This is a genomic window from Azorhizobium sp. AG788 (genome assembly GCF_004364705.1).
GTDB classification, from domain to species: domain Bacteria; phylum Pseudomonadota; class Alphaproteobacteria; order Rhizobiales; family Xanthobacteraceae; genus Azorhizobium; species Azorhizobium caulinodans.
The window spans coordinates 391942-620430 of sequence record NZ_SOBM01000001.1; the positions used below are offsets into that span (position 1 = coordinate 391942).

General features: G+C 66.5%; 204 protein-coding genes, 3 tRNA genes and 4 pseudogenes (1 of these 211 only partly in view). 99 read left to right on the forward strand and 112 right to left on the reverse strand.

The genetic code is table 11. The annotated features are described in order from the left end of the window. Positions 1–47: 47 nt before the first annotated feature. From DFO45_RS01805 to DFO45_RS01835, 7 genes are all read right to left on the reverse strand, one after another. Positions 48–902, reverse strand: coding sequence for an SDR family oxidoreductase (locus DFO45_RS01805; protein WP_133863525.1), 855 nt, complete (start codon positions 900–902; stop codon positions 48–50). A gap of 5 nt (positions 903–907) precedes the next feature. Further along, positions 908–2065 (reverse strand): acyl-CoA dehydrogenase family protein, encoded by a 1158-nt coding sequence (locus tag DFO45_RS01810; RefSeq protein ID WP_133863526.1) that lies wholly within the window; start codon positions 2063–2065, stop codon positions 908–910. A 24-nt stretch (positions 2066–2089) separates the two neighbouring features. Then, positions 2090–3289 (reverse strand): acyl-CoA dehydrogenase family protein, encoded by a 1200-nt coding sequence (locus DFO45_RS01815; protein WP_133863837.1) that lies wholly within the window; start codon positions 3287–3289, stop codon positions 2090–2092. Between the two features lie 209 nt (positions 3290–3498). Beyond that, entirely contained in the window at positions 3499–4278 is a 780-nt protein-coding gene (locus DFO45_RS01820; protein ID WP_133863527.1) for an IclR family transcriptional regulator, read from the reverse strand. 159 nt (positions 4279–4437) lie between these two features. Next, positions 4438–5664: a CoA transferase gene (locus DFO45_RS01825; protein ID WP_133863838.1), complete on the reverse strand. Its 1227-nt coding sequence runs from the start codon at positions 5662–5664 to the stop codon at positions 4438–4440. After that, positions 5664–6143, reverse strand: a complete 480-nt coding sequence (locus DFO45_RS01830; RefSeq protein WP_133863528.1) for a MaoC family dehydratase N-terminal domain-containing protein — start codon at positions 6141–6143, stop codon at positions 5664–5666. The genes DFO45_RS01825 and DFO45_RS01830 overlap by 1 nt, the downstream gene beginning before the upstream one ends. A 32-nt stretch (positions 6144–6175) precedes the next feature. Further along, entirely contained in the window at positions 6176–7306 is a 1131-nt protein-coding gene (locus DFO45_RS01835; protein ID WP_245517924.1) for an acyl-CoA dehydrogenase family protein, read from the reverse strand. A gap of 384 nt (positions 7307–7690) precedes the next feature. Between DFO45_RS01835 and DFO45_RS01840 the strand changes: the two genes are divergently transcribed. From DFO45_RS01840 to DFO45_RS01865, 6 genes are all read left to right on the forward strand, one after another. Further along, entirely contained in the window at positions 7691–8461 is a 771-nt protein-coding gene (locus tag DFO45_RS01840; RefSeq protein ID WP_133863530.1) for an enoyl-CoA hydratase-related protein, read from the forward strand. 118 nt (positions 8462–8579) lie between these two features. After that, on the forward strand, positions 8580–9782 hold the full coding sequence (locus DFO45_RS01845) for an acetyl-CoA C-acetyltransferase (RefSeq protein ID WP_133863531.1): 1203 nt from the start codon (positions 8580–8582) through the stop codon (positions 9780–9782). 18 nt (positions 9783–9800) lie between these two features. Then, positions 9801–11081 carry an acetyl-CoA hydrolase/transferase C-terminal domain-containing protein gene (locus DFO45_RS01850; protein WP_133863532.1) on the forward strand — a complete coding sequence of 427 codons (1281 nt, stop codon included), beginning with the start codon at positions 9801–9803 and terminating at the stop codon, positions 11079–11081. A 235-nt stretch (positions 11082–11316) separates the two neighbouring features. Continuing rightward, positions 11317–12540, forward strand: coding sequence for an ABC transporter substrate-binding protein (locus DFO45_RS01855; RefSeq protein WP_133863533.1), 1224 nt, complete (start codon positions 11317–11319; stop codon positions 12538–12540). 85 nt (positions 12541–12625) lie between these two features. Continuing rightward, on the forward strand, positions 12626–13396 hold the full coding sequence (locus DFO45_RS01860) for an SDR family oxidoreductase (RefSeq protein ID WP_133863534.1): 771 nt from the start codon (positions 12626–12628) through the stop codon (positions 13394–13396). Positions 13397–13542: 146 nt separating this feature from the next. Beyond that, on the forward strand, positions 13543–14010 hold the full coding sequence (locus DFO45_RS01865) for a biotin/lipoyl-containing protein (protein WP_133863535.1): 468 nt from the start codon (positions 13543–13545) through the stop codon (positions 14008–14010). Positions 14011–14177: 167 nt separating this feature from the next. Here DFO45_RS01865 and DFO45_RS01870 read toward each other — a convergent pair whose 3' ends face one another. Continuing rightward, positions 14178–14846 carry a TetR/AcrR family transcriptional regulator gene (locus DFO45_RS01870; protein ID WP_133863536.1) on the reverse strand — a complete coding sequence of 223 codons (669 nt, stop codon included), beginning with the start codon at positions 14844–14846 and terminating at the stop codon, positions 14178–14180. A 195-nt stretch (positions 14847–15041) separates the two neighbouring features. After that, positions 15042–16376: an IS1182 family transposase gene (locus tag DFO45_RS01875; RefSeq protein ID WP_133863537.1), complete on the reverse strand. Its 1335-nt coding sequence runs from the start codon at positions 16374–16376 to the stop codon at positions 15042–15044. A gap of 117 nt (positions 16377–16493) precedes the next feature. Here DFO45_RS01875 and DFO45_RS01880 point away from each other — a divergent pair. Next, a pseudogene (locus tag DFO45_RS01880) lies at positions 16494–16759 on the forward strand (IS481 family transposase); the annotation flags it as partial. Here DFO45_RS01880 and DFO45_RS01885 read toward each other — a convergent pair. Beyond that, entirely contained in the window at positions 16685–16960 is a 276-nt protein-coding gene (locus tag DFO45_RS01885) for a hypothetical protein (RefSeq protein ID WP_245517947.1), read from the reverse strand. The pseudogene DFO45_RS01880 and the gene DFO45_RS01885 sit on opposite strands and share 75 nt — an antisense overlap. Positions 16961–17040: 80 nt before the next feature. Between DFO45_RS01885 and traG the strand changes: the two are divergent. The 8 genes and pseudogenes from traG to DFO45_RS01925 form a co-directional block, all read left to right on the forward strand. Further along, positions 17041–18498, forward strand: a pseudogene (gene traG / locus DFO45_RS01890) (IncP-type conjugal transfer protein TraG); the annotation flags it as partial. 5 nt (positions 18499–18503) lie between these two features. After that, complete coding sequence (locus DFO45_RS01895) at positions 18504–18950, forward strand: CopG family transcriptional regulator (protein ID WP_133863538.1); 447 nt, start codon at positions 18504–18506, stop codon at positions 18948–18950. 217 nt (positions 18951–19167) lie between these two features. Then, the gene (locus DFO45_RS01900) at positions 19168–19893 is read left to right on the forward strand and encodes a response regulator (protein WP_280960270.1); all 726 of its coding nucleotides are present in this window, start codon (positions 19168–19170) and stop codon (positions 19891–19893) included. Beyond that, positions 19890–21203, forward strand: coding sequence for an ATP-binding protein (locus DFO45_RS01905; protein WP_133863540.1), 1314 nt, complete (start codon positions 19890–19892; stop codon positions 21201–21203). The genes DFO45_RS01900 and DFO45_RS01905 overlap by 4 nt, the downstream gene beginning before the upstream one ends. Positions 21204–21291: 88 nt before the next feature. After that, complete coding sequence (locus DFO45_RS01910) at positions 21292–22947, forward strand: HlyD family efflux transporter periplasmic adaptor subunit (protein ID WP_133863541.1); 1656 nt, start codon at positions 21292–21294, stop codon at positions 22945–22947. Positions 22948–22955: 8 nt separating this feature from the next. Further along, positions 22956–26087 (forward strand): efflux RND transporter permease subunit, encoded by a 3132-nt coding sequence (locus tag DFO45_RS01915; protein WP_133863542.1) that lies wholly within the window; start codon positions 22956–22958, stop codon positions 26085–26087. Positions 26088–26099: 12 nt separating this feature from the next. After that, positions 26100–26474: a hypothetical protein gene (locus tag DFO45_RS01920; protein WP_133863543.1), complete on the forward strand. Its 375-nt coding sequence runs from the start codon at positions 26100–26102 to the stop codon at positions 26472–26474. A gap of 53 nt (positions 26475–26527) precedes the next feature. Next, complete coding sequence (locus DFO45_RS01925) at positions 26528–28081, forward strand: multicopper oxidase domain-containing protein (protein WP_133863544.1); 1554 nt, start codon at positions 26528–26530, stop codon at positions 28079–28081. 519 nt (positions 28082–28600) lie between these two features. On the opposite strand, the gene DFO45_RS01930 is transcribed toward DFO45_RS01925, so the two are convergent. Both DFO45_RS01930 and DFO45_RS01935 read right to left on the reverse strand, forming a co-directional pair. Continuing rightward, a complete protein-coding gene (locus DFO45_RS01930) occupies positions 28601–28798 on the reverse strand; it encodes an HNH endonuclease (RefSeq protein WP_208299725.1) in 198 nt (65 codons plus the stop codon). Positions 28799–28887: 89 nt separating this feature from the next. Next, positions 28888–30222, reverse strand: coding sequence for a DUF5677 domain-containing protein (locus DFO45_RS01935; RefSeq protein WP_133863545.1), 1335 nt, complete (start codon positions 30220–30222; stop codon positions 28888–28890). A 233-nt stretch (positions 30223–30455) separates the two neighbouring features. On the opposite strand from DFO45_RS01935, the gene DFO45_RS01940 reads away from it, so the two are divergent. Further along, complete coding sequence (locus tag DFO45_RS01940) at positions 30456–32807, forward strand: DUF4238 domain-containing protein (RefSeq protein WP_208299726.1); 2352 nt, start codon at positions 30456–30458, stop codon at positions 32805–32807. 82 nt (positions 32808–32889) lie between these two features. Then, complete coding sequence (locus DFO45_RS01945) at positions 32890–37569, forward strand: hypothetical protein (RefSeq protein ID WP_133863547.1); 4680 nt, start codon at positions 32890–32892, stop codon at positions 37567–37569. A 456-nt stretch (positions 37570–38025) separates the two neighbouring features. On the opposite strand, the gene DFO45_RS01950 is transcribed toward DFO45_RS01945, so the two are convergent. Next, positions 38026–39147, reverse strand: a complete 1122-nt coding sequence (locus DFO45_RS01950; RefSeq protein WP_133863548.1) for a Fic family protein — start codon at positions 39145–39147, stop codon at positions 38026–38028. 206 nt (positions 39148–39353) lie between these two features. Between DFO45_RS01950 and DFO45_RS01955 the strand changes: the two genes are divergently transcribed. The 12 genes from DFO45_RS01955 to DFO45_RS02010 all read left to right on the forward strand — a co-directional run bounded on the left by DFO45_RS01955 (position 39354) and on the right by DFO45_RS02010 (position 49830). After that, complete coding sequence (locus tag DFO45_RS01955; protein ID WP_133863549.1) at positions 39354–40253, forward strand: HNH endonuclease; 900 nt, start codon at positions 39354–39356, stop codon at positions 40251–40253. A 173-nt stretch (positions 40254–40426) separates the two neighbouring features. After that, positions 40427–41398: a P-type conjugative transfer ATPase TrbB gene (trbB, locus tag DFO45_RS01960; protein ID WP_133863550.1), complete on the forward strand. Its 972-nt coding sequence runs from the start codon at positions 40427–40429 to the stop codon at positions 41396–41398. Continuing rightward, the gene (locus DFO45_RS01965) at positions 41395–41727 is read left to right on the forward strand and encodes a TrbC/VirB2 family protein (protein WP_133863551.1); all 333 of its coding nucleotides are present in this window, start codon (positions 41395–41397) and stop codon (positions 41725–41727) included. Before trbB ends, DFO45_RS01965 begins: the two co-directional genes overlap by 4 nt. Beyond that, positions 41727–41996, forward strand: coding sequence for a VirB3 family type IV secretion system protein (locus DFO45_RS01970; protein WP_133863552.1), 270 nt, complete (start codon positions 41727–41729; stop codon positions 41994–41996). Before DFO45_RS01965 ends, DFO45_RS01970 begins: the two co-directional genes overlap by 1 nt. Before the next feature lie 13 nt (positions 41997–42009). Beyond that, a complete protein-coding gene (trbE, locus tag DFO45_RS01975; protein WP_133863839.1) occupies positions 42010–44448 on the forward strand; it encodes a conjugal transfer protein TrbE in 2439 nt (812 codons plus the stop codon). After that, on the forward strand, positions 44445–45197 hold the full coding sequence (gene trbJ / locus DFO45_RS01980) for a P-type conjugative transfer protein TrbJ (RefSeq protein WP_133863553.1): 753 nt from the start codon (positions 44445–44447) through the stop codon (positions 45195–45197). Before trbE ends, trbJ begins: the two co-directional genes overlap by 4 nt. A gap of 11 nt (positions 45198–45208) precedes the next feature. Beyond that, positions 45209–45478, forward strand: a complete 270-nt coding sequence (gene trbK-alt / locus DFO45_RS01985) for a putative entry exclusion protein TrbK-alt (protein WP_133863554.1) — start codon at positions 45209–45211, stop codon at positions 45476–45478. Between the two features lie 3 nt (positions 45479–45481). Next, a complete protein-coding gene (gene trbL / locus DFO45_RS01990) occupies positions 45482–46711 on the forward strand; it encodes a P-type conjugative transfer protein TrbL (protein ID WP_133863555.1) in 1230 nt (409 codons plus the stop codon). Beyond that, the gene (gene trbF, locus DFO45_RS01995; protein WP_133863556.1) at positions 46708–47397 is read left to right on the forward strand and encodes a conjugal transfer protein TrbF; all 690 of its coding nucleotides are present in this window, start codon (positions 46708–46710) and stop codon (positions 47395–47397) included. Before trbL ends, trbF begins: the two co-directional genes overlap by 4 nt. After that, positions 47394–48377, forward strand: coding sequence for a P-type conjugative transfer protein TrbG (gene trbG / locus DFO45_RS02000; protein ID WP_133863557.1), 984 nt, complete (start codon positions 47394–47396; stop codon positions 48375–48377). Before trbF ends, trbG begins: the two co-directional genes overlap by 4 nt. Then, complete coding sequence (locus DFO45_RS02005) at positions 48374–49555, forward strand: TrbI/VirB10 family protein (protein WP_133863558.1); 1182 nt, start codon at positions 48374–48376, stop codon at positions 49553–49555. The genes trbG and DFO45_RS02005 overlap by 4 nt, the downstream gene beginning before the upstream one ends. Positions 49556–49557: 2 nt before the next feature. Then, positions 49558–49830, forward strand: coding sequence for a DUF2274 domain-containing protein (locus tag DFO45_RS02010; protein ID WP_133863559.1), 273 nt, complete (start codon positions 49558–49560; stop codon positions 49828–49830). Here DFO45_RS02010 and DFO45_RS02015 read toward each other — a convergent pair. The 3 genes from DFO45_RS02015 to DFO45_RS02025 all read right to left on the reverse strand — a co-directional run bounded on the left by DFO45_RS02015 (position 49790) and on the right by DFO45_RS02025 (position 51811). After that, on the reverse strand, positions 49790–50707 hold the full coding sequence (locus tag DFO45_RS02015) for a LysR substrate-binding domain-containing protein (protein ID WP_133863560.1): 918 nt from the start codon (positions 50705–50707) through the stop codon (positions 49790–49792). The genes DFO45_RS02010 and DFO45_RS02015 overlap by 41 nt on opposite strands. Before the next feature lie 283 nt (positions 50708–50990). Next, positions 50991–51065 (reverse strand) — tRNA-Gly (locus DFO45_RS02020). Between the two features lie 221 nt (positions 51066–51286). Further along, positions 51287–51811: a cupin domain-containing protein gene (locus DFO45_RS02025; protein WP_133863561.1), complete on the reverse strand. Its 525-nt coding sequence runs from the start codon at positions 51809–51811 to the stop codon at positions 51287–51289. Between the two features lie 107 nt (positions 51812–51918). Here DFO45_RS02025 and ettA point away from each other — a divergent pair, with 107 nt between their 5' ends. After that, positions 51919–53574: an energy-dependent translational throttle protein EttA gene (ettA, locus tag DFO45_RS02030; RefSeq protein ID WP_043879620.1), complete on the forward strand. Its 1656-nt coding sequence runs from the start codon at positions 51919–51921 to the stop codon at positions 53572–53574. A 111-nt stretch (positions 53575–53685) separates the two neighbouring features. Beyond that, the gene (tam, locus tag DFO45_RS02035; protein WP_043880543.1) at positions 53686–54456 is read left to right on the forward strand and encodes a trans-aconitate 2-methyltransferase; all 771 of its coding nucleotides are present in this window, start codon (positions 53686–53688) and stop codon (positions 54454–54456) included. Positions 54457–54525: 69 nt separating this feature from the next. Here tam and DFO45_RS02040 read toward each other — a convergent pair whose 3' ends face one another. From DFO45_RS02040 to DFO45_RS02125, 18 genes are all read right to left on the reverse strand, one after another. Next, positions 54526–55215 (reverse strand): Crp/Fnr family transcriptional regulator, encoded by a 690-nt coding sequence (locus DFO45_RS02040; protein WP_166657027.1) that lies wholly within the window; start codon positions 55213–55215, stop codon positions 54526–54528. A gap of 96 nt (positions 55216–55311) precedes the next feature. After that, complete coding sequence (locus DFO45_RS02045) at positions 55312–57105, reverse strand: hypothetical protein (RefSeq protein WP_133863563.1); 1794 nt, start codon at positions 57103–57105, stop codon at positions 55312–55314. A 103-nt stretch (positions 57106–57208) separates the two neighbouring features. Next, on the reverse strand, positions 57209–57484 hold the full coding sequence (locus tag DFO45_RS02050; protein WP_043879618.1) for a RebB family R body protein: 276 nt from the start codon (positions 57482–57484) through the stop codon (positions 57209–57211). Between the two features lie 88 nt (positions 57485–57572). After that, the gene (locus tag DFO45_RS02055; RefSeq protein ID WP_052286013.1) at positions 57573–57869 is read right to left on the reverse strand and encodes a hypothetical protein; all 297 of its coding nucleotides are present in this window, start codon (positions 57867–57869) and stop codon (positions 57573–57575) included. A gap of 94 nt (positions 57870–57963) precedes the next feature. Beyond that, complete coding sequence (locus tag DFO45_RS02060; protein WP_133863564.1) at positions 57964–58356, reverse strand: hypothetical protein; 393 nt, start codon at positions 58354–58356, stop codon at positions 57964–57966. Between the two features lie 54 nt (positions 58357–58410). Beyond that, entirely contained in the window at positions 58411–58641 is a 231-nt protein-coding gene (locus DFO45_RS02065; protein WP_012172306.1) for a RebB family R body protein, read from the reverse strand. Between the two features lie 184 nt (positions 58642–58825). Further along, on the reverse strand, positions 58826–59101 hold the full coding sequence (locus tag DFO45_RS02070) for a RebB family R body protein (RefSeq protein ID WP_043879617.1): 276 nt from the start codon (positions 59099–59101) through the stop codon (positions 58826–58828). 182 nt (positions 59102–59283) lie between these two features. Then, entirely contained in the window at positions 59284–59505 is a 222-nt protein-coding gene (locus tag DFO45_RS02075) for a RebB family R body protein (protein WP_012172304.1), read from the reverse strand. Between the two features lie 307 nt (positions 59506–59812). Further along, positions 59813–62074, reverse strand: coding sequence for a molybdopterin-dependent oxidoreductase (locus DFO45_RS02080; protein WP_245517925.1), 2262 nt, complete (start codon positions 62072–62074; stop codon positions 59813–59815). Between the two features lie 6 nt (positions 62075–62080). Next, positions 62081–63580 (reverse strand): ABC transporter substrate-binding protein, encoded by a 1500-nt coding sequence (locus DFO45_RS02085; RefSeq protein ID WP_133863565.1) that lies wholly within the window; start codon positions 63578–63580, stop codon positions 62081–62083. A 20-nt stretch (positions 63581–63600) separates the two neighbouring features. Further along, the gene (locus DFO45_RS02090) at positions 63601–64521 is read right to left on the reverse strand and encodes an ATP-binding cassette domain-containing protein (protein WP_133863566.1); all 921 of its coding nucleotides are present in this window, start codon (positions 64519–64521) and stop codon (positions 63601–63603) included. After that, positions 64518–65540 (reverse strand): ABC transporter ATP-binding protein, encoded by a 1023-nt coding sequence (locus tag DFO45_RS02095; protein ID WP_133863567.1) that lies wholly within the window; start codon positions 65538–65540, stop codon positions 64518–64520. Before DFO45_RS02095 ends, DFO45_RS02090 begins: the two co-directional genes overlap by 4 nt. A 5-nt stretch (positions 65541–65545) precedes the next feature. Further along, positions 65546–66727 (reverse strand): Xaa-Pro peptidase family protein, encoded by a 1182-nt coding sequence (locus DFO45_RS02100; protein ID WP_133863568.1) that lies wholly within the window; start codon positions 66725–66727, stop codon positions 65546–65548. 3 nt (positions 66728–66730) lie between these two features. Then, positions 66731–67582 carry an ABC transporter permease gene (locus DFO45_RS02105; protein ID WP_133863569.1) on the reverse strand — a complete coding sequence of 284 codons (852 nt, stop codon included), beginning with the start codon at positions 67580–67582 and terminating at the stop codon, positions 66731–66733. A 3-nt stretch (positions 67583–67585) separates the two neighbouring features. Continuing rightward, on the reverse strand, positions 67586–68506 hold the full coding sequence (locus DFO45_RS02110) for an ABC transporter permease (RefSeq protein ID WP_133863570.1): 921 nt from the start codon (positions 68504–68506) through the stop codon (positions 67586–67588). Continuing rightward, complete coding sequence (locus DFO45_RS02115) at positions 68503–69360, reverse strand: alpha/beta hydrolase (RefSeq protein ID WP_133863571.1); 858 nt, start codon at positions 69358–69360, stop codon at positions 68503–68505. The genes DFO45_RS02110 and DFO45_RS02115 overlap by 4 nt, the downstream gene beginning before the upstream one ends. Beyond that, positions 69347–70825 (reverse strand): NAD(P)/FAD-dependent oxidoreductase, encoded by a 1479-nt coding sequence (locus DFO45_RS02120; RefSeq protein WP_133863572.1) that lies wholly within the window; start codon positions 70823–70825, stop codon positions 69347–69349. Before DFO45_RS02120 ends, DFO45_RS02115 begins: the two co-directional genes overlap by 14 nt. Further along, positions 70822–71838 (reverse strand): LysR family transcriptional regulator, encoded by a 1017-nt coding sequence (locus DFO45_RS02125; RefSeq protein ID WP_133863573.1) that lies wholly within the window; start codon positions 71836–71838, stop codon positions 70822–70824. Before DFO45_RS02125 ends, DFO45_RS02120 begins: the two co-directional genes overlap by 4 nt. A 183-nt stretch (positions 71839–72021) precedes the next feature. On the opposite strand from DFO45_RS02125, the gene DFO45_RS02130 reads away from it, so the two are divergent. Together DFO45_RS02130 and DFO45_RS02135 are read left to right on the forward strand one after the other, a co-directional pair. Then, on the forward strand, positions 72022–72510 hold the full coding sequence (locus DFO45_RS02130) for a CMD domain protein (RefSeq protein ID WP_133863574.1): 489 nt from the start codon (positions 72022–72024) through the stop codon (positions 72508–72510). Continuing rightward, entirely contained in the window at positions 72507–73082 is a 576-nt protein-coding gene (locus tag DFO45_RS02135) for a peroxidase-related enzyme (RefSeq protein ID WP_133863575.1), read from the forward strand. The genes DFO45_RS02130 and DFO45_RS02135 overlap by 4 nt, the downstream gene beginning before the upstream one ends. 36 nt (positions 73083–73118) lie before the next feature. On the opposite strand, the gene mazF is transcribed toward DFO45_RS02135, so the two are convergent. From mazF to DFO45_RS02150, 3 genes are all read right to left on the reverse strand, one after another. Continuing rightward, positions 73119–73493, reverse strand: a complete 375-nt coding sequence (mazF, locus tag DFO45_RS02140; RefSeq protein WP_133863576.1) for an endoribonuclease MazF — start codon at positions 73491–73493, stop codon at positions 73119–73121. Further along, complete coding sequence (locus DFO45_RS02145) at positions 73450–73692, reverse strand: AbrB/MazE/SpoVT family DNA-binding domain-containing protein (RefSeq protein WP_133863577.1); 243 nt, start codon at positions 73690–73692, stop codon at positions 73450–73452. Before DFO45_RS02145 ends, mazF begins: the two co-directional genes overlap by 44 nt. Positions 73693–73836: 144 nt before the next feature. Next, entirely contained in the window at positions 73837–75459 is a 1623-nt protein-coding gene (locus tag DFO45_RS02150) for an ABC-F family ATP-binding cassette domain-containing protein (protein ID WP_012172291.1), read from the reverse strand. Between the two features lie 233 nt (positions 75460–75692). Here DFO45_RS02150 and DFO45_RS02155 point away from each other — a divergent pair, with 233 nt between their 5' ends. Further along, the gene (locus tag DFO45_RS02155) at positions 75693–76544 is read left to right on the forward strand and encodes a hypothetical protein (protein WP_133863578.1); all 852 of its coding nucleotides are present in this window, start codon (positions 75693–75695) and stop codon (positions 76542–76544) included. A 10-nt stretch (positions 76545–76554) separates the two neighbouring features. Here the strand turns inward: DFO45_RS02155 and DFO45_RS02160 are convergent, their stop codons facing one another. Beyond that, on the reverse strand, positions 76555–77388 hold the full coding sequence (locus tag DFO45_RS02160) for a PAS domain-containing protein (protein ID WP_133863579.1): 834 nt from the start codon (positions 77386–77388) through the stop codon (positions 76555–76557). A gap of 213 nt (positions 77389–77601) precedes the next feature. Continuing rightward, positions 77602–78339: an arylesterase gene (locus DFO45_RS02165; protein ID WP_133863580.1), complete on the reverse strand. Its 738-nt coding sequence runs from the start codon at positions 78337–78339 to the stop codon at positions 77602–77604. On the opposite strand from DFO45_RS02165, the gene DFO45_RS02170 reads away from it, so the two are divergent. Genes DFO45_RS02170 through DFO45_RS02180 form a run of 3 tightly spaced genes read left to right on the forward strand, consistent with a single transcriptional unit; the run spans position 78338 to position 82462 of the window. After that, on the forward strand, positions 78338–79066 hold the full coding sequence (locus DFO45_RS02170) for an ABC transporter ATP-binding protein (RefSeq protein WP_133863581.1): 729 nt from the start codon (positions 78338–78340) through the stop codon (positions 79064–79066). The genes DFO45_RS02165 and DFO45_RS02170 overlap by 2 nt on opposite strands. Then, positions 79063–81603, forward strand: a complete 2541-nt coding sequence (locus DFO45_RS02175; RefSeq protein WP_133863582.1) for an FtsX-like permease family protein — start codon at positions 79063–79065, stop codon at positions 81601–81603. Before DFO45_RS02170 ends, DFO45_RS02175 begins: the two co-directional genes overlap by 4 nt. A gap of 13 nt (positions 81604–81616) precedes the next feature. Continuing rightward, positions 81617–82462 (forward strand): alpha/beta hydrolase, encoded by an 846-nt coding sequence (locus DFO45_RS02180; RefSeq protein ID WP_133863583.1) that lies wholly within the window; start codon positions 81617–81619, stop codon positions 82460–82462. An 8-nt stretch (positions 82463–82470) separates the two neighbouring features. On the opposite strand, the gene DFO45_RS02185 is transcribed toward DFO45_RS02180, so the two are convergent. The 7 genes from DFO45_RS02185 to DFO45_RS02215 form a co-directional block, all read right to left on the reverse strand. After that, entirely contained in the window at positions 82471–82587 is a 117-nt protein-coding gene (locus tag DFO45_RS02185) for a DUF2474 family protein (protein ID WP_244421743.1), read from the reverse strand. A 50-nt stretch (positions 82588–82637) separates the two neighbouring features. Further along, on the reverse strand, positions 82638–83645 hold the full coding sequence (gene cydB, locus DFO45_RS02190) for a cytochrome d ubiquinol oxidase subunit II (protein ID WP_133863841.1): 1008 nt from the start codon (positions 83643–83645) through the stop codon (positions 82638–82640). Positions 83646–83654: 9 nt separating this feature from the next. After that, positions 83655–85091, reverse strand: a complete 1437-nt coding sequence (locus DFO45_RS02195; RefSeq protein ID WP_133863584.1) for a cytochrome ubiquinol oxidase subunit I — start codon at positions 85089–85091, stop codon at positions 83655–83657. A gap of 427 nt (positions 85092–85518) precedes the next feature. Further along, positions 85519–86400: a CHAD domain-containing protein gene (locus tag DFO45_RS02200; RefSeq protein ID WP_166657029.1), complete on the reverse strand. Its 882-nt coding sequence runs from the start codon at positions 86398–86400 to the stop codon at positions 85519–85521. Between the two features lie 53 nt (positions 86401–86453). Next, entirely contained in the window at positions 86454–86993 is a 540-nt protein-coding gene (locus tag DFO45_RS02205) for a biotin transporter BioY (RefSeq protein ID WP_133863842.1), read from the reverse strand. A 14-nt stretch (positions 86994–87007) separates the two neighbouring features. Continuing rightward, complete coding sequence (locus DFO45_RS02210; protein WP_133863586.1) at positions 87008–87655, reverse strand: energy-coupling factor transporter transmembrane component T; 648 nt, start codon at positions 87653–87655, stop codon at positions 87008–87010. Continuing rightward, positions 87652–88401: an ABC transporter ATP-binding protein gene (locus DFO45_RS02215; protein WP_133863587.1), complete on the reverse strand. Its 750-nt coding sequence runs from the start codon at positions 88399–88401 to the stop codon at positions 87652–87654. The genes DFO45_RS02210 and DFO45_RS02215 overlap by 4 nt, the downstream gene beginning before the upstream one ends. A 288-nt stretch (positions 88402–88689) precedes the next feature. Here DFO45_RS02215 and DFO45_RS02220 point away from each other — a divergent pair, with 288 nt between their 5' ends. The 6 genes from DFO45_RS02220 (at position 88690) to denD (ending at position 96583) form a co-directional block, all read left to right on the forward strand. Further along, the gene (locus DFO45_RS02220; protein ID WP_166657030.1) at positions 88690–91053 is read left to right on the forward strand and encodes a TonB-dependent siderophore receptor; all 2364 of its coding nucleotides are present in this window, start codon (positions 88690–88692) and stop codon (positions 91051–91053) included. Positions 91054–91137: 84 nt separating this feature from the next. After that, positions 91138–91818, forward strand: coding sequence for a Fe2+-dependent dioxygenase (locus DFO45_RS02225; protein WP_133863589.1), 681 nt, complete (start codon positions 91138–91140; stop codon positions 91816–91818). A 136-nt stretch (positions 91819–91954) separates the two neighbouring features. Beyond that, positions 91955–93769, forward strand: a complete 1815-nt coding sequence (locus tag DFO45_RS02230) for an IlvD/Edd family dehydratase (protein ID WP_133863590.1) — start codon at positions 91955–91957, stop codon at positions 93767–93769. 9 nt (positions 93770–93778) lie between these two features. Next, positions 93779–94507, forward strand: coding sequence for a GNAT family protein (locus tag DFO45_RS02235; RefSeq protein WP_133863591.1), 729 nt, complete (start codon positions 93779–93781; stop codon positions 94505–94507). Next, positions 94504–95250, forward strand: coding sequence for an SDR family oxidoreductase (locus tag DFO45_RS02240; protein WP_012172273.1), 747 nt, complete (start codon positions 94504–94506; stop codon positions 95248–95250). The genes DFO45_RS02235 and DFO45_RS02240 overlap by 4 nt, the downstream gene beginning before the upstream one ends. 352 nt (positions 95251–95602) lie before the next feature. After that, positions 95603–96583, forward strand: coding sequence for a D-erythronate dehydrogenase (gene denD, locus DFO45_RS02245; RefSeq protein ID WP_133863592.1), 981 nt, complete (start codon positions 95603–95605; stop codon positions 96581–96583). A gap of 57 nt (positions 96584–96640) precedes the next feature. On the opposite strand, the gene DFO45_RS02250 is transcribed toward denD, so the two are convergent. After that, positions 96641–97153, reverse strand: a complete 513-nt coding sequence (locus DFO45_RS02250; protein ID WP_133863593.1) for a hypothetical protein — start codon at positions 97151–97153, stop codon at positions 96641–96643. Between the two features lie 311 nt (positions 97154–97464). Between DFO45_RS02250 and DFO45_RS25075 the strand changes: the two genes are divergently transcribed. Further along, positions 97465–98355, forward strand: coding sequence for a hypothetical protein (locus tag DFO45_RS25075; RefSeq protein WP_208299727.1), 891 nt, complete (start codon positions 97465–97467; stop codon positions 98353–98355). Between the two features lie 154 nt (positions 98356–98509). Here DFO45_RS25075 and DFO45_RS02265 read toward each other — a convergent pair whose 3' ends face one another. The 5 genes from DFO45_RS02265 to DFO45_RS02285 all read right to left on the reverse strand — a co-directional run bounded on the left by DFO45_RS02265 (position 98510) and on the right by DFO45_RS02285 (position 103017). Then, a complete protein-coding gene (locus tag DFO45_RS02265) occupies positions 98510–99295 on the reverse strand; it encodes a succinate dehydrogenase iron-sulfur subunit (RefSeq protein ID WP_012172269.1) in 786 nt (261 codons plus the stop codon). 80 nt (positions 99296–99375) lie between these two features. After that, positions 99376–101208 (reverse strand): succinate dehydrogenase flavoprotein subunit, encoded by a 1833-nt coding sequence (gene sdhA, locus DFO45_RS02270; protein ID WP_012172268.1) that lies wholly within the window; start codon positions 101206–101208, stop codon positions 99376–99378. Between the two features lies 1 nt (position 101209). Next, positions 101210–101596 carry a succinate dehydrogenase, hydrophobic membrane anchor protein gene (sdhD, locus tag DFO45_RS02275; RefSeq protein WP_012172267.1) on the reverse strand — a complete coding sequence of 129 codons (387 nt, stop codon included), beginning with the start codon at positions 101594–101596 and terminating at the stop codon, positions 101210–101212. A gap of 10 nt (positions 101597–101606) precedes the next feature. Further along, on the reverse strand, positions 101607–102008 hold the full coding sequence (gene sdhC, locus DFO45_RS02280) for a succinate dehydrogenase, cytochrome b556 subunit (protein ID WP_012172266.1): 402 nt from the start codon (positions 102006–102008) through the stop codon (positions 101607–101609). 298 nt (positions 102009–102306) lie between these two features. Further along, positions 102307–103017 carry an OmpW family outer membrane protein gene (locus tag DFO45_RS02285; protein WP_081434047.1) on the reverse strand — a complete coding sequence of 237 codons (711 nt, stop codon included), beginning with the start codon at positions 103015–103017 and terminating at the stop codon, positions 102307–102309. 276 nt (positions 103018–103293) lie between these two features. On the opposite strand from DFO45_RS02285, the gene DFO45_RS02290 reads away from it, so the two are divergent. After that, positions 103294–104322, forward strand: a complete 1029-nt coding sequence (locus DFO45_RS02290) for a PHB depolymerase family esterase (RefSeq protein WP_012172264.1) — start codon at positions 103294–103296, stop codon at positions 104320–104322. Positions 104323–104477: 155 nt separating this feature from the next. Here the strand turns inward: DFO45_RS02290 and oxlT are convergent, their stop codons facing one another. Both oxlT and DFO45_RS02300 read right to left on the reverse strand, forming a co-directional pair. Next, entirely contained in the window at positions 104478–105794 is a 1317-nt protein-coding gene (gene oxlT / locus DFO45_RS02295) for an oxalate/formate MFS antiporter (RefSeq protein ID WP_012172263.1), read from the reverse strand. A gap of 625 nt (positions 105795–106419) precedes the next feature. Next, on the reverse strand, positions 106420–107469 hold the full coding sequence (locus DFO45_RS02300; protein WP_133863594.1) for a MaoC family dehydratase: 1050 nt from the start codon (positions 107467–107469) through the stop codon (positions 106420–106422). A gap of 153 nt (positions 107470–107622) precedes the next feature. Between DFO45_RS02300 and DFO45_RS02305 the strand changes: the two genes are divergently transcribed. Then, positions 107623–108525 (forward strand): cation diffusion facilitator family transporter, encoded by a 903-nt coding sequence (locus DFO45_RS02305; RefSeq protein ID WP_158304141.1) that lies wholly within the window; start codon positions 107623–107625, stop codon positions 108523–108525. 17 nt (positions 108526–108542) lie between these two features. Here DFO45_RS02305 and DFO45_RS02310 read toward each other — a convergent pair whose 3' ends face one another. Beyond that, a complete protein-coding gene (locus DFO45_RS02310) occupies positions 108543–108746 on the reverse strand; it encodes a DUF1737 domain-containing protein (protein ID WP_012172260.1) in 204 nt (67 codons plus the stop codon). Between the two features lie 69 nt (positions 108747–108815). Next, positions 108816–109694: a CoA ester lyase gene (locus DFO45_RS02315; RefSeq protein ID WP_133863595.1), complete on the reverse strand. Its 879-nt coding sequence runs from the start codon at positions 109692–109694 to the stop codon at positions 108816–108818. A gap of 226 nt (positions 109695–109920) precedes the next feature. Between DFO45_RS02315 and DFO45_RS02320 the strand changes: the two genes are divergently transcribed. Then, positions 109921–110697: a DUF429 domain-containing protein gene (locus DFO45_RS02320; protein ID WP_245517926.1), complete on the forward strand. Its 777-nt coding sequence runs from the start codon at positions 109921–109923 to the stop codon at positions 110695–110697. Positions 110698–110703: 6 nt separating this feature from the next. Here the strand turns inward: DFO45_RS02320 and cysW are convergent, their stop codons facing one another. From cysW to DFO45_RS02335, 3 genes are all read right to left on the reverse strand, one after another. Beyond that, positions 110704–111570, reverse strand: coding sequence for a sulfate ABC transporter permease subunit CysW (gene cysW / locus DFO45_RS02325; RefSeq protein ID WP_133863596.1), 867 nt, complete (start codon positions 111568–111570; stop codon positions 110704–110706). Positions 111571–111574: 4 nt separating this feature from the next. Then, the gene (cysT, locus tag DFO45_RS02330) at positions 111575–112396 is read right to left on the reverse strand and encodes a sulfate ABC transporter permease subunit CysT (RefSeq protein WP_133863597.1); all 822 of its coding nucleotides are present in this window, start codon (positions 112394–112396) and stop codon (positions 111575–111577) included. A 327-nt stretch (positions 112397–112723) separates the two neighbouring features. Further along, on the reverse strand, positions 112724–113059 hold the full coding sequence (locus DFO45_RS02335; RefSeq protein WP_133863598.1) for a hypothetical protein: 336 nt from the start codon (positions 113057–113059) through the stop codon (positions 112724–112726). A 241-nt stretch (positions 113060–113300) separates the two neighbouring features. Between DFO45_RS02335 and DFO45_RS02340 the strand changes: the two genes are divergently transcribed. From DFO45_RS02340 to DFO45_RS02350, 3 genes are all read left to right on the forward strand, one after another. After that, complete coding sequence (locus tag DFO45_RS02340; RefSeq protein WP_012172254.1) at positions 113301–114335, forward strand: aspartate-semialdehyde dehydrogenase; 1035 nt, start codon at positions 113301–113303, stop codon at positions 114333–114335. 215 nt (positions 114336–114550) lie between these two features. Next, positions 114551–116131: a DUF1800 domain-containing protein gene (locus tag DFO45_RS02345; RefSeq protein ID WP_133863599.1), complete on the forward strand. Its 1581-nt coding sequence runs from the start codon at positions 114551–114553 to the stop codon at positions 116129–116131. Between the two features lie 32 nt (positions 116132–116163). Next, positions 116164–117357, forward strand: a complete 1194-nt coding sequence (locus DFO45_RS02350; RefSeq protein ID WP_133863844.1) for a DUF1501 domain-containing protein — start codon at positions 116164–116166, stop codon at positions 117355–117357. A 6-nt stretch (positions 117358–117363) separates the two neighbouring features. On the opposite strand, the gene DFO45_RS02355 is transcribed toward DFO45_RS02350, so the two are convergent. Next, positions 117364–118896, reverse strand: a complete 1533-nt coding sequence (locus DFO45_RS02355; RefSeq protein ID WP_043879610.1) for an acetyl-CoA hydrolase/transferase family protein — start codon at positions 118894–118896, stop codon at positions 117364–117366. A gap of 570 nt (positions 118897–119466) precedes the next feature. Here DFO45_RS02355 and DFO45_RS02360 point away from each other — a divergent pair. Together DFO45_RS02360 and DFO45_RS02365 are read left to right on the forward strand one after the other, a co-directional pair. Continuing rightward, the gene (locus DFO45_RS02360; RefSeq protein WP_012172250.1) at positions 119467–120168 is read left to right on the forward strand and encodes an outer membrane protein; all 702 of its coding nucleotides are present in this window, start codon (positions 119467–119469) and stop codon (positions 120166–120168) included. A gap of 674 nt (positions 120169–120842) precedes the next feature. Beyond that, complete coding sequence (locus DFO45_RS02365) at positions 120843–121547, forward strand: outer membrane protein (RefSeq protein ID WP_348633835.1); 705 nt, start codon at positions 120843–120845, stop codon at positions 121545–121547. Between the two features lie 168 nt (positions 121548–121715). Here the strand turns inward: DFO45_RS02365 and DFO45_RS02370 are convergent, their stop codons facing one another. Then, the gene (locus DFO45_RS02370; RefSeq protein ID WP_133863600.1) at positions 121716–122465 is read right to left on the reverse strand and encodes an anti-sigma factor; all 750 of its coding nucleotides are present in this window, start codon (positions 122463–122465) and stop codon (positions 121716–121718) included. Then, positions 122462–123022: a sigma-70 family RNA polymerase sigma factor gene (locus tag DFO45_RS02375; protein ID WP_245517927.1), complete on the reverse strand. Its 561-nt coding sequence runs from the start codon at positions 123020–123022 to the stop codon at positions 122462–122464. Before DFO45_RS02375 ends, DFO45_RS02370 begins: the two co-directional genes overlap by 4 nt. Positions 123023–123190: 168 nt before the next feature. Here DFO45_RS02375 and DFO45_RS02380 point away from each other — a divergent pair, with 168 nt between their 5' ends. Then, positions 123191–123970 carry a DUF4394 domain-containing protein gene (locus DFO45_RS02380; RefSeq protein ID WP_133863602.1) on the forward strand — a complete coding sequence of 260 codons (780 nt, stop codon included), beginning with the start codon at positions 123191–123193 and terminating at the stop codon, positions 123968–123970. 84 nt (positions 123971–124054) lie between these two features. On the opposite strand, the gene DFO45_RS02385 is transcribed toward DFO45_RS02380, so the two are convergent. Further along, positions 124055–125110 (reverse strand): GGDEF domain-containing protein, encoded by a 1056-nt coding sequence (locus DFO45_RS02385; protein WP_158304140.1) that lies wholly within the window; start codon positions 125108–125110, stop codon positions 124055–124057. 323 nt (positions 125111–125433) lie between these two features. Between DFO45_RS02385 and DFO45_RS02390 the strand changes: the two genes are divergently transcribed. After that, positions 125434–127209 carry a radical SAM protein gene (locus DFO45_RS02390; protein WP_245517928.1) on the forward strand — a complete coding sequence of 592 codons (1776 nt, stop codon included), beginning with the start codon at positions 125434–125436 and terminating at the stop codon, positions 127207–127209. A 32-nt stretch (positions 127210–127241) separates the two neighbouring features. Here DFO45_RS02390 and DFO45_RS02395 read toward each other — a convergent pair. After that, a tRNA-Arg gene (locus tag DFO45_RS02395) sits at positions 127242–127318 on the reverse strand. 797 nt (positions 127319–128115) lie between these two features. On the opposite strand from DFO45_RS02395, the gene DFO45_RS02400 reads away from it, so the two are divergent. The 6 genes from DFO45_RS02400 (at position 128116) to DFO45_RS02425 (ending at position 135012) form a co-directional block, all read left to right on the forward strand. Continuing rightward, positions 128116–129552 carry a M48 family metalloprotease gene (locus DFO45_RS02400; protein WP_043880529.1) on the forward strand — a complete coding sequence of 479 codons (1437 nt, stop codon included), beginning with the start codon at positions 128116–128118 and terminating at the stop codon, positions 129550–129552. A 384-nt stretch (positions 129553–129936) separates the two neighbouring features. After that, positions 129937–131628, forward strand: a complete 1692-nt coding sequence (gene rpsA / locus DFO45_RS02405) for a 30S ribosomal protein S1 (protein ID WP_012172242.1) — start codon at positions 129937–129939, stop codon at positions 131626–131628. Positions 131629–131893: 265 nt separating this feature from the next. Continuing rightward, entirely contained in the window at positions 131894–133180 is a 1287-nt protein-coding gene (locus tag DFO45_RS02410) for a methyl-accepting chemotaxis protein (protein ID WP_133863603.1), read from the forward strand. A 129-nt stretch (positions 133181–133309) separates the two neighbouring features. After that, positions 133310–134281: a signal peptide peptidase SppA gene (sppA, locus tag DFO45_RS02415; protein ID WP_133863604.1), complete on the forward strand. Its 972-nt coding sequence runs from the start codon at positions 133310–133312 to the stop codon at positions 134279–134281. Positions 134282–134389: 108 nt separating this feature from the next. Further along, a complete protein-coding gene (locus DFO45_RS02420; protein ID WP_012172239.1) occupies positions 134390–134674 on the forward strand; it encodes an integration host factor subunit beta in 285 nt (94 codons plus the stop codon). Positions 134675–134685: 11 nt separating this feature from the next. Then, a complete protein-coding gene (locus DFO45_RS02425; protein ID WP_133863605.1) occupies positions 134686–135012 on the forward strand; it encodes a lipopolysaccharide assembly protein LapA domain-containing protein in 327 nt (108 codons plus the stop codon). 77 nt (positions 135013–135089) lie between these two features. Here the strand turns inward: DFO45_RS02425 and DFO45_RS02430 are convergent, their stop codons facing one another. From DFO45_RS02430 to DFO45_RS02445, 4 genes are all read right to left on the reverse strand, one after another. After that, positions 135090–137189 (reverse strand): methyl-accepting chemotaxis protein, encoded by a 2100-nt coding sequence (locus DFO45_RS02430; RefSeq protein WP_133863606.1) that lies wholly within the window; start codon positions 137187–137189, stop codon positions 135090–135092. A gap of 190 nt (positions 137190–137379) precedes the next feature. Continuing rightward, the gene (locus DFO45_RS02435) at positions 137380–138612 is read right to left on the reverse strand and encodes an MFS transporter (RefSeq protein WP_280960271.1); all 1233 of its coding nucleotides are present in this window, start codon (positions 138610–138612) and stop codon (positions 137380–137382) included. Between the two features lie 111 nt (positions 138613–138723). Then, complete coding sequence (gene thpR, locus DFO45_RS02440) at positions 138724–139254, reverse strand: RNA 2',3'-cyclic phosphodiesterase (protein ID WP_133863607.1); 531 nt, start codon at positions 139252–139254, stop codon at positions 138724–138726. Between the two features lie 67 nt (positions 139255–139321). After that, positions 139322–140182, reverse strand: coding sequence for a GyrI-like domain-containing protein (locus tag DFO45_RS02445; RefSeq protein ID WP_133863608.1), 861 nt, complete (start codon positions 140180–140182; stop codon positions 139322–139324). A gap of 175 nt (positions 140183–140357) precedes the next feature. Between DFO45_RS02445 and dapF the strand changes: the two genes are divergently transcribed. The 5 genes from dapF to DFO45_RS02470 all read left to right on the forward strand — a co-directional run bounded on the left by dapF (position 140358) and on the right by DFO45_RS02470 (position 144437). Then, positions 140358–141209, forward strand: a complete 852-nt coding sequence (gene dapF, locus DFO45_RS02450) for a diaminopimelate epimerase (protein ID WP_133863609.1) — start codon at positions 140358–140360, stop codon at positions 141207–141209. Between the two features lie 2 nt (positions 141210–141211). Then, a complete protein-coding gene (gene mtaB, locus DFO45_RS02455) occupies positions 141212–142501 on the forward strand; it encodes a tRNA (N(6)-L-threonylcarbamoyladenosine(37)-C(2))-methylthiotransferase MtaB (protein ID WP_133863610.1) in 1290 nt (429 codons plus the stop codon). Further along, positions 142498–143439: a signal recognition particle-docking protein FtsY gene (ftsY, locus tag DFO45_RS02460; protein WP_208299728.1), complete on the forward strand. Its 942-nt coding sequence runs from the start codon at positions 142498–142500 to the stop codon at positions 143437–143439. Before mtaB ends, ftsY begins: the two co-directional genes overlap by 4 nt. A gap of 129 nt (positions 143440–143568) precedes the next feature. Beyond that, positions 143569–143644 (forward strand) — tRNA-Ala (locus tag DFO45_RS02465). A gap of 280 nt (positions 143645–143924) precedes the next feature. Next, positions 143925–144437: an ureidoglycolate lyase gene (locus DFO45_RS02470; RefSeq protein ID WP_133863611.1), complete on the forward strand. Its 513-nt coding sequence runs from the start codon at positions 143925–143927 to the stop codon at positions 144435–144437. Positions 144438–144457: 20 nt separating this feature from the next. On the opposite strand, the pseudogene DFO45_RS25170 reads toward DFO45_RS02470, so the two are convergent. Next, positions 144458–144674: pseudogene (locus DFO45_RS25170) on the reverse strand (LysR family transcriptional regulator); the annotation flags it as partial. Between DFO45_RS25170 and DFO45_RS02475 the strand changes: the two are divergent. Next, a pseudogene (locus tag DFO45_RS02475) lies at positions 144675–144803 on the forward strand (NmrA/HSCARG family protein); the annotation flags it as partial. Between the two features lie 596 nt (positions 144804–145399). Here DFO45_RS02475 and DFO45_RS02480 read toward each other — a convergent pair. The 9 genes from DFO45_RS02480 to DFO45_RS02520 all read right to left on the reverse strand — a co-directional run bounded on the left by DFO45_RS02480 (position 145400) and on the right by DFO45_RS02520 (position 156073). Continuing rightward, positions 145400–145900: a TIR domain-containing protein gene (locus DFO45_RS02480; RefSeq protein WP_133863612.1), complete on the reverse strand. Its 501-nt coding sequence runs from the start codon at positions 145898–145900 to the stop codon at positions 145400–145402. Position 145901: 1 nt separating this feature from the next. Then, positions 145902–146495, reverse strand: a complete 594-nt coding sequence (locus DFO45_RS02485; protein ID WP_133863613.1) for a 7-cyano-7-deazaguanine synthase — start codon at positions 146493–146495, stop codon at positions 145902–145904. Continuing rightward, entirely contained in the window at positions 146492–147208 is a 717-nt protein-coding gene (locus DFO45_RS02490) for a hypothetical protein (protein WP_133863614.1), read from the reverse strand. Before DFO45_RS02490 ends, DFO45_RS02485 begins: the two co-directional genes overlap by 4 nt. Beyond that, the gene (locus DFO45_RS02495) at positions 147205–148188 is read right to left on the reverse strand and encodes a hypothetical protein (RefSeq protein WP_133863615.1); all 984 of its coding nucleotides are present in this window, start codon (positions 148186–148188) and stop codon (positions 147205–147207) included. Before DFO45_RS02495 ends, DFO45_RS02490 begins: the two co-directional genes overlap by 4 nt. Further along, positions 148188–148682: a DUF4231 domain-containing protein gene (locus DFO45_RS02500; protein ID WP_133863616.1), complete on the reverse strand. Its 495-nt coding sequence runs from the start codon at positions 148680–148682 to the stop codon at positions 148188–148190. Before DFO45_RS02500 ends, DFO45_RS02495 begins: the two co-directional genes overlap by 1 nt. Positions 148683–148752: 70 nt before the next feature. Further along, positions 148753–151371: an AAA family ATPase gene (locus DFO45_RS02505; protein WP_133863617.1), complete on the reverse strand. Its 2619-nt coding sequence runs from the start codon at positions 151369–151371 to the stop codon at positions 148753–148755. Further along, on the reverse strand, positions 151368–153521 hold the full coding sequence (locus DFO45_RS02510; protein WP_133863618.1) for an N-6 DNA methylase: 2154 nt from the start codon (positions 153519–153521) through the stop codon (positions 151368–151370). Before DFO45_RS02510 ends, DFO45_RS02505 begins: the two co-directional genes overlap by 4 nt. After that, positions 153508–155880 (reverse strand): DEAD/DEAH box helicase family protein, encoded by a 2373-nt coding sequence (locus DFO45_RS02515; protein WP_133863619.1) that lies wholly within the window; start codon positions 155878–155880, stop codon positions 153508–153510. Before DFO45_RS02515 ends, DFO45_RS02510 begins: the two co-directional genes overlap by 14 nt. 40 nt (positions 155881–155920) lie before the next feature. Continuing rightward, complete coding sequence (locus DFO45_RS02520) at positions 155921–156073, reverse strand: helix-turn-helix domain-containing protein (protein ID WP_133863620.1); 153 nt, start codon at positions 156071–156073, stop codon at positions 155921–155923. Between the two features lie 293 nt (positions 156074–156366). On the opposite strand from DFO45_RS02520, the gene DFO45_RS02525 reads away from it, so the two are divergent. Both DFO45_RS02525 and DFO45_RS02530 read left to right on the forward strand, forming a co-directional pair. Continuing rightward, positions 156367–157155 (forward strand): type IV toxin-antitoxin system AbiEi family antitoxin, encoded by a 789-nt coding sequence (locus tag DFO45_RS02525; protein ID WP_133863621.1) that lies wholly within the window; start codon positions 156367–156369, stop codon positions 157153–157155. A gap of 5 nt (positions 157156–157160) precedes the next feature. Beyond that, a complete protein-coding gene (locus DFO45_RS02530) occupies positions 157161–158078 on the forward strand; it encodes a nucleotidyl transferase AbiEii/AbiGii toxin family protein (protein WP_208299729.1) in 918 nt (305 codons plus the stop codon). Between the two features lie 43 nt (positions 158079–158121). Here DFO45_RS02530 and DFO45_RS02535 read toward each other — a convergent pair whose 3' ends face one another. Together DFO45_RS02535 and DFO45_RS02540 are read right to left on the reverse strand one after the other, a co-directional pair. Then, complete coding sequence (locus DFO45_RS02535; protein WP_133863623.1) at positions 158122–158340, reverse strand: conjugal transfer protein TraD; 219 nt, start codon at positions 158338–158340, stop codon at positions 158122–158124. A 1-nt stretch (position 158341) separates the two neighbouring features. Then, a complete protein-coding gene (locus DFO45_RS02540; RefSeq protein ID WP_208299730.1) occupies positions 158342–158668 on the reverse strand; it encodes a conjugal transfer protein TraD in 327 nt (108 codons plus the stop codon). A 171-nt stretch (positions 158669–158839) separates the two neighbouring features. Between DFO45_RS02540 and traA the strand changes: the two genes are divergently transcribed. Both traA and DFO45_RS02550 read left to right on the forward strand, forming a co-directional pair. Beyond that, positions 158840–161797 (forward strand): Ti-type conjugative transfer relaxase TraA, encoded by a 2958-nt coding sequence (traA, locus tag DFO45_RS02545; RefSeq protein ID WP_133863625.1) that lies wholly within the window; start codon positions 158840–158842, stop codon positions 161795–161797. Between the two features lie 129 nt (positions 161798–161926). Continuing rightward, positions 161927–162127, forward strand: a complete 201-nt coding sequence (locus tag DFO45_RS02550; RefSeq protein WP_133863626.1) for an AlpA family phage regulatory protein — start codon at positions 161927–161929, stop codon at positions 162125–162127. Between the two features lie 23 nt (positions 162128–162150). Here the strand turns inward: DFO45_RS02550 and DFO45_RS02555 are convergent, their stop codons facing one another. Beyond that, a complete protein-coding gene (locus DFO45_RS02555; RefSeq protein WP_208299731.1) occupies positions 162151–163500 on the reverse strand; it encodes a site-specific integrase in 1350 nt (449 codons plus the stop codon). A gap of 221 nt (positions 163501–163721) precedes the next feature. Continuing rightward, a complete protein-coding gene (guaA, locus tag DFO45_RS02560; protein ID WP_133863627.1) occupies positions 163722–165269 on the reverse strand; it encodes a glutamine-hydrolyzing GMP synthase in 1548 nt (515 codons plus the stop codon). A gap of 170 nt (positions 165270–165439) precedes the next feature. Between guaA and DFO45_RS02565 the strand changes: the two genes are divergently transcribed. Next, complete coding sequence (locus DFO45_RS02565) at positions 165440–165988, forward strand: TerB family tellurite resistance protein (RefSeq protein ID WP_133863628.1); 549 nt, start codon at positions 165440–165442, stop codon at positions 165986–165988. 51 nt (positions 165989–166039) lie between these two features. Here DFO45_RS02565 and DFO45_RS02570 read toward each other — a convergent pair whose 3' ends face one another. From DFO45_RS02570 to DFO45_RS02595, 6 genes are all read right to left on the reverse strand, one after another. Then, positions 166040–166837: an SRPBCC domain-containing protein gene (locus DFO45_RS02570; protein WP_245517929.1), complete on the reverse strand. Its 798-nt coding sequence runs from the start codon at positions 166835–166837 to the stop codon at positions 166040–166042. A 64-nt stretch (positions 166838–166901) separates the two neighbouring features. Further along, a complete protein-coding gene (locus DFO45_RS02575) occupies positions 166902–168203 on the reverse strand; it encodes an RsmB/NOP family class I SAM-dependent RNA methyltransferase (RefSeq protein ID WP_133863629.1) in 1302 nt (433 codons plus the stop codon). Next, entirely contained in the window at positions 168200–168865 is a 666-nt protein-coding gene (locus DFO45_RS02580) for a 5'-methylthioadenosine/S-adenosylhomocysteine nucleosidase (protein ID WP_133863630.1), read from the reverse strand. The genes DFO45_RS02575 and DFO45_RS02580 overlap by 4 nt, the downstream gene beginning before the upstream one ends. A gap of 46 nt (positions 168866–168911) precedes the next feature. After that, positions 168912–169502, reverse strand: a complete 591-nt coding sequence (locus DFO45_RS02585; protein ID WP_133863631.1) for a DUF4865 family protein — start codon at positions 169500–169502, stop codon at positions 168912–168914. Next, entirely contained in the window at positions 169499–169924 is a 426-nt protein-coding gene (locus DFO45_RS02590; protein ID WP_133863632.1) for a cupin domain-containing protein, read from the reverse strand. Before DFO45_RS02590 ends, DFO45_RS02585 begins: the two co-directional genes overlap by 4 nt. Next, positions 169924–170322: a tautomerase family protein gene (locus tag DFO45_RS02595; RefSeq protein WP_133863633.1), complete on the reverse strand. Its 399-nt coding sequence runs from the start codon at positions 170320–170322 to the stop codon at positions 169924–169926. The genes DFO45_RS02590 and DFO45_RS02595 overlap by 1 nt, the downstream gene beginning before the upstream one ends. Before the next feature lie 106 nt (positions 170323–170428). Here DFO45_RS02595 and DFO45_RS02600 point away from each other — a divergent pair, with 106 nt between their 5' ends. After that, the gene (locus DFO45_RS02600; RefSeq protein WP_133863634.1) at positions 170429–171379 is read left to right on the forward strand and encodes a LysR substrate-binding domain-containing protein; all 951 of its coding nucleotides are present in this window, start codon (positions 170429–170431) and stop codon (positions 171377–171379) included. Here DFO45_RS02600 and DFO45_RS02605 read toward each other — a convergent pair. Further along, positions 171349–171768 (reverse strand): MAPEG family protein, encoded by a 420-nt coding sequence (locus DFO45_RS02605; protein WP_012172219.1) that lies wholly within the window; start codon positions 171766–171768, stop codon positions 171349–171351. The two genes, DFO45_RS02600 and DFO45_RS02605, sit on opposite strands and share 31 nt — an antisense overlap. Before the next feature lie 84 nt (positions 171769–171852). On the opposite strand from DFO45_RS02605, the gene DFO45_RS02610 reads away from it, so the two are divergent. Both DFO45_RS02610 and DFO45_RS02615 read left to right on the forward strand, forming a co-directional pair. Next, positions 171853–172461: a low affinity iron permease family protein gene (locus DFO45_RS02610; RefSeq protein ID WP_012172218.1), complete on the forward strand. Its 609-nt coding sequence runs from the start codon at positions 171853–171855 to the stop codon at positions 172459–172461. Between the two features lie 161 nt (positions 172462–172622). Further along, positions 172623–172943: a hypothetical protein gene (locus DFO45_RS02615; RefSeq protein ID WP_133863635.1), complete on the forward strand. Its 321-nt coding sequence runs from the start codon at positions 172623–172625 to the stop codon at positions 172941–172943. A gap of 68 nt (positions 172944–173011) precedes the next feature. Here the strand turns inward: DFO45_RS02615 and DFO45_RS02620 are convergent, their stop codons facing one another. The 6 genes from DFO45_RS02620 to DFO45_RS02645 all read right to left on the reverse strand — a co-directional run bounded on the left by DFO45_RS02620 (position 173012) and on the right by DFO45_RS02645 (position 180956). Beyond that, positions 173012–173806: a MetQ/NlpA family ABC transporter substrate-binding protein gene (locus tag DFO45_RS02620; protein ID WP_012172216.1), complete on the reverse strand. Its 795-nt coding sequence runs from the start codon at positions 173804–173806 to the stop codon at positions 173012–173014. A gap of 23 nt (positions 173807–173829) precedes the next feature. Further along, positions 173830–174495, reverse strand: coding sequence for a methionine ABC transporter permease (locus DFO45_RS02625; protein WP_133863849.1), 666 nt, complete (start codon positions 174493–174495; stop codon positions 173830–173832). Between the two features lies 1 nt (position 174496). Then, positions 174497–175567: a methionine ABC transporter ATP-binding protein gene (locus DFO45_RS02630; RefSeq protein ID WP_133863850.1), complete on the reverse strand. Its 1071-nt coding sequence runs from the start codon at positions 175565–175567 to the stop codon at positions 174497–174499. A gap of 366 nt (positions 175568–175933) precedes the next feature. Then, positions 175934–179071, reverse strand: a complete 3138-nt coding sequence (locus DFO45_RS02635; RefSeq protein WP_133863636.1) for an efflux RND transporter permease subunit — start codon at positions 179069–179071, stop codon at positions 175934–175936. Further along, positions 179071–180270 (reverse strand): efflux RND transporter periplasmic adaptor subunit, encoded by a 1200-nt coding sequence (locus DFO45_RS02640; protein ID WP_133863637.1) that lies wholly within the window; start codon positions 180268–180270, stop codon positions 179071–179073. The genes DFO45_RS02635 and DFO45_RS02640 overlap by 1 nt, the downstream gene beginning before the upstream one ends. Before the next feature lie 74 nt (positions 180271–180344). Beyond that, positions 180345–180956, reverse strand: coding sequence for a TetR/AcrR family transcriptional regulator (locus DFO45_RS02645; protein WP_133863638.1), 612 nt, complete (start codon positions 180954–180956; stop codon positions 180345–180347). A gap of 196 nt (positions 180957–181152) precedes the next feature. On the opposite strand from DFO45_RS02645, the gene DFO45_RS02650 reads away from it, so the two are divergent. From DFO45_RS02650 to DFO45_RS02660, 3 genes are all read left to right on the forward strand, one after another. Further along, complete coding sequence (locus DFO45_RS02650; RefSeq protein WP_166657031.1) at positions 181153–181605, forward strand: DUF3574 domain-containing protein; 453 nt, start codon at positions 181153–181155, stop codon at positions 181603–181605. Positions 181606–181775: 170 nt separating this feature from the next. Next, on the forward strand, positions 181776–182291 hold the full coding sequence (locus DFO45_RS02655) for a hypothetical protein (RefSeq protein ID WP_166657032.1): 516 nt from the start codon (positions 181776–181778) through the stop codon (positions 182289–182291). A gap of 122 nt (positions 182292–182413) precedes the next feature. Next, complete coding sequence (locus DFO45_RS02660; RefSeq protein ID WP_133863641.1) at positions 182414–183127, forward strand: sulfate transporter family protein; 714 nt, start codon at positions 182414–182416, stop codon at positions 183125–183127. 6 nt (positions 183128–183133) lie between these two features. Here DFO45_RS02660 and nth read toward each other — a convergent pair whose 3' ends face one another. Continuing rightward, positions 183134–183958, reverse strand: a complete 825-nt coding sequence (gene nth, locus DFO45_RS02665) for an endonuclease III (RefSeq protein ID WP_348633838.1) — start codon at positions 183956–183958, stop codon at positions 183134–183136. A 277-nt stretch (positions 183959–184235) separates the two neighbouring features. On the opposite strand from nth, the gene DFO45_RS02670 reads away from it, so the two are divergent. Beyond that, positions 184236–184757, forward strand: a complete 522-nt coding sequence (locus tag DFO45_RS02670; protein ID WP_012172206.1) for a DUF2244 domain-containing protein — start codon at positions 184236–184238, stop codon at positions 184755–184757. A gap of 146 nt (positions 184758–184903) precedes the next feature. After that, positions 184904–185779 carry a methylated-DNA--[protein]-cysteine S-methyltransferase gene (locus DFO45_RS02675; protein ID WP_043880517.1) on the forward strand — a complete coding sequence of 292 codons (876 nt, stop codon included), beginning with the start codon at positions 184904–184906 and terminating at the stop codon, positions 185777–185779. 219 nt (positions 185780–185998) lie between these two features. On the opposite strand, the gene DFO45_RS02680 is transcribed toward DFO45_RS02675, so the two are convergent. The 4 genes from DFO45_RS02680 to DFO45_RS02695 all read right to left on the reverse strand — a co-directional run bounded on the left by DFO45_RS02680 (position 185999) and on the right by DFO45_RS02695 (position 190684). Then, the gene (locus DFO45_RS02680; RefSeq protein ID WP_133863642.1) at positions 185999–187015 is read right to left on the reverse strand and encodes an esterase-like activity of phytase family protein; all 1017 of its coding nucleotides are present in this window, start codon (positions 187013–187015) and stop codon (positions 185999–186001) included. Beyond that, positions 187015–188907: a cobaltochelatase subunit CobT gene (gene cobT, locus DFO45_RS02685; protein ID WP_012172203.1), complete on the reverse strand. Its 1893-nt coding sequence runs from the start codon at positions 188905–188907 to the stop codon at positions 187015–187017. Before cobT ends, DFO45_RS02680 begins: the two co-directional genes overlap by 1 nt. A gap of 74 nt (positions 188908–188981) precedes the next feature. Continuing rightward, a complete protein-coding gene (gene cobS / locus DFO45_RS02690; protein ID WP_012172202.1) occupies positions 188982–189965 on the reverse strand; it encodes a cobaltochelatase subunit CobS in 984 nt (327 codons plus the stop codon). Positions 189966–190084: 119 nt separating this feature from the next. Next, positions 190085–190684 carry a J domain-containing protein gene (locus DFO45_RS02695; protein WP_133863643.1) on the reverse strand — a complete coding sequence of 200 codons (600 nt, stop codon included), beginning with the start codon at positions 190682–190684 and terminating at the stop codon, positions 190085–190087. A 242-nt stretch (positions 190685–190926) separates the two neighbouring features. Between DFO45_RS02695 and chrA the strand changes: the two genes are divergently transcribed. From chrA to DFO45_RS02730, 7 genes are all read left to right on the forward strand, one after another. Next, a complete protein-coding gene (gene chrA, locus DFO45_RS02700) occupies positions 190927–192315 on the forward strand; it encodes a chromate transporter (RefSeq protein ID WP_133863644.1) in 1389 nt (462 codons plus the stop codon). An 81-nt stretch (positions 192316–192396) separates the two neighbouring features. Continuing rightward, positions 192397–192678 carry a BolA family protein gene (locus tag DFO45_RS02705; RefSeq protein WP_133863645.1) on the forward strand — a complete coding sequence of 94 codons (282 nt, stop codon included), beginning with the start codon at positions 192397–192399 and terminating at the stop codon, positions 192676–192678. Then, the gene (gene queC, locus DFO45_RS02710) at positions 192675–193400 is read left to right on the forward strand and encodes a 7-cyano-7-deazaguanine synthase QueC (RefSeq protein ID WP_133863646.1); all 726 of its coding nucleotides are present in this window, start codon (positions 192675–192677) and stop codon (positions 193398–193400) included. Before DFO45_RS02705 ends, queC begins: the two co-directional genes overlap by 4 nt. Then, the gene (locus tag DFO45_RS02715) at positions 193397–193756 is read left to right on the forward strand and encodes a hypothetical protein (RefSeq protein WP_133863647.1); all 360 of its coding nucleotides are present in this window, start codon (positions 193397–193399) and stop codon (positions 193754–193756) included. Before queC ends, DFO45_RS02715 begins: the two co-directional genes overlap by 4 nt. 132 nt (positions 193757–193888) lie before the next feature. Further along, positions 193889–194146, forward strand: a complete 258-nt coding sequence (locus tag DFO45_RS02720; RefSeq protein ID WP_133863648.1) for a type II toxin-antitoxin system prevent-host-death family antitoxin — start codon at positions 193889–193891, stop codon at positions 194144–194146. Next, the gene (locus DFO45_RS02725; RefSeq protein ID WP_133863649.1) at positions 194143–194526 is read left to right on the forward strand and encodes a type II toxin-antitoxin system VapC family toxin; all 384 of its coding nucleotides are present in this window, start codon (positions 194143–194145) and stop codon (positions 194524–194526) included. Before DFO45_RS02720 ends, DFO45_RS02725 begins: the two co-directional genes overlap by 4 nt. Positions 194527–194599: 73 nt before the next feature. Then, positions 194600–195130 (forward strand): gamma carbonic anhydrase family protein, encoded by a 531-nt coding sequence (locus tag DFO45_RS02730; RefSeq protein ID WP_012172194.1) that lies wholly within the window; start codon positions 194600–194602, stop codon positions 195128–195130. A gap of 24 nt (positions 195131–195154) precedes the next feature. Here DFO45_RS02730 and DFO45_RS02735 read toward each other — a convergent pair whose 3' ends face one another. Beyond that, a complete protein-coding gene (locus tag DFO45_RS02735; protein ID WP_012172193.1) occupies positions 195155–195799 on the reverse strand; it encodes a transglutaminase-like cysteine peptidase in 645 nt (214 codons plus the stop codon). A 152-nt stretch (positions 195800–195951) separates the two neighbouring features. Here DFO45_RS02735 and DFO45_RS02740 point away from each other — a divergent pair, with 152 nt between their 5' ends. Together DFO45_RS02740 and DFO45_RS02745 are read left to right on the forward strand one after the other, a co-directional pair. Continuing rightward, the gene (locus DFO45_RS02740) at positions 195952–196755 is read left to right on the forward strand and encodes a rhomboid family intramembrane serine protease (RefSeq protein ID WP_338010014.1); all 804 of its coding nucleotides are present in this window, start codon (positions 195952–195954) and stop codon (positions 196753–196755) included. A gap of 138 nt (positions 196756–196893) precedes the next feature. Beyond that, a complete protein-coding gene (locus tag DFO45_RS02745; protein ID WP_012172191.1) occupies positions 196894–197325 on the forward strand; it encodes a CBS domain-containing protein in 432 nt (143 codons plus the stop codon). Between the two features lie 50 nt (positions 197326–197375). On the opposite strand, the gene DFO45_RS02750 is transcribed toward DFO45_RS02745, so the two are convergent. Further along, the gene (locus DFO45_RS02750) at positions 197376–198398 is read right to left on the reverse strand and encodes a patatin-like phospholipase family protein (protein ID WP_133863650.1); all 1023 of its coding nucleotides are present in this window, start codon (positions 198396–198398) and stop codon (positions 197376–197378) included. Positions 198399–198665: 267 nt separating this feature from the next. Here DFO45_RS02750 and DFO45_RS02755 point away from each other — a divergent pair, with 267 nt between their 5' ends. The 5 genes from DFO45_RS02755 (at position 198666) to DFO45_RS02775 (ending at position 204076) form a co-directional block, all read left to right on the forward strand. Next, positions 198666–200825, forward strand: a complete 2160-nt coding sequence (locus tag DFO45_RS02755; RefSeq protein ID WP_245517945.1) for an RNA degradosome polyphosphate kinase — start codon at positions 198666–198668, stop codon at positions 200823–200825. A gap of 22 nt (positions 200826–200847) precedes the next feature. Further along, the gene (ppx, locus tag DFO45_RS02760; RefSeq protein WP_133863652.1) at positions 200848–202335 is read left to right on the forward strand and encodes an exopolyphosphatase; all 1488 of its coding nucleotides are present in this window, start codon (positions 200848–200850) and stop codon (positions 202333–202335) included. A gap of 90 nt (positions 202336–202425) precedes the next feature. Further along, the gene (locus DFO45_RS02765; RefSeq protein WP_043879601.1) at positions 202426–202743 is read left to right on the forward strand and encodes a hypothetical protein; all 318 of its coding nucleotides are present in this window, start codon (positions 202426–202428) and stop codon (positions 202741–202743) included. A gap of 88 nt (positions 202744–202831) precedes the next feature. Next, a complete protein-coding gene (locus DFO45_RS02770) occupies positions 202832–203581 on the forward strand; it encodes a hypothetical protein (protein WP_133863653.1) in 750 nt (249 codons plus the stop codon). A 66-nt stretch (positions 203582–203647) separates the two neighbouring features. Then, on the forward strand, positions 203648–204076 hold the full coding sequence (locus DFO45_RS02775) for a Rieske 2Fe-2S domain-containing protein (protein ID WP_012172185.1): 429 nt from the start codon (positions 203648–203650) through the stop codon (positions 204074–204076). A 22-nt stretch (positions 204077–204098) separates the two neighbouring features. On the opposite strand, the gene DFO45_RS02780 is transcribed toward DFO45_RS02775, so the two are convergent. From DFO45_RS02780 to DFO45_RS02790, 3 genes are all read right to left on the reverse strand, one after another. Continuing rightward, complete coding sequence (locus tag DFO45_RS02780; protein WP_133863654.1) at positions 204099–204983, reverse strand: FkbM family methyltransferase; 885 nt, start codon at positions 204981–204983, stop codon at positions 204099–204101. Between the two features lie 65 nt (positions 204984–205048). Further along, the gene (gene rnd, locus DFO45_RS02785; RefSeq protein ID WP_133863655.1) at positions 205049–206197 is read right to left on the reverse strand and encodes a ribonuclease D; all 1149 of its coding nucleotides are present in this window, start codon (positions 206195–206197) and stop codon (positions 205049–205051) included. Positions 206198–206253: 56 nt separating this feature from the next. After that, positions 206254–208515, reverse strand: a complete 2262-nt coding sequence (locus tag DFO45_RS02790; protein WP_052286003.1) for an EAL domain-containing protein — start codon at positions 208513–208515, stop codon at positions 206254–206256. 238 nt (positions 208516–208753) lie between these two features. Here DFO45_RS02790 and aspS point away from each other — a divergent pair, with 238 nt between their 5' ends. Both aspS and DFO45_RS02800 read left to right on the forward strand, forming a co-directional pair. Beyond that, positions 208754–210526 (forward strand): aspartate--tRNA ligase, encoded by a 1773-nt coding sequence (aspS, locus tag DFO45_RS02795; RefSeq protein ID WP_133863656.1) that lies wholly within the window; start codon positions 208754–208756, stop codon positions 210524–210526. Positions 210527–210739: 213 nt separating this feature from the next. Further along, a complete protein-coding gene (locus DFO45_RS02800; protein ID WP_133863657.1) occupies positions 210740–212653 on the forward strand; it encodes an FUSC family protein in 1914 nt (637 codons plus the stop codon). 43 nt (positions 212654–212696) lie between these two features. Here the strand turns inward: DFO45_RS02800 and DFO45_RS02805 are convergent, their stop codons facing one another. Then, on the reverse strand, positions 212697–214733 hold the full coding sequence (locus DFO45_RS02805) for a hypothetical protein (protein WP_133863658.1): 2037 nt from the start codon (positions 214731–214733) through the stop codon (positions 212697–212699). Between the two features lie 162 nt (positions 214734–214895). Between DFO45_RS02805 and DFO45_RS02810 the strand changes: the two genes are divergently transcribed. Beyond that, a complete protein-coding gene (locus tag DFO45_RS02810) occupies positions 214896–217175 on the forward strand; it encodes an NADP-dependent malic enzyme (RefSeq protein WP_012172179.1) in 2280 nt (759 codons plus the stop codon). Positions 217176–217270: 95 nt separating this feature from the next. Here the strand turns inward: DFO45_RS02810 and DFO45_RS25175 are convergent, their stop codons facing one another. From DFO45_RS25175 to DFO45_RS02825, 3 genes are all read right to left on the reverse strand, one after another. Then, positions 217271–218821, reverse strand: a complete 1551-nt coding sequence (locus DFO45_RS25175; protein ID WP_245517930.1) for a cell wall hydrolase — start codon at positions 218819–218821, stop codon at positions 217271–217273. 227 nt (positions 218822–219048) lie between these two features. Further along, positions 219049–219984, reverse strand: a complete 936-nt coding sequence (locus tag DFO45_RS02820; RefSeq protein ID WP_133863659.1) for a GTP-binding protein — start codon at positions 219982–219984, stop codon at positions 219049–219051. Positions 219985–220192: 208 nt separating this feature from the next. Next, positions 220193–220504, reverse strand: coding sequence for a glycine zipper domain-containing protein (locus DFO45_RS02825; protein ID WP_133863660.1), 312 nt, complete (start codon positions 220502–220504; stop codon positions 220193–220195). A 326-nt stretch (positions 220505–220830) separates the two neighbouring features. On the opposite strand from DFO45_RS02825, the gene DFO45_RS02830 reads away from it, so the two are divergent. Continuing rightward, on the forward strand, positions 220831–221172 hold the full coding sequence (locus DFO45_RS02830; RefSeq protein ID WP_133863661.1) for a rhodanese-like domain-containing protein: 342 nt from the start codon (positions 220831–220833) through the stop codon (positions 221170–221172). A 17-nt stretch (positions 221173–221189) separates the two neighbouring features. Here the strand turns inward: DFO45_RS02830 and DFO45_RS02835 are convergent, their stop codons facing one another. The 3 genes from DFO45_RS02835 to DFO45_RS02845 are packed head-to-tail and all read right to left on the reverse strand — an operon-like array spanning position 221190 to position 224243. Beyond that, complete coding sequence (locus DFO45_RS02835; RefSeq protein WP_348633836.1) at positions 221190–222248, reverse strand: response regulator; 1059 nt, start codon at positions 222246–222248, stop codon at positions 221190–221192. 59 nt (positions 222249–222307) lie between these two features. Then, positions 222308–222745, reverse strand: coding sequence for a response regulator (locus DFO45_RS02840; RefSeq protein WP_012172173.1), 438 nt, complete (start codon positions 222743–222745; stop codon positions 222308–222310). Then, positions 222738–224243, reverse strand: a complete 1506-nt coding sequence (locus DFO45_RS02845; protein WP_133863662.1) for a CHASE3 domain-containing protein — start codon at positions 224241–224243, stop codon at positions 222738–222740. The genes DFO45_RS02840 and DFO45_RS02845 overlap by 8 nt, the downstream gene beginning before the upstream one ends. A gap of 254 nt (positions 224244–224497) precedes the next feature. Between DFO45_RS02845 and DFO45_RS02850 the strand changes: the two genes are divergently transcribed. Both DFO45_RS02850 and DFO45_RS02855 read left to right on the forward strand, forming a co-directional pair. Further along, positions 224498–225880 carry a glutamine synthetase family protein gene (locus DFO45_RS02850; protein WP_133863663.1) on the forward strand — a complete coding sequence of 461 codons (1383 nt, stop codon included), beginning with the start codon at positions 224498–224500 and terminating at the stop codon, positions 225878–225880. A gap of 229 nt (positions 225881–226109) precedes the next feature. Next, positions 226110–228489, forward strand: partial view of an autotransporter domain-containing protein gene (locus DFO45_RS02855; RefSeq protein ID WP_166657033.1) — the 5' portion only. 1043 nt of this gene lie beyond the right edge of the window; only the first 2380 of its 3423 coding nucleotides appear in the window; it begins with the start codon at positions 226110–226112; the stop codon falls past the right edge of the window.

The window sequence follows — 228489 nt, forward strand, 5'->3', positions numbered from 1 at the left end:
TGGGGCGTTCTCCTGCCGCGATGCGCGGGGGCAGGAGAGGGGAAGGTTCAGGACGAGGCGCGGCTCCCGGCCTTGAAATTCTCCCAGCGCTGGGGCGTCCATTCGAACAGCCCCATGACGCCGCTGCCGCCGCCGTTCTGGAGATCCCGTCCGCCGTCCATGGTGATGCAGTCGCCGTTGATGTACGCGGCCTGATCCGACAGGAGGTATGCGACGAGATTTGCCAGTTCCTCGTGGTCGCCCGTGCGGCGCAGCGGAACTTCCATTTCCTCGGCGGTCAGCTTGGAACCCTCGGGATAGAGCTGCCCCCATGCCGCTTTCGTCGGGAAAAGGCCCGGGGAGACCGAAACGGTGCGGATGCCATAATGCCCCCATTCGACGGCGAGGCTACGCATGGCTGCGAGCACGCCCGCCTTTGCCGCAGCGGATGGCACGGTGAAGGCGCGGCCCGAGTTGGCCGCGGCGGAGACGATGCTCAGGATCGTCCCCTTCCGTTGATCGGCGATCCACCGCTTTCCTGCCGCGACCGAGCAGTAGAGGGAGCCGTGCAGGACGATGTCGAGCACGGAGTCTATGGCACGCGGGGACAACGTCTCGGTGCGAGCGATGAAGTTGCCGGCGGCGTTGTTGATCAACGCATCGATCGGCCCCTCGTCCCAGATGCGGTTGAACATCTCGTCGATAGCGGCGCCATCGCGGACATCACACACCGCGGCCGCTACCTTGACGCCGCTGGCGGCCCGGAATTCCGCGGCGGTGGCTTCGAGAACCTCGGACCGGCGGCCGCATATCACCAGGTCGGCACCGAGTTGGGCGAGCTTGGCGCCGAAGCTCTTACCAAGGCCGGTGCCGCCGCCGGTGATCAGGATCTTCTTGCCCTTGAGCAGGTCGCTTACGAACATGGGAGCTATCCAATCGTGGTGGGAAGACGGCCTTCGAGGCCACCGCTACGGTCGAGAACATTCATGTGATGGAACGTGTCGCCGAACATGCGTTCGAGCATCGTCGTGCGCTTGAAGCGCTGGCCCACGGAGCATTCCTCCGTCACGCCGATGCCGCCATGCAGCTGAACCGCCTGCTGACCGACAAAGCGCAGGGATGTATTGATCTGGACCTTCGCCGCGGAGAGCGACCGCGTCCGGTCCAGATCGTCTGGTGACGACGCGCGCATCGCCGCGAGGAGAGCCATGCTTCTGGCCTGCTCCAGGGCCACGTACATCTCGGCTGAGCGGTGCTGGAGCGCCTGGAAGCGGCTGAGCGGACCGCCAAACTGACTGCGGGTCTTGATGTAGGACACCGTCTCCCAAAGCATGGCATCCATCAGGCCCACCGCTTCCCCGCAGACGGCGGCTGTGGCCTCTGCCTCCGCCGCGGAGATAGCGGCAAGCGCGGCATCGCCCTCCAGCAGCAGGTCATTGGCGGGAACGATGACGTCGTCCAGGTCGATGACGGTCCATTCCGACCCGTCGAATGTGGGAATGCAGCTCAGCCGCACGCCGGCTTTCCCTGTTTCGACGAGGTGCAGGGCGACCGCGTCGGAGGCTTCCAGGCGTGCGCTGACGATGACCATGTCCGGCTGCAGCCCGCCGGTAGCGATCAGCTTGCGCCCGGTCAGACTGACCTCCCTTCCGTGCCGCCGGGCGGTGGTCCGGGGAAGTGCAGTTCCATACCTGCTGTCCTCCTCATCGTGGGCGAAGCCGACGACAAGCTGCCCCTTGATGATGCCGCTGACCCGCTCTTGCAGATGTGGAGAGGCCTCGGACCTGTTCAGCACGGCTGCCGGCTGGATGGCGCAGGCGACATAGGGTTCGCGCGCAAGATGCTTGCCGCAGGTCTCCATGATGATCTGGGCGTCCACAGACGCGCCGCCCAGCCCGTCCAGATCCTGTGAGAACGGCAGGCCCAAGAGGCCCAGGTCCGCATAGGCGCGCCAGTTCGCGCGGCGACGGTTGTGAAGCTCCGACGGCGAGAGCGTTGCGCGCGGGGCGTGGGTGTAGAGCTGGCCCAGCATCCGATCGGCGCTGTCCCGCAGCAGGTCCTGCTCGGTGGAATATTCCATGTCCATGGATCGGTATCCGGCTTCAGCGGCCTAGAGGCCCAGGATCGTCTTGGCGATAATGTTTTTCTGAACCTCGCTGGCCCCGCCGTAGATCGAGGCAGCCCGAGAGCTCAGATAGACGGAGGCGGCCCCATCGGCATCGACGAATGGACTGTCGATGGCAGAGGCTCCGGCGGGGAAGTGGCCGCCCGCAGGCGCGGCGAGGGGGCCTGCGGCATCGAGGGCGAGCTGAGCGCTCGCCTGCTGGGTTTCCGCGCCCCGCAACTTCAGGATCGAGGACGCGGGATCGGGATGGCCATCGTTGCGCTTCCTCTGGCGATCGATGATGCGCATCGCCGTGATCTCCAGCGCCTTCAGCTCGATCTCGGCTTCGATGATCTTCTTGCGAAACGACGCATCCTGAAGGAGGGAGGGCTCATGCCCGGTCGATGTCCCTGCCAGTTCCACGGCCCGCGTCAGGCGGCTCTGGGACAGGCCCACGCGCGCGATTCCGGTTCGTTCATTGCCCAGCAGGAACTTTGCGTAGTCCCAGCCCTTGTTCTCCGCCCCGATGCGATTGGCGAGAGGCACCCGCACGTCGTCGAGGAACACCTCGTTGGTGTGATGATGCCCGTCGATGGTGATGATCGGGCGCACGGTGATGCCCGGCGTCTTCATGTCGATCAGGACGAAGGAAATCCCCTCCTGCTTCTTCGCGCTCGGATCGGTGCGGACGAGGCAGAACATCCAATCAGCCACGTGTGCGGTGGAGGTCCAGGTCTTCTGTCCGTTGATCACATACTCATCACCATCGCGCCGGGCGGTGGTGCGGAGTGAGGCAAGGTCCGATCCGGCGCCGGGTTCGGAGAACCCCTGGCAGAACCAGTAGTCCAGACTGCGGATCTTCGGGAGAAAGTGCGCCTTCTGTGCTTCGGAGCCAAAGGTGTAGATCACCGGCCCAACCATGTTGATGTTGAAGGACAGAGGCTCCGGCGTCGGAACACGGAGGAGTTCCTCCATGAAGATGTAGCGCTGCACCGCCGTCCAGCCGGGGCCACCATACTCCTTCGGCCAATGGGAGGCGGCCCACCCCCGGGCATCCAGAATGCGGTGCCAGGTTACGACGTCTGCCTTTTCGAAATAGGGAACCCGGCCGGCCTTCGCGCGAATATCGGCGGGCAGGTTCTCGCGGATGAAGCCACGCACCTCATCGCGGAACGCTAGCTCCTCTTGGGAAAATGTAAGATCCAATTTGGCGGCCTCCCGACGGAAACGGCTTCTGACGGCCATGGAAGTGGCTTCCGTTTTGTCGGGCAGACCTCGCTCTGCCAAGAGACAGAGGGCGTTGGGGCGGCAAGCAACACATGCATGCTCGTTGCGGCGCACGGGCGATATGGCAGCCGCCAGCCGCCGCCGTGCCGCGGTACGGCTCGGATCGGATGTGTGGCGTGGGAAGGCCGCTAGGCGACGGCCTCGGCCGGCCGATAGCCGAGCGCTTCGGAGGCCCGCGAAGATGCTCGGATGAGCTCCCGACGGAGCGCTGCTCGATTTTGCTCCAGGCGTCCGGAAGGGGCGGCCACCGTAATCGCCGCCGCTAACGTGTGATCCGCCCCCCAAATCGGAGCAGCCAGGCCGGCCGCACCTTCGACAGCTTGATCCGAGCTGTATGCGATGCCGGTCTTGGCAATGTCGGCCAGGATCAACCTCAGCTTGGCGCGGTCCGTGACGGTGTGGGGTGTGTAGGCGCGGAACTCCACCCGCTGCAGGTAGCTTTCGCGCCAGCTTTCTGGCTGAAAGGCCAGCAAAAGACGCCCGGCTGCGGAGCAGTAGAGCGGCCGTGTCACCCCGGTCGGTACCGTGTAGCGAACCGATTGTGGGCTCTCGATGACGTCGACATAGACCGTCAGGTCGGTCGCGTGGTCGATCGTCGCGACAATGACCGTTTCGCGCGTGGCGTCCGCGAGTTCATGGGCGTGTTGGCGAATGACCGCCGGCTGCTTGCGGGCGGCCAGGATGTCTGCCGCCAGATTGTAGATGCGCGAGCCGAGCGAATAGACGCCATTTCCGCAGACCAGATAGTCCTGGGCCACTAATGGGCGCAGCATATTTAGAAGGCTGCTCTTCGGGCAGTCCAGCGTCGCGCTAAGCTTGGCCAAGGTCATCCCATTAGGGGAGTCAGATATAGCTTTAAAAATGCCAAGCATCCGTAGCGTAGATTTGGGCGCGCTTGCGATGACCATGCTCTCAATCCGCCGCGATCTGGACTAGATGGCCAGCCCTCTAGCAGGAAGTGCTATCGGTTCATTTTTTAACGCACAACCTTTATGCCGGCAAGGCAAAGAATAAAAGCGTGGCGTGTATCACGACACGCCACGAGTTGGGGTCGGATCTCCCGTCGGCTAGATGACGCCCTTCGCGCGCAAGGTGCCCCGCGCGGTTTTATCGTAGCCGTAACGATCTAGAATCTCGTCCGTGTGTTGGCCCATGAGGGGCGGCGCACCATAGCGATCTATCGGCGTCTCCGAGAAGTGGAGCGGACTGCCCACCAGCGGCGTGCGGCCGTTGTAGGGATGATCAACCTCGATCTTCAGGCCGCGCTCGACGATGTGCGGATCGGAAAAGACCTGTTCGAAATTATAGATCGGGCCGGACGGTACACCAGCCTCCTCCAGGATCGGGAGCCAATGCGATACCGGCTTCTCCATGAGGATCGCCTCAAGCTCGGCAGAGAGCGCCACACGGTTGGCAATACGCTCCAGACCATTGCTGAAACGGGGATCTGTCGCCTTCTCAGGATGTCCGATCGCACGGCACATGCGATTATACTGCATGTCGTTGCCGCACGTGAGCATGATGGCACCGTCCTGGCAGCGGAACATTTGCGAGGGAACGCCTCCATTTCCCTGGGTCCCCCGTCTGAATGGGGGGACGCCTGACGTGAGGTAGATCTGGACGTAGTGGGACAGTGCCGCCACCATGGACTCGAACAGCGACAGATCCACGTGCTGACCGGTCCCGCCGTTGCTGTCGCGATCATGCAGCGCGGCGAGGATACCGATGACAGCGTTCAGCCCGGTGACGATATCGGCGATAGAGGGCCCCATTTTCATGGGACCGCCCCCGGGTTCCCCATCAGGAATTCCGGTGACGCTCATCAGGCCACTCATGCCCTGGAAGATCGCATCGTAGCCCGGTCGCTTGGCGTAGGGCCCGGTTTGCCCGAAGCCCGTGACCGAGCAATAAATGAGGCGGGGGTTGACCTCCCGCATCGAGGCGTAGTCGAGGCCGTATCTGGCGAGGTCTCCCACCTTGTAGTTTTCCAACAGCACGTCGCAATCCCGGGCGATGGTGCGGATGATCTCCTGCCCCTCGGGTTTCGAGATGTCGGCGGTGATGGAAAGCTTGCCGCGGTTGCAGCTGAGGTGGAAGAAATTCTCGCTGGTCGGTTTCCCATCCTCGTCGTGCAGATAGGGCGGGCCATAAAGGCGGGCATCGTCCCCCCTGCCGGCCCGCTCGACCTTGATCACCTCCGCCCCCAGGTCGGCGAGATATTGCGCTGCCCAGGGGCCGGCCAGGATGCGCGACAGGTCGAGCACCCTGACGTTGGAAAGTGGCAGGCGCCCCATCACGCGGCCTGCTCAGCACCGTTCGTGCGCGCCTTCACCATGCGAACCGGCGTGTAGACCATTACCACATCGCCGCGCTGGTTCTTGACCACGTTTCGGGTGCGGACGATGCCGCGGTTCGGGCGACTGGCCGAGCGACGGGCCTCAATGACCTCCACCTCGACATAAATGGTGTCGCCGGCAATCGTGGGGCCCTTGATATGCAGGTCCATCTCCAGGAAGGCGAAGCCGGTGTGCTGCATCGAGGACTGGGTCAGGAGACCTTCCATGAAGGTAAACACCAGCGCTCCCGGCGCGACCCGGCCCTTGATATCGGACTCGTGGGCCTGGAACTCGTGGTTGGTGAACAGCACCTCGGTCATGCCGGTGCAGGTCACGAAGTTGATGATGTCGGTCTCGGTGATGGTGCGCCCGATCGTCTTGAAGCTGCGACCGATCGTGAGGTCCTCGAAAAAGAGGCCAAGGCCCAGGGTTTGCATGTTTCCTCTCCTTTGGAAATGCGGGTGTGCGATCAGCCCAGGATGTTGCGGGCGATGATGTTGCGTTGGATCTGATTGGTGCCCTCGATGATCTGGAGCACCTTGGCGTCGCGGAAGTAACGGTTGATCGGGTATTCATTCGACACGCCGGCAGCACCGAACAGCTGAACCGCATCCGTCGCGACTTTCATCGCTGTATCGGTCGCATGGCATTTGGAGACGGCGGAGAGATGGGCTTGCGCCTGTCCCTTGAGCCCCAAGTCCACGCCCTTGGCGGCCTCGTAGACGAGGTTGCGGGCGGCGCGGGTCTGGATTTCCATGTCCGCGATCATCCAGCGCACGCCTTGGAAATCGGAGATGGCTTGGCCGAACGCCCGCCGGGACTTGATGAATTCCACCGTGTGGTCGATGGCCCCCTGCGCGAGACCGACGCCGCGCGCGCCGATGATGGGTCGGGAATCGTTCAGGGCCGCCATCGCCACCCGGAAGCCGGTCTGCTCATCCCCGAGGATCGAATCTGCGGGAAGATAGACGTTGTCGAAGAATAGGGCGTGGGAGGGAATGCCACGGGCGCCGATCTTCTCTTCCTTCTTGCCGACCTCGAACCCCGGCGTGCCCTTTTCGACGATGAAGAGGTTGATCTTGCCCCGCTGGTCGTCCTCGCCGGTGCGTGCGGCCACGAGGACGAAATCCGCCATGCCGGCGTTGGTGCACCAGATCTTGGAACCGTTGAGCCGCCACCCATCACCTTCACGGCGGGCGCGGGTGCGGATACCTGCGAGGTCCGAACCACTTTGGGGCTCGGTGAGCGAGAGTGCGGAGCGCAGGTCGCCTGAAGCCAGGCCCGGAAGATATTTCTGCTTCTGCTCGGGCGTGCCGCCGGCAAGTATCGCGCCGATGGGAACCCACTGCACCACGAGCAAGTAGGCTGTATTGTAGCAAATGCGCCCGAGTTCTTCGACCGCCACGCAGGCGGAAAGCATGCTTCCGCTTCCGCCGTACTCGGGTGGGAAGGGCAGGGTGAAGAGGCCGAGCTCCTTGATCAACTCGAACATATCGTGCGGGTATTCGGCCGTCAGATCGATCTCCTGGGCCCGACTGGCCACGCGTTCCCGCGCCACACGCCTCACCAGTTCCTGAACCAGCAACTGGTCCTCGTCCAACCAAGCGTCCACGGCAAGCCTCCCAACCACGCCGGCGTGCCGGCGATCCAGATTCTCGGTGCCGCCCGTTCCGATGGGGAGCGGCAGCAATCCGGAGGTGTCGAAATTGCTTAGCTAAGACCCGGTCGGTGAACCACGGCGCCCGGCTATTCAGCGCATATGTGGCGTTTTCGCCGGAGCCGATCAGAGACGGGAAAGCCATGCTAGGCGTAGCCATCGTCGCCCCCCGGACGAGAGCTAGACGCGTTGACGATTGCAGCCGCAAGGATGCTCGTCGAATGACCTGTTTGGCCAAGAGCGGCCTGGAGCGCGCCCCCGTTCGATCCCGGTCGTGATCCGCAGAGCGGGCTCGGACGGTGAAGCCATCAATCGGAAGATGCGTTAATGAGCGTCAGAATATCCTACGAGGACGCGGTTGCCGTAGTGACCCTTGACCGTGTCGAGGCGCTGAACGCCCTGAATGAAGAGCTGATCAGTCAGATCGGCGATGCAATCGACGAGGTTGCGCGGTCACGGGCGCGCGCCGTCGTCTTCGTCGGCGAAGGACGCAAGGCGTTCTGCGCGGGTGCGGACATCAAGGAAATCCAGCGGCGCAGCCCGGAGGAGATGCGGCGGGCGGTGGCGTTTGGGCAGGGCACGTTCGCCAAGCTGGATACGCTCGCCATCCCGTCCATCGCAGTCCTTCAGGGGTTCACGCTGGGGGGAGGGCTGGAACTGGCGCTGGCCTGCACCTTTCGTGTGGCCTTCGGCGACATCAAAATTGGACTGCCGGAAATCAAGCTCGGCCTTATTCCCGGATACGGCGGCACCCAAAGGCTGCCCCGCATCGTCGGGCCAGCGCGCGCACTCGAGATCATTCTTTCTGGGCGCATGATCCACACCGAGGAAGCCGAGCGCATCGGGCTCGTTAATGCGATCGAGCAGGGGGCCGATTCGCGTGAGGTCGGCGTCCGCTATGCCCAGCAGTTCACGGAGTTCAGTGCGGGGGCGATCCTGAATGCCCGCAAGGCCGTTGCGGCTGCGAGTGAGACATCGCTCGCCGCGGGTCTCGAGATCGAGGCGGAGCTTCTGGTGGAAGCCTTCGGCGCGGAGGATGGCCGTGAAGGCATGTCCGCCTTCGTCGAGAAGCGAGCCGCCCGGTTCAACCGGAGCTGAGCGGGATCGCGCCGCGCGCGGCGCGTGAAGCTCGGCATGCCCTGGATGCGAAGGGGCCGACCGTTGGGCGGCAAGCTGATGGCGCTTCCTCCATGTTGGCGATCAAAGGAGATACCTGATGACACAGAGACGTGCGGCCATCGTCTGCCCCGTCCGTACCCCTGTTGGGCTGTTCGGCGGCGCGCTGCGAAGCGTACCCGTGGAGGTGCTCGGAACCGTGGTGGTGAAGGCCATTCTCGAGCGCACGGGAATTGATCCCGCGTTGATCGAGGATGCGGTCTTTGCTCAGTCCTATGCCAATGCCGAGACACCCTGTGTCGGCCGTTGGGTCGCGCTCAATGCGGGCCTGCCGATCGAGGTTCCGGGCATGCAGCTCGACCGGCGGTGTGGCGGCGGGCTACAGGCGATCGCGACCGCTGCCATGATGGTCACGAGCGGGGCGGCCGACGTCGTTCTCGCCGGCGGCGTTGAGAGCATGAGCAACGTGGAGCATTACACGACTGGGGTCCGGTGGGGCACGCGGTCGGGATCCCCAGGTTTGCATGATCGCCTGGATCGCGGCCGCGAGCGGTCACAGCCGGTTTGGCGGTTCGGACATATCTCCGGCATGGTCGAGACAGCGGAAAATCTGGCCAAGGCCTACGCCATCACCCGGGAGGAGGCCGACCGCCTTGCCGTTGAGAGTCACCGAAGGGCTTCCGCCGCCTGGGAGGAAGGCCGCTTCACCGAGGAGGTCATTCCGGTCGAGGTGCCTCAGCGGCGTGGCGAGCCGGTCGTCTTCGCAAAGGACGAGGGCGTGCGCCCGGATGCGAGCTTCGAGACCCTCGCCAAGCTGCGCCCGGTGATTGCCGGCGGCACGGTCACTGCCGGCAATGCCAGCCAGCAGAATGATGCGGCCTCTGCCTGCCTTGTGGTTGCCGAGGATCTTGTCGAGAAGCTCGGCCTTCAGCCGATCGGCTTTCTCGTGGGGTGGGCCGCTGCCGGATGCGAGCCGGCGGCCATGGGCATTGGCCCGGTGCCTGCCAGCGCGCGCGTGCTTCGAAAGGCTGGCCTTTCGCTGGCGGACATGGATCTCATCGAGGTCAACGAGGCCTTCGCGGCCCAGGTTCTGGCGGTGCTGAGGAACTGGGGCTTCGAGGACACGGACCGCCTGAACGTCAACGGGTCCGGCATTTCCCTCGGGCATCCCATCGGGGCCAGCGGCGTGCGCATCATGACGACCTTGCTTCACGAGATGAAGCGGCGGGGCGCGCGATATGGCCTGGAGACCATGTGCGTCGGTGGCGGCCAAGGCATGGCCGCCGTCTTCGAACGCGCCTGAACACTGAAGAGCGGCGAGATGGCACGGATATTTGAGCTTGATCGGCTCGAATTCGCTTCGCTCATTCGGCCGGGCAGCCTGGTGTGCTGGGGGCAGGGGCCTGCGGAGCCCCTGGCCCTCACGCGTGCGCTGATGGCCCAACGGGCATCCATCGGGGGCTTCCGGGCTTTCGTGGGAATGAGCTGGGCCGATACGGTCGATGTGGAACATACGGACCATGTCCGGTTCATCTCCTACTGCGCCGCCGGGGCGAACCGGAAGTTGGCGGCGGCCGGCAAGTTGGATGTCCTGCCCGTGCATTATTCCACACTCGCCGATTTCCTCGGGCGCAGTGTGGACGTGCTCATGCTGCAGCTCTCCGCCGCCGCCGACGGCGGTTACGGGCTTTCCGTCGCCTGCGAGTATCTGGCGCCGCTGATCCCTCTGGCACGCCTGATCATTGCCGAAGTCAACGCGCAGGCGCCGCAGACAAGATGTGACATCCGTATCCATGCGGACGAGATCGACGTCCTCATCCACACCGATCGCCCTTTGCCCCATGCCAGAAATCCGCCGCCCGGTGAGGTCGAGGCGGCGATTGCCTCGCGCGTGGCGGGATATGTCGAGGATGGTGCCGTCCTTCAGGTCGGATTGGGCACGCTTCCGGACCGCGTGGCGCGTGAACTCTCCGGGCGGCGGGATCTCGGCATCCATTCCGGCCTGATCTCCGATGGTCTGGGATATCTCATCCAGCGAGGGGCGGTGACCAACGCGCGCAAGCGGGACGCAGCAGGGGTATCCATCGCCGGGCTGCTTGCCGGTGGGGCAGGGCTCATGAACCTAGCAAGCCGGAATCCGGAGATCGAGCTTCGGTCCACGGTCTACACGCATTCATTGAATGTGCTGGCAGGCATCGAGAGGTTCACCGCCATCAATTCGGCAATCGAGGTCGATCTGACCGGACAAGTGAACGCCGAGGCCGTCGCGGGCCGATATGTCGGCGCCGTCGGTGGCGCCATGGACTTTCTGCGGGGCGCGGCGCTAGCGCCCAAAGGGTTGCCGATTATCGTGTTGCCTTCCACGGCGAATGGCGGGGCGGTCAGCCGGATTGTGGCGCGCTTGGATGGCCCTGTCAGCACACCTCGGGCGGATGTCGGCCTGATCGTGACGGAGCATGGCATCGCGGACCTGAGAGGTCTGTCCATCCGGCAGCGCCAACGCAGGATGGTAGAGCTGGCAGCTCCCGCATTTCGCGAGGCATTGGAGCGGGAGGCCTCCGTCGGCCCATCCAAGCGGAAAGAAGACTGCGCGGTGCTTTAGGCCGCAACAGCGGACCTGCCTCTTCGGGCCTCATCCGGATTCGCGCATATATGTGTGTTCTTGCTCATTAACGATGGGTTGGGCGCGCAATGGGCTATCAAGTCACAAGCGTGAGCGCGGCCAATGCGCGGTGATGGTGCAGGCGAGCCCCCCACATGATGGGGTGTCCCGTTGCGATCTGCAGCGGCCCTCTCCACCCCTGCACCGACGTTCAGCATCTACATGGGGAGTGGGAATGGACAAGAAAAAATGGAGCAAAATCGCCCTTGTGTGGCTGCTGGTGACAGTAGTCAACGATGCGGCAGCCGCGCAGGTGCCGGTGAAGATCGGCGTACTTGCCGATATGTCGGGGCTCTATTCCGACATCGGCGGCAAAGGCTCTCTTGATGCGACCCGGATGGCCATCGATGATTTTCAGCGCAATACCGGCGGTAGCGCGCTCAAGATCGAAGTCATATCAGCCGACGCTCAGAACAAACCGGACGTATCCAGCAGCATCGCGCGGCAGTGGCTTGATGCCGAAGGCGTCGACGTTCTCGTTGACCTGCCCACGAGTTCGGTTTCGCTCGCCATCGCGCCCCTGGTGAGGGACAAAAACAAGGTCGCGCTCTTCACAACGTCAGGTACGTCGGAACTGACGGGAAAGGCCTGCACGCCGAATACGGTCCATTGGACGTATGATAGCTGGTCACTTGCGCACGCAACCGCTGGGACCATCACCAAGGCTGGCGGCACAACCTGGTTTTTTTTGACCGTCGACTATGCCATCGGCTACGCCCTGGAAAGTGATGCCGCCGCCGTCGTTACGAAAGCCGGCGGCAAGGTGTTGGGCTCCATTCGTCACCCGCTGGATACCAAGGATCTGTCATCCTACATTCTGCGTGCCCAATCATCCGGGGCGAAGGTCATCATGCTCGCGAATGCTGGCGGAGACCTGATCAATGCGATCAAGCAATCCTCGGAATTCGGTATCGTGGAAGGCGGGCAGAAGCTGGCCGCAATGTTGATCTTCCTCTCGGACATCCACTCTCTGGGCCTGAAGGCGGCGCAGGGCCTCCAGTTCTCGGATGCATTCTATTGGGATTTTGACGACAGCACCCGACAGTTCAGCAAGCGTTTCGCCGAGCGGAACAACGGTCGTTATCCCACGATGGCTCAAGCGGGAGCCTATTCGTCCACCCTGTCCTATCTGCGTGCGGTCGCCAAGGTCGGCTCGGCGAAGGACGGGGCAGCAGTCGTCAAGGCCATGCGTGACGAAGGCGAGTTTCAGGATCCGCTGTTCGGAAGGACGTGGGTTCGCCAAGACGGAAGAGCCGTTCATCGCATGATGCTGGTGGAGGTGAAGAAGCCATCGGAGTCGAAGGGGCCCTGGGACTATTACAAGATCCTCGACGTCATTCCTCCTGAGCGGGCGTTCAAGCCTCTCGATCAAAGCGAGTGCCCGCTGGTGCCCAGATAGGCGGGAAAGGGGAGGGCGCGTCAGCGCGCCCGACTTTCTCGAACGCGCCGTGCACTCCGAAACACTCCCGACCGAGGACGTTCCTATGCGTTTGAAGGATAAGCTTGCCGTCATAACCGCCGCCGCCTCGGGCATGGGACGTGCTGGTGTCGAACTCTTCCTCCGCGAAGGGGCGCGGGTCGTGGCGGTCGACGTCAATGCGGATGGTCTGGCCAAGCTGGCGGCCGATGTGGAGCGGTCCGGTTATGCCATCCAGACCGTGCAAGCGGACCTCTCCGTACCCAACGAGATGTCCGGTTCAATTGCGAAGTCGGCGGAACTGCTGGGTGGCATCGACATCCTGTGGGCCCATGCGGGCATTCCGGGCCCGTCGGGAGTCGAGAACCTCGATCTTGCCGCCTATGAGCGGACCATCTCGCTCAACGTGACATCAGCAACCCTGACCGCGGGTGAGGCCATCAAACATATGCGCAAGCGTGGAGGCGGGGCGATTGTCTTCACTGCTTCAACCGCCGGTTTGGTCGGCTCGATGTTCAGTCCCGTCTACTCGGCATCGAAGTTTGCTGTCGTCGGACTCACGAAATCCCTCGCACAGCGTTTCGCCGTCGACGGCGTCAGGGTGAACGTTGTTTGCCCCGGATTAGCCGAGACGCCGATGAAGGCGGGTTTCATGTCTGCGTCCGGGGATCTCGCAGAGGTCGAGGCAAACGAACGGAAGATGCTGTCGTCGGTCCCCCTTGGACGGCTCTGCAAGGCGGAAGAGGTGGCTCACGCCGCATTGTGGTTGGCTTCAGACGATGCCTCGTTCGTAACCGGCGTCGCGTTGCCCATCGACGGCGGCTACACGGCCCGCTGAACGCCGAATCCCGATCAAGGGGGGCAGGTCCCGGCCGCTCCCTTGGGTTCACCCGATGCCTCTTCAGATCTCCGTTGGCGACAGCATCGGCGGCACCATCCCTGATCATGCCTGCATGTGGACGTCTACACTCGAGAAGCTTGACCATGAAGATGAGGACACCCCAGCTCAGCATCTCCTTGGTCCGGGAACTCGCGAGCCTTCTTTCCGGCAGCGATCTGTCGGAGATCGAGGTGCAGAACGACGAGATCCGCATCCGGGTCGCACGAACTGCCGACGCACCGCCGGTCGGCGCCGGTCAGCCGCGACGGCTTCCACCTCCGATGGCTGACCTATCGGCGACGCGAGGTGCCGGCTCGACGAAGGATCTGGTGCAGGGACGCGGTGCCCTTTTCTCCCCCACTGTCGGTACGGCCTATCGCGGCTCCGTGCCCGATGCCTTGCCGTTCGTTGAGGTGGGTACCGCTGTGGTGGAAGGGCAAACGGTCCTGATTGTCGAGACGATGAAGACGTTGAATGCCATCGCCGCACACAGGTCGGGCACCGTCACGCGCGTCCTCGTCGAGAATGGTCAGCCGGTTGAGTATGGGGAGCTGCTGCTGGTCATCGAGTAACTACGCTGAGGCGACGAAGTCCCGAGGCCGACGATGGGCGGGCCATCCTGATGCCAGCAGCTGAGAGGCCGCCCTGCGCATCCTGCGCGCGTGTGCGGAGCTAGGCATCGCCGCTGTCGCCGCACCGTGTACGGCCGATGCCGATGCCACCCGCGACATGGCCGGCGTCACTTCTGTCGGGCACGCCTGCGAGGCCGTGAGAAGGGATAGCGTCGGATCCTGATCGAGCCAGGCTCGTCATCAGAGCTATTTCCTGCCGGCGGGGTCAATATGCTTTCGATGGCCTCGACAAGAATAGCGCGTGCCTGCTCTCCTGACACGGAGGCCGTCGCCGGAATCCGAAGGAGATTCCGGCATAAACTAAAGCCCATAATCAGGGACATCGCCACAGCCGCCCGAAACTCCGCATCGTCCGCTCCCATGGTTGAGAGAGGTTCGATCCAATCCTTCTGCATCCGTTCCCCGATTAGGGGAGCCGCCGTCTGGCTCGAGGCGGATTGGACGAGGATCGACAACGGCTCGATGTTTCCCGATCGATGGGTGCTTTCGGTCGCGGCGGCCAGCATGTTGAGGCTGACCTCCCGCGCCCCGGCAGGAAAGCCACCGGCCAGCCGACTGCCGAGCTCCAGGACATCGCGGAACAGGTTTTCCTTCGAGCCGAAGCAGCGATGGACGTAGGCCACGTCGACTTCAACTTTGGCGGCGATGTCGCGGAAGCTCACCGCATCATACGACGCGCGGCTGAACAGGCCCGCAGCCGCTATCAGGATGCGCTGCTTGGTCTCTCCCTCACCTTGTACGACGATGCGCCGTCCCTGCGTTGAACGTCTCGGCATGCGTTGACCGACCTTCCGTTGGCCGCTTCCGGCCTAAAGGCAAATGTTCATCCGATGCCCGCAATGCGTCCGGATGCAAATGAACGTACGTACCCTGACAGGCTCCGCGGTCAAGCCTAGGAGCCTGTCCGAGTAAGGAGTTGGAGTGGCCGGATTGAGGGCGCGCGGCACGCGGAAGTTGAGGACGTTTCGGGCTCAGGGCGCGGCGTGAGCGAGCTTCAGGAGGTTGTGGGCGGTGCAGATCATTGCCCACTCGCCTCGAACCTGATCGAGGCCACGCAGCAGGAACTGGCGGAAGCCTCTGGCCTGCTTCATCTGCCCGAACACCGGCTCGACCACCTGTTTTCTGAGCCGGTAGCGGCTCCGCCGGCCGGCCCGCTTCAGCCGAGCCGCCATCGCGCTCATCAGGGACATCTTCGCCAGCCGCCGCCGGCCGGACGCATCCGCCGCGCCGTGACGCGCGCGGCCCGGAGCGAGGTAGCCTGCAATCCCCCGTGCCTCCAGCGCAGCCAGGTTCGCCTCGCTGGCAAAGCCGGCATCACCCGAGACCTCCCGCGGCTTGCGCCCGAGATGGGCGTGCACCCCGTCGACGAGCGGCACGAGGGCACGGGTGTCGGCTGAGTTCGTCACGAGGCGATGCGCCACGATCACCTGATGCGCGGCATCGACCGCGATCTGGCCGTTGTAGCCCTGCACGAACCCGTCGCGCGTGGGAAGGATCCGGCTGTCCGGGTCGGTGAAGTTGCGCTGCGCCCGCTCGGGCGGGCCGCCGTCCTCGCCGCGGAGCGGCCGCCCCTGCCAGCGCATGCCCGACGAGGCCCCCGGCCCGTTCTCGTCATCAGGATCGGGCGGATCGGCGGCCTCGGCTTCCAGCGCGGCCTTGGCGGCGCGGATCATCTCCAGCCGCCGCTGCTTGTCGGCCAGCCAGGCCGGCGTCTCGTCGCCGCGCCGGTCCACGCCATGAGCCCGCTCCTCGTCCGCATCGGCCACGCGCGCCCGCTCCAGCCAGGCGTCGACCTCAGCCGCCAACGCCGGCTCGCTCGTCTTCATCCGCCCATAGCTCATCGCCTTATGGCGCGAGGCGTTGGCCTTCAGCTTGGTCCCGTCCACCGCCACGTGGGCGAACTGGACCAGGCCGGCGGTCCGGCACAGCCGCAGCACCTGCACGAACAGGTCCGACAAGGCCGCGAGGTGGCGCTTGCGAAAGTCGGCGATGGTGCGGAAATCGGGTCGGTTCAGGCCGGTCACCGCCATCACGTCGACCCGTTCCTCGCAGGCGCGGGCGAGCTGGCGCGAGGAATACACACCCCGGCTGTAGCCGTAGAGGAGCAGCGCCACCATCATGCCGGGATGATAGGGCGGGTAGCCGCGCTCCTCGGTGTAGGTGTCGAGAATGGCCGAGAGGTCCAGCGCCTCCCGCACCGTGTCACGGATGAAGGGAGCCACGTGCCCGGCCGGCACGAACTCGTGCAGCGAGGGCGGCAGAAGCCAGCCCTGATCCACATCCCAGGAGCGAAACACCTTGGCCATGAGCCAAGTGAATCATCTCCAAGTCGCCCCGTCGAGGCCCTTACTCGGACAGGCTCCTAGGTGTTTGATCCCGGATTTTGATGGTGCAGTCGTTTCGCAGAGTTGGAAGGATGCGCTATGGGCCAGGTTCGTCACGGGAGCGCCACGACGACAGCGGCGCTCCGTCGGCGATACAACATAGTAAAGAGAGCCTGACGGCTCTGGCGAAGCGCTACGGTATCAGCCAGAAGACGGTCGCGAAGTGGAAGAGACTGGCCTCAGTCGCCGATCTACCGACCGGCCCGAGAGAGCCGAAGTCGAGGGTCTTGTCAGTGGAGGAGGAAGCCATCATCGTCGTCTTCCGGCGCCATACGCTGCTTCCGCTCGATGACTGCCTCTATGCCCAGTTGCTTGAGCTTGCGCCCCCATTTGGAGGAGTTGCCGAAGGCCTGTCGACGGAGCCGAGCGATCTCCAGGCGGAGCTTCTCGATGAGCAGGCGCTCCCCCGCCTGCACCCGCTCCAAGGCCAGCCGCGCCTCCCGATCCGCGAGGATTATCGCGTGGGCTGCGGCCAAATCCTGGGGCAAATCGAGAGCTTCGATCACGCCAATGATTCTGCCACAAAGCAGTGCCGAAGCATGGTTTATGTCATCCCGCCGCGGTCCGGCGCCACGTCTTCTGCGGCAAGGGCGAGAACTGGCAGCTCACCGCCGGCTTCCGCGCCCGGCATGGACGCGTGCTCCTGTTCGACCCGACCAATGCAAAGTCCGCCGCCTATAATCCGCTGCTTGAGGTGCGTCGCGGCAAATGGGAGGTGCGTGACGTCCAGAACATCGCCGACATCCTGGTGGACCCCGAAGGCTCGCTGGAAAAGTGAAACCACTGGGAGAAGACCAGCCCCGCGCTGCTCGTCGGCGCCATCCTCCACGTTCTCTATGCCGAGACGGACAAGACGCTCGCCGGCGTCGCCGCTTTTCTCTCCGATCCGAAGCGGCCTATCGAGACCACGCTCGATGCCATGATGAAAACCGCCCATCTGGGCGAGGCCGGCCCGCACCCCGTCATCGCCAGCGCCGCCCGCGAACTCCTGAACAAATCCGACAATGAGCGATCCGGTGTGCTCTCCACCGCAATGTCCTTTCTCGGCCTCTACCGTGATCCGGTGATTGCCGAGGTGACGCGGCGCTGCGACTGGCGCATCGCCGATATCGTCGGCGGTAAGGCCCCGACAACGCTCTACCTCGTGGTGCCACCTTCCGACATCAATCGCACCAAGCCGCTGATCCGCCTCCTCCTCAACCAGATCGGCCGGCGCCTCACCGAGGACCTGCAGGCAAAGGCCGGACGGCACCGACTGCTGCTCATGCTGGACGAGTTCCCGGCGCTGGGCAGGCTCGACTTCTTTGAATCGGCGCTCGCCTTCATGGCCGGCTATGGCCTGAAAGCCTTCCTCATTGCACAGTCGCTGAACCAGATCGAGAAAGCCTATGGCCCGAACAACTCCATCCTCGACAATTGCCATGTCCGCGTGAGCTTCGCGACCAACGACGAGCGCACCGCCAAGCGGGTATCCGATGCGCTCGGCACCGCCACTGAGATGAAGGCGATGAAAAACTATGCCGGGCACCGGCTCTCACCCTGGCTGGGTCATCTCATGGTGTCGCGTTCCGAGACCGCACGCCCGTTGCTCACCCCCGGCGAGGTCATGCAGCTGCCGCCCACGGACGAGATCGTCATGGTCGCCGGCACCCCGCCGATCCGGGCGAGGAAGGCTCGCTACTACGAGGACGCGCGCCTCCGGGACCGGGTCCTGCCGCCTCCAACGCCCACTCGTGGCCCGACCGTCCAACACGATGACTGGACCGCGCTGCCGTTGCCCAGACCGCAGGAGGGCACAGGCGGGAGCACCGCGGACAAAGGTCGAGACGATGACCCGACCGGGTCGGAGCACCGGCATCAGCCCGAGCTCAGCCGCATGAAGCCGGTCGAGAAAAGCCAGCTCATCGAGAATGAGTTCGAGTTCGATCTGGATCGCGACGACGAGATGGAGGACGTCGCCACCCGAAACCGGCGCATGACCGGCCTCATGCAAGGCGTCGCCCGACAGGTCAGCCTCAATCCCAATGACGGCATGGAGCTGTGATCGCCATGGCAGGCCGCACGAAGAAAGCGCAGATCTCCGTCTATCTCGAGCCCGACATCATGGACCTGCTGGCCCACTACGCCGCCCAGCGCGACCAGTCCATGTCCCTGATCGCCCAGGCCGCAATCGCCTCCTTCCTGTCGCCCGACAGCGCCGAGCGCCAGGAGGCCGCTCTTGCCCGGCGCCTCGGCCAGATCGATCGCCGTCTCTCGCGGCTGGAGCGTGACCTCGGCATCTCGACCGAGGCTTTCGCCACCTTCATCCGCTTCTGGCTCGCCACCACCCCCGCGCTGCCCGAGCCGGCCGCCCAGGCCGCCCGCGCCAAGCTCTCCGAGCGCTACACAGCCTACACCCGCGCGCTTGGCAGGCGCCTCGCCAAGGGGCCGCAGCTGCGGCAGGAGATCGGGGAGGATGTTTCTCAACTGGAGGGTGACGGAGGCCGCCGGTCGTGACGCATTCTCGGGCTTTGAGTACGTCTGCTTGTGACGAACGGACCGAGCCAAGTCGCCGAATGGGTCCGAAACCTCAGAGTTAAAACGGCCCGAAGCTGTTTGAACATGGAGGGGTTCATCGCGCACATCGGATCGCTCAGGGATTCAATGTGATGGCATCCGGCTTTAGGCTAGAAAGAACCCTGCCGAGCGCCGCGGTGTGGAGTGGTGCAGAGGAGTGCGTGACACGGTGTCCCCCGAAGGCCACATCCTCATCGTTGACGACGATGCCGAAATCCGGCGTCTCGCCGGCAAGTTCCTGCGCGAGCACGGGCACAAGGTCACGGCCGCGCAAGGCGCCCGCGAAATGCGGGAGACAATGGCTGCCGGCACGGTGGACCTCGTCATTCTCGACATCATGCTGCCGGGGGTGAGTGGGCTCGATCTGTGCCGGGACATCCGCCGCACCTCCAATGTGCCCATCATCATGCTGACCGCCCGCGGCAGCGATGTGGACCGGATCGTCGGCCTGGAGCTGGGTGCCGACGATTACCTGGCCAAGCCCTTCAACCCGCGCGAGCTGCTCGCCCGCATTCATGCTGTGCTGCGGCGGACCCGGCTGTCCGACCCCGCCGCTGCCAGCGGCGGCACCCGCCTGACGTTTTCCGGGTGGACGCTCGACACCCGGCGGCGGGAGCTCACCAACCCGGAAGGCGCCATCGTCGATCTTTCCACCGGCGAATATGATCTGCTGCTGACCTTCCTGGAGCATCCCCAGCGCGTGCTCACGCGCGACCATCTGATGGACGCCGCGAAGAACCGCATCGCCACCGGCTTCGACCGGGCGATCGATATCCAGGTGAGCCGGCTGCGCAGGAAGCTCGATTCGAGCGGCGGGCCGGAGATGGTGAAGACAGTGCGTGGGACCGGCTATTTCTTCGTCCCGGAGGTGGCGCGCTCATGATCCGCGCCATCGACAGCCTCGCTCTGCGGACCGCAGTCGTGGCCGTGCTCGGAATCGTCGTGGTCCATGTGCTGAGCCTGTGGACCTACGAACATGCCATGGAGCGCGAGCGCCATGCGGCACATGCCGTCCGCCTCGCCGACCAGATCGTGGCGCTGCGCCGGTCACTCGCCGCCGCACCTGCGGAGCGTCGGGAGGAGGTGGCCCATGCCCTGTCGGGGGGCGCCATCGATGCCCATTGGGGCCGCGAGGCCATGGCCGCGACGGGGCCCCACGCCGACGAGTCCGCCCAGCGCCTCGCCGCCGAGGTTCGCGCGCTCGCACCGGACCTTGCCGCAGCGGACATTCTGGTTGGCGCCGGGCCCGATCCGCACCTCAGCCTCGTGGCCGTGCGCCTGCCCGACGGGAGCTGGCTGAATGTGCGCATGTTTGCCTCCGTGCCGCAGACCGCCGGGGGGCACGGCTCCCTGCTCTCCACCACGCTGATGGCGGCGGGGGTGCTGCTCCTGTCCCTCGCCATCGCCGCATGGCTCACGCGGCCTTTGCGGGCCATGGCGCGCACCGTCGCGGCCCTGCCGCCGGATGCGGCGCGCATTCACCTGCCCGAGACGGGGCCGAAGGAGGTGCGGGAACTGGCCCATGCCTTCAACGGCATGCAGGCGCGCATCGCTGGGTTGGTCGAGCGGCGCACCCAGGCCCTCGCGGCGGTCTCCCACGACCTGCGCACGCCCATGACGCGCCTGCGCTTCCGCCTCGAGGATGTGAGCGACCCGGCGCTGCGCGACGCCATCGCCGGGGATGTCGCGGAGATGGAGCAGATGGTCGAGGCCACGCTCTCCTACCTGCGCGGCGAGGCGAGCGAGGAGCCGGTGCGGCCGCTCGATCTCGTGGCTTTGGTGGAAACCATCGTGGACGACGCGCGGGACCGGGGCCTGCGGGCCGATCTTTCGGCGCCGCCGCGCCTCGTCGTCGCGGGACGGCTCGTCAGCCTGAAGCGAATGGTGGGCAATCTGGTGGACAACGCGCTCGCCTATGGCGGCTCCGCGCATGTGTCCATCATGGACGAGGAAGCGGATGCCGTCCTGACGGTGCGGGACGAGGGACCGGGGATTCCAGTGGACCAATTCGCCGCCGTGCTAGAGCCCTTCGTGCGGCTTGAGGCGTCGCGCAGCCGCGCTACTGGAGGCGTCGGGCTCGGCCTCACTATCGCCAGCGCGGTTGCCGAGGCCCACGGCGGCGCGCTGACCCTCGCCAACGCCCCCGGCGGCGGCCTCGTCGCCACGGTGCGCCTGACCAAGGATCCGGGCTGAAACAAACTGATACAGAAGCGATACGCGGCGTGACGCGCCGCACGCTATCGCTCTCCCGTACCGGAATCACCAGCGGACGGGTTGAGGCATGGGTCGCCATTTCTTGCGGAAAGCCGTCTTCGGCCTATGCTGGCTTCTCGCCGGCGCGGCGCTGTCCGGTCCCGCTGCGACCCACGAAGGCCACGACCACGGCGCGCCCCCGCCGCCCCCGGTGACGACGCTCGCCCCCCGCGCTGAGGCGGCCTCGGCCGATTTCGAGCTGGTGGCGGTGCTGCGCGACGGTACCCTTACCATCCACCTCGACAGCTTCGCCGACAACGCCCCGATGGAAGGCGCCGCCATCGAGGTGGACACGCCCGAGGGCTCGCAGGCCGCGAAGCCCGCCGGGCCGGGCACCTATGTGCTGCCGGTTCCCTTCGCCGCCAAGCCGGGCGCGCACGACCTCGCCTTCACCGTCACCGCCGGCGACACGGTGGACGTTCTCGCCGCCACCTTGACCATACCAGCCGCTCCAACATCGTCCGAGACGCAAGCGCCGGCGGTGCTGGCGCAGCTCGGCGGGCTGCGAGCGGACCTCCTCGCGGGCATTCTGGCGGGCCTCCTCGTCGGCTTCCTCGCCGGGGCGCTGGTCATGTCCCGGCGTCGGGCGGGCGCGCTCCTCATCCTCGGATCGCTCGGCGTCGCTCTGGCCGGTGCCCCGCAGGGGGCATGGGCGGCGGACACGCAGCCGCCCGCTCGGCAGCCCCCCGCCCGCGATGCCGCCCAGCGCCTTCCTGACGGCTCGGTGATCGTGCCCAAGCCGACCCAGCGCATCCTTGGCGTGCGCACCCTCGTGACTGCTGCCGGCACCTTTGCCGGCATGGTCGAGCTACCCGGCCGCGTGGTGCCGGACGCCAATGCGAGCGGCCTCGTCCAAACCGCGGTGGGTGGACGCCTTGCGCCGCCAGAGGGCGGCTTCAAGCCGCTCGGAACCAAGGTCGCGGCGGGCGAAATCCTCGCCTACGTGCATCCGCCCATCGGTGCCTCCGACCTCAAGGACCTGGAGCAGCAGGGCTACGAGCTGGACCAGCAGATCGCCATCATGAAACGGCGCTACGAGCGGCTCTCGGCCATTCCCAACGCCGTCACCCGCCGCGAGGTGGAGGAAGCGGAGATCGAGCTGAAGGGGCTCCAGACCCGCCGCGCCAGGCTGGAACGGGTGCAGCGCGAGCCGGAGGCCCTGCGCGCGCCGGTGTCCGGCGTCATCGCCGCCGCCGACGCGGTCGCGGGGCAGATGGCCGATCCCAACTCGGTGGTGTTCCGCATCGTCGATCCCGGCCGGCTGTGGGTGGAGGCGCTCGGCTTCTTGCCGGATGCTGGACGCTCCGGTGCCACAGGACGCCTGCCCGACGGGCGAACCGTGGCGCTCACCTTCTTGGGCGCGGGGATATCAGACCGGGCCCAGGCGCTTCCCGTCCTGTTTTCCGTCCCCGCGGACACCGGGGAGCTGCGCCCCGGCCAGTTCCTGACGGTCTTCGCGGAGGCCGGCGCACCGCGCACTGGCATCGCCATCCCCCGGTCAGCGGTGGTGCGCGGGGCGAACGGCCAGCCCATCGTCTATGAGCACGTCAGCGCCGAGCGCTTCATGCCTCGCGAGGTGAAAACGGAGCCGCTTGATGCGTCCCGAGTGTTGGTGCTGGCGGGCCTCGCCCCCGGACGCCGCATCGTGACCGATGGCGCCGAACTCATCGACCAGATCCGCTGAGGCCGGTGATGTTCACGGTCCTCGTCACCCAATCGCTGCGCAACCGCCTGCTGGTGCTGGCGCTGGCACTCGTGCTGGTGGTCTATGGCGCCTATGCGGTCACGCGGCTGCCGGTGGACGTGCTGCCGGACCTCAACCGGCCCACCGTCACCATCATGACCGAGGCGGAAGGCCTCGCCCCGGCGGAGGTGGAGCAACTCGTCACCTTCCCGCTGGAAACGGCCATGAACGGCCTGCCGGGCCTCGTGCGCCTACGCTCGGTGTCCGGTGTCGGTCTCTCCGTGGTCTATGTGGAATTCGACTTCGGCACCGACATCTTCCGCAACCGCCAGCAGATCGCGGAGCGCCTCGCTCTGGTGCGTGACCGGCTGCCGGCGAATGTCTCCCCGCAGATGGGTCCCATCAGCTCCATCATGGGCCAGATCCTGATGTTCGCCGTCACCAGCGACACCGCATCGCCCATGGCGGTGCGGGAGGCGGCGGACTTCGTCATCCGCCCGCGCCTCCTCGCCATCCCCGGCATTGCGCAGGTCATTCCCATGGGCGGGGAGGTGCGGCAGTTCCGCGTCTCGCCGGACGTTTCTGCCATGCGCGCCTACGGCATCACGCTCGACGCGCTGGAAAAGGCGCTCTCCCAGTTCGGGACCAATTCCGGCGGCGGCTTCGCCGACCAGGGCGGCCGGGAATTCCTCATCCGCAACATCGCCCGAACCCTCAGCCTCGATGACCTGAAGACTCTCGTCCTGCCGCGCCCCGCCGGCGGCAATGTCTTCCTCCACCAGATCGCGCAGGTGGATTTCGCCGCTCGCCTGAAGCGCGGCGATGCCGGCTATATGGGGCGGCCTGCCGTGATCCTCTCCTTGGAGAAACAGCCGGAGGCAGACACCCTTGCCCTCACCGGCGCGGTGGAAGAGGCGGTGGCCGACCTCAACCGCACGCTGCCCGACGGCATCCGCATCTCCCCGCCCGTGTTCCGTCAGGCGGACTTCATCGCCGCCTCCATCGGCAATGTGGAGAAGGTGCTGCTGGAAGCCATGGCGGTGGTGGCGGTGGTGCTGTTCCTGTTCCTTCTCAACTGGCGCACAACAGTCATCTCGCTCACCGCCATCCCGGTGTCGATCCTGGCCACCGCCATCGTGTTCCACGCCTTCGGCCTCTCCATCAACACCATGACGCTGGGTGGCCTCGCCATCGCCATCGGCGAATTGGTGGATGACGCGGTGGTGGATGTGGAGAACATCTTCCGCCGACTGCGCGAGAATGCCGCCGCAGCCGTGCCCCGTCCCGTGTTCGATGTGGTGGTGGCGGCGAGCCGGGAGGTGCGCTCCGGCATCGTCTACGCTACCCTCATCATCGTATTGGTGTTCGTGCCACTGTTCGCCCTGCCGGGCATTGAGGGGCGGCTGTTCGCCCCGCTGGGGCAGGCCTATATCGTCTCGATCCTCGCGAGCCTTCTGACCTCCATCACGCTCACGCCGGTGCTCGCCTTCTATCTGCTGCCGGCCCTCAGCCGCCATGCGGAAAGGGACGGCGCGCTGGTGCGGATGCTGAAGGGTGGCTACGCCGCGTTGCTCTCCACCGCCTTCCGCCACCCGCGCCTGGTGATGGCGGGAACCGCCCTCCTGTTCGTCGCCGCGCTCGCCGCCGCCACGGGCCTGCCGCGCGCCTTCCTGCCGCCTTTCAACGAGGGCTCGCTCACCATTTCCATGTCGTTCCGCCCCGGCCTATCGCTGGCCGAGAGCGACCGCATGGGGCTTGTCGCCGAGACGCTGATCCTGGACGTGCCTGAGGTAAAGGCGGTGGGTCGGCGCACCGGCCGGGCGGAGCTGGACGAACATGCGGAGGGCGTGCACGCCTCCGAGATCGAGGTGGACCTGCAGCCCTCCGACCGCAGCCGGGCCGAGATCACGGCGGATATCCGCGACCGCCTCGCCGTCCTGCCGGCGTCTTTCAATCTGGGTCAGCCCATCTCCCACCGGCTGGACCACATGCTCTCCGGCGTGCGGGCCGAGATCGCCCTGAAGCTGTTCGGCGACGACCTCGACACCTTGCGCGCCACGGCGGAAAGCCTGCGCCAGCGCCTCGGCGCCATTCCCGGCCTCGTCGACCTGCAGGTGGAGCGGCAGGTGCGGGTGCCGGAGGTGACGGTGCGCGTGGATTACGGCCGCGCCGCCCTCCATGGCCTCCAGCCCGCACAGTTGACGGACGCGCTGGCGCGACTCTCCAACGGGCGCGTGGTCTCGACCCTCGTAGATGGCAACCGGCGCTTCGAGCTGGTGGTGCGCCTGCCCGAGGCAACGCGCAGCGCCGAGGGGCTGAGCCGCCTCCTTATCGAGACGCCATCCGGCTGGGTGCCCCTCTCCCAGGTGGCGGACGTGAAGGAGACGGACGGGCCGAACCAGATCCTGCGCGAGGGCGGGCGGCGGCGCATCGTCGTGCTCGCCAACACCTCAGGCGGGCGCGACACGGCGGCCATCATCGCCGACATGCGCCGCGTGATCGCCGCGACGGATTTGCCCTCCGGCATGTCCACGAGCCTCGAAGGCACCTTCGCGGCGCAGGAGGAATCCATGCGCACCATCGGCGCACTCGGCGCGGTGTCGCTGCTCCTGGTCTTCGCCATCCTCTACAGCCGCTACCGCTCGGCACTGTTCGCGCTGGTCATCATGGGCAGCGTGCCGCTGGCCCTCATCGGCGCGGTGGTGGCCCTGTGGCTGGCCGGGCAGCCGCTCTCGGTGGCGAGCATGATCGGCTTCGTGACGTTGACCGGCATCGCCGCGCGTAACGGCATCCTGAAGATCAGCCACACCATCAATCTCGCCATCACCGAAGGCCTGCCGTTCGGTCCCGCGCTGGTGGCGCGAGGGAGCCTTGAGCGGCTGACCCCGGTACTGATGACGGCCGCCTCCGCCGGCATCGCCCTGCTGCCGCTCATGAGCGGCGCCGAGATGCCGGGCAAGGAGATCCTGCACCCGGTGGCCGTCACCATCTTCGGCGGCCTCGTCAGCGTCACGCTGCTCGATGCCGTGCTCACCCCCGTCCTCGTCCTCGCCTACGGCCGCCGCCCGCTGGAGCGGCTCGTGGCGGCGGTGGGCGAGGACGGCCCCAACCCGGCCGCCGCCCGCGCGGATGCCTTTTGATCGGAGCCCGCCATGATCTTCCGCCCCCTTGCGTCGGCCCTCATCGCTCTTCCCCTTCTCGCGACGCCGCTCCTCGCGCACGAGCCCGGCACCGGCGCCAACGGCGGCGTGCGTGTGGACGCCGGGCATTTTCATGCGGAACTGGTGGTCGACGGGACGCCTGCCGTCTCGCTCTATCTCAGCGACGGCTCCGACAAGCCGGTTCCGGCCGACGGCTTCAAGGCCAATGCCATCCTGGTGGTGGACGGCAAGGCCCAACGCTTCCCTCTGACGCCCGCCGGCGGCAGCCGGCTTGCCGGGACCGCCCCGGTCGCCGTGCCCAAGGGCGTGAAGGGCGCCGTCCAGCTCACCGCGCCGGACGGCACAACGACCCAGGCGAAATACTGAACTCAATCCCTGCCTCGCCTCGTCTGCCCGGCGACGCACCCAGGAGGCCGACCATGACCCAACCTAAGCACCTGTCCTCCGTGTCCCGCCGCACCGTCCTCGCGGGTGGCGCCGCCGCCGGCGCGCTTGCCCTCTCCGGCGGGTGGAGCCGCGTCCTCGCCGCCCCGCTCATCACCGTGGAGAGCCTCACAATCGACGTGAACGGCAAGGCGGCCAAGGTCTTCGCCGTCAAGGGCCCGGCGGGCGAAGGCATCTTCGCGCAGGAGGGCGATCGCCTCGCAGGCGCGGTGCTCAATGCCTCGCAGGCGCCGGCGGTGATGCACTGGCACGGCCAGATCTTCGCGCCAGCGGATCAGGACCGCGCCCGCCCCGACGGCGGCGAACTCGCGCCCGGCGGGACGGACCAGGTGGACTTCCTGCTCACGCCCGGCACCCATTGGATGCATTCCCACACGCTGAGCGAACAGCAGTTGCTCGCCGCGCCCCTCGTCACCCGCGAGGCGGATGCCGGGGACGCGCAGGACGTGGTGGTGATGCTGCACGATTTCTCCTTCCGCAGCCCGGAGGAGATTCTCGCCGGCCTCGGTGGCGCGAACGCCCATGGCGACCACGGGGCTCACGGAGCGACCCAGCCCACTCAGGCTGCGGTGGGGATGGCGATGCCGGGAATGGGTCATGCCGGCCACGGCATGGGCGCGATGGGCGGCATGGGCGGCGGAATGATGGGGGCGGGCCAGAACGCGGGCCACATGGGTCACGGCATGGGTGCGGGCATGGGCGCGGGAATGAGCGGCGGCATGATGGCCCACGCCAACGACGTCGATTATGACGCCTTCCTCGCCAACCGCCGCACCCTCGCTGATCCCGAGGTGGTGAAGGTGGAGAAGGGCGGAAAAGTGCGGCTGCGCATCATCAACGGCGGCACCGCCACGGCCTTTTTCATCAGCATGCCCGGTCTGAAGCCGCGATGCGTCGCGGTGGACGGCTCACCCTGCGTTCCGCTGCAGGCGGATACTTTTCCGTTGGCCCAGGGACAGCGCATCGACCTTCTGGTGGATATTCCGGCGAGCGGAGGAGCCTTCCCGGTGCTGGCGCAGGTAGAGGCCTCGGCCCGGCGCACCGGCCTCATCCTGGCCACGGCTGGAGCGTCCGTCTCACGCATCGCCGAGACTGCCGACCGTCCGCAGGGCCTGCTCGACCTCGCGTTCGAAGGGCGCCTTTCCGCCCGGAAGCCGATTGCGCAGCGTAGGGCGGACAAGGTCTTCCCCATCATGCTCGGCGAGGAGGCGGGCTATCGCTGGACCATCAACGGCCACACCTATGGACAGGCAAGCCCCTTCGCCGTCAGTCCCGGCGAGCGGGTGGAGATGACCTTCATGAACCCCACCACCATGAGCCATCCCATGCACCTGCACGGCCACCATTTCCAGGTGGTGGGCATCGGCGGGCGACGGATCGCAGGCGCGGTGCGCGACACGGTGATGGTGCCGCCGCACATGCCCGTCACCATCGCCTTTGACGCCGGGCCGAAGGGCGAATGGTTCCTGCACTGCCACCACCTCTACCACATGGCCACGGGCATGATGGCGGTGGTGAAGATAGCTTGATCCCGCAGAGGAGAGACCGTCATGTACTACGATCAAATGATGGGCGGCGGCATGTGGGGGATGTGGCTCTTCGGCCTCCTCATCCTGGCGCTCGTCGTGCTCGGCATTGCGGCGCTCATGAAATATCTCCGGCGCTGAGGCGGAATACACTGGCAGTCTGACCGTCCACGGATAGGCCTGATCGTGCCTACGGCGCGGCCAAAGATTTTGCGGGTCGGACAGTCAAACAGCCTCGGGCCGTGCTCTGGTCACGACGGTCAATTCCGCCCTGGCTCGGGCCGGTGCACCGCTACGAGGAGCAGGACGCGTAGAAACGGGGCGCAACGGGGTGAGGCGAAGACGTTACAGATTCTGCCGGAGATGGAGTGCGGGCGACTGCTTATAGCCGGCAGGACAATGTCGCAGATTGACCCAAAGCGACCCCTCAACGGCCCTTTCAGAGACGTCCGCTTTGCGCCCCCATTGTGGCCATTCCGGTAGCTCGGGTGGGAGCCCAAAAGCCGTCGTTCGTTTTAAACGTCAGATCCTCTTGACCAGCGCGTCGTCGAACGCTGCGAACCGCGCGTTGCAGGCGTCGCATTCGTCGAGCGACGTCACCGATTTATTGCCGAACGCCTCGGGCAGCGTATGCGCGATGTCGCGAAACGCACGGGGGTCGGTCTCGCCACAGAACTGGCAACGCCCCTTCGTGCCCAACGTGACGCCCGGCTCGCCCAAGCTACCCTGGACAATGGCGACAATCGCATAGTCAGGGCAGTCGAGCGTCGCATCAGGGGGGCGCGGATAGGACCATCCTCCATCTTCATCTATGTCGTGGCAGCGGCGCCGGATCGATCGTGGCGCGGCGACCGCGATCTCGGTTTTTGGCGCGAGCGGTTCGCTCGGCGAGCGACCGCGGCCTCGCGAATCGCCTTCTCGTCTTTGGCGATCGCCCGCTCGGACTGCGCCAGCGCACGCGGGATGCGGTCATGCAGCTTGTGGAGCGCCATCAATTGCGCGATTTTGTCCAGTGTCCACGACGTCGGCAGCAATAGCATCGTGATGTGCATGAGACTCAAGGCTAGATTCTGGCCGGGCTCGACAAACCCTACATTGCTGGCGCCTGCGATCATGGCATAGTGGCAGTCGAGCGAACCAAGTCGATAGGCGATGCCCTTGGCGCTCGCATGCACATTATGGCTCGCCATCTTGTAGTGCGATCGCATCATCGCCCGGCCGGCGGCATCCTCGATATTGCTGAAAGTGGGTCTCGAGTTGCCCAGATGCGCCGCGACCCAACCATAGTCGCCGCCGAAATCTTTGCCATAACGGCTGATCGCATCGGCATAGTCGCGCTCGATCCGGGCGGCCGCGCGTTTCGAGAACGGCGCGTAGCCGAGCTTCGGATGGCATTGCTGATATTGCCCGAGCCCCTTTTTCGCCTCGACGATCTCGTGGGCGAGGTAGCGTTCGGCCAGGGCTTCGCCGCCATCGCTCAGCACCATCGCGACGCAGGCGACCTCGTGCAGCGTGCGCCATCGCGCCATGGCGCCGTCGGCATAGCCATTCTCCATCAGCACCATGATCTCGGACGAGATCTGGATGGCGCGGACATGAAGGTGGGAAAGCGCTTTGTTGAGATGGGCGCGCCGGCGCGATCGCGAGCGACTGGCCCGACGATGAAAATCGGTGCCGATGTCGCGCGACAGCTCGATCAGCATGCGAAGCGCGTCGAAGCCTTTTCCCCAGCGCGCCTGAAGGTTGAACCGAAACTGATCCATCTGGATGTCCGTCGCCTCGCGCCAAGCCGCCCAGTCGCGTTCGTATTGGCGCAACATCGTGACCGCGGCGGCCTGAGCCGCGCCGTGGATCAACTCAGGTATCGTTTCACTGATCTTGTCGACATATTCCTGCGCGCGGGCGGTGTCAGCGTCGGTAAATTCGAGCACGATCTCCTCGTCGGTCCCGAATTCAAGGACATCCCTGTCGTCACCATCCTCTTCGTCAGACCCGACACCAAGTAGTTGGTCGACGATCTGCTCGATAAGCTTTTCATTCTCGGCATGCCCGGCTGTCTTGAGCTTGTCGCGTACAAGCTCCGTCGCGATGATCCGCGGCATGGTCGCCAGTCGCTCTTCAAGCACGGCTTGCAACGAACCCATCAACCCGATTCCCGCTGTCTCAAGTGGAGTGGAAAAATAGCGGAACGAAAGGGAAACGACAACGGCGCAGCGATGCACGCGCCATCGTCGATCATCCGTCAGAAACAGCGGCGCGACGTTGTCCGCGTAGCGCCCGGACTATATGATCGCGATCGCAAATGCCGATCACGAGAGACAATCACTTCGTTCCGCAATGGCATCAAAGGGGCTTCCTCGAGCCCGGTCGCTCGACCTTGGCCTATCTCGACCTGGCGCCGCCCACCAAGCTTCTCGCCGACGGGCGCGTCATCCACGAGCGATCGCTGTTCGATGCGCCGACGAAGCGCTGCTTCTTCCGGACCGACCTATACTCGACCTTCTTCCTGACCGAGGTGAATGACGAGATCGAACGGAAGCTGTTCGGTGATATCGACACGCGAGGATCACAGGCGGTCAGGGCATTCGCGGAAACTGACATCGCCGCTTGGCACGAGCATTTCGGTACATTCTTCGAATACATCGACATCCAGAAGCTGCGGACACCGAAGGGCTTGGCGTGGTTGCGGGCACAATATCCTGCGCTTCACCAGAATGAGCTGATGATGGAGATGCAGGGCATCCGCTTGCTCCACACCACGATCTGGACCGAGTGCGTGCGGGAGATCGTCTCCGCCGAGGATGCCGGCGTGAAGTTTCTCCTGACCGACCATCCGGTGACGATCTACAATCACGCCCTACCGCCCGAAGCGCCGCAGTGCGCCTTTCCCAATGATCCGGGGATCGCACTGAAAGCATCGCAGACGCTGTTCCCGATGAGCCGTGACCACTGTCTCATCCTGACCAACCTCGAATATGCCGAAAATCCGTCGGTGCCACCGCTGGAGAAGCGAATCTTCGCGCGCAACTTCCGCCAGTCTATGGTGCGCACGGACAAGATGATACGCGCGCGGCGGCTCACCGACATCGAGGTGGCACGCATCAACTATGTGCTCAAAGCGCGGGCTCAGCGCCATATCGCCGCAGGCAAGCGCGAATGGCTCTATCCCGAACAGCACGCGAGCGGATCATGGGCCGACCTTGCCGCAACTCTGCTCCCGCCGCGTGACGAGCTTTGGCATTACGGCGGCGAAACCTATGTGGGGTTCGAGGACGGCAGCGTCCGCTACCAAGATGCCTACGGCCGGAGCGAGAAGGAGCGGGAAGCTTTAAAGAAGGTCCCACCGGCGCAGGAACTGTCTCCGGGCGCGCCCTGCGGCTGCGGGTCGGGACGTCCCTACCGCATCTGTTGCACGACAAGGCCACCTGCGCTGCGGCCAAGCTGGACAGAGCGTAGCATTCGCGAGCGCAATGTGGTCCTTAATCGCGGCATTCTGTCGATCCTGGGTCTCGACGCGGGCAAGGACTGGACTGCGGTCAGGCGCGAGTTGACCGAAGATCAGATCAAAGAGGTCTATTTTCTCTACGAGGCGCTCTGGCCGCTCGAGACCGACCTGCTCTCGCTACTGCCCAAACCCGACGGGCGTCCACGCGCGGTTTACACCGGATCGCTCCATCCACAGTCCATCGTTGAATTCGCGTTGGGCGCGTCGCTCTATTTCGGCGAGCTGATCGTCGAAACGCCGTTCGTTCATGCCGGCACCATGGCTGAGAAGTATCGGCCAACCAAGCATCCGCGCCGCTATCATCTCGAATTTCTGAAGGCCGTGGCCTTCTTCCTCAACGTCTTTCCGCTTGTGGATGCCGGACTGATCAACCTCATCCCGGACCCATGGACCTTCAACTACCATCTCCGCCGGGAGACCATGGCAATGGCGCAGGAGCGCGCCGCTGGAATCGACATCAGCCTGCGCGGAGAACACCGGCTGGAAGAATTGATGCGTGCCGACCTCATGCGCGACACACTGATGTGGCCCCGGGACGCGCAGGAGACTCGGCTGCGGGAGAATTTTCCTGATCTCGATGCGACCGGCATCGCTGAAATATGGTCCGAGTTGGAGCGGCTGAAGGAGGACGACCCGCTGACGGCGCTGCAGGATGGCATCTTCGACGGCGGCAAGGACGGCGGCCAGATGCGCCTGATGCAGATGAAGCCGAATTTCGAAATCGCCATGTATCTGGCGCAGGCGACCGGGGCCTCCATCGTGACCGACAGCGCGTTCCGCTGGCGGGAGATTCTCCGCGCGGCGCGACCGAAGGCGGGAGCGCCGCCGGCTCGTCTCAGGCAGCTCGCCGGAAATCTGGCCGACGCCGCCTTTCTATTTCCCCACAACCCGGATCGCATCATCCAGTTGGCGCGGGAGGGCATATTGTCGGGCTATCCCACGCTGTTCGGCGAGATGTTCCGGTATCTCGCCGCTGTGGAAGATCGCGGTCCCCGGCCGAACTTCGAGGCGGGGCTCGCTTCCCGGTTCGCCGGCACGCACACAGCTGCCCAGAAGGTGCTTCTTAAGCGAGGAGACGTCGGAAATGACGGCCGAATTTCTTGCGTTTTTGCGCCGACGGGCATCCAGGACAACACGATTAATCGCCTGTTGCTTATGTCGAGTTCTGAGCACCACCTGCCGATGGTGCCGATGGCCTTCTACATTCAGCGCGTGAGTGCTTAGTGTTGATCGCCTGCTCCCCGTTCAAACTGGAGAGCCAGTGCGGGCGCATGAATGATCGGGCAAGCGAGAGAGATACGCCGGAATGCCGCTGACCGCCGTGGAGCAGCCCTATCAGGTGAGATTGAAGTCCGCACTGCAGGCGGAAACGAGCGCGCGCAAGCTTGAAGACCTCGCAGCCGCGCTTTTGGGACGGCTACTGGGCATTTCGATAGCCGTGGCGAAGTCCGGATTTCAACATGGAGGTGATGCGGGGAGTGCCGGGCAGCAGGGGCGCCGGCTCCGGTTGGAGTGCAAGAAATACAGCGACGATACCCGGCTGAGCGACCGGGAGCTGCTTGGCGAAATCGATCATGCGCTGGCGCGGGACGACGCGCTGGAGGCGTGGATATTGATCGCGACCCGCAGCGTGCCGGAACAACTCGCGCAAGATCTCGTCCAGAAAGGCGAACGGCTCGGTGTCCCCGTCCTCATCATCGACTGGAAGGATCACGAGCTGGCGCCACTCGCCGCGCTGTGCGCGTCGGATCCAGATCGCGTCGAGGCCGAATACTCGAAGGCGGCAGCGGATGCGGCGCGTGCGCTACAACCCGCGGCGGGAGACGCGATAGGTGCGCTGCGTCGAAATTTACAGGTCTGGTGCCTCGGCTTCGAGAGCTTGCGATCGCAATCGCATCGCAAACTTGAGGAGATCTGGACGTCACAGCGAACATCAAATGCGGCATTGGGCCAGGATGCGGCAGGAGGAGCACAACCGAAGAAAGTACGGCGGCAGGCCGTCCATAGCGCGCTGGATGCTTGGTGGCGCGGCGCGGCGCGCAATGATGCTCCCGTCGCCATCATCGGTTGGGACGGTGTCGGCAAAACCTGGGCTGCACTCGGCTGGCTGACAGCAAGCATGGCCGAGCAGCCGATCGTGCTGATAGTTCCATCTTCCGCGCTTGCCGGTTTGACTGGGGTCTCGGAAGCAGCCCTCAAGCGGTTCTTGTCTGAGCGCATCTGTGATCTGACCGGCATTCGTGATCCCAAGCACTGGTTTTGTCGGCTCGATTATCTGCTCAGGCGGCCCAAGGAAGAGGGGCCGGTTCTCACGATCCTGCTCGATGGTCTGAATCAGGAACCTTCGATCCCCTGGCTGCAGCTCCTCAAGGTCATGCAAAGCTCGACCTTCGAGGGGCGGGTGCGCGTCATGGTGAGCACCCGCCAATATCACTTCAACGATAGGCTCTCCGGTCTTCGTGGGCTCGTCGTTCCCGCAGTGACAGCCATTGTCGATGTCTATGATGCCTCTGCCGGCGGCGAGCTTGAACAAATGCTCGCCTTCGAAGGCCTCACGCAGGCCGATCTGCATCCCGACCTTGTGGAGCTTGCACGCACGCCGCGCCTGTTCAAACTCGTGATCCGCTTTCGCGATCGTCTGGTGGAGGCAGGGCAGGTCACAATACATCGCCTGCTTTGGGAATATGGCCGGGATAGTTTCGGCGAGCGCGCCGGTAAATCCTTCAGCGAAGACGAATGGCGGGCATGGCTCGCTGAAATCGCTAATCGCTATCGAAGCGGAATTCAGGAGTTCTCGCTCAAGAGCCTTGGCGAAACAACCAGCCGGCCCGACCTCTCCGAGCGTGAGGTCTATGCACGTCTCAGCGACATCATCGACGGGCGGTTCGCGTTATCCGAACCAGCGGGGCGCGTGCAGCTGAGCCCAACCGTGGTTGCGCACGCGCTTGGGGCAGGATTATTGGCGCATCTCGATGCCATCAGCGACGCGACGTTTGCCGAGCTTGAGTCAAAAGTCGCACAGTGGCTGGACCCGATTTCCGGTCTCGATCAGCGCGCAGAGATTCTTCGCGCGGCCGTGTCGATCCTTGTTGAACGGGGAGCGCCATCGGCAACGCCTGTTGGAGGCGTGCTGGTCACGGCATGGTTGCAGACCCAGAATGTCACCGACAGCCATCGGCTGGAGCTCGCCAGTCTAGCGCCCTCTATCCCCGATGCGCTGCTCGATGCCGTCGAGCAGTCGAGCGCGTATGCGCAAAACTCCGCCCGGCTTTGGGCCGTCAATGCCCTGCGCGCCATCCCGCGCCTCGAAGGCCCGACATTATCGACAATCGTGGCACGGGTTCGTTCCTGGTTCTCGACCGTGTCTCGCGAGGTTGACAGCAGGCCGGATGCGAACGCGGAGTTCGAAAGCCGGCGCGCGGAGCGTTACATCCGGCGGATCGGAGTCGACACGTCCGGGCCATTCACCGTGCTCGGCGTACCGCTCCAGTTGGTGGATCACGACGATGGTCGATTGCAGGCGGCAGCGCCTTCAATACTTGACGGTTTCCCGCTCGCCGCGACGTTACCTTGCTTTGAGGCAATCGCGGTTTGCCATGCCGTTCGCGGGCACGCAGATGCCTGGCGAGGCTTGAAATGGCTATGCTATCTGAATGAGGTTGATCCTGAACCGACCGCCTCGGGACTGCGATCATTGTCCGCGGAGATAGGTGCGCGGATCGCAGAGCCCGGAATTCATCCGGAACTTCCGGCGCGCGCAGCGGCGCTACTCCTTTGGTTGAGCGGGCACGAAGTAGATGAGGCGAGGGCCACAGCCATCGATCCCGGCATCGATCGGCACGTTTCCTATGAAATGGACTGTCTCGCGAATCCAAGCCGCAGCATCTTCGCGCTCGAACGCCGTCACGCCACGATGTCTCTTATAGACCAGGAGCGAGACCTGCACCGTCGCCTGCAGCGAACCAGCGAATTGTGGCTTGATCCGACCTTTGAGCCGCCACCGGAGTTCGTTGAGGAACTGCGCGCCGCGGCGGCCAATTTCGATATCACGACGCTTCATCGGCAGATGGGGTATACGCTCCAAGAATACCAGTTTGAGGAGATTGAGCCGGCGCTCGCTCGGTGCGCACCTGACGCTCTGGCCGAGCTGCACCGTCGCAAATTCGAAAGCCTGGCGTCATGCCCATCTGAATCGCGTTATTGGAGCGCTATTCATGCAACCGACGCCTTCATTCTGACCGGCGCGGCAGAAGCATCGTCGGCGCAAACTCTGCGCGTTAGCGCGCATGATCCGGACAAGGATCGGGAAGCGTTTGCCGCAAACCAGTTGCTCAAGATCGAGTTGCAGTCTTTAGCCAACCCTCGAAGTCAGCTGGAGACCTTGATTGCCGCTGATCTGACATTCATCTCCGCCGATCTTGCAGCAGTCATGCGACCGCCGTCGAAAGAGGACGTTGACGCTCTCATCGATCGCCACAGCGGCGGGACCGTGAAGCAGAGACGTGACCTCGTCGTTCTTCTGTCGGTCCATCCGATTGATTTTAACGAGAGCGCCTGGTCATGGCTCTTGGATCTGGTTGGCCAAGACGATCATGATCTACACGGCGTTCTGTTCCGCATGCTGACATTGAACGACGCAGCGCGTTTCGGGCAGATGCTCGCCGCGCAGGCCTGGGAGTGGAAGCCATCGGCCCACATGTGGGTCAATCATTACGGCAGCGAAGCGCTCATCCGATCTGAAACGGCTTTGCCGTTCGATCAGCTGGCGCCGCGACTGGCGCCTTGGCTATTGCTCAAAGCGGCGCGTGTTCGCGGCGAGGACCCAAGCGAGGTGCGCCTTGCTGCCGAACTCCTTGGCCAAATCCTGGCTGGCGAAAAAATCATTGAACCGGACCCTGGGTCGGCCCTCACAGTGGACCGCGCAGAAAAGCGGTTCACGCCCTTCGTGATTTCCTTCCGGCCAAAGCCCAGTGCTGAAGAGCGGAGCGATTCCGTGGCCTCGTTGCGCGGAGCGCTCGATGCGGATGCGAGGGCGAAAGCCCAGGAACGTGCAATCGAGACAGCAATGGCTCGTATTGAGGAAGCGCGCCGCTCCGGAGCAAGCCTCTATCTAACGAATATTGATGCCCCTGATATGATGTCGGTGGTCCGCCATGCCCCGGACATACTGGATCGTTGGCTTGAGGGATCGGAGGAGATCACTGCCGATTTTAAACGGCGGGTTCGTCTCGCCGAGACCGCCTTCCTTGCGCTATGTGAAGCTCTGCTCAATCACGACGCTGCGCGAGGCGCCGCACTATGGCGATCTCTTCGAGTAGCGGTGTCGACACGCTACATTGGCGCGGCCGGCATCGACGAACTGCTGCATATGGTGTTTCGCGTTCCTGATTCAGAACCTCTGCTTCTGCTGCGTCAGGAACTCATCAGCCTACCGCTCTGTCACACAGATCGGCATCTGTTCGATGTGGTAACAGCCGCTTTGTGTAACGGCCAAGCAACATGGGTCTTGGCCGTGGCTGCAGAAGACAGCGCCTCACCGTTGATATGGCGGCAAAGACGCGGTGTCCTGTTGCACGGGCTCAGCGCCACAGATGCGCTTCCGATCGTCGAGGCATGGCCCGATGGCCAAATCCCCTCAGACACCGCCGACCTTCGGCGAAAGTCCGCTCGCCTGCGCTGGCGTGAAGCCTGTGCGCGTCACTGGTGGCGAGCCTATCTGGCCGCTCAGGACCCAGCGACGGCTTATGCGGCGTGGGTTTTGTTTATGCGATCTGCGGATGCAAGGGCCTCGGCCTGGATGAACGACGACATGGATACGCAGAATGACCGAGACGATTTCTCGGAGCTCAAGCGCGCGCACGTGCAGCTGAATTGGCAAAATCTGAAACGCGCGATGGAAAAGCGCCTTGAGAAGCGAGACAAGAAGTTCCTTGATCATGACATCGTTGAGGGAGTTGGCCCATGGCGTAAGGTCAGCGGCTCTTGATCTGCTCCCTTCTTCTGCACGAATTCGACTCCCGTTACGTAACCCAGCGCGACGTAGCAGGTGTCCAGTTATGGCCTACGAAGATGTTGGCGTGAACCGGCCCTAGATTCCTGGGCGCCTTCTTCCCTAGATTTTGGGTAATGCCTATCTAAGCCCTTTAGGAGCCGCCAGTGTCACAGTGCGTTTTTGGAGGGCAGCGACTGAGTGCTAAGGCACCTAACTTGTGGCGCTGATCGCACACTTCTTTCCCCGGGAGGAGACCTGGCTAACGTACGCAAAGGGGGCGCATGCAGAACGGCGGCTATCTGCATAGCGGCAGCCAAAACCGGCCAGTCCGCTCCCGGCCCCAAACCGGCCATTCATCGTCCCCGCAGCTAACGTCGGCTTCTGGCGCATCCTGCAGATTTGAGGATGCCTCGCCGAGGGCCCCGAACAGCTGCCCCGCGTTCCGCAAGCTCATGACTTTACAGCATGTCCCTGCAGGTTCAGATGGTAGCGCGTGTATCGGCGTTCTCCGGTTCGCGTCAGGGCGCCTTGTTCCACCAGATCGTGTAGGTCGCGTGTGGCGGTGGGGCGTGAGGTGCCGGTGATGGCGAGGTAGTTCTCCGCGCTCAGGCCTCCCGTGAAGCCGCCGGGGCCCTCGCGGAACAGGCGGGCGATCACCTTCTCCTGCCGTTCGTTCATCTTGTGGCGGAAGCGATCATAAAAATGCGCCTTGGCGATGTGGAAGGCGACGCGGCCGAGCGTGGTCTGCTGGGCCGCGATGATTGTTTCGGCGAAATAGACCAGCCAGTCCGTGATATCGAGCGTCCGCTGATGGATCTCGAGCTGGTCGTAATAGGCCTTGCGATGCTGCTCGATGGTATGGGCGAGCGCGATCAGGGTCGGTTGCCCGATGTTCTGGGCGAGGGATTTTTCCGCGAGGGTTCGGCCGATGCGGCCATTGCCATCCTCGAAGGGATGGATGCTCTCGAAATAAAGATGTCCGATCCCGGCCCGGGTGAGTGCCGGCAGGGGCGTTCCACCGTCTGGGGCCGAGCCATTAAACCAGGTGAGATATGCGGCCATCTCGTCCGGAACCCGAGAGGATGGAGGCGCCTCGAAATGCACGGTGGGCCGGTCCTGGCGTCCGGACACGATCTGCATCGCGTCTTCATGGCGACGGTAGCCGCCGATGGTCTCCAGATGCCGGCTGTCCGCCATCAGCATGCGGTGCCAGCGGAACAGCGTGTCAGCGTCGAGGGGATCCGCCCAGCTCCGATAGAGATCGACCATCATCTCCGCGATGCCACGCTCTTTCGGCTTCACGTTGCGATTGTCGGTGTGGAGGCCGAGCTGACGGCGCAGGGAGGATTGCACGCTGAGGCGATCCAGTGTCTCCCCTTCAATCGCGCTGGTCTTGACGGCCTCGTCACTGAGAAGTTCGATCCGCAGCAGGTCCCGCTCGTCATCGCTCACATGCCGGACCGCACCGATCACCTCGCCGGTGAGCAGCAGGAACCGCCGCTCCAGCGGTTCGAGGGCAACCGGATCATACGCAAAATGCGGCCAGCCGTGCTGCGTCCAGTTCCACGCCATGAGCGATAGACTCCCCTTCTATAGCTCATATAATAGCAGATGCGTGATTGATAGATGGCCATCCTATCGCTCACGGCAGCGCGAATGAGAACTGAGAGCGTGATGCCGGTCGATACGTGATGCGCGCGACCAAAGGGTGAAAGGTCCACCTGCTGCCGAACGTTACTCATTATGCGCTACGATCGAATGGGGATCAGGGATGGCACATGGGATTCGGCGTCTTCATTCACCGCTCGGACTCGATCTATGACGATAGCCCGGCTGAGCGGTATCAGTTCCCGCGCCCATATCTGGGGCGGGTCGAGGCCTGCGTCGGCGACTGGATCGTTTATTACGAACCCCGGAAAGTGGCGGAGACCCGCGGCTATTTCGCGATCGCCAGGGTCGAGCGCGTCGTTCCTGATCCCACCGCTCCGGGCATGTATCTCGCTCTCATCGAACCAGGCAGCTATCTCGATTTTGCCAGCCCGGTGCCTTTCACCGATGCGGATGGCGTGATCGAGCGCGGTGTGCTGAACGCGGACGGGCGCATTTCGGGGCGCGCGCAAGCCGCTGTGCGTCCGCTCTCGCCGGACGATTTCAACCGGATCGTCACTCTCGGGCTGAATGACAGCGAGCCGCTGCTGCCCCGCGTCGACGCGGGTGCGTCCCTCTCAGGCTTTGAAGAAGAACAGGCGCCATTCGCGTTCGAGCAGCCCCGCGAGCGCGTCGACACTCTGTCCTCTCGCATCGTCCGCGACCGCATTTTTCGGCGCGTCGTGCTGCGCGCCTATGACGAGCGCTGTGCCATCAGCGGCCTCAAGCTGATCAATGGCGGTGGGCGTGCCGAGGTGGCCGCAGCGCATATCCGCCCGGTGGAAGCGAATGGCCCCGACATCGTCAGCAACGGGCTGGCGCTGTCGGGTACGGCGCACTGGATGTTCGATCGCGGGTTGATCAGCCTCTCGGATGATCTGGACATTCTCATTTCCCGGCAGACCAACGATCCCGACGGCGTGCGCGCCTTCATCAACAAAGACGGCCGCGCCATCGCGCCACGCAGGTTGATCGAGCGACCCCATCCCCATTTCCTGCGCTGGCACAGGGAGCATTGTTTCAAGCCGTGAAGCGGAGGCTTCCTATGAAGCTTCCGATCACTGCAGCAGTTCCGCCGTTCACCTGTCATTGCACGCCACGCTGCGACGCGGATGGAATCCTGTTGAACCGGCCCAATATCGGGCTCCTTTAATCAATCCCACCCGGGATGAGATCGTCATGAGCCCGGCACGTCGGGGTTCGCATGGCGGCAGCACATCATCATCAGGGTTTTGCCCGTGGCGCGCGGATGCTGCGCACGGCGCTGGGTCCGGCGATCGCCCGGCATCTGGAAGACCCGTCCGTTGTCGAGGTGATGCTGAACCCGGACGGGCGGCTGTGGATCGACCGTCTCTCGGAGGGACTATCCGACACAGGTGAGCGGCTCTTGCCCGCTGACGGCGAGCGCATCGTGCGGCTCGTCGCGCATCATGTCGGCGCCGAGGTGCATGCGGGGGCACCGCGCGTTTCGGCCGAACTGCCCGAGACGGGAGAACGGTTCGAGGGCCTGCTGCCGCCGGTGGTCGGGGCACCGACATTTGCCATCCGCAAGCCCGCCGTCGCGGTGTTCACGCTGGAGGACTATGTCCGCGCCGGGATCATGTCGGCCGGACAGGCCGAAGCCTTGCGCTCGGCCGTGGCGTCCCGCGCCAACATCCTGGTGGCCGGCGGCACATCGACCGGCAAGACCACACTGACCAATGCGCTGCTCGCTGAGGTCGCGAAGACCTCCGATCGCGTTGTTCTCATCGAGGATACGCGCGAGCTGCAATGCGCGGCTCCGAACCTTGTCGCCCTGCGCACCAAGGATGGAGCCGCTTCGCTCTCCGACCTTGTTCGCTCCGCGCTGCGGCTGCGTCCCGACCGCATCCCCATCGGAGAGGTGCGCGGCGCCGAGGCGCTGGACCTGTTGAAGGCCTGGGGCACCGGCCATCCCGGCGGGATCGGCACCATCCATGCTGGCAGCGCCGTCGGCGCGCTGCGCCGGATGGAGCAGCTCATTCAGGAAGCCGTCGTCACCGTCCCGCGCGCGCTGATCGCCGAGACCATCAATCTCGTGGCCGTGCTCGCCGGCCGCGGCGTGGCCCGCCGGCTCACAGAACTCGCCCGTGTCGAGGGCCTCGGCCCTGATGGCGACTACCGCGTCACCCCTATCCTTACCGGAGATCCCACATGATCCGACCGCTCCATCGCGCCGGCAGCGTTGCCCGGCTGGCCGCGTCTGTCACCTGCATCAGCCTGATGACTATGGCCAGCGCTCATGCCTCCGGCTCGTCCATGCCGTGGGAAGCGCCGCTGCAATCCATCCTCCAGTCGATCGAAGGCCCCGTCGCCAAGATCATCGCCGTCATCGTCATCATCTCGACCGGCCTGGCGCTGGCCTTCGGCGACACGTCGGGCGGCTTCCGCCGGCTGATCCAGATCGTGTTCGGCTTGTCGATCGCCTTCGCCGCCTCGAGCTTCTTCCTGTCGTTCTTTTCCTTCGGCGGCGGAGCGCTCGTCTGATGGCCGAGACGGTTGAGGTTCCCGGCTTCAGCGTGCCGGTCCACCGGGCGCTGACCGAGCCGATCCTGCTCGGCGGCGCGCCGCGCGTCATCGCCATCGTCAATGGCACGCTTGCCGGGGCCGTGGGTCTCGGCCTGCGCCTGTGGCTGGTCGGCCTCGCCATCGGGATGATCGGCCATGTCGCGGCGGTGTGGGCCGCGAAGCGCGACCCGCTTTTCGTTGAGGTGGTCCGTCGGCATCTGCGTATCCCCGCGCATCTCTTGGTCTGAGCGGGGTGCCATGATGATGAACCTCGCCGAGTATCGCAGCCGCAACCGCCGCCTTGCCGATTTCCTGCCCTGGGCGGCACTGGTCGCGCCGGGCATCGTGCTGAACAAGGATGGCTCGTTCCAGCGCACGGCGCGTTTTCGGGGGCCGGACCTCGACAGCGCCGTGCCCGCCGAGCTCGTCGCGGTCGCTGGGCGGCTGAACAACGCCTTCCGCCGTCTCGGCTCGGGATGGGCGATCTTTGTGGAGGCGCAGCGCCATGCTGCAGGGACCTATCCGGCGAGCACTTTCCCGGATGCCGCTTCCGGTTTGGTTGATGCCGAGCGGCGGGCCGATTTCGAAGAGGCCGGCAGCCATTTCGAGTCGAGCTACTTCCTGACCTTCACTTATCTGTCGCCCGCTGAGGATGCCGCTCGCACCGAAGGCTGGCTCTATGAAGGGCGGGACAAGGCAGGGCTTGATCCCCGTGAGACGTTGCGTGGCTTTGCCGACCGAACTGATCGGCTCCTCAACCTCATCGACGCCTTCATGCCGGAATGCCGCTGGCTCGATGACGGCGAGACGCTGACCTATCTGCACAGCTGCGTCTCGACGCATCGGCATCGTGTCCGCGTGCCGGAGACGCCGATCTATCTTGACGCGCTGCTGGCCGACCAGCCGCTCACCGGCGGGCTGGATCCGCGCCTTGGCGACCAGCATCTGCGGGTGCTGACCATCACCGGCTTTCCCACGGTGACGACGCCCGGCCTGCTCGATGAGCTGAACCGCCTGGCCTTTCCCTATCGCTGGTCGACCCGGGCGATCCTGCTCGACAAGACAGATGCGGTCCGGCTGCTGACCAGGATCCGCCGCCAATGGTTCGCCAAGCGCAAATCGATTGCGGCGATCCTGAAGGAGGTGATGACCAACGAGGCCTCCGTGCTCGTGGACTCGGATGCCGCCAACAAGGCTGAAGATGCCGACCTCGCGCTTCAGGAGCTCGGCGCGGATCACGCCGGCGTCGCCTACGTCACCGCGACGGTGACGGTGTGGGACGCCGATCCCCGCATCGCCGACGAGAAACTGCGACGGGTCGAGAAGGTCATCCAGGGTCGCGACTTCACGGTGATGACCGAGACCATCAATGCGGTCGATGCCTGGCTCGGCAGCTTGCCCGGTCATGTCTATGCCAATGTCCGCCAGCCACCGATCTCCACGCTCAATTTGGCCCATATGATCCCGCTGTCAGCAGTGTGGGCCGGCGAGAGCCGCGACGTGCATTTCGACGCGCCGCCACTGCTGTTCGGCAAGACCGAGGGCTCGACCCCGTTCCGGTTCTGCCTCCATGTCGGCGATGTCGGCCACACCCTCGTCGTCGGCCCCACCGGCGCGGGCAAGTCCGTGCTGCTGGCGCTGATGGCGCTGCAGTTTCGGCGCTATGCGGGCGCGCAGGTGTTTGCCTTCGACTTCGGCGGCTCAATCCGGGCCGCCGCACTCGGTATGGGCGGTGACTGGCACGATCTCGGTGGCGAGCTCAGCGAGGGGAGCGCGGAGACTGTCGCGCTCCAGCCGCTTGCGCGCATCGATGAGGCCACGGAACGCGCCTGGGCCGCCGACTGGATCTTGGCGATCCTCACCCGAGAAGGCGTCCCCATCACGCCGCAGGTGAAGGAGCACATCTGGACGGCATTGACATCGCTCGCCTCCGCGCCGGTCGAGGAGCGCACGCTTACAGGGCTGTGCATCCTCCTGCAGTCCAACGACCTGAAGCAGGCACTGCGTCCTTATTGCATCGGCGGCGCCTGGGGCCGGCTGCTGGATGCGGAGAGCGAACATCTGGGCTCGTCCACCGTTCAGGCGTTTGAGACCGAAGGTCTGATCGGCACGGAGGCCGCGCCGGCGGTGCTGGCTTATCTGTTCCACCGGATCGAGGACCGGCTCGATGGATCTCCGACCCTCATCATCATCGATGAAGGCTGGCTGGCGCTGGATGACGAGGCCTTCGCGGGCCAATTGCGGGAATGGCTGAAGACGCTGCGCAAGAAGAACGCCAGCGTGATCTTCGCCACGCAGTCGCTCTCCGACATCGATGGCAGCGCCATTGCCCCGGCGATCATCGAGAGCTGCCCGACACGTCTTCTGCTCCCCAATGAGCGGGCCATCGAGCCGCAGATCACCGCCATCTATCGCCGCTTCGGCCTGAACGACCGGCAGATCGAGATCCTCGCGCGGGCCATACCGAAGCGCGACTATTACTGCCAGTCGCGGCGCGGCAACCGGCTGTTCGAGCTCGGCCTGTCGGACGTGGCGCTTACGCTGTGCGCGGCGTCCTCCAAGACCGACCAGCAGGCCATCAGCAAGATCGTCGCCGCGTACGGTCGCGACGGCTTCCTGGACGCTTGGCTGCGTCATCGCGGCCTCGGCTGGGCCGCCGACCTCATCCCCAACCTCACCAATCTGGAGACGCAGCCATGACGCTGTTCCGTCCGCGCGCGCTCACCGTCGCCGTCGCGCTGCTGACCGCGCCGCTCGCCCTCGCACCCGTGCTGTCCCCGCCCGCGCAGGCCCTCACGGTCTATGACCCCTGGAACTACGCGGAGAACATGATCTCGGCCGCCCGCGCGCTGGAGCAGATCAACAACCAGATCACCTCGCTGCAGAACGAAGCGCAGATGTTGATCAATCAGGCGCGCAATCTTGCCAGCCTGCCGCACTCCTCGCTGCAGCAGATCCAGCAATCTGTCCAGCGTACCCAGCAATTGCTCGGACAGGCACAGAGCATCGCTTTCGATGTCGGCCAGATCGACCAGGCTTTCCAGCAGCGCTATGGCAACATCCCGCTCTCGACCTCCGATGCCGACCTCGTCGCCGGTGCACGCGCGCGCTGGCAGACCACGGTCGGCGGTCTGCAGGACGCGCTGCGGATCCAGGCAGGCGTCGTCGGCAATGTCGACGCCAACAAGGCTGAGATGGCGACGCTTGTCAGCCAGAGCCAGGGCGCCACGGGTGCCCTTCAGGCCACGCAGGCTGGCAACCAACTGCTCGCCCTGCAGTCGCAGCAGCTCTCCGACCTGATCGCGGTGATGTCCGCCAATGGCCGCGCCGAGGCGCTCTCCGAGGCGGAACGCGCGACCGCCGCCGAGCAGGGGCGAGAGCAGCGCCGGCGCTTCCTCACCCCCGGCGTCGGCTACCAGGCCGGCACGGCCCGCATGTTCAGCAACTGAGGGAGGCCGACATGGACGGAGCCATGCTGGCCCGGCTCGGCGCGGTGATCTTCGTGGCCATCGCCGGCACGGCGGCGGTGCTGGAAATGAGCCGGGAAGAGAAGGCGCCGGTGCCTTCACCCAGTCGGACGGTCGAGGCCGAGCGCGATCCTTTGCGCGATGAACAGCGGCGGTGTCAGCAGTTGGGAGAGACTGCCGCGCAGGACGCCGCCTGCCTGAAGGTCTGGGCGCAGACGCGGGACCGGTTCCTCGGGCGCAGCGTGCCCAACGAAGGTCGCTGAGCAATGAACGGCACCGGCGTCATCGACACTTTCCTCGGGGTCTTCACCTCCTATATCGACAGCGGCTTCGGCCTCCTTGGTGGCGAGGTCGCTTTCATCGCCACCACCCTCATCGTCATCGATGTGACGCTGGCGGCGCTGTTCTGGTCGTGGGGCGCTGACGACGACGTCATCGCCCGGCTCATCAAGAAGACGCTGTTCGTCGGCGTCTTCGCCTACATCATCGGCAACTGGAACAACCTCGCCCGCATCGTCTTCGAGAGCTTTGCCGGGCTCGGGCTCAAGGGCTCGGGAACGGCATTTTCCGTCAGCGACCTCATGCGTCCGGGCAAGGTGGCGCAGACCGGGCTCGATGCCGGCCGTCCCTTGCTCGACTCCATCTCCGATCTGATGGGCTGGGTCGCCTTCTTCGAGAACTTCATCCAGATCGCCTGCCTGCTGTTTGCCTGGGCGCTGGTGCTGCTCTCCTTCTTCATCCTCGCCGTCCAGCTCTTCGTCACCCTGATCGAGTTCAAGCTGACGACGCTCGCCGGCTTCGTGCTGATCCCCTTCGGCCTGTTCGGCAAGACCGCCTTCATGGCCGAGCGGGTGCTGGGCAACGTCGTCTCTTCCGGCATCAAGGTCATGGTGCTCGCGGTCATTATCGGCATCGGCTCGACCCTGTTCGGCCAGTTCACCGCGGGCTTCGGCGGACAGACGCCCACAATCGACGACGCCATGGCCATTGTGCTGGCCGCCCTGTCCCTGCTGGGTCTCGGCATCTTCGGCCCCGGCATTGCCGCCGGCCTAGTTTCCGGAGGACCGCAGCTGAGCGCCGGCGCCGCCGTTGGCACAGGCCTCGCCGCCGGTGGCGCGCTGATGGCGGCTGGCGGTGCCGCCAACCTCGCAATCCGCGGCGGCGGGGCTGCGCTCTCGGCGACGGCGGCTGCGGCGCGAGGTGGAGCGACAGCCTACAGCATCGGTGCGGCCGGACAGTCCGGCATGGCGGGTGTCGCCTCGGGACTGGCTGGCGTCGCGCGGTCCGCAGGCTCCGCCGCCGTGTCACCGCTCGCGAACGCCGTCAGTGGCACGGCCTCAGCCTCCTCGGCCGGTGACGTGCCCGACTGGGCCAAGCGCATGAAGCGCGGCCAGTCGCTTCGCCACGGCGTCTCCGCCGCCGCCCATGCTGTGCGCTCCGGTGACAGCCATGCCGGCGGCTCTTCTGTCTCCCTGTCTGAGAGCGACCGCTCATGAGCCTCTTCAAGCGACCCGCGACCCATTACGGCACCTCGCCCGAGCCGGTCACGACCTATCAGAAGGCCGCCCAGGTCTGGGACGAGCGCATCGGCTCGGCCCGTGTGCAGGCGAAGAACTGGCGGCTGATGGCGCTTGGCAGTCTGTTCCTCTCGGCCGGCTTTGCCTCGGCGCTGATCTGGCAGTCGACGCGGGGCACCGTCGTGCCCTGGGTGGTCGAAGTCGATCGTCTCGGCCAGACGCAGGCCGTTGGACCCGCCACCGGCGATTATCGCCCGACCGATCCGCAGATTGCCTGGCATCTCGCCCGCTTCATCGAGCAGGTGCGCAGTCTGCCGGCCGACCCCGTCATCGTGCGGCAGAACTGGCTTCGAGCCTATGAGTTCACCACCGATCGGGGCGCCGCCGCGCTCAACGACTATGCCCGCGCGAACGATCCCTTCACGCGGGTCGGCAAGCAGCAGATCGCGGTCGAGGTCTCCAGCGTGATCCGAGCCTCGCCGGATTCCTTCCGCCTCGCCTGGGTCGAGCGGCGCTATGAGAACGGCCAGCTCGCCGCCACCGAGCGCTGGAGCGCGATCCTGACCCTGGTGATCCAGCCGCCACGCGATGCCGAGCGCCTGCGCACCAATCCTCTCGGCATCTATGTCAATGCCATCAGCTGGTCGCGGGAGATGAGCCAGTGAACACGTCCTTCCGTAAACCCGCATCTCCGGCTCTGCGCCGATCCGCCTTTGCGGCTCTCCTGCTCTCCGCAAGCGCGCTTGGCGGCTGCGCATCGGCACCGAAGCCGCCGCAGATCAGCTATGACAGTGACGTTCCGGCGCTACCGGTGGTGCCCGCCGTCGTCACTGATGAGCGGCCGCGCCCGCTCCACACGCCTCCTACCTGGACGCCGGCCAAGGGCGGCACGGACGCCAAAACGCCGGTCGCACGCGTCGAGAATGCCAATGCGGCGGCCCGCGTCGAGCCGCGCCGCGAAGGTTATTACAACGCCATCCAAATCTATCCCTGGAGCGAGGGTGCGCTCTATCAGGTCTATGCAGCGCCCGGCCAGATTACCAACATTGCGTTGGAGCCGGGCGAGAGCCTGACCGGCAGCGGACCGATCGCGGCGGGCGACACCGCCCGCTGGATTATCGGCGACACCGAGAGCGGCGAAGGGGCGAACCGGCGCGTGCATGTGCTGGTGAAGCCGACGCGGGCGGACATCTCCACCAACCTTGTCATCACCACCGACCGGCGCAGCTACATGATCGAACTGCGCGCCGGCGATAAGCCCTATATGCCGGCTGTCGCCTGGGCCTATCCGCAGGTTCCGGGAGCGCAGCGCGCCGGTGTTCCGGCGGCACCGGTCATCCCGAATTTCGCGGCCCGCAACTATCGCTATGCGCTTACCGGCGACACGCCGCCCTGGCGGCCGATGGCCGTCTATGACGACGGGCGCAAGGTCTATGTCGAGTTCCCGCGCGGCATCGTTCAGGGCGAGATGCCGCCGCTGTTCGTCATCGGGGCGGATGGCGAAGCGCAGATCGCCAATAGCCGCATCCACCAGAACATCCTGATCGTCGACCGGCTGTTCGGTGCGGCCGAGCTTCGCCTCGGCGGCGGCGAGCGTCCGCAGAAGGTGCGGATCGAGCGCACAGACGGGAGGCCGGCATCATGAGCAGCCCCGACAATCATGACCTCGAGGCGGATCTCGGCCCTCCGACCACCGATCACGCCGCGGCCATGCGGCTGCGTCCCGAGCCGCCGCGCGTCACGCGTCTTTCACGCAAGGTACTGGCCGGTGCCGGGCTGGTCGTCAGCCTCGGCATAGGCGGCGCCCTGATCTACGCGCTGCAGGGTCGCGACAAGGGCACCGGCGGCGAGGAGCTCTACTCCACCCAGAACCGCTCCACGGCCGATGGCCTTGCCGGGCTGCCGCGGGACTACACCGGGCCGATCCTGGGTCCGCCTCTACCCGGCGATCTCGGCCGGCCGATCCTTGATGCACAGAACCGCGACCGGCCCGTCGTGCCGCCGACAATGACGGCGCCACAGGTCGATCCCGAGCAGCAGCGGCGTCTTGCCGAACAGGAAGCCGCGCGGACCAGCCGCGTATTCTTCCAGGCGGCGCAGGCTCGCGCGCCGGCGTCGTCAGTGACGGGTGCCTCCGGCTTCAGCGGCCCTGGCTCGGCAGGAACGGGCGGCACGTCCTCACCCCAGGATCGCCAGCTTGCCTTCCTCAATGCCGCCGTGGATCGGCGCGTCGTCGCATCCGATCACGTCATGGCACCGGCATCGCCCTATGTCCTGCAAGCAGGCGCCGTCATCCCGGCCGCTCTCATCACCGGCATTCGCTCCGACCTGCCGGGCCAGATCACCGCGCAGGTGACCGAGAACGTTTATGACAGCCCGACCGGACGCATCCTGATAATCCCGCAGGGCACGCGGCTGCTCGGCCAATACGATAATGGCGTCGGCTTCGCCCAGCGCCGCATCCTGCTGGTCTGGAACCGACTGATTTTCCCCAATGGCCGCTCCATCGTGCTGGAGCGCCAGCCCGGCACCGATGCGCAGGGCTATGCCGGCCTTGAGGACGGCGTCGACATGCACGGGTGGGACCTCGCCAAGGCCGTCGGGCTCTCGACGCTGCTTTCCGTCAGCGCCGAGCTCGCCATGGATGATGAGGACGAACTGATCCAGGCGCTGCAGAGTGGGGCGCAGGACACCATCAACGATGCCGGCCAGGAGATCATCCGCCGGCAGTTGCGGGTCGCGCCGACCCTGACCATCCGGCCCGGCTTCCCGGTGCGGGTCATGGTCACCCGTGACCTCGTCCTCGAACCCTACAGGTACTGACCATGGCGAAGCTGAAACTCGGACCGATCGCGAACGACAAGCCGGTGAAGGTGGCGCTCTCGCTACCCGGCGCACTGCACCGTGATCTTGTCGCTTATGCGGAGGTGCTCGCGCGAGAGACTGGAGAGCCTGCCCCGGATCCTGTGAAGCTTGTCGTGCCCATGCTGGAGCGCTTCATCGCCACCGATCGCGAGTTCGCCAAGGCGCGCCGCGAGGCTGGCGGCGCTGCGAGGATCAGCGCGCCGCTGCCCGCTCCTGGGTCATCTTCCGTGTGAGGCTGAGCAAGGTGCGTACTGCCGGGTTGTCGTTGCGAGTCGAGTAAATCACGGAGAACGGGATCGCCTCGCCGGCGAGAGGGCGGAACACCACCTCCGGCAGACCGATGACCGTTTCCGACTCAAGCACCGGCACGATTCCGCGTCCCGTGGCGACCAGACCGAGAAGGCTATAGCGCGCGACCTGCTGCGTGCTGATGCGCGGCGAGATGTCGAGTTCCCGGAATTTGCGTTCAAGAAAACCGCGCACCTCATTGCCGGAGCCTTCGGTGCGGACAAGAAAGGTCTCATCCACGAGATCTCGCCAGGACAGCACATTCCTTTGGACCAGAGGATGAAGCCGCGGCAGCGCGAACAGGAGTGGTTCGCTCCACGAGGAAATCGCATCACAGTCCGGCCAGCTTTGCCGGCCCAGCACGAATGCAGCGTCGAGATCAAACCGCCGTATCGCGGCCGCGTGACTTTCCGCAGGCGCTTCGACAAAGTCGATGTGAACGCCCGCATAACGGCTGTCATAGGTCTGGAACAGGTCGCGCAGAAAGCCGGAGGACAGGTTGGAGAACAGGCCAACTTTCAGGTGGCCTTCCTCGGACCGCCCCAGCGCAGCCGCTTCCACCGTTGCCTCGCGGATTTGATCGAGCGCCTGGCGCGTGCGGTTCAGAAAGCGCTGCCCCGCCAGAGTAAGGTTCACCCCGCTTGAGTGCCGGATGAACAGTGAGACGCCGATCTCGTCTTCAAGATCCCGGACGCTCCGGCTGATGGACGATTCCTTGACCTCAAGAGCCACCCCGGCTTTGCGGAAGCTTCCGTGCTCGGCGGCCGCCACGAAATAGCGCAGGTGGCGCAACTCGATCGAGGTGGAAAACGGCGCAGCCATTCGGGCTCCGGCGTGTTGAGTAGCTTCTGGATATTGATACTCAAAGTTGCGGCTACGTCGAGAGTTGCAGACGGGCTTTGCATCGCGGCCGTTCCGGGCGCCGCCACGCGCAGCGCATCGGTGCAGCGCCGCCGCTTAGAAAGCTGCCGAACGCACGCCATGGCATCCGGGAATTTTCTTCCGGGAGCATAGATTCTGCTCAGAATGTCGCGTTCGAGGGCGAATCTAAGCAGAAAACGCCCCGAAGGGCGTTTGCTAACTATCAGATTTTATTGGGAAAATTTGGAGCGGGCGATGGGATTCGAACCCACGACCCCAACCTTGGCAAGGTTGTGCTCTACCCCTGAGCTACACCCGCATCCATCTGGCGGCGCCGCGTTTCGTCGGCGGCCAGTGGCGACCTTTTGCCAAAACCCTCGGGGGATTGCAACACGCTTCCGCATGCGCCCTGCGGAAAAATCTCAAATCCTTTGCCGGACAACACTTCCCGCTGTGGACAGATGGCTCCCCGCCTGGCGCGAGCGCCGCCGATGCGGATTTTTCACCGCCCCGGCGTTGCGCTGGCGCTTGGCGGCGAGGTCAGGTGCGGTGGATGGGATCGATCCACTTCACTGTTGTGGGCTTTTCCACCGGCTCAATGTCGAGATTGACCACCACCGGGTCCTGGCCGGAGCGCACCAGCACGCACTCCAGCACCTCATCCGGCGAGGCGTTGATCTCCTGATGCGGCACATAGGGCGGCACATAGATGAAATCGCCAGGTCCAGCCTCGGCGGTGAATTCCAGATTGTCGCCCCAGCGCATGCGGGCGCGGCCCTTCACGACGAAGATCACGCTTTCGAGGTCGCCATGGTGGTGCGCGCCCGTCTTGGCGTCGGGATGGATATGAACCGTGCCGGCCCACAGCTTCTCGGCGCCGGCGCGGGCGCGATTGATGGCGGTGGCACGGTTCATGCCCGGAGTCTGCGCGGTGTTGGGATCGAGCTCGTCGCCTGGAACCACCTTCACCCCATGCTCGCGCCAGTCCACGCTGCCGGCGGCCGGTGCCGCGTGCGTGTGGTCGTGGGGATGGGAGTGGTCGTGATGATGGCTGTCGTCGCCCATGGTGTCCTCCGGTGCGCGGCGGAACGCGCCGCTTGCTTGCCGCCCGCGCGCCGGACGGCTAGAACGGCCCCAAACCAACACAGCCCCATTTGTGGAGCCGGTGGCGCATGGCCTCCTATCAATACGCTTACCATATGCACGGCCTCACCAAGGCCTATCCCGGCGGCAAGAAGGTGCTCGAGAACGTGCACCTCTCCTTCTACCCGGATGCCAAGATCGGCGTGCTCGGCAACAACGGCGCCGGTAAGTCCACCCTGCTGCGCATCATGGCCGGCATGGACAAGGACTTCACCGGCGAGGCCCGCCCCGCGGAAGGCGTGCGCGTGGGCTATCTCGCGCAGGAGCCGCAGCTCGACCCCACCAAGTCCGTGCGCGAGAACGTGATGGACGGCGTGGCCAAGCAGAAGGCGATCCTTGATCGCTACAACGAACTGGCCATGAACTATTCCGAGGAGACGGCGGACGAAATGACCCGCCTTCAGGACGAGATCGAGGCGCAGGGCCTGTGGGATCTCGACAGCAAGGTGGACCAGGCCATGGACGCCCTGCGCTGCCCCTCGGACGATGCGGACGTGTCCAAGCTCTCGGGCGGCGAGCGCCGCCGCGTGGCGCTTTGCCGCCTGCTGCTGGAGCAGCCGGAACTGCTGCTGCTCGACGAGCCCACCAACCATCTGGACGCGGAGACCACCGCGTGGCTCGAAGGCCATCTGCGGACCTATCCGGGCGCGATCCTGATCGTCACCCACGACCGCTACTTCCTCGACAACGTGACGGGCTGGATCCTCGAGCTCGATCGCGGCCGCGGCATTCCTTACGAGGGCAATTACACCTCCTGGCTCGGCCAGAAGCAGAAGCGCCTCCAGCAGGAGAATCGCGAAGAGGAAGCCCGCCAGCGCGCCCTTGCCCGCGAGCAGGAATGGATTTCCGCCTCGCCCAAGGCACGCCAGGCCAAGAACAAGGCCCGTATCCAGCGCTATGACGAGCTGGTGCAGAAGGCTTCCGAGCGGGCGCCGAGCGCGACGCAGATCGTCATCCCCGTGGCCGAGCGCCTCGGCCAGAACGTCATCGCCTTCGAGAACCTCACGAAGGGTTTCGGCGACCGCCTGCTGATCGACGACCTCTCCTTCAAGCTGCCGCCGGGCGGTATAGTGGGCGTGATCGGCCCGAACGGCGCGGGTAAGTCCACGCTGTTCCGCATGATCACCGGCCAGGAGACGCCGGACAGCGGCTCCATCACCATCGGCGATTCCGTGAAGCTGGCCTATGTGGACCAGAGCCGCGACGCGCTCGATGACAAGAAGACCGTCTGGGAGGAAATCTCAGGCGGCCTCGACGTGATCTATGTGGGCAAGCGGGAAATCCCCTCCCGCGCCTACTGCGCGGCCTTCAACTTCAAGGGCGGCGACCAGCAGAAGAAGGTCGGTATGCTCTCGGGTGGTGAACGCAACCGCGTGCACCTGGCCAAGACGCTTCAGCGCGGCGGCAACGTCCTGCTGCTCGACGAGCCCACCAACGACCTCGACGTGGACACCCTGCGCGCGCTGGAAGAGGCGCTGGAAGATTATGCCGGCTGCGCCGTCATCATCTCGCATGACCGCTTCTTCCTCGACCGCATCGCCACCCACATGCTCGCCTTCGAGGGCGACAGCCATGTGGAATGGTTTGAAGGCAACTTCGCCGATTACGAAGAAGACAAAAAGCGCCGTCTTGGTATCGATTCAACGATTCCGAAGCGGATTCAGTACAAAAAATTCTCGCGTTGATGCAGCGCCCGCCGGATACTCCCCGGCGGGCGTTCTCCCAGGCGCCGCAGGACTGCGCATGGCGTGTCCGCGGCGTGCTGTCGGCATGCCCACAGCCGGGGGGCGGCCATGATCGCGGAATGGAGTGCGCGGCTTTATCTGACGTTCGAGGACGAACGCACCCGTCCAGCCCGTGACCTCGTTGCGCAGATCCCTCTGGAAGCCGCGCGCCGCGTCGTCGATCTGGGATGCGGGCCCGGCAATTCAACCGAAATTCTGGCGGCCCGTTATCCCGAAGCCGATGTGATCGGCATCGACAGCTCTCCCGATATGCTCGCTGCCGCCCGCCGGCGCATGCCGCATACGAGCTTCATCCAGGCGGACGTGCGGACCTACCGTCTGCCGGAGCCGGCGGACGTGATACTGGCCAATGCCGTGCTGAACTGGATGCCGGACCATCGCACGCTGTTTCCGCGTCTGGTCTCGCAACTGAGTGACGGCGGGGTTCTCGCCATCCAGTTGCCCGACAATCTTTCGGAGCCGGTGCACGAGACGCTGCGCGCGATGGCCGAGGGCGCCTGGGCGCGGCAGCTCAGCGCGGTACCCCGCGCGCGCATTCCGCTCCTTCGCCCCGAGGAATATTACGATCTGCTGAGCCCCATCGCCGGCAAGGTGGAGATGTGGCGCACGGTCTATTGCCATCCGCTCGCCGATCATGCGGCGCTCATGGAGTGGATGCGGGGCGGAGGTGGCCTCCAGCCCTATCTCGATGCGCTGGCGCCTGCCGAGCGTCCGGATTTTCTCGCCGCCTATGAGGAGCGTCTCGCCCGGGTCTATCCCCGGCGTGCGGATGGCCGCGTGCTGCTGTATTTCCCCCGTCTTTTTATCGTCGTGCTGCGCTGAGCTGTCCCGACAGCGCCGTCCCTGCGCGCTGGTTTTCAGGGATGGTCGCCGCCTTCTTCCTCTTCCCCGTCACCGTTCGAAGTTCTGCAGGCCAAGGGCCCGGCGGATCAGGATTTCCTGCCGGCGCGTCTCGATGAGGCCCTGGCGGGAGAGGGCGGTCATGGAGCGGGAGACCACTTCCCGCGTGGTGCCGAGCATGGCCGCCAGTTCCGCATGGGTCGGCGCGGGGCGGATCAGTCCCCCGTCGCGGAACTGATCGCGCTCGCGCGCCAGCTTTGCGATGGCGCGGCTCAGGCGGGCATCCAGCTTCAGCGTGGCGACTTCGAAACTCAGCAGGGTGAGCGCGGCGATGCGGGCCGCCATTTCATCGACAAGGTGGCGGCTGATGGATGGATGGCGCTCCAGCGCATGGCGAAAGTCCGAGGCGGGGACCCCGAGCGCCGCAGCTTCGCCCGTGGCCGTGACGTCCATGTCGCTCCGGCGGCCGCCGATCACGCCGCTTTCCCCAAAGAAGCTGCCGGGATGAAGCTGGCCCAGGGTGAAGACCAGCCCGGCCGGAGAGGTCTTGCGACAGATGAAGCTGCCCTCGGTGACGAAATAGAGCCGCTCGGGCAGGTCGCCATCGGTGATCACGGGTTCGTCGCGCGTGAAGCTGCGCAGATGGGCACGCGCGAAGATGCGGGCGACCTCATCGCCCGTGAGCCCCTGGAACAGGCACGTGCGGGCCACGACGGGCGGCACCTCCGCCTTCGCTGGCATGCGTGCCGCTCGTGCGCTCCGGCCGGCGGGAGCGGGAAAGGGGGCCTTGAGGGGAAGGGGTGCGGGGTCCATGGCGCTCTCCGGCGGTGGCGCGGGTCAGGAGAGCCGCGGCCCGGCGACCGGCCGCAGATGCCCGCGCCGAAGCGGCAGGCGGATCTGGCGGCGGACCGGCTGCGGCGGGCTCTGCGTCTGCGCCTCGGTGGCGACAGTCAACGGGGCCTCGGGACCGCTGGAGGGCAGGGCGACTGGCTCGGTGCCATTGGGGGAGCCTGCGCCTTGATCGGACAGCGCCGTCGCCCGGGAGGCCGCATCGAGGCGCTGCTGCACCGGATTGTCGTTCCCGCCGATCTGCCCGAAACCCTCTGGCGCCCCCATCACCTGTCTGGGACTGGGCGATTGCAGGATCTGGTAGCTGGTGATGGTGCGGCTGGTGAAGCAGTCGGCAGCGAGCCGATAGCGCATGATGGTCTTCTGGTTGTGAAGACCTACACCATAGGCGGTCTGGCCGGCGTCCGGCACCGCCATAGGCTCAACGGAAATATCCGCATCCGCGCGGGCGATCACGCGACCCGTGGCAGGGATATAGGCGCTGTAGGGCACCTCGACGATCTGCATCTGGATGCCCTGGTAGCGGCTGGAATTGGTCTTCTGGTTGGCGTAGAGCCGACGGTAATTGATGGTGTCATCAATGTCGTAATAGTAAGTGATGTCGATCGTGTAGTGAAATTTCGTTTCCGGAAAGCCCGGATAGAGATTGATCGGGTATCCGTTGATTTCCTTGTAGAGTTCACCGTCGCCGCTGATCGTCGAATCAATGCTTCCCTCGCACATGTAACAGGGCAGGAGGGACGAGAACATGAACAGGTGGCCGCCATCCCTGACGTGCTGTGTCAATATCTTGATGGCATTGTTCACCTTGTCCTTGTTGTAGCCCGCGATCCAGCCGGCGTTTCCATCCTTCTTGCTGTCGCCGCCGAAACCGCAATAAGAGAGGAAATTGAGCAGCAGCGGCACCTTCACCTCCGCATGGGAGGCTCTGTTCTTGTTCTTGTTGTTCGGTGACAGCATGACGCGCACGGATCTGTCATTGGACGCGAGGACGGTGTCCGCCGTCGGCGGCAGTCGCAGGAAAAGTCCGGAACCGATGTTGAAGGGCGCCTTGTCCTTCTGGTCGTCGCGATATTCGTTCCAGCGATTGACGATGCCACTCAGCACTTCGGCGAACGCATCGCCGTGGGTCATGGGGCAGGTGAGGCCCTGAGCATAAACATAGAGCTGATTCAGCAACGGAGCTCCCTTGTCGTCGGAGGTGAAGTCCGCATTCAGGGACCGGAGTATGGAGGTGGCGATCGCGTTCTTCGGCTCGTCGCGCTCGCCGTTCCACACGGATAGGTCGATGAATTTGGGCTTATCCGGCCTTGGCGCCGCCGTGCCCTTGTCCGGATAGATGAAGAACGTGCCGGAGGCACGGTCGAGGCCCACGCAGCTCGCCTTCGCCGGCAAGGCCGTGCGGTAGTCCTGGATGCTGATATAATTACCGTTCTGGACTCCCAGACCGTTGTCGCAGAGATAAACGAATGGCAACGTTGAATAGGAAATATATTCTTTATACTTTGCATAATCGTCGTTGATGATGAGGTGCTTGAGGTTGAATTCTTTCACGGTGCGGTCTGCAATGACATTTTTCGTGCGTGCGTCGTACTGAAGCTTGTTCTTGATGAGGATGAGGAGCACCATCATCAGGTTCGGGAAAACGCCATAGGGCGCCGATTTATTGGTATCGAAGGCGCCGTCGGAGAACCCGATGTAGATGTCCTCCGCCTTGTGGGCGTTACCCTCGTAGGTGCAATGAATGCATGCGCCGATGAATTTCGCGGTGTCGATGGCCATGGCTCTCTCCCGAAATGCGGCCCGGATGGGCACCGTTTGAAATCACCTGCTGGAGCTGAAAGAGGCGGGGCTCGCGGCCGGTGCGGGCCCCGCCCGTTGTGTGTCAGGTGTTGGCGTTGCCCTGGAGCATCTGCACCACCGCGATGGCATCCGAGATGGTGTCGATGCTGTAGATCTGCATGACGCCCTGCGTGGTCGCCGCCTGTGCCAGGATGTTCTGGTTGTTCTGGGCGGTGACCGCGTTCTCGAACATCAGGCCGGTGGAGTGAGACGCCGTCTGGTAGAGCGAGCCGATGGCGACGGCGGGGGCTTCGGCGACCACCTTCACGTTGACCTGCGTGACCGCGTCGGTGATCTGCGGCGAGACGGTATTGGTCATGTCTTGTCTCCTCGTTTCTTCGGTTAGGTCCTTGCTCATCTTCAGCGGACCGAAATTGTCCGCGGAAGCTCGGGGCCGCCTGGCGGCGTCAGCTCAGTTTCGACTTCGGAAAGCGGCGCAGGCTCCGGGCCCGGCGCTGATGCATGCGGGCGGTGACAAGCTGCTGAAGTTCCTGAATCTGCTGCATCTTGTCGGCCAGCAACGACTTGGTGAACTCGAGCGTCTCGCCCGTATTGGCTTCGAGCTGGGCGGCCGGCGTCTCGTGCGGCGGTACGGGGCTTTCGGTTTTCGCCTTGTTCACCACCTTGGTCAGTTCGTGGATCAAGGGGCGTAGCGCCGTCATGATGTTGTCGGTGACGGCCTTCTCGATGCTCGCCGCATCCACCGGGCCGGGCTCCGGGACCTCCGGGACTGGTGTCTGGGCCGGCCGTCGCCGGCGCGGCGGGCGTTTTCCCGCTGGAGTGGCCACGCTTGCCTCCTCAGATCTTGGAGAAGGCGGCGGCCACCGTCGCCGCGCCGGTCATGAAGGTCAGCGTCTGCGTCTGCGAGACGCCGACATTGGTCAGGAGGTCAATGCCCTGCTGTTTCGTGGGCGGATTGGCGATCAGCGCCAGCGCCTTGCCGCTCGCAGCGAGATAGATCTGCTCCATGCCCTGCATGTAGGTGCGGGCGTCCTCGCCCATCATGGCCACCACCTGGCCCATGGCGGCGCCGGCGAGTTCCTGGACGGTCGGGTTGTCCCCGGCGGCGCCCTGGAGCGCCAGCATGTTCTGAAACGCTTGGGTCGTGTCGGGCGAGGCATTTGCCTCCGGCTCGCTGCTGCCGCCGAAAAGGTTCGAGAGGCCCATGACATTCGGCTCCTTCTTCGCCATGCGGTCGCTGGTGGCAGGGCGCTTGGGGGATCAGGGCGCGGCAAGGCCGCGATTTCAGGGCGTGGACAGCGCCTTCACCGCGTTGGCCACGAGCGTCGGGTTCAGCGCATTGAGGTTGTGCTGGTTCGAGGCCGCGTTCTGCATGGTCAGGGCATAGGCCTGGCCGGCGGCCTGGTAGAACATGCTGAGCGCGACCGCCGGTGCGCTGGCGACGACACTGGTGCTGTTGTTGGCCACGCTGCCGATGATCGTGCTGTTGGCGCCGCCGGAGCCTGAGTTGCGCATCGTCGCCTCGTCTGCTTGCTGGGCTCGTTTCCAGAGGACAGGGGATCAACACCCGGTGCGGAGTTCACTCCGGCCGTGCGGCGGCCGGCGCGAGCGCCTCCGTGGCGTCGGCGGGGAGCGCCGCGCCTGCGTCACGGAAGCGATGTTCGAAGGCCGCGGGCGGCGTGGTCCGCCGCGGCGGCGATCAGGTGTTGGCGTTGCCGCGCAGCATCTGGACGATGGCGATGGCGTCGGAAATGGTGTCGATGCTGTAGATCTGCATGACGCCCTGCGTGGTCGCCGCCTGCGCCAGAATGTTCTGGTTGTTCTGCGCGGTCACGGCATTGGCGAACAGCAGGCCCGTGGAATGAGCCGCGGTCTGGTAGAGCGAGCCCAGCGCCATGGCGGGGGCCTCGCCCACGACCTTCACGTTGACCTGCGTGACGGCGTCAGTCACCTGCGGAGAGACGGTGTTCGTCATGAAGCTTCTCCTCGTTCCGGTTTGCATCCTGGGGTTTCTTCATCAGCTCTCCGGATCCTCGTCATGGAGCCGCTGTGAAGCCGTGGTCCGGCCGCGACGGCCGGAGAAATGTATTGATGATCATACGATCATTTAAAGCATGCAGCGCGGCATTGCCGCACGTGTCGGCTGGTTCTCTGGTCCTATTTCGTGGTGAGTGCCTTCACCGCGTTGGAGACCAGGGGCAGGTTCAGCCCATTCAGATTGTGCTGGTTGGAGGCCGCGTTCTGCATGGTGATGGCATAGGCCTGCCCGGCGGCCTGGTAGAACATGCTGAGGGCCACCGGCGCCGCGCTGCCGAGAACGCTCTCGCTGCTGGCCGCCACGCTATCGGTGATGGGTCCATCGGAACCTGTGGTCGACATGTCGTTCTACCCTCTGGAGTTGCAATGGTTCGCCTGCGATGTCTGCCATTCCGGCGGGTCGAGGCGCTCCCGAGTGGAACCGAAGGTAGGACATACAACCAAATGCGTCGGTGATGAAAGTCACTTGAAGGAAAATATTCGCAGCGGCATAATTCGAGGGGAATAAAGGCCTGTTCTTGGGCCGTGTCGCGAGCACAGAATGAAAATAGTTAGCTATTTAATCTATTTTAGATTGTATAAATTGTTAGGAATGTTCTTTGGCGCCGCCCGGACCGTCCCGAGCGCTCCCGGCGCTTCACGCCCTGTTTTACCGGCTGACGACCTCGACCAGACACGCGTTGGGCGCGGTGCCTTGTGCGAGCCGTGAGGTCGGGCGGATCGAACTCAGCGTGTTGGGATTGCCGCCAAGATCGAGGCCCTGCTCATTCGGGGCGTACCAGCCTCCCGTAGGCAGAACGGCGACGCCCGGTGACAGCCGGGCATCAATGCCGATGGCGACAAGAGCGCGACCGCGCGCATTGAAGACGGTCGCCTGTTCTCCCGCCGCCAGCCCACGGGTGGCGGCATCCTGTGGGCTGAGCAGCAGAACTTCGCAGCCGGTCACCTTCGCCTGCTGGCTGGGGCCGGCCAGTTCCAGCTGGCTGTGCAGCCGGTGTTCTGGTTGGGGAGAGAGCAGATGCAGCGGATAGGTGCCGGCAAGCGGCGCCCCCAGCCATTCCTCCGGCTCCAGCCATGCGGGATGGCCGGGGCAGTCGTCATAACCGAAGGCCGCGATCGTCGAAGATCCGATCTCGATGCGACCCGAAGGAGTAGAGAGCGGGTGCATGTCCGGGTCGTGCGCGAAATCGGCGAGCGGCGTCGTGGGGGCAGGCGCGCGGGCGCCGAGGTCGAGCCCGGCATAGCCGCGGGCCCAGAAGGTCTCGAAATCCGGCAGTTCGGGATGAGCGTCGCGATAGCCCGCATAGAGATGACGCAGCCAGTCCTCTTCGCTGCGCCCCTCGGTGAAGGCGGCGTCAAGGCCGAGTTCGCGGGCGATAAGCGCGAGCATGTCGTGATCGGACCGCACATCCGGCAGCGGCGCGAGCACCCGGCGTGAGGCAATCAGCCAGTTGTCCCGCGAGGCGGCGGCGATGTCGTCGCGCTCGAAGGGTAGGCTCGCCGGCAGCACGATGTCGGCGTGTCGGGCGGTCGCGGTCCACATGCTCTCGTGCACGATCACGGTTTCCGGGCGCCGGAAGGCGGCGGCAAGCCGGTTGAGGTCCTGATGATGGTGGAAGGGATTGCCGCCCGCCCAGTAGATGAGGCGGATGTCCGGGAGGGCGAGCCTCTGCCCGTCATAGTCGAGCGTGCCGCCGGGGTTCTCCAGCAACTCGGTGATGCGGGCGACGGGGATGAAGCTTGAAACCGGATTGCGCCTTTGCGGCACCGCCGGCCCCTTCAGCCGGCGGATCGGCTGGCCCACGGAGGAGACGGCGGTGAGTCCGAAGGCAAAGCCGCATCCCGGCCGCCCCACCTGGCCCGCCATGGCGGCAAGGGCAATCGCTGCCCAATAAGGCTGCTCCCCATGGCGCGAGCGCTGCAATGACCAGGAGAGGTTCACCAGCGCTGGCACCTGAGCATAGGCACGCGCGAGTTCCCGGATGGTCGCCGCCGGCACGCCGGAGATGCCCTCTGCCCATTCCGGGGTCTTCGGCAGGCCGTCCGTGTGGCCCGCCAGATAGGCGGCGAAGGTCTCATGCCCCGCGGTCAAGCGCGCGAGGGCCGCCGTGTCCGTCCGCCCCTCCGCCAGCAGCACCTGCGCCATGGCGATCAGCACGGCGGCGTCCGTGCCGGGCCGCAGCGGGATGTGCTCCACATGGCCGGGCAGGTCCGGCGCGTCCGCGCCCGTGGGTGAGAAGACGACAATCCGGCAGCCGGCGCGCGCCACGTCTGCCAGCGCCGCCTCGGCGCGATGCTGCCCGGTGCCGCCCGCTTCCACCTGCGCGTTGGAGAGGCGGAAGCCGCCGAAAGAGATGAGCAGCCGTGCGTGGGCGGCAATCTGGTCCCAGCTCGGCGCTGTGTCTGTCGCGCCCTGGTATTCCCGGCCGATCACATGCGGCAGCAGCACGGCGGCGGCGCCATAGCTGTAGGTGTTCACCGAGGAGGTGAAGCCGCCGCAGAGGTTCAGGAAGCGCTTCAGCTGGCTCTGGGCATGGTGGAAGCGCCCGGCGCTCGCCCAGCCATAGGAGCCGCCGAAGATGGCCGCATTGCCGTGATCGCGCGAGACGCGCGCGATCTCGCCGGCCACCAGACGGGCCGCCTCGGGCCATGTCACGGCGACAAAATCGTCCCGTCCGCGCTCCGCGCCGCGCCCCTGCGGCCGTCCCTTGGCGGTGAGCCAGCCCCGCCGGACCGTGGGATGGCGCACCCGCAGCGGATGGTCCGCGAGATCGAGGAAGGCCGCCCCCGTGGGCGAGGGCGCGGGGTCATGGCGGAAGGGCAGAAGGCGGGGGCGGCCGTCGGGGCCCGCCTCCACCTCATAGGTGCCGAAGTGGCTGCCGAAGAGGTGCAGCCGCTCGTCAGCGGTCACGACGGCTCACTTGGCCGCCGGCTTCAGGTCGTAGGCGCGCACCCAGTCGTCGGCGCGGGGCTGCCACACCACGCGCTTGGAGGTGCCATAGGTGTTGGGCTGGGCATAAAGGAACAGCACCGGCGCCTCCTCGCACATGATGGAGGTGGCGGTCTTGTAGGCCGCAAGGCGCGCGGCCTTGTCGGTGGTGGAGCGCCCGGCCTCCACCGCCTTGCCGAAGGCGGCATTGTCCCAATAGGCATACTGGTTGCCGGGGGCGAGCAGGGTCAGTTGGCCGTCGGCGTCGATGGTGGGCCAGCCGTGGGTCAGCAGCGAGGTCTGCGCCAGCGTGCGCGACTTCAGGTACTTGTTCATATAGGCGCCGAAGTCCATCTCCGTGATCTTCACGTTGAGGCCCACTTCGCCTAGCTGCGCGGCCACCACCTGGGCCACTTCCTGCCCCTGCAGATAGGTCGCCACCGGCACGTCCATCTCGATGGGCTGGGAGAGGTTCACGCCGGACTGCTTCAGCAGCGCCTTGGCCTTGGCGGGGTCATAGGCATAGGGCTTCAGGTCCGGATTGAAGCCGAAATAGGCAGGCGTCAGGATCTCGCAGGGCGAGATGTAGGCGAGGCCCTCGAAGATGGAATCGCCGATGGCGGTCTTGTCGACCGCATAGTTCATCGCCTGGCGCACCAGCTTGTTGTCGAGCGGCGCCTTCTGGGTGTTGAACTTGATGAAGACGCTGCGGGTGCTGGGCGTGGCGCCGGAATTGGCCTTGCCGCTGTCCTTGATGCGCTTCAGCTCGGACGGCGGCACGCCGGTGATGAGGTCCACCTCGCCGGCCAGCAGCGCGGCGATGCGGCTCGAGGGCTCCGGAATGGTGCGGAAGATGGCGGTGTCGAAGGCCGGCTTCTCGCCGAAATAGGTGGGGTTGGCTTTCAGCGTGATGTGATCGCCGGGCACATTCTCCGTGATCTGGTACGGCCCACCGGACATGGTCTCGGTGGCCGGATTATGGGTCGCGGCCCATTCCGGCGGCAGCAGGAAGAACATGGACAGCTGATCGGCGAAGGCGGGGAAGGGGGCGCTCGTCTCCACTTCCAGCGTGGTCGGGTCGATCACTCGCACGTCTTTCACGAGATCGAACCACGACTTGATGCGGGCATTCACCTTGGGGTCGCGCACGCGGTCGAGGTTCCACTTCACCGCCTTGGCGTCCAGCGCTTCGCCATTGGCGAATTTCGCGCCCGGCACCAGCTCGAAACGCCAGGTGGTGTCGTTCACCGGCGTCCAGCTCTTGGCCAGCGCCGGCTGGAGCTTGAGGTCCGGCCCGCGCAGGATCAGCGCCGGATAAACGTGGCTCAGAAGGCTGAGGTCGGAGCCGAAGGACGCCGACATGTGCGGGTCCAGCGTGTTGATGTTCACCGCGAGCGCGATGGTCGCGGTCTCGGCCTTGGCGAGCCCCGGCAGGGTCACCGTGGCGAGCAGGGCGGCGGCGAAGGCGGCGGGCGTAAAGCGCTTCATCTGGCGTCTCCGTCGGGCGGTCAGGGAGAGATGAGGACGAAATGGTCCGGCGCAACCTCCTGCAAGGTGGCGTCGGGAGCGGGTTTCTCGCGCTCGTAATCGAACGGGATGGGATGGCGCTGGCGCTCGATGGCGGGTTTCGGCACCGGGATCGCGGAGAGCAGCGAGCGCGTATAGGGGTGGCGCGGATCGGTGAAGATGGCCTCGGTTGGCGCCATCTCCACTATGCGCCCGCGCAGCATCACCGCCACCCGGTGGCAGAGATAGCGCACCATGGAGAGGTCGTGGGCGATGAAGAGATATGCCATCCCCAGCTCCTGCTGGAGATCCTGAAACAGGTTCACGATCTGCGCCTGAATGGACACGTCCAGCGCGGTGATGGGCTCATCCGCCACGATCAGGCGCGGGCGCATGGCGATGGCGCGGGCGATGTTCACCCGCTGGCGCTGGCCGCCGGAGAATTCGTGCGGATAGCGCGCCATGAAGGCGGGATCGAGCCCCACCTGCCGGAACAGCTCTGCGACGCGATCCTGCCGCTCGGACCGATTGTCCGCCAGATGATGGACGATCAGCGGCTCGGCGACGAAATCGCCCACCGTCATGCGCGGGTTGAGCGCCGCATAGGGATCCTGAAACACCACCTGCATTTGCCGGCGATAGGGCTTCAACTCCAGCGGCGGCAGATCGGTGATGCGGTTGCCCTCGAAGAAGACCTCGCCACCGGTGGGCTCCTCCAGCCGCAGTACCACGCGGCCGGTGGTGCTCTTGCCCGAGCCGCTTTCGCCGACGAGGCCGAGGATTTCCTTATGCCCGATGTGGAAGGACACGCCGTCGATGGCCCGCACCTCGCTGGTGGCGCGGCCGAACAGGCCCTGCCGGCTCGTATAGGTCTTGCGCAGGTCCTTCACATCGAGGAGCGGGGTGCAGGGAGGCGCGCTCATGCGGCGCCTCCCATGGCAAGGCCCTTCGCCTTCAGGGCGGCGGGCAGGTCATACCACGCGGCGGCCAGATGCCCGGGCGCGCCATGCTCCACCTGCTTCAAGGGCGGCATCTCCTTGAAGCAGCGGGGCGTCGCGAATGCATTGCGGGGCGCGAAAGGATCACCCACCTGCGGCGCGGCCAGATTGGGCGGGCTGCCGGGGATCTGGTGCAGGCGGCCTTCCGCGCGGCGCTCGGCCGTCGGCAGGGATTGCAGCAGGCCCCAGGTATAGGCATTGCGGGGATCGTCGAAGACGGCATCCACCGGCCCACGCTCCAGAATGCGGCCCGCATACATCACCTGCACCGTGTCCGCGAGGCCGGCGACGACGCCCATGTCGTGGGTGATCCAGATGATGGTGGTGCCGAACGCGCGCTTGAGATCGCGCATCATGTCGAGGATCTGCGCCTGCACGGTCACGTCGAGCGCCGTGGTGGCCTCGTCCGCGATCAGCAGGCGCGGATTGCAGGCGACCCCGATGGCGATCATGACCCGCTGCCGCATCCCGCCGGAGAACTGATGCGGATACTGGCCGATGCGCTTTTCCGCATCCGGAATGCGCACCAGTTCCAGCAGCTCGATGGCCCGCTTGCGCGCCTGCGCCTTGGAGAGCGGCTGGTGGCGCACCAGAAGCTCCACTAGTTGCCGCTCCACCGTCAGCACCGGGTTGAGCGAGGTCATCGGGTCCTGAAAGACGAAGCCGATGCGCCCGCCGCGCAGATCGCGCAAGTCGCGCTCTGGCATCCTGAGCAGGTCGCGCCCCTCGAACAGCACGGAGCCGGCGACGATGCGGCCGGGGGGCCTGGCGATGAGGCCGGTCATGGCCAGCACGTGCACGCTCTTGCCCGAGCCGCTCTCGCCCACGATGCCGAGCGTCTCGCCCTCCTCCAGATCGTAGGAGACGTCATTGACCGCATGAACCACCCCCGCCGGCGTATCGAACGCCACGGTGAGGTTGCGGATCTGGAGGAGCGACGCCATGCGGATCAGGCCGTGATCAGCCCGCCCACGGACTGCGTGAGGAATTCGCAGCCATCGGGCGTGATGAGGACGGTGTCGGAAATCTGCGTGGCGCCGATGCCCGGCATCCGCAGGTTTGGCTCCAGCGTGAAGATCATGCCCGGCTCCAGCGGAATGTCGGTGCGCGCATCCAGAGAGGGATGCTCATGGGCGCCAAGGCCGATGCCGTGGCCGATGCGGCCGGGCAGATACTTGCCATAGCCGCGCGCTTCCAGTCCCGCCTTGGTGCCGGCGAAGAGCGCCGAGATGGGCGTGCCGGGCTTCAGCAGCGGGAACAGTTCCTCGCGGATTTCGAGGATGGAGGTGAGGGCCCGGCGGTTGGCCTCCGGCACCTCGCCCACCATAACGGTGCGCTCGTTCTCCGCGTGGATGCCGTTGATGATGGTCCAGATGAAGATGCTCACGCACTCGCCCGGCGCCGGGCGGCGCTGGGTGGGGTTGTCGCAGTTCATGAACATGCGCTCGCCGGCCAGCGCCCAGGTCCAGAGGCCGTTCTGCGCGCCGCCCTCAAGGCTGCCGAAGTCGCACACTTCCTTGTCCGGGAAGGTGTCGGCCCAGAAGCGGTTCATGGCGGCCATGGAGGCAAGCGCGATGTCCCGCTCGCTGCCGCCGGCGCGCACCGCTTCCACCGCCGCGTCCATGCCCACGTCCGCGATGCGGGCGGCGGCGCGGCAGTTCTCGATCTCGTCCGCATCCTTCACGAGGCGGGTCGACATGATGAGGCCGGAGACATCCTTGAAGCTCGCGCCCGGAAACAATCCCTGAAGCTCGCGGTGGCGCGAGACGGGCAGGAAATCCTCCTCGATGCCGATGACGGCATTGGCAAAGCCCGCCTCGGTGACGAGGCTCTGGAGCGCCGCCTGCCAGTGCAGGCCCATGGTCACCTTTGTGGACCACGCGCCATAGAGGCGGATGTCGCGCACGAAGCTGGAGGCGCGGGCGTGGTCGTCCCGCAGCGCGTGCAGCAGCACCTGCGCCTCGCCCTCGCGCGGCAGCAGCGCAATGACCGGATGGCTGTAGATGATGGGGTTGAAGCCGGTGAGATAGAAGCTGTTCTCCGGCTTGAAGGAGACAATGAGGTCGATGCCCGCCTGCGCCATCCGGGTGCGCAGCCGCTCGATGCGGGAGGGATTGCCGAATGCGGTCATGCGTCAGGTCCTCAGTCTCGGGTCGAAATAGTCCCGCAGCCAGTCGCCCACGAGATTCACGCTCAGCACGGTGAGCAGGATGGCGAGGCCGGGGAAGGTGACGATCCACCAGGCGCTTGAGATGTAGGTGCGGCCTTCCGCCAGCATCCGGCCCCAGGAGGCGGTGGGCGGCTGCACGCCGAGGCCGAGGAAGCTCAGCGCCGCATCCATGATGATGATGCGGGCGAGTTCCAGCGTCGCCACGACGAGGGCGGGGGTGAGCACGTTGGGCAGGATGTGCCGCAGCATGATGCGCGAGGTGGAGGCGCTGATGGCCCGCGCCGCCAGCACGAACTCGCGCTCGCGCAGGGAGAGCACCTGCCCCCTGATGATGCGGGCGTAGCGGATCCAGCTCGTCACCGCGAGGACCACGATGAGATTGGAGAGGCTCGGCCCCAGCGCTGCCACCACCAGCAGCGCCAGCAGCATGAGCGGGATGGCAAGCTGGATGTCCACGAGCCGCATCAGGATGCGATCCACCATGCCGCCGCGATAACCCGCGACGATGCCCAGGAACACGCCCACGATGCCGCCCAGCACCACGGCGCTCGCCGCCACGGCCAGCGTGATCTGGCTGCCGTAAACGATGCGGCTCAGGATGTCGCGGCCGAGCTGGTCGGTGCCCAGCGGATGGGCGCCGGGGGAGAAAGGCGAGGTCCAGGTGGGCGGGGCAAGGCGAGCCTTGAGATCGCCGCGCACGGGATTGGGCAGGTCCAGCACCGGGGCGAGCAGGGCCGCACCGATGAAGGCGACGAGCAGCACCATGCCGAAGAGGCCGGACCGGCTGCGCAGGAGGGCGAGGAAGAAGCGCTTCATGGCTCAGCCCCGTCCCCGGATGCGCGGATCGATGACCACATAGAGCAGGTCGACCAGCAGGTTGATGCCCACATAGATGGCGGCGATCATGGCGACGCCCGCCTGGATGACCGGGAAGTCCTTGGTCTCGATGGCCTGCACAATCAGGCGGCCGACGCCCGGCCAGGCAAACACCGTCTCCGTCACCACCGAGCCGCCGAGCAGTTCGCCCGTGAGGATGCCGATCATCGTCACCACCGGGATCAGCGCATTGCGCGCCAGATGCCAGACGAAGATGGTGCCCGGCAGCAGGCCCTTGGCGCGGGCGGTGCGCACATAATCCTCCTTCAGCACGTCCAGCATGCTGGAGCGCAGCAGGCGGGCGATGGAGGCGCTGACGAAGACGGCGAGCGTGAAGGCGGGCAGCACCAGATGGCTCGGCGAACCATAGCCGCCCGTGGGCAGCCAGCCGAGATCCACGGCGAAGAGCAGGATCAGCATGATGCCGAGCCAGAAGACCGGCGTCGCCTGCCCGAGCAGGGCCAGCGTCATGACCACGAATTCAATAACCGACCCGCGCCGCGTAGCAGCGATGGAGCCGGCGAGCCCGCCGATGACAGTGCCGAGAACGATGGCGACGAGGGCAAGCTGGATGGTGGCGGGCATCCGCTCCAGCACCACCTCCATGGCGGGCCGGTTGAACTGGAAGGACTGTCCGAAATCCCCGCCCATCACCTGCCAGAAGAAGGTGAGGTATTGCTGCCACAAGGGCTTGTCGAGCCCGAGGGCGGCGGTGAGCGCCTGCATCTGCTCGGGCGACGCGCCCACCGGCAGCAGCAGCGCCACCGGGTCGCCCACGAGGCGCGTGACGAAGAAAACGATCGTCACCACGCCCCAGATGGCGATGAGCGCCTCGCCGAATTTCGCCGCCACATAGCGCGTCACGGGGCCGTCCTTTCGAGGAAGGAGCGGATGCCGGCGAGCACCTGGGCGTTGGCCTCGATATGGACTGAGTGGTTCGCGCCCGGAATCTCAAGGAGCTCTGCCCCCGGTACGCGCCCGGCGATGAGGCGCGACTGGGAGGGCGGGCAGATCCAGTCCTCGCCGCCGACGATCACCTGCGTCGGCACCGCGATGCCGGCCAACTGGTCGCGCAGGTCATAGTCCTTCACGGCGAAGAGGGCGTTATGCGTCTCCGCGTGCAGGCTCAGCGTGCGGGTGCGCTCCAGCGCGGCGTCGGGATCGAAGGTCTCGAAATAGAGCGGCTGGAGGGCGAGCCAGATGAGGCGCAGCTCGGTGTCGTCGATGACGTCCGAGAACATCTTCTCCACCATGCGCAGGGAGGCGCTGGGCGCCTTGTGCAGGCGCGCCTTGAAATTGGCGACGGCCTCCGCCTCGTGGTGGTGGCTCGGCGCGGTGCCGCGCAGGACGAGGCGGGAGAGGCCGTTCGCGCCATATTTCACCGCGTAGGTGAGGGCGATCATGCCGCCGAAGGAGCCGCCGATCAGGATAATGCGCCGTCCGCCACACAGCTCCTGCCGGATGGCTTCGAGATCATCCGCGAACTGGCCGAAGGTATAGGGCGGCGTCAGTGAGGAGAGGCCGCAGCCGCGCTGGTCATAAGCGAGCAGCCGATAGCGGTCGGTGAGGGGCAGGAAGGCCTGGAAATCGGCCCGGTGGTCGCCAATGCCGCGCCCGCCATGGAGCACGACGATGGTCTCGTCATGCGCCTGTCCCGCAACGTCATAGACGAAGCGTGCTCCATTGAGCGCGATGCTGCGCGGCTCACTCGGCGGCATGGGTGCCCTCCCGTGGTGGCGCGTCCGCGTCCGTCCATTCGTCGCCCTGAATCTCCGGCACGTCGAAGGCCTTGAGATTGGCGAAATGAATCTCGCGATCGGCCACGAAGATCTCGCGCACGATGCCGCGCGCCAGTCGGTCGGCCCCCTCGCTGATGGCGGGGATGTCGCCGGAGAGCTTGCCGTGGCTTAGGGTCGCCGGGAAGTTGAAGCCGTGGATGTAGCGCAGGGCCGGGCAGGTGCCGGGCTCGCGCTCCAGGAATTCGAAGCTCTCGCCAAGGTCCGGCGAGGTCGAGAGCTCCTCATTGTCTAGCCCATCCGGCGCAGTGAAGCGGTCACCCCAGAAGCGGATGAAGGGCGCGACTTCCACAAGCTCCGGCCGCAGCGAGAGGTCCACCCGGAAGCCGGTGGCGAAGATGATGAAATCAAGCTCATAGCGCCCCTTGGGCGTGGTGAGCACCAGATGATCGCCCTCCACCACGAGGCTATCGATGGGGCTGCCGAGATGGAAGAAGGCGTTGGAATGGCGCGAAACGCGCAGCGTGCTGTCGCGCGGCGGCGGGGTCTGGGCGCTGAGCGTGTGATCGAGGAAGCGCCACTTCCAGTCGTCGGACAGGCCGGCGAAGCCATGCACCACGCCCTGGCTGCCGATGCCGGTGAATTTGTTGATGCGCGGAATGTCCGTGCGGCGGATGAAGAGATCCACCCGGCCGGCGCCTTCCTCCAGCGCGGTGGCGGCATTGTCCATGGCCGAGGCCCCGGCGCCGACCACGGCCACGCGCTTGCCCTTCAGCGCCGAGAAGTCGATGGCGTCCGCCGAATGCGCCCAGAAACGGCGGGGCAGAGCGGTGGCAACCGGCGGCGCCCAGGGTCCGCCGAGGCCGTCGCGGCCGGTGGCGAGCACCACATGGCGGGTGGTGACGGTCTCGGGGCCTTGGGGCGTCTCGATGGCGAGATCCAGAAGGCCATCGGCGCGCGGGTGGATGCGCTTCAGCTCGACGCCATTTTCGACCGGCAGCTCCAGCACCTTCCGGTACCAGACAAGATAATCCATCCAGATCTCGCGCGGGATCTTGCCCAGCGCATCCCACGCCGTGCGGCCGAAGCGGGCCTGATAATAAGCTTGGAAGGTGAGCGCCGGCAGGCCCATGGCAGGTCCGGTGAGCTGCTTGGGCGAGCGCAGCGTTTCCATGCGCGCGTAAGTGACCCACGGCCCCTCGCGGCCGGCCGGAGCGCGGTCATAGAGCACGTGATTATCGACCCCGAGGCGCTTCAGCATGCCCGAGGCGACCAGCCCCGCCATGCCGGCGCCGATGATGACCACATCGCGCACCCGCTGGCCGTCCACGACGCGCGGGGGCACCCAGGACTTCGACGGCAGTTCCAGCCATTGCAGATCCTGCTTCAGGCGGGCTTCGAGGGCATCAAGGTCCATGGGGCGTTCGCCGGCCGTGCGTTCGGTCATCGGATGGGTCTCCCTTTGGCGGCGGTCGGGGCGGGAGCATCCGCGCCATAGACCGCATCGGCCAGCGCTTCCCGCTTGCCCGCCTCGTGCAGGCGGAAGCCGGGAAGGCGGCGGGCGGCCACCTCGCGCAAGGCGTCGTTGAAGGCGATGAGGGTGGAGGACAACGGCTTGGCCGCTGGGGAGACCGTGCCGAAGAGGAAAGGGATGTGCACGTCGAGGGGCTTCAGAACGAGTCCCTCGGGCAGGAGCCCGCAGGCGCTCGCCGGCTCGACGATGGCAACGCCCAGCCCCGCGCGGGCGAGCGACAATGCGGTGAGCGAAGCATTGGTGTCGATGACGCGCAGCGGCGTGACGCCGGCCTGCGCGATGGCCTCATTCACCCGCCGCCGCAGACGGTAGGGGTTCGCCATGGTGATGATGCAGGCCCCGGCGAGATCGGCGATGCGGATCGTGTCCTGCCTGGCCAACTCGGACCCCGCCGCCACCGCCGCCACGCAGGGCGCTTCCCCGATCCAGTGCACATCGAGGCCCGGATGCTCGATGGGCAGGCTGGCAATGCCGAAGTCCGCGGCGCGGGCGAGCAGCGTCTGCACCACATTCTCGGCGGAGAGTGACTGGATGTGCAGGAGGCGGGGCAAGGTGCCGCCGCCCATCGCCGCCAGCGCGTCGGGAACGATGCCGATGGAAAGGGCGGGCGTCGCGGCGACCTCGAAGGGGCGGGCCTCGCCGCGCCCGATGGCGCCGGCCCGCTCCCGGATATGCTTCAGGCTGACGAGGAGGCGTTCCACCTCCTCGAAGAAGAGGACACCCTGCTCGGTCGGCGAGATGCGCGGGCCGTTGCGGTGGAAGAGCGGATAGCCGAGGCTTTCTTCCAGATCCTGGATGAGGCGCGTGGTGGCCGGCTGCGAGCGGCCGAGCAGGCGCGCCGCCCCGGTGATGCTGCCCGCCGACATGACGGCGGAGAAGGCATCCAGCTGCCGGAGATCCAGATCATTAAAATCCATATTCAGCATGATAAGACTGGTACAATTCGTCGCAAGCATGAAAATATGGCACCGAGCACCCGATGGCGCCTGCGGAGCGCGCAGGCGCCATACGGATCGCACATAATAAAATAATTTCTATGTGTAAAGTGGATTGAAAGCCGCCGTGCCGGGGCTCGACCCGACCGCGCGACAGATGGAGCGGACCTTCAGATGGATCATGTGATCGAACGGCTGGCGGGCGTCCGGCCCGGTTCGCCGCTCGCGGCCGCACTGGCTGAGCGGGCGCAGATCATGGCGCTGAGCCAGGCGAGCCATGACGCAGTGCTCATTCCCCGCGCCCCCGGCGGGCTGAGCCACGGCGAACGCGCCGCGCTGGCGGTGCGCATGGCGCGTGCGCTGGCGGACGAGGCGCTCGCCGCCCATTATCAGGGCCTGCTGTCACAGGCGGGCGAGACGCCGGAACTCACCCGCGTTGCCGCCGGTCAGGCCGGGCCGTTCGCGCCGCGCCTCGGCGCAATCGTGCGCCACGCGGACATGCTCACTTTGGCGCCGCGCGAGGCGACGCGGGGCGATATCGAAACCCTCACGGCGGCGGGCGTCGCCGAGGCGGACGTGGTTCGTCTCGCCGAGCTTGCGGCCTTCGTGAACTATCAGGCCCGCGTCATCGCCGGGCTGCGTCTGCTGGGAGGCACGGCATGAGCGAGGTCGTCCATACCTTCACCACTAAGGTACCCCGCTGGAGGCCCTATGTGACGCCGGTGCGCCTCGAGGAGGCGACCGAGGAACAGCGCGAGGCGATGAAGATCACGCCCTCCAACACCAAGGTGTCGGATTACGTGCTCACGCTGGCCCACGATCCGGAATCGCTGGCGGTGCGCTCGCCCCTCTTCAACGCCATCATGTATGGCGACGATGGCCTGTCGCGGGCGGAGCGGGAATTGGGGGCGGTGGGCGCCTCGGTGGTGAACCACTGCGTCTATTGCGCGGCGGTCCATGCCTCCCGCTACAACCAGCTCGCCAAGGCGCCGGAGGTCATAGAGGCCATTTTCGCCGCCGAGACGGAGGCGGAACTGGAGCCGCGCAATCAGGCCATCTTCGATTTTGCCGTAGCGGTGTCGAATACCCCGCCCGAAGCAACGGCAGATCATATCGCTGCTCTGCGCGAACAGGGGCTGACCGATCTGGAGCAGGTGGACCTGATCCTCTCCGCCGCCATCTTCGGCTGGGCCAACCGCCTCATGCATACGCTGGGCGAGCCGGTCGCGACGTGAGGCGGTGACCTGTCCGGCAAAGTCATCTCCGGGAGATCAGAGGCCGAGCAGGGCCTTGAGTTTCCCGGAGATCTCCGGAAACGGGTCTGGGTTGTTCTCGATGAAGTCCGACCGCCGCTGTTGCCAGTCGAGGCTTTTGACCTGGTCGGAAAGGATAACGCCCGTGGTGGAGCCTGACTTCAGCTCCACCTCGAACGGATAGCCTTTGATCTGGCTGGTGATGGGGCACAGGATGCACAGGCGCGTCACCCTGTTGTAGCTGCGCGGCGATAATACAAATGCGGGGCGCCGGTTTGCCTGTTCACGGCCCGTCTGGGGGTTGAAATCAATCCAGATAATATCGCAGCGATCAGGACAATAAGCCGTATCAGAATTCGTTGCCGACTGAGCGGCCCGTGGCGAGTTCACCATGGCAATTGTCTTCCGTAATACCCTGCACAAGAGCCTCTAGGTCATAGCTGTGCGCGTCAGCGATGGGACGGATCACCAGCGCCCCATCGACAACGCTGATGTCAACGCTCCCTCCCTCGCGGACGGAGAGTTCGCGGGCATAGGTGTTGGGAATGCGCAGGGCGAGGCTGTTGCCCCATTTTGCTACGGCGGCGATCATCGGCGGCTCTCCTCCGTGCGGCTCGCAATGTATCAACGTTGGATATACATAACGTTTGGCGTTCGTAACCGCAAGGCGCGAACAAGGCTAAGCGCTTAATGCGCCACGGCCCCGTTCCCTGTTCAAACGCGGCCCCGCCTCCCATCAATTCCGCAGGCCGGGCGCTTCCTGGCCGGTGCGGGCCACATATTCGGTGTAGCCGCCGCCATACTGGTGGATGCCGTCCGGGGTGAGTTCCAGCACCCGGTTCGACAGGGCCGCGAGGAAGTGGCGGTCATGCGAGACGAACAGCATGGTGCCCTCGTAGTTGGCGAGGGCGTCGATGAGCATCTCCTTGGTGGCCATGTCGAGATGGTTGGTGGGCTCGTCCAGCACCAGGAAGTTCGGCGGGTCGAACAGCATCTTGGCCATCACGAGGCGGGCCTTCTCGCCGCCGGAGAGGACGCGGCAGCGCTTTTCCACATCGTCGCCCGAGAAGCCGAAGCAGCCGGCGAGCGCGCGGAGCGAGCCCTGGCCCGCCTGCGGGAAGCTGTCTTCCAGGCTCTCGAACACCGTGTGCTCGCCTTCCAGCAGTTCCATGGCGTGCTGGGCGAAATAGGCCATCTTCACGCTGCCGCCGAGGGTCACGCTGCCGGCGTCAGGTTCCGTTGAGCCTGTCACGAGCTTGAGTAGGGTGGACTTGCCGGCGCCGTTCATCCCCATCACGCACCAGCGCTCGCGTCGGCGTACCGAGAAGTCGAGCCCCTCATAGATGGTGCGCGCGCCATAGGCCTTGTGCACGCCCTTGAGGCTGACCACGTCCTCGCCCGAGCGAGGCGGGGTCTGGAATTCGAAGGCCACCGTCTGGCGGCGGCGGGGCGGCTCCACCCGGTCGATCTTCTCCAGCTTCTTCACCCGGCTCTGCACCTGCGCCGCGTGGGAGGCGCGAGCCTTGAAGCGCTCGATGAACTGGATCTCCTTGGCGAGCATCGCCTGCTGGCGCTCGAACTGGGCCTGCTGCTGCTTGTCCGCCAGCGCCCGCTGCTCGGCATAGAATTCGTAATTGCCGGAATAGGAGGTCAGCGTGCCGCCGTCGATCTCCACCACCTTGGTGACGATGCGGTTCATGAAGGCGCGATCGTGCGATGTCATCATCAGCGCGCCCTCGTAATTCTTCAGGAACTGCTCCAGCCAGATCAGGCTCTCGATGTCGAGGTGGTTCGAGGGCTCGTCCAGCAGCATGGCGTCGGGGCGCATCAGCAGGATGCGGGCGAGGGCCACGCGCATCTTCCATCCGCCCGAGAGTTTGCCCACGTCGCCGTCGATCATCTCCGGGCTGAAGCCGAGGCCGGCCAGCACTTCGCTCGCCCGGCCCTCCAGCGCGTAGCCGCCCAGTTCCTCGAACCGGCCCTGCACCTCGCCATAGCGCTCCACCAGCGCGTCCAGATTGTCCGCCTGCTCCGGATCGGCGAGGGCCTCCTCCAGTTCCTTCAGCTCGGCCGCCACCACGCTCACCGGGCCGGCGCCGTCCATCACTTCGGCCAGCGCACTGCGGCCGGACATCTCGCCCACGTCCTGGTCGAAATAGCCGATGGTCACGCCGCGATCGATGGAGACCTGGCCTTCATCCGGCAGTTCACGGCCGGTGATGAGGCGGAACAGGGTGGACTTGCCGGCACCGTTGGGGCCGACGAGGCCCACCTTCTCGCCCTTGAGCAGGGACATGGACGCCTCGATGAAGACGATCTGCTTGCCGTTCTGCTTGCTGATGTTGTCGAGGCGGATCATGGGTCTTCTTGTCTCGGGGGAACGAATGGTCCCGCGCACTTAGGCCATAAGGGGCCGGCAGGAAAGCCCGCAGGCGCCTGCAACCCGTTAAGCGTGTGTCCGCTTCGTCACGCAATCGGCTTTCGTCCGCCGGGGTTTGCGCTAAGCTCTGCGGCGGGGAGGGGAGCGCGGTCCGGCCTGATGCGGCGCGGAACGTGATCCCGGCAGCCCATATTCCGCTTGGGGGGCGGAAGATGGCGGCAGGGCACTGGTGGTGGACGGTCTGGGATGCCCGCGCCTGCGGCACGGCGGGGCTGCGCCTGTGCCTTGCGGTTTTGCTTCTTCTGGCTTCGCGCGCTCTTGCCATGGCCGGTGCCTGGACCCTGCCGCCCGCGCAATCCGAATTCTGGTCCACCACCACCATCGCGTCGGCCGGCTCCGCCTTCGGCCCTGGCTATGCGCTGCAGACCGGCACCGCCTACACCAAGGTGGAGCAGACGATCTTCGGCGAGATGGGCATGGCGGACGGCATCACCGTCATTCTCGGCTCTCAGTTCCTTGCCATCAGCGTCGATGGCAGCCGCCCGTCCACCTATGCCGGCATGGGCTACACGGATTTCGGCGCGCGCGTGCGGCTCTGGGAGGATGGGGGCGGCATCGTCTCCATGCAGGTCATCGGGCGTGCGCCCGGCGCCGCCGGCTCCGCCAATCCGGCCGCCATCGGCTATACGCAGTGGGAGGCGGATTTCCGTCTGCTGGCCGGCTTTTCCTTCATGCTTCTGGGGATGCCGGCTTTCGTCGATCTCCAGATCGCGCAGCGCCAGCGCTGGGGCGATCCGCCGGATGAAGCCCGGCTCGACCTGACGATCGGGGCCGAGGTGGCGCCGGGCTGGAAGCTGATGGTGCAGTCCTTCAACGTCATCTCGGAAGGCGCCGGCACCGGACCGGACTTCGATCTGTCCTATGCCTATTACAAGGGGCAGGTGGCGGCGCTGGTGGAGATCGACCCGCATATGCGCGTCGGTCTTGCCGCGTTCACCACCTACCTCGCCCGCAACTTCCCGCAGGAGAACGGTCTCGTCCTGTGGGTGAACTACCGTTTCTGACGGCGACGCCTCACTCGCCCATGGGCGAGGCGGGGGCGGGTTCGCGCATGTCGTCGGGCAGGCCGTAATCGTCGCTCAGATCGCGGACGATCTCGGCAAAGCCGATGAGGTTGTCGTCGGGATCGCGGATCGCATCGAGAATGACCCGCGTCCAGATCAGCGTGCCGTTCTTGCGCAGCCGCCAGCCTTCCTTTTCATGGCGGCCGGTCTTCGTGGCAGTCTCCAGCACCTGCATGGGCAGGCCCGCGGCGCGGTCCGCCTCCGTGTAGAAGCGGGAGAAATTCTCGCCCACGATCTCGTCGGCCGTATAGCCGTGGATCTGCTCGGCGGCGGTGTTCCAGGTCGAGATCTCGCCCTTGGGGTCCAGCATGTAGACGCCATGGGTGTTCTCGCCTTCCACCAGCAGGCGGAAGCGCTCCTCGCACCGCCAGAGCGCCTCACGGACGGCGCGGATCTCGCTGATGTCGCGGGTGATCTTGGCATAGCCCACCAGGGGGCCGAGCGGGTTGCGGATGGGGAAGATGACGATCTCGGCCCAGAAGCGCGTGCCGTTCTTGCGCTTCTGCCAGCACTGGCCGGTAAACTTGCGTTCCTTGGAGGCGATGGCGAGCGACTGGCGGGGCAGTTCGGCCTGATTGTCGGAAGAGGCGTAGAAGCAGGAGAAGTTCTCGCCGACGATTTCCTTGGTCTCGTAGCCGAGCAGGCGCTGGGCGCCCTCGTTCCAGCTCACCACGACGCCTTCGGTGTTCATCATGTAGATGGCGCACTCAGGCACCGCATCCAGAAGGATGCGATAGTGCCCCTCATCGGTGAGTGACGCGTTGTAGCGATCCTCGGGTTCCATCGTCCCATGCCCCGTGACGGTATCGTTCAGTAAAACAAGCGACTGGTGCGCGCGAGACACAAACTGCGCCGAAGCCCGCTCTCAAGGAAGCGCTGAACGTTACTGTGGTAGCGCTTCCTGAGGCTTGCACCCGATCGGTACCAAAATGGTTCGAAAATGCGCGCGCTTCCTCGATTTCCCGCCCGCGCCAAGAGCATGATTTCGGCGTTTTGACTAGCGTTGGCTGGTCTCCGCCAGAAGTTTTTCGACGCTGGGCAGAATGGCCGGCACGATGCGGTTCACGCCGGCCGCCGTGGGGTGCATGCCGTCCGCCTGGTTGAGGCTGCGATCTCCAGCAACGCCATCGAGAAAGAAGGGATAGAGCAGCACGCCGTGCTTGCTCGCCAGATCGGGATAGATGGCATCGAAGGCCTTCTGGTAGTCGGCGCCGAAATTGGGCGCGGCCCGCATCCCGGCCAGCAGCACAGGGATGTTGCGGCCCTTCAGCCGCGTCAAGATCTCGTCCAGCGTGCGCCGGGTGATGTTCGGATCCTGTCCGCGCAGCATGTCATTGGCGCCCAGTTCGACGATCACCGCATCGGTGCCGGGGGGCACGGACCAGTCCAGCCGCGCGAGGCCCTGGGTGGAGGTGTCGCCGGACACGCCCGCATTGGTGACGGAGACGTCGTATCCCTTGGCCCTCAGGGCCGCCTCAAGACGCGCCGGAAAGGCATCGGCGCGCGGCAGGCCGTAGCCGGCGGTCAGGCTGTCGCCGAAGGCCACGAGATGGATGGTCTTGGCCGCTGCCACCTCGGCTGACAGGATCGTGACCGCCGTGAGCGTGACGAGGAGCCTTCCCGTTGCCGCCTTCCATGTCCCATATGAACGCAAGCGGCCAGACCGTAACGTAATCTCCGCACGGCGGACGACGCCCGTGATGGACTTCAGGATGATGGCGATCGCCTCCGGCATGGATACTCTCTCTTCTTCCGCTTCCCATTCCCCCGCCATTGCCCTGTCCGGCGTGGACCTCTCCCTCGGCACGGGCGCGGCACGCGTCCATGTGCTCAAGGGCGTGTCCCTCACCGTCGCGCCGGGCGAGACGGTCGGCCTCGTCGGCCCCTCCGGCTCGGGCAAGTCCACGCTTCTCATGGTGATGGCGGGTCTGGAGCGCGTGGACAAGGGGCGGGTGGAGGTCGCTGGCGAGGATGTGACCGCGCTCGACGAGGATCGCCTCGCGCGGTTCCGTGGGGCGAATGTGGGGATCGTCTTCCAGTCTTTCCACCTCATCCCCACCATGACGGCGCTGGAGAATGTGGCGGTGCCGCTGGAACTCGCGGGGCGACGCGATGCCTTCGCGCGGGCGGCGGACGAGCTTGAGGCCGTGGGCCTCGGCCACCGACTGAACCATTATCCGGCACAGATGTCGGGCGGCGAGCAGCAGCGCGTCGCGGTGGCCCGGGCGCTCGCGCCTCAGCCGCCCATTCTGGTCGCGGACGAGCCCACCGGAAACCTCGACGAGGCGACGGGCCAGCAGATCATGGATCTGCTGTTCGCCGCCCATGCCGCCCGGCGCACCACGCTGGTGCTGGTGACCCATGATCCGGCACTTGCCCGCCGCTGTGCCCGCAACGTGCGCCTGCGCTCCGGCGTCATCGAGGCCGACACCCCTGTCGCCAGCGCGGCGGCCGGCGCATGAGCACCGCCCGTCTCTCCGTCGCCTTCGCCTTTGCGCTGCGCGAACTGCGCGGGGCCAAGCGCGGCTTCGGCATCTTCCTCGCCTGTCTCGTCCTCGGCGTCATGTCCATTGCCGGGGTCGGCTCCTTTGCCCGCGCTCTCACCGATGGCCTGGCCCGCGAGGGGCGCTCCATCCTTGGCGGCGATGCCGCTTTCACGCTCATCCAGCGGGAGGCGAGCGATCCTGAGCGCGCCCTCCTCGCCTCCGGCGGCACTGTGGGCCGTGTGGCCCTCATGCGCGCCATGGCCCGGACCGAAAGCGGCGCCGCGACCCTTGTCGAGATGAAGGCCGTGGATGGCACGTATCCGCTGGTCGGCTCAGCGGAACTCGCGCCGCAGATGCCTCTCGATGCCGCTCTGGCGCTGAAGGACGGGCTTTATGGCGCGGTGGTGGACGAGACCTTCCTCTCCCGCCTGGAGGTGAAGGTCGGTGACGTTATCCGCCTCGGTGAGGCTGCATTCCAGTTGCGGGCCGTGCTCGCCTCGGAGCCGGACCGTCTGGCCTCCGGCGTCGGCTTCGGCCCGCGCTTCCTCATTTCCGATGCGGCGCTCGACGCCACGAAGCTCATCCAGCCGGGCAGCCTCGTGCGCTGGAGCTACCGGGTGCGGCTCGATGATCCGCGGCCCGAAGCGCTGGCGGCTTTCGTCGAGAAGGTGCGGGCGGGTGCGCCGGAGGCGGGCTTCGAGGTCCGCACCCGCGATGCCGCTTCCCCGCAGCTCGAACGCAATGTGAAGCGCATCGCGCAATATCTGACGCTGGTGGGCCTCACCGCCCTTCTGGTGGGCGGCGTGGGCGTGGCCAATGCGGTGTCGGCGCATCTGGCCGAGAAGCGGGAGGTCATTGCCACCCTGAAGGCTCTGGGCGCGACGCGGGCCACCATCTTCACCACCTATCTGTTCGAGGTGGCGATGATCGCCGGCCTCGGCATCGTCCTCGGCCTTGTGCTGGGGGCCGCCGTGCCCTTCGTCGCGGCGGGCGTGATGGCCGCTTACATCCCCTTTCCGCTTTCACCCCATGTGGATGCGGTCGCGCTCGCTTTCGCCGCCCTCTACGGCGCGCTGGTTACCTTCGCCTTCACGCTGTGGCCGCTGGCGCGGGCGCAGGAGGCTCCGGTCTCCGCACTGTTCCGGGACGAGATCGGTGCCCGCCGGCGCTGGCCGCGCTGGCCCGCCCTCGTGGGCTGCGCGGCGGCGGTGGCGGCGCTCGTGGCCGTGGCGCTCGTGACGGCTGAAGACCAGCGCTCGGCGCTGATCTTCCTCGCCGCCTCCGCGGCCGTGTTCCTGCTGCTGCGGCTCGTGGCGCTCGGCATCATGGTGCTCGCCCGCCGCCTGCCGCGCCCGCGCGGCACCATGGCGCGCCTGGCGCTCGCCAACATCCACCGTCCCGGCGCGCTGACGCCCACGGTGGTGCTGTCGCTCGGGCTTGGCCTCTCGCTGCTCACCGCCATCGCCCTCATCGACCGAAGCCTGACGCAGGAGATTTCCGGCTCGCTGGCGGAAAAGGCGCCGAGCTTCTTCTTCGTGGACGTGCCGAGCAGCGAGCAGGAGGCCTTTGCCGCCTTCATCGCCACGCACGCGCCGGAGGCCACCTACAAGTCGGTGCCCATGCTGCGTGGGCGCATCACCGCCCTCAACGACGTGCCGGCGGAAGAGGTGAAGCCCGCCCCCGATGCCGCCTGGGTGCTCCAGAGCGATCGCGGCATCTCCTTCGGCAATGAGGTTCCGGAGGGCTCCACAGTGGTCGCCGGGCGCTGGTGGTCGCCTGACGAGCCGGAGGCGCAGGTCTCCTTCGACCGCAAGCTTGCGGAGGGTCTCGGTCTCAAGCTCGGCGACAGCGTGACGGTGAACGTCCTCGGCCGCTCCATCACCGCCAAGCTCACCAACTTCCGCGATGTGAAATGGGAGCGGCTCGGCATCAATTTCGTGATGCAGTTCTCGCCCGCCACCTTCGCCGGGGCGCCTTATTCCGTGCTGGCGACACTCACCTTCCCGGAAGGCGCGGGATCGGCGCGCGAACTCGCCTTCATGCGCGAGGTGGCCGCCGCCTATCCGGCCGTCACGACGGTGCGGGTGAAGGAGGCGCTGGATCAGGCCAACAAGATGGTGGGCGACCTTGCCTTCGGCATCCGCATCGCCAGCCTCGTGACGCTGCTCACCTCCATCCTCGTGCTGGCCGGTGCGCTGGCGGCGGGGCATCAGCACCGGGTCTATGATGCGGTGATCCTGAAGACGCTCGGCGCCACACGCCGCAGCCTGGTGGGCGCCTATGCGCTGGAGTATGCCGGCCTCGGCCTCGTTACGGCGGTCTTCGCGATCGGGGCAGGGGCACTGGCGGCCTATTTCGTCGTCACACGGGTGATGACCATCGCCTTCACCTTTGCGCCCGGCGCGGCGCTGGGGGCGGTGGTGCTGGCGCTGGTGTTCACGGTGGGCTTCGGCCTCGTTGGCACATGGCGAGCGCTGAGCCAGCCGCCGGTGCGTGTGCTCCGGCACCTTTGATGTGGGGGAGGGGATGGGCACGCCGGCACCGCAGCAGATCTGGGGCACGCTCTCGCAGGCGGCGCGGGATGACGCCTACAACAACACCAAGGCGGTGGCGAACAGCGCCGAGATCGCGGCCGCGCGCGATGCCGCCTCCGCCGCCTTCCGCGCCCGTCGGCCGGAGCATCTGGACGTGCCCTGTGGTCCCGCGCCGCGCCAGAAGCTGGACCTCTTTCCGGCGGCGGATGCGGGTGCGCCCTGTCTCGTCTTCATCCACGGCGGCTACTGGCAGCGCAATGCGCGCGAACTCTTCGCCACCTATGCGGAAGGCCTCGCGGCGGCCGGCTGGTCTGTGGCGCTGCCGGGCTACACCCTCGCACCCGATGCGCGGCTGACGGATATCGTGGCTGAGATCGGCGCGGCGCTGGACTGGCTGAAGGGCTCTGGCCCGGCCCATGGCATCGCCGGGCCGCTGGTGATTTCCGGCTGGTCGGCGGGCGGGCATCTGGCGGCGTTCCATCTCGGCCATCCGGCGGTGAGCGCGGGGCTCGCCATCTCGGGCATCTATGAGCTTGGGCCGCTGCGGGACACCTATCTCAACGCGGCGCTGCGTCTGTCGGATGAGGAGATCAAGGCGCTCTCGCCTCTGCGGCTGCCGGTGGTCCACAAGCCGCTTGCGATCGCCTACGGCACGCGGGAGGTGCCGGCGCTGGTCCATGACGCGCGCACCTTCCACGCCTTGCGGGCCGGAGCCCATGCGCCTGGCCCGCTGGTGCCGGTGGCCGGCGCGGACCATTTCACCATCCTCGCGGGCCTCTCACAGCCGGATGGCATCCTGGCACGCGCCGCGCGCTCCATCCTCGCGGATGCGCGCTAGGCCCCACATCAGGGCGTCATGCCGGCGCTCTTCATGAGCAGGCGGAACAGGAGCGCCGCCGCCCCCAGCGCCGCGACGCTGAGGGACCAGATGAGGATGAGCCAGCCCAGCCGGCGCACCCACACGTTGCCGCGAGATCTCCCCTCAGTCCTGTTCGAGGGTGCTGTATCCTTGCTCAATGGTAGCCATCCCCTGCGCGCACCTTGCCCCGGAACACATAATAGGACCAGGCGGTGTAGCCCAGAATGAAGGGGATGATGAACAGCGCTCCGACCAGCGCGAAGCCGAGGCTCTGCACCGGCGCAGCCGCGCCCCAGATGGAGACGGCGGGCGGGATGATATTGGGGAACAGGCTGATGGCAAGGCCACTGTAGCCGAGGAACAACAGGGCCAGCGCCAGCAGGAAGGGCAGGGCGTGGGAGCCCCGCGCCAATGCCTTGATCATCCCATAGGCCGCCGCCAGCACCAGAAGCGGCACCGGCAGGAAGAACAGGAGGTTGGGCAGGCTGAACCAGCGGGCGGCGACGCCTTCATGGGCCAGCGGGGTCCACAGGCTAACGCCGGCGATGACGGCCAGCAGGGCGAAGGTGATGGGCCGCGCCAGCGCGATCATGCGGGCCTGAAGCGGCCCTTCGGTTTTCAGGATCAGCCAGGTGCAGCCGAGCAGCGCATAGGCCACCACGAGGCCGAGGCCGGTGAAGACGCTGAAGGGCGAGAGGAAATCGAGCACGCCGCCCGCATAGGCGCCGTTCTCGACCCGGAAGCCGTTGATGAAGGCGCCAAGCGCCAGCCCCTGGCAGAAGGTGGCGACGATGGAGCCCCAGGCGAAGGCGTGATCCCAGAAGGGACGGTGGCCTTCATCCGCCTTGAATCGGAACTCGAAGGCCACCCCGCGCCAGATGAGGCCCGCCAGCATGAAGATGAGCGGTAGATAGAGCGCGCTCAGCAGCACGGAATAGGCGAGCGGAAAGGCGGCGAGCAGCCCGGCGCCGCCGAGCACCAGCCAGGTTTCGTTGCCGTCCCACACGGGGGCGACCGTGTTCACCATCACATCCCGGTCGTCCCGGTCGCGGATGAAGGGGAAGAGGATGCCGATGCCGAGGTCGAAGCCGTCCATGATGACATACATCATGAGGCCGAAGCCGATGATGACGGCCCAGATGAGGGGGAGATCGATGCCCATGCTCATGGCTCACTCTCCATGGCCGATCGAGAGGACAGCCCCGGGCGCGGCCGAGAGCGGGCGGGACGGGCGCTGGTTGCGCCCGGTATCTGCCGCGGGATCGGCCCGTTCCGGTTCGGCCGGCCCGCCATGGCCCGGGCCCTTGCCCACGAGCTTCAGCATGTAGGTGACGCCGATGCCGAAGACGAGGAAATACATGACGATGAACAGCACGAGCGTGGTGCTCAGCGCCAGCGCTGAATGGTTGGAGACCGCATCCGCCGTGCGCATGACGCCATAGACCACATAGGGCTGACGGCCCATCTCCGTGGTGATCCACCCGGCAAGGATGGCGATGAGGCCCGACGGCCCCATGACGAGGGCGAAGCGCTGGAGCAGAACGCTGTCATAGAGCTTCCCGCGCAGGCGCTGCAGCAGGCCGAGGGCTCCGAGCGCCAGCATCAGCATTCCGAGCCCCACCATGATGCGGAAGGTCCAGAAGATGACCGTCGAATTGGGCCGGTCCTCGGGCGGAAAATCCTTGAGGGCGGGGATCTGCCCGTCCCAGCTATGGGTGAGGATGAGGCTGCCCAGATGAGGCACCTCCACCGCCCAGCGGGTGGTCTCCGCCGCCATGTCCGGCCAGCCGAACAGGATGAGCGGCACCGCCTCGCCGGGCGTGCGCTCCCAGTGGCCTTCCATGGCAGCGATCTTGGCCGGCTGGTGCTCCAGCGTATTGAGTCCGTGCTGATCGCCCGCAAGGATCTGGAGCGGCGCGGTAAACAGCAGCATCCAGAGCGCCATGGAGAACATGGTGCGAATGGCGGGCGTGCGGTGACCCTTCATGAGATGCCACGCCCCCGAGGCTGCGACGAACAGAGCGGTGGCGAGATAGGCGGCCAGCGTCATATGCACGAGGCGATAGGGGAAGGAGGGATTGAAGATGACCTTCAGCCAGTCCACCGGCACCACGCGCCCGTCGATGATCTCGAAGCCCTGCGGCGTCTGCATCCAGGAATTGGAGGCGAGGATCCAGGTTGCGGAGATGAGGGTGCCCACCGCCACCATGACGGTGGCGAAGAAATGCAGCCCCGGCCCCACCTTGTTCCAGCCGAACAGCATCACGCCCAGAAAGCCGGCTTCCAGGAAGAAGGCGGTGAGTACCTCATAGGCGAGGAGCGGGCCGGTGACGCCGCCGGCGAAGCTGGAGAAATAGCTCCAGTTGGTGCCGAACTGATAGGCCATGACGAGACCGGAGACGACGCCCATGGCGAAGTTCACGGCGAACACCTTGGACCAGAAGAAATAGAGCTCGCGGTAAGTCTCGTCCTTGCGCAGCAGCCACATGGCCTCCAGCACCGCCAGATAGCTGGCAAGCCCGATGGTGATGGCCGGGAAGATGATGTGGAACGAGACGGTGAATCCGAACTGGATGCGCGCCAGTTCGAGCGCAGTCAGGCCGAACATGGCGAGGCTCCCGCATCGAGGCCGCAGGTGCGGCGGAGTGGGGGATGCGTCCAGGCATGGCCAAGGGCGCGTGGCGTCTGGGGGCAGCGCACGCTCATGATCGTCTCCATATGGCCGCACGCGCTCGGGCGGAGCGATGTGCGACGGCTCGCCGATGCTTGGGCGAGACTGTCCGGCACCCTGTTGTCCTGACGCCCGGGAGGAAAAGGGCCAGTGCGTCAGCGCGGAGTGCTTTATGGCAATTCCGCGCGGGCCAGCATGCCTAATGGATAAGTAAGCGCTTGTTGTGCGGTGCGGGATGGTCCGTTTTGTCCATGCGACAATATGGACGCATACCAATGGCCACCCGTTCTGGTGGCCGTCTCACCTGAAACGCCGGCAGGCTCCGCCAGTTCGCACCGAGCCGGCTCTTATTGCCGCGCGCCGTTCAGCGCGGCGCGGCGATGCGCTCGGACAGCCTGGCCGCAAACGCCCGTCCGGGGCGCTGGAAGAGGGCAGCATGCCGTGCCTTGGCTTCCTTGATGAGCCGCCGCTGCATTTCGCGCGCGGCGCCTGCCACGTCGGACATGAGCGCCTCGTGCTCGGTGCCGAGCGCGGAGGCAAGGCGCGGCTTCAGCGCCTCGATGTCCTGATGCAGGCCCAGCACGTCACGCAGGCGCTGGGCCTTGCGCGCCCGGCCCGCGCCTGTTCCGGCGAAGGCGGCGATGAAGCTCATCTGATAGCGGTGGATGACCACGCGCTTGCGCAGCTCATGGATGGCGACCGGCAGGCTCCAGTCGGGCGACTTGCGGGCCTGGCGATAGCCCTTGGCGATGCCGGCGAGAACGTCGGCTTCACGGGCTGCGGCGGCCAGGCCGTCCGCAAGCGCTGCGCGGGCGGTCTCCAGAAACGCGCTGACCGTGTCGCGTTCCGGCAGAGCCGCATCCGGCGGGATCTCCGCGGCGAGAAGACCGGTTGCCGCCGTGGCCTCTGCGCGTCCGATGAGGCGGGCGTCCCGCAGCGCCTCCAGGGCGTCCTGTGCCGCCTTGAGGTCGCGGGCGGCGGACAGGGTTCGTGCGATCTGCGAGGCGGCGGTGCGCGCCGCCTTCGCCTCCGCCGTGGGGACGAGCCGCAGAAGGGCCCGATAATCCTTCAACGCCTTGCGCACGTCATGGACCATCTCGGTGGGATCGTCCTCGCCGACCGCTTCGGCCACCGCATCGAGGCGGTCCGACAGCGCTTCCGCCAGCGCCTGCCCGAGATCGGCGGCGATGCGGGCGGACAAGGTGTCGGCCGGGGTGGCCTCGGGTGCGATCTCTTCCAGGCTCATGGGGCCAGTCTGCCACATCGCTTGCCATTCGTCGCCCGATTGCGACGCTATGCCTAACGGCGGGCGAGGCCCGCCTGCGCAAGGCTGCGGGCGGCCAGCGTCGCCACCGCCGCTTTCAGGAGATCGCCCGGAATGAAGACCGCGCTGCCGGCCAGCGCCTTGGCCAGCGGCACCTGGGCGATGGCTGCGAAGGCTGGCACGCCGATGAGATAGACGACCCCGATGCCGCCGAGCACGGCGCCGAGGAAATCGGCCAGCGGCCGGGGGCCGGGCAGGCGTGCGGCGAACCAGCCGGTGGCGAAGGCGCCGGCCACGTAGCCGGCGAGGAAGCCCGCCGTCGGCCCGAAGAAGACGCCGAGCCCTCCGCGTCCGCCCGACAGGAGCGGGGCGCCCAGCGCCACCACCAGCAGGAACAGGGCGATGGCGAGCGCGCCGTCCCGACCGCCGAGGATGAGGCCGGCCATCATGACCACGAGCGACTGGGCGGTGATAGGCACGCCCGCGATGAAGGGCAGGTGGATGGGCGGCACCAGCCCGAGCATGCCCATGAGCGCGGCGAAGAGGGCGATGCGCACCAGCGCGCGGGTCTCCAGGGGGGCGGCCTTGCTCATTTGGTCCTCGTCTCGCGGGATCGGCCCGTGTCATGCCGCGCAAAGCCGCGGGCATCAAGAGCCTCGGCCACGCGGTCTGCGAGGCGCAGGGTCTGGGTTAGGAAGCCCGGCAGGAGGGCGAGCCCCGGCCGGCGCGGGCTGCGGGCCCGCCAGGCCTCGGTCCGGGCCTGCCAGGAGGCGAGGAGCACCGGCACGAAGCGCAGCACCAGCGCCACCGCCAGCGCCAGCCGGCGCGGCTCAAGCCCCAGCCGCCGCAACGGGCTGGCGAGCCACTCCAGAACGTCCATCATGTCCTGAAGCGGGGTCGAGAGGGTCACGAGATCTGCCAGCATCACCATGAGCAGGATGCGCATCACGATCACGAGGCCGGAGACAAGGCCGGCGGGCGACCAGTCCTGCGCCCAGAGTTGCAGCACCAGCATGAGCCCGAGGATGGGCAGCAGCGGCCGCAGCAGGCCGAGCCGCGCGAGGGCCGGACGGCCGAGGGCGGCGTAGGCGCAGAGCACCGCGGCGAGGCCGGTGCCCAGCAGCAGCGGGCTCTGGGCGGGAAGCAGCAGAACGCTCAATCCGGCGAGCCCCGCGAGCTTCCACCCTGCCGGCAGGCGGTGCAGCGGCGAGCGGCCGGGCAGGTAGCCGGAGATCATGACAGGTTCCCGAGCGTCCGCGCCCGCGTCTCCTCATGGGCGCGATAGGCCGGCAGCACGGCATCGGGCGAACCGTCCGCCTTCACCGCGCCGGCCTCCAGCCAGAGGATGCGGTCGAAGCCGGCGATGAGGTCGAGGTCATGGCTCGCCATCAGGACCTGCTGCGGCAGCCGTTCGATCCGGGCGAGGAGCGCCCGCCGGTTGGCGAGGTCGAGGCTGGCGAGCGGCTCGTCCATGACGAGGATGGCCGGATCGGGGGCGAGTGCCGCGAGGATGCAGACGAGCTGCTTCTGGCCCTCGGAGAGTGCGTCCACGGCCCGCCCCGCCCATCCGGCGCAGCCATGGGCCGCCAGCAGGCGCTCCGCCTCCGCGCGGGCGGCCTTGCGATCAAGGCCGTGCTCCACGAGACCGAAGGCGATCTCCTCGCCCACGGTGGGAAACAGGATCTGGTGATCCACATTCTGGAAGACGAAGCCGACGCGGGTGGGCAGGTCGCGGCGGTCGCGGGCGGCATCGAGCCCGGCCACGGTCAGGTGGCCGCGATCCGGCACGAGCAGCCCGTTCAGCAAACGCAGCAGGCTGCTCTTGCCGGAGCCGTTCGAGCCGACGAGGCCGATGCGCCGCTCCGGCAGATCAAGCGAGAGGCTGCGGAACAGCGGGCTGCCGCCCCGGTCGAGCCAGACGTCCCGCAGCACGATGCCGCCGCGTCCTTCGCCATCTTTCCGCCCGCCTGCGGTTTCCGCCATGTTGCCGTCCTGTTGCGTGCCCGCGGAATGGCAGCCTTTTGGCGCGCCGGCAAGAGCGCGCCGATGGCGTGCAAGCGCCTGCGGATGTTGGCATTGCAGCGTTCTTAGAGTCATTACAGTTTTTATTTATTACAAACAAATAATGGCCAGATTAGCATGTCTCAAATGTGGCGCTTCGGTGTCATTTTTCGTTGCGGCAGGGCAAGCGTTGGAAATATGGAGGAGAAATACAGATTGGACATTGCGTGCTCACGTGCGGTGTTGCGCGCATTTCTGGAGATGATTGACATGCCCGCCAATGTTGCTGGTGAAGGTATTCGCGCATCCAGCCAGCCCGAGGGTGTCCGGGCGGCTCTCATGGGATCGCTGCATTTGACCGTCGGCATGGCGTCCGTGATGGTGGCGGGCCCGGCGCTGGCCCAGCAGGCCGCAGCCCCGAGCACGGAAGTGGACCTGCCCACCGTGCAGGTGCAGGGCGACGGCACCAGCTTCTCGTCGAACAGCACGGGCGTCACCCGCCTGCCGGTGCCGATCTTCGACATGCCGCAGACGGTCAACGTCATCACCGAGGAGGTGATGCGCGAGCAGAACACGGTGACGCTCGAACAGGCCCTGCGCAACGTCTCGGGCATCACCTTCAGCGCCGGCGAGGGCGGCCAGCAGGGCGACAATCCCATCATCCGGGGCTTCTCGGCGCGCGGCGACATCTATCGCGACGGCATCCGCGATCCGGGCTGGTACACGCGCGACATGTTCGACATCGAGCAGGTGGACGTGTTCCTCGGCCCGTCGTCCTTCGCCTTCGGCCGCGGTTCCACGGGCGGCGCCATCAACATGGTGTCCAAGCTGCCCAAGAACGCCACCTTCGTGAATGCGGACGTTTCCGCCTACACCAGCCAGGGTTGGCGCACCACGCTCGATGCCAACGGCAAGTATAACGACAACATCTATGCGCGCATCAACCTGATGGCGCAGGACATCGACACCGCCGACCGCGATAACGTCAACGCCACGCGCTGGGGCGTGGCCCCGTCCATCACCGCCAAGCTGAACGACAAGACGACGGCGACGCTGTCCTATTACTACCAGCACGAGGAGAGCGTTCCCGATTACGGCGTGCCCTATTATCCGGCGCCCGTGGTGAGCACCGCGCTCGGCACCTTCGGCCAGCCGCAGGGCGGATATTTCGGCAATGGCGCGGCGACCCCGCCGGTCAATGTGCCGCGCAACACCTGGTACGGCGTCACCAACGGTCCCTACAAGGACCAGGTGACCACCGACACCAACATGGTCACCCTGCAGCTCCAGTATGAGCTCAACGACTATGTGACCCTCACCAACGGCACCCGCTACACCGCGAACGATCGTCTGGCCCGCGTGACCGCGCCCCGCGCGCTCGGCACTTCCGCCAACGTGTCCTTCGCCTCGCCGCTGCCGGCCTCCCAGTATTATTACCCCACCGGCGCCATGACGATCGGCATGCAGCGCTTCCAGACCGAAACCGACAATACCCAGTTCACGAACATCACCGACATGGTGGCGAAGTTCAAATGGGGGCAGTTCGAGCACACGCTCAACGCCGGCATCGAGGTCACCAGCGAAGGCCGCTACCAGCAGCGTTATAACCTCTGCAATCAGACGGTGGTGACCTGCCGCGTGTCGCTCATCAATCCCGTGGACGTGTCCGCGAACTTCGGCCTCGGCGGCTACACCAACTATCTGCCGACCTCCACCGTGACCACGGACATGACGGACGTGGGCTTCTATGCGGCCGACCAGATCAAGATCAACCAGTACTGGCAGATCATGGGCGGCTTCCGGCTCGATGCTGCCAGCACCAACTACAATTCCTTCGCCATCACCACGGCCAACACCGGCATCTCTGGCACGCAGACGATGCTCCAGAACTCGGAGACCATGTTCAACTACAAGGTGGGCACCATCTTCACGCCCATCGAGCCGCTGAACCTCTATGTGACCTACGGCACCTCCTCCAACCCTTCGTCGGAGTATGGCGTGCTTGACAGCGGTACCGCGACGCTGGCGCCGGAGTCGAACACGACCGCCGAGGCCGGCTTCAAGGCGATGCTGCTCAACAACCAGCTCACCGTGACCGGCGCCATCTTCCAGACCATGAAGACCAACACCCGCGTCGCGACCGACACCGCCGCGGGCCTGCCGCCCACCGTGCTGGGCGGCGAGCAGCGGGTGCAGGGCTATACGCTCGGCGCCACCGGCAACCTCACCAAGGACTGGAACATCACCGCCAGCTTCACCCACCTCGACTCGGAGATCATGAGCGTCGGTCCCGCTCCGACCGTGGCCAACCTCCAGACGCTGGGCAAGCAACTGCCGAACACGCCGCCCAACTCCTTCTCCTTCTGGACGTCCTACAACGTCACCAAGGAACTCCTGGTCGGTTTCGGCGGCACCTACAACGACAACACCTTCGCCAATGCCACGAACACCGTCTATGTGCCCTCCTACTGGGCCTTCGACGCCATGGCGAGCTACCAGATCTCGAAGAACTTCCAGGTCCAGCTCAACGTCTACAATCTGACCGACGAGCTGTATTACGCGCAGTATTATGGCGGTCAGGCCGTCCCCGCTGCGGGCCGCACCGGCACCCTCACCGCCCGGGCGACCTTCTGATCCCGGTTCCCGTCTCCGCCGCCGCGCCTCTCTCCGGGCGCGGCGGCTTTTGCGTTTGTTGCGCCCTGCGCGGAGTGCCTGCCGATGATGATCCATATTCCCAAGGTGCTGACCCCGGAGCAGGTCGCCCGCTGTCGCGCCGTGATGGATGCGGCGGGCTGGGTGGACGGGCGCTCCACCGCCGGCGCGCAGGCCGTGCATGTGAAGAAGAACCTCCAGCTGCCCGACGGCAGCGCCGAGGCGCGCGAGCTGGGCGAGATGGTGCGCGCCGCCCTCCAGCGCTCGGCCCTGTTCACCTCCGCCGTCCTGCCCCGGCGCATCCTGCCGCCCATGTTCAACCGCTATGATGCGGGCATGACCTTCGGCTCGCACGTGGACAATGCCATCCGCTTCGTGCGCGACAGCGGCGAGCCGCTGCGCACCGACGTCTCCACCACGCTCTTCCTCTCCAAGCCGGACGAGTATGAGGGCGGCGAACTGGTGGTGGAGGACACCTATGGGGCCCACAAGGTGAAGCTGCCGGCGGGCGATGCCATCGTCTATCCCGCGACCTCCCTGCACCATGTGACGCCCATCACGCGCGGCTCGCGGGTGGCCTCCTTCTTCTGGACGCAGAGCCTCATCCGGGATGCCGGCCAGCGGGCGCTGCTGTTCGACATGGACATGGCCATCATGCGTCTCAACCAGGACCATCCAGGTCACATCTCGGCGGTCCAGCTCACCGGCGTCTATCACAACCTCCTGCGCCAATGGGCGGAGGTCTGAGCTGCCGCAGCGCAGCACAGAAGGGCAGCGTGGAACCTCTCCAGCCTGATTGATTTCGCGGCCCGCGAGGCGCATAAAGCGGCGATCAAATCGTTTCAAATGCCGCCGCAAGACGCGCTTCGCCTGGGAGAAAACCATGGTCGGTCAAGGGGATCAGCCGGAAAATCACGGCCGCAAGCTGCGCTCGCAGCTCTGGTTCGACAATCCGGACAATCCGGGCATGACCGCGCTCTATCTGGAGCGGTATCTGAACTTCGGCCTGACCCGCGAGGAACTCCAGTCCGGCAAGCCGATCATCGGCATTGCCCAGACCGGCTCGGACCTCTCTCCCTGCAACCGCCATCACCTCGACCTTGCCAAGCGCGTGCGCGAGGGCATTGCGGCGGCGGGTGGCATTCCCTTTGAATTTCCGGTCCATCCCATCCAGGAGACCGGCAAGCGGCCCACCGCCGCGCTTGACCGGAACCTCGCCTATCTCGGCCTGGTCGAGGTGCTCTATGGCTATCCGCTCGACGGCGTGGTGCTGACCACCGGCTGCGACAAGACGACACCCGCCTGCATCATGGCGGCGGCCACCGTGAACATTCCGTCCATCGTGCTCTCCGGCGGCCCCATGCTGAACGGCTGGTGGAATGGCGAGCGCACTGGTTCCGGCACCGTGGTGTGGAAGGCCCGTGCCCAGCATGCGGCGGGCGAGATCGACTACGACACCTTCATGGAGATCGTGGCGTCCTCCGCCCCCTCCGTCGGCCACTGCAACACCATGGGCACGGCTTCCACCATGAACGGCCTGGCCGAGGCGCTGGGCATGTCGCTGCCGGGCTGCGCGGCCATTCCCGCCCCCTATCGCGAGCGCGGCCAGATTTCCTACGAGACCGGCAAGCGCATCGTGGACATGGTGTGGGAGGATCTGAAGCCCTCCGATATCCTGACCCGCGAAGCGTTCGAGAACGCCATCCGCGTCAATTCGGCGATCGGCGGCTCCACAAACGCCCCCATCCACCTCAATGCCATCGCCCGCCATGTGGGCGTGTCGCTGACGGTCGATGACTGGCAGGCGGTGGGCCACAAGATCCCGCTGCTCGTGAACCTTCAGCCGGCGGGCGAATATCTGGGCGAGGAATTCCACCGCGCCGGCGGCATTCCCGCCGTGGTGGCCGAACTGATCCAAGCTGGCCAGATCCATGAGGGCGCGCTCACGGTGAACGGCCGCAGCATCGGCGAGAACTGCCGCGGCAAGTTCTCCTGGGATCGCGACGTGATCCGCGCCTATGACGCGCCCATGAAGGCGGACGCCGGCTTCATCGTGCTGCGCGGCAATCTGTTCGAGAACGCCATCATGAAGACCTCGGTGATCTCCGAGGAGTTCCGCGCCCGCTTCCTTTCCGATCCGAAGGACCCCAACGCCTTCGAGGGACCGGCCGTGGTGTTCGAGGGGCCGGAGGACTACCACCACCGCATCGATGATCCGGCGCTGGGCATCGACGAGCACACGCTGCTCTTCATCCGCGGCACCGGCCCCATCGGTTATCCCGGCGGTGCCGAGGTGGTGAACATGCAGCCGCCGGCGGCCCTCATCAAGCGCGGGGTCAATGCGCTGCCCTGCATCGGCGATGGCCGCCAATCGGGCACGTCCGGTTCGCCCTCCATCCTCAACGCCTCTCCGGAAGCGGCGGCGGGCGGCGGCCTCGCCCTGCTGAAGACCGGCGACCGGGTGCGCATCGACCTGGAGAAGGGCACCGCGGACATCCTGATTTCGGATGAGGAACTGGCGCAGCGCCGGGCCGCCCTTGAGGCCAATGGCGGCTTCCCCATTCCGCAGAGCCAGACCCCCTGGCAGGAGATCCAGCGCTCCATGGTCGCCCAGTTCGATGAGGGCATGGTTCTGAAGCCGGCCGTGAAGTATCAGCGGGTGGCGCAGACGATGGGCGTTCCGCGCGACAACCACTAGGGTCCTGCCATGACTGGGGAAGCCGCCGCCGAGGATCAGGTTCTGGGGGCGCCCGTCAGCGGTCGGCCCGCGCGCCGCCCGGCGCGCGTGGCGCTGGAAGGACGGCATGTTTGCGTCCGTCCTTTCGACGTGGACCTCCACGCCGCCGACCTCTTCGCCGCCTCCCATGGCAGCGCGGAGGTGGAGGCGCTGTGGGATTTTCTCTCCGTCCCGCCCTTCGCCGATCTGGACGCCTTCCGCCGCTCCTATGCGGAGGCGGCGCTGAAGGATGATCCGCTCATGTTCGCGCTGGTGGATCCGGCGAGCGGCAGAGCGGTGGGGCACGCCACCTACATGCGCATCGAGCCCGCGCATCGGGTGATCGAGGTTGGCAATATCCTCTTCACGCCCGCGCTCCAGCGCAGCCGGGCGGCGACGGAAGCCATGTATCTCATGGCCCGCCACGCCTTCGAGGATCTCGGCTACCGGCGCTATGAGTGGAAGTGCAACGCGCTGAATGCGCCCTCCCGCCGCGCCGCTCTGCGGCTCGGCTTCACCTATGAGGGGCTGTTCCGCCAGCACATGGTCATCAAGGGGCGCAACCGGGACACCACCTGGTTCTCGCTGCTGGATCACGAATGGCCGCGCGCCAAGGCGGCGTTCGAGGCGTGGCTTGCGCCCGGCAATTTCGATGCGGACGGCCGTCAGAAGAGCCGTCTTGAAGACATCCGGAACACACTGGAGAAGGAAACGCCATGACGGGACGTTTGGAGGGCAAGATCGCGCTGGTGACGGCGGCCGGGCAAGGCATCGGCCGCGCCATCGCGGAGGCCTATGTGCGCGAGGGCGCGCGGGTGATCGCGACCGATCTCGATGTCGCCAAGCTGGAGGGCCTCAAGGGCGCCGAGGTGCGCGCGCTCGACGTGCGCAGCACCGATGCCGTGAACGCCCTCGCCAAGGACATCGGCCCGGTGCACATCCTGTCCAACAATGCGGGCTATGTGCACCAGGGCACGATCTTCGAGACCAGCGAGAAGGACTGGGACTTCTCCTTCGATCTCAACGTCACCTCCATCCACCGCACCATCTCGGCCTTCCTGCCGGGCATGCTGGAGGCGGGCGGCGGCTCCATCGTGAACATCGCCTCGGCGGCCTCCTCCATCCGTGGCGTGCCGAACCGCTATGTGTACGGCACCACCAAGGCGGCCATCATCGGCCTCACCAAGGCGGTGGCGGCGGACTTCATCCTGAAGGGCGTGCGCGCCAACGCCATCTGCCCCGGCACCATCCAGTCGCCCAGCCTCGACGAGCGCATCGCCGCGGTGGCTGCCCAGACCGGCCGTTCGCTGGAGCAGGTGCGGGCCGATTTCGTCGGCCGCCAGCCCATGGGCCGGCTCGGCAAGCCGGAGGAGATCGCCGCGCTCGCCGTCTATCTCGGCAGCGACGAGAGCGCCTTCACCACGGGCCAGATCCACATCATCGACGGCGGCTGGGTGCTCTGAGCGCCTGAGGCCGCTGGCGGAACGGCTGGGGTTATGAGGGGAGAACCCTCCCCCGTTGAGGGGGAGGGCAGGGAGTTGGGTAGGACGCCCTCCGCCCAAGCGCGCTCTGCGGCCCCCGGCCGCTTTACCCCCCTCCCAACCCTTCCCCCGCAAGGGGGGAGGGCTTTATCACCGATTGTCTGCGCAACGGCGCGACTGTGAGCCTCGTGTCCCCTCTCCCGCTTGCGGGGGAGGGATAGGGAGGGGGACGAGCGGCATCTGCCACGCCTCCCCCCGCCGCAGATACCCAAACGCGCCCGCTGAGAGGCGCGGCAAGATCCGGTCCGGAAACAGATTTCAAGGAGAGATGTTCATGCGCATTCTCGTCATCGGCGGTGCCGGCATGGTCGGCCGCAAGCTGATCGAACGCCTGGCGCGGGAGGGCCGCCTCGGCGGCAAGCCCATCAGCCATCTCACCGCCCATGATGTGGTGGCACCCGCCCGCGTGGAGGCGCCCTTCACCATCGAGACGCGGGTGTCGGACCTGTCCGTTCCTGGTGAGGCCGAGGCGCTGATCAAGGACCGGCCGGACGTCATCTTCCATCTCGCGGCCATCGTGTCGGGCGAGGCGGAGGCCGATTTCGACAAGGGCTATCGCATCAATCTCGATGGCACGCGTTTTCTGTTCGATGCCATCCGGGTGGTGGAAGGCTATGTGCCGCGCGTGGTGTTCACCTCGACGCTCGCGGTGTTCGGCGCGCCTTATCCCGCCGAACCCATCGATGATGAATTCTTCCAGACGCCGCTCACCTCCTACGGCACGCAGAAGGCCATCTGCGAATTGCTGATGGCGGATTATTCCCGTCGCGGCTTCCTGGATGGCGTGGGCATCCGCCTGCCCACCATCTGCGTGCGGCCGGGCAAGCCCAACAAGGCGGCGTCGGGTTTCTTCTCCGGCATCATCCGCGAGCCGCTGGCGGGGCAGGAGGCGATCCTGCCGGTCTCCGAGGACGTGGTGCACTGGCACGCTTCGCCGCGCTCCGCCGCAGGCTTCCTCGTCCATGCGGCGACGCTGGACACCGCGCAACTCGGTGCCCGACGGTCCCTCAACATGCCGGGCGTTGGCGCGAGCGTGGGCGATCAGATCGAGGCGCTGCGCAAGGTCGCGGGCGACAAGGCGGTGGCGCGCATCCGCCGCGAGCCCGATCCGGTGGTTGCGAAGATCGTGAGCGGCTGGCCGCGCACCTTCAATCCCGCCCGCGCGCTCGCGCTGGGTTTCAAGGCGGAGACCTCCTTCGAGGAGATCATCCGCATTCATATCGAGGATGAGCTGGGCGGCAAGATCGCCGACTGAGCCCCGCAACTGCGGGACTGAAGGGGCATCGGCTGAAGCGGCCGGTGCCCTTTTGTGTCAGGCGGCGAAGGCGGGCTCGGCGCGGCTTGCGGCGAGGCCGGAGATGGCGGCGCGCAAGCGCGGCATCATCATGCGATAGAGATGGCGGCGGCGCCGCGGATCGGCGACCCCAGTCGGGTCCGCGAAGATCCAGGTCTCAACGGGAATGCGCGCGACGCCCGAGAGGCGTTCGATACGCTCGCGGGCACCGGCGACCAGCGCCACCACGAGGTCGATGCGCGGGGCGCCCGAGAAGCCGAAAACCTCCATGGGCTTTGAACTGAGCCCGTCGGCGGGGATGCCCTCGCTTTCAAGGCACTCCACCAGCGCATCATCCACGGCGCCGCTGCCATGGATGCCGGCGCTGAAGGCGCGCAACTGATGGTGGGTCTGGTGGGCGATGGCCTCCGCCAGCAGGCTGACGCCGGAATTGTCGCGGCAGGCGAACAGGATGGATGGACGCTGGGGCAGGGACGACAGTCCCGCCGCCGTCGGGCCAAGGTCCGCCGCGATGCTGGGCAAATGGGTCATGAAGGGCCTCCGGACAGGCGCGCCGCATCCCGGAACCTGACCAGGCAGGAGGAAGCCCTCCGGCCTGACAGGTCCCAGCCGCAGGACGTGGCGCGACGGCAGCGGGGATTAGCCCGGTTCGTCGACGGGGCGATGACAGCGCGGTGTCCGGAGTGCGGCAGCGCCCATGCCGCGAGAATTGCGGGCGGAATTCCGTGCGGGCGCTTGGCGTTAACCAAATTTCAGATTTTCGCGCCGATGTATCGCAAATGCCGGTGCGCGGCTGATTCGCTGACAGGCGCACTCCGCCCGGCGCGCAATCGGAGGCTTGCATGGCGAAAAGCGACGTTAAGGGTGAAGAGGTCAGCCGGATCGCAGCAAAGGCGCTGCGGGATCCGGGGAGCATCTCCCCGGAGGAAATCAAGGTTCTGGCTGCTTCGGCCCTGACTCAGGCGCCGGCCAAGCCGAAGGCCATTGCCGCGAAGGCACCGGCTGCCAAGGTGAGCGCCAAGGCGCCGGCCCCGAAGCCCGCCGCCAAGACGGCGACCAAGGCTCCCGCCGCGAAGGCTCCCGCTGCGAAAGCCGCCAAGGCTCCCGCCGCGAAGGCTCCCGCTGCCAAGGCCGCCAAGCCTGCTGCCGCCAAGCCGGTCGCCGCCAAGGCTGCGGCTCCCAAGGCTGCTGTCGCAAAGGCAGCGCCCGAGGCCCCCAAGGCCGAAGCGGTGAAGGCGGCTCCCAAGGCGCCTGCGGCCAAGACCGCTGCATCCAAGACCGCTCCGAAGGCTGCTGCGGCCAAGGCTCCGGTGAAGGCCGACGCGCCGAAGGCTCCGGCCAAGGCGGCAAAATCTGCTCCCGCTGCAAAGCCCGCTGCCGCGAAGGCCGAAGCGCCCGCCGTTGAGACGAAGGCTCCGGCGAAGGCCGCCAAGCCTGCCGCGAAGGCGAAGCCCGCTGCGAAGCCTGCCAAGGCGGCGCCGGCTCCGGCCCCCGCTCCGGTCGAGGCGCCGAAGACCGAGGCGAAGCCCACCAAGGCTCCGGTGAAGGCCACGAAGCCTGCGGCTGCCAAGCCCGCTGCCGCCAAGGCCGCTCCGGCCAAGGAAGAGGCCCCGAAGGCGCCGGCCGCGAAGCCGGTCACCAAGGCCGCCAAGGCTGCGGCGCCTGCCAAGGCGAGCGCGCCGGCGAAGGCCAAGGGTCCCGTCACCAAGCCGAAGGCGCCCAAGAAGGCCTGATCCTCGGCTCTGAAGCCTCAAAAAACGAAGGCCCGGCGGATTGTCCGCCGGGCCTTTGCTTCGTCCGGGTGTCGGCTGGCGTATCCGCGCGCCTCAAAACAAAACGCGCGCCACCGGGGCGCGCGTTCTGCGAAAGGGCGGCGGAGAAACGCCGTCAGATCTGGCGTTCCACCATCATCTTCTTGATCTCGGCGATGGCCTTGGCGGGGTTGAGACCCTTCGGGCAGGCCTGCGCGCAGTTCATGATGGTGTGGCAGCGGTAGAGCCGGAAGGGGTCTTCCAGATTGTCGAGGCGGGCGCCAGTGCGCTCGTCGCGGCTGTCCTTCAGCCAGCGGTTGGCCTGGAGCAGGGCTGCCGGGCCGAGGTAGCGGTCGCCGTTCCACCAGTAGCTCGGGCAGGAGGTGGAGCAGCAGGCGCACAGGATGCACTCATAGAGGCCATCCAGCCGCTCGCGGTCTTCCTTCGACTGGCGCCACTCCTTCTCGGGCGCGGCGGAGTCGGTCTGGAGCCACGGCTCGATCGAGGCGTGCTGCGCGTAAAAGCGGGTGAGGTCGGGAACGAGGTCCTTCACCACTTCCATGTGCGGCAGCGGGTAGATGTTCACCGAGCCCTTCACCAGCACTTCGTCCATGCCCTTGGTGCAGGCCAGCGTATTGGTGCCGCCGATGTTCATGGCGCACGACCCGCACACGCCCTCGCGGCAGGAGCGGCGGAAGGTCAGGGTCGGGTCGATGTGGTTCTTGATGTAGATGAGACCATCGAGAACCATGGGGCCGCAGGCTTCGCGGTCCACGTAATAGGTGTCGATGGACGGGTTCTTCCCGTCATCGGGGTTCCAGCGATAGACGCGGAACTCGGTGACCTTCTTGGCAGCCTGGGGCTTCGGCCAGGTCTTGCCCTTTGTGATCTGCGAATTCTTCGGGAGGGTGAACTCAGCCATGGTGCGTCCCAATCGTCGGCTGCGCCGGTCGTGCGAGAGAGCCGGCCCCGCTGGGCCGGCCCGATAGTGTCACGCGGGGCTCAGTACACGCGCTTCTTGGGCTCGATGTACTGGATGTCGTTCGACAGCGTGTAGGTGTGGACCGGCCGGTCCTCGAGCTTCACCTCGCCGCTCGCCGTGTCGATGTAAGCCAGCGTGTGCTTCATCCAGTTCACGTCGTCGCGGTCCGGGAAGTCCTCGCGGGCATGGGCGCCGCGGCTTTCCTTGCGGTTCAGCGCGCTGTCCATGGTCACGACGGCCTGGGCGATGAGGTTGTCGTACTCAAGCGTCTCGATGAGGTCCGAGTTCCAGACCAGCGAGCGGTCGGAGACCCGGATGTTGCTGGAGGCCTTGAACACGTCATGGATGAGCGTGTGGCCTTCCTCCAGCACCTCGCCGGTGCGGAACACGGCGCAGTTGTTCTGCATCACGCGCTGCATGTTGCCGCGCAGCTCGGCCGTCGGCGTGTCGCCGGAGGCGTTGCGGAAGCGGTCGAGGCGCGAGAGGGCCAGTTCGCCGCCATCCGCCGGCAGCTCGCGCTGCTTCTCGCCGGGGCGCACCAGCTCGGCGGCCCGGAGCGCCGCCGCGCGGCCGAACACCACGAGATCGATGAGCGAGTTGGAGCCGAGGCGGTTGGCGCCATGCACCGACACGCAGGCAGCTTCGCCGATGGCCATGAGGCCCGGCACCACCTTGTCCGGGTCGCCGCCCACCTTGTTCAGCACCTCGCCGTGATAGTTCGTCGGGATGCCGCCCATGTTGTAGTGGACGGTGGGGATCACCGGGATCGGCTCGCGGGTCACGTCCACGCCGGCGAAGATGCGGGCGCTTTCCGAGATGCCCGGCAGGCGCTCGTGCAGGATCGCCGGATCGAGGTGATCCAGATGCAGGAAGATGTGGTCCTTGTTCTTGCCGACGCCGCGTCCCTCGCGGATCTCCATGGTCATGGAGCGGGACACTACGTCGCGCGAGGCGAGGTCCTTGGCCGAGGGGGCATAGCGCTCCATGAAGCGCTCGCCCTCGGAATTGGTCAGGTAGCCGCCTTCGCCGCGCGAGCCCTCGGTGATGAGGCAGCCCGAGCCGTAGATGCCGGTCGGGTGGAACTGCACGAACTCCATGTCCTGGAGCGGCAGGCCGGCGCGCAGCACCATGCCGCCGCCGTCACCCGTGCAGGTGTGGGCGGAGGTGGCGGAGAAGTAGGCGCGGCCATAGCCGCCCGTCGCCAGGATGGTGAGGTTGGCGCGGAAGCGGTGCAGCGTGCCGTCGTCCATCTTCAGGGCGACGATGCCGCAGCAGCGGCCGTCCTCGTCCATGATGAGGTCGATGGCGAAGTATTCGATGAAGAACTCGGCCTTGTGCTTCAGCGCCGCGCCATAGAGCGTGTGCAGCATGGCATGGCCGGTGCGGTCAGCGGCGGCGCAGGTGCGCTGGGCGGTGCCCTTGCCGAAGTGCGTGGTCATGCCGCCGAAGGGGCGCTGGTAGATCTTGCCGTCCTCGGTGCGCGAGAAGGGCACGCCCCAGTGCTCAAGCTCGTAGACGGCGGCCGGCGCGTTGCGCACCAGATATTCGATGGCGTCCTGGTCACCCAGCCAGTCCGACCCCTTCACGGTGTCGTACATGTGCCATTCCCACTTGTCCTCGCCCATGTTGGCGAGGGAAGCGGCGACGCCGCCCTGGGCGGCCACCGTGTGGGAGCGGGTGGGGAAGACCTTGGTCACGCAGGCGGTTCGAAGTCCCGCCTCGGAACAGCCGACGACGGCGCGCAGGCCCGCGCCACCGGCGCCGACGACGAGCACGTCATAGGTATGGTCCGTGACCTGATAGGCGCGGCCGTTGATGCCGGGGGCGGCGGCGCCGTTGGTGGATTCAGCCATGTCAGCCTCCCAGGCTGATCTTGAGAACAGCGAAGGCGCCGGCCAGGCCGACCACCGTGGTGAAGAAGGTGTTGGCGATGATCAGCGCCACCTTCAGTCCCTCGGAGTGGACATAGTCCTCAATGACGACCTGCATGCCGATGCGCATGTGCGTCGTTACGGAGAGCAGGAGCAGCAGGATCACCACGGCCACGATCGGGTTCCCGAGCGTGGCGTGGGCGGCGTTGTAGCCGGCGCCGAGCAGCGAAATCATGATCCCGAGCGTGATGACCACGAGGATCAGGTTGCCGATCGCGGTCAGGCGCTGAAGGAAGAAGTGCTCGGTGCCGGAGCGGGCGGAGCCGAGACCGCGGACGCGGCCGAGCGGGGTGCGCATGGGGCTGTGCATGGTGAAACCCTCAGCTCTTCAGGGCGAGACCGATCACCCACACGATGATCGTGAGGGTGACGGAGCCGACCAGGGTGAGCTTGGCGAGCAGCACGCGCTCCTGGGCGCCGAAGCCGCGGATGGTGTCCCAGATCAGGTGGCGGATGCCGCCGAGGGCGTGATGGATCAGCGCCCAGGTGTAGCCGAAGAGCACCAGACGGCCGATCCAGGATCCGGCGATGCTGGTGAACAGGCCATAGGCGCTCGGCGTCGAAGCGGCGGCGAGCAGCCACCAGATCAGCAGCACGGTGCCGAAATAAAGCGCGATCCCCGTGGCGCGATGCACGATGGACATCACCATCGTCGGCAGCGGACGGTAGATCTGCAGGTGGGGAGAGAGCGGTCGCACAATGCGGGACGGGCTGTCGGCCATGGGCCTCCTCCGGAAATCGACCGATCAGGTATCCCAATCGTTGCCTGTTCGCAACAATTCCAAAGGAGGGGGCCTGACCTGTGGCGGTGGTATGACGCAGCGCAGCGGGGCTGCCAAGCGCCATCATTCATCCGCCTGCTGTTACGGCCTTTCGCGGGGACTTGGATGCCTCCGTTATGGCGGAAAACCGGCATCCGGGAGGCATCTTGGCAGCCATGCAATGTGCGCATGGACAAAAACAAACAGCGCGGGGCAAGCCCCGCGCTGTGGAAGAGTAAGGTGCAGTGATCCGTTCGGATCAGAAGCGATAGGTCACACCGGTGCTGAGCAGCCAGGGGCTCAGGTTGGTGGAGCCGGTGAGCGGCGTGCGGCCGACGGTGACGTTGAAGTCGGGCTCGAGGAAGATCTTCTTCACGTCCACGTTCCAGCCCCAGTGCCGGTCGATCATGTAGTCGAAGCCGGCCTGCAGCGCCCAGCCCCAGGTGTTCTTCACGTCGATGGACGTCACCTGATTGGCGCTCTGGTTGTAGAAGATGGTGTAGTTCACGCCGGCGCCGACGTAGGGCTGGAAGGCGCCGAAGTCGGTGAAGTGATACTGCAGCAGCAGGGTGGGGGGCAGCAGCCAGGTCTTGCCGACGGCGGTGCCGTTCAGGCTGCCGGTGCCGTCGATGTAGCTGTAGGTGGTGCCGAGGATGAGTTCGGCCGCCCAGTTCTTCGTGAAGTAGTAGGAGATGTCGAGCTCGGGGATCACCGTGTCCGAGGTCGAGATGCCGGAGCCGGCGACGCCGTTCACATGGCCGCTGTCATTGGTGACGACGCCCGTGATGCGCAGGCGGATCTGCCAGGGGTTCCAGGTGTCCACCACCACGGGGGCGGCCTTCACCGGCATGGCCATGTCGGCCGCCGCGGCGGGCGCCGCACCGAGGGTCGAGAAAGCGATCGCGGCAACGCCGGCCAGCGCCGTGGCGCCTGCGAGCTTGCTGCCGAAAGACTTGATGAAACCAGCCATTTGCCCCATCTCCAGCACAAGAATCTGATGCGCGACACTTGCCCCATCGCGGGCGGCAAAGTTTGACCTAGATCAAATCCAAGTCCCCCTGCCTGACGCTGTTGCCATCTTGCAACAGCGTCGCTCCAGCCACATTGTCGCCGCAGGAAAGGCCGGATGCTGTGGGATTCGCGCATCTTTCGGGGGCGTGTGAAGCCGCACCGCGTGCGGAGCCTGTGACGGGAAGACGCGGCCGGACGGCCCGAGCTTCCGCCAAGGTGTGGAGAAAAGGGGCCGATGGTCGGTGTGCGTTCCGCCGCGTGGCGGATGGGCCTGTGGGCCTGTGCGATGTGGGCCGCTCTGGGGGCGGCGACGGCCCGCGCGGAAGTGGTGGAACGGACGATGACGGCGGGGACCGAGCAGCGGTCCTTCCTGCTGTCGCGCCCGTCCGGAGCGACGACACCGCTGCCGGTGGTGATCGCCCTGCACGGGGCGGGCGAGAGCGCGGAAGGCTTCATGGGCTATCTCGGCCTTGAGGAGACCGCCGCGCGCAACCGCTTCGTCGCCGTCTATCCGCAGGGAATCGGCCGGGTGTGGAACGACGGCCGGCCTGCGGCCATGCGCCTGAAGGCGATGCTGACGCCCGGCGACGACGTGACTTTCCTCGTCACCCTGACCCAGCAACTGGTGGCCGAAGGCATCGCTGATCCCAACCGCATCTACATGATGGGCATCTCCAACGGTGGCTTCATGGTGGAGCGGATGGCCTGCGAGCATGCCGATCTCTATGCGGCCTTCTCGGTCATCATGGCGACGGCGCCCGCCAATTATCGCGAGCAGTGCCGCCCCAGCCGGCCGGTGCCCATCATGTTCATTCACGGCACGGCCGATCCGGTCATCGCCTGGGACGGCTTCTGGACACCCATGGGCGCCACCCTCTCCGCCCCCGACAGCGCCCAGCTCTATGCCGCGCTGAACGGTTGCGGCGAATCGCAGGTGCAGGATCTGCCGGACCTCAACCGCCTCGACGGCACCACCGTCTCCGTCCGGCGCTGGGAGGGCTGCACGCCGCCCGGCGAAGTGGCGCTCTATCGGGTGGAGCGGGGCGGCCACCAGTCCCCGGCGCGGGTCAAGACGACGCCCGAGCTGGCCACGGTCTTCCTCGGCCTGCGCAATGGCGACATCGACGCCGGAATGGAGAGCTGGGCTTTGTTCTCCCGCCATTCCCTCGCCCCGCCAACGCCCGTTGCGGCGCCTGCGGCTGTGCCCCTCCCGGCCCGGCCGCCCCAGAAGCCGCGCTCCAGCCGTGCGCAGGCTGTTCAATAAGAGAGGGAGCGGACGGCTGTGGCGCCCTTGGAGCGCCATGGTGTCGAGCCTCCGGCGCCGGCCCGCCACCGTCTTCATCGCGCCGGTGGGCCAATCTCAATGAAAAAGGGCGGAGCCAGCGGCTCCGCCCTTCGTCGTTTCTGACTGTCGGGAGATCAGTGGGCGGCTTCGGAGGCCTTCCAGGCTGCCGCATTGCGCTCCTCCGCCTCGGCCTCCACCGCCGAACGGGCGAGGAAGCGGCTGCGCCAGGGCTTCAGAACGAACATGGCGAGGAAGGCCGCCACGATGTTCAGCGTCATGGCGATGGCGAACACCGCCGACCAGCCGTAGCGCACGGCGATGAGGCTCGCGAGCGGCACCAGAAGAGCGGCGGTGCCCTTGGCGGTGTAGAGCATGCCGGCGTTGGTGGCCGCGAACTTCGAGCCGAACGTGTCGCCGCAGGTGGCGGGGAACAGCGAGTAAATCTCGCCGAACACGCCGAAGAACAGCGCCGAGAAGATCACGAACACGTAAGGGTTCTGGCCCTGGTACACGAGCATGGCCAGCGAGCCCGCCGCCACCGCGAACGCGATGAACATGGTGTTCTCGCGGCCGATGTTATCCGACACCCAGCCGAAGAAGGGGCGGCCGAAGCCGTCGAACACGCGGTCCAGCGAGATGGCGAAGGTGAGGGCCGCCATCTGCACGCCCAGCAGGGTCACCGGAACGTCGGCCACCTTGAAGTCGTGGGCGATGGGAGCGATCTGCGCCGCCGCCATGAGGCCACCAGAGGCGACCATGACGAACATGGCATAGAGCAGCCAGAAGATCGGCTTGGAGAGCGTCTGGCGCGGCGCATAGCTGATCTTGCTCTGCGGCAGGCGGGACACCTTCTTCGGCGGCGCCATTACGGCCGGCGGCTTGCGGATGAAGAAGGAGAGCACGAACACCACCACGCCCTGGCCGATGCCGAAGGTGAGGAAGGCGGTCTCGTAGCCGTGGCTGGCGATCATCTGGGCGATCGGAACGACGGTGATCGCCGCGCCCGCGCCGAAGCCGGCCGCGGTGACGCCGGCCGCAAGGCCGCGATTGTGGGGGAACCACTTCAGCGCGTTACCGACGCAGGTGCCGTACACCGCGCCGGCGCCGATGCCCGCGACGACCGAGGCCGCATAGAGCACGAACAGCGAGCTGGCGATGGAGTTGAGCGACCAGGCGAGTGCGATCATGACCGCGCCGAACATCAGCACCACGCGCGGGCCGTAGCGATCCACGAACCAGGCCTCGACCGGCACCAGCCAGGTTTCCGTCAGCACGAAGATGGTGAAGGCCAGCTGGATGGCCGCACGGCCCCACTGATGCTTGGCCTCGATGGGATCGACGAAGAGCGTCCATCCGTATTGCAGGTTCGCGATCATCGCCATGCAGACGACGCCGCAGATCAATTGGACCCAGCGCTGGGATTCGCTGGCCGGCTGAGCGGCTTGAGCCATTTCTAACCTCGTGACGTTTCCTCGATATGTCCGGCAGCCATCTGCGTGGCCTTAGGGCCGTTCGGCCCAGTAGGTCCCCGGCTGAGCCGTGAACCCGCCTCGTCGACTCTCATCCTCAATTCCGGGCGCCCGCCCTTGAAAGGCGGGGCTTCCGGTCCGCCGGCCTGAGGCGCGTGCGGACCCTCATCACTGTCTCCGCTGGGGACCGTTGGCGTGCGGTCCGCGACGGGCTCGAAATTGGCAGCTACCCTTACGTTCTGCCGCAATCTGGTATGCCAAATTCAGAATACGTGGCGTAAGCACAACAGAGACTCGACGGCCGCGCAAGTCGTTCCGCAAGGGAAAGTCGTTCGATTTCAATGATTTACGTTAGGTAAGTGCGGCTGACGCGCGCGGGCGGAGGCGCATGGCGCCACGATTCCGCTCCTGCTTCAAAGCTGGGTGAAGAGTGCGGGCGAGGTCGGGAACCGGCGCGCGAAGAGGCGGTCGGACAGGGTGCCGGACGGTGCCAACGAAGGTTGCGAAAGCGCGCACGCCGGCGCGGTCCCGGCCGGCCGAGACTCAGCAGGATATGCAGGTCAGTGCCCGCGGGTGGCGGCTCCGCCGCGCCTGGGCGCTCGGCATATCAGCGGGGGATGAGCACCCAATAGTCGAGGTCGAGGATGACGCTCGGGTCATAGTCCTCGCCCGGCTTGAAGGGGAAATCGGCGCAGGGGCGGTCCTTCGTCGCGATGGTCCGCAGGCGCAGGGCGCCCACGTCGTCGCGGCCGGAAATCTCCTGCGTCTCCAGCACCTCGCTCCAGGCGAAGACGGTGAGGCCCGCAAACAGGGGGGAGACGTGGCGGCCGCCATTGATGCCCGCCACATGGAAGGCGTTGGCGAGGCCGTTGAAGGAGAGGGCGCGGGCGAGCGAGATGACATGCCCGCCATAGATCAGCCGTCGGCCGAAGCGGCCCTGGCCTTCCGTGAACTGGTTGAAGTGGACCTTGGCCGTGTTCTGGTAGAGCCGGGTCGCCAGCATGTGCTCGGCTTCTTCCACGGTCATGCCGTCCACATGGTCGATCTTCTCGCCCACGGCATAATCGGAGAAACGGTGCGGGCTGCCGGAGAGATCGAACCGCCAGGCGTCGATATCGAGGGGCGGCACGGCATCGCCCAGGGCATCTGCCGCAAGGACGGAGGGCAGCGAGGGCACGTGGCTCTCCCGCGCCGGCGTCCCGGGATCCCGCTTGCGCACCATCACCCAGCGCACATAGTCCAGCACCTCGATGCCGTCCTGGTTGAAGCCGGTGGAGCGCACGTAGACGACGCCGCTCTGGCCGTTGGAATTCTCACGGAGGCCGATGACCTCGGAGACGGCGTTCAGCGTGTCGCCGGGATAGACCGGGGCGAGGAACCGCCCGCCCGCATAGCCGAGGTTGGCGATGGCATTGAGCGAAATGTCCGGCACGGTCTTGCCGAAGACCACATGGAACACGATGAGGTCGTCCACCGGCGCGCGGTCATAGCCGATGGCTTCCGCGAAAGTGTCGGCGGATTGCACGGCGAAGCGCGAACCATAGAGGGCACCGTAGAGTGCCACGTCGCCTTCCGTGATGGTGCGCGGCGTCGCGTGGCGGATGACCTGGCCGAGGCTGAAGTCCTCGAAGAAGTTGCCGGAATTCGTCTTGGACATGCGTCTCCCCCGATGCCGGCCCTAGATTGCAGAGCGGGGCGGGGCTGTGCAACTGCGGAAAAGGCCCGCTCTGTGCCGTTGCGGGCGGCGGGCGCATGACCTATGGACGGATTGGCCTCCCACGGCCGCGCAGCGAGAAGAGGGCCTACGTCCGTGTCGGGTTCAGCCAGCCAGAAACTGTCCTTCCAGGCGATGGTCTTTGTCGCCTGCCTGTTTCCCTTCTACATCCTTGCGGCGACGCTCACCAATTCGGCGGCGGTGCTCACGGATCTTCTGGCGACGTCCTTCGATCTCACCTCGCTCACCACCTGCTGGCTGGTGCTGAAGATCGCGCACGGGCGTGAGAAGGGCCGATTCGCTTATGGCCTCGGCAAGCTGGAAAACCTCGCCGAACTGATGATTGCCGTGCTCCAGGTGGTGCTGGTGGTGATTGCCGGCACCCGCGCCATTCACGGCCTGCTCAACCCCGAGCACGTGAGCGGCGCCATGCTGGGCCTCGCGGTCACGCTCGTGGCGGTGGCCGGAAATGTCTATCTCAACCGCAAGGCCAAGCGCGTGGCCGAGGAGACCCATTCGCCGGTGATCGCCGCGCAGGCGCGCGTGCATCTGGTGTCGGCGGTGTCGTCCGGCTCGGTGTTCATCTGCACCGTCATCACGTCGAGCTTCGAGGCGGAATGGATCGCCTATCTCGATCCGCTGGCCTCCTTCGTCGTCATCGGCCTGATGATCTTCAACATCTTCGAGATGCTGTCGAACTCCATCGGCTCGCTGCTCGATCAGGCCATCGGCGAGGCCGGGCAGCTGCGCATCCTGCGCGCGCTCGCCAGCCACTTCGATGATTTCGACGAACTGGGCGAGATCCGAACCCGCCAGCACGGCGGCAAGATGATGGTGGATCTGCACCTCGGCTTCGATCCCGAATGGACCGTCGGCCAGGCGCGAGCCGCCGCGGCCGGCATCCGCGCCGCCGTCGAGCGAGAGTTTGAGGAGGCGGGGGACGAGGTGGACGTGTCCATCGTCCTCATCCCGCGCGAACCGGAGGCGGTGGCGGCCTGAGCCGCCGCCACGCGCTTTCAGTAATCGGAAAGCGTGATGTCGTCGGACCAGTCGCCGGGCACGTCCTTGACGATGGCCTGCCCGCAGATGACGCGGCCCTTCACCGGATCGAAGGTCAGGGTCGGTGCCCCGTGGAGCTGCCAGCCCTTGTTCAGCGCCGCCGAGACCCGCTTGCAGAAGGTGCTGTCGTCCGGGCCGGTGAGATAGCGATAGAGCTTCATTCTGTCCTCAGGTGAGGGGCGGCCGGGTCCGCCGGCCGCTGAACTGTTGTCCTGAACGTTCTCGCCCGTTCAGGTCCGCGCGGCAATGGCGTCGGCCAGCGCGACCGTGCGGCGGGCCATGTCGGCATGCATCCGCTCCACCATGCGCCCGTCCAGCGTCACGACGCCCTTGCCGGCATTTTCCGGCCGGTCGAACACCGCGATGATGGCGCGGGCCTTCTCCACTTCCGCCGCCGGGGGCGAGAAGGCGAGGTTGCAGGGCTCGATCTGGCTGGGGTGGATCAGAGTCTTGCCGTCCATGCCCATCTCCACGCCCTGTGCGCATTCGGCGGCGAAGCCCGCCTGATCCTGGAAGGCGTTCCACACGCCATCCAGCACGTCGATGCCATAGGCACGGCCGCCGGCGATGACCTGCATCAGCCAGCCCATCATGGGCGCGCGGCCCGGCACGAGGGCGGCGCGGGTCTCCTTGGCGAGATCGTTGGTGCCGAGCACGAAGACCTTCAGCCGCGTCAACGGGTTCAGCGCAGCGGCGGAGATGGCCTTGATGTCGAGGATGGCGATGGGCGTCTCGATCATCGCCCAGACGCTGGTGGTGGCGGGCACGCCAAAGGCCGAAAGGCGCTCGCCCACGTCCACCAACTGGGCCGGGTCCTGCACCTTGGGGAGAAGGATGGCATCTGGCGCCGCGGCGGCCGCGGCGGCGAGATCATCGGTGCCCCATGGGGTGTCGAGGCCGTTGATGCGGATGACGGTCTCGCGCGGGCCGAAGCCGCCGGCGCGCACCGCATCCGCCACGCGGAAGCGGGCCTCCACCTTGGCGTCGGGCGCAACCGCGTCCTCAAGGTCGAGGATCACGCCATCGCAGGGCAGGGTGCGGGCCTTCTCCAAAGCGCGGGCGTTCGAGCCGGGCATGTAGAGGACGCTGCGGCGCGGGCGAAGGCTCATGTCCGTGGGCTCTCAGGCTTGAGGAAACCGTCGGGCGGATTCGGAAGGCCTCCGGCACCGCCCTGCAAAGGAGGCGGAGCCGTCCCGGAAGGCCTGAGGCCTTCCAGGTGCGCCCGAAAGGTGCGGCGCCACAGGCGCTTGCACCTCTCTCCCCCACCGCTAGCCTAGCCAAAGCGGGCGGGGCCTGTCACGACCCCGCAGCGCGATGCCGCAAGGGGGGCGGATCATGGGGCAGGATGGGGGCCTGCAGCCGGCGGCCATGGTGCAGGGGCTCGACGGCTGCCGGGAGGGATGGATCCTCGCGCGCTGGGTGCCGGGCGGCGCCTTGAACCTGTTGCGGATCTCCGATCTGGCCGAAGCCTTTCCGGCCGGCACGCCGCCGCTCGTCTCGGCCATCGACATCCCAATAGGCCTGCCGGATCGGGTCGGCGCAGGCGGACGGGGGCCGGACAGGGCGGTGCGCCCGCTGCTCGGCCAGCGCCAGTCCAGTGTCTTTTCCGTGCCCTCCCGCCGGGCGGTGGAGACCGCCTGCGCCATATCCATTCCCGAGGAGGCGCGCTATCGCGCCGCCTGTGCAGCGGCGCTCGAAACCTCGGATCCGCCGCGCAAGATCTCCCGCCAGTCCTTCGCGCTCTTCCCGAAGGTGCTCGATGTGGACCACGTGCTGCGGGCGCGGCCGGGCCTGCCGCTCACCGAATGCCATCCGGAAGTGAGCTTCTGGGCCATGAACGGTCAGAAGCCCCTCGATCTGCCGAAGAAGGTGAAGGGCACGCCCGCGGCCCCCGGCCTTGACCTGCGCATCCGCCTTCTGGCTGCCGAAGGCGTCCCGGTGGACCAACTGACGCGGGAGCGGGCCCGCGCCTTGAGGGCGGGGCTCGACGATCTGGTGGACGCCTGCGCCTGTGCCTGGACGGCGGCGCGCATTGCCCGCGGGGCGGCGCTGGTCTTTCCCGATCCGCCCGAGCGCGACCGCTACGGCTTGCCGGTGGCCATCACCGCGTGAGCGGGCTCAGTGCCCGACGCCGCGCTTCACGTTCAGCCGCTCGCGCTCGGCGTCGAGGCGCTCGATGATGAGCTTGGCGACCAGCGTGACGAGGGCGACGCCCGCCAGAACGGTGGCGGCGGCAAAGGCGCCGGCCACCTGGCTGTCCTGATAGAGCAACTCGATCTGGAGCGGCAGCGTGGAGGTGCGCCCCCGGATATTGCCGGACACCACCGAGACGGCGCCGAACTCGCCCATCACGCGGGCGTTGCAGAGCGCCGCGCCATAGAGCAACGCGAAGCGCACGTTGGGCAGCGTGACCGTGCGCAGGATTCGCCAGCCGGAGGCGCCGAGCGTCACCGCCGCCTCTTCCTCCTCACGCCCCTGCGCCATCATCAGCGGCACGATCTCGCGGGCGACGAAGGGGGCGGTGACGAACAGGCTGGCAAGGATGATCGCCGGGACGGCGAACATGATCTTGATATCGTAGGCTTCCAGAAACGGCCCGAGCAGCCCCTGCGCGCCATAGACGAAGAGATAGGCGACGCCCGCCACGATGGGCGAGATGGAGAAGGGCAGCTCGATCAGCGCCAGCAGCAGGCCCCGGCCGGGAAACGTGAACTTCGCCACCGTCCAGGCGGCGGCGATGCCGAAGATCACATTGACGGGTACGCAGACCAGTGCCGTGAAGGCCGTGAGCCCCATGGCGTGCAGCGTGTCCGGCTGTGACAGCGCGGCGAAATAGGCCGGGACGCCGCGTTGGAAGGCTTCCGTGAAGATGGAGGCGAGCGGCACCAGCAGCACGAGTCCCGTCACCAGCAGCACGAGGCCGATGATGAGGCGGCGGGCGAGCGGGCCGTCGCCGACGCGGCGGCGGGTGGAGGTGTCCGACATGGGATCAGTCCTCCCGGATCGCGCGGCGCTGGTGCCAGGCCTGAATGGCGTTCACTGTCAGCAGCAGGAGAAACGCGAGGCCGAGCATGGTGGCGGCAATCGCGGCGGCGGCCGGATAGTCGTATTCCTCCAGCCGGATGAAGGCGAGGAGCGCCACGATCTCGGTGCGGAAGGGCTGGTTGCCGGCGATGAACACCACCGCGCCGAACTCCCCCAGCGAGCGGGCGAAGGCCAGCGAGCAGCCGGCGAGGAAGGCTGGAAACAGAGCCGGCAGGATCACCGTGCGGAAGACGCGGAAATCGGAGGCGCCCAGCGTGGTGGCGGCCTCCTCCACGTCTCCGGCGAGATCCTCAAGCACCGGCTGTACCGTGCGCACCACGAAGGGAATTGATGTGAAGGCCATGGCACAGGCGATGCCGGCCGGAGCATAGGCCACCTGAATGCCCCACTGGGCGAGAGGCGCGCCATACCAGCCGTTCTTGGCGAAGATGGCAGTGAGCGCGAGGCCCGCGACGGCGGTCGGCAGCGCAAAGGGCACGTCCACCAGCGCATCCAAAAGGCGCTTGCCGGGAAACTCATAGCGCACCAGCACCCAAGCGAGCGCGAGGCCATAGATGGCGTTGAAGGCCGTGGCGATGGCGGCTGTTGTGAACGTCACCTGAAAGGAGGCGAGCGTGCGCGGCGAGGTCATGATGGCGATGTAGCGGGCAAGCCCGACATCCGCCGCCTGAAGCAGCAGCGCCGCCACCGGCAGCAGCACGATGAGGCAGAGATAGGTGAGGGTGATGCCGAAGGAGAGGCGGAAGCCCGGAATGACGCTGGACATGGTGCCTCAGGCTTCGGGCTGGGCCATACGGCCCCCGGGCGGCGGGAGAGGAGACGTCGGAGGCACGGAACGGGTCACGGGCGAGCGGTCTCTCTGGTGCCGGATCCGGCGCGGGTGAGGTTCAACCTGTCTTATGCCGGGGACGCCGCCATTTGTCATGCCCCGCCGGGAAGAGTGCAATTCACGCGCGGTTCGGTGATTTTAGGGCGCCCTCCATCCTCCCGCCTGGCGGGTGCCGGAAAAGAAAACGCCCGCAACCAGCGTTGCGGGCGTTCGGGAACAGAGGTCCGGAATTCAGATCCGGCAGCGCCTGTCGGCGCCGGGCGATCAGAAGCCGGGAATATCGAACTGGCCGGGCAGGGCGGCGGGGCGCGGCACGATGGTGTAGTAGCCCGCGCCATAGGTCGGGTAGCGCACGTCCGCCGGGATGGCATAGTCCAGATAGGACTTGGACCCAGGCTTCACCGTGGTGCCGGCGTCGAGATACGAGCGCTGAACGATCTCGATCTTGGTGCGCTTGGGCTTCGGCTTGGCGGCCGTCTTGGGCGCGGCGGTCGTGGCGGCGGGAGCGGCGCCCGTCGAGGACGAGGTGGCCGTCTGCGCCTGCGCGGACGCCGCGAACGTCAGGGCTGCGGCAAGAACGAAAAACGGCGCGAAACGCATAACACCCTCCAGCGGAACCACCACGATTCCGATTACGGCACGGGGCCATTCTAGGCAAGAAAGGCTTGGCGGTCGAGGCGTGTTCCCTGTGGCGTGGTGAACCTCCGTGTCGGCGGTGCCACACTGGGGCCTGCCCCTTGCGGTCCGGCGGCGGCGCCCCACATTGCAACTTCGCGCCATATTCCTTAAAAGCGCGTGTTTCCGGCGCCTTTCGCCGGCAAGATCATTCTAGGGAACAGTCATGGGCTACAAGGTCGCCGTTGTCGGCGCCACGGGTAACGTGGGCCGGGAGATCCTCTCGATCCTCGCCGAACGGGGTTTCCCCGCGGACGAGGTCGTTGCGCTTGCATCGCGCCGCTCGATGGGCGTTGAGGTCTCCTACGGCGACAAAACGCTCAAGGTGAAGGATCTGGCGACCTACGACTTCTCCGACACCGACATCTGCCTGATGTCGGCGGGTGGGGCCGTGTCGAAGGAATGGTCGCCCAAGATCGGCGCCCAGGGCTGCGTGGTCATCGACAATTCCTCGCAGTGGCGCACCGACCCCGACGTGCCGCTGATCGTTCCCGAAGTGAACGCGGACGCCATCGTCGGCTTCACCAAGAAGAACATCATCGCCAACCCGAACTGCTCGACCGCGCAGCTCGTGGTGGCGCTGAAGCCGCTGCACGACGCCGCCACCATCAAGCGCGTGGTGGTCTCCACCTATCAGTCCGTCTCCGGCGCCGGCAAGGACGCCATGGACGAGCTGTTCTCGCAGACCCGCGCGGTCTTCGTCTCCGATCCGGTCGAGGCGAAGAAGTTCCCGAAGCGGATCGCCTTCAACCTGATCCCCCAGATCGACGTGTTCATGGAGGACGGGTTCACGAAGGAAGAGTGGAAGATGGTGGTCGAGACCAAGAAGATCCTCGACCCCAAGATCAAGCTCACGGCCACCTGCGTCCGCGTGCCGGTCTTCATCTCCCACTCCGAGAGCGTGAACGTGGAGTTCGAGAAGGAGCTCTCCGCCGAGGACGCTCGCAAGATCCTGCGCGAGGCCCCGGGCATCCTCGTGGTCGATACCCGCGAGCCGGGCGGCTATGCCACCCCGCACGAGGCGGCCGGCGAGGACGCGACCTACATCTCGCGTCTGCGTGACGACCCGACGGTGGAGAACGGCATCGCCTTCTGGTGCGTGTCGGACAACCTGCGCAAGGGCGCGGCGCTGAACGCGGTTCAGATCGCGGAAGTGCTGGTGAACCGCAAGCTCATCACGGCCCGCAGCAAGGCCGCCTGAGCTGCTTCCACGTTAAGACATCGAACGGCCCGGCGGGACACCGCCGGGCCGTTTTACGTTGCGGCATTGATGCGGATACAGGGCAAAGCTTAAGTCAATACCGCCCCTGACCTTTCGTCAGGCGCGGAATGCTTGGGGCCGCCGTTTTCCTGCCTTTCGTCCATCACACTCAATCCACGATTTACGCTGCCAATTGCACGCCATGGAGGCGAGCGATGGGTGGACCGCGCGCAGGAAAGGTGCTGGTGCTCGGCGTGCTCGTGGCTTTTGGCCTCGGCTCGTCAGCGGAGGTGCGTGCCGGCGAGCCGCCAGTCCACGCCTCGCCCTCCGCCGCGCCGGCGCCGGTTGCCGCGCCGCTTGTCTTCTCGCCCCATGACATCGCATTCGTCGATGCCCTCACCTGGGGCGCCAATGCCTCCACCATGGCCCGCTTCCATGCGCTCGGCGCCGAGGGCTGGCTGAAGGAGCAGTTGCATCCCGCTCGGGACACGTTGCCCGCCGAGGCGCAGCGGCAGATCGAGGCGCTGGAGATTTCCCGCCGCTCGGCGCCGCAACTGGTGACGGAATTCCGGGATCGCGACGCGGCCATGAAGAGCCTGCCGTCGCCGGAGGAAAAGGGCGCCGCCCAGAAGGTCTATCAGGCGGACATGACCGCCCGCGCCCGCGAGGCCGCCACCGCTGCCATCCTGCGCGCGCTCTATGCCCCCGACCAGTTGCGCGAGCGCATGGTGTGGTTCTGGCTGAACCATTTCAACGTGCATCAGGCCAAGGGCAATCTGCGCCTGCTCATGGCGGACTATCAGGACAACGCCATCCGCCCTCATGCGCTGGGGAAGTTCCGCGACCTGCTGGCGGCGACGCTGCGCCACCCTGCGATGCTGCGCTATCTCGATAACGCCGAGAATGCCGCCGGCCGCATCAATGAGAATTACGCCCGCGAGATCATGGAGCTGCACACGCTGGGCGTGGGGTCGGGCTACAGCCAGAAGGATGTGGAGGAACTGGCCCGCATCCTCACCGGTGTCGGCATCGCCGGCCCCAATATCCCCAAGGTGAAGCCGGGGCAGGAGGCGCTGCTCATCCGCGACGGCCTGTTCGAGTTCAATCCCGCCCGCCATGACTTCGGCGACAAGGTGCTGCTGGGCCGCACCATCAAGGGGCAGGGCTTCGCCGAGGTGGAGGAGGCGCTGGACATCCTGAGCCGGGCCCCCGCCACCGCCCGCCATGTCTCGCGCGACATCGCCATCTACTTTGTGGCCGACAATCCGCCGGAGGCGCTGGTGCAGCGCATGGCCGACACCTTCCAGAAGAGCGACGGCGACATCGCCGCCGTGCTCGCCACCATGATCCGCTCGCCCGAGTTCGAGGCCTCGCTCGGCAGGCGGTTCAAGGACCCGGTGCGCTACGTCTTCTCCGCGGTGCGCCTCGCCTATGATGATCGGGTGATCCTCAACACCCAGCCGGTGCAGAACTGGCTCAACCGGCTGGGCGAGGGGCTCTACAATCACGAGACGCCGGATGGTTATCCGCTGGTATCCACGGCCTGGACCGCCTCGGGCCAGATGACCGCGCGCTTTGAGATCGCGCGGCAGATCGGCTCCGGCGCGGCCGGCCTGTTCAAGCCGGCGGAGGAGGGCGGGGTGGAGCAGCCGGCCTTCCCGCTGCTCCAGAACAGCCTCTATTTCTCCGGGTTGAGCGCCCGTCTGTCGCCCGCCACTCGCCTTGCACTGGCGCAGGCCATCTCGCCGCAGGACTGGAACACGCTGTTCCTGTCCTCCCCCGATTTCATGCAGTGATCGCACGTTCAGGAGACAGGCCCATGGGCACGATGCGAGACCTGAACCGTCGCCATGTCCTCGCCGGCCTCGCCGGACTTGCGCCCATGACCGTTGCCGGGCGGGTGTGGGCGGCACCGAAGGCGGACGCGCGCCTGCTCGTCGTGTTCCTGCGCGGCGCTTACGATGCGGCGAACGTGGTGATCCCGGTCTCGTCCAGTTTCTATTACGAGAGCCGGCCCAACCTCGCCATCGCCCGTCCCGGCAGCGGCGTCGGAAGCGCGCTCTCGCTCGATGGCGACTGGGGCCTGCATCCGGCGCTGGCGTCCAGCATCCTGCCGCTGTTCCAGCGCGGGGAGGTGGCCTTCGTGCCCTTCGTCGGCACGGACGATCTCACCCGCAGCCATTTCGAGACGCAGGACACCATCGAACTCGGGCAGGAAGTGAATGTCCGCCGTGACTACCGCTCTGGCTTCATGGCGCGGCTCGCCCATGAGCTGACGCGTGTACGTCCCATCTCGTTCACCGAGCAGTTGCCGCTCACCTTCCAGGGCGAGGTGGCGGTGCCCAATGTCGCCATCAATGCGGTGGGCAAGGCCGGCATCGATTCCCGCCAGACGAAGCTCATCACCGCCATGTATGAGCATGGCCCGCTGTCCGGCGCCGTCGCGGAAGGCTTCCGCGTGCGCGACGAGGTCTATCAGCAGGTGACCGACCATATGATGGAGGCGAGCCGCAATGCCGCGTCCCCTAAGGGCTTCGAGCTGTCCGCCCGGCGTATCGGGCGCCTGATGCGCGAAACCTTCAACCTCGGCTTCGTGGATGTGGGCGGCTGGGACACCCATGTGAATCAGGGCGGCGCCACCGGCTATCTGGCGGACCGGCTGGGAGAACTGGGGCGCGGGCTGGCCGGCTTTGCCGAGGAGATCGGCCCCAAGTGGAACGACACCGTGGTGGTGGTGCTCTCCGAATTTGGCCGCACCTTCCGCGAGAACGGCAACCACGGCACCGACCATGGCCACGGCAGCGTCTATTGGGTGCTCGGCGGCGGGGTGCGCGGCGGGCGGATTGCCGGCGAACAGGTGGCGGTGGACCAGCCGCACCTGTTCCAGAACCGGGATTATCCGGTGCTCACCGACTATCGCGCTCTGCTGGGCGGGGTCATCCGCCAGCTCTATGGGCTCGACGCGGCCAGCCTCGGCCGCGTCTTCGCCAATGTCACCCCGAAGGATCTGGCGCTGGTGTGACGCGCCTCAGGCTGATGCTGCGAGGTGCGGCGGGGCGAGCATGCGCCCCGTTTCCCGCGCCCGCACGTGCCAGGAGAAGGCCTCCTCGATGAGGTGGGGCGTGTGGCCGCCGCGGGCGAGGGCACGCTGGAAATAGTCGTCGAGCGCGTCGCGATAGAGCGGGTGGACGCAGTTGTCGATGATGACGCGGGCGCGTTCGCGCGGGGCGAGTTCGCGCAGGTCCGCGAGGCCCACTTCCGTCACCACGATGTCCACGTCATGCTCGGTATGGTCCACGTGGCTCACCATGGGCACCACGGAGGACAGCGCACCGTCCTTGGCGATGGACTTGGTGACGAACACCGACAGATAGCCGTTGCGGGCAAAATCGCCCGAACCGCCGATGCCGTTCATCATCTGCGTGCCGCCCACGTGGGTGGAATTGACGTTGCCATAGATGTCGAATTCGAGCGCCGTGTTGATGGCGATGATGCCGAGGCGGCGGATGATCTCCGGATGGTTGGAAATCTCCTGCGGGCGCAGGATGAGGCGCGGCTTGTAACGGGTGATGTCGGCCATCACCTGCTCATACTTGGGCTTCGAGAGGGTGATGGACGAGCCGGAGGCGAAGTTGAGCTTGCCCGCATCGAACAGGTCGAAGGTCGAATCCTGCAGAACCTCGGAATACATGGTGAGGTCGTAGAAGGGGCTCTCGATGAAGCCGTGCATCACCGCATTGGCGATGGTGCCGATGCCGGCCTGAAGCGGCTGGAGGCGCTCGGTGAGACGGCCTTTCTTCACCTCATGGCCGAGGAACTCCATGAGATGCCCGGCGATGGCGGCGGTCTCCGCATCCGGCGGCAGCACGTTGGAGGCGGAATCGAGCTTCGAGGTGATGACGATGGCCGCGATCTTCTCCGGCGGCACCGGAATGAAGGGCAGACCCACCCGGCTCTCGGCGCCGACCACCGGAATGGGTTCGCGGAAGGGGCGGCGCGTCGGGATATAGATGTCGTGCAGGCCCTCCAGCCCCATGGGCTGGGAGGTGTTGATCTCGACGATCACCTTCTCCGCCAGGATGGCGAAGGAGGCGGAATTGCCCACCGACGTGGTGGGGATGATGCCGCCCTGCGCCGTGATGCCGACCGCCTCCACCACCGCCACGTTGATGGGGCCGAGCTGGTGGGTGCGCAGGTGCTCGACGGTTTCGGACAGATGCTGGTCGATGAACATCACCTCGCCGGCATTGATGGCCTTGCGCAGGGCGGGATCCGACTGGAACGGCAGGCGCCGGGCCAGGACATGTGCTTCCGCCAGCTGCTTGTCGAGATCGTTGCCGAGCGAGGCGCCGGTGACGAGGGTGATCTTGAACGGCTCGGTCTTGGCGCGGGCGGCGAGCGCCATGGGCACGGCCTTGGCCTCCCCCGCGCGGGTGAAGCCGCTCATGCCCACCATCATGCCGTCCTTGATGTGGCTGGCGGCCTCCTCGGCGGAGACCACCTTGTCGAGCAGCGAGGACAGGCGGATGCGATCATGGGCGGCGGCGGGAAGTTCGGTCATGGCGTCTCTTTCGGCGTTTCCTGAGGAATATGCACTTGAGAAACACCATAGGTCGCAGGGCCGCGACCTCGGAATTGCACGAAGGTCGCGTTGGTATGCGCTTGGTGCATGGCTGAAGCTCGGCCATGGGATGCCTTGGCGGTATCGGAGCTGAAAACCCGCGTCTTTGGGGCATGCATCTCTGGGGAAGGTCGGGGCGTTCCGGCCATCGAACCAAGTGGTTCGATCGGTGCCCCAAGTGCACTTCGTGGCGCTCCTGTGGCACGGCCAAGCTGGCACAGGTCTGCGCTGGCGTTGTCGGAGCGGCGATCGGCGAAAGTGCCGGCTAAGCTTCGCCATTTCCCGCGAACGATATGCGGTGGGGTAAATATAAACCGCGTATCGTGCAGATCGGAAACGCTATATATTTCGGTATTCGATGTTTTTAACGTGTCTTAACACGTTGATCACGCCTTGGTGACTTGGTGGTACTGGGTTCTCTTCTGTTCAATGTGGCGCTTGTGCAACAGGAATCCTGCGGCTCCTCCTGTAGACCAGTGGCTCGGGGGTAGGCCCCAAAGGACAAAAGTGATGAAGCGTCTTCTTCTCTCGTCGGCTCTCGTGATCGCGATTGCCGCTCCCGCCGCCGCGGCGGACCTCGCCACCCGCTATCCCGTGAAGGCGCCCGTCGCCCCGGTGGCCCCGGTCTTCTCCTGGACCGGCTTCTACATCGGTGCCAACGCCGGTTACGGCGGCGACAAGTACAATTACGACTTCGGCGTCCCCACGACCGCCACTGCCTCCACGAACTCCTCCGGCTTCTTCGCCGGCGGCCAGATCGGCTACAACTACCAGTTCGCGAACAACGTGGTGCTCGGCCTCGAGACCGATCTCCAGTGGTCCGGCATCGACGGCACCCTGAACACCGTCACCCCCGGTGCCTCGACCAACATCAAGTCGTCGCTGGACTATTTCGGCACCGTGCGCGCCCGCGTCGGCTATGCCTTTGACCGGTTCCTGCCCTACATCACGGGCGGCATGGCCTACGGCAAGACCAAGACCGAGGGTTCGCAGTTCTCGCGCACCGGCTTCACGACCTTCGATGATTCCGACACCAAGGTCGGCTGGACCATCGGCGGCGGCGTCGAGTACGCCATCACCAACAACTGGACCTTCAAGACCGAGTATCAGTACGTCGACCTCGGCAACAGCGACTACGGCATCGGCACGAACGCCGTCAGCGTGGACAACAAGTTCCACACCGTGCGCGCCGGCGTGAACTACAAGTTCTGATGCCGGGAGGGCTGATCTGGTCGGCAGGCATCTGCTGATCGCGCATTCAGCCGTTCGGATCCGAACCCCTGTCCCGGCCGGGTGCGCTTCGCGCGCCGGCCGGGACCTTCTCCGGCTCCGGGCCCTGTCGGCCTTCGGAGCGGGTCCGCCTCACGGCGGCTTCTCGGCGCACCGTGTCACCTTCGCTGCGCCGGCCTCCAGACGAAGAACCTACTTTCCGGCGGCGGTGCGGCGCCTGCCGGCTTTTCACGCCGCCCTCCGGTGGCGGTATCTACCGGCGTTGCCGGTACTCTACAGCAAAGGTAAAGCTGACGAATCCCGGATAGCTGTTGCAGCGGGATCTTGGCCGTTACATCTGCCGCTTTGTGGCGACTTCGTGCATTTCCTGTGTTCGACCTGGCGTGATGCTGGTATCTTTCAACTTGTTCCCGCGTTTGATAGAAATTTATTTACCCTGCGCGCATCGGTGGAAAACCTCCTTCAGCTCTGCCCGGAGGTAAGAATGCACAACTGGTGCGCCAGTTTGATACCGTTTTAATCTCATAAGTTGTAAAAATGGCATCCGGCGCAACTTCGATGCGCGGTGCATCATTCCTTTGTTGCGATTACGCAACAGCTTTCCAGCGCCTGTCCTGTAGAAAGGAGGGCACCGGGGGTTGGTATCAAAGGTAATGATGATGAAGCGTCTTCTGCTCTCTTCCGCGATCGCTGCTGCGATCATCGCTCCGGCGTCCGCCGCCGACCTGTCCACCCGCTATCCCGTGAAGGCTCCGGTCGTCGCGGTTGTGCCGGTGTTCTCCTGGACCGGCTTCTACATCGGCGCCAACGCCGGCTTCGGCGGTGACAAGTACAACTACGACTTCGGCGCGCCGGGCTTCGGCTCCGCCACCGCCAACTCCTCCGGCTTCTTCGCCGGTGGACAGCTGGGCTACAACTACCAGTTCGCCAACAACGTCGTGCTCGGCCTCGAGACCGACATCCAGTGGTCGGGCATCGAGGGCGACACCACGCTCGCCTCCGGCGGCTCCGTGGCCAACCTGAACTCGTCGCTCGACTATTTCGGCACGGTTCGCGCCCGCGTCGGTTATGCGTTCGATCGGTTCCTGCCCTACATCACCGGCGGTTTCGCCTATGGTGAGAGCAAGACCTCGATCACCACGATCACCCCCACCACGCTGACCTTCGGCGAAGGCTCGGGCACCAAGACGGGCTGGACGCTCGGCGGCGGTGTTGAGTACGCCTTCACCAACAACTGGACGTTCAAGACCGAGTATCTGTACGTCGACCTCGACGACAGCAACTACGGCGTTGGCGCTGGTGCGGTGAACGTGGACAACAAGTTCCACACCGTGAAGGCCGGCATCAACTACAAGTTCTGATGCCGCGTGCCGGCCGCCCCGGCGGCCGGCACCTGTGTTTTCGACGAGCGGCGGCAGGTGCCCGACCGAGGCCTTCGGGCCGGGCGGCACCCGCTCCGCAGGGACACCAGACCTCCTTATCCGGCTCCGGCGGCTCCGCCCCGGGCCGGATTTTTCATGTCCGGCCCCTCACAGCGTGCGGCTGGCATTGCCCTTCATCAGGATCGGCCCGGTGGGGCGTCCGGTGGGTGAGCCGCCGGCCGGCTCGAGCGTCACCTCGAAGAGCTGATCCGCCACAGGGATGGGCAGTCCGTCGAGCTTGAGGTCGAGCGCGCGCATGGCGTCGGTGAGCCCCACCGAGATGGGGCCGCGCGTCCGGTCCCACAGGGTCCAGACCTGAAGCGCCTTGCCCTCCGGCGCGCGGATGGCTTCCAGCGGCACGAGTTCGGAGCGCCCGTCCCGGAAGGTGTTCACCACCGCCGCCGGGCGGTTCTGGTCGGAGATCAGCACCGCCACGAGCACCGGCGTCCGGGCGGCTTCGCGCAGCGCGGCGCCGAGCCCGATGGCGAGCGCCAGCGCCGCGGCCGCCGCCGTCACGCCGATGCCGCGCCACAGGGGCAGGTTGTCCCAGGCGCGCCCGCGCCGGAAGGGCACCACGCGGTCAGAGCCCGCATCCGCCGCGCGGGCCTCGGGTTCGCCCGGAGCCTGAGATGTCGCTGTGTCCGCCACGGAGGCGGAGATCCGCTCCCACAGGGCGGGGGAGGGCGGCACCGCGTCCGCCGTTGCATCGAGGCTGCCCAGCCGCCTGCGCCAGCCTGCGACCTCCGCTGCGAAGGCGGGATCGGTCTCGGCGAGGCGTGCGCAGCGTGCAGCTTCCTCGCCGCCCACGAGCCCGAGCACATATTCGCCCGCGAGGGCCGCGCGATCCTGCGGGCTCATGCCATGCACTCCCGCAGCGCCAGAAGGCCACGGCGGATCCAGGACTTCACCGTGCCGAGCGGCAGGCCGAGCCGTCCCGCCAGTTCGCCATGGGTGAGCCCGCGCGTATAGGCGAGCACGATCGCCTGCCGCCGCTGCGGCTCCAGTCGTTCAAGGCACTGCCGCAGCGCGCCGGACCGCGACAGCGCGCCCATCGCGTCCTCCGCCCCCCGTGTTTCGTCGGCGAGCGCATAGGGCTCGAAATCCTCCACCAGTTCCGTGCGCGCCTCGCCCCGCAGCACGTCGAGTGTGCGGTTGCGCAGGATGGCGAAGATCCAGCTTGCGGGCTCGCCCCGCTCAGGATCGAAGCTGCGTGCCCGCTCCCACACCCGCACGAAAGTGTCGTGCACCACCTCCTCGGCGAGATCGCGCCGGCGCAGCATGCGCAGGGCGACGCCGATCATCTGGGGCGCAAGCCGCTCATAGAGATGCCGCAGGCTGGCGGGATCGCGCCGCGCACAACCCTCCAGCGCGACGCGCAGGTCGTCCGATCGTGCGGGCGCGGTCTGTGTCGTCACGGTGCGTGGTTCCGAGTGTCGCAGGTGCTCATCGGGCACAACTACGTTGGGGCATGGCATACGGATGCAGCGCGCATTTTTATTTTTCCGCTGCATCCGGGCGCATCGCCCGCCGGGTATCCGCCGCGTCCCGCCGACAGGGCCGGACCTGAGAATGGAGAACCGGACATGAACCGCACGATGATCGCCTTCGCTTTCGTGGCCTCCGTTGCCGCCGGCACGGCAGAGGCCCAGACCGTGGTCGCGCTGCTGGATGGCGGCACCATGCTGGCCTCGGTGGATGGCAAGGCGTTGAAGGCCGGCAAGCCGGTCACGGTTTCCGGTGTGGCCGGGCGTCTCGTCGGCATCGACGTGCGGCCGGCGGACGGCATGCTCTACGGCCTCTTCGAGGACGGCACGCTGGCGACCCTCGATCCGGCCACCGGCGCCGCCACGGTAAAGGCGAAGCTCGATACCATGCTGCCGCGGGGCGTGACCGCCACCGTCGATTTCAATCCGGTCGCCGACCGTCTGCGCGTCATCGGCAGCGACGGCACGAACCTGCGCGTCAATGTGGATGACGGCAAGGTCGTGAAGGACGGCGCCCTGCGTTATGCGGACGGCGACATGCACAAGGGCGCAACGCCGAACGTGGTGGCCGGCGCCTATACCAATTCCGTGAAGGGGGCCAAGGAGACGGCGCTGTTCGACGTGGACGGCGCCCTCGCCGCGCTGGTGAAGCAGGCCCCGCCCAATGACGGCATCCTCAATGCCGTCGGCGCCTTCGGCATCAAGGCGCCCACCTATGCCTTCGACATCGCCACCACGGATGCCGGCAACGAGGGCTGGCTGATGGCGGGCGACACGCTCTACCGGGTGGAGCTTGCCACCGGCAAGGCGAAGGCGGCGGGCAAGGTGAGCGCCCTTGAAACCCCGGTCCGCGACATCGCCATCCTGCCTGCCATGTGAGTGGTGCGGTCCCCTGCGCCGCCGCCCGCCACGGACGGTGCACGGGGCCGGCAGAGGGGACCGGCGCGTGAGGCGCCGGTCGGCTCAGGCGGTGGCGCGCACGCGATTGCGGCCATCCGCCTTGGCCGCATACATGGCCATGTCGGCGCGCTGGAGCATCCAGTCGAGCGCCTGGTGGGGCGGCTGGCAGGCCGTCACGCCGACCGAGATGGTCACCCGCAGGGTCTCCTTGCCCACGGTGACGGGGCGCTCGGCCACCGCGAGGCGCACCTTGTCGGCGGCCGCGGTCGCATGGGCCAGATCCTGGCCGGGCATGATGATGGCGAACTCCTCGCCACCGATGCGCGCCACCAGATCCTGCGGGCGCGCGGCTCCGCTGATCGCATGCGCCACCGTTTGCAGCACGCTGTCGCCTGCGGCATGGCCGAAGCGGTCGTTGATCGCCTTGAAGTGATCCACGTCGATGAAGGCGAGGGCCAGCGGGGCACTCTCGCCATGGCCGCCCGCCAGTCCGGCAGCCGCATCGCGCAGTGCCGGCAGGTTCAGCAGGCCGGTCAGCGTGTCGTGGCGCGTGGCGTCCCGCAGGGCCGCATTGGCGGCCTCGATATTGTGCAGCGCCAGTTCCGCATGCCGGTTGTAGGCGTGGAACATGGCGGAGGTCATGACGATGCAGAAGCAGTAGGTGGACATGGCGAACAGTGAGACCGCGAGCGCCCCGGTCATGGCCGCTGCCCACACCATCACCAAAGCGCAGGCGACCGAAAACCAGCCGAACACCGGCCCCAGCACCAGAAAGCCGGTGCCGGTCAATGCCAGGGTCCAGAACGCCCGCATCTCGTCCTCGGGCACGAGGAACAGCGCCCGCGCGTAGAGGATGAAGCCCGCCACCAGATAGACCACACCGATGGGCCGGAAGGCCTTGGGGCGCCGCCGCAAGAGGATGAACAGGCCAATGGTCAGGCACAGAAAGATGATGTTGTCATAGAGGTGCGGCGGCTTGATTGGCGTGCGCCCCAGCAGCGTGGCGCCGATCACCAGCGCGCCGCACAAAAGGGCCGCGACCATCGAAATGGTAAGGACCAGTCGCTTCAGCCCGTTCAGCGCTTCCAGGGGCGCCCGCCTGTCGGTCTTCCGCAGCATGGCCCGGCTGCACTTTCTCCGTGAATCGGACGGTATTGATATCATGGCGACCGGGTGCGCAAGGCGGTCCTCGCTCCAGCGTGCGGTTAAGTCCCGAAGCGCACACGGTGCTGCGCCACGTTGCGTTGCGGAAACCGAGACAGGGCTAATCAGGGGTGGTACGGTCCCTTGCCGTCTCAGAGCCCGATGCGATCAGGCTGAGGCTGCCCGCGGTCAGGATTGAGGGGCCGGCGTGCAGCGTTCGACGGTTCGATCGGAATGCGGCCGATCGGAACGCCGGTTGGGACGGGGTCAGGTCTTTCCTCTTGCGAAAGCGCGCGCCCGTGACGGAACCACCGATCTCCCAGAAGCGGCGTTTTCAGCTCATTCTGATCAAGCCGTCCCATTATGACGATGACGGCTATGTGATCCGCTGGTGGCGGGCGATGATCCCGTCCAACACGCTGGCCGCGCTCTATGGCATCGCCTCCGATTGCGCCGCCCGGCGGGTGCTCGGGCCGGACGTTGACGTCGACATCCTCGCCATCGACGAGACCAATACCCGCATCGACATTCCCCGGCTGATCGCCCGGCTTGAGGAAGCCGGCGGCTTCGGCCTCGTGGCCCTCGTGGGCGTGCAGTCGAACCAGTATCCCCGTGCGCTCGACATCGCCCGGCCGTTCCGGGCGGCGGGGCTGCCGGTGATGATGGGCGGCTTCCATGTCTCCGGTTGCCTCGCCATGCTGGATGGCCATGCGGTGGGGCTCGATGCCTGCCGGGACATGGGCATCTCCATGTTCGCGGGCGAGGCGGAGGGCCGGCTCGATCAGGTGTTGCGCGATGCCGCCTCGGGCACGCTCGAGCCGCTCTACAATTTCATGAACGACCTGCCCGGCATCGGCGGCACGCCCGTGCCCTTCCTGCCCAAGACCTATGTGAGCCGCACCCTCGGCCTCAGCAGCAGTTTCGATGCCGGGCGGGGCTGCCCCTACCAGTGCTCCTTCTGCACCATCATCAATGTGCAGGGACGCCAGTCGCGCTTCCGCTCCGCCGACGACGTGGAGGACCTGGTCCGCCGCAACTGGGAACAGGGCATCAGCAAGTTCTTCATCACCGACGACAATTTCGCCCGCAACCGCGACTGGGAAGCGATCTTCGACCGGCTCATCGCGCTGAAGGAGCAGGAGCGCATCCCGCTGGGGCTGATGATCCAGGTGGACACGCTGTGCCACAACATCCCGAACTTCATTGAGAAGGCCAAGCGCGCCGGGGTGACGCGCGTCTTCATCGGCCTCGAGAACATCAATCCGGACAATCTGGCCGAGGCCAAGAAGCGGCAGAACAAGATCACCGAATATCGCAAGATGCTGCTGGCCTGGAAGGCGCAGGGCATCATTACCATCGCCGGCTACATCCTCGGCTTCCCGGCGGATACGCCTGAAAGCATCCGGCGCGACATCGGCATCATCCAGCGGGAGCTGCCGCTTGATATCGTCGAGTTCTTCTGCCTGACACCCCTGCCGGGCTCGGAAGATCACCAGAAGCTCTGGCGCGCCAAGGTGCCCATGGATGGCGATCTCAACATCTATGACGTGGAACACGTCTGCACAGCGCACGCCGCGATGAGCAAGACGGAGTGGGAGGCCATCTATCAGGAAGCCTGGGCGCTCTATTACAGTCCCGCCCACATGCGCACCCTGATGCGGCGGGCGGTGGCCACGGGCGTGTCCGTGTCCAGCCTCGTGAAGCTGCTGGTCACCTTCTCCACCGCAGTCCCCATCGAGAAGGTGCACCCGCTCCAGGCGGGGATCCTGCGCCTGCGCCATCCCTCAGAGCGGCGGCCGGACCTGTCCCGCGAACCCGCGCTCGCCTTCTGGCTTCGTTTCCTGTGGCAGACGCTCCGGCGCAATGCGGCGGTGGTTGGCCGCATCGCCGGCCTCATGCTCATGGCCCGCTCGGTGCTCAAGGAGAAGGGGGTGGGCGCCTATCACGATCAGGCCCTGACGCCGGTCGGGGCGGAGGACGACGGTCTCGATCTTCTCACCAAGACCAGCGGCGGCCAGAAGGCCGTGGCCCATGCCCGCAAGGTGGCGCAGCTCACGCATGGTCCCGCGGCTTGAAGGCGGCCCGTCCAAGCGTGTGACGGAGACGGTGGCCTCCCGGAAGGGAATCGAACCCCTGACCCCAGGTTTAGGAAACCTGTGCTCTATCCTGCTGAGCTACCGGGAGATGCCTGACCGCTTCTGCGTCCCCGGCCGGAAACCGGACCGAAGCACGCGCCGCATATGACCGCGTTCACCGGCCGCTTTCAAGAGCAGGGCGGGAAGGCCGATCCCTGCGCGTCCGGCGGACGGCGTGCATCACGATCCCCTATGTAGCGGATGCGGGCGACGGGGGAAAGACGGCGTAAGAAAGGGTGAACAGGCCGGTGTGCGCGGAAGCTGGAGGCCGCGTGCCCGTTCCGTTAGGGTGCGCCGCAGAAAACAGGGGTCCGGGTGATCGCCTTGGGGCACCTCGCACGTCTGGCGATGATGGGTTCGGCGCGGTCTGCCTCTGGTGTGTCCGAGCCGGGACGATGCGGCTCCCGACAGCGCCGCACAATCCAACCACCCCAAAAATCGCCGCGTGTTGAGGAACCTGGCGCCACGTTTTCACGATATGGCCTCGCTCCCGCCATCTTGGGCGGCCCAATGTTGGAAAGGTCAACTGGTGTTTCCGCACCGGCGCTGCCGTTGCTGAGATGGCCGGCGGGCGTGGGAAGCGGACGCGAGAGAGCCGGTGCAAAATCGGGACGGGCCGCAAGTCTGTTCACTTCTTGTTCTGGTTCGGTGTGTCAGATGGCGAAGCGCGAACCGGGGCTCGGTTCGCGAAGGGCTCTGCGGGCGCTGGGGCAGCGTCGCGTGGTCCGCATGTGAGATGGACGTTCGGCTGGGAGAGAGGACGCGGTGACGTCGGCCACGGCAAGGGAGAAGGGCAGGGGCCTCGTGCGGGCCCGCGTCGCGCGCGCGGGGCGCTCGACCTGTGCCATGCTCACGCTTGTCGGTCTGCTCACGGGATGCGCCGGGGTCGATCTCGACCGCTCCACCGTGCCGCTCACCCAGTCCAAGCTTTCCGCTGCCGACACCGCGGACATGAGCCCGGCGCAGCGCCGCGAGCATGAGCGTCTCGTGGCGAGCTATGGCGGGGCCTATGACGATCCCGAGCTGAAGGCGCTGATCCAGCAGGTGGTGGAGCGTCTGGTCGCGGCCTCCGAGCGCCCGGACCTGAAATATCGCGTCACCGTCCTCAATTCGCCCGCCATCAACGCCTTCGCACTGCCCGACGGATCGCTCTATGTGACGCGCGGTCTGCTGGCGCTCGCCAACGACACGTCCGAAATGTCGTCCGTGCTCGCCCATGAGATGGCCCACGTGATCGCCCGCCACGCCTCCATCCGCGAGGATCAGGTGAAGCAGGCCGTGCTGGTGAGCCGCGTCATTTCCGACGTGGTGGCGGACCAGAACATGGGCGCCCTCGCCATGCAGAAGAGCCGGCAGACGCTGGCCACCTTCTCGCGCGGGCAGGAACTGGAGGCGGACGCCATCGGCGTGGGCATCGCCGCGCGCGCGGGATTCGATCCCTATGGTGCGTCGCGCTTCCTCACCGACATGGGCAAGCAGGCGAGCCTGCGCACCAGCGCCTTCGGTGGCGCATCGTCCACGACGCCGGACATGGACTTCCTTGCCACCCATCCGGCGACGCCCGACCGCATCTCCATCGCCATCGCCAATGCGCGCGAGTATGCGGCGCCGGGCGCGGGCGAGCGGGACAAGGCGGCCTATCTCGCCGCCATCGATGGCATGGTCTATGGCGACGATCCGAAGGAAGGCTATGTGCGGGGGCGGAACTTCTTCCATCCCAAGCTCGGCTTCACCTTCACCGCGCCGGAGGGCTTCTCGCTGGAGAACACCTCCCAGGCGGTCCTGGGCGCCACAGCCAACGGATCCGAGGCGCTGCGGCTTGATGCGGTGCGCGTGTCCGGCGACCAGAGCCTTGGCCAGTATCTCGCCTCCGGCTGGATCGATGGGGTCGAGATCAATTCGGTGGAGAGCCTTTCGGTCAACGGCTTTACGGCCGCGACGGCGGTGGCGCGCGGCGACCAGTGGTCGTTCCGCATGTTCGCCATCCGCTTCGGCTCGGACGTCTATCGCCTGATCTTCGCCGCCCGCAACCTGACGCCGGAACTCGACAAGCAGTTCCGCGCCGCCGCCTCGACCTTCCGGCGTGTGGCAAGCGACGAGGCCCAGTCCGTGAAGCCGCTGCGCATCCGCATCGTGACAGTGGGGATCGGCGATACGGTGGAGAAGATGGCGGGCCGCATGCAGGTGGCGGACCATCCCATGGAACGCTTCCTGATCCTCAACGGTCTCGATCGCGACGCCAAGCTCGCCTACGGGAGCAAGGTGAAGATCGTCGTCGAATAGCGATACGGGCGTTCGTGGCCCCTGGGCGCCGCCGGTGCCGCCCGAAAACGACGGAAAAGCGGCGCAGGGGCATCCAAATGCTGCCGCGAACCCTTGCGGATGGCCGGGTTTTCCACTAGGTAACCCCCGTTCCTGGCCGCTCATACCCTCGTGGAAGCTGTCCGGGCGGGCCGATGGCGCGGGATACGTGCTGTCGCGACACGGAGGTTGTCCCGCCTTTGGCTTCCCCGCGCAGCGCCGCGGACACCCCAACATGCTTCGTATCGCGCGGTCTTTGCGCCGGCCCATCGGATCTTCCGATGGCGGTTCGGGTGTCTCCCGGGCCATCCGCACGATACGGGCGTCCCAACACGAGACGCCGGCGCCAGACAGTTCGGAGACTAGATGTCCGCCGTAGAAACCACGCGTGATGATTTCGCCGCCCTCCTCGATGAGAGCTTCGGCCGTGCCGACCTTCAGGAAGGTGCCGTCGTCCGCGGTATTGTGGTCGCCATCGAGAAGGATCTGGCGATCATCGATATCGGTCTGAAGACCGAAGGCCGTGTCGCGCTGCGCGAATTCGCCGGCCCCGGCCGCGAGAACCCCATCAAGGTGGGTGACGAGGTCGAGGTCTACCTCGAGCGCGTCGAGAACGCGATGGGCGAGGCCGTCCTCTCCCGCGACAAGGCCCGCCGTGAAGAAAGCTGGGTCAAGCTCGAGAAGGCGTTCAACGCCGGCGAGAAGGTCTCCGGTGTCATCTTCAATCAGGTCAAGGGCGGCTTCACCGTCGATCTCGACGGCGCCGTGGCCTTCCTGCCGCGCTCGCAGGTGGACATCCGTCCGATCCGCGATGTCGCCCCGCTGATGCACAATCAGCAGCCCTTCCAGATCCTCAAGATGGATCGCCGCCGCGGCAACATCGTCGTGTCGCGCCGTACGGTCCTCGAGGAAACCCGCGCCGAGCAGCGCCACGAGCTGGTCCAGAACCTCGAAGAGGGTCAGGCCATCGAGGGTGTGGTCAAGAACATCACCGATTACGGTGCGTTCGTTGACCTCGGCGGCATCGACGGCCTGCTGCATGTCACCGACATTGCGTGGCGCCGCGTGAACCACCCCACCGAAGTGCTGAACATCGGCCAGACGGTGAAGGTGAAGATCATCAAGATCAACCACGAGACGCACCGCATCTCGCTGGGCATGAAGCAGCTCCTCGGCGATCCGTGGGAGGGCATCGAGGCCAAGTATCCGGTGGAGGCCCGCTTCAAGGGTCGCGTCACCAACATCACGGACTACGGCGCGTTCGTCGAGCTGGAGCCGGGCATCGAAGGCCTGATCCACGTGTCCGAGATGAGCTGGACCAAGAAGAACGTCCACCCCGGCAAGATCGTCTCCACCTCCCAGGAAGTGGAAGTTCAGGTGCTCGAGGTGGATCCCGCCAAGCGCCGCATCTCGCTCGGTCTCAAGCAGACCCTGCAGAATCCGTGGGAAGCCTTCGGCGAGAAGTATGCCCCCGGCGCGGTCGTGGAAGGCGAAGTCAAGAACAAGACCGAGTTCGGTCTGTTCCTCGGCCTCGACGGCGATGTGGACGGCATGGTCCACCTCTCCGACCTCGACTGGAACCGTCCGGGCGAGCAGGTCATCGACGAGTTCCGCAAGGGTGACGTGGTGAAGGCGGTCGTTCTCGACGTGGACGTCGAGAAGGAGCGCATCTCGCTCGGCATCAAGCAGCTCGCGGGCGATCCCTTCGCGGACGCCGGCGACGTGAAGAAGGGCTCCATCGTCACCTGCGAAGTCACCGACGTGAAGGACGGCGGCATCGAGGTGAAGCTGACGGGCACGGACCTGTCCACCTTCATCAAGCGCTCCGAGCTGGCCCGCGATCGCAACGACCAGCGCCCCGAGCGCTTCTCGGTCGGCGAGAAGCTCGACGCCCGCGTCACCCTGTTCGACCGCAAGGCGCGCAAGGTGCAGGTGTCGGTGAAGGCGCTCGAGATCGCCGAAGAGAAGGAAGCCGTCGCGCAGTACGGTTCTCAGGACTCCGGCGCTTCGCTGGGCGACATCCTGGGCGCCGCCCTCAAGCAGCGTTCCGGCGAGTGATCGCCGCGGCCTGAACGGGCCGCTTCGCACCAAGATCGGAAAGGCCGGCCATCGCGCCGGCCTTTTCTGTTTCCGGCTCACCGTCGCGCCCCTGCAAGTCCATGTGGCGGTATCAAAATCCGCGATTGCGGCACCGCACCAAATCCGCTTGCGCGATGTGGGCCAAGGCAAGCCTGGCACCAGCCTCGCCGCTCAACGATCCGCTCCAACGACGGCAGTCGCCCGCTTCGTTCATTGCATCGAGCAAGGGTTGAGGGAGGTTTTGATGGCTCTTCCAGGTTGGTCCAAATCGGCGCCTGTGGCCGAATCCTCGGATCTCGCGCTTCTGACGGCCATCTTCGACACGCTGACCACGCCGGTCTTCGTCCGCTGCATCAAGCCGGGCGAGGAGAAGGTGGTCTATGCCAACGGCCCCTTCCTCACGGCGATGCAGATCACCCGACGCGAGGATCTGGTGGGCAAGCCGCCGACCAATATCTTCGCGCCCGTGCAGCCGGGCAACCTGACGCCGGCCGCCTTCGTGAAGAGCGTCGAAGCCGGCATCAAGCGCGACGGCGAATGGGCCGGATCCGCCATCTACCGCCGCAGGGACGGCTCGGATTTCGAGGTGATCGCCCACGTGCGACCCTTCACCTTCCAGGGCAAGCCGCACCTTCTGGCCCAGTTGCAGGACATGAACAGCGTCGCCGCCGTGGCGCGCCGCCGCGAAGCCTTCACCAAGCTCGCCGACACGCTGGAAGGCGAGGTTGGCACCTCCATGGCGGCCATCGCCAATGCGGCGACCCAGCTCAACAGCGTGGTCTCGGTGCTCGCCCGCTCGGCGGCGGCCGCCGCCGGCCAGACGGACGGCCTCGTCTCCATCAATGACCGCACCGGCTCCAGCGTCGTGAGCGTCGCGGAAGAGACCGACGGGCTCATCTCCTCCATGACCGCCATCGGCGACCAGGCCCAGCGCTCCACGGGTATCGCCGGCAATGCCGCCCGGCAGGCTTCGGATACGCAGGAGATCGTCAACCGGCTCGTGGCCGCCGCCGAGCGGATCGGGGACGTGGTGAAGCTGATCCAGTCGATCGCCTCCCAGACCAACCTCCTGGCGCTCAACGCCACCATCGAGGCGGCGCGGGCCGGCGAGAGCGGCAAGGGCTTCGCGGTGGTCGCCTCCGAGGTGAAGTCGCTCGCCCAGCAGACCGCCAAGGCGACCGAGGACATCGCCGCCCAGATCAACGACATCCAGGCCGTCACGACGCAGACGGTGGATGCCATCCGGTCCATCTCCGGCACCATCGAGCAGATCAACGACATTTCCCGCACCATTGCCGACACGGTGCAGGTGCAGTCAGGTGCCGCACGGCGCATCTCCGAGAACGTCAGTCTGGCCTCCAACGGCACCCGCGACGTGGCCCATGCGGTCGCGACCGTGGCGCAGGCGGCGCAGGAGACCTCCGGCGCCGTGGATCAGGTGCGGACCTCCGTCGACGTGGTATCGAGCCAAGCCAGCCGCCTGGAGCAGCAGGTGAAGAGCTTCGTCGCCAATCTGCGCACGCAGTCCTGATCGGCAGGCACCGCCGCAGGCGGCAAACGGAGCGGCGCCCCCCGCGGCGTCGCATCCGGCGGGTGCCGCTTGCCAAGGCCGGATGCCGCAGCTTAAGTGCGGCGCTCGGCGGGGGCAGGAGGCAGGTCAATGTCGCTCGATGTGGATCAGATCGTGGATCGCCGCCGCTTGCGCCGCAAGCTCACCTTCTGGCGGGTGGTTGGCGTTCTCGCCGTTGTCGCGGCTGTGGCGGTCGGCTCCTATGTGGCCGTCGGCCGGACGGTCCTCGCCTCCTCGCCCCATGTGGCGCGCGTGGTCATCGGCGGCATCATCCGCAACGACCGCGACCGGGTGAAGATGCTGGAGGAGATCGGCCGCTCCAACGCGCGGGCGGTCATCGTGTCCATCGACAGCCCCGGCGGCACGGTGACGGGAGCGGAACAGCTCTATGACGCGCTGCGCCAGCTCGCCGCCAAGAAGCCCGTGGTGGCCGTGGTGGAAGGCATGGCGGCCTCCGGCGGCTACATCGCCGCCATCGGCTCCGACCACATCGTCTCCCGCCGCAACGCCATGGTGGGCTCCATCGGCGTGATCTTCCAGTTTCCGAACGTCACCGACCTGCTCGGCAAGATCGGCGTGACGGTGGAAGACATCAAATCGTCTCCGCTCAAGGCGGCGCCCAACGGCTACCAGCCCACGAGCCCCGAGGCCCGGGCGGCCATCAATTCCCTCGTGGTGGACAGCTACGGATGGTTCAAGGGCCTCGTCTCCGAGCGGCGCAAGCTCTCCGACGCGCGGCTCGCCGAAGTCTCCGACGGACGCGTCTTCACCGGCCATCAGGGCCTTGCGCTCCAGCTCGTGGACGAGCTGGGCGACGAACGCACGGCGCGGGCCTGGCTGGCGCGCGAGAAGGGCATTCCCGAGAACCTGCGGGTGCGCACCTGGAAGTCCGAGAGCATGGGCAGCGAGTTCGGCTGGCTGCGGGGCGCGGCGGGTGCGATCGCCAGCGCGCTCGGCTTCGACACCGTGGCCGGCATTCTGTCGCAAGCCACGCAGGCAGCCTTTGAAAAGGCTCAGCTTGACGGACTTTTGGCCCTCTGGCAGGCTCCCGCGCAGAATTAAAGAGTAGGGTGCGGCCGTGGGCGGCGGCTAATCCTGGATCCTGCCCGGTCTGGGCGTTTCTCCGGGTCCATCCGTCTTCAGCCGGTCGCGAGGGGAAGCAGTCGGGACATGATCAAGTCTGAACTCGTGCAGAAGATTGCCGAAGCCAATCCGCACCTCTACCAGCGCGACGTCGAGAACATCGTCAACGCCATCCTCGACCAGATCGTGGATGCCCTGGCCCAGGGCGACCGCGTGGAACTGCGCGGCTTCGGCGCGTTCTCGGTGAAGCAGCGTGAGGCCCGCACCGGCCGCAACCCGCGCACCGGCAAGCAGGTGGACGTGTCCTCCAAGGTCGTGCCCTATTTCAAGACCGGCAAGGAGATGCGCGAGCGTCTCAACGGCGCGGCGTGAGCAGCGCACCCGTGGGACGCCTTCTCGCCGTCATCATCGGTCTTCCGGTCTCGGTGGCCATCGTCGCTCTGGCGGTGGCCAATCGGCGCCCGGTGACGCTCTCGCTCGATCCCTTCTCGCCCGATACACCGGTCATCTCGGTGACGGTGCCGCTGTTTGCGGTCATCTTCGGCGCGCTCATCCTCGGGCTCGTCATTGGCGGCCTCGTCACATGGGCGCGGCAGGGACGCTATCGCCGGGCCGCGCGGCGCGCCCGCCGCGATCTTGCGGAGGCGGAAGTGCGCCACGAGGCGCAGATGGCCACCGCTACCGCCCTTCCGGCGGTGGTCCGCCGCTGACGTTCCCGACGCCGGGCCGCTTCAGGATCTAAAGACAGACGGCCGGGCCCACGCCCGGCCGTCTGCGTTTGGAGGCCTCAGGCAGCGCGGACCGTCTCAAGGAAGCGGCGCATTTCCACTTCCAACTGCTTGGCCTGATCGCTGAGGGCCGAGGAGGCGTTGAGCACCTCGTGGGCCGCGGCCCCGGTCTCCTGCGCCGTGCGGGCGACGTCGGTGATGTGGCCGGTCACGGAATTGGTGCCGGTGGCCGCCTGATCCACATTGCGGACGATCTCCCGCGTGGCGATGCCCTGTTCCTCCACGGCGGCCGAAATGCCGGTGGCCACATCGCTCATGCTGCGGATCTGCTGGCCCACGCTCTCGATGACCTTCACCGCCTCTTGCGTCGTGGACTGGATGGCATTCACCTGCGCGGCGATCTCTTCCGTCGCCTTGCCGGTCTGGTTGGCCAGTTCCTTCACTTCAGAGGCCACCACGGCGAAGCCCTTGCCGGCGTCTCCCGCGCGGGCGGCCTCGATGGTCGCGTTCAGCGCCAGAAGGTTGGTCTGGGAGGCGATGGTGTTGATGAGCTCCACCACCGCGCCGATGCGGGCCGCGGCCTGGGCGAGCTCGCGCATCACCGCGCCGGTCCGGTCCGCCTCGGCCACGGCGCTCGAGGACATCTGCGAGGACTGCATCACCTGACGGGAAATCTCCTCCACCGAGGCACCCAGCTCCTCCGCCGAAGAAGCGACCATGATCACGTTGGTGGAGGCCTCCTCCGCCGCCGCGGCCACGGCCGTGGAGCGCGTGGAGGTCTGCTCCGCCGCCCGGCTCATGGACTGGGCGGTCTGGAGCAGGATGCCCGACGAACTGGCCACTTGACCGATGATGCCGCCGACGGCCGCCTCGAAGCGGGCGGCGAGGTCCAGCATGGCGGCGCGGCGCTGGGCCTCCGTGGCGCGGCGGTTTTCCTCCGCCTCGCGCTCCATCTGGCGGTTGCGCAGCAGGCTTTCCTTGAAGATGAGGAGCGTCTTGGCCATGGCGCCGATCTCGTCGTGGCGGGCCGTGCCCGGTACCTCGACCTCCAGATGCCCGCCGGCGACGTCCTCCATCACGGCGGTGAGGTGCGAGATGGGCCGCACCACGCGGCCGACGACCACCGCGAGGCCCGCGCCCGCGAGGGCAAGGGAAACGAGCAGCACGACGGCATAGATGAGGGCCGTGGTGCGGGCATTGTCCTCATTGGCGTCGGCGATATCGGCGAGGCTGTTCACGGCGACGCCCGCCACATCGGCGAAGTTGGCGAGGCCGATCTCGATGGGCTGGCGCCAGTCCGGCAGGGAGACGCCGCTCTTCTCGCCACGGGTGATGCGGTTGACGATGCCGTCGCGCAGCGTCTTGAACGTGCCCGCGAAATAGAAGTCCTGCGCGGTCTGGGCGGCCTTGCGCAGAGCGGGCGGCGCATTGTCGGCCATGGCGATCTCGACCACCGCGCCCCAGGCCACATCCGCCTTGGCGTCATTGGCGAAGAGCGACTTCGTTTCTTCGGCGGTGAGGGGGCGGTCCTGCGCGACGGCGGCATTGATGAGCAGCGTGGAGATGCCGGTATAGGTGCGCGTGGCCCAGCCCATGGCGCGGGCGAGGATCAGCTGCGACAGCGTGGGATCGAGCGAGCGGATGTCGGCCTCCACTTCCGTGGACAGGCGCTCCAGCGTATCCAGCAGCTTGCCGCCGTCGGCGGCGAACCGCTGGCCCACCGAGCCATCGCGGCGCTCCGGCGCCAGCGCGAGCTGGTCGTCCACCTGGCGGCGCAGGCCCTTCACGGTTTCGAACTGGCCTTGCAGATCCTTGATCAGCGCCGCCACCTTGGCATCCATGAAAGGGTAGGTCCTGAAGGCGACGAGCGCGGCCTCAAGCGCGGGGGTCACCTTCTCGCGGCGGCTCGCGATGTTGGCGACATTACGCTGGTTCTTGTCGCTGGCGAGCGCGAGGGCGATGCCGGCCTCGCCGCGCTCGAAGCGGAAATTCGCCAGCCCGTCGTAGAGATTGCGGTCGATATGCGCGAGTGTCGTCGCCTGACCGGCAGAGACGTAGGCCTTGTAGGCGGTGCGCAAGGCCACCGCACAGAGGATCGCGACGATCAGGCTGATGAGGCAGAACAGGCTGATCAGCGTGGTCTTGATGGTCAAACGCATGATGCGCGCTCCAGCGGAAGGAATTGGTTCCACTGGGGGGTGTTCAAGCTTGCCTCAACCTAGAGTCGACCAGGGTCTCACGCGCACGTGATTGCTTGTCTGGTCCTGTATTTCGTCAGGTTGGCTGAAATTAAGTCGGCTGAATTTCTTGCGATATCTGGCCGTCGCGGCAGAGGGATTGGTGGAAGATCTAGGTCCTGTTCTTTCCGGCCAGCGTATCGGCTTTCCGGAGCGCGGGAAACAGCCACATCCAGCTCAATGCCACCAGAATGGTGCCGACGCCGCCCAGGATGCCGGCGGGCACGGCGCCCATGAGGCCGGCGGTCATGCCGCTCTCGAACTCGCCCAACTGGTTGGAGGTGCCGATGAAGAGCGAGTTCACCGCCGACACGCGTCCGCGCATCTCGTCCGGCGTGTTGAGCTGCACCAGCGACTGGCGCACCACCACGCTCACATTGTCGGATGCGCCCATCACTGCGAGCGCGACCAGCGAGAGATACAGGTTGGTTGAGGCCGAGAAGACCACGGTGGCGAGACCGAACGTCGCCACGGCCGCGAACATCTTGAGGCCGACGTTCTTCTTCATCGGCACATGCGCGAGCAGAAGCGCCATGCCGATGGCGCCGACCGCAGGTGCCGAGCGCAGCAGGCCGAGACCCCAGGGGCCGGTGTGCAGCACGTCGGCTGCGAAGATGGGCAGCAGGGCCGTGGCGCCGCCCAGCAGTACGGCGAACAGGTCCAGCGACAGCGCGCCCAGGATGAGCGGCCGCGACCAGACGAAGCCGACGCCGGAGAAGACGGAGGAGAGCGTCACGGGATCACGGCGGGGGGCGGGCCGCTCCAGCCGCACCGTGGTCATGGCGGCGGCGGCGAACAGATAGGAGAGGGCGGCGATGGCGAGCGGTGCCTGTGCGCCCAGCACATAGAGCACGCCGCCGAGGGCCGGGCCGATGATGGTCGCCGTCTGCATGGCGGAGGTCGCCATGGCGATGGCCCGGTGCAGCAGGTGCTCGGGAACGAGGCCGGGCAGCAGCGCGGTCTGGGTGGGGTGCTCGAAGGCCCGCGCGCCCCCCAGAACGGCAACGGCGACGAAGATGCCGCCGACGCTCAGCGTGTCCGTGGCGGCGCCGATGGCGAGCAATGCGAGCGCGAGGCCCGCGACGCTCTGGCAGACGATGACGATCCGCCGCCGGTCGATCCGGTCCGCGAGCGTGCCCACCACGAAGGTCAGGAGCACCATGGGCAGGAACTGGCAGAGGCCCACATAGCCGAGATAATAGGCGTCCGCGGTCTTCTCATAGACCATCCAGCCCACCACCACGCCGGCAATCTGGAAGGCCAGCGCGCTCATCACGCGGGCGACCCAGAAGGCCATGAAGGCCGGGTGACGGGACAGGCGGTCTGTCTCGGCGAGAACGGTCACGGAACCTCTCCGGGGCGGCTTTATGCCACGCTTATGATCCGCTCTACAGGCGTTTGCCGACCTGGGAAAGGATGACGCTGCGTCCGCTCCGCTCACGAAGCGCGTGAGCGGTCAGTGCAGCGGATATTCCGCTTCCACGATGTAGGGGCCACCCCCCACGCTGTCACGAGACGAGTAGAGCACGAACCGCGGCACGTGAAAGGGAACGCTGCGATAGAGCCCGCGGGTGGCGAGATAGTCTGCCACCTGCCGGGTGGAGGCGTCGCGCAGGCGGGCGAGCGTCACGTGCGGGCGGTAGGTGCGTTCCGCCGCAAGGCCGAGGCGCTGCATGATGCGCTCATGCTCGGCCTGGAGTTCCATCAGGGCCGTGCTGGTCTTCACGCTCGCGAAAACGGTGCGCGGCTTGTGGCCGCCGAACTGGTCAAGGCCGTCGAGAACCAGATCGAAGGCCCGCCGCCGCACCTGCCCCAGCACGAGGGCGATGTCGCGGGCCATGGCGTCGTCCACGTCGCCGACGAAGCGCAGGGTGACGTGATAATTCTCGGGATCGATCCAGCGGGCACCCGATATGCCGCCGCGCAGCATGGTGAGCGTGGCGCCCACCTCGCCGGGAACCTCAATCGCGGTCAATAGCCGAGGCATCGGACCCTCCGCGGATACTACATGGCCGACAGTGAATGAGATTCGCGCCCCCGAGGGAAGCGCGGCCTCACCGCACCGGAACGAGAATGTCCACCACGAGCTGATCCGGCGCCGTGACGCGCGGATCGGTGTGATACTGCTCGATATAGAGATCGAGCGCGGTCAGGTTCCGCGAATCCAGGAAATTGGCGATCTGCTCATAGGTGTCGTCCATGTCGGCGAAGGAGCCCCGGTGCGGGAACTTCAGCGCCTTGCCGTTGAACGACTGGGCGAGCTTGATACCCTTGCCCGGCGTGCCGGAAGGAGTGCCCGAGTAGGGAATCTGGGCCTCGAACTCGAAGCCCGCGTCATCGCTCTGCGTATAGACCACCATCACGTCTCCGGCGGCCTTGAGCCCAAGCTTGTCCATCTCGGCCTGGACGGCATTGAGGGCGGCGACGATGGAATCATACCCCTCGTCCCAGCTCGACTGCCCGCTCTTCACTGCCACGGCGACGGGAGAGAGGACAGCGCCTTCGCCGGAGAACACGGTCTGGCCCTGTCCGTCGGGTGCGGGCGTCGCGCTCGGCAGCGGCTGGGCGGCCGGGCTGTTGGAATGCGTGGGCATGCCGGGCATGGGCGTCACCGCATTCGGGTCCGCCGGCGGCTTGGGCGGCGGGGGCAACTGTGCTTCCGCGGGCGCGGCGGCCGGCGGGGGCGAGGCGGGCGCCGTCTGGGGCGTGCTGGGGGCGGGCGTAACCTGCGGTGCGGGGCTGGGAGCGGCTGTGGATGGCGCCTGTGCCTGCGCCGGCGTCGTTCCGGCGGGCGCGGTCTGGGCGGAGGCGAGACCGGTCAGCGCCAGAAGGCAGGCGGCGACGGTGCCGCATCTAAAAGCCCCTGCCTTCATTCCGCGTCCACCGAACAGACCCGCAGCCTCGTCTGCGCGCATCGCGCTCTCCCTCAACTCACCGAACCGCCGCATCACTGCTCTAGCATGTTCGGCGCCGCACCCAAGAGGGAGTTTGCCGCTCCCCATGGGTCAGCATTGCGACGGTAGGGGTGGCGCTTGCGCCGCCTCCCGCCATATAAGGTCGACAGTTTTCTGGTGTCTGGACGCCGCTCCGATGCTTGCCCATCGCCCTTTTGTGAAGATGAACGGTCTCGGCAACGAGATTCTCGTGCTCGACCTGCGCCACGAGCCGGAGGACGTGCCCGCCGCCGCGGCGCGCGCGCTCGCCCGTCCCGGCGTGCTGCCGTTCGACCAGGCGATGGTGCTCTATCCTCCGCGCCGCGCCGACACCGCCGCTTTCGTGCGCATCCTCAATTCCGATGGCTCGGAATCGGGCGCCTGCGGCAACGGCACCCGCTGCATCGCGGCCTATGAGGCGGGCCGGATCGGCGAGCGGCACGTGCTGTTCGAGAGCGCCGCCGGGCTGCTGGACTGCGTGATGCAGCCGGACGGCCAGGTGACCGTGGACATGGGGGCGCCGCGCCTCGGCTGGGATGCCATTCCGCTGGCCCGCCCCGTGGCAGACACCAGCGCCGTGCAGATCGAGGGTTTCGCGAGCCTTGGCCCCGCCAGCATGGTCAGCATGGGCAATCCCCATGCCGTCTTCTTCGTGCCCGACGCCAACGCCGTGGACGTCGAGGCGCTCGGCGCCACGCTGGAGCATCACCCGCTGTTTCCCGAGCGGGCCAATATCTCCTTTGCTCAGGTGCTGAGCCCCGATCATATCCTGCTGCATGTGTGGGAACGCGGCGCAGGCCGCACCCGCGCCTGCGGCACCGCCGCCTGTGCCACCGGCGTCTCCGCTGCCCGCACCGGCCGGACCGGTCGCAAGGTGCGCGTAACGCTGCCCGGCGGCGACCTCGTGATCGACTGGCGCGCCAGCGACGACCACGTGCTGATGACCGGCCCGGTGGCGCTGGAATTCACCGGCACGCTCACCTCCGACATGCTCACCGAGGCCGCCTGAGCATGGGGCAGGCGGGCGCGCGGGAGACGGAAGGCGTCGAGGTCGTCACCTTCGGCTGCCGGCTGAACACGCTCGACAGCGCCGAGATCCAGCGCGCCGCCACCGCCGCCGGCCTCACCCGCACCGTGATCGTCAATTCCTGCGCCGTCACGGCCGAGGCGGTGCGCCAGGCCCGCCAGAGCATCCGCCGCCTCAAGCGCGCCGATCCCACGCTGAAGGTGGTCGTCACCGGCTGCGCCGCGCAGACCGAGCCGCAGACCTTCGCCGCCATGCCGGAAGTGGACCGGGTGGTGGGCAATGGCGCCAAGGGCGCTGTGGAGACATGGGCTGAGGCCCGCGCCGCCTTCGATTTCGGCGTCAGTGCCGAGGAGAAGGTGAAGGTGGACGACATCTTCGCCGTGCGCGAAACGGCGCTCCACATGGTGGACGGCATGGACGGGCGCACCCGCGCCTTCGTGCAGGTGCAGAACGGCTGCGACCACCGCTGCACCTTCTGCATCATCCCCTATGGTCGGGGCGCCTCCCGCTCCGTGCCCATGGGCGACGTGGTGGCCCACATCCGCGCGCTGGCCGAAGGCGGGCAGAAGGAAGTGGTGCTCACGGGCGTCGATCTCACCTCCTATGGTGCGGACCTGCCCGGCGCGCCGACCCTCGGGCGGCTGGTGCGCGCCATTCTGCGGCAGGTGCCGGAGCTGGAGCGCCTGCGCCTTTCCTCCATCGACAGCGTGGAGGCGGATGCCGACCTCCTGCGTGCGCTGGCGGAAGAGGAGCGGCTGATGCCGCATCTGCATCTGTCGCTGCAATCGGGCGACGACATGGTCCTGAAGCGCATGAAGCGCCGCCACTCGCGGGCGCAGGTGATCGCGCTCGTGGAAGAGATGCGCCGCCTGCGGCCGGACCTCGTACTGGGCGCGGACCTCATCGCCGGCTTTCCCACCGAGACGGAAGCCATGTTCCGCAACTCGCTCTCCATCGTGGATGCCTGCGGCCTGAGCTTCCTCCACGTCTTTCCCTTCTCTGCCCGCGCCGGCACGCCCGCCGCGCGCATGCCGCCGGTGCCGGGCGACGTGGTGGACGCCCGCGCCCGCCGCCTGCGGGAGAAGGGCGAGGAGGCGCTGCGGCGGCATCTGGCCGCCGAGATCGGCCGCCGCCATCCCGTGCTCGTGGAGCGCGGCGGCATCGGCCGCACCCCCTATTTCACGCCGGTGCGCCTGCACCGGGCGGCGCAGCCCGGCGCCGTGATCGATCTGCGCATCGCCGGGCACGACGGCGCGCGTCTGGTGGCCGCATGAGCGAGACCTCTCCCCCCGAAAAACCCGGCTTCTGGCGCCGCCTGACCTCCGGTCTCGCGCGCACGGCCACTTCCCTCACCCAGGGGATCACGGATCTCGTCACCAAGCGCAAGCTCGATGCCGAGACGCTGGAGGAGCTGGAGGATCTGCTGATCCGTGCCGACCTCGGCACCGCCACCGCCGCCCGCATCGTCGAGGCGGTGGGCAAGGGCCGGCACGACAAGATGATCGCCCCCGACGAGGTGAAGGGCCTGATCGCCTCGGAGGTGGAGGAGATCCTTGGCCCCGTCGCCAAGCCCTTCGTGCCGGACGCCGGCCAGAAGCCCTTCGTGGTGCTGATGGTGGGCGTGAACGGCTCAGGCAAGACAACCACCATCGGCAAGCTCGCCGCCCAGTGGCGCAGCGAGGGCAAGAGGCTGACGCTCGCCGCCGGCGACACCTTCCGCGCCGCCGCCATCGAGCAGCTCAAGGTGTGGGGCGCGCGCACCGGGGCCCATGTGGTGGCCCGCGAACAGGGCGCGGATGCCGCCGGCGTCGCCCATGACGCCATCACCGAAGCCCGCGCAAATGGCTCGGACATCGTGATGATCGACACCGCCGGCCGTCTCCAGAACCGCACCGAGCTCATGGACGAGCTGGAGAAGGTGGTCCGCGTCATCAAGAAGCTGGAGCCCACCGCCCCCCACGCCGTGCTGCTGGTGCTGGATGCGACGGTGGGCCAGAACGCGCTCAATCAGGTGGAGGTGTTCGCCCGCACCGCCGGCGTCACCGGCCTCGTGATGACCAAGCTCGACGGCACGGCGCGCGGCGGCATCCTGGTCGCCATCGCGCAGAAATATCGCCTGCCCATCCATCTGGTGGGCGTGGGCGAGGGGGCGGAGGACCTCCAGCCTTTCTCCGCCCGCGACTTCTCCCGCGCCATCGCGGGTCTCGACTGAGGCGCGGCGATGGGGCGCCGGCCCATGCGGCGCCCCGGCTGTGCATGGCGCCGGGGGCAGGGGACTTCTCCACACCCCCTCGCTTGACAGGGCCGGGCCCACCCCGTACATGCAGCCATCCCATGGATCGGGGCCGTAGCTCAGATGGGAGAGCGCTGCAATCGCACTGCAGAGGTCAGGGGTTCGATTCCCCTCGGCTCCACCAATTCCCGATCCTCTGTCTCACATTCGGCTTAGATCAGCGCAGCACGTAACAGGTGTTCATCGTTTGCGTGTCGGGCTGCCCCCGGCCACCAACATCTCGTCCGCACGTGCCTTTCATCTCACCTGCCAACCTCGGGCGCTAGCGCATCACCTTCGCCGCTCGAGTGGAAGGGCGATCTACGGCATCACGACCTGCGGTTTGCGTGGAGACGAACAGCTTGCGCCATCCCCCGCCGTCACCTTAGGTGCGTGCCGCATTCCTTTTCCGCACCATAGGCGCCATGCTCTCCCTGATCCCCCTTGCCCTGACTCCCGAACGCTTCGCGCCCTTCGGCGCCGTGGTGCGGCGGGGGGCGCCGCTGGTCGTGAACGAGGGATTCGCGCAGCGGCGCGATGCGCGGCTGGAGCTGGAAGGCCGCGAGCCGGGCGCCCGGATGTGCCTCTCTCTGTTCGATGTGAGCGTGCGCCCCGCCCCGCTTCTGGTGCGCCAGTTGGAGCGGCATCCCTGGTCAGCGCAGGTCTTCCTGCCCGTGGACGGCTGCCGGGCGCTGGTGGTGGTCGCCGGCAGCACGCCCGACGGCGGCGTCGATCCGGTGCAGCTTGCCGCCTTCATCGCCGGGCCCGAGGACGGCATCCTCTACGCGCCCGGCGTGTGGCACCTCGGCCTCAGCAGCCTCGACCGCCCGGCGCGCTTCCATATGGCCATGTGGTCCGGCACGCGGCCGGATACGGAGCTGTGCGATCTGCCCGAACCCGTGCAAGTGGAGATGGCGGCGGCGGGCGTACCCAAATGAGCAGCCACGCAGCCCGTGCCTCACGCCGAGAGATAGGTCGCCAGCTCCTCCGGCGTGCCTTCGGGAAAGGCCTCCTTCAGATGCGCCAGAAGGGCTTATAAGCGGGCATTCAGCAGCCGGCGCGAGGGGGGAGAGCGCCCAGAGCGCCGTCTCCGGCCCTTCCCTGGTGCCCCGTTGCGCGAGCCGGCCCGCGGCCAGGTCGGCACTTGCCAGTGAAAGTGGCAGGCGCGCGGCGCCGAAATGCGCCTCATGGCCGAGCGCTATGTGAGCGATGGCATGATCCCGGAAGCCGGCGACGTGGCGCGGCTGACTACGCTCCTCGCCCGGTCGCTCCACACCTACAGCGACTTCGCGAAGGCAATAGCCAGAGCGATTTGGGGCTCCGCCGTCAGTCCCCGTATGCCGCTCCGCCTCCCCAAGATAAGCGGCCTCTCCGGGGTGGACGCCTGAGCACCTGTCCAACGCGGCAGAACGCTGGCGACCACCGAGGAATAAAGGGGCGAGATGGGGCTGCGCTCACACTGGCCCATCGGGTCACCGTGAGTGCGGCCTTCGCTTCTGATGGCAGGACACCAAAAGAAAGGACCGCCAGAAGCTGTAGCTCCTGACGGCCCTGAAATGGACGCTGTCACGACACCGATCGGCTTGCACGCGCCCGGATCGCGAAAGATGAATCCTCGATCACTCCCACTCGATGGTCAATGGGTTTGAGTTGGTGTTGTAGTTATTGAGCTTTCCGCCCATGACCAATGTCGATACCAACTGCGATACCACCAGGGTAAGGCCGCTGGATTCGCGGATTCTCTACAGCAGTCATCCCGCCATAAGCGCATTCTACATCATAAACGAGCGTCGCGAGAATGCAGACTAAAAGAGCTTGAGCTTCGGAGGATGGCGGAGGCGCTCACCCAGCCCGCTGCGGCAGCGCCACCGGATACCACTCCAGAAAGAACGCCCACCGGCTATCGCTTCGTGCTCGCATCCTCGATGGCCTTCATCAGCGCAGCGTGCTCCCACTTCACAGACTTGCAGCCGTTCTGCTGGAACGCTGGCGGGACATTAGTCGGGGACTTGTCTCCCTTGTAGACGCCAATGACGCCCTTGCCGCGCTTGATGCTCTCCTCGATTTCCCAGTTCACCCATTTGCTGGAGGCCGCTTTATCGGAGAGATACACCACCGTTACCGAGCAGCGGTCGATCTTGTCGCGGATTTGGCGCTTGATGTAGTCGGCGTTGGCGCTATCGAACGGCTCCTTGACGGAATGGTCGTCGAACTGCAAATCGACCTTGTCATTCTTCGCCTGACCACGAAGCAGGTTCACTTCGTCTAAATCTTCATGGTTGAAGCTAATGAAAACGTGCCTGCTGGCGTCACCTTTCGCCTCAGATAGCTTCCGCTTTGCCTGTTCTTCAAGGCGCTTGATGTCATAGCTAGAAAGACCGCCGCCCGAGCCTCCACCCATGTCATTTCCCCTTGTCGAATTGAAATTCCAAGCAGGCGATGCACCGCCCGCAAGGTTCTGAATTGCCGGTATGGCACGAGTAGGTGCCCGTGATGCCCTTGGCCTGCGCCAGCCTGACCACATCAGCTTTGCTGAACTCGATCAATGGCGTGAGCACCTTGATCTGCTGCCCCATTGCTGCGGAGATGGTGGCTTCGGCCTGAGCCACAAATTGCCGTTTCTGGTCGGGGAACAGACTGAATTCCTCCGCCAGCAGGCCAATCGTCACCGATGATGCGCCTTGCTGATAGGCATACGCGCTGCCCATCAGCAAGAACATCAGGTTGCGGCCGGGCGTGAACGCATCGGCTTTAACATCGAGGTCTTGACGGGTCAGGCCAGATGCGATGACGCGCCCGAAACCCGATAAATCCATCCTCGTCGGCGCCGGAAGGCCCAAGGCATCGTGGACAAGCTTACAAGTTTCCCATTCCCTGCTGGCTGCCCGTTGACCGTAGTCAACGAACAGCGGGAATTGCTCTATACCTTCTTCCTTCGCCATCACGCTGACCAGCGTCGAATCAAGGCCACCGGAAACCAGGTTCACGAAGCTCATAGGAAAGCTTCCTTCTTGGCTACGCGCATCGTGAGCCAGGTTGCCAAATCGACGCAACCCATCGAATGGCCGAATTCAGCAGAAATCTCCCGAAATGTGTCCTCGATTTCCTCATAGAGCGAGAGGCGCCCCAACTTGCTGGGCGAGAGCGACAGGCCGCGCGCCAGTTCCAGATAGTCCAACACATGGACATCCAGAACGGCCAGGTCGGCGCAGTAGCCAACACGGCGTAGAAAGAGGCTGGCCTGTTTAGGGCCAAAGCCCCAAACGTGGTGCATCAGGGTCTCGCGGGCCTCCCTCGCATTCCGCGCATCGAATAAAAATCCACGGATCGTTTGGGATTGCCCATAAATTTCAACGATGGTCTTGGCCAGCAAGGACGCAAGTCGGTTCTTGAAGCGTGGCCGAACCCATCGTTGCGTCCCGTTGCGCGCAGGAACAGGCAGTGGATCGGATAGAGCCGCAACAACCTTTCGTTCAATAACCTGGACGCTTCGTCCGCGCGGTGCAGGCTGGAGCAACTTCTTTTCACGTAGCCGATCCGCCGTTGCTACCGCCATCTCGAAAACCATCTGGCTGCCGAAAATGCAGATCGCCGCTTCGTACAGAAATTCTTCTTCCGCCATCTGCTGCCAGTTCTGCGCCGCAGATGCATGTGTCTCGACCTCAAGACACATCGCGCGTATGGTCTGGTTGATGATGTCCACGGTCATGGCTGACTCCAGCCGGCAACATCGGCAACGTGGCGATGGGCGCGAGAAGGCAGATTGGATCGGCAGAATTCCGGCAAGCGATCCTGGCTCACCGCGTCGCGCAGTCTTCTCATCCAATCGGAGAAGAATTCCAGATTATGGGCCAACGCGCGCGCTTGAAACGACAGCTTGTCGTCATCACCCCACGCGGTCTGTCCGGCAAAGAAATCGGCCTGCGAAAGATGATAAAGCAGGCCAGATTCATGATCGACTACCGTCTGGCACCACTCCAACCCGTCGAAACTGTCGGCACCCATCGCCGAGTAAAGGGCGATGGAAATGGGGTTGCCTGTGCCCAGCAGGTGCAAAATGACGTAGCGCCCGAGTTCATTCAAGGCCGTCCGAATGGACTTTACGACACGGGCACGCTCCAGAACGCCGTCGCCCAACCTGCGTTCTGGAATCGCCAGCATCGTGACGCCAGTCTTGGCGGCGACAGCCGCGCACAGCGCCGGCAATTCACCGGCCGGGGCGTGGACGATGGGAATGATTTGGCAGCAACCCGCAGCGGCTTGATCCGCTTGCCAGCGTTCGGCGACCAAGGCAACGTGATCGTCCGCGTTGGCTGGTGGCTGTTGCTCATCGAAGCCGAAGGCCAGATCGCAAGGGAAATCGGCCAGAACCTTGTGAAAGTCTGCTTGCTTCCAATCTGCCTGCGCGTCCTTCCAGAAACTTTCATAGTTGCCGGAATCCATCAACGTGATGATGCCCGCCTGACGAGCAGCACTTAGTGCCTGTTGGGCCGACTGCGGCTGATCGACGCCTGCGAGATCGAAGGCCGATACCAGAAACTGGCCGTTCAGCCCGCCCAGAGACGATAGCAACTGTAAATAATCCAGCGGGCGTAGCGCCGTCTTCACCGAAGAAATGGATGGGAAGTACACGGGCAACGGCAACGACCGTGCTCCGATGGCCAGCTCAGTGGGGCGCGCGACAGGCATCACGCGCCCTCCGACTTCTGCACCGTGGCGGCGCGGCGGGTTTCATTGAACCAGTTGGCGTGTTCGGTCGAGACGTGCTCTTCGACCCTTTCAGCCAACGCAACTAGCCGCTCGGGTTCGGCTAAGCCCTTGTAGGGGCCTGCGGCAGAAAGGAAGAGGTATTTTTCGTGCTTGAGACGCTCTGCCGTTGCCCTGTAGCTGAACCAAAGAGTCGAATACTGATTCATCTGCTGAACAGCTTCCAGAACGGCAATCAAGACGCCGAAAGCTGATGCGGCCCATTTGGCGTACTCCGCAGGCAACAGACTCGTTGCTGGAATCAGTGCCGCAGACGCGAACTGTGCGATTTTCAAGCGTTTGTACCACCCTTGGGCGTGCTGGCTCTTGCGATCATACCAGTTTAACTGATCGACGAGCCGGAACCATGCCGGGTGCGCCGCAACTGACTCAGGCGCCGGCGGCTCGGGATTAGCATTCTTCTTGTCGTCTGCCATGTCGTCACAAATCTCCTTTGAACGCCTTGCCAAGAATGCTCGAAAGCACGGCATCTAATTAGGCGGCGTCCTAGCTCAGCACAGGCTTCACCGCATTCTTTTGGCGGTCACGTATGGACTGAATCCAGTCTTCTAGCGCCTTGACCTCATTAAGCAGTTCATCAAGCGAAACGGCTTCGGGATTCAACGCCTGTGCTGACGAATGAAGGTCTTCGGACAGCCTCGATTGGGCCGCCATCACGTGCTTCACATCGTCCTCTGTGAGAATGCCGAGCTTGAACATCGAGGTCGGCTTGACCTTGTTGTCGAACCGTTCAAGGACGGGCCGGATATAGTCGGAGATTGCCTGTTCCCAGGCATCGCGCAACTGACCAATAGTGCCTTTGCGGAAGATGGTGCGTTGCGTATCCGTCAGCTTGTCAAAGCCGGGTTTTGCTGCTTTGAGAGATGACCGCAGGGCGTTGCACATCTCAAGTCCGGATTTCGCCTTGTCCGGCAACTCGTTTTCAATGTAGCCGGGCTTGTCCTGCTGCCGACGGACATTGCGAAACGCTATTGGCCGGTTTGCCTTTTCCGCTTCGCGGCGAAGTTCGTACAGGAACACGAGGTCATGCGTGAATACGACGACCTGGCGGTGTTCCGCTTCCTCCACCAGCCGCGACGCAACCGCGCCCCTGTGGATGTGGTCGAGCGATGACATTGGATCGTCGAAAACGATGCCGGAATAACGCTGTGCCGTGACCAGCTCGGCGAGGAACGCGGCGAGCGCGACGCAGCGGTGCTCGCCTTCGCTGAAGATCTCGCCGACCTTGGCGCTAGGATTCTCCACCAACGCAACACGAAAATACGACACCGCCTGCCGGTCTTTCTCCTTGCGAAGCTCGACCGGCATTCTGGCCAGTTTCAGTTTTCCGATCTCGCGCGCAAACCGACCGCGTAGCGCGTCCGTCACCATGCGATCCGAGAGTTCTTTGTTCTTATCGGTGATCGGCTTTTTGGCGGTGGCCTTGAGCGCGGTGTTGATTGACTCGATGTCCTTGAGGCGCGCGATATGTGCCTTGATGTCCGGGAGCAGCGGCGCAAGGGCGGCACGGTCCTTGAGTTCAAGGTATTCGGATTTCAGTTTCTTGTAGTCGTCGCTCTGCGTATCGGCGGAAAGCTGCGCGGCACGGGTTTTGAGATCGGCTGCGAGCGCCGTAAGTGCCTGGAGCGGATCAGCGCCAAGCGGCTTGGGCTCGCCGTATGCCCTGACGATTGCCCGAAGCCGCCAAAGCACCACGACAAAGGCCCGGCGGACTTGCTGGGCAAGCGCCGCATCGCCGATCTCGGTGGCGAGGAATTTGCCGGATTTCAGCACATCGCCATGGCGCAGCATCTGCCCTTTCAACTGCGTGAGCGCAGCATCCAGCTTCGCGCGCGCCGTCGCTTCATCAGCCTTCGTCGAGCTTTTTACAAACGACTCGAATGTCTGCTGGCGCACCATTGCGTCAGCTCCGAGGGGCTGCTGACAAAGCACGCAAAGCGTATCCGGTTCGCTCGAAGGGAATGTCTTGCCGGGATAGGCCACGGTGTCCGCATAGGTGCGGGCGGCCTCCCACAGTTTTTGCCAGGCGGCTTGGCCTACCTCGGGCAACGGCGATGCGCTGAATAGCTGTTGCGATGCTAACGACGCGGCTTCCACGGCATCGCCGTGGGTCTTTCGTAGTGTATTGATTTCCACGAACGCCGCCGCGCTCGTCGCGCCAATTAGGGTTTGAAGGGTCGTCCGGATGCGCTCCACTTCGCCGCGCTGGTTATCAAGCCGCGCCACAGCGCGCTTGGGGTCTTGAGTGAAGTCGGTTTCCAGCGTGGAGAGGCGGCCGGTTTCCTGATTGCTGAAGGCGGCGAGTTTATCAAGCTGCGGGATGTTGGATTTCGCGCTCAACCCGAAGACGTAGCTGCCGGCAGCCGTTTCCCTGCTCAGCGAGGGGTTTGAAATCGCAAGCGGAACCTGGCTCTTGAGCGTTGCGATCTTGCCGTCGAGCGCCGTTTTAATGCGGTCGGAAGCATCCGCCAGCGCCTCCAGCAACCGCATTGGCCGGGGGATATAGGCTACCTCGTTGGTGCTTTCGACATGGATGCTTGCGCTTCGGGAGTCGAAGATGCTGACCGATGGCAGGTCGCCGTGCGGCTCGCCGTCGGGCGTCCAATTGAATTGGTCGGTGTTCGCACCCCGCGTGAAACATATCTCTGCAGATTGCGGCGTGTCGGTCTTGTCTTCCAAATCCCTGTGGATCGCGAACTTCTCGTCCCGCGACCGACATGCGTGCTTCAGGACGCGGACATAGCCGGACTTTCCCGAACCGTTGTCGCCGTAAATCACCGTCAGCCCGGCAGGCTCAAAGGACAGCTCCTGCTGGCTGGCAAGCGCGTTGATGGCGGTTGGATTTTTGATCGAAACGAGGGAAATCGGCTCTGCGGCGCTGGTTTCAGCCACAATATGCGATTGTGCAATCGGCGTATGGGTGCGCGCCGGATCAAGGCAAAGCTCCGTAAGTTCCACAATCACCTGATCGTCGAGCGTTTCACCTGTGACCAAGCGCCGAAGGGCGTCTCTCTGCCACGCGGGGCGCTTCTCTGCCCACGTCACGAGGTCCGCGAGGGCGGCCTTTTCGGTCAGGGGCGCGGATGGCGTGGTCGCGACGCTCATGCCGCCCTGCTCCCCGTTGAGGTGTTTGAAGGCTTGCCGCCTTCAAGGAGAAAGCTGGAGCGTGTGGCCGCGTTAAGACAATCTGTCGCCGACGAAGCGGCGGCATTAAGCATCTTCTTCAGGTCTTCAAGCCTGTTACAGGCATTTACAAACCGCTGCTGAGTCTCAATGTTTTTTGGCACGGGTATTTTAATCTTGGATAGCTGTTCAAAATACAATCTGAACCGCACTGATCCCTTTGTTTTCAGATTTATTTCGTGACGACCCGCCTCACTTCTCAAATAGTGATATACATATTCAGGCAATAGGTCTGGCCCACAGTAAAAGACGACGTAATCAGGGCTTGTGATGCCTTGCTGCGTATCGTCTCGGACAACGCCGATAGACCCAATATTGATACGCATGGGGTTGTAGGCAAGGTAATGCGTCCGCAGCACCTTGTATCGTTCAGGCGACTTGCCGATAGCAGTCTTCGGATTGGTAATCCCTTCCTCGGCAGAGACGCCCAAGAGCGGCATTTCGGGTGAATAGTCCTCACCGATCCGCTCGTCCGATTCATAAGTGTGGCTGTCGAGCAATTCCCACGGCGATTGTCCTATCAATTCCGTGACCTGCGCCAGTTCGGCTTTGATGGCATCGGCCTCGTCGGCATACGAGCGCATTTGCGCAGCGAGGGTTTCAAGGTTTCCCCGGTCCGCCAAAGAATTGAGTTTTCGGCGGGGGTTTTTGATGTCGAGATTGAGATTTTCGTCGAGGTCGTCCCGCCGAACAAGCCAAGATGTATCTGTTTCCTGCCTCGACGCTATGAGCGTCTTGAGCGGCTCTATCCATTCGTAAAGCAAGGGCTTGGTCTTGCTGAGCGAGTAGCCGAGCGGAAGGGACGGTTCGCAGTAGAGGATTGATTGCGTTGGTTCGCCGCGCTCAAAAAATATGACGTTCGATTGTATGTCAGTGTATGGGGCAAAAACATTATGAGGCAGGCGCACTATCGCAGTGATATTGAAATCGCCAAGCAGCGTTTCGCGAATGCGCTTGGCAACACCTGGGGATGAAAGGCTGCCATGCGGCACGACCACGGCAGCCCGTGCCGGGCGACCGACGGAAGTCGGCTGTCGCTTGAGCTTGCGCATGATGAGCTGGAGGAACAGCAGTGCCGTTTCCGCCGTCTGGCGGTCTTCTGGGAAATTGCCCTGGATGCCCTTCTCTTCCTCACCCCCGAAGGGCGGGTTGGTGAGGATCACATCAACACGCTCTTTCTCGCCGATCTCGGAGAGCTTGAAGCGCAGGGCGTTGCCGGGGTCGATCTGCGGCGCGTCCAGCCCGTGCAGCAGCAGGTTCATCTGGCAGAGCAGATAAGGCAGGGATTTGGGTTCGCAGCCGGCGATGGTGTCGTTTTGCAGGCGCTTGCGGTCGGCGACGGTCTTCACCTGCTTCTCAAGATGGTTGTACGCCTCCACCAGAAACCCGCCCGTGCCGCTGGCCGGATCGAGGACAGTCTCGCCGAGGCGAGGATCGGTGACTTCCACCATGAAGCGGACGACGGCGCGCGGCGTGTAGAACTCGCCGGAATCGCCCGCCGCATCGCGCATTTCGCGGAGCATGGATTCGTAGAGCGCGCCGAGGGTGTGCAACTCGTCCGACGACGTGAAATGAATCCCGCCTACCTTGTTGATAATGTCGCGCAGCAGATAACCGCTCTTCATGCGGTTATCGACACCCTTGAACACGGTGGCGATCACGTCGCGGCGGTTGTCGCCGTTGGAGCTTGAGAGAGAGCGCAGATAAGCGAACAGGCCGGGGCCTTTCGCTCCATCTGCGCGCACGGCCTCTTCGCTGTTGATGAAGGCCAGAAGCTCGTCGCCCGTGATGCCCTGCGGATTGGCGGCCCAGTCGCGCCAGCGATACGGGGCCTCAATGGCGGCCTTGAACTTCTTGCCGGATAGCGCGGTTTCCTCCTCACGCTGCTGCTCAAGGTCGTCGAGGAATTTAAGGAACATGATCCATGTCAGCAGAGGCAGACGGTCGAGGTCGCCGTTCAAGCCCTTGTCCTTGCGCATGATTTTGCGCGCGGAGTTCAGCAAACTCCCGAGCATCTGGGAGGTTGTCATCGGTGCGGCGTCAGCGCCGTTCTTTTTCTTAGTTCGTGCCATAGAGCAGTCCTTGCAGGTCGGTCACGGCCCGGCGAAGCTCATCGGGGCCACCGAACAGCTTGATGATTTCGGCGGGCTGGCCGTGAGTTGAGATGGGCGGAACCTTGAGCACGTCCGGCAAGACAAACTGCGCGTCGCCGTGCTCCGCGTATTTTTCCAGAAGCTCGTCGAGCACCTGACGCGCCTCGGGGGAGAACTTCTCGAAATAATCCTTGCGCTCGGCCTTGAGGCGCTGCGCCCGCTCGCGCCTTGTGCGAAGCGGCGCGTTGAAGGCCAGATGGCAAAGCAGGTCGAAGGGGTCGGCATCGGTCTGGCCGGTCTGTTCGGCCAGCACGTCGAAGTCGATCCCGCGCTCGGCCAGGGCGGCGATGATCTCGCTACGCTGGTCCGCGTCCGCCCACCGCCTGCGAAGCTCGGCGGAGGTCGGAGCCAATGACCGCACGCTTTCGGCGGCGTAGTCGGTGTACTTGACGACGCGAAGCTGCTTGCCGTTCGGATCAAGCTCGTGGACCAGATGGGCCACGACTTCGACCTGGCCGCCGTCGAAATAGAATTTGCGCGGCTCGCCGGTCGGCGGTTCGATCACGCCGGGTTCGCCTTCATCGGGCGGGGCGGGTTCCGGCTCCTGCCCTTCGGGGACGATTTCCGTCGTCGCGGTGGTTTCCCCGTCGTCGTTCACTTCTTCTTCCGTGATCCGGGCCGGATCGCCGTCGAAGTCCGGGTCGGCGAACATGCGGGTGGCCGAGCCGGTGTAGTCGAGGATGTTGAACCACAGCTTGCCGTAATCGTCGCGCAGGCGCGTCCCGCGCCCGATGATCTGCTTGAACTCGCTCATGGAGCCAACGACGCGCGCCAGAACGACATTCTTGCAGGTCGGCGCATCGACGCCGGTCGTCAGAAGCTGCGACGACGTGAGGATAACCGGCGTTTTGGTTTCGAGGTCCTGGAATTTGGACAGGTGGCCGCGCCCGATGGCGCCCTCGTCGGCGGTGACGCGCGCCACATAGTCGGGATACTGCGCCACAAGGTCGGCATTGAGGTTGACCAGCGCCTGCCGCATTTCCGAGGCGTGTTCCTGATCGACGCAGAACACGATGGTCTTGGCGAAACGGTCGGTCTTCTTGAGAAAGTCGGTCAGGTGGCGTGCGATGGCCTCCGTCCGGGCACGCAAGGCTATGGTCCGCTCGAAGTCCTTGGTCTGGTACTCGTCATCGGGGATCGTCCGGCCGAAGCGGTCAACCTCATCTCTGCTCGGCCGCCATCCGGCCGCGTCCCATTGTGTGACGACGCGATGAACACGATAAGGCGCGAGAAAGCCATCGTCGATGCCCTGCCGCAGGCTATATTCGTAGATCGGATTGCCGAAATAGAGGTAGGTGTCGCGGTTGTCCTCGCGCAGAGGCGTGGCCGTCATGCCAAGCTGGTAAGCGGGATTGAAATGATCAAGGATGACGCGCCATGAGCTGTCATCCCGCGCGCTTCCCCGGTGACATTCATCGACAATGATGAGGTCGAAGAAGTCCGGCGGATAGTCGCGAAAAAGCCCTACGCGGCGCTCGTCCTCTGCAAGCGCCTGATAGATGGCGAAATACATTTCCCGGCTTTTGACGATCTCGCCAGATTCGATCTTGTGGCGAGCATCCCCGAAAGGGGTGAAGGTCTTGTCCTTCGGATCGTCGATGAGGATGTTGCGATCCGCGAGAAACAGGATGCGCGGCTTGCGATACTCCCCAGTCCGGTTCCAGCGGCTCGACCAAAGCTTCCAGCAAATCTGGAAGGCAACTATGGTCTTGCCCGTTCCCGTCGCCATCGTGAGAAGCAGGCGCTTCCTCCCGGCGAGGATCGCTTCGACCGTCCGATTGATGGCGATTTGCTGGTAGTACCGGGGCGGCTTGCCGCCGACCGTGTTGTAGGGAGCGATTAGGTGCTCCACCTGCTCGGGAGTGTCGATTCCGCTACCCGCCTGATAGCGCCGCCAAAGGCCGTCAGGCGTAGGGAAGTCGGCGACGCGCGTTTCCGTCCCCTTGAAATAGTCGATCTCGATGATCTCGGCGCCGTTGGTGGCGTAGGCGTATTTGAGCCCGAGGATTTCCGCATAGTCGCGGGCCTGCTGCACGGCATCAGTCGCGGATTTGTAACTGGCCTTTGCCTCGACTACGGCAAGCGGGAAGTCCCGCGTGTAGCGCAGCAGGTAGTCGACCCGCTTGGGCGGCTTGCGGACGAAACCCTTGCCTACGGGAATGACGCGGCCATCCGTGATGGTGCGCTGCTCGGCGATAGAATGAGGTTCGTTATCCCACCCCGCCGATTGCAGCTTGGGCACAACGATTTTTCGGCAGGTGTCGGCTTCGTTTGTCATGCGCCCCCGCTGCCACCCTGCTGTTCCTCAACCTTACGCTTTATCCAGTTTGCGATTTCCTGCCGCTGGAACGCCACGATCCGCCGACCTTGAAGCCAGGAATCTTGCCTGCCGAGGCAAGCTTGTAGGCGGTCTTCTCATTGATCTTGAGAAGTTCCGCCATTTCCCGGATCGTCAGGATTTCGTCGTCCATGCGCCCATCGTGACTCGTGGTTGAGGAAGTTTATAGAAGATCGGAGAAAATCAGGGAAGGTAGCGGTAGCTTCCCATCTTGGGGCAAGCCGCGCAGGTTGGGCTGGGGCTGCCGCAGCATCACGTTGAAGATTCCCCTCTGAAAGCGGCGTTTTAAGGATGGTCCGATGTAGGCGGCCACCTCATCGATCTTAAGGGATGGTTTGTCGGATTCGTGAAACGCTAAGAGAGGCTTGGCGAATCGCGAAAAGTACGAACTCGACATCGGTTTGCAAATCGACAAAAATGCCAAGCATGAATATGCGTTCTGGCGGTAAGCTAAACCGACTCCAGCAGGAGCTCCCGGAAGGGCTCCTGGCCGATGCCGCCTGGATGGAGGCCCACGGCTATTCATCGGCGCTGCGCAGCCAGTATGTTCGCGCGGGCTGGCTTGATAGCCCGGCCCGGCGCGTCTATCGCCGGTCGCGCACGCCACTCACCTGGCAGCAGGTGGCCGTCTCACTCCAGACGGTGCTGGACCTGCCGCTGACCGTCGGTGGGCGCACCGCGCTCGAACAGCAGGGTTATGCCCACTACCTTTCGACAGCCGTGCGCGAGGTTCACCTCTACGGGCCGAAGCGGCCGCCGACTTGGTTGGCGGACCTGCCGCTCGACGTGACCTTTCATTGGCACAACAGCCTGCGGCTGTTTCCCGGCGGCTCCGACGCACCGCCCGAGTCAAACCCGGTCATGGTCAGCGCCGGCGGCCTGACCTTACCTGTCCGCTATTCCGGCAAGGAGCGGGCCATTCTCGAATTGCTCGACGAACTGCCCGAGCATGAAAGTTTTCATCAGGCCGACGCCTTGATGGAGGGGCTGAGCGATCTGAGCCCACGCCGTTTGCAAGCCCTACTGGAGGCTTGCGCCAGCGTGAAGGTGAAGCGGCTTTTTCTCTACTTCGCCGACCGCCACCGCCATGCGTGGCGATCCCGGCTCGATGTATCCCGCGTCGATCTGGGTTCGGGCAAGCGCGTCCTCGCTAAAGGCGGGAAGCTCGATCCGCGCTACAACATCACCGTGCCGTCCGATCTTGGAGGTTCGTGAAGTTCATGGCCTTCCTGGACACATATCGGCAGCAGGTCGCCCTGCTCATTCGCGTCCTTCCTCTCGTGGCGGAGGAGCGGGCTTTCGCGCTCAAGGGCGGCACCGCGATCAACCTGTTCGTGCGCGACATGCCGCGCCTCTCCGTGGACATAGACCTGACCTATCTTCCGGTTGAAGATCGGGCCGCATCGCTCGCGGCAATCAACGCCGCCATGCTGAGGATCAAGGAACGGATCGAGCGGGCGATCCCTGTCGCGCGCGTCAATGCTTCGCGTTCCGCCGCCGAGAATATCGTCACCAAGCTGATCGTTCGGACGAACGGCGTGCAGATCAAGATCGAGGTGACGCCAGTGCTCCGTGGTGCGGTCTATGATCCCATTGTAATGAGCGTGGTGCCCGTTGTCGAAGACGCCTTCGGCTTCGCCGAAATGCAGGTCGTGTCATTCGCCGACCTTTACGCGGGCAAGATCGTGGCGGCCTTCGATCGCCAGCATCCGCGCGACCTCTTCGACGTGCGCAGCCTCTTGGCAAACGAGGGCATCGGCGACGAATTGCGCCGCGCTTTTCTGGTCTACGTCATCAGTCACAACCGTCCGATGGCCGAAGTTCTCGCCCCGACCCGCAAGCCGCTGGGCGAGGAGTTCGCGCGGGGCTTCGCCGGCATGACTCAGGAGCCTGTCGCGCTTGCGGACCTCGAGGCCGCGCGGGAAGTGATCATCGCCGCGATGGTGGCCGAAATGCCGGAAGACCACCGGCGCTTCCTTGCCGGCTTCAAGCGTGGCGAACCGGATTGGGTACTTCTCGGGATACCGGAAGCCCAGGATCTGCCCGCCGTCATGTGGAAGCAGCGCAACCTCGCCCAGTTGCCCGATGCCAAACGGCGCGAGCTGGTCGACGCATTGGAGCGCGTTCTCTTTCCCTGATCGCAACGCGATCGAAGGGGCGTGTCATTTGATGGGCTGATGCTCAGTTATCCTCGAACGCCTGCTTTCCCTTCGCAGCCCACAGCGCCAGCGCCTTGTCGCGCTCGTCGCTTCGGAGCTTGTCGGCCATCCAGAGCAGTGCGCCGTAAATTATGGCGCGGTCATCGCCGGTGAGGTCCACGATCCCGGCCTTAACCACGAGGCCGCCGAGTTCGATCAGATGCCGCGCCCGCTTGCGACGCTCGACCTGCCAGGTGCGCATATCATTCCGCGCCCGCGCTCCCTGATGCCGGTTGCGCGCCGCCCGGTTGCGGTTGAGCGCAACCAACGTCGCGGTCAGACGCTGATGCAGTTCGGCGTGCCCGCCCCTGAAAGAACGCGGCGCCACGCTTCGCCCATGCCTCCCTCTTTCCGGCGTCCTTGATTTCGGCCAGCACGATCAGCGCGCCCGCCAGTTCCTCGGCGCTAAGAGCGTCGGCTCCGGTCGAGATGACCAGTTCGCCAAGCTGCTGCACCTTGCGTGCTTTCAGGTCTCGCGCCTTGTCTTCCAGCGATTTCAGTTCTGCATCGAAGTCCCGTGGTTTGCGCATCGTCGTCTCCATAAGCTGTCGATGGAGCGATGATAGTTGAGCGCCTGCCGAAATGCTGTAAGGGTGACGGGACGGGCTGGAACGGCGCGATCAGTCCCGAGAAAATAGTTTCGAGGGCGCGCTTATACGTCGTTCCGACGCGCACTTCGCCGTGGTGATGTTCGGATCGCGATGGCGATTTATCATCTTCATGTCAAGGTCATCGGCCGCAGGGCCGGCTCCAGCGCGGTGGCGTCCGCCGCTTATCGCTCGGCCTCGCGGCTGCGCGACACGCGGATTGATCGCGTTCAGGACTTCTCGTCCAAGCGCGGTGTCGTGCACTCAGAGGTGTTGCTGCCCGACGGGGCGCCCGAGATGTGGCGCGACCGTGAGCGGCTGTGGAACGATGTCGAAGCCTTCGAGGTCAGGAAAGACGCGCAGCTCGCCCGCGAGGTCGAGTTCGCCCTGCCGCGCGAGATGAGCCAGGCACAGGGCATCGCGCTCGCGCGTGACTTCGTTGAGACGGAGTTCGTCGATCTCGGAATGGTCGCCGATCTCAATGTGCATTGGGATATTGGCGCGGACGGCATGGCGAAACCCCATGCCCATGTCATGCTCACCATGCGCTCGGTGGACGAGGATAGCTTCGGTCCGAAGGTGCGGGAGTGGAATGCGACCCAGATGGTCGAGCGCTGGCGCGAACGCTGGGCCGAACTCGCCAATGAGCGGCTGGCCGAGCTCGATATCGACGCGCGCATCGATCATCGCAGCCTGGAAGCGCAGGGCATCGCGCTGGAGCCGCAGAGCCAGATCGGCGCGCCCGCCCAGCGGATCGAAGCGGAAGGGATCGAGACAGCCGATCGGTCGGAGCTTCACCGGGAGATCGCGCGCGGCAATGGCGCGCGCATCATCGCCGATCCGGCACTGGCACTGGATGCGATCACCCATCAGCAATCGACTTTCACCCGGCGCGACATGGCGCGCTTCGCGCACCGCCACAGCGACGGGATCGAGCAGTTCAACGCGGTGATAGGCGCAATGGGCCGCGCGCCCGATCTCATCGAGCTCGGCAAGGACGGACGCGGCGAGGACCGCTTCACCACGCGTCAGATGATCGAGGCCGAGCAGCGTCTGCACAGGGCTGCCGGGCTCATGGCGGAGCGCGAGCGCCATGCCGTAAAGGATATAGAGAGGGAGGCGGCTCTTCAGCGTGCTGAGCAGCGCGGCCTTGTTCTCTCCGCCGAGCAATCTGACGCGCTGGCGCACATCACAGGCACGCGCGATCTCGGCATTGTCGTCGGCTATGCCGGGACGGGGAAGAGCGCCATGCTGGGTGTCGCGCGCGAGGCCTGGGAGGCGGCGGGCCTGGAGGTTCGCGGCGTCGCGCTGTCCGGCATCGCGGCGGAGAATCTGGAGAGCGGATCGGGCATCGCCTCGCGCACCATCGCCAGTCTCGAACATGGCTGGAGGCAGGGACGCGACATGCTCACCGCGCGCGATGTACTGGTGATCGACGAGGCGGGCATGGTCGGCACGCGCCAGCTGGAGCGCGTGCTCTCCCATGCCGCTGATGTTGGCGCCAAGGTGGTGCTGGTTGGCGATCCACAGCAACTGCAATCGATCGAGGCGGGCGCCGCCTTCCGCTCGCTTGTTGAGCGTCATGGTGGTGCGGAGATAGGCGAGGTACGCCGCCAGCGCGCGGAGTGGCAGCGCGACGCCACGCGCGATCTCGCAACCGGCCGGATCGGCGATGCGATCCAGGCCTATGAGAGGACCGGCATGGTCCATGCCGCGCAAATACGCGAGCAGGCACGTGGCGAGCTGATTGATAAATGGGATCGAGACCGCCAGGCCGCACCAGACCAAAGCCGCATCATCCTCACCCACATCAATGACGAGGTGCGCGCCCTCAACCAGGCCGCCCGCGCGCGGATGCGGGAGGCCGGCGATCTCGGCGAGGAGGTGCGCGTAACCGTCGAGCGCGGCGCGCGTTCCTTCGCCCGTGGCGACCGTGTGATGTTCCTACAGAACGAGCGCGGGCTCGGGGTGAAGAACGGCACGCTCGGTACTATCGGAGAGGTCAGCGCGCAGTCCATGTCCGTGCGTACGGACGATGGCCGATCCGTCGCCTTCGAATTGAAGGACTACGACCGCATCGACCATGGCTATGCCACCACCATTCACAAGGCGCAGGGCATGACCGTGGACCGCACCCATGTGCTCGCCACGCCCGGCATGGATGCCCATTCCAGCTATGTCGCGCTGTCGCGCCATCGTGACGGCATGGAGCTGCACTATGGCCGCGACGACTTCGCGGATGGCGACCGGCTGGTGCGCACCCTGTCGCGTGAACGGGCCAAGGACATGGCGTCGGACTATCCGCGCTCCGATCCGGCGCAGGACTATGCCGAGCGCCGCAGCATCACCTTCCGCCAGCGTGTCGTCGAGATGGTGCGCAAGGTCCCGGAAAAGCTGCGAAACCTCGTCGACACGCTCAGGCCGTCCGTAGACATTGCACAGGACGCACCAGCCCTGCGCGAGGAGCCAGGAAACAGAGTCAGGCCGATCGCCCAGGAGCCTCCCGAAGATCCGGAGGCGGTGCTGCGGCAGGCGCGAACCCGCGCGCTCGTCCGGCATGCCCGCGCGTGGGACGCGATCCTCTCTACGGCCGACGGGACCGGCCAGGGGACGCCCGAGCAGATTCGCGAACTCTCTGACGCCCGCAAGGCCTTCGAGGAGCTACGCCCTCATGGCTGGCGGGACGCGGAAGCGGCCTACGAGAAGAACCCGGAGCTGGTACACGAGGCGGCCGGCGGCAAGCTCAATCGCACCATTCGCGCCCTCCAGCTTGAAACGGAAATCCGCACCGATCCGGAGCGCCGCGCCGGTCAATTTGTCGAGCGCTGGAAGAAGCTCGACCAGCAGCGTCACCGCCAGTACAGCGACGGCGATTACTCCGGCTACAAGGCCACCCGCGTCCAGATGAGCGACATGGCGCGGAGCCTGGAGCGCGACCCGCAACTCGAATCCTTGCTCGCAGCTCGCAGGAAGGAACTCGGCATCAGCCTCGACACAGGCCGCAGTCTTGGTCGTGAACTGGCCCAGAGCCACGGCATCGATTTCGACCGCAGCCGTGGTCTTGGACTCTAGACCCATCCGATGTACCGCCGCCGATCCGCCAGAAAACACCGGCGTCGTTCCTCCTCTTGCCCGTCGGCGGCTCCATGCCTTGTCTTGGTCAGGCGCCATCAGGCGCGCCCAGCAGGAGGCAGCACCGCCATGCAGACACCAGAGCGCATCATCCGCCTCAAGACCGTCCTTACCCGCACCGGCCTGTCCCGTTCCACCATCTACCGCAAGATCGCCGAGGGCACTTTCCCCGCCCAACTGAAGATCAGCACAAATGGTGCCGGCTGGCGGGAATCCGACATCAACCGATGGGTTGCTGATCCGCCCCGATGGCGGGCCACCAATGACTGACAGAATGGACGGGGAAGCATCGCTCAGAGATCATCATCCAATTCGTCATCGTGAACCTCGGCGGCGCGCTGTTTTGCGTCGGCGATCAGATCCTTCGCGGATCGCCCGTCTACCCAAGCGTCGAGCATGTCAGCCCAGCACTGAAGCATGATCCTCCGCTCGGCGAGATAGCGGTTCACATTGTAGACGGCGGCGATCCGGTTCCGGGGCGCGTGGGCCAAGCTCATCTCGATCCAGCGATCATCGAACTTGGCGCGGTTCAGGCCGGTCGAGAATGTGCGACGGAGATCGTGAACGCCGAAGCTCTGAAAATCAGGATCAGTCTCCCGGATGCGCTCCACAACGGTGTCGATCACGCGGTTGAGGGTGGCATTGCTGATCGGCGTATCGCTGTCGTATCGGCCGGGGTGCAGGTATCGGCTGGTACCGAACATCGTGCGAAACACTGTCAGAATGTCGAGAGCCTGATCGCTCAGCGGGACCACATGCGCCTTGCCTGCCTTCATGCGCTCGGCCGGGATCGTCCAGCGTGCGGCGGCGAAGTCGATTTCCTTCCAAGTGGCGTCGATGAACTCCGACTTGCGGACGCCGGTCAGCAGGACAAACTTCACCGCCAAGCGTAGCGTGGGCGCGGCCGACACATGATCCAAGGCCGCCAGGACCGCGCGGACCTCGGAGGGCGAAAGGGCGCGCTCGCGCGGCTCAAAGGTGGCGATAGCGCTGGTGCGGATCGACTCGGCCGGATTGCTCACGTCCAGCCCGCTTCCCTGAGCATGACGGAACACCAGCAACACGACCTCGCGGACATGCACGGCGACGGCCGGCCCGCGCTTCTCCTTGACCTCGTCGCACAGATGTTTGAGGCGCTGCGGCGTCACTTCCCCGAGCTTGAGCTTCGACAACTCTCCCGCGATGGCGCGATCATAGACCGAGCGGCGCATGGCCAATGTGCTGTCAGCCAGTTTCTCGGCCCCTGACTTCGGATCGGCCTTATGCTTGAAATAGGCTTCCGCCCACCCACCGAACGTCAAAGCCTCGGCTGACGCGGTGCGCTTCTCTACCTTGGCTTTTGACGGCGACTCGCCCCTCTCGACCTGACGACGGGCGCGCGCCAGCAGCGACCTTGCCTCCGCAAGCGACACCTCCATGCCGTATTCCAGCGCGTCGGGCGCCCGTGTCAGCTTGCGCGCCGCCTCGGCGCTATATCGGCCGATGGTCAAGACCTCCTGCCGTCCGTTCACCCGATACTGATACCGGAACGAAATGACCCCGGTCGGGGTGACGGCCGCGTACATCCCGTCGCGGTCCGTCACCTTGTAGAGCTTGGCCCTCGGTTTGAGATTTTTCAGTTCTTTATCAGTGAGTTCGCTCATAAATCCGCATCCGGTCGGGGGGCGAACGGATACCATCAACAGGCGCTGTTGGTACCGGAAGCCCGTTTCTCGACCATCCTGCGCCATACCAACATCGGTACCAACAAAGTGGTCCGGCTGGGGTGAAACGCAGTGATACGGGGTAGGAAGAAAAATCGTTGTTAGCCAGAGGATTGGTTCGATCTTCGGCACGGCGCGGGATGGTCTGAAACCACCCTAGTTCATTCCCACTCGATCGTGCCCGGGGGCTTCGAGGTCACGTCGTAGACCACGCGGTTGATGCCGCGCACCTCGTTGATGATGCGGGTGGCGGCACGGCCGAGGAAGTCCATCTGGAAGGGGTAGAAGTCGGCGGTCATGCCGTCGATGGAGGTCACGGCGCGCAGGGCCAGAACGTGATCGTAGGTGCGGCCGTCGCCCATCACGCCCACGGTGCGCACCGGCAGCAGCACGGCAAAGGCCTGCCAGATCACGTCATAGAGGCCGGCGGCGCGGATCTCTTCCAGATAGATGGCGTCGGCCTGGCGCAGGATGTCCAGCTTCTCGGGGGTGATCTCGCCGGGGCAGCGGATGGCAAGACCGGGGCCGGGGAAGGGGTGGCGGCCGACGAAGCTCTCCGGCAGGCCGAGCTCGCGGCCGAGCGCGCGCACCTCGTCCTTGAACAGCTCGCGCAGCGGCTCCACGAGCTTCATGTTCATGCGCTCAGGAAGTCCGCCCACGTTGTGGTGCGACTTGATGGTGACGGAGGGGCCGCCGGTGAAGGAGACGCTCTCGATCACGTCCGGATAGAGCGTGCCCTGGGCGAGGAAATCGGCGCCGCCGATCTTCTTGGCCTCGGCCTCGAACACGTCGATGAAGAGCTTGCCGATGGTCTTGCGCTTCTTCTCGGGGTCCGACACGCCGTCGAGTTCCTTCAGGAACAGCTCGGAAGCGTCCACGTGCACCAGCGGGATGTTGTAGGTGTTGCGGAAGAGCGAGACCACCTGTTCGGCCTCGCCGAGGCGCATCAGGCCGTGGTCCACGAACACGCAGGTCAGCTGGTCGCCGATGGCCTCGTGGATGAGCACCGCCGCCACGGCGGAATCGACGCCGCCGGAGAGGCCGCAGAGCACGCGCTTGTTGCCCACCTGGGCGCGGATCTTCCGGATGGATTCCTCGCGGAAGGCGCCCATGGTCCAGTCGCCCTGGAGGCCCGCCACCTTGCGCACGAAGTTGCGCAGCAGCTGGGCGCCCTGCGGGGTGTGCACCACCTCGGGGTGGAACTGCACGCCGTAGAACTTGCGGCTCTCGTCCGCGATGGCGGCAAAGGGCGCGTTCTCGGACTGGGCGATCACCTCGAAGCCGGCGGGCAGCTGGGTCACGCGGTCGCCGTGGCTCATCCACACGAGATAGCGCTGGCCTTCCTGCCACACGCCCTCGAACAGGGCGGCGGGCTTGACCACTTCCACCTCGGCGCGGCCGAATTCGCGATGGTGCCCGGCTTCCACCTTGCCGCCGAGCTGGTCGGCCATGGCCTGCTCGCCATAGCAGATGCCGAGCACGGGAATGCCGGCTTCGAACACCGCCTGCGGGGCGCGCGGGCTCTCCCCCTCGATCACGGAGGCGGGGCCGCCGGAGAGGATGACGGCGCGGGGCTTCAGCCGATCCATGGCCTCGGCGGCCTTCTGGAAGGGTACGACTTCCGAATAGACGCCTTCCTCGCGCACCCGGCGCGCGATCAGCTGCGTGACCTGGCTGCCGAAATCGATGATGAGGACGGTGTCGTGCATGAGGGGCTTTCCGGCGCAAGGGGGCGTTCGAGCGCTTCCTTTAGCGGGAAAGTTCTGGCGACAAAAGCCGGGCGGTATCGCATCAGGTCTGCGCGCCGCTCGCGTCCGGCTCAGCTTGACACGTGCTGCCCACGCATGGAGCCTGCCCCGGCATCGCCAGGGAGGCATCCATGCCACTTCTCTTGGGTCTGCTCGGCCTTCTCGCCGCCGGCTTGTTCTGGGTCCTCTACATGCACCGGACGGTCAAGGGCCTGCAGGAGGTGGACCGCGATACGAAAGGCGTGCAGCGGCGTGCGGTCTCAGCCATCCGCACCATCGTGGGCACGCCGCTGGAGCGGGTGCGCGATGCGCGGCTGGCGGCGGTCATCCTGATGATTCAGATCGTGCGTACCGGTAGCCCCGTCACCGCCAGCGAGAAGACGAAGATCCTTGAATTCATGGAGGATCCGCTGGCGTTCGAAAACATCTCGGCCGCCTTCGAGCAGGCCTGGGGCTATACGCAGCAGCGCTTTCCCTTCTCGCAGGTGTCGGATCCCCTGATCCCGCTCCTGCGCAGCCGGCTGAGCGTGGATGAGCGCATGGAGCTCATCACCATGCTCACGCAGGTCGCCTCCGCCCATTCCGCCCCCAGCGAACTACAGCGCGAAGGCATCGCGCGGCTCAAGAACCGCCTGCTCGCGGGGGAGAAGGGCACGAGCCGCGGCGCCGCTGCGATGTGAGGAGCGGGGGGCAGCGGGTGGCGAGCCCCCCTGTCCGCTCCAGCGGCGCGCTCAGCCCGCGTGAGCGACGGGGAAGAGGAAGGGCGTGCCCGTCTCCACCAGCGTCTTGAGGCGGGAGAGGGATTCCGGCCAGCCGCCGGTGACGGCGCGGCTGGTGGCGGTGTCGCCGCCGAAATTGTCATGGGTCAGAGTGAGCTTCGTGCCGCCGGGAATGGCGCTCAGCTCCCAGGTGACGCGGGAGGGCGGATCGCCTGCCACGTCGGGCGACCAGCGGGCGCTGAAGCTGTGCACGAGCCGCGTAGGCGGCGCGAGTTCGAGGATTTCGCCCACGATCATGGGCAGGCCCTCGACGAAGAAGGTGATGGCCCCGCCCACCCGCCAGTCGGTGGTGGAGGTCATGTTGAAATGCTGCCAGAGCGGCGTCTTCGCGTCATCCGTCAGGATCGCCCATACCGCCTCCGGCGCGGCGCGCAGAAAGTGCTCGTACACGTGCTTGGGTCCGCTGGCGGACATGATCTTCGCCCCCTCATCCACGGCATGGGACAGGTCGCTCAGCGTGCGCGCGAAGGGGGCGGCATAGCGGGAGATCCAGCGGTCGGCGACCTGCTGGAGCGGCACGGGATTGAGATAGTGCAGCTTCTCCCGCCCCACCTTGCGCGTGACGATGAGATGGGCGCGCTCCAGAACGCCAAGATGCTTCATCACGCCAAACCGCGTCAGCGGCTGGTCGCGCTCCAGCTCGGTGAGCGTCTGGCCGTCCATCTCGCGAAGACGATCCAGCAGCGCCCGCCGGATGGGATGGGCAAGGGCATCGAAGACCGCATCCATGCCCTCAGAATAGGTTTCCATTTTGTCACGTGTCAATATGGTCACGTATTCACGCGCGGCCACACGCCGTCGGAGCGCGGCCCGTTCAGGCCACGCGTTTCAGGACGCTGATGAAGAAGCCGTCCGTGCCCGTGCGGCGGGGCGTCAGCATGAGGCCCTCGGGCAGGTCCAGCGCGGCCTGGCGCAGGGCGAGGCCCCGGCTGCCGAGTGCCAGAACGGCTTCGGTGGAGGGCACCACCGAGAAGTCCGGGTGCTTTTCCAGCAGGGCGCGAATCTGCCCCGCATTCTCGGAGTTGAGCAGCGAGCAGGTGACATAAGCGAGCCGCCCGCCCGGCTTCACATAGCGCACGGCCTGTTCGAGGATCTTCGCCTGCTCGGCGGTGCGCTCGGCAAGCGCGCCGGGGCGCACGCGCCACTTGGCGTCGGGGTTGCGCCGCCAGGTGCCGGTGCCGGTGCAGGGGGCGTCCACCAGCACGAGGTCCATGTGGCCTTCGAGATCTGAGAGCACGTCCGCCGCGCCGCGCGGGGCGCGGATCTGCACGTTGCGCACGCCGGCCCGCTGGAGGCGCTCGTGGATGGGCTTTAGGCGGCGCACATCGCTGTCATGGGCGTAGAGCTGGCCCTTGTTGTCCATAAGGGCGGCCAGCTCCAGCGTCTTGCCGCCGGCGCCCGCGCACAGGTCCAGAACCTGCGAGCCGGGCACGGGGGCGGCGAGGATGGCGGCGATCTGCGAGCCTTCGTCCTGCACCTCGACGCCGCCCTTCACGAAGGCGGGCTCGGATGTGATGGGGGGCTGCTTGCCGTCCGCGCCCAGCGGAATGCGCAGGGCCAGGGGCGACCACTGGCCGGGCTCGGGGTTGAGATGGGCCAGTTCCGCCAGCGCCTCGTCGGGCTTGGCCTTCAGCGTGTTGACGCGCATGTCCACGGGCGCGCGAGCGGCTAGCGCTTCGGCCTCGGCCACACGCTCCTCGCCGAACATGGCCTTCAGTTCGCCGTCCAGCCACTGGGGATAGTCGCCGCGCACCCAAGGAGCGGCGCCTTCCAGACTAGGGCTGGCGAGGCGGGTGCGCTCGTCCTCGGAGAGCGGGGCAGGGGCGAAGCGGGCGCCGTCGCAGAGCTTGGCGATGGCGTCCACATCCAGCCCGCGCACGGTGGCGAGCATGCCCAAGAGCAGGGCGCGCGGCTCTTCCGAGCCCATCACATAAGCGCAGGACGCGCGGCGGCGCAGGGTATCGAAGATGAGGCCGGACAGGGCGGCGCGGTCGCCGGAGCCGGCGAAGCGGTGCGAGAGCCCCCAGTCCTTGATGGCATCGCCGGCCGGGCGGCGGCGGGCGATGATGTCGGCGAGGATGTCGATGGCGGCGGACAGGCGGGCGGAAGGGGTCACGCGGGAATCCGGTTCGGGAGGGTCAGGGTGCCGGCGCGCAGGCAATCGGTGAAATGGTCGAGCGCGGCGCCGAGCTTCTCGTCGATGATGTGCAGGTATTCCGTCCAATCCTCAAGCCGGGCGAGCTCGGATTTTCCGTCGCTGATGCCGCGCAGGCCGATGGTGGGCACGCCGAACTGCGCCGCCGCCCGCAGCACCGCATAGGTTTCCATGTCCACCATATCTGCGTCGATGGCGTCATAGGCCGCGCCGGAAATGATGGCGCCGCCGGTGGAGAGCGAGGCGGCGGGCAGGCCGGGGATCTGCGGCTCCACCGGAAGGACGGCCGGAAGGTCGAGGAAGGGCGTGCGCCCCTTCTCGAAGCCGAGCGGGGACGCGTCCATGTCGCGATAGGCGACACTCGCCACCTGATAGATGCCCGCATGGTCGAGGCTGCGCGAGCCGGCAGAGCCGAGGGTGAAGACGAGATCCGGCAGGTCGTCCTTTGCGGCGAGGCGGGCGAGGGCGATGCCTGTGCCGGCAGCCGCCTCCACCGGCCCGACGCCGCTGATGAGGGGCATGATGCGCGCGGACAGGTGCGGCCCGTACTCGAAGGTCGTTGCCATCACGAACAGGACCTTCACTCCCGCGATGGTGACGACGTGCCGGGCCGGATTGTCCATAGGCATGCTCCTTTGCCGCCTGTGGTCCTCCGGCACGGCGCGCGTGTCAATGGCCGCTTCCGGCCGCTTCATGGCCGGGGGCAGGCAGGGACACATGCCCCACCTCGTAAAGCTGCGTGTCCTGCTGCTGCGTCATGGGGAGCGTCGGCCACAGGCGGAAGTGGACCAGGGACCAGTCCGTCGGATTGAAGGCGCAGACGGTGGCCAGCGCCCCCTCCCTTACGGCGGCCTCCCCGGCGTCGCAGGCCGCGCGTTTCAGCGCCGCGAGATCGGCATGGGGCGCGATGGCCTCGATGCGCCGGCTGGCAAAGCGCGCGTCCGTCAGGGCGCCGGCACATTGCGCCTGCCAGACGATCCAGGAGCGCACCATCGGCCAGCCGAAATCCCGTGCCAGCCCCGCAAAGCCGGGGCTGGTGAGAAAGGCATCCATGCCCTCGGGCGCGGCCCACAGATAGAAGGGGGCATAGAGGTTCTCGTGGCTCGGCAACGCGCCGCCCTCCCGGCGGGCGGAGAGATAGGCCTTGAAGGCGAGGTGAGGGAAACCGTCGAGGAGCGGCCCCTTCTCCCGAATCCGCCGCTCGATGATGTCCATGTCGTAATCGGCGGGCAGCGCGATGCTGTATTGCATGGCGATCATCGGCGGGCCTCCCCGTCTTCCACCCAGTGGACGGCGGTGCCCCCGCTCACGGCCTGGGCGCAGAAATAGCTGAAGGTGCAGTCCGGCGTGGCGCCGTGCCAGTGGCGCTCGCCGGGGGCGAACCACACGCTGTCGCCGGCCCGCACCTCGATCACCGGCCCGCCCTCCCGCTGCACCTGCCCCCGCCCGTCGAGCACGAACAGAAGCTGGCCGCGCGGATGGCTGTGCCAATGGGTGATGACGCCGGGCGGGAGAAAGCAGCGCATGGCGGTCATCTCGCCGTCCACCTTGCTGGACAGCAGCATCTCCACCCAGAAGCGGCCGCTGGCGATGCCCTCCGGCGAGAGCGTCACGCCCGTGCCGGCCTCATGGATCGTGAGTTCCGCCGGGCAGGCGATGTTTTCTGGTGACGGGCCGGACATCAGGCCGCCTCCTCTTCCGGCGCACCGGCGCTCTCGCCATTGGCGAAGGACCAGTCCTCCAGTTGCGAGGCGGACAGGACCACCATCACATCCTCCGGCCGCACACCGGGCGAGGCCGCAAGATTGGCGACGAGGTGACGGTAGAAGGCGCGCTTCACCGCCGGGCTGCGGGCGCGGCCGATGGTGATGTGGAAGAGCACAAAGCCCGCCGACCGGGGACCGCCCCCATAATCGCGGTCGAAGACGAGCTCTCCGGGCTGGTGCTGGTGAACGATCTGGAAGCGGTCCGCGGTGGGCACTTCGAAGCTCTCGACGAGGGCGGCGTGCAGGCTCTCGGACAGGGCCTCAAGATAAGCGGGCGGATGGCCCGCCAGCACGGAAATGCGGGTGAACGGCATGTGAAACTCCGGCTGTGCCGTGATTGACGCCGGCACTATCGGGCTCCAGAATGATCCCGAAAATCAGATTATTATGGACGATATGTCCTGATTTTCAGGATTGATGATGCAGATCCCCAATCTGGATATGGACGCCCTGCGCAGCTTCGTTGCCGGTGTCGAACTGGGCTCCTTCGCGCGCGCCTCGGACCGTCTGGGACGCTCCACCTCGGCGGTGAGTGCGCAGTTGAAGAAACTGGAGGAGCAGGCGGGCGTCGCTCTGGTGCGCAAGGCGGGGCGTGGCCTTGCGCTGACCGATGCGGGCGAGACGTTGCTTTCCTATGCGCGGCGCCTCCTCGACCTGAATGACGAGGCGCTGACCGCGCTGCGGGGCGTGGAACTGGAAGGCTGGGTCCGGCTCGGCCTTCAGGAGGATTTCGGCGAGGCCATCCTGCCACATGTGCTCGGCCGCTTCGCGCGGGCGCACCCGAAGGTGCGCATCGAAAGCCGGATCGCGCGCAACAGCGAACTGGTGGACAAGACGCTCTCAGGGCATCTCGACCTCGCGCTGGCCTGGGATGGAGGCGAGCGGGCGGGCCATGCCGAACGCCTCGCCGAGGTGCCGTTGTGCTGGCTCGCCGCGCAGGATGGCGTCGCCTCCTGGCGAGCGGGCGGCGCCGAGCCTCTGCCGCTGGCGGCCCTTGAGGCGCCTTGCCTGCTGCGCACCCTCGCCGCGTCGCATCTCGACCGGCAGGGGATGGCGTGGCGCCTCGCCTTTGTCAGCCCGAGCCTCAGCGGCCTCTGGGCGGCGGCGGCCGCGGGCCTCGGGATCGTCCTGCGGACGCAGATCGGCCGTCCGTCGGGCGTGCACGTGCTTGATCCCGCAACCCACGGGTTGCCGCAACTGCCCACGCTCGGCCTCATGCTCCATCGCCCCGAACGGGAGCCGTCACCGGCCGTCCGGCATCTGGAGGCCATCCTGCGGCAGGCGGTCGGGGAAGCGGTGGCGCAGGGGGGGCGTCTCCGTTCCCGTCCCGGCACGTGCGCTCACACGTTGAGCAGGATCGCCAGAGCGTAGAGAACCCACATGGCGAGCAAGGCGATGACGCCCACGAGGAAGGCGGGGAAGCGCAGCCGGATGTCGTTGGACGTGCAATGCACGAGGGCATGGGCGACGCGGGAGAGGACGAAGACCCATGCGAGGATGACGAACAGCAGGTCCGCCTTGCGCGTCACCAGCGCCAGCACCGTCACCACATAGAACAGGACCGGCAGTTCGAACTGGTTGCGGAAATTGTTCGCCGGTGCGCGGGCTTCGCGCGGAAACAGGCTGTCGTCCCACACCGCCTCCCGGTCCACGGCCTTGCCGCGGATGGCGGTGCGGCGCCGGGCGCCCATCACGAACAGCACCACAAAGGTCAGCGCCACCTGCACGAAGAGGGGCAAAAGGATCATCTGGACGGTCATCAATACCTCCGGCGGGAGCGTTGCCGTACAGGAACTCCCGCTGCCGCGCTCGCGTTCCTCCCGCACCAGATACGGAGCAGGACCATGGCTGGACAAACCCATACGGAGCAAGCGCTCGGAGATGACCTTAGGACAGGTCCGGCCCCCCGTCCGCTCTTTACCCGCATTTCGCAGGGTGTTTCGAAGGCGGCCGGCAAGCCCGTGACCTTCATCGGCGCGGTGGTGGTCATCCTCATCTGGGGCGCGACCGGGCCGCTGTTTGGCTACAACGACACGTGGCAGCTCATCATCAACACCTCGACCACCATCATCACCTTCCTGATGGTGTTCCTGATCCAGAACAGCCAGAACCGCGACACCGCCGCCCTCCAGATCAAGCTGGATGAACTGATCGCGCGCCTCGAAGGGCCGCGCAAGGCGCTCCTGGACCTCGAGGATCTCGACGAGGAGACGCTGGAGAAGCTGCGCGCGGAATATGCGCGACTTGCGGACGAGGCTCGCGGCGCGGCGGACGAGGGTGCGGACGTGAAGCCGGTGGAACGCTCCATCCAGGAGATCTGCGGCTCCGGGGAGGGCAAGGTCGAAGTGACAGTGCGCTCGACCGCCGCCGGCGAGAACACCGCCGTCGCTGAGGCAAAGGCCACGCGCACCGCTGCGGCCGCTGCGTGCAAGGCGGCGGAGGCAAGCTCCTGAGATCCGGGATGGACGCAGGGCTTTCAGGCCCCTGCGTCATGTCCTGCACCTCCCCCGAAAGCTCAGGACAGCAACAAGTGTTGGCGTGATCTTGTCGCGCGCCCGACACAGAAGTCCCTTAGACAGTGAAAATTGCGCACCGAATGCCAGGGTCCGCTTCCATGTCCATTCCGCTTGATCTTTCGCCTTCGCCCGCCCAGCCGCCCGTGCTGGCCGGCCTTGGCACGCCGCCCGAGGCGGTGGTGCTGAAACTCGACCATGCCGCAGCCCTCGTGGTCTTCGACATGCTGGCGCGGATGATGGACCGCCACGACGCCGATGGCGTGCGCGACCTTCTGGAGCATCCAGGCGAGATCGCCGCGCTCTGGTCGCTCATGTCGGCCTTCGAGCAGGCCCTCGACGAGCCCAAGGATGCCGATTATCGCGAGCTGATCCGCGCCGCCCGCGAACACGTGGTCGCCAATCTCGGCACCGGGTCCTGACCCTCTCCCAAAAGAAAACGGCCCGGACGCAGGTCCGGGCCGTTCGCATCTTCAGGTCTGCCGCAGGCTCACCAGCTGGAGAGCACCGAGCCCTTGAAGGTGTCCTGGATGAACTGCTTCACCTCGGGAGACTGGTAGCTCTTCACGAGAATGGCGACCCAAGGCTTGTCCTTGTCCTGCTCGCGCACGGCGATGACGTTGACGTACGGGCCCTTCGGATCCTCGCGCAGGATCGGGTCCTTCACCGGGTCGAGGCCCGCTTCCTTGGCATAATTGGTGTTGATGCCGGCGGCGTCCACGTCGGGCAGGGAGCGCGGCAGCTGGGCGGCGTCGATCTCGACGATCTTCAGCTTCTTCGGGTTGGCGGTGATGTCCGCCACCGAGGGCTTGAAGCCGACGCCGTCGCGCAGCTTGATGATGCCCTTGTCCTGCAGAAGCAGCAGCACGCGGCCGCCGTTTGTGGGATCGTTCGGGATCGCGACGGTGCCGCCGACCGGCACTTCGTCGAAGGTCTTGTACTTCTTGGAATAGATGCCGATCGGGAAGTTCACCGTGGTGCCCACGGAGACAAGCTTGAAGCCGCGGTCGGCCTTCTGATTGTCCAGATAGGGCTGGTGCTGGAAGGAATTGGCCTGGATCTCGCCGGCGGCGAGCGCCGTGTTCGGCACCACATAATCGGAGAATTCGACGATCTGGATGTCGAGGCCCTGCTTGGCGGCGATGGGCTTCACCGCTTCCAGGATCTGGGCGTGCGGGCCGGGGGTGACGCCGACCTTGATGGTCTCGGCGCTGGCCGCACCGATGCCGAGGCCGAAGGCCAGGGCCACGGCGAGGCTCCGCAGGGGAGCGTGACGCAGCAACATGGGAAGTCTCCTTGGGGTCTTGATCAGTTGCGATTGCGCTTGTCGAGGCGGCGGGCGGCGAAGTCGCCGAGGCTCTGCACGCCCTGCACCAGCAGGATGAGAACGATCACCACCGCCAGCATCACGTCGGGCATGAAGCGCTGATAGCCGAAGCGGATGCCGAGGTCGCCGAGGCCGCCACCGCCCACCGCGCCGACCATGGCCGAGTAGCCGAGCAGGCTCACCACCGCGAGGGTGAGGGCGAGCGTGATGGAGGGCAGGGCTTCGGGCAGCAGCACCTTGCGCACGATCTGGAGCGGCGTCGCCCCCATGGCGCGGGCGGCTTCCACGAGCCCCTGATCCACCTCGCGGATGGACGCTTCAATGAGGCGGGCGATGAAGGGGGCCGCCGCCACCGTCAGGGGCACGATGGCCGCATTGGTGCCGATGGAGGTGCCGGCGATGAGCCGGGTGAAGGGGATGATGGCCACCACGAGGATGATGAAGGGCGTGGAGCGCGCCGCATTCACCACAAGGCCGAGGATGTGGTTCAGCCACGGCGCTGCGAACAGCTCGCCGGAGCGGCTGGTGGCGAGGAACACGCCGAGCGGCAGGCCGATCAGCGTGCCGATGAAGCCGGCGACCGCCACCATGTAGAGAGTCTGCTTCGTGGCCTCGATCAGCAGATCGACGATGGCGGGGGGAAGGATCTCAAACATAGCCGACCACCTCCGTGGCATGGCCGAGGCCCTCCACCGTGGCGACGACGCCGCTCAGCGTCTGCGGATCGCCGGGGACGGAGACGACGATGACGCCGAACGGCTCGCCGGCGATGTCGTCCACCTGGGCCTGGATGATGTTGATGTCGATGCCGAGGTCGCGGGCCACCCGCGAGAGCACGGGATCCGTGGCATGGGCGCCGGTGAAGACGATGCGCAGCACCGCCTCCGCACCCGGCGTGTAATCGGGCTTCAGCCGGTCCACGAAATAGGCCGGCAGGGTGGAGCCGGTGAGGGCCGAGAGGAAGGAGCGGGTCGTCGGGTGACGGGGCCGCGCGAAGATCTCGAAGGTGCGGCCTTCCTCGACGATGCGCCCGCCGTCCAGCACCGCCACGCGGTCGGCCACCGACTTGATGACGGCCATCTCGTGGGTGATGAGCAGGACGGTGAGGTTCAGCTCCGCATTCACCTTGCGCAGCAGGGCGAGGATCTGGTTCGTGGTCTCGGGATCGAGGGCGGAGGTCGCCTCGTCCGAGAGTAGCACGCGCGGGCGCATGGCAAGGGCGCGCGCGATGCCGACGCGCTGCTTCTGGCCACCGGACAGTTCGGCGGGATAGCGGTCGCGCTTGTCGCCGAGGCCCACGAGGTCGAGCAGGGGTTCCACCCGCGCCTTGATCTCGCGCGACGGCACGCCGGCGATTTCCAGCGGCAGGGCGACATTTCCGAAGGCGGTGCGGCGGGCCAGCAGATTGAAGTGCTGGAAGATCATGCCGATGGAGCGCCGCGCTGCGCGCAGGCCACCCTCGTCGAGCGCGGTAATGTCGGTGCCGTCCACGATCAGGCGGCCCGAGGTCGCCCGCTCCAGCCCGTTCACGAGGCGAATGAGGGTGGACTTGCCGGCACCCGATCGGCCGATGACGCCGACGATGGCGCCTTCCGGAACCGAAAGGTTCACATCCTGCAGCGCCGCCACGGCGCCTGAGGCGGCGCGGGCGGGGTATGTTTTCTCGATCCGCTCGAAGCGGATCACCGCAGGAGCGTGGGGCACGGGGGCGTCGGTCACGGGGGCTTGGGCTCCGGCGGCGCCGGCGGGCTGCGGCGCGATGGACAGGGGAGCGTTCACGTTTACCTCCGGTCGTCAACCGGCACGTTCGCTGCGCGGGGAGAGGCCGTTCGTCGTGACGGACTTTGTGCCAGGCAGAGCGGGAATGGGCCGAACAGGATGCGGGTCGCAGGGCGGGTCTTGTCCTCAGGGGACAGACATCAACAGCAGCAGCGGCACATCATGGGCGTCACCCGTCCGTTATCGGGCCTCGATGCGACGCACAATCGTTCGGTTTGACGAACAAGTCAACATATAAGGTGAGTTGGATTTAAGCCCGCCGCGCAGATGTGAATTGCGCGGCGGGCAGGGCTCGCGAACCGGCGACTATTCGGCCGCGCGGTGCAACTGGGGCTTGGCCGGCGGGGCCGCGTGGGTCTCTGGCTCGTCCTTGGCCCCGACGAAGCGGCTCAGGTGGCGTCCGGCGAAGCGGCTGAGGTCGTCCATCACCGTGAAGACCGCCGGCACGAACACCAGCGACAGCACGGTGGAGGCGATGAGGCCGCCGATTACCGCGATGGCCATGGGCGCACGGAAGGAGCCGCCTTCGCCGAGGCCGATGGCGGAGGGCACCATGCCGGCCGCCATGGCGATGGTGGTCATGACGATGGGCTGGGCGCGCTTCCGGCCCGATTCCATCAGGGCATCGAAACGGCTCTCGCCATGCTTCATGGCCTCGATGGCGAAGTCCACCAGCAGGATGGCGTTCTTGGTCACGATGCCCATGAGCATGAGGAAGCCGATGACCACCGGTAGCGAGACCGAATTGCCGGTCAGCAGCAAGGCAATGAAGGCGCCGCCCACCGAGAGGGGCAGCGAGATCAGGATGGTGATGGGCTGGAGCAGGTCCGCGAACAGCAGCACCAGCACCGCCAGTACCAGCATGATGCCCGCGCCCATGGCGAGGGCGAAGCCGCTGAACACCTCGCCCATGATCTCGGCGTCGCCGGTCTCCTTGAGCGTCACGCCGGGGGGCAGGTCGCGGGCGGCGGGCAAGGCGAACACCTTCTCCAGCGCATTGCCGAGCGGGGCGGTGCCCACGAGATCGGCTTCCACCGCGATGCGCCGGGCGCGGTCGTAGCGGTCGAGCGAGGTCGGCCCCTTGCCGAAGGTGACGTCCGCCACCGTGGTCAGCGGCACGGCCCCGCCGGAAGCGGTGGGCACCTTCAGAGCGTCGAAGGTCGAGAGGTCGCGGCGGGCGCGCTCGTCGAGTTCCACGCGGATGTCCACCTGCCGGTCCTTGGCGGAGAATTTGGCGAGGTTTGCCTCCACGTCGCCGATGGTGGCGATGCGCACGGTCTCGGCGATGGTGTCCACCGAGACGCCGAGTTCCGCCGCCTGGTCGAGCTTGGGCACGATGCGGATTTCGGGCCGGTCCAGCGCGGCGCTGGACACCACATTGGTCAGCTCCGGCACCCGGTCGCGCACCTGCGCCTCCAGCGCCAGCGCCGCCTTCTCCACCGCCGCGCCATCAGCGCCGGAAAGGATGACGGCAAAGCCGCGATTGGTGGTCTGCCCGTCCTGGCTCCAGCTGTAGCGCACGTCGGGAATGGTCCCCAGTTCCGCGCTCACCCGGCTCTCGAACGCCTTCTGGGCGGTGCTGCGTTCCGCGCGTGGCTTGAGGTTGATGACCACCTGCGCCTTGCGCACCTCGCCCGCCGTCATGGCTAAGCCGCCCTGTCCGCCTCCGCCGGCGGTGGCATAGACGCTCGCCACTTCTGGCTGGGCGGCCATGATGGCGGTGATGCGGTCCGCCACCTCCTGCGTCTCTTCGATGGTGGAGCCGGGGGGCAGTTCCACCGAGAGCAGCGAGCGCGAGATGTCGTTGGCCGGCAGGAAGCCGGAGGGGAGCAGGGTGGCCAGATAGATGCTGCCCGCGAACACCGCAAAGCCCATGAGGATGGTGGCGAAGCGGTGCCGCACCGACCAGCCCAGCAGGGTCACGTAACGGCGCATGATGAAGCCGTCCTCGCTCTCCCGGTGTCCGGTGTCGCGCAGGAAATAGGCCGCCAGCAGCGGCGTGATGAGGCGCGCCACCAGCAGCGAGAACAGCACGGCGATGGCCACCGTCAGGCCGAACTGCTTGAAATACTGGCCCGCGATGCCGCCCATGAAGGACACGGGCGCGAACACCGCCGCGATGGTGAGGGTGGTCGCCACAACGGCAAGGCCGATCTCGTCCGCCGCCTCGATGGCGGCGCGATAGGGGGATTTGCCCTCCCGCATATGGCGGACGATGTTCTCGATCTCCACGATGGCGTCGTCCACCAGGATGCCCGTGACCAGCGTGATGGCCAGCAGGCTGACGCCGTTCAGCGAGAAGCCGAGCGTGTCCATGATCCAGAAGGTGGGCAGGATGGAGAGCGGGATGGCGGTGGCGGTGATGATGGTCGCCCGCCAGTCGCGCAGGAACAGGAACACCACGATCACCGCGAGGATCGCGCCCTCGATCAGCGTGTGCATGGCCGACTGGTAGTCAGACTTGGTGTAGCGCACCGTGGTGTCGATCTCGGTGATGGTGACGGCGGGATAGCGCGCCTCGAGCCTCTTCAGCTCCTCGCCCACCCGGTCATAGACCACCACGTCCGAGAAGCCCTTGGCGCGATAGACGCCGAAGGCCACCACCGGCTTGCCGTCGAGACGCGCGAACACCCGCTGCTCGGCCGCCCCGTCGGTGACGGTGCCGAGGTCGCTGAGGCGCACGTAGCGCCCGTTGCTGAGGGCGATGCGCGTGTTGCCGAGCTGCTCCATGTTGGCGGCGCCGGCCAGCGTGCGGATGGTCTGCTCCTGCGTGCCGAGCTGTCCCCGGCCGCCGGAGACATCGACGTTCGTGGCCCGCAGCTGGCGACTCACTTCGGCGGCGGTGATGCCGAGCGCGGTCAGGCGCTCGGGATCGAGCGAGACGCGGATCTCCCGGTTGACGCCGCCCTCGCGCTTCACCTGCGCCACGCCACGAACGCCCTGAACGGCGCGGGCTATGGTGTCGTCCACGAACCAGGAGACCTCTTCGGTGCTCATGGAGGGGGCCGACACCGCATAGGTGACGATGGGCAGGCCCTCGATGTCCACGCGCTGGACCTGCGGCTCCTCGATGCTCTGCGGCAGTTCCGAGCGGATCTTGGTGACGGCGTCGCGGCTGTCGTTCACCGCGCGGTCCACCATGGTCTCCAGATGGAACTCCACCGTGGTCACCGAGGTGCCGTCGGAGATGGAGGAGGTGATGTGCTTGACGCCGGCGACGCCGGCGATGGCGTTCTCCACCTTCTTGGTGACCTGCGTCTCCAGTTCGCTGGGCGCGGCGCCCGGCTGGCTGATGGTCACCATCACGATGGGGATGTCGATGTTCGGCATCTGCGTGACGGGCAGGGAGCGGAAATGCACCAGCCCCAGCGCCGTCAGCACGACGAACAGGACCAGGGAGGGAATGGGCTTGCGGATCGCCCAGGCGGAGACGTTGAGAGCCATCAGCGGGCCTCGCTCACGCTCTTGCCGGCCTCGGCCGGCGTGACCCTGTCGCCTTCGCGCAGGAAACCGGCCGCGCGCGCCACGACGAGATCGTCCGGCTGGGCGCCGTCGATGAGCTCCACGCGCCCGCCGGTCTTGATGCCCGTGTGCACGCGGCGTTCATGGATGACGCCGTCCTTCACAACGAGGATGTAGGCGCCGTTGGCGTCGAACATGACCGCGGACTGCGGCACGGAAAGGCCCCAGCGGCGGTCCAGCAGGACCACGCCGCGGGCGAAGGCGCCCGGCCGCAGGTCGGGCTGGGTGGGCAGGGCGATCTTGGCGCGGCCGAGACGGGTCGCCTTGTCCACTTCCGCCGAGATGAGGCGCACCTTGCCCTCCACCGACCGGTTGAAGCCGGCCGGCGTCACGGCGACGGTCTGGCCGACCGCGAGCCGGGGCAGGGCGACCTCCGGCACTTCCGCGTCGAGGTCGATGGCGCCGTCCTTGGCGATGCGGAACAGCGGCTCGCTGCGGGTGGACAAGGCGATGGCGCCGATGCGCGCGTCGCGGGCGAGGATGAGCCCGGCTTCCGGAGCCCGCACCTCGGTGCGCTGGAGCTTCAGCTCCAGTTCGGCCCGCTGGGCCTGCACCAGCACGGCATCGGCCTCGGCGGCCTTGAGGCTCTCGCGGGCGGCGACCACCTGCGCGGCGGTGACCTTCACGGCGCGCTCGCGCTCGTCCAGGGTCTCCTGCGTGGAGACGCCGGTCTTGCGCAACTGGCGGGTACGCTCGACGGCGGAATTGGCTTCCGTCTCCTGCGCTAGAGCCTGATCGAGCGCCGCGCGCTGCTGGGCGATGGTGGCCCTGGCCTTCGCGGCATTGGCGGTGTTCTGCGCGAGCTGGGTGTCGAGCACGTCACGGGACAGGCGGGCGAGGACCTGCCCCTTCTGGACCGTGTCCCCCACCTCGGCGAGGATTTCGGTGAGGCGGTAGCCCTCGATTTCCGGCCCCACCTGGATTTCCTCGCGCGGCAGCAGGGAGCCGGTGACGAGCAGGGTATCGTGCAGTTCCTGCTTCTCGGGGCGCACCACGCTGATGGTCAGGCCCTTGGCCTGTGGCGCCGCCGCCTGGGCTGGCGCGAACGGTCCCGACGCAAGGCTCAAGACGGTGAGCGCGGCGAGCAGGCGGAAGCGGACAGGCGCCGGACGGGCGGACATGGAAGCATCTCCGAAGGAACGGATGAACCGGAGGTTGCGCACAGTGCGCGCGGCAATGGTGGCGGGACGAGGGCTCATGGCACATCCGTCCCGCGCGGCGAGATCATGCGGCCCATCAGGCCTGACAGGGCGGCGAGGCGGCCGGGAATGTCGAAGTGCGGCCATCTCTGATGGTTGAGCATCAGCCCGTCGCCGATGGCGAGCAGCAGTACCTGCAGCGCTTCGAGATCGACATCGGCCGCGATCTCCTCGCGCCGCTGCGCCTCGGCGAGCAGGTCCCGCAGCATCTGATGGCTTTCGCGCTCCATCGGATCGAGAAGCTCGCGCAGCTTGGGATTGCGCGACCCTTCCGCGAAGATCTCCGCGCCCAGGCGGTCGCACATGGACTGCGTCCCCGTGAGCAGTTCCGCCATGGCGGCGGTGAGGCCGGCCATGAGGCTCTCCGACTGGCGCAGCGCGTCGAACAGGCGGGTGCGCTCCGCGCGCTCGGCCTCCACGATGGCGCCGATGATCGCTTCCTTGGAGGGGAAGTAGCGATAGAGCGCGCCGGGGCTCATGCCCGCCTCGGTGCAGATCTGCTGCATGGACGTGCCGTGGAAGCCCTCCCGCGAAAAGCAGGTGGCGGCGGCATCGAGGATGCGCTGGCGCTGTTCCGTCCGGTGATCCTGCGGCTCGGTGAGTGTCACGCAGCTTCCCTAGGGTGCGAATGAACGTTCGCTCGCATATGCGCCTGTCGTTGGGGAGCGTCAAGGGCGGGATATCAGGACATGGTTTCCAATGTCCTGTGCGTGATACGGGCCCGCAGGCCCGCCAGACGGGATGGCCTCTTCAACGGCGGCGGTATCGCCACTAGAACTTAAGGGACATCGAAGGAGTGCCGCCGTGCCGTTCCGCCCCCTGCTCGTTCCCGTGGTTCTGCTCTGTGGCCTCACCGCTGCCGCCGCTCAGGGGCAGGCGCCGGCCCCGGCCGCCAGCCCCGGCTGGGCGGCGACGCCCTGGGCGGACAGTGTGATGCTGGAGACCCAGCTCTTCTTCAGCCTCTCCACCGCCGATGGCGCGGGCGTCAGCGAACAGCAGTTCGGCCAGTTCATGGAAGACGTGGTGCGCCCGCGCTTTCCCGACGGAATGACGGTGCTGGACGCCTACGGCCAGGGCGCGGGCTCGGCGGGCGGCATCGCGGCCATGCTGCATGCGGGCACCAAGATGGTCCTGCTGGTGCATCCCAACACGCCCGATGCGCAGTCCAAGGTCGGCGAGGTGAAGGCCCAGTACAAGGCGCGCTTCCCCGGCGCCGGCATCCGGCATCTGGATTTCCCGGTTCGCATCACGCCCTGACACGCGCGGAAAGCGAACCTGCCGTGAGGTTCCCGGCCGGAGCGCGCGTTCGCCCGGAAATATACTAAGGTCCTGAATGCAATTGCGAATTCATTGCAAAGATCGCGCTTGTGCGTAGGGTGCTACCGTGCCTTGGGCGTTGACGCCTAGCACGCTGGAGACCGGTGCCCATGTCTTTGAAAGCCAAAATCTGCGCCATCCTCTTTGGAATGGCCTGCGCCGTGTCGGGGGCTCAGGCCCAGGACATGAAGGGAACCACCGAACCGATGAAGCCGGCCAACTGGCTGTTCGTGCAGGTGGCCGATTCCGTGACGGTCAGCGACAAGACCATCACCCTCAAGGGCGTCGCCCCCCAGACGCTCATGTTCGTCGATCGCCCCGAGCGCATGACCGGCGACACCCCCACCGCCGAGTTCACCAAGTTCTGGAATGCCGGCAAGGACAGCTTCGAGCGCGATCCGCCGAACGCCACCCTCTCCGTCACGGTGGACGGCAAGCCGGTCACTGCCGTGGTCGAGCTCACCAATCCGGTGCTGAGCGGCGACACGCTCACTTATACCTACCGCACGCTGAGCGATGACAAGCCGGCCACCGGCACCAGTGCCAGCCTCTTCATCGACTGGTGGTATGCGCGCGGCGGCGTCTGCTACCGCGGCCCCTATGGCGGCCTGCACTGCCACCCGTGAGCCTCTGAGCGACAGGCCCCGGCGGCGGTCCCCCGCCCGCCGCCGGGCATGCCCCTTGAGCCGCGGGCACGCCATGCCCACCTGAAGGGCGCCGGTTACCGGTGCATCTTGTGGGAGCCCCGATGTTCTCTGCCGCCATCACCGCCTTCGGTCAGGTCTTCTCGCCGCTCCTGCGCGGCGTCCTCCTGAAGTCGGTCGCGCTCGCCATCGGCCTGCTGATCGTGATGGCCATCGGCCTCAACGCGGCCCTCCAGCATCTGGCGACGCTGCCCTATCCCTGGCTCGACACGCTGGTCGCCATCCTCGGCGGCCTCGGCCTCGTGTTCGGCGCGCTCTATCTGACGCCGGCGGCCTCCTCGCTGGTGGCGGGCCTCTTCCTCGACGACGTGGCCGAGGCGGTGGAGAAGGAGAGCTATCCCAACGATCCCCTCGGCCGCCCGCAGCCGCTGGGCCGCTCCATCCTCGCCTCCATCCGCTTCTTCGGCGTGGTGCTGGCGGTGAACCTCGGGGCGCTCTTCCTGCTGCTGGTGCCGGGCGTCAACATCATCATCTTCTATGTCGCCAACGCCTATCTGCTCAGCCGCGAATACTTCGAGCTGGCGGCCATGCGCTATCGCACGCCGGAAGAGGCGCGGGCGCTGCGGCAGGCGCATGCGGTTCAGGTCTTCCTCGCCGGCCTGCTCATCGTGCCGGTGCTGTTCATCCCCATCCTCAACCTCATCACGCCGGTCTACGGCACGGCGCTGATGGTCCACCTCCACCGCCGCCTTGCCCCGGTGCCGGGCGCCGGCATGGGGCAGGGGCCGCTGATCGAGGGGCGGAAGGTCTCCGCCTGATCAGGCTCAGATCGGCTTGTCCGGCCATCGGCAGAGGTCGTTGATGGGACAGATGGGACAGTCGGGGCGCAGGGCCTTGCAGATGTAGCGCCCGTGCAGGATCAACCAGTGGTGGGCGTGCAGCTTGAAGCGGTCGGGGATGCGCTTTTCGAGCGCCAGCTCCACGTCCAGCGGCGTCGCCCCCGGCGCGAGCCCGGTGCGGTTCGCGACGCGGAACAGGTGGGTGTCCACCGCGATGGTGGGCAGGCCGAAGGCGATGTTCAGCACCACATTCGCCGTCTTGCGGCCGACGCCGGGCAGGGCCTCCAGCGCCTCGCGGTCGGGCGGCACCACGCCGTCGTGCTTCTCCAGCAGCAGGCGGGACAGCTCGACCACATTCTTCGCCTTGCCGCGATAAAGGCCGAGGGTGCGGATGAACTGCGCGACCCCTTCCTCGCCCAGCGCGAACATGGCCCTGGGCGTCGGGGCGGCGGCGAAGAGGCCGCGCGTCGCCTTGTTGACGCCGACGTCAGTCGCCTGCGCGGAGAGCACCACCGCCACCAGCAAAGTGAAGGGGTCGTGATACTCCAGCTCGCCCTTCGGCTCCGGGTTCAGCCGCTCGAAGCGGGAGAAGGCCTCGAAGATGTCTTCGTCGCTCCAGGGCGTGACGGTGCGCCCGTGCACCGCCGCCGCCGCATTGGCGACCGCCCGGCGGCGGGGCTTTGCGGCACCGGGCGCGAGCCCCGCCGCCTCGGCCTTCGCCTTGAGCCCCTTGGGCGGTGCGAGGCCGGATCGCGTGCTGGCCGGCGCCTTGCGGAGCTTCGTGGTCGATGCGGCCTTGGTGCTCGACACAGCCTTGGCAGCGCCCTTCGTGGCGGGAGCCGGGGAGGCGAGTGACGCCCCGGTCTTCGGAGCGGTCGCTTCCGGCGCTCCTGCCTTGGCCTTGGCCGGCATCACCGTGCGGGCGCCGGTCTCCTTGCCCGCGCCGGCTTTCGCCACCTTTGCCGGCGCTTCCTTCTGGGCGGACGGAGCGACAGGGGCCGCCTTGCGGCCGGTGGCCTTGGCGGGCACGGGAGGCGGTGCGGAGCCAGTCGTCTTTCGCGGCATTTTTCACGTATACTGTGCAGCCATGACCGACGCCAACGACCCGCCCGTCGTTCCGGACGAGGAGCCCACGGTTTTCGCCGCCACACTCGCCCCGCATCGCTCGTTGTCGAAGCGGGGCTTCGTCATCGTCATGCTCATCATCGGCGGCCTCAGCTTCGGCTCGGGTGTGATGTTCCTCGCCATGGGCGCATGGCCCATCTTCGGCTTCTTCGGGCTCGATGTGCTCTTGGTCTATTGGGCCTTCAAGGCCAACTTCCGGGCGGCGGACGCGCGCGAATTCATCCGCATCACCCCGAGCCTCGTGGAAGTGCGCCATGTGCCCGCGCGGGGGAAAGGCTGGGAGGCGCGCATGAATCCCTTCTGGACGCGGGTGAAGCGGCAGGATGACGAGGACCACGGCACGCTCGCCCTGGCCCTTGTCTCGCAGGGACGGGAGACGCCGGTGGGCGGCTTCCTCGGCCCCATCCAGAAGGGCGCACTGGCCGATGACCTCACCCATGCCCTGAGCGAGGTGAAGCGCGGCGTCACCCGCACCCATTTCTGATCGGGGAGCGCGGCGGTGAAATCGGGTGGCCCGCTGGCGCGGCCGGTGCTGTGATGGCACGAAACGTCCGAAGGGGAAGAACGCCCGTGCTCGACCTGACCGCCCAGACCACCCTGCCGCTTGAACTGCCCCGCCCGCTGGCCGGCATGGTCGCAGGTCCGGCCGCCGCCCTCGACATCTGCGCCGCCGATTATGACGTGGTGCGCCGCGCCGTCGCTTATGTCACCCATCACGTGCGCGACCAGCCCGAGGTGGAAGCCATCGCCGCCGCCGCGGGCGTGACGCCGCGCGCGCTCACCGATCTCTTCCGCCGCTGGTGCGGCCTCACCCCCAAGGCGTTCCTTCAGGCGGTGACGCTGGACCGCGCCCGGCAGGTGCTGGCCGAATGCCCGAACGTGCTCGATGCGGCGCTGGAACTGGGCCTCTCCGGTCCCGGCCGCCTGCACGACCTCTTCGTGGTGCATGAGGCCATGTCGCCGGGCGAGTGGAAGACGGGCGGTGCGGGGCTGGTCATCCGCTACGGCCTCCATCCCTCGCCCTTCGGCACGGCCCTCGCCATGTGCACGCCGCGCGGCCTCTGCGGCCTTGCCTTCGCGGATGCGGGCGAGGAGGAGGCGGCGTTGGCCGACATGCGCCGGCGCTGGCCCTACGCCACGTATCTGGAGGACCCCACCGCCACCGCGCCGCTGGTGTCGCGCATATTCAACCCCGAGGCGTGGCGCGAGGAGCAGCCGCTGCGCATCGTCTTCATCGGCACGGACTTCGAGATCCGGGTGTGGGAGACGCTGCTGCGCATTCCCATGGGCCGGGCCACCACCTATTCCACCATAGCCGGACACGTGGGCAAGCCCTCCGCCGCCCGCGCCGTGGGCGCGGCGGTGGGCAAGAACCCCATCTCCTTCGTGGTACCCTGCCACCGCGTGCTCGGCAAGAATGGCGATCTCACCGGCTATCACTGGGGCCTCACCCGCAAGCGCGCGATACTCGGCTGGGAGGCCGGACGCATCGGCACAGAGGGCTGAGGGCCTACATTGAAGTCGTAGGGTGCGTCTTCCCCCTCCCCAACCCTCCCCCGCAGGCGGGAGAGGGGGCCCGTTGCGCGGGCTGTTATGCACCGCATGGAAAACCGGGCGGGAAAAGCCCTCTCCCGCTTGCTGGGTAGGGTTGGGAGGGGGCAAGTGCGGCCGGGTTGAGCGAGCAACTGCCACAGGCAACCGGCCGTGCAAAACGCGCCTTGATCCTCAGGCCGCCACCGCGAACCGCAGCAGCACGTTGCGCTGGAGCGGCGAGAAATTGTCGTCCGAAATCATGGTGAGGATGATCTCGCCGGCGGCGTTCCGCGTCACGGCGAGGCCTTCCATATTGTCGATCTCATAGGCCATGTCGGCGGTGAACAGGATCTCGCCGGAGAGGCGCGCCCCCGGCTTCACGTCGGACATGGAAAAGCGGCGTACCTGCATGAGCACGCCGGTGCTGAAGGAGAAATGCCGCTCCAGCAGATAGAGGACCCCGTCTGGTCCCACGCAGGCATCCGTGCCGTTGAAGGGGCCGCTCTTGGCGATGGTGAAGGTGCCGGGCGTTGGCCCGCCGATGAGGAAGCCGGGAAGGTCCGCGCTCTTGCTCGCGCCCTCTTCGCCGATGGCGATGAGCGTGCCGCCGAGCGGCCCCTCGGCTGCGTATGCGAGGCTCTCCAGACCGAGATTGAAGCGCAGCGCCTTCACACCCGGAGGCACGTCGATGCGCATGCCGATCTGGCCCATGGGATCGGCGGGATACAGCCAGATCTCATTGATGGTTTCGAGGCCGACGAACACGCCGCGCGGAGAAAGGGTGAGGGATTCGGCATCCTCCCGCCCCTGAAGCGCCAGCGGACGGCCCCGGTCGTCCTTAAGCGCGCAGGCCCGCACGTTGGCAAGGCCGGTGGGCCGGTCGCCGTCCGTGGCCAATTCTCCGTCCAAGAGCAGTCCAGCGTCGGTCACGGCAAGAAAGCGCCGGCCGTCCCGCTGAAGCGCGAAGCCTGAGATGCCGCCGAAGCCCGGATAGGACGAGGTGAGCACCAGCCCGCCGCGAAACTCCAGCTTGCCGAAGCGGATCGCCTCGGCCGTGGGCTGGAAATGGGTGATTTCCCGGGCCTCCACCTCGATCCGCACGGGATCGAGGGGAAACTCCCGCGGCTTGGCAAAGGCCCTGTGCGCGGCGAGCGCGCCGCCCGCCGCCACGAGGCTCGTGAGGGCGGTGCGGCGGCTGAGGAGGCGCATCAGTGCAGGCGCCGGCCGCGCGGGGCGGGGGCGGGCTTGTCGTCGAACAGCTCCGCCAGCTTCTCGGTCATGGCGCCGCCCAGTTCCTCGGCGTCCACGATGGTCACGGCGCGCTTGTAATAGCGCGTGACGTCATGGCCGATGCCGATGGCGATCAGCTCCACCGGCGAGCGGTCCTCGATCTGCGTGATGATGTGGCGCAGATGGCGCTCGAGATAATTGCCGGCATTCACCGAGAGGGTGGAATCGTCCACCGGCGCGCCGTCGGAGATCATCATCAGGATCTTGCGCGCCTCGGGCCGGCCGAGCAGGCGCTTGTGCGCCCAGTCGAGCGCCTCGCCGTCGATATTCTCCTTCAGCAGCCCCTCGCGCATCATCAGGCCGAGGTTGCGCCGGGCGCGGCGCCAGGGGGCGTCGGCGGACTTGTAGACGATGTGGCGCAGGTCGTTGAGGCGGCCCGGATTGGCCGGCTTTCCGCCCGCCAGCCACGCCTCGCGGGACTGGCCGCCCTTCCAGGCGCGGGTGGTGAAGCCGAGCACCTCCACCTTCACCGCGCAGCGCTCCAGCGTGCGGGCGAGAATGTCGGCGCAGGTGGCAGCGACCGTGATCGGCCGGCCGCGCATGGAGCCGGAATTGTCGATGAGCAGCGTCACCACCGTGTCGCGGAACTCGGTGTCGCGCTCGCGCTTGAAGGAGAGCGCGGCGGTGGGATCGGTGACCACGCGGGAGAGGCGGGCCGGGTCCAGCACGCCTTCCTCCAGATCGAACTCCCACGCCCGGTTCTGCTGCGCCAGGAGGCGGCGCTGGAGGCGGTTGGCGAGGCGGGCCACGACGCCCTGGAGATTGTTCAGTTGCTTGTCGAGATAGGCGCGCAGGCGCGTCAGCTCTTCGGCGTCGCAGAGCTCCTCGGCGGAGGTCTCCTCGTCGAACTTCGTCGTATAGGCGTGATACTCCGGCCCCTTGGTGTCGTGCGCAGGGGGCTGGCGGGGCTGCCACGGCTCGGCGGCCTCGTCGGAATCGCCCAGTTCCGCATCGTCCGGCATTTCGGCGGGCGGACCGGCTTCGCTCTCCGAGGCGCTGTCGGGCAGCTCCTCCTGGGACATTTCGGCTTCCACCTCGGTGGCGCCGTCCTGCGTGTCGTCCTCGGAACGCTGGGCGTCTTCGTCGCCCTGCTCCTGATTTCCGGAGGATTCCTCGTCGCTCTCGTTGTCGTCCTCGTTTTCGAGGCCGCGGTCCTCGCCCATTTCGAGCGAGGTGAGGAGATCGCGGGTGATCTCGCCGAACTTCTTCTGGTCGCCCAGCACGTCGGTGAGGCGGGAGAGGTCCTTGTCCGCGCGCGCCTCGATATAGTCGCGCCAGAGATCGACGATCTTGCGCGCGTCGGCCGGCGGCGCCTGTCCGGTCAGGCGCTCGCGCACCATGAGGGCCACCGCGTCCTGGATGGGGGCGTCGGCGCGCTCGGTGATTTCCGCATAGGGACCGCGATGGTAGCGGTCGCTCAGCATGGCGGTGAGATTGTTCTTGGTGCCCAGCATGCGCTGGGAGCCGAGCGCTTCCACGCGCGCCTGCTCCACCGCCTCGAACACGGCGCGGGCGATGTCGCCGGAGGGCAGCATGCGGCGATGCACGGAGGGATCGTGGCAGGCGAGGCGCAGCGCCATGGAATCGGCGTGGCCGCGCAGCACGGCCGCGTCCTGCGCCGTGAAGCGGCGGGGCAGGTCGGGCAGACGCGCCCGGTCCGGGCCGAGCGAGGGACGTTCGGAAGCGTAGGAGACCTCGAACTCGCCCACCCCGGCGATGGCCTTGAAGCAGCCGGCCACGGCGCGCTTGAACGGCTCCGCAGGCGCTTCCTTGGGGGCGGTCTTGACGGTCTTGTTGGTCGGGGCAGCCATAGCTCAGCCTGTCACGGACGCCGGCGCGGGCGGAATGGCCCCTCCGCGAGGGAGGGGCCGCACATCATGGGACGTCAGGAGAGGACGAGGTTGACCGCGCTCTCCTGCAACTCCTGCCCGAAGCAGCGCTGATAGAACTCCGCCACCAGCGGGCGCTCCAACTCGTCGCACTTGTTCAGGAAGGTGACGCGCAGGGCGAAACCGATATCCTTGAAGATCTCGGCATTCTCGGCCCAGGTGAGCACGGTGCGCGGGCTCATCACGGTGGAGAGGTCGCCATTGATGAAGGCCGAACGGGTCAGATCGGCGAGGCGCACCATGCGGGCCACCGTCTCGCGTCCCTGCGGGTTCTGATAGTGCTTCGACTTGGCGAGCACGATCTCCACTTCCTTGTCGTGGGGCAGGTAGTTGAGGGTGGTCACGATGGACCAGCGGTCCATCTGGCCCTGATTGATCTGCTGGGTGCCGTGATAGAGGCCCGTGGTGTCGCCGAGGCCGACCGTGTTCGCGGTGGAGAACAGGCGGAAGGCGGGGTGGGGGCGGATCACCCGGTTCTGGTCGAGCAGGGTGAGGCGGCCGGAGACTTCGAGCACGCGCTGGATCACGAACATCACGTCCGGACGGCCGGCGTCATATTCGTCGAACACCATGGCGACGTTGTTCTGGAGCGCCCACGGCAGGATGCCGTCGCGGAACTCGGTCACCTGCATGCCGTCGCGCACCACGATGGCATCCTTGCCGATGAGGTCGATACGCGAGATGTGGCTGTCGAGATTCACGCGCACGCACGGCCAGTTGAGGCGGGCGGCGACCTGCTCGATGTGGGTGGACTTGCCGGTGCCGTGATAGCCGGTGACCATCACGCGGCGGTTGTAGGCAAAGCCCGCAAGGATCGCGAGGGTCGTCTGACGATCGAACAGGTAATCGGGATCGAGATCGGGAACGTGCGGATCCGGCTCGGAATAGGCCGGCACTTCCATGTCGATGTCGATGCCAAACACCTGCCTCACCGAAACCTTCATGTCGGGGGTAGGTGCCACGGTCTCGGTGCTCATCATGCCTCCGTTTGCGCGGCCCGCCGCGCTTCACTCTTCCGCATTCATGCTCGCGGCACCTTAAAGGTTTTCCGCACGTGCAAAAACAGCCTTCGTGCGCGCATGTGCGCTGCACGCAGGGCTCAACAGAAACCGGCCTTCTTCAGCGTGCTGTGCGCCTGGATGACATTACGCAGCCGCTCCTCCGCGGATTTGTCGCCGCCATTGGCATCCGGGTGGTGCTTCTTCACCAGTTCCTTGAAGCGGGCCTTGATCTCCGGCCCGGTGGCCGAAAGCTCGAGGCCCATGATCTCCAGCGCCTGCCGCTCCGCGGTGCGGATGGCGCGGCCCTCCGGCTCGCTGGGCGCGAAGCCGGCGCCATGGCTGCCCATTTCGGCGGTGAAGCCGAACGGATCGCGCATGCCATCGCCGCCAGGGGCGTCATTGGCGCCGCGCGTGCCCATGCGCCAGGTGGGACGGTGCCCGGTGAGCGCGTCCTTCTGATAGGCGTAGACGGCCGAGTCGCTCATGCCCGCGAAATAGTTGTAGGACTGGTTGTATTCCTTCACGTGGTCGAGGCAGTAGAGCCAGTACTGCCCTTCCTGCATCCGGCCCTTGGGCGCACGATGGGTGCCCGGCTGATCGCAGCCCGGCCACTGGCATTGAGGGCAGGTGGGCTTCCGCAACCGGTCCTGTTCGGGCTTGACCCGGATCCGGTCGAAGAAGGGGGAGTCTGTTTTCATGGCAGGCTGAGTATGCGGGCCCCGCCATCGCCGGGCAAGGCAAGGGAGAGGACTTCCGGCGAGGGGAGGCGCCTTCCCTGAGGGCTGTGGCGTCGGCACCTCATATACGTCGCTCCGGCTCTGGCGCAAGGCGCGGACGCGTGCCGCCGCCCTGCGCGGGAGGGCGGACAGGCTTGCGAAACCGCCCCACGCCACGGCATGGTCGTGCCCGGCGGGGTGGGCCCGCATGAGGACGAAGCCGCATGTCTTCCGCCGGCGGGACCACCACCAGCACAGCCCCCGCACCCGCCGCTCCGGTCGCGCTCCCGTCCTTCGGCGAGGCGGTGCGGGTGTGGGCGCGGATCGGGCTTCTGAGCTTCGGCGGGCCGGCGGGGCAGATCGCCACCATGCACCGCGAGCTCGTCGAGGAGCGGGGCTGGATCAGCGAGACGCGGTTCCTGCACGCCCTCAATTACTGCATGCTCCTGCCGGGTCCGGAGGCGCAGCAACTCGCCACCTACGTCGGCTGGCTCCTGCATCGCACCCTCGGCGGCCTGGTGGCGGGACTGCTCTTCATCCTGCCCGGCGCCGTGGTGATGAGCGCCCTCGGCCTGCTCTATGCCGTCTCCCACGACGTGCCGCTCATCAGCGCCCTGTTCTTCGGCATCAAGGCCGCCGTGCTGGCGGTGGTGGTGCAGGCGCTGCTGCGCATCGGGCGGCGCGCGCTTTCGACCCGCCTGCACCTCGCCATCGCCGCGCTTGCCTTTGTTGCCATCTATGCCGCGCAGGTGCCTTTCCCGCTGGTGGTGTTGGCCGCCGGGCTGTTCGGCTTCGCCTTTGCCGGCAAGGGTTTTGGCGCGCCGGCCGCGCCGGCGGCGGGAGAGGGGATCGTGGACGATCTCTTCGCGCAAGGCGCCATGGCCCACACGCGTCCTTCTGCCGGCCGCGCGCTGAAGGTGCTTGCGGTCTGGCTGCCGGCCTGGCTCGGGCCGGTGGCGCTGCTGGCGCTTCTCACCGGTCCCCACAGCGTCTGGGCGACCATCGGCTCCTTCTTCAGCGTCATGGCGGTGGTCACGTTCGGCGGTGCCTACGCGGCCTTGGCCTATGTGGCGCAGGCGGCGGTGGAGACCTTCGGCTGGCTCTCGCCGCATGAAATGGTGGACGGGCTCGGCCTTGCGGAGACGACGCCGGGGCCGCTCATCCTCGTCCTCCAGTTCGTGGGCATTCTCGCCGCCTATCGCGATCCGGGCGCCTTGCCAGCGTGGCTCGCGGGCCTGCTCGGCGGCGCGCTCACCGTCTGGGTGACGTTCGCGCCCTGTTTCCTCTGGATCTTCCTCGGCGCGCCCTACATGGAGGCGCTGCGCGGCAGCCGGCGCCTCGCCGCTGCCATGTCGGCCATCACGGCGGCGGTGGTGGGCGTCATCCTCAATCTCGCGGTCTGGTTCGCCTTGCACGTTGCGTTCCGCGAGGTGCGCGAATGGCGCGTGCTCGGCCTCTCGCCCGACGTGCCGGTGCTCGCGTCCGTCGACTGGCGGGCGGCCGTGCTTGCGGCCGGCGCGCTGGTCGCCATGCTGCGCTTCCGGGCCGGCATGATGGCGACGCTCGGGGTCTGCGCGCTTGCTGGGCTGGCGCTCTCGTGGCTGCCCGCCTGATCCTCCGCGCCGCCCATGCGCAGCGCGCGGGGCTGGCCGGCCGCATTGACGCCGGGCGCGCGGCGGCAGTACCGATAGGCCATGTCCGACGCTCATCTCGACCAGATCCGCACGGCGCTCGCCGCCGGCCTTTCGCCTGTCTCCCTGGAGGTGGAGGACGAGAGCCACCGCCACGCGGGCCACGCGCACAACCGCGCCCGACCCGACGGCGGCATCACCCACCTGCGGGTGCGGGTGGTCTCCGAGGCCTTCCGGGGCAAGAGCCGCATCGACCGCCACCGTCTGGTGAACGGGCTGCTGGCGGGCGAAATCGCCGGCGGTCTCCACGCGCTCGCCATCGACGCCAAAGCGCCCGGCGAATGAGTGCTGACGCGGGCCCGGGTTCCGGTGCGCTCGTCCTGTTCTCGGGCGGGCAGGATTCCACCACCACGCTCGCCTGGGCGCTGGACCGCTTCGAGCGGGTGGAGACGCTCGGCTTCGACTATGGCCAGCGCCACCGCATCGAACTCGACTGCCGGGTGAAGGTGCGCGCCGCCATGGCAGCGCTCAATCCGGCCTGGGCCGCGAAGCTGGGCGAGGACCATACCCTCGCGCTCGATGCGCTGGGCGCGGTCTCCGACACGGCGCTCACCCGCGACGTCGCCATCGAGATGACCGAGGGCGGCCTGCCGAACACCTTCGTGCCCGGCCGCAACATCATCTTCCTCACCTTCGCCGCCGCGCTCGCCTATCGGCGCGGGCTGAAGCACATCGTCGGCGGCATGTGCGAGACCGACTTCTCCGGCTATCCGGACTGCCGGGACGACACCATCAAGGCGCTTCAGGTGGCGCTGAACCTCGGCATGGACCGGCGCTTCGTGCTGGAGACGCCGCTCATGTGGATCGACAAGGCCGAGACCTGGCGGCTCGCCGAGCGGCTCGGCGGGCGGGCGCTGGTGGACCTCATCGTGGAGGACACCCATACCTGCTATCTTGGCGAACGCGGCCCGCGCCATCTGTGGGGGCATGGCTGCGGGACCTGCCCGGCGTGCGAGCTGCGCGCCGAGGGCTTTGCCCGCTACGAGGCCGCGAGGGTGAGCGAATGACACTGCGCCGCGCGTCCACTGCCCTGGCCCTCCTGGGTCTCGTTCTCGCCTTCTCATCGGCGCCCGCCGCCGCAGCCAGCTTCGACTGCACCAAGGCCCGCTCGCCGGACGAGAAGGCGGTGTGCGTCAACCGCGACCTGTCCGATCTCGATGTGCGTGCGGCAACGCTCTACGACGTGCTGACCCATCTCGTGGCCATGGGCGAACGCGGCATCATCCAGGACCAGCAGCGCGCCTTCCTCGCCTATCGCGCCACCTGCGGCAGCCGCGTGCCCTGCATCCGCAAGGTCTATGAGCAGCATGTCGCCCAACTCACCGCCGGCCTTCAGGCCATCTATGCGCGCGGGCCTTTTTGAGAATCTCCGAACTGGCGTGGCTTGTTTCGGAGTCGTATGGCCGTCGGAAGCTTGATTTACGGCCTCCGTTAGTCAGAGTTTCATTTGGACCATTTGATGGTCTATAATGCCCTTTCAAGCACGGACAGGGCCATGCGTATTTCCGTTTCCGAGGCGAAGGGGCAACTGACAGAATTGGTCCGCCGGGCCGAGGCGGGCGATGAGGTCATTCTCACCCGCCACGGCCATCCGGCGGTGCGGCTGGTGCCGGTGGTGCCCGTGACCGACCGCACCGCTCGGCGGGCGCTGATGGAGGCCTTGCGCGCTGAGGTTCAGGGTCAGGTCAAACCCGGTCCCGGTGCGGCGCGCAGCCAGGACGTGCTTTATGACGCGGACGGCCTGCCTACATGATCGTCGTGGACACCTCCGCGCTCATGGCGGTGCTGCTGGGCGAAGACGAGGCGCACCGGTGCATCGAGGCTCTCGAAGCCGAGGAGCGGCTTCTGCTTTCGGCGGGGACGATGGCCGAAGCGCTCATCGTGGCGGAGCGGCGCGGCATCGGTCCGCAGATGCGGCAGTTGCTCGATGGTCTCGGCTTCGAAGTGGCCCCGCTCGGTGCCGCCGAGGCGCGCCGTGTCGCCGAAGCCTATGCGGCTTGGGGCAAGGGGCGCCATCCCGCCGGTCTCAATCTCGGGGACTGCTTCGCCTACGCACTCGCCCGGGCGCAGGGCTGCCCGCTGCTGTTCGTGGGAGAGGATTTCCGCCGAACGGACGTTGCGCCGATTCCCTGAGCCTCCTCCCAACTGGCGGCCGGCGGCGGGGCGGTGTAGGCAGGGCGAAAATACCCCAAGGAGCCCCAAGCCCATGCCGCTCTATGCCATCGACGGCGTTGCCCCCGAACTGCCGGCCTCCGGACGCTATTGGATCGCGCCCAACGCCATCGTCATCGGCCGGGTGAAGATCGAGGAGGATGCGAGCATCTGGTTCGGCACGGTGATCCGTGGCGACAATGAGCCCATCACCATCGGGCGGGGCACCAACATCCAGGAAAACTGCGTCCTTCACACCGACCCCGGCTTCCCCATGACGCTGGGTGCGGGTGTCACCGTCGGCCACATGGCCATGCTGCATGGCTGCGTGGTGGGCGAGAACAGCCTCGTCGGCATGGGCGCGACCCTGCTCAATGGCGCCACGATCGCCCCGAACTCCCTGGTGGGCAGCAATGCGCTGGTCACCGAGGGCAAATCCTTTGCCGAGCGGTCGCTGATCGTGGGCGCGCCGGCCAAGGCCATCCGGGAACTGGACGACGAGATGGTGGCGCGCCTCTCGCGCACGGCGGAGCATTATCAGAACAACTGGAAGCGCTTCGCGGCCGGGCTTACCCGTATCGACTGATCCGCCCGAGAACGGACGGGCGCCTCAGCGCCCGCCGCCCACCACCGGCGGGGAGCGGGTCTCGCCCAGCGACACCCACTGGCTGGGGTCGTTCTGGGACTGGCGCTTCACATAGCGATAGCCGGTCTGGCGCCAGCGCAGGATCTCGGCTTCCTGATTGTCGAGGACGAGGTCGCCGCGGTCGGTCACCACGGTCAGCACCGCATGGCCGTCGCCGGCCTTGTCGCGCACCACGGTGATGAGCAGCACCGAGGCCGGCCAGCCGAGGTTCATGAGAACCCGGCGCTTCTCCAGCACATAGTCCTCGCAGTCGCCCTTGCCGTCATCGGGATAGGCCCATTTCTCGACCACGCCGTAGTGCTCGAGGTCGGTCATGGGCTCCACCGTCTCGTTCACCGAGCGGTTCACCTTCTGGAGCTCGGCGAGCTTCTGCTCGGTCAGAGCGACCTCATAGACCATCGGGCCGGACGGCACGCATTCATTGGCGTGGTCGCCGCAGAACTCCACATAGCCGATGGGCGGATTGGTGTTGCCGATGGCGTCGAGATGCTCCACCGGCGCCGGCTGGGGCGGAAGGCTTGCCGTATGGATCTTCTGTGCGGACGCGCCCGCCGTGCTGCCGAGAAGCAGGCCGGCCAGGAGCAGCAGTCGCGCGAGAGAAGAGGGCATGAGCGGGTGTTCGCCTTGCGGTTAACAAAAGGATAATGCCGCAAACCGCGTCTGTGCGCGCTCTTAATCCTTTTTTAACCTTAACGCGGTTTCCGCTGGATGATACCGCCGTTCGTGCGCCCGATCGTCGATGGCCGGGGCGGACACTCCCCGTGTTTTGGGTTGCTCTCCTTCCGGCCCGCGCCTATGTGCGAAGGGTGCTCGATATCACCCGATCCCCTGGGGCGATGCCCCGCCAGCCGGTGTTCAACGTGCCCGGCGTCGTCACTGCCCTCGCCGCCGCGATGGCGGTGATCCATCTCGTCCGCACCTATGTGCTGAGCGAGGGCGCCGATCTGGAGATCCTCGCGCTCTTCTCCTTCGTGCCCGGCCGCTATGATGCGGAGGCCGCGCTGGCACTTCCCGGCGGCATCGGCGCCGACATCTGGACCTTCGTCACCTACGCGCTGCTGCACGCCAACTGGATCCATCTCGGCGTCAACCTGATCTGGATGCTGGCGTTTGCGACGCCGGTGGCCCGGCGCTTCGGGCCGGCGCGCTTCCTTGCCTTCTTCGCCGTCACGGCGGCGGTGGGGGCCTTCGCCCATCTCATCACCCATCGGGACGCGATGGTGCCCATGATCGGCGCCTCGGCGGCCATCGCCGGCCTCATGGCGGCGGCGGTGCGTTTCGCCTTCGCGCCCGGCGGCTCCCTGAGCGGCCGGCGCGGCCCGCTGCCGGATCACATGCCGGCACAGGGGCTGGGGGAGGCCTTCCGCGATCCCCGCGTGCTCGGCTTCATGGGCGTCTGGATCGCCGCCAACCTCCTCTTCGGCGTGGGCGTGACCATGCCGGGGGCGGAGGATGGCGAGGTCGCCTGGCAGGCGCATCTGGGCGGCTTCTTCGCCGGCTTGCTGCTCTTTTCCTTCTTCGATCCGGTCGGTCGGCGCCTGCCGCGCGAGAAAACCGCCGCCTGAACTGCCCTGACGGCATTCAGAGGTTGCACCCCGAGCGCTTCGGGTGGATCATCCTTGCGTCTGCGCCTGCGCCGGCGCCCACAAAAGAAACAAGCCTCCGCCGGCCCATGGCAGCGCAGTCAGAGCGGAGGAAGACACATGACCGTCAGCGCCATCCTGAACAGCAAGCCCTCATCCATGGTGACCATCTCGCCGGACGCCTCCCTGACCGATGCGGTCAAGAGCCTGTCCGAGCATCGGATCGGTGCCATCGTCGCGGTGGATGACAACGGCCGGCTGGCAGGCATCCTGTCGGAGCGCGACGTGGTGCGCATTCTCGGCGTGCGCGGGCCGGAGGTTCTTTCCGAGCCCGTGTCCGCCGTGATGACCCGTGCGGTCGTGACCTGCGCGCGCGACGAGACCATCCAGGGCATCATGGAGCGCATGACGCGCGGCCGCTTCCGCCACGTCCCGGTGGTGGAGGGCGAGCGGCTCATCGGCATCATCTCCATCGGCGACGTGGTGAAGTTCCGCGTCGAGGAGATGGAGCGCGAGAGCGCCCAGCTGCGCGATTACATCATGACCGCCTGAACGGCCGGCGGCGGGGCTCCCGCCGCCATGCCCCCGGGGCCGCGCACCGCTCAGGCGAGGGCGACCATCACTTCCTTGAGTTCATCGATCACCTTTTCCGCCGCCTCGGCGCCGGCGGCGATCGCCTCGTCCGCCCGCTGGAACTCGAACAGGCCGATCTTGCCGAGCTTTGGCGAGATGGAGACGTCCGGCGGATCTCCCGCCAGCCGCGAGCGGGCGATGCGGTCCTGGGTGATGTTGAAGGCATCGATCATCACCGACGAGATTCCCTTCGGTCCGTCCGGCGCGCCGGAGAAGAACTGCCGCCGCAACAGCCGGTCCGGCCGCAGGATTCCCGAGAAACGCGCCCGCTTTTCCGCCAGCGCCGCCTCTGCTGTCTCCAGCATGCTGCCGTGATCGTGGATCACCGTGCCCTTGCCGAAGACATCCGAATTGAGGTTCACCGCGATCACGATGCGCGCGCCCATGGCGCGGGCGGCGGAGACGGGGATGGGGTTCACCAGCGCGCCGTCCATCAGCCAGCGCCCGCCCACCTTCACCGGCGTGAAGATGCCCGGCAGGCAGTAGCTGGCGTGGATCGCCTCGATGAGGTCGCCACGGGTGAGCCAGATCTCGTGTCCGCTGCCCAGCTCCGTGGCGATGGCGGCGAAAACCGTGGACAGGCTCTCGATGCGGGTCGGCTCCACATGGCGGCGCATCAGATCGACGAGCCGCCGCCCCCCGATGAGGCCGGCGGAGCCGAAGGTGAAGTCCAGCATGCCGAGCACGTCGCGCTTCTTGAGGCTGCGGGCCCAGCCCTCCAGCGGGTCAAGCTTGCCCGCTGCCCACAGCCCGCCGACCACCGCGCCGATGGAGGTGCCGGCCACCACGTCCGGGCGGATGCCGTGCTTTTCCAGTGTCCGCAGCACGCCGATATGGGCAAAGCCGCGCGCCGCCCCGCCCCCAAGGGCCAGTCCGATGCGCGGGGTGTTCGCAGGCGCGGCCGGGCGCGCCTCCACGGCCTCATCGGCCACGAGCGGAATGTCGGCCTGTGCTTCGCCACCGAAAAAACGGCGGTTGAACCCCTGAAACATGAACGCCTCCAGCCGCGGTGGCGGAGGCCACGGCTTGTTCTTGGCTCCCACTCTAAGCCCTTTGATGACGGAAGCGTGTCCTTGTTCGCACCGCAATGGAATGAAGGGCGGGCAAGATGCTTCCTTTAGGAAAGCGGGGAGGGCGGCGGCCACCGTTCCCCCGGTGCAGCATCCCGTCATAGAGTGGTCATGCAAGGCGGCCATGGTCCGCCGCGTGCAAAACAGGGGAAGTGTTCCATGACTGCGACTGAGGCGACGGCTCTTGCGATGACGCCCGAGGCGGACGGGCCCGCCAGCGATCTCGCGACCTCTCCGCAGCGTTTCATCAACCGCGAAATCTCCTGGCTGCACTTCAATCGCCGCGTGCTGGAGGAAGCCTCCAACCGGAACCATCCGCTGTTGGAGCAACTACGCTTCCTGTCCATTTCGGCGAACAATCTCGACGAATTTTTCATGGTGCGGGTGGCCGGCCTCAAGGAGCAGATCCGCGAGGGCCTCACCATCGCCAGCCCCGATGGCCTCCTGCCCGCCGAGCAGCTCACCAATGTGGTGGCCGAGGCTGGCTCGCTGATCTTCGACCAGCAGCAGCGCTGGCTTGAGCTGCGCAAGGAACTGGCGGGAGCCGGCATCGTGCTGGTGGACGGCGCGGATGTGAGCGCCGGGGATCTGGAGGTGCTGGAGAAGCACTTCCTGCACCATGTCTTCCCGGTGCTGACCCCGCTCGCGATCGATCCGGCGCACCCCTTCCCCTTCATCCCCAACCTCGGCTTCTCGCTGGCGCTGCAACTGGTGCGGCAGACCGACGGGCGGGGCATGAACGCCCTCATCCGCATCCCCGCCAAGGTGGAGCGCTTCATCCGCCTGCCCGAGCGCGAGCCGGGCACCATGCGCTTCATCACGCTGGAGCAGATGACCGGCCTGTTCATCGGCCGCCTGTTCCCGGGCTATGCGGTGAAGGGGCAGGGCGTGTTCCGCGTGGTGCGCGACAGCGACCTTGAAATCGAGGAAGAGGCGGAGGATCTCGTCCGCCTGTTCGAGACGGCGCTGAAGCAGCGGCGCTACGGCGAGGTGATCCGCATGGAAGCGGACGCCGGCATGCCGGAGGAACTGCGGGTGTTCGTCGCCCGCGAGCTCGACGTGCAGGACGACGAGATCTTCGTCGTGGACGGCGTTCTGGCGCTGAACGAATTCTCCCAGCTTGTCTCCGTGGACCGGCCGGACCTCAAGTTCCAGGCCTTCAATGCGCGATTTCCCGAGCGCATCCGCGACCATGGCGGCGACTGCTTTCTGGCCATTCGCGAGAAGGACATTCTGGTTCACCACCCTTATGAATCCTTCGATGTGGTGGTTCAGTTTCTCCGCCAGGCTGCTCGCGACCCTAATGTCGTCGCCATCAAGCAGACCCTCTACCGCACCTCCTCCGACAGCCCGATCGTGAAGGCGCTGGCCGAGGCGGCCGAGGCCGGCAAGTCGGTGACGGCGCTGGTCGAACTGAAGGCCCGCTTCGACGAGGAAGCCAACATCCGCTGGGCGCGCGATCTGGAGCGCGCGGGCGTGCAGGTGGTGTTCGGCTTCATCGACCTGAAGACCCACGGCAAGCTGTCCATGGTGGTCCGCCGCGAGGGCGGCGCGCTCGCCACCTACTGCCATGTGGGCACCGGCAATTATCACCCCATCACCGCCCGCATCTACACGGACCTCTCCTTCTTCACCGCCGACCCGGTGATCGCGCAGGACGTGGCCCGCATCTTCAACTTCATCACCGGCTATGCCCAGCCGGGCGAACTCGACGCCATGGCGGTGTCGCCCGCGACGCTCAAGCCGCGCATCCTCAAGCACATCGAGGATGAGATCGCGCACGCCCGCGCTGGCCGTCCGGCCGCCATCTGGCTGAAGTGCAACTCGCTCGTGGATCCGGTGGTGATCGACGCGCTCTATGCGGCGAGCAGCGCCGGCGTGCAGGTGGACTGCGTGGTGCGCGGCATCTGCTGCCTGCGTCCCGGCATCCCCGGCCTGTCGGAGAACATCCGGGTGAAGTCCATCGTCGGCCGCTTCCTCGAGCACAGCCGCGTGTATTGCTTCGGCGCCGGCCACGGGTTGCCGCACCCGAAGGCGATCGTCTACATCTCCTCGGCCGATCTGATGACCCGCAACCTCGACCGCCGGGTTGAGACACTCTGCCCCATCACCAATCCCACGGTGCATGAGCAGGTGCTGGATCAGATCATGGTCGCCAATCTTATCGACAACGAACAGAGCTGGCGGGTGTTGCCCGATGGCTCGTCGGAACGCATAGTCCCGGCGCCGGGCGAAGAGCCGTTCAACGCCCATCGCTATTTCATGACCAACCCGAGCTTGTCAGGACGTGGAAAGTCTCTCAAGGATTCTTCGCCGCGCAGTCTCCTCGTCCGCCGTTCGGGAGGATGACCACAGGGGCCTTTCCACCCTGATGGCCGGCGAGGCCCCGGTCGCGGTCATCGACATCGGATCCAACTCCGTCCGCCTCGTGGTCTATGAGGCGGTGACCCGCGCTCCGGTTCCCCTGTTCAACGAGAAGGCCCTGTGCGGGCTCGGCCGGGACGTCCTGTCCACCGGCCGACTCGCGGAGGATGCGGTGCAGCGGGCCTTCTCGGCCCTGCGCCGGTTCCGCGGCCTGTGCGACGCCATGGGGGTGGGCAAGCTCTATGCGCTCGCCACCGCCGCCGCCCGCGATGCCCAGAACGGCCCGGCGTTCATCGCCGAGTGCGAGGCCATCTGCGGCGTCTCCATCGAGATCCTGTCGGGTCGCCGCGAGGCGGAACTGGCGGCTTATGGCGTCATCTCTGGCATCCATGATCCGGACGGCGTCGCCGGAGATCTCGGCGGCGGCTCGCTGGAACTCGTGGACATCAAGCGCGAGGTGGTGGGCAACGGCATAACCCTGCCCATCGGCGGCCTCGCCTTGCAGGACCGCTCGTCCAAGTCGCTGAACAAGGCGGAGAAGATCGTCCGCGATGCCATGCGCGATGCCCCCGTGCTCTCGGAAGTGGCGGGGCGCACCTTCTATGCGGTGGGTGGCACCTGGCGCGCGCTCGCGCGCCTGCACATGTTCCAGCGCGGCTATCCGCTGCATGTGATGCATGGCTACCGCCTGCCGGCGAAGGAAGTGCTCGACTTCACGCGCATCGTCCACCGGGCCGAGCCCGAGGCGCTGGCTCATATCGAGGCGGTGTCAAGCGCCCGCCGCCCGCTGCTCGCCTATGGCGCGGTGGTGCTGGAGAATCTGGTGCGCACGGGCCGCCCGGCGGACGTCGTCATCTCCGCCCTCGGCGTCCGCGAGGGTCTCCTCTATGCGCTCCTCGACGCGGAGACCCGCCGGCACGATCCGCTGCTCATCGAGGCGCAGGACTTCAACATCCTGCGCTCGCGCTCGCCGCAGCATGGCGAGGAGCTCGCCACCTGGACCGGCAATTTCTTCGCCTCCAGCCCGGTGCTGGAGGAGAGCACGGAGGAACGGCGCCTGCGCGAGGCGGCGTGCCTTCTCTCCGACATCGCCTGGCGGGCGCATCCCGACTATCGCGGCGAGCAGAGCCTCAACGTCATCGCCCATGCGGCGCTGGTGGGCATCGACCATCCCGGCCGCGCCTTCCTCGCCCTGTCGGTCTATTACCGGCACATGGGCCTCGGCGAGGACGAGTATGCGCCGCGCCTCCTTGAGCTCGTGACCTCCGGCATGCTCGACCGGGCGCGCATCCTCGGTGCCGCCATGCGGGTGGCCTATGTGATGTCCGCCGCCATGCCCGGCATCCTGCCGCGGGTGCCGCTCATCGCCGACGAGACCCACCTGAAGCTCACCGTTCCGGCCGATCTCGCCAGCCTCGTGAACGACCGGGTGCAGAACCGTCTCAAGCAGTTGGCACGCCTCATCGGCCGCGAGCCCTCCATCGTCATGAACTGAGGGCGGGAACCTTGAGCCAGGGTGTGGCGATGCTCCTGCATCCGCACCCCGGCGCGTTCTCGCCCGGGGGCTCACGAGCAAGAGGCGCCGATGCCCCACACGCAGCCCCCTCCGCCCCGCCGGTCCCGCCGCCTGATCTGGCTGGTGCTCGGGACTCTGGTGGCCTGGTTCCCGCTGCTTGGCGTCTTCGCGGCAACCGAAATCGCATCCACGCTCGGCTGCAAGGTGAACGAGGGGCAGCCCCAGCCCTGCCTGTTCGGCGGCACCGACATCGGCGGTCTGCTCTACACCCTCTTCACGGGCGGCTGGTTCATGCTGATCACGGCCCCCTTCATGCTGCTGACGATCGTGCTGTGGGTGGGCGTCATCGTCCGCTGGCTCTGGCGCCGCCTGCGGCCCGTCCGCTGATCCACCTGCGCCCGGCACACCGCTTGCAACGACTGTCCTGATTGTCGGATTGGGCACGGGCCCGATCCCCAGCCTCGGGGGCGTCGACATGACGGACATGGCCGAACTGCAGAAGCGCAAGCTGCCGATCAACCTTTCGATCGTGCATGTGGACCCGGACGCCTTCATCGCCAGCTTCATGGGCTGGCTGGAGATCACCGCCTTCATCACCGCCCAGCGAGCAGGAACGGCGGCCGTCCCCGCAGATGGCGTGACGCCCGCCCTGTCCGCGCAGGACCTTGCGACGCCGGGCGTTCAGGCGGTGGCCAATGACGCACTCTTCGCGTTCTGCATGACGGCCGCCCTGAAGGGCGACGTCGCCGCCGTGGATGCGGTGGATGCCGGGCTGATTGCGAGCTTCGGCGACGACTATCCCGGCAAGCTCGCGGTCGGCTATTTCCGGGCCGTGAACGACAATCCCATCCTGCTTGAGGATTTTGTCGGACAAGCCGGGCGCAAATGGCTGAAAGGCGACAGGCCACCACCGCCGCTGCGCGCCAAGGAGGACTGGAACGCGGGCCTGCGCTTCTTCGAGAAAGCCCGCAAATCCAACTTCATCCATGAGGTGCTCTATCCGCTTGCCAGATGGACGCGGGAGCGCTGGACGGTGATCGTCGAGAAGGAGCCCGCCTTCCTGCACCACATCGAGGACAACCTGCCCATCCTGCGCGAGGCGCTGGATGATCCGCGCAACGATCAGGCCTTCATCGCCAACCTACTGCTGAAGGCGGCCCCGGCGGTGGATATGGAACTGACCGACGAATACGAAGGCTTCCTGCGTTCGCTCGCCCGGCGCTGACCCCCATCCGCGTTCCCTGCGCGGGTGGCCCGTCCGCGCGAGACCCCGAACCGCCGGAGGCGGCCCATGAGCGAACTCTTTGCCATCTGCTCCACCTATGAGATCGACGACGGCGGCGCGCGCGGCTTCGTGCTGGCACGGCTCGACGAGAGCGGGGCGGCCAAGCCCTGGCCGATCATCGTCACCCGCAAGTCCAATTCGTTTTTCGGCTTCGAGAATGCCTGCCCGCATCAGGGCAAGCGGCTCGACACCGTGCCGGGGGAGTTTCTCGACGAGGAGGGCAACTTCCTCACCTGCGGCGTGCACCATGCCCAGTTCGATCTCGACAGCGGCCAGTGCTTCATCGGCCCCTGCCAGGGCAAGGCGCTGACACCCGTGACGCTGGTGATCGACGACGGCGACGTCTGCCTCGTGGACGTTCCGCTGGCGGAAGAGGACGGGCTCGATCTGGAAGAGCCCGACACCTTTCCCGAGGTGATGATCACGAGCGACTGATGGCGGGGTTTCGCGAAAGCGTTCAGACCGGCATCTGAAGCGCGGCCCGTAGGGCGGCGTACAGGTCCACGTCGCCCGTCTTGCGGATCAACTCCAGCGACAGGTCCCAATAATTGTAGAGCGAGGAGATGACGGCCGCTGGCAGGGCCTTCGCCATGTCTAGCGTCGGTGCGCCCGTCCGGGGATAGGTCGCGCGCACGTAGCGGGCTTGCGACCAGAACAGCTGTCCGTTGGCGGTGCTCATTTCAGACGTGCCGGCGGGCGGGCCGGAGACCCAGAAATGCTGGCCGGCCAGAGGCACGTGCTCGGGCGCGTAATGCGAAAGATTGTCGAGACGCCAGAGCGCGAAGCCCTGATCGCGCAGGAAGCGGTCCACGTCGCAGAAGAGCGCCTGTCCCGTGTACAGCGGATTGAACTCCACCTCCACATCGACCATGTGGCAGGTCTTGAGCGTCTCGATGCCACCTTTCAGGATCTGAAGCTCGGACCCCTGCGTATCGAGCTTGATGGCCGCGATGGTGGTGATGCCGCGGCTGCTCAGCGCTTCATCGAGCGTGGTGCAGGGAAACTCGATCGTCCGCTCCTCGGCCATGATGTCGAGGCACGGATAATTCGCCACCAGTTCCGGCACCGGCGGAAACACGGAACTGCAGCCGGGCTCTTTCGTCACGTGCAGCGTGGCTGTCCCGATGGTGCCTCCGAGCCCGACGGGCAGATACTCCACATTGGGTGGTCGAGCGGCATTGAGGCGAGCGCACTCCTCCGGCTCCGGCTCGAAGCAGAGGATACGGCCGAGGTCGCCCAACGGCGCCCAGACCGGGTTGGCGCCCCAGCGGGCGCCGACGTCCACGAGTTGAAGCGGACGCTCCAGGCGGCTCGCGAGAAGCTGTCGGGCGTGCTCATGCATGGGCAATGGATCGCCTTCGGTCGCGCACCGGCTCGGGAGCGGCCAGTGCGAAGAAAATGAGTGCCTCAGCGCTCGACGGCGATGACCTTGCCGCGGTCGACGGCGAGGGCAAGGCGACCGGCCTTGAGGGCAAGCGCCCGTTCGCCGAACAGCTCCCGCCGCCAGCCAGAGAGGGCGGGGACGGGGGCCTCGTCATCCACGGCGATCCGTTCGAGGTCGTCCGTGGTGGCGATCACCTTGGCGGCCACCGCATTCTGCTCGGCAGTCATGCGCAGCAGCACCTTGAGCAGTTCGACCGTGGCCGCGGCGCCGTTCGGCAGCGGCTTGTCGCGCTCGATGCGGGGCAGGGTCTTGGGATCGCGGGCCACGCCCTTCTTGACCGCTTCCAGCACCGCCTCGCCATAGCGCGAGCGCTCGAAGCCCTTGGGCAGCGAGCGCAGTTCGGCCAGCTTCTCGGCGGTCTGCGGCTGCTGAACGGCGATCTCGCCGATCACCTCGTCCTTGATGATGCGCCCGCGCGGCAGGTCGCGGGCCTGCGCTTCGCGCTCGCGCCAGGCGGCGACCTCGGCGAGGACCGCCAGTTCACGCGGCTTGCGCACGCGGGATTTCAGCCGCTCGTAGGCGGTCTCGGGGTCCTGGCGATAGGTGCTGGGAGAGGTGAGGATGTTCATCTCCTCGCCCATCCAGTCGGCCCGGCCGCGGCTCTCCAGATCTTCCATCAGCTTCTTGTAGACATCGCGCAGGTGCGTGACGTCGGCCACCGCATAGGTGAGCTGGGCCTGCGAGAGCGGCCGGCGCGACCAGTCGGTGAAGCGGGAGGACTTGTCGATGGCGTGGCCGGTGATCCGCTGCACCAGCTGGTCATAGGAGATGCTGTCGCCATAGCCGAGCACCATGGCCGCGACTTGGGTGTCGAACACCGGATGGGGGATGATCTCCGCCAGATGCCAGACGATCTCGATGTCCTGCCGGCCGGCATGGAACACCTTCTTCACCTTCTCATTGCCCATCAGGGCGAAGAAAGGCGCGAGGTCCAGCCCTTCCGCAAGGGCATCGATGATGATGGCCTCGTCCACGCTGGCCACCTGAATCACGCAGAGCTTCGGCCAGAAGGTCGTCTCACGCAGGAACTCGGTGTCGACAGTGACGAAGTCGTGGCGGGAGAGGCGCTCGCAGGCGGCTGCCAGGGCCTCGGTGGAGGTGATCGGGTCCATGGCCGTCACCATAAAGAAGCCCCGCTTGCCGCGAAAGAGCCTGAATGATGTGCCGCTCAGCTTACGGCCTGGAAGGACATGTCCCGCGCCTCGGTGGCGCGCATGGGCCGCCCCAGCAGATAGCCCTGGACATAGCCGCAGCCTTCGGCGCGCAGGGTTTCCAGCTGCTCCTCGGTCTCGATCCCCTCGGCCGTCGTCTCCAGCTTCAGCGCTGCGGACAATTGCAGGACCGCCCGCACGATCGCGCGGCTGGGGTCGTCTTCGCAGATGCGGGAGATGAAGCCGCGGTCGATCTTGATTCGGTCGATGGGCAGCGAGCGCAGATAGCTCAGCGACGAGTAGCCGGTGCCGAAATCGTCGAGCGCGATGGTGATCCCCTGGCTGCGCAGCCCCTGCAGGGCGCCGTGGATGCCCGAGCCTTCCTCAAGGAGGGTCGATTCGGTCAGCTCCAGCTCCAGCCGGCTGGGTTTCAGGCCGGAGACGCGAAGCGCCTCGCGGATCTGGTCCGGCATGTGGCCGGAGCGGAACTGGAGCGGTGAGAGATTGACCGCGAGGCGCACGTCGTCCGGCCAGTCGGCTGCCGCGCGGCAGGCCTCCGTTAGCACCCAGGCGCCGAGCGGCAGGATGAGGCCGGTCTCTTCCGCGCAGGCGATGAAGGTGGCGGGGGCGACGATGCCCCGCGTCGGATGGCGCCAGCGCAGCAGTGCCTCGAAGCCGCAGAGCTTGCGGTCCCCCACGCGGAAGAAGGGCTGGAAGACGAGGAAGAACTGTCCGTTCTCCCAGGCGCTGCGCAGGTCGAGCTCCAGCGAGCGGCGGGACAGCGCGGTGTGCTCCATCTCCGGCTCGAACAGGCGCGCCTGTCCCCGCCCTTCCGCCTTGGCGCGATAGAGGGCGAGGTCCGCATTCTTCAGGAGCTCGATCACCGATGTGCCGTCCGCGGGGGCCATGGCGATGCCCACCGAGCCGCCGGCGATCACCCGGTGGTCCTCCACGCTGATGGGCCGGCTGATGCGGGCGATGATCCGCTCGGCCAGCGCCAGCGCGGCTTCCGGCTGGTCGGCCTGGCTGCTGATGATGGCGAATTCGTCGCCGCCGAGCCGGGCCACCAGTTCGCTCGGCTGCGCCTCTTCGGCGACGCGTGTCGCGACCGCCCGCAGCAACTGGTCGCCCACCACATGGCCGAGCGTGTCGTTGACCGTCTTGAAGTAGTCGAGATCGAGGAACAGCACCGCCAGCGGTGAGCGCGTGGTGGCAAGCAGGGCGGTCAGGCGCTCGGTGAAGAGGAGGCGGTTCGGCAGGCCCGTAAGGTCGTCATGCCGGGCGGTGTGATGGGCGGCGGCGGCAAAGCGCGCCTGCGCCTGCGACTGGCGGATGGCGAGGGCCACCGCGACGCCGATGGCGATGCAGATGAGCCCGGCGGCGATGCCGATGGGCAGGATCTGGAGCCGCAGCCGCGCCTCGATGGCATCGGTGGTGTCGCTGACCGCGACGACCAGCGGATAGTTGGCCAGCTGCTGCACGGCCACCAGTCGGGCGTGCTCGTCGATCAGGCCGGCCGGGACGATGCCGTCCTCTGGCTCCTCCGCGATGAGCTCGCGGGCGATGCGGGTGGCGGACTGGGGCAGCTGGACCTGCGACAGGCTCCTGTGGGGAAAGGAGGCCAGATGCGCCCCATCCTCGCGGAAGAGGGTGATGTTGCCGTCGCGGCCGAGCTTGATGGCGCCGTAGAACTGCTCGAAATAGCTCTGCTCCATGGCGCCGAGGACGAGGCCGAAGAAGGCGCCGGAGGGCGTGTTGAAGCGGTTGGCGAGATAGATGGTCATGGTGCCGGTGCCGCGGTTGGGCACGGGCTGGCTCACGTAGATGGTCTTGTTCCGGCTGTCCCGCAGCGCGATGAAATAGTCCCGGTCCGAGACATTGACGGACGGCACCGGCCAGTAGCGGGAGAAATTCAGCAGGTTGCCCTGCTGATCGATGATGGTCACGGCATCGACGAAGGGCAGGCCGCTGATCTTTTCCCGCAGCGTCTCATTGATGTCGAAGGTCGACATGAGGGCGCCGAGCGCCGTCTGGGACTCGATGTTGGCGGCGGCGATGCGCTCGATGATGCTTTTCTGCACCAGCTGCAGGGACTGGAAGGCGCGGTCGCTCTGCTCGGCCAGCGTGAGGGAGAGGTTCTCCAGCTCGCGCCGACGATCGGCGAAGGTCTGCTTGCGGATGCTGTAGCAGAGGAAGACCGTGCCCGCGATCACCGCGAGGGCCAGAACCGCGCCGAGCGCCGCGAACAGCACGCCGCTGCGTGCGCCGATCCGGTGCATGCGTTCTTCGGGATGATCCGTCCGACCGACGGCCCGAACACTCATTTGCACCCCCGCTTCAGCGCAATTCCCCCGCAAGATACACAGCTTGGCACCAGCGCCAATACCGTAGCACGTTGCTGCCCCACCTGTGCTCCCTTGACAAGGCAGGGTGCGCATGCACCTTCCCCGCCGGCCCGGCGTGAGCCTTTGGCGCCAAACTCCCGTTTCGTTTACCGTGTTCCCCGAAAGGTCCGCCATGCACCGCTACCGCACCCACACCTGCGGCGCGCTCACCGAAGCCCAGGTGGGCGATACCGTCCGCGTCTCCGGCTGGTGCCACCGTATCCGCGACCATGGCGGCGTGCTGTTCGTGGACCTGCGCGACCATTACGGCCTGACCCAGGTGGTGTTCGATCCCGACAGCGCCGCCTTCGCCGCCGCCGAGAAGGTGCGTGCCGAATGGGTGATCCGCGTCGATGGCCGCGTGCGCCTGCGCCCCGAGGGCACGGAGAATTCCGAGCTCGCCACCGGCAAGGTGGAGATCTACGCCACCGACCTTGAGGTGCTCGGCCCGGCCGCCGAGCTGCCGCTGCCGGTGTTCGGCGATCAGGATTATCCGGAAGACATCCGGCTGCGCTACCGCTTCCTGGACCTGCGCCGCGAGCGCATCCACGGCAACATCATGAAGCGTGGCCAGATCATCGACAGCCTGCGCCAGCGCATGAAGGGGCAGGGCTTCTTCGAGTTCCAGACGCCGATCCTGACCGCCTCCTCGCCGGAAGGCGCGCGCGACTTCCTCGTGCCCTCGCGCATCCATCCCGGCAAGTTCTACGCGCTGCCGCAGGCGCCCCAGCAGTACAAGCAGCTCATCATGATGAGCGGCTTCGACCGCTACTTCCAGATCGCCCCCTGCTTCCGCGACGAGGATCCGCGCGCCGACCGCCTGCCGGGCGAGTTCTACCAGCTCGACCTCGAAATGAGCTTCGTCACGCAGGACGACGTGTTCGCGGCGGTCGAGCCGGTGATCCGGGGCGTGTTCGAGGAGTTCGGCGGCGGCAAGCCCGTCACCCAGAACTGGCCGCGCATTCCCTATGCGGAGGCCCTGCGCAAGTACGGCTCCGACAAGCCGGACCTGCGCAACCCGCTGGTGATGCAGAACGTCTCGGAGCACTTCCGCGGCTCGAACTTCAAGGTGTTCGCGCGCCTGCTCGAAGACCCCAAGAATGAAGTGTGGGCGATCCCCGGCCCGACCGGCGGTTCGCGCGCCTTCTGCGACCGCATGAATTCGTGGGCGCAGGGCGAAGGCCAGCCGGGCCTCGGCTACATCATGTGGCGTGAGGGCGGGGAGGGCGCCGGCCCGCTCGCCAACAACATCGGCCCCGAGCGCACCGCCGCCATCCGCGAGCAGCTCGGCCTGAAGGAAGGCGATGCCGCCTTCTTCGTCGCCGGCAATCCGGAGAAGTTCTACAAGTTCGCCGGTCTCGCTCGCACCAAGGTGGGCGAGGAACTGAACCTCATCGACACCGAGCGCTATGAGCTGGCGTGGATCGTGGACTTCCCCTTCTACGAGTGGTCGGAGGAGGAGAAGAAGATCGACTTCTCCCACAATCCCTTCTCCATGCCGCAGGGCGGCCTTGAGGCGCTGAACGGGCAGGACCCGCTCACCATCAAGGCGTTCCAGTACGACATCGCCTGCAACGGCTACGAGATCGCCTCCGGCGGCATCCGCAACCACCGCCCCGAGGCGATGGTGAAGGCGTTCGAGCTGGCTGGCTATGACGAGGCGACCGTCATCGAGCGCTTCGGCGGTATGTATCGCGCCTTCCAGTATGGCGCGCCGCCCCACGGCGGCATGGCGGCGGGCATCGACCGCATCGTGATGCTGCTGTGCGGCGTCTCGAACCTGCGCGAGATCTCGCTCTTCCCCATGAACCAGCAGGCCCTCGACCTGCTCATGGGCGCGCCCAACGAGGCGACGCCAAAGCAGATGAAGGAACTGCACATCCGTCCGGCCCTGCCGGCGAAGTGAGGCGAACGGGGGAGGGCGTCGGCTGGTTCCCCGGGGCGGATTGCTCCTACCCGAACCGCCGCTGCCCGCTGCCAATCCTCCCATCTGAAAGCACTTATACCAAAGGCCCGCCACCCGGCGGGCCTTTGGCGTTTGCGGATCGGGCCGGACCGCTTGTGCAGCGCAGCGGGGTGCGTTAGTTTAGGTCAATAATGCTGACCTAAAGGAGCGCCCATGCCGGTTGCCCCGCTCGTCCTGCCCCTGCGCCGGTTTCCGGCCTTGGCGTGGCGCCGGCGTGCGCTGGCGGCGCTCCAGCAGTCCGATCCCGGCCTGCTGCGCACCTTCATCGCCCTGCGGGTGGTGACCTGCGTCATCCTCACGGGCGGTCTCCTGTTGCCCGGGCTCAAGCTTGCCGGCCTGCCGCTGACCGTCGCGGCGCCCGCGTTGGTATTGGCCATGGTGCTCCCGGTTCTGGTGCGTCAGACGGGCTGGCGGGACTATGCCCGCGCGCTGGGCCTCGTCGTGACCTGCGCGCTCTCCACCTACCTGTGCGGCGCGCTGCTCGCCCCCTGGCCGGCGCTGGTGCAGGCGGGCTTCATCCTCGTGCTGACGCTGGCGGTCGCCGTGCATCCCCTCGGTCTCGGCCCGACCGCAGCGGGCATGGTGGCGGGCGTGCTCTATTATGTCGGGCTCTACCTCCATCCCGGACCCGCGGACCTCGGCGCAGCCCTCGCCATCGTGCCGGTGGCGCTGGCGGTGGTGGTGCTGGTCTGCCGCGTTCTCCTGCCCTCCGCGCCCGCCGCCGTGCTGCGCCGGGCGGTGCAGGCGCTTGCCTGCCGGGGCGCGGCGGTGCTGCGGCGGATGGCCGAGGGCCGCGAGCCGGACCTCGCTTTGGCCCGCCTGAACGAGGTGGCGCTGCTGGTGGAGGACCATCTGGCGCTCGCCGCCGGTCGCGTCGGTGCTGGTGCTGCTTATGCCGCAAGCATGGCCGAGGCGGTTCTCGCCTTCGAGCAGGCGGTGGGGGCGCTGCGTCTGCGCCCGCCACCCCGCGAATGCGCCCGCCTGCTGCTCGCCTGCGCCGCCCGGCTGGAAGAGGGGGCCTTCGCTCCGCCCCGCGGTGTGGACGTGCCCTGCGGCCCGACCCGCCGCACGGTGCGCGACATCGAGGCGGCCGCCGCCCGCATGTCGGAGATCGCGGGGGCAGCGGCCACGGGCTTCCGCCCCGCGCCCGGCGCCCCTGCCGCCGGCCCCGTGGCGCTCGCGTGGCGGGCGGCGGTGCGCGTGGCTCTCGCCGGCACGCTCACCCTCTGGGTGGGGCTCGCCATCTCGCCCGAGCGCTGGTTCTGGGGCGTCTTCTCCGTCTTCCTCGTGCTGCTCGGCATGCGCTCGCGCGCCGAGATGATCCACCGCAGCGCCCAGCGCATCATCGGGACGCTCGCCGGAGTCGTGGCCGGCGCGGCGGCGACCTACGCCCTCCGGGGACATCCGGCGGCCGAGGTCGCCCTGATGCTCGTCTGCGTCGCCGGCTGGGCCTTCTTCATCCTGCATGCCTATGCCAAGGCGATCTTCTTCCTCACCGTGCTGGTGGGCCTCGTCTACGGCAGTCTCGGCGCCACCATGTCCGAGCTGCTGGAGATCCGGCTGGCCGAGGTGAGCGCCGGCTGTCTCATCGCCATGCTCTGCGCGCTTGTCATCTTCCCCGTGCCGACGCGGCCGCTGCTGGCGCGGCAGGTGCGGGCCGTCATGGCGGGGCTGGCCGAGGTGGTCCGTCTGTCGCGGCAGCGCCTCGCGGGTGATGTGTCGGCGCAGCCGGTGCGCGCCATGCGGGCGGTGGACCGCAGCTTCCGCGAGGCGGCGGGCGCGCTGGCGAGCCTGGAGGCCGCGCGCCGTCTGGTGGTGGGAGCGGAGCCCGATCCGCTGCCGCGGACCCTTCTGGCGTCGGTCCATTGGGCACGGCAAGTGGCCGGTCAGGCGGAGAGCGGCAGCCTCGTCCTGACGGCGGATGGGGCAGCCCGTCTCGTACGGGCGGAAGCTTCCCTTACAGCGCCTGCGGACGGCGAAACCGCAACGGCTGACCTCGCTGCGGCGAATGAGGCGCTGGAGGCAGCGCTCCGGGCATCCGGTCCTTACGAAAACGGCGCGCCTTGATCCGGCGCGCCGCTCTCCTCTTGAAACTACACCGGTCGGTCCGTCAGGGACGGGGGCCGGCCGTCGCCGTCATCTTGAAGGCGGCGAGGGCGTCGAAGGGATCGTCCAGGCTCAGCAGGGACGCGACCGGGAGGGGCCGCTTCGGCGTGAGGGTGACGGTGATGGTGCCCGGCGCCTTCACGAAGGCGGCGATCGCCTCGCCCACCGCAGCCGCGTCCGGATTGACGGTCGCGGCATCCTGCGTGCCCATCTGGATGCCCGAGATGAGTTCGGACCGCAGGTCCTCCGGCTCGACGCCGGCGAGCTCCGCCTGCTGCTTCAGCATCAGATTGGCGAGGCCGAGATCGGTCACGGTGACCGACAGCGCGCCGGCGGTCACGTTCTGCAGCTTGGCGAGGATGGCGGTGGGATTGTTCATCACGTCCTGGGGTGCCGCGTCGAACACGTCCTTCGGCACGTTCTCCAGCCGCGCCTCGATCTTGGCGGAGAAGGCCTTCTCCAGCTCCAGCGAGGCCGGCGCGAGGGCAAGGCTCCGGGCATTGGCGTCGTAGCTCAGGTTGAGCACGGACGAGATGCTCGTACGGTCCATGCCGGCGGCGGCGAGATAGCTGAAGGGCTCGCCGTCCTCCGCCGAGATCGGGCCGCTCACCTTGTCGAGGCGGAAGGCGACGCGGGTGGGCAGGAGGCCGGTGAAATCGCCCCAGGAGAGCGACATCTTCTCGATGCTCACCATCTTGCCGTTGGCGTCGTAGGGCGCCTCGAGGCCCTCCAGCTCGAAGCCGGAGAAGCTCTTCAGCACGGCAGCGCTGGCATTGAGGGCGATCAGTTCGTTCTTGTCGTCCTTGCTGGCCATGGCCGCGCTCTGCTCAAGAATGCTCTTGAGCGACAGGCCCAGGATGGCGGCCCGCTTCACCGTGGAGGGCTTCTCGCCGGGGAGTTGGCTGGTGAGGCCGAGAACCTCCAGCGTCTCCAGACGACCGTCCACGAAGCCCTTCATGTTCATGGCCGCGATCTTCACCGCGGCGTCCTTCTCGGCCAGCGTGATGTCGTTCACGGAGATCTGGCCGACGGCGAAGCCGTCGATCACCGGCAGGGTGCGCTCCACGATGGCGACCACCTGCTTGGGGTCGTCCGAAGGGGGCTGCTGGGCGAGGGCCGAGAGCTGCTGGAGCCGCTCGATGGACAGCTTCTCGGGATTGATGGCCACGCGCTGCGCGCTCAGGCTGCCGGCCGAGAAGAGGTTGGTCTCCTTGTGCCGCAGGCGATAGGCGCCGGTGCTGATCTTCTCGTAGATGGGCAGCGGGCTGGAGGCCTTGGGCTCGGCGTCGGTCAGCATGCGGATCGGCCCGGTGTCGATGCCGGAGGCGCGCAGGTCGGCCACGTCCACCACGACGGGCACCGTCGTGGCTTCGATGACAGTGGTGGTGGACACGAGCATCTTGCCGACCTTCAGCTCGGCGATGCGTCCCTCGCCGATGCCGGAGGCCGTGAGGGCCTCATAGGTGAAGCTGGAGGGCGCCGCCGCCGGCTTGTCGCCCTGCGCCGGCGGGGGCGTCACATCGCCGCTGAGCTTGGGAATGCTCACGCTGTCGATGCGCACCGCGCCGAACAGCACGAGGCCGTCGCGCAGGGCCTGCGTCGCCTTGCTGCCCGGGGGCACGGCGGGCATGCGGTCCGGCCCGGAATAGCCGACGAGGCTGACCTGTGGCGCGGAATAGGTGACCTTGGTCTGGGCGGCCAGCGGGTCCGTCACGGCGACGCTGAGGCCCGTGAGTTCGACCGACTTGGCCTGCACCGTGCCGCCGGAGGGCGAGGTCACCTCCTGGGCGTCCAGCCGCTCCAGCTTCACCTGCTGGCCGGCAGCGGGGCCGGTGATCTCGATGCCGGTCACCGTGAGGCGGCGGCCGGAGAGGGTGAAGGCGACATCCTTGTAGCTCGCCTGGGCGCCCTTCTGGCGCAGGGACGCAAAGACAGTCTCCACGTCGTTGCGGGCGCGCATCTGCACGAACCGGTCGAAGCCGAAATAGCCGCCGACACCCAGTACGGCGATCACTGCGACAGTGATGATGACCTTTTTCATGCGTGCTTTTTCCTCCACGTGGAACCGAATCCACCGAGCTTGGCGCTATTCGCCGCGAAATCGCCATGCCAGACCGTGACATCCCCCGCCGCGGGGGATAGGTTGCCCGCCCGTTCGGTGGACATCTGTAAGAGAGGCTTGGGGGAGGACATGGCGTCAAACATGTCGAACATTTCCGAGGATCTGAAATCCGGCGCGCTTGTCTACCATCGCAGCCCCAAGCCTGGGAAACTGGAAATCCAGGCGACCAAGCCCCTCGGCAATCAGCGCGATCTCGCTCTGGCCTATTCTCCCGGCGTCGCCGCGGCCTGCGAGGCCATCAAGGCTGACCCGCTCCAGGCCGCAGAACTGACCACCCGCGCCAATCTTGTGGCGGTGGTGTCCAACGGCACCGCCGTGCTCGGCCTCGGAAACATCGGCCCGCTCGCCTCCAAGCCCGTGATGGAGGGCAAGGCGGTCCTGTTCAAGAAATTCGCCGGCATCGACGTGTTCGACATCGAGCTCGCCGCCACCGAGATCGACCATCTGGTCGAGACGGTGGCCGCGCTGGAGCCCACCTTCGGCGGCATCAACCTTGAGGACATCAAGGCGCCCGAGTGCTTCGAGGTGGAGAAGCGCCTGCGCGAGCGCATGAAGATCCCGGTCTTCCATGACGACCAGCATGGCACCGCCATCATCGTGGGCGCGGCCGTGCGCAACGCGCTGGAGATCGGCAACCGCAAGATCGAAGACCTCAAGATCGTCACCTCCGGTGCGGGCGCGGCGGCCATCGCCTGCCTCAACCTGCTGGTGACCCTCGGCGCCAAGCGCGAGAACATCTGGGTCTGCGACATTGAGGGCGTGGTCTATGAAGGCCGCGAGACCCTCATGGACCCCTACAAGTCTGTCTATGCTCAGAAGACCGACGCCCGCACGCTCGCCGAGGTGATCGACGGCGCGCACATCTTCCTCGGCCTCTCCGCCGGCGGCGTGCTGAAGCCGGAGATGGTCCAGCGCATGGCGGATCGCCCGCTCATCCTCGCGCTCGCCAACCCCAATCCCGAGATCATGCCGGAAGAGGCCCGCGCCGTGCGGCCCGACGCCATGATCTGCACCGGCCGTTCGGACTTCCCGAACCAGGTGAACAACGTCCTCTGCTTCCCCTACATCTTCCGCGGCGCGCTGGATGTGGGTGCCACCGACATCAATGCCGAGATGAAGATGGCGGCGGTGGAAGCCATCGCCGCGCTCGCCCGCGAGACGCCCTCCGACGTGGTGGCCCGCGCCTATGGCGGCGAGACCCGCGCCTTCGGTGCGGACAGCATCATTCCCTCGCCGTTCGATCCGCGCCTCATCCTGCGCATCGCCCCGGCGGTGGCCAAGGCGGCCATGGACACCGGCGTCGCCACCCGGCCCATCGCCGATTTCGACGCCTATAACGAGAAGCTCGACGAGTTCGTCTTCCGCTCCGGCTTCATCATGCGTCCGCTGTTCCAGCGCGCGAAGCAGGACAAGAAGCGCGTCATCTACGCCGAGGGCGAGGACGAGCGCGTGCTGCGCGCCGCGCAGGCGGTGATCGAGGAGGGCATTGCCCATCCCATCCTCGTCGCCCGCCCGAGCGTGCTCGAAGCCCGCCTCCAGCGCTTCGGTCTCTCGATCCGTCCCGGCAAGGACTTCGAGGTCATCAACCCCGAAGACGATCCGCGCTACCGCGACTTCGTGCGCTCCTACATCGAGATCGCTGGCCGTCGCGGCGTGACGCCGGATGCCGCCCGCACGCTGGTGCGCACCTCCTCGACCGTCATCTCGGCGCTGGCCGTGAAGAAGGGCGAGGCGGATGCCATGCTGTGCGGCATCGAAGGCCGCTTCTCCCGCCATCTGCGTCATGTGCGCGACATCATCGGCCTAGCTCCGGGCGTGCGCGAACTGGCCGCGCTCTCGCTGCTCATCACTCCGAAGGGCAATTTGTTCCTGTGTGACACGCAGGTGCAGACCGAGCCGAACGCCGCGGACCTTGCGGAGATGACCATCCTCGCCGCCGCGCACGTGCGGCGCTTCGGCATCGAGCCGAAGGTGGCCCTGCTGTCGCACTCCAATTTCGGCAGCAACGACACCGTCTGCGCCCGCCGGGTCCGTGCGGCCCTCGACATCCTCAAGGACCGCGCGCCGGAGCTTGAGGTGGATGGCGAGATGCAGGCGGAACTCGCGCTGCTGCCGGATGCCCGCGAGCGCATTCTCCCCCACTCGCGCCTCCAGGGCGTGGCCAACGTGCTGGTGATGCCCGACCTCGATGCGGCGGACATCGCCTACAACATGATCAAGGTGCTGGGCGACGCGCTCCCGGTCGGCCCCATCCTCATGGGCACCGCCAAGCCGGCGCACATCCTCGGCCCCACCGTGACCGCCCGCGGCATCGTCAACATGACGGCCGTCGCCGTGGTGGAAGCCCAGAGCGAAGCCTGATCCTCAAGGGCTGCCTTCCGGCGGCCCGGCCCAAACAAAAGGCCCCGGCGCTTCTGGCGCCGGGGCCTTTTTGATTCGGGAAGGTGCCTAGCCGGTCAGCTCGCCCAGCGCTTGGGCCGGTAGAACGTGTGCACCCCGATGCGGTCCAGCTTGCGCATCTCCCGTACCCAGGAGGGGTGGACCCAGTAGGCGTGGTAGTGGGTCGCGGGTCCGACGCTGTCGAGCCAGAGCTTGCCGTCCAGCATGTCGGCGGCGATCTCCTTGGCCTGCACCCACATGTCCGGCTCGCGCACCACGTCCTTCACATCGTCGCAGGCGAAGGTGAACTGGCAGGCGAGGTGCCGGTGGGCGTTCTGATAGACGGTCTTGCAGACGTCATTGGGATAATAGCCTGAAAAGACGCGGTTCATGACCACCTGCGCAACGGCGATCTGGCCGCGCTTGGGCTCGCCCCGGCTCTCGAAATAAATGGCTTCGGCGAGGCACTTCTCGGCGCGGGCGCGATCCGGGCCGGTGAGGCCGAGACGCTCGGCGAATGTGGCTCCGGCCGGTCCCGTGCGGCCGAACAGCGGCTCGCCCCGCTCCGGCGGCGGCGAGAGCGGCATGGGCACGAGGCTCGCCGGAATGCTCACCAGCGAATGCTCGAAGGGCTGCGCCGGGAAGACATCGGGATTGACGCCGAACACCACCGAGCGGTCGCGATAGAGAGGGCTCTCCTCACCGTCCGCGCCGGTGCCGAGATCCGCCCAGCCCTGATCGTCGGGCAGTGTGGGGAACAGGGCGTCGCTGCCGATGCCGCCGTGCCGCTCGGGCGCGGCGAGCGCATTCGGGTCCACGTCGGCGCCGCTGATGTCCGGCCCGAAAAGCTCCGGGCTCGCATCGTCGCTCGCCACCATCTGGTCCTCGATGCCGGGCAGCGAGAGCAGGCTGTCGAGGGCAATTTCCAGATAGCCGTTCGTGGCCACGGGGGCGGGGCCGAAGAGGGCGGGCGTCTCGGCGTCCGCGGGGGCCGCGTCGTCCGCATCCGGCGTCGCGGCCGCGAGGGCCGGTGCCGGGACCGAGGGAACGGCACTCGCGGCATCGGGGAGCGCGGCCACGATGACGGGCGATGTGGGGGCCGCGATGACGGCCTCGGCCGCAGCGCCGGCTTCCGGTGCGCGGGGTGCCTGCACAACTGGCGCTAGGGCATCGGCGGCGGGGGCGAGGGCGGAGGCCCGTGCCGGATCCTCTGCTGCGGAGGGATCGGCAGAGGGCGGAGCCGCAGCGGGCGCAGAGGCTTCGGTTTCCGCCGGCTTCACCGGTGCATCGAGCACAAGCGGCGGGGGATAGGCATAGCCATCCTCCTCGGCGCGGGCGGGGATCTTCGGCGCCGCGCGGCTGGTGACGCGGGCGGGGTCGGTGGCGGCGGGACTGTCAGGCACGGTGAAACCGAGGCCGCTGCCGATGGCCGGCGGCAGGTCGAGGGTCGCGACCTTCAGCGCTTTCAGCGGGCTGCTCAGCAGCATGTTGGGCGTGCGGTCGGAAAAGCTGCGCGAGAGCATGGCGTCGGAGGGCAGCGACTGCGCCAGCGCCGGCTGGGCGGCAGGGCCCGCCGCGACGGTGGAGGCAGCCAGGGCGGCGAGCCCATAGGCAGCCTGACGCAGCATGCCGTTCCGCCGGCCGCGGGGCCGCTCCGGCTCGCGGCTGTCGCGCGCACGCAAGTCCTCACCACGCGCGACGCCATCGCGTTGCGCGCCCTTCGGCCGTTCCGCCATCCCTGATGCCCCGAACTGTCAGGCGGGGCTCCACGGGCCTGCCGGCGGGACCGGCGGGCAGGAACGCACCCGCGCACCCGGCGCAGCGCCGGACACGCGGCTAGAATGATTTATCAACCTTACCCGCCGGTTAAGCATGTCGCGAGAAAGGCCTCTCGGGTGAAGGGACCGCTCTCGGGCACGGCGAGCGCCCGGGCGCGGCGCAGCCCGTCGGTGCCGAACCGCACCTTGACCGCCTCCTCGACCCAGCGCTTTTCCTGCGTGGACCGCCGGTCGGAGAGGCGATCATCCGCGTCGAGGAAGGCGCGGTGGTTGGCGACGGCCTCGGCAAAGGCGTCGATGCCTTCCCCCGTCGCGGCGGAGAGGCGAATCACCGGAACGCACCAGGCGCCGTCTTCGCCGGCGAGTGCCAGCGCGCCGCTCACGTCGGCGGCGGCGCGGCGGGACATCTCGGCCATGTCGGCCTTGGTCACCACGATGACGTCGGGCAGTTCCATGACGCCCGCCTTCATGAACTGGAGGCTGTCGCCGGAGGCGGGCTGGATGCACAGCACCACCGTATCCGCGATGAGGTCGATGTCCGCTTCCGACTGGCCGACGCCGACTGTCTCCACGATCACGAGATCATAGACCGCGCGCAGCAGCACGGCGGCGGCCACCGCATCATCCGAGAGGCCGCCCAGCCGGTCCCGCGCCGCCATGGAGCGCACGAACACGCCCCGGTCCTCCGGATCGGTCTGGATGCGCGCGCGGTCGCCCAGCAGGGCGCCGCCGGTGCGGCGGGAGGAAGGATCGACCGCCAGCACCGCCACGGTGCGGCCCGCGGCGCGGGCGCGCTGCACGAGCACGTTCGTCAGGGTGGACTTGCCGACCCCCGGCGGGCCTGTGAGTCCGAGCACCTGCGCGCGGGCGTTGGCGGCCGCGGCATCAAGCAAGGCGGTGAGGGCGGGCGTGCCCCGCGCCGTCTCGACGCCGGCCAAGGCCGCGGCAACGGCACGCTTGCCGCCGGTGGTGAGGTCATCAAGGGAGGGCAGGGCAAAGCGGGTGCGCGTCATGGCCGCACTCTAGAGCGCGATCCGCTCGGATTGCATCCATCTGAGCAGTGAATCGCCCTCCAACTTCTGAAAACGAGACGGATCCGGCTCCGGAGCGCGTCGCCGCCGCAGAAATCAAACCGGACGCCGAAAGTAAAAAGGCGCCGGCCGAAGCCGACGCCTTTCCACTGATCGGAACCGTGCGGGGGAACGAAACCGACCAATAGCTCTACTGGCAATATCCGCGCGACACGCGGATCACCTGCCCGTTGGGGTACCGGTAGAAGCACCGGTTCCCATTCCAGAAATAGTACGCCGGAGGCGGCGGCGGGGGGCGGTTGACCTGCGAGCCGACAATGGCGCCGGTCGTACCGCCGATGAGGGCTCCGGCGACGGCGCCGCCGGCCTTGCCGCTCACGGCACCGCCGATCAGCGCGCCGGCCACGCCGCCGAAGATCGCGCCCGGCACCGCGTCGTTCTGGGCTTTCGCCTCACCCGACACGCCCATGAGCCCCATCGCTCCTGCGACCAGCGCGATCATCCACGGACGCCCGTGCATCGATCCTCTCTCCGAACCGCCGCTCGGCGGCAACGCGATAACGTCTCCCACCTATCAAATCGAACATGAACGGCAGATGAGCGGGGCCGGTTCGGGAGGAATTCTTGGTACAATCTTACGTTGTGCAAGGTATCCAAATGGCGCAAAGAGGTGCTTTGGTACGTTGTATTCAACGCATGCGATTATCCTGCGGGGATGCGCGCAAGCCGTGACGATGCGAGGGACATGCGGGGAGCGGGCGCGTCGCGAAGCGCTTGCCAGCCCGCGCCCGCATGGGGCAGGTTGGACGCCGAAATGGAGATCGCCAGATGAGTGAAATCAATCCCTTCGGCGGCCACGTCGTGCATCTCACGCCGGCGGATGTGAAGGCCGGTCTGGAGGATGGCACCATCCTGCTGGTGGACGTGCGCGAACCCAATGAGACGACGGCCGAGCGCATTCCCGGTTCTGTCCTTTTCCCCCTGCAGACGTTCGATGCGTCAGCCTTGCCGGACCCGCAGGGCAAAAGGCTCGTCTTTTCCTGCCGCTCCGGCCAGCGCTCCCAGAAGGCGCTCGCCCTCGCGCAGGCGGCGGGCCTGCCCTATGAGGAGCATATGCAGGGCGGCATTCTCGGCTGGAAGGAAGCGGGCTTCCCCACCGACGTCGGCTGAGCGGCCAGCGCCGCTTATCAGTGGGCGCTCCGGCCGTCCTGCGGCTGGAGCGGAAACTCCATGCGCACGGACGTGCCCTTGTCCTTCGGCAGGAAGGCCAGCGACGCCCCCAGCTTGGAGGCCATGGCGGTGACGATGCGGTTGCCGAGGCCGTTGCCCTTGGCCGCCGTCTCGCCGCCAAGACCGATGCCGTCGTCCTCGACACTGAGACGCGCCTGCGGCCCGTCCACCGCCAGCGTGACGCGCACCGGCCCCTTGCTGCCGGGATAGGCATATTTCGAGGCGTTGATGACGAGTTCGGTGACCACCACGCCGAGCGCCACCGCCCGATCCGGATCAATGTCGAGCGGTGCGATGTCGGTGTCGATGGTGATGCCCACGTCGCCATGCTGGGCGGAGATCTGGAGGTCGTCCAGCAGCGCGCCCAGATACTGGTCCACCGAGACGCTGCCCACCTGTTCGGACGTATAGAGCCGGCGGTGCACCTGCGCGACAGCGGCGACGCGCCCGCGCGCGTTGCTGAGCGCCGTCTGCACCTCCTCATTGTCGGTGGCGCCCGCCTGGAGGTGCAGCAGCGACATGATGATCTGCAACGAATTGCCGACCCTGTGGTTCATCTCCCGCAGCAGCATCGCCCGTTCGGCCGCCAGCGCCTCGAAGCGGTCGCGGGCGGCGCGGATCTCGGCCTCCGCCGCCTCGTGGGCGCGGCGCATCTTCACCTGTTCGAGGGCGGCGTTGATGGCGGAGGTGAGGAGTTCGATGAAGTCGCCCTGGACTTCCTTCACCACATAGTCCGCCGCCCCGGCCTTCAGGGCCGCGACGGCGACGCGGCTTTCCTGCGTGCCGGTGACATAGACCACGGGCGGCGGGGCGGGCAGGGCGCGGATGGCCTCCAGCGTCTGGAGCCCGTCCTGCCCCGGCATGTAATGGTCGAGCGCCACCACGTCGATGCCGCCGGCGCGGATGCGCTCCAGACCTTCCACCCCTGAGGCGGCGGTCTCCACCGCATAGCCGCGGCGACCGAGCTGGCGCTGCACAAGACGCGCGAGCCCCGGATCATCGTCAATATAGAGCATCCGGATCTCGGTCGCCCCCGCCATGTCCGGGGGGGCGTCCTTGCGCGCCGCTTCGCCCATTACTTTGCCTCTGGCACCTGGATGACCGAGAAGAACAGGCCGAGCTGACGCACGGCATTGGAGAAGTTCTCGTAATTGACCGGCTTTGTCACGTACACATTGGCGCCGAGGTCATAGCAGCGCTGGATTTCCACCTTGTCGTCGGTGGTGGTGAGGACCACCACGGGCGAGCGCTTGAGGTGCTCGTTTTCCTTGATGCGCTTCAGGATGTTGACCCCGGTGGTGTCGGGCAGGTTGAGGTCGAGCAGGATCAGTAAAGCACGCCCCGCGTTCACCGCGCCCGTTCCGTCCGGTCCGAACAGGAAGGAGATGGCGCTGGTGCCGTCGGTGAAGGGCATGATCTCGTTGAGCACGCCGGCGCGGCGGATGTTCTTCTCGATCAGCCGCGCGTGGCCCGGATCGTCCTCGATCATGACGATGGTCACATGCTCAGGCATTCTTTCCCCCATGAGTGTCGACAACGAGCTTGCGGGGCAGCGTCACCTTGAAGACGGTGCCTTGCCCCAGTTCCGAGTCCAGCGTGATGCCTCCCCCAAGGCGCCGGACGAGGGCCCGCACATGGGCGAGCCCGATGCCTTCCCCCGGCCGGTCCTGCGGACCCGAGCGCCGGAACAGCTCGAACACCCGCGCGCGGTCGTTGGGATCGATGCCGCGGCCGTTGTCGCGGATCATGTAGGTGATGTAGCCGGGCGTCTCGCGCGCCGAGATCTCGATCAGGCCGGGGACTTCCGGGCGCAGGTACTTCACCGCATTGTCGATCAGGTTCGTGAACACCTGTTCGAGGGCGAGCCGGTCGGAGATGATCGAGGGCAGGGGCGCGATGCTGACCTTGGCCTCGCGGTCCATCAGCTGATGCGCCATGGTCGCGGTGATGGCCTGCATCAGCTCGGTGACGTTGATGGCGGCGGGGGCGAATTCCTTCCGCCCCTGGCGTGAGAGATCGAGGATGGCGTTGATGAGGCGGTCCATCTTGGTGATGGACGCCTTGATGAAGCCGAAGGCCTCGCTGAAGTCCTTGTCGAGGTCCTCGTCCGAGTCGGAGGCCTCCTCGCCCACGCGGCGGCGCAGGTCGGCAAGACGGTCGAACAGGTCGGTGCGCAGCGCTTCCAGTTCGCTGGTGAAGCCCATGATGTTGACCAGCGGCGCGCGCAGGTCATGGCTGACGATGTAGGCGAAGCTCTGGATCTCGTTATTGGCTTCCTGGAGGTCGGCGGTGCGCTCGGCCACCCGCTGCTCGAGGATCTGGTTGGCGCCTTCCACCTCGTGATGGGCGCGCCGCAGGGCGTCGGCGGTCTTCTGGGCGAGCCGCAGGCCGATGACGGCGATGATGATGAGGGCCGCGACGCCCACGAGGTTGACGATCAGCAGCAGGAAGCTGGAGCGGCTGGAGGTCTCCGAGCGCTCCGCCAGCAGCGCCTGCTCGGTCTTCTGCATGGTGGCGATGATGGCGCTGATGTCGCGCGTCAGCCGCTCGCCGCGATCGGTGCGCACCACGGCGAGGGCGCCGGCGTCGTTTCCGGACCGCTTGAGAAGCACGGTGTGGCGCAGTTCATCCTGCTTGGCGCGCACCAGATCGGTGAGTTGCTCTGCCGCGGCGAGGCGGCGCGTGTCGCCCCGCAGGCGCTCTCTGATCTGGTCGAGGAGCGGTCCCATTTCGGCGACCGACGAATCGAAAGCGCCGAGATAATCGGTGTCGCCCGTCAGCAGGAAACCGCGCTGGGAGCTTTCGGCGCGCAGCACCTGGTTGCGCAGGGTGGAAAGGTCATTCTCCATGAGCAGGGTCTGGGTGACCTGGTTCGCGTCCTCGCGTGTGCGGTTGATGAGGAAGAGCGACGCGACGCTGATCACGACGAGCACGGCCAGGCCACAGCCCATCATGGTGGCCTGGAGGAGCACCTGGCGGCCGGACCGTGCGGGGAGGGTGGGTGTGCTCACGGACGGCTCCGGTCCATAGCCGGCCCTTGCCTTTCAAGGCCGCAGGCCCGACGATGCGCCCTACCGCGCACGACAAAAGCGCGCAGGGGTGCATACCTGCACCCCCACGCCGCGGCCATCGCGACTGGCAGCCCCTTGTCCAAGACCAAACTCCCGACACGCATCAACGGAGGCAATAAGCTCCGCTGAAGCTTGTCGGTTCCATCGAGACGCGCTTGGATGATGGAAAAATCGCATTTTTTTACGGAAGTCACATGCAAGCTGCCGAATGCGACCGCGCTGCGGGCGCCGAAGCTGCTCCGTCGGGGGACGAAGCGGCCGATTTCATAGCCCGTTTTGGACAGCCGGACATCGTCGAGGTGCTGCTGCCCGATACCAGCGGCGTGCTGCGCGGCAAGTGGGTGCCCGGCACCAGCATGGGCAAGATCTGGCGCGACGGCGTGCCGATGCCCCGCTCACTGTTCGGCCTGGATATCTGGGGCCGGGAAGTCAATTCCACCGGCATCCATATCGAGACCGGCGACCGTGACGGCCTGTGCCGGCCCATCCCCGGCACGCTGAAGCCGGTGCCCTGGTCGCCGCGTCCGGCGGCGCAGGTGCTGCTCACCATGCATCAGGACGACGGCGCGCCCTGGATGCTGGACCCGCGCCAGCAACTGGTGCGGCAGGTGGAGCGGGCGCGGGCTCTGGGCTTCGAGCCCACGGTGGCGTTCGAGCTCGAATTCTATCTGCTGAAGCCCTGGGCCCCCGGCGAGGCGCCGGTGCCGATCTTCCCGCACACGGGCGAAGCCCGGCAGAACATGTATTCCATGTCCGATCTCGATGCCTGCGCCGGCGTGCTGCACGAGATGCGGGAGGCGGCGAAGGTGCAGGGCCTGCCAGCGGACACGGTGATTTCGGAAGCCGCGCCGGGGCAGTTCGAGATCAATCTCTATCACCGCCCCGACGCGCTGGCGGCGGCGGACGAGGCCATTCTGCTGCGCCGCCTCATCGATGGCGTGGCGCGGCGGAACGGCATGCGGGCCACCTTCATGGCCAAGCCCTTCGCGGAGTTCGCGGGCAATGGCATGCATGTGCACATCAGCCTTGGCGGGGTGGACGGCACGAATGCCTTCGCCCGGCCCGACGGTGTCGGCGAGCGCCTGTTGCGCCATGCGGCCGCCGGCCTGCTCGCCACCATGAAGGACACGCTGCTGTTCTTCGTGCCGAGCTTCAACGGCTACCGCCGGCTCGTGCCGGCGAGCTACGCGCCCACGGGCATCAGCTGGGGCTATGACAATCGCTCCGTGGCCGTGCGCGTGCCCAACGGGCCGCCGGCCGCCCGCCGGCTGGAACACCGCATCGCCGGGGCCGAGGCCCATCCGCATCTGGTCATGGCGGGCATTCTCGCCGGCATGCTGGAAGGCATCGAGCGGGAAATGGAGCCGCCGCCGCCGCTTAGTGGCAACGCCTTCGAGGGCGAGACGGAGCGGCTGTCGCCCTCCATGGCCGCGGCGGTGGAGGGCTTCCTCGCTTCCGGCTTCATCACCCGCACCTTCGGCGCCGACTACCAGCGCATCTATGGGGTGATGAAGCAGGAGGAATGCGGGGCCTTCACCCGCGCCATCCTGCCGCTGGAATATGAGACTTATCTGTAGCTTAGCCGCAAAAAGAAGGGTCCGGTTGTGGCATTCCGGGCACGCCCGGTTCGCCCCGTGCCGTCGTAGCCGTCTACCGCATTGACCTAACCGCAGGTGCCCGGCACGGTCGACCATCCTGGTGGGGACGATCGTGATGAATGCGGTGGGGTGGAGCGCTGGAACGGCGCACGGTGGAGCGATGTCGCGCGGCAGCCGGCGCGCGATGCGGCGCGCATGGCGGGCGGTGATGCTGGCATCGGTGGCGCTGCCGCCGGCGGCCCATGCGGCGGATGCCCTGACCTGGTCGATGTACAACAGCTACAGCCAGTCCTACTTCATCGAGTATGCGCGGGGCCTTTCGGGCGCGCTCTCCAATGCGACGACGATGAATTTCAACGTGTCCGTGGCCGGTCACACGCTCTATCCCACCATGGATACCGGCTCGACCGGCCTCGTCATCTCAGCGAACGTTCTCGGCCTCAGCACGACCGCACCGGTGAATGCGCAGGCGGGCTGGGTCTTCTACAACAGCTCGGGCCTGCTGCTGACCGGCTATTTCAGCCAGCAGAATGTCCAGTTCTCCGGCAAGGACGCCAACGGCGCGGCGACGCCCGTGGTCTCGAACGTGCCGGTGCTGGTGGTCACGCAGGCCCAGTGCCTCGGCGTCGGTGCCAACTCGTCCAGCTGCGATGCCGCGACGTCGGTCAACGGCGTGCAGATGATGGGCATCGGCTTCGATCGCAACACGATGGGCACGGGCGTGGTGAACACGTCCAACCCCACGGCCGCCGCCGCCCGGCTCGACGCGGCGCCGACCACGCCGCAGATCTACAATCCCTTCCTCAATTTGGTCACCAGCGGCTCGGGCGCCTATCGCAACGGCTACATCATCACGCCCACGGGCGTTTATCTGGGACTGACCGAGGCCAACACCTCGGCGCAGGCCTACAGCTATGCCCAGCTCGCGCTGGCTCCGAAGCAGACCGCCGGCGCGCCCCAGTGGCTGGCGACGACGGTGACCGTGACGGTGACAACCCCCGCCGGGGCCAGCACGCCGGCCAGCAGCGCCTCGGGCAAAGGCACGCTGCTCATGGACACGGGCGTGGAAGACGCCTTCATCGGCATTCCCAATGGCGGGTCCATCACGCCGGCCTCGAACACCGTGGTGACGCTGCAGCTCGGAAACGGCATCGGCACCTACAGCTTCACGGTGCCGAGCAGCACGAGCCCCGCCAGCACCAATCCACAGACGCCGACACGGGTGAGCTTCTTCGATTCATCCTCCGGCTTCATCAATTCCGGCCTGCACACCTATGCCGGCTACAATGTGCTGTATGATGCGGACGGCGGCTTCATCGGCCTCGCGCTGAACAATTATCCGGGCAGCACGGCGCAGGTCACGCAGATGATCGCCGCGCAGGGCACCCTCAATCTCACGTCGGACTTCGCCACCAACCTGCCGGTGCTGCTGATTGCGAACGCGACCGTCGCGACGGCATCCGGCTCGACCGCCACCTTCAACGGCGACTTCACCGGCACCGGCCAGCTCACCCTTCAAGGCGGCAGCGTCACGTTGAACGGCCAGCTCACCCATTCGGGCGGCACCGTGGTGGCGACCGGCACCACCCAGCTCGGCGGTACGCTCATCGGCTCCCTCTCCGTACTGGCGGGGGCCACCTTCCTTGATGCCAGCGGCGGCTACACTGTCGCGGCGGGGCGCACCCTCTCGAACGCCGGAACCTTTACCGGGCCGTCCTCGGTAAGCGTGAGCAATGCCGGCACCGTGGTGAACAGCGGCACCTTCGCGGTGAGCTTCAGCAATTCCGGCACGGCGACCAACACCGCGACGGGCGCCTTCACCGCGAACATCGCGAACTCCGGCGTCTTCCTGAATGCCGGCTCCATCACCGGCAACGTGACGAACACCGGACAGTTCACCAGCGCCACCACCGGCACCATCGCCGGGACGGTGCAGAACTCCGGCCGCTTCACCAACAACGGCAGCATCGGGCCCGGTGCGGCCACGCCCCCGGTCACTGTCGCGAACACCGGAGCCTTCGTGAACGCCGGCGGCATCACCGGCAATGTGACCAATGCCGGCCAGTTCACCAACAACGGCACCATCACCGGCACCGTCGAGAACACCGGCACCTTCGGCGGCAACGGCACCGTGGGCCATCTGCTGGTGCGCACCGGCGGCGCGCTGTCGCCGGGCAATTCCATCGGCACCCACGTCGTCCGGGAGAATGCCACGTTCGAGCCGGGAGCCGTGCTGCTGGCCGAGCTTGGCACGCCGGGCACATCCGACCGGCTGATCGTGGGCGGCACGCTGACGGCCGGTGGCGCCGTACTCGTGCCCATTCCCGGCGAAGGTTTCGCGCCGGCGCTCGGGGCCGGCTACCGCGTCTTCTCGGCCGGCACGACGGCTTCCAATTTCACGGTCGGCGGTCCCTATTTGGGCACGGCCGGGGCGGTCTATCCCTTCCTCTCGGCGAGCCTCGGCTCCGGCGCCGACAGCGGCCTCCTGACGCTGAACCGCAGCGCCGTCTCCTATGCGGCCCTCGCCCCTACCGGCAATGCCGCCGCCGTCGGGCGTGCCGCCGATACGGTGGCGCTCGCGCAGCCGC

Coding starts and splice junctions, on each gene's coding strand:
- DFO45_RS01805 (WP_133863525.1), bottom strand. CDS start 902: ATGTTCGTAAGCGACCTGCTCAAGGGCAAGAAGATCCTGATCACCGGC.
- DFO45_RS01810 (WP_133863526.1), bottom strand. CDS start 2,065: ATGGACATGGAATATTCCACCGAGCAGGACCTGCTGCGGGACAGCGCC.
- DFO45_RS01820 (WP_133863527.1), bottom strand. CDS start 4,278: ATGGTCATCGCAAGCGCGCCCAAATCTACGCTACGGATGCTTGGCATT.
- DFO45_RS01825 (WP_133863838.1), bottom strand. CDS start 5,664: ATGGGGCGCCTGCCACTTTCCAACGTCAGGGTGCTCGACCTGTCGCGC.
- DFO45_RS01830 (WP_133863528.1), bottom strand. CDS start 6,143: ATGCAAACCCTGGGCCTTGGCCTCTTTTTCGAGGACCTCACGATCGGT.
- DFO45_RS01840 (WP_133863530.1), top strand. CDS start 7,691: ATGAGCGTCAGAATATCCTACGAGGACGCGGTTGCCGTAGTGACCCTT.
- DFO45_RS01845 (WP_133863531.1), top strand. CDS start 8,580: ATGACACAGAGACGTGCGGCCATCGTCTGCCCCGTCCGTACCCCTGTT.
- DFO45_RS01850 (WP_133863532.1), top strand. CDS start 9,801: ATGGCACGGATATTTGAGCTTGATCGGCTCGAATTCGCTTCGCTCATT.
- DFO45_RS01855 (WP_133863533.1), top strand. CDS start 11,317: ATGGACAAGAAAAAATGGAGCAAAATCGCCCTTGTGTGGCTGCTGGTG.
- DFO45_RS01860 (WP_133863534.1), top strand. CDS start 12,626: ATGCGTTTGAAGGATAAGCTTGCCGTCATAACCGCCGCCGCCTCGGGC.
- DFO45_RS01865 (WP_133863535.1), top strand. CDS start 13,543: ATGAAGATGAGGACACCCCAGCTCAGCATCTCCTTGGTCCGGGAACTC.
- DFO45_RS01870 (WP_133863536.1), bottom strand. CDS start 14,846: ATGCCGAGACGTTCAACGCAGGGACGGCGCATCGTCGTACAAGGTGAG.
- DFO45_RS01875 (WP_133863537.1), bottom strand. CDS start 16,376: ATGGCCAAGGTGTTTCGCTCCTGGGATGTGGATCAGGGCTGGCTTCTG.
- DFO45_RS01895 (WP_133863538.1), top strand. CDS start 18,504: ATGGCAGGCCGCACGAAGAAAGCGCAGATCTCCGTCTATCTCGAGCCC.
- DFO45_RS01905 (WP_133863540.1), top strand. CDS start 19,890: ATGATCCGCGCCATCGACAGCCTCGCTCTGCGGACCGCAGTCGTGGCC.
- DFO45_RS01910 (WP_133863541.1), top strand. CDS start 21,292: ATGGGTCGCCATTTCTTGCGGAAAGCCGTCTTCGGCCTATGCTGGCTT.
- DFO45_RS01915 (WP_133863542.1), top strand. CDS start 22,956: ATGTTCACGGTCCTCGTCACCCAATCGCTGCGCAACCGCCTGCTGGTG.
- DFO45_RS01920 (WP_133863543.1), top strand. CDS start 26,100: ATGATCTTCCGCCCCCTTGCGTCGGCCCTCATCGCTCTTCCCCTTCTC.
- DFO45_RS01925 (WP_133863544.1), top strand. CDS start 26,528: ATGACCCAACCTAAGCACCTGTCCTCCGTGTCCCGCCGCACCGTCCTC.
- DFO45_RS01935 (WP_133863545.1), bottom strand. CDS start 30,222: ATGGGTTCGTTGCAAGCCGTGCTTGAAGAGCGACTGGCGACCATGCCG.
- DFO45_RS01945 (WP_133863547.1), top strand. CDS start 32,890: ATGCCGCTGACCGCCGTGGAGCAGCCCTATCAGGTGAGATTGAAGTCC.
- DFO45_RS01950 (WP_133863548.1), bottom strand. CDS start 39,147: ATGGCGTGGAACTGGACGCAGCACGGCTGGCCGCATTTTGCGTATGAT.
- DFO45_RS01955 (WP_133863549.1), top strand. CDS start 39,354: ATGGGATTCGGCGTCTTCATTCACCGCTCGGACTCGATCTATGACGAT.
- trbB (WP_133863550.1), top strand. CDS start 40,427: ATGGCGGCAGCACATCATCATCAGGGTTTTGCCCGTGGCGCGCGGATG.
- DFO45_RS01965 (WP_133863551.1), top strand. CDS start 41,395: ATGATCCGACCGCTCCATCGCGCCGGCAGCGTTGCCCGGCTGGCCGCG.
- DFO45_RS01970 (WP_133863552.1), top strand. CDS start 41,727: ATGGCCGAGACGGTTGAGGTTCCCGGCTTCAGCGTGCCGGTCCACCGG.
- trbE (WP_133863839.1), top strand. CDS start 42,010: ATGATGAACCTCGCCGAGTATCGCAGCCGCAACCGCCGCCTTGCCGAT.
- trbJ (WP_133863553.1), top strand. CDS start 44,445: ATGACGCTGTTCCGTCCGCGCGCGCTCACCGTCGCCGTCGCGCTGCTG.
- trbK-alt (WP_133863554.1), top strand. CDS start 45,209: ATGGACGGAGCCATGCTGGCCCGGCTCGGCGCGGTGATCTTCGTGGCC.
- trbL (WP_133863555.1), top strand. CDS start 45,482: ATGAACGGCACCGGCGTCATCGACACTTTCCTCGGGGTCTTCACCTCC.
- trbF (WP_133863556.1), top strand. CDS start 46,708: ATGAGCCTCTTCAAGCGACCCGCGACCCATTACGGCACCTCGCCCGAG.
- DFO45_RS02005 (WP_133863558.1), top strand. CDS start 48,374: ATGAGCAGCCCCGACAATCATGACCTCGAGGCGGATCTCGGCCCTCCG.
- DFO45_RS02010 (WP_133863559.1), top strand. CDS start 49,558: ATGGCGAAGCTGAAACTCGGACCGATCGCGAACGACAAGCCGGTGAAG.
- DFO45_RS02015 (WP_133863560.1), bottom strand. CDS start 50,707: ATGGCTGCGCCGTTTTCCACCTCGATCGAGTTGCGCCACCTGCGCTAT.
- DFO45_RS02025 (WP_133863561.1), bottom strand. CDS start 51,811: ATGGGCGACGACAGCCATCATCACGACCACTCCCATCCCCACGACCAC.
- ettA (WP_043879620.1), top strand. CDS start 51,919: ATGGCCTCCTATCAATACGCTTACCATATGCACGGCCTCACCAAGGCC.
- DFO45_RS02040 (WP_166657027.1), bottom strand. CDS start 55,215: ATGCCAGCGAAGGCGGAGGTGCCGCCCGTCGTGGCCCGCACGTGCCTG.
- DFO45_RS02045 (WP_133863563.1), bottom strand. CDS start 57,105: ATGGCCATCGACACCGCGAAATTCATCGGCGCATGCATTCATTGCACC.
- DFO45_RS02050 (WP_043879618.1), bottom strand. CDS start 57,484: ATGACCAATACCGTCTCGCCGCAGATCACCGACGCGGTCACGCAGGTC.
- DFO45_RS02060 (WP_133863564.1), bottom strand. CDS start 58,356: ATGGCGAAGAAGGAGCCGAATGTCATGGGCCTCTCGAACCTTTTCGGC.
- DFO45_RS02065 (WP_012172306.1), bottom strand. CDS start 58,641: ATGCGCAACTCAGGCTCCGGCGGCGCCAACAGCACGATCATCGGCAGC.
- DFO45_RS02070 (WP_043879617.1), bottom strand. CDS start 59,101: ATGACGAACACCGTCTCTCCGCAGGTGACTGACGCCGTCACGCAGGTC.
- DFO45_RS02075 (WP_012172304.1), bottom strand. CDS start 59,505: ATGTCGACCACAGGTTCCGATGGACCCATCACCGATAGCGTGGCGGCC.
- DFO45_RS02085 (WP_133863565.1), bottom strand. CDS start 63,580: ATGAAGCGCTTTACGCCCGCCGCCTTCGCCGCCGCCCTGCTCGCCACG.
- DFO45_RS02090 (WP_133863566.1), bottom strand. CDS start 64,521: ATGAGCGCGCCTCCCTGCACCCCGCTCCTCGATGTGAAGGACCTGCGC.
- DFO45_RS02095 (WP_133863567.1), bottom strand. CDS start 65,540: ATGGCGTCGCTCCTCCAGATCCGCAACCTCACCGTGGCGTTCGATACG.
- DFO45_RS02100 (WP_133863568.1), bottom strand. CDS start 66,727: ATGACCGCATTCGGCAATCCCTCCCGCATCGAGCGGCTGCGCACCCGG.
- DFO45_RS02105 (WP_133863569.1), bottom strand. CDS start 67,582: ATGAAGCGCTTCTTCCTCGCCCTCCTGCGCAGCCGGTCCGGCCTCTTC.
- DFO45_RS02115 (WP_133863571.1), bottom strand. CDS start 69,360: ATGCCGCCGAGTGAGCCGCGCAGCATCGCGCTCAATGGAGCACGCTTC.
- DFO45_RS02120 (WP_133863572.1), bottom strand. CDS start 70,825: ATGACCGAACGCACGGCCGGCGAACGCCCCATGGACCTTGATGCCCTC.
- DFO45_RS02125 (WP_133863573.1), bottom strand. CDS start 71,838: ATGCTGAATATGGATTTTAATGATCTGGATCTCCGGCAGCTGGATGCC.
- DFO45_RS02130 (WP_133863574.1), top strand. CDS start 72,022: ATGGATCATGTGATCGAACGGCTGGCGGGCGTCCGGCCCGGTTCGCCG.
- DFO45_RS02135 (WP_133863575.1), top strand. CDS start 72,507: ATGAGCGAGGTCGTCCATACCTTCACCACTAAGGTACCCCGCTGGAGG.
- mazF (WP_133863576.1), bottom strand. CDS start 73,493: ATGGTGAACTCGCCACGGGCCGCTCAGTCGGCAACGAATTCTGATACG.
- DFO45_RS02145 (WP_133863577.1), bottom strand. CDS start 73,692: ATGATCGCCGCCGTAGCAAAATGGGGCAACAGCCTCGCCCTGCGCATT.
- DFO45_RS02150 (WP_012172291.1), bottom strand. CDS start 75,459: ATGATCCGCCTCGACAACATCAGCAAGCAGAACGGCAAGCAGATCGTC.
- DFO45_RS02155 (WP_133863578.1), top strand. CDS start 75,693: ATGGCGGCAGGGCACTGGTGGTGGACGGTCTGGGATGCCCGCGCCTGC.
- DFO45_RS02160 (WP_133863579.1), bottom strand. CDS start 77,388: ATGGAACCCGAGGATCGCTACAACGCGTCACTCACCGATGAGGGGCAC.
- DFO45_RS02170 (WP_133863581.1), top strand. CDS start 78,338: ATGGATACTCTCTCTTCTTCCGCTTCCCATTCCCCCGCCATTGCCCTG.
- DFO45_RS02165 (WP_133863580.1), bottom strand. CDS start 78,339: ATGCCGGAGGCGATCGCCATCATCCTGAAGTCCATCACGGGCGTCGTC.
- DFO45_RS02175 (WP_133863582.1), top strand. CDS start 79,063: ATGAGCACCGCCCGTCTCTCCGTCGCCTTCGCCTTTGCGCTGCGCGAA.
- DFO45_RS02180 (WP_133863583.1), top strand. CDS start 81,617: ATGGGCACGCCGGCACCGCAGCAGATCTGGGGCACGCTCTCGCAGGCG.
- cydB (WP_133863841.1), bottom strand. CDS start 83,645: ATGGGCATCGATCTCCCCCTCATCTGGGCCGTCATCATCGGCTTCGGC.
- DFO45_RS02195 (WP_133863584.1), bottom strand. CDS start 85,091: ATGTTCGGCCTGACTGCGCTCGAACTGGCGCGCATCCAGTTCGGATTC.
- DFO45_RS02200 (WP_166657029.1), bottom strand. CDS start 86,400: ATGAGCCTGGAAGAGATCGCACCCGAGGCCACCCCGGCCGACACCTTG.
- DFO45_RS02210 (WP_133863586.1), bottom strand. CDS start 87,655: ATGATCTCCGGCTACCTGCCCGGCCGCTCGCCGCTGCACCGCCTGCCG.
- DFO45_RS02215 (WP_133863587.1), bottom strand. CDS start 88,401: ATGGCGGAAACCGCAGGCGGGCGGAAAGATGGCGAAGGACGCGGCGGC.
- DFO45_RS02220 (WP_166657030.1), top strand. CDS start 88,690: ATGCCCGCCAATGTTGCTGGTGAAGGTATTCGCGCATCCAGCCAGCCC.
- DFO45_RS02225 (WP_133863589.1), top strand. CDS start 91,138: ATGATGATCCATATTCCCAAGGTGCTGACCCCGGAGCAGGTCGCCCGC.
- DFO45_RS02230 (WP_133863590.1), top strand. CDS start 91,955: ATGGTCGGTCAAGGGGATCAGCCGGAAAATCACGGCCGCAAGCTGCGC.
- DFO45_RS02235 (WP_133863591.1), top strand. CDS start 93,779: ATGACTGGGGAAGCCGCCGCCGAGGATCAGGTTCTGGGGGCGCCCGTC.
- DFO45_RS02240 (WP_012172273.1), top strand. CDS start 94,504: ATGACGGGACGTTTGGAGGGCAAGATCGCGCTGGTGACGGCGGCCGGG.
- denD (WP_133863592.1), top strand. CDS start 95,603: ATGCGCATTCTCGTCATCGGCGGTGCCGGCATGGTCGGCCGCAAGCTG.
- DFO45_RS02250 (WP_133863593.1), bottom strand. CDS start 97,153: ATGACCCATTTGCCCAGCATCGCGGCGGACCTTGGCCCGACGGCGGCG.
- DFO45_RS25075 (WP_208299727.1), top strand. CDS start 97,465: ATGGCGAAAAGCGACGTTAAGGGTGAAGAGGTCAGCCGGATCGCAGCA.
- DFO45_RS02265 (WP_012172269.1), bottom strand. CDS start 99,295: ATGGCTGAGTTCACCCTCCCGAAGAATTCGCAGATCACAAAGGGCAAG.
- sdhA (WP_012172268.1), bottom strand. CDS start 101,208: ATGGCTGAATCCACCAACGGCGCCGCCGCCCCCGGCATCAACGGCCGC.
- sdhD (WP_012172267.1), bottom strand. CDS start 101,596: ATGCACAGCCCCATGCGCACCCCGCTCGGCCGCGTCCGCGGTCTCGGC.
- sdhC (WP_012172266.1), bottom strand. CDS start 102,008: ATGGCCGACAGCCCGTCCCGCATTGTGCGACCGCTCTCTCCCCACCTG.
- DFO45_RS02285 (WP_081434047.1), bottom strand. CDS start 103,017: ATGGCTGGTTTCATCAAGTCTTTCGGCAGCAAGCTCGCAGGCGCCACG.
- DFO45_RS02290 (WP_012172264.1), top strand. CDS start 103,294: ATGGTCGGTGTGCGTTCCGCCGCGTGGCGGATGGGCCTGTGGGCCTGT.
- oxlT (WP_012172263.1), bottom strand. CDS start 105,794: ATGGCTCAAGCCGCTCAGCCGGCCAGCGAATCCCAGCGCTGGGTCCAA.
- DFO45_RS02300 (WP_133863594.1), bottom strand. CDS start 107,469: ATGTCCAAGACGAATTCCGGCAACTTCTTCGAGGACTTCAGCCTCGGC.
- DFO45_RS02310 (WP_012172260.1), bottom strand. CDS start 108,746: ATGAAGCTCTATCGCTATCTCACCGGCCCGGACGACAGCACCTTCTGC.
- DFO45_RS02315 (WP_133863595.1), bottom strand. CDS start 109,694: ATGAGCCTTCGCCCGCGCCGCAGCGTCCTCTACATGCCCGGCTCGAAC.
- DFO45_RS02320 (WP_245517926.1), top strand. CDS start 109,921: ATGGGGCAGGATGGGGGCCTGCAGCCGGCGGCCATGGTGCAGGGGCTC.
- cysW (WP_133863596.1), bottom strand. CDS start 111,570: ATGTCGGACACCTCCACCCGCCGCCGCGTCGGCGACGGCCCGCTCGCC.
- cysT (WP_133863597.1), bottom strand. CDS start 112,396: ATGTCCAGCGTCATTCCGGGCTTCCGCCTCTCCTTCGGCATCACCCTC.
- DFO45_RS02335 (WP_133863598.1), bottom strand. CDS start 113,059: ATGCGTTTCGCGCCGTTTTTCGTTCTTGCCGCAGCCCTGACGTTCGCG.
- DFO45_RS02340 (WP_012172254.1), top strand. CDS start 113,301: ATGGGCTACAAGGTCGCCGTTGTCGGCGCCACGGGTAACGTGGGCCGG.
- DFO45_RS02345 (WP_133863599.1), top strand. CDS start 114,551: ATGGGTGGACCGCGCGCAGGAAAGGTGCTGGTGCTCGGCGTGCTCGTG.
- DFO45_RS02350 (WP_133863844.1), top strand. CDS start 116,164: ATGCGAGACCTGAACCGTCGCCATGTCCTCGCCGGCCTCGCCGGACTT.
- DFO45_RS02355 (WP_043879610.1), bottom strand. CDS start 118,896: ATGACCGAACTTCCCGCCGCCGCCCATGATCGCATCCGCCTGTCCTCG.
- DFO45_RS02360 (WP_012172250.1), top strand. CDS start 119,467: ATGAAGCGTCTTCTTCTCTCGTCGGCTCTCGTGATCGCGATTGCCGCT.
- DFO45_RS02365 (WP_348633835.1), top strand. CDS start 120,843: ATGATGAAGCGTCTTCTGCTCTCTTCCGCGATCGCTGCTGCGATCATC.
- DFO45_RS02370 (WP_133863600.1), bottom strand. CDS start 122,465: ATGAGCCCGCAGGATCGCGCGGCCCTCGCGGGCGAATATGTGCTCGGG.
- DFO45_RS02380 (WP_133863602.1), top strand. CDS start 123,191: ATGAACCGCACGATGATCGCCTTCGCTTTCGTGGCCTCCGTTGCCGCC.
- DFO45_RS02385 (WP_158304140.1), bottom strand. CDS start 125,110: ATGCTGCGGAAGACCGACAGGCGGGCGCCCCTGGAAGCGCTGAACGGG.
- DFO45_RS02400 (WP_043880529.1), top strand. CDS start 128,116: ATGCTCACGCTTGTCGGTCTGCTCACGGGATGCGCCGGGGTCGATCTC.
- rpsA (WP_012172242.1), top strand. CDS start 129,937: ATGTCCGCCGTAGAAACCACGCGTGATGATTTCGCCGCCCTCCTCGAT.
- DFO45_RS02410 (WP_133863603.1), top strand. CDS start 131,894: ATGGCTCTTCCAGGTTGGTCCAAATCGGCGCCTGTGGCCGAATCCTCG.
- sppA (WP_133863604.1), top strand. CDS start 133,310: ATGTCGCTCGATGTGGATCAGATCGTGGATCGCCGCCGCTTGCGCCGC.
- DFO45_RS02420 (WP_012172239.1), top strand. CDS start 134,390: ATGATCAAGTCTGAACTCGTGCAGAAGATTGCCGAAGCCAATCCGCAC.
- DFO45_RS02430 (WP_133863606.1), bottom strand. CDS start 137,189: ATGCGTTTGACCATCAAGACCACGCTGATCAGCCTGTTCTGCCTCATC.
- thpR (WP_133863607.1), bottom strand. CDS start 139,254: ATGCCTCGGCTATTGACCGCGATTGAGGTTCCCGGCGAGGTGGGCGCC.
- DFO45_RS02445 (WP_133863608.1), bottom strand. CDS start 140,182: ATGCGCGCAGACGAGGCTGCGGGTCTGTTCGGTGGACGCGGAATGAAG.
- dapF (WP_133863609.1), top strand. CDS start 140,358: ATGCTTGCCCATCGCCCTTTTGTGAAGATGAACGGTCTCGGCAACGAG.
- mtaB (WP_133863610.1), top strand. CDS start 141,212: ATGGGGCAGGCGGGCGCGCGGGAGACGGAAGGCGTCGAGGTCGTCACC.
- ftsY (WP_208299728.1), top strand. CDS start 142,498: ATGAGCGAGACCTCTCCCCCCGAAAAACCCGGCTTCTGGCGCCGCCTG.
- DFO45_RS02470 (WP_133863611.1), top strand. CDS start 143,925: ATGCTCTCCCTGATCCCCCTTGCCCTGACTCCCGAACGCTTCGCGCCC.
- DFO45_RS02480 (WP_133863612.1), bottom strand. CDS start 145,900: ATGGGTGGAGGCTCGGGCGGCGGTCTTTCTAGCTATGACATCAAGCGC.
- DFO45_RS02485 (WP_133863613.1), bottom strand. CDS start 146,495: ATGAGCTTCGTGAACCTGGTTTCCGGTGGCCTTGATTCGACGCTGGTC.
- DFO45_RS02490 (WP_133863614.1), bottom strand. CDS start 147,208: ATGACCGTGGACATCATCAACCAGACCATACGCGCGATGTGTCTTGAG.
- DFO45_RS02495 (WP_133863615.1), bottom strand. CDS start 148,188: ATGCCTGTCGCGCGCCCCACTGAGCTGGCCATCGGAGCACGGTCGTTG.
- DFO45_RS02500 (WP_133863616.1), bottom strand. CDS start 148,682: ATGGCAGACGACAAGAAGAATGCTAATCCCGAGCCGCCGGCGCCTGAG.
- DFO45_RS02505 (WP_133863617.1), bottom strand. CDS start 151,371: ATGAGCGTCGCGACCACGCCATCCGCGCCCCTGACCGAAAAGGCCGCC.
- DFO45_RS02510 (WP_133863618.1), bottom strand. CDS start 153,521: ATGGCACGAACTAAGAAAAAGAACGGCGCTGACGCCGCACCGATGACA.
- DFO45_RS02515 (WP_133863619.1), bottom strand. CDS start 155,880: ATGACAAACGAAGCCGACACCTGCCGAAAAATCGTTGTGCCCAAGCTG.
- DFO45_RS02520 (WP_133863620.1), bottom strand. CDS start 156,073: ATGGACGACGAAATCCTGACGATCCGGGAAATGGCGGAACTTCTCAAG.
- DFO45_RS02525 (WP_133863621.1), top strand. CDS start 156,367: ATGAATATGCGTTCTGGCGGTAAGCTAAACCGACTCCAGCAGGAGCTC.
- DFO45_RS02530 (WP_208299729.1), top strand. CDS start 157,161: ATGGCCTTCCTGGACACATATCGGCAGCAGGTCGCCCTGCTCATTCGC.
- DFO45_RS02535 (WP_133863623.1), bottom strand. CDS start 158,340: ATGCGCACCTGGCAGGTCGAGCGTCGCAAGCGGGCGCGGCATCTGATC.
- DFO45_RS02540 (WP_208299730.1), bottom strand. CDS start 158,668: ATGCGCAAACCACGGGACTTCGATGCAGAACTGAAATCGCTGGAAGAC.
- traA (WP_133863625.1), top strand. CDS start 158,840: ATGGCGATTTATCATCTTCATGTCAAGGTCATCGGCCGCAGGGCCGGC.
- DFO45_RS02550 (WP_133863626.1), top strand. CDS start 161,927: ATGCAGACACCAGAGCGCATCATCCGCCTCAAGACCGTCCTTACCCGC.
- DFO45_RS02555 (WP_208299731.1), bottom strand. CDS start 163,500: ATGAGCGAACTCACTGATAAAGAACTGAAAAATCTCAAACCGAGGGCC.
- guaA (WP_133863627.1), bottom strand. CDS start 165,269: ATGCACGACACCGTCCTCATCATCGATTTCGGCAGCCAGGTCACGCAG.
- DFO45_RS02565 (WP_133863628.1), top strand. CDS start 165,440: ATGCCACTTCTCTTGGGTCTGCTCGGCCTTCTCGCCGCCGGCTTGTTC.
- DFO45_RS02570 (WP_245517929.1), bottom strand. CDS start 166,837: ATGGAAACCTATTCTGAGGGCATGGATGCGGTCTTCGATGCCCTTGCC.
- DFO45_RS02580 (WP_133863630.1), bottom strand. CDS start 168,865: ATGGACAATCCGGCCCGGCACGTCGTCACCATCGCGGGAGTGAAGGTC.
- DFO45_RS02585 (WP_133863631.1), bottom strand. CDS start 169,502: ATGATCGCCATGCAATACAGCATCGCGCTGCCCGCCGATTACGACATG.
- DFO45_RS02590 (WP_133863632.1), bottom strand. CDS start 169,924: ATGTCCGGCCCGTCACCAGAAAACATCGCCTGCCCGGCGGAACTCACG.
- DFO45_RS02595 (WP_133863633.1), bottom strand. CDS start 170,322: ATGCCGTTCACCCGCATTTCCGTGCTGGCGGGCCATCCGCCCGCTTAT.
- DFO45_RS02600 (WP_133863634.1), top strand. CDS start 170,429: ATGCAGATCCCCAATCTGGATATGGACGCCCTGCGCAGCTTCGTTGCC.
- DFO45_RS02605 (WP_012172219.1), bottom strand. CDS start 171,768: ATGACCGTCCAGATGATCCTTTTGCCCCTCTTCGTGCAGGTGGCGCTG.
- DFO45_RS02610 (WP_012172218.1), top strand. CDS start 171,853: ATGGCTGGACAAACCCATACGGAGCAAGCGCTCGGAGATGACCTTAGG.
- DFO45_RS02615 (WP_133863635.1), top strand. CDS start 172,623: ATGTCCATTCCGCTTGATCTTTCGCCTTCGCCCGCCCAGCCGCCCGTG.
- DFO45_RS02620 (WP_012172216.1), bottom strand. CDS start 173,806: ATGTTGCTGCGTCACGCTCCCCTGCGGAGCCTCGCCGTGGCCCTGGCC.
- DFO45_RS02635 (WP_133863636.1), bottom strand. CDS start 179,071: ATGGCTCTCAACGTCTCCGCCTGGGCGATCCGCAAGCCCATTCCCTCC.
- DFO45_RS02640 (WP_133863637.1), bottom strand. CDS start 180,270: ATGTCCGCCCGTCCGGCGCCTGTCCGCTTCCGCCTGCTCGCCGCGCTC.
- DFO45_RS02655 (WP_166657032.1), top strand. CDS start 181,776: ATGTCTTTGAAAGCCAAAATCTGCGCCATCCTCTTTGGAATGGCCTGC.
- DFO45_RS02660 (WP_133863641.1), top strand. CDS start 182,414: ATGTTCTCTGCCGCCATCACCGCCTTCGGTCAGGTCTTCTCGCCGCTC.
- DFO45_RS02670 (WP_012172206.1), top strand. CDS start 184,236: ATGACCGACGCCAACGACCCGCCCGTCGTTCCGGACGAGGAGCCCACG.
- DFO45_RS02675 (WP_043880517.1), top strand. CDS start 184,904: ATGGTCGCAGGTCCGGCCGCCGCCCTCGACATCTGCGCCGCCGATTAT.
- DFO45_RS02680 (WP_133863642.1), bottom strand. CDS start 187,015: ATGCGCCTCCTCAGCCGCCGCACCGCCCTCACGAGCCTCGTGGCGGCG.
- cobT (WP_012172203.1), bottom strand. CDS start 188,907: ATGGCTGCCCCGACCAACAAGACCGTCAAGACCGCCCCCAAGGAAGCG.
- cobS (WP_012172202.1), bottom strand. CDS start 189,965: ATGATGAGCACCGAGACCGTGGCACCTACCCCCGACATGAAGGTTTCG.
- DFO45_RS02695 (WP_133863643.1), bottom strand. CDS start 190,684: ATGAAAACAGACTCCCCCTTCTTCGACCGGATCCGGGTCAAGCCCGAA.
- chrA (WP_133863644.1), top strand. CDS start 190,927: ATGTCTTCCGCCGGCGGGACCACCACCAGCACAGCCCCCGCACCCGCC.
- DFO45_RS02705 (WP_133863645.1), top strand. CDS start 192,397: ATGTCCGACGCTCATCTCGACCAGATCCGCACGGCGCTCGCCGCCGGC.
- queC (WP_133863646.1), top strand. CDS start 192,675: ATGAGTGCTGACGCGGGCCCGGGTTCCGGTGCGCTCGTCCTGTTCTCG.
- DFO45_RS02715 (WP_133863647.1), top strand. CDS start 193,397: ATGACACTGCGCCGCGCGTCCACTGCCCTGGCCCTCCTGGGTCTCGTT.
- DFO45_RS02720 (WP_133863648.1), top strand. CDS start 193,889: ATGCGTATTTCCGTTTCCGAGGCGAAGGGGCAACTGACAGAATTGGTC.
- DFO45_RS02725 (WP_133863649.1), top strand. CDS start 194,143: ATGATCGTCGTGGACACCTCCGCGCTCATGGCGGTGCTGCTGGGCGAA.
- DFO45_RS02730 (WP_012172194.1), top strand. CDS start 194,600: ATGCCGCTCTATGCCATCGACGGCGTTGCCCCCGAACTGCCGGCCTCC.
- DFO45_RS02735 (WP_012172193.1), bottom strand. CDS start 195,799: ATGCCCTCTTCTCTCGCGCGACTGCTGCTCCTGGCCGGCCTGCTTCTC.
- DFO45_RS02745 (WP_012172191.1), top strand. CDS start 196,894: ATGACCGTCAGCGCCATCCTGAACAGCAAGCCCTCATCCATGGTGACC.
- DFO45_RS02750 (WP_133863650.1), bottom strand. CDS start 198,398: ATGTTTCAGGGGTTCAACCGCCGTTTTTTCGGTGGCGAAGCACAGGCC.
- DFO45_RS02755 (WP_245517945.1), top strand. CDS start 198,666: ATGACGCCCGAGGCGGACGGGCCCGCCAGCGATCTCGCGACCTCTCCG.
- ppx (WP_133863652.1), top strand. CDS start 200,848: ATGGCCGGCGAGGCCCCGGTCGCGGTCATCGACATCGGATCCAACTCC.
- DFO45_RS02765 (WP_043879601.1), top strand. CDS start 202,426: ATGCCCCACACGCAGCCCCCTCCGCCCCGCCGGTCCCGCCGCCTGATC.
- DFO45_RS02770 (WP_133863653.1), top strand. CDS start 202,832: ATGACGGACATGGCCGAACTGCAGAAGCGCAAGCTGCCGATCAACCTT.
- DFO45_RS02775 (WP_012172185.1), top strand. CDS start 203,648: ATGAGCGAACTCTTTGCCATCTGCTCCACCTATGAGATCGACGACGGC.
- DFO45_RS02780 (WP_133863654.1), bottom strand. CDS start 204,983: ATGCATGAGCACGCCCGACAGCTTCTCGCGAGCCGCCTGGAGCGTCCG.
- rnd (WP_133863655.1), bottom strand. CDS start 206,197: ATGGACCCGATCACCTCCACCGAGGCCCTGGCAGCCGCCTGCGAGCGC.
- DFO45_RS02790 (WP_052286003.1), bottom strand. CDS start 208,515: ATGCACCGGATCGGCGCACGCAGCGGCGTGCTGTTCGCGGCGCTCGGC.
- aspS (WP_133863656.1), top strand. CDS start 208,754: ATGCACCGCTACCGCACCCACACCTGCGGCGCGCTCACCGAAGCCCAG.
- DFO45_RS02800 (WP_133863657.1), top strand. CDS start 210,740: ATGCCGGTTGCCCCGCTCGTCCTGCCCCTGCGCCGGTTTCCGGCCTTG.
- DFO45_RS02805 (WP_133863658.1), bottom strand. CDS start 214,733: ATGAAAAAGGTCATCATCACTGTCGCAGTGATCGCCGTACTGGGTGTC.
- DFO45_RS02810 (WP_012172179.1), top strand. CDS start 214,896: ATGTCGAACATTTCCGAGGATCTGAAATCCGGCGCGCTTGTCTACCAT.
- DFO45_RS25175 (WP_245517930.1), bottom strand. CDS start 218,821: ATGCTGCGTCAGGCTGCCTATGGGCTCGCCGCCCTGGCTGCCTCCACC.
- DFO45_RS02820 (WP_133863659.1), bottom strand. CDS start 219,984: ATGACGCGCACCCGCTTTGCCCTGCCCTCCCTTGATGACCTCACCACC.
- DFO45_RS02825 (WP_133863660.1), bottom strand. CDS start 220,504: ATGATCGCGCTGGTCGCAGGAGCGATGGGGCTCATGGGCGTGTCGGGT.
- DFO45_RS02830 (WP_133863661.1), top strand. CDS start 220,831: ATGAGTGAAATCAATCCCTTCGGCGGCCACGTCGTGCATCTCACGCCG.
- DFO45_RS02835 (WP_348633836.1), bottom strand. CDS start 222,248: ATGCTCTATATTGACGATGATCCGGGGCTCGCGCGTCTTGTGCAGCGC.
- DFO45_RS02840 (WP_012172173.1), bottom strand. CDS start 222,745: ATGCCTGAGCATGTGACCATCGTCATGATCGAGGACGATCCGGGCCAC.
- DFO45_RS02850 (WP_133863663.1), top strand. CDS start 224,498: ATGCAAGCTGCCGAATGCGACCGCGCTGCGGGCGCCGAAGCTGCTCCG.